The 230,686-nt window shown below is 74.0% G+C and carries 205 protein-coding genes (1 of these 205 cut by a window edge); 96 read left to right on the plus strand and 109 right to left on the minus strand.

The window, feature by feature from the left end; all coding sequences use genetic code 11:
- Nucleotides 1–204 precede the first annotated feature (204 nt).
- Nucleotides 205–954, minus strand: a complete 750-nt coding sequence (locus TEK04_RS06320) for a ZIP family metal transporter (RefSeq protein ID WP_336403474.1) — start codon at nucleotides 952–954, stop codon at nucleotides 205–207.
- A 76-nt stretch (nucleotides 955–1,030) separates the two neighbouring features.
- Complete coding sequence (locus TEK04_RS06325; RefSeq protein ID WP_336403475.1) at nucleotides 1,031–1,507, minus strand: DUF2000 domain-containing protein; 477 nt, start codon at nucleotides 1,505–1,507, stop codon at nucleotides 1,031–1,033.
- Nucleotides 1,508–1,585: 78 nt separating this feature from the next.
- Between TEK04_RS06325 and TEK04_RS06330 the strand changes: the two genes are divergently transcribed.
- Entirely contained in the window at nucleotides 1,586–2,047 is a 462-nt protein-coding gene (locus TEK04_RS06330; protein ID WP_336403476.1) for an Lrp/AsnC family transcriptional regulator, read from the plus strand.
- A gap of 110 nt (nucleotides 2,048–2,157) precedes the next feature.
- Here TEK04_RS06330 and TEK04_RS06335 read toward each other — a convergent pair whose 3' ends face one another.
- Nucleotides 2,158–3,423 (minus strand): HNH endonuclease, encoded by a 1,266-nt coding sequence (locus TEK04_RS06335; protein WP_336403477.1) that lies wholly within the window; start codon nucleotides 3,421–3,423, stop codon nucleotides 2,158–2,160.
- A gap of 147 nt (nucleotides 3,424–3,570) precedes the next feature.
- Nucleotides 3,571–4,761: a DUF8462 domain-containing protein gene (locus TEK04_RS06340; RefSeq protein WP_336403478.1), complete on the minus strand. Its 1,191-nt coding sequence runs from the start codon at nucleotides 4,759–4,761 to the stop codon at nucleotides 3,571–3,573.
- Nucleotides 4,762–4,829: 68 nt separating this feature from the next.
- Between TEK04_RS06340 and TEK04_RS06345 the strand changes: the two genes are divergently transcribed.
- Nucleotides 4,830–5,432, plus strand: a complete 603-nt coding sequence (locus TEK04_RS06345; RefSeq protein WP_336403479.1) for a hypothetical protein — start codon at nucleotides 4,830–4,832, stop codon at nucleotides 5,430–5,432.
- On the opposite strand, the gene TEK04_RS06350 is transcribed toward TEK04_RS06345, so the two are convergent.
- On the minus strand, nucleotides 5,429–6,100 hold the full coding sequence (locus tag TEK04_RS06350) for a TVP38/TMEM64 family protein (protein WP_336403480.1): 672 nt from the start codon (nucleotides 6,098–6,100) through the stop codon (nucleotides 5,429–5,431). The genes TEK04_RS06345 and TEK04_RS06350 overlap by 4 nt on opposite strands.
- 204 nt (nucleotides 6,101–6,304) lie before the next feature.
- On the opposite strand from TEK04_RS06350, the gene TEK04_RS06355 reads away from it, so the two are divergent.
- The 4 genes from TEK04_RS06355 (at nucleotide 6,305) to TEK04_RS06370 (ending at nucleotide 9,361) form a co-directional block, all read left to right on the plus strand.
- Nucleotides 6,305–6,823 (plus strand): SigE family RNA polymerase sigma factor, encoded by a 519-nt coding sequence (locus tag TEK04_RS06355; RefSeq protein WP_336403481.1) that lies wholly within the window; start codon nucleotides 6,305–6,307, stop codon nucleotides 6,821–6,823.
- The gene (locus tag TEK04_RS06360; RefSeq protein WP_336403482.1) at nucleotides 6,820–7,830 is read left to right on the plus strand and encodes a hypothetical protein; all 1,011 of its coding nucleotides are present in this window, start codon (nucleotides 6,820–6,822) and stop codon (nucleotides 7,828–7,830) included. Before TEK04_RS06355 ends, TEK04_RS06360 begins: the two co-directional genes overlap by 4 nt.
- 139 nt (nucleotides 7,831–7,969) lie before the next feature.
- A complete protein-coding gene (locus TEK04_RS06365; RefSeq protein ID WP_336403483.1) occupies nucleotides 7,970–8,344 on the plus strand; it encodes a hypothetical protein in 375 nt (124 codons plus the stop codon).
- A 96-nt stretch (nucleotides 8,345–8,440) separates the two neighbouring features.
- A complete protein-coding gene (locus TEK04_RS06370; RefSeq protein ID WP_336403484.1) occupies nucleotides 8,441–9,361 on the plus strand; it encodes an AEC family transporter in 921 nt (306 codons plus the stop codon).
- A gap of 12 nt (nucleotides 9,362–9,373) precedes the next feature.
- On the opposite strand, the gene TEK04_RS06375 is transcribed toward TEK04_RS06370, so the two are convergent.
- Complete coding sequence (locus tag TEK04_RS06375; RefSeq protein WP_336403485.1) at nucleotides 9,374–10,195, minus strand: alpha/beta hydrolase; 822 nt, start codon at nucleotides 10,193–10,195, stop codon at nucleotides 9,374–9,376.
- 185 nt (nucleotides 10,196–10,380) lie between these two features.
- On the opposite strand from TEK04_RS06375, the gene TEK04_RS06380 reads away from it, so the two are divergent.
- Nucleotides 10,381–10,767, plus strand: coding sequence for a phage holin family protein (locus TEK04_RS06380; protein WP_336403486.1), 387 nt, complete (start codon nucleotides 10,381–10,383; stop codon nucleotides 10,765–10,767).
- 47 nt (nucleotides 10,768–10,814) lie between these two features.
- Nucleotides 10,815–15,725 (plus strand): NAD-glutamate dehydrogenase, encoded by a 4,911-nt coding sequence (locus TEK04_RS06385; protein WP_336403487.1) that lies wholly within the window; start codon nucleotides 10,815–10,817, stop codon nucleotides 15,723–15,725.
- A 15-nt stretch (nucleotides 15,726–15,740) separates the two neighbouring features.
- Here the strand turns inward: TEK04_RS06385 and TEK04_RS06390 are convergent, their stop codons facing one another.
- The 3 genes from TEK04_RS06390 to TEK04_RS06400 all read right to left on the minus strand — a co-directional run bounded on the left by TEK04_RS06390 (nucleotide 15,741) and on the right by TEK04_RS06400 (nucleotide 20,105).
- Nucleotides 15,741–16,619 (minus strand): polysaccharide deacetylase family protein, encoded by an 879-nt coding sequence (locus tag TEK04_RS06390; RefSeq protein ID WP_336403488.1) that lies wholly within the window; start codon nucleotides 16,617–16,619, stop codon nucleotides 15,741–15,743.
- Between the two features lie 73 nt (nucleotides 16,620–16,692).
- The gene (locus TEK04_RS06395) at nucleotides 16,693–18,402 is read right to left on the minus strand and encodes a glycoside hydrolase family 13 protein (protein WP_336403489.1); all 1,710 of its coding nucleotides are present in this window, start codon (nucleotides 18,400–18,402) and stop codon (nucleotides 16,693–16,695) included.
- Nucleotides 18,403–18,689: 287 nt separating this feature from the next.
- The gene (locus TEK04_RS06400; RefSeq protein ID WP_336403490.1) at nucleotides 18,690–20,105 is read right to left on the minus strand and encodes an amidase; all 1,416 of its coding nucleotides are present in this window, start codon (nucleotides 20,103–20,105) and stop codon (nucleotides 18,690–18,692) included.
- 67 nt (nucleotides 20,106–20,172) lie between these two features.
- Here TEK04_RS06400 and TEK04_RS06405 point away from each other — a divergent pair, with 67 nt between their 5' ends.
- Together TEK04_RS06405 and TEK04_RS06410 are read left to right on the plus strand one after the other, a co-directional pair.
- The gene (locus TEK04_RS06405; RefSeq protein WP_336403491.1) at nucleotides 20,173–20,661 is read left to right on the plus strand and encodes a GNAT family N-acetyltransferase; all 489 of its coding nucleotides are present in this window, start codon (nucleotides 20,173–20,175) and stop codon (nucleotides 20,659–20,661) included.
- An 80-nt stretch (nucleotides 20,662–20,741) separates the two neighbouring features.
- A complete protein-coding gene (locus TEK04_RS06410; protein ID WP_336403492.1) occupies nucleotides 20,742–21,782 on the plus strand; it encodes an NAD(P)-dependent alcohol dehydrogenase in 1,041 nt (346 codons plus the stop codon).
- 49 nt (nucleotides 21,783–21,831) lie between these two features.
- Here the strand turns inward: TEK04_RS06410 and TEK04_RS06415 are convergent, their stop codons facing one another.
- Nucleotides 21,832–22,152, minus strand: coding sequence for a putative quinol monooxygenase (locus TEK04_RS06415; RefSeq protein WP_336403493.1), 321 nt, complete (start codon nucleotides 22,150–22,152; stop codon nucleotides 21,832–21,834).
- A 205-nt stretch (nucleotides 22,153–22,357) separates the two neighbouring features.
- Here TEK04_RS06415 and TEK04_RS06420 point away from each other — a divergent pair, with 205 nt between their 5' ends.
- The 6 genes from TEK04_RS06420 to TEK04_RS06445 all read left to right on the plus strand — a co-directional run bounded on the left by TEK04_RS06420 (nucleotide 22,358) and on the right by TEK04_RS06445 (nucleotide 27,815).
- Nucleotides 22,358–23,368 carry an isopenicillin N synthase family dioxygenase gene (locus TEK04_RS06420; protein WP_336403494.1) on the plus strand — a complete coding sequence of 337 codons (1,011 nt, stop codon included), beginning with the start codon at nucleotides 22,358–22,360 and terminating at the stop codon, nucleotides 23,366–23,368.
- Complete coding sequence (locus tag TEK04_RS06425) at nucleotides 23,365–23,679, plus strand: 2Fe-2S iron-sulfur cluster-binding protein (protein WP_336403495.1); 315 nt, start codon at nucleotides 23,365–23,367, stop codon at nucleotides 23,677–23,679. Before TEK04_RS06420 ends, TEK04_RS06425 begins: the two co-directional genes overlap by 4 nt.
- The gene (locus TEK04_RS06430; protein WP_336403496.1) at nucleotides 23,676–25,172 is read left to right on the plus strand and encodes a sugar ABC transporter ATP-binding protein; all 1,497 of its coding nucleotides are present in this window, start codon (nucleotides 23,676–23,678) and stop codon (nucleotides 25,170–25,172) included. Before TEK04_RS06425 ends, TEK04_RS06430 begins: the two co-directional genes overlap by 4 nt.
- Nucleotides 25,169–26,287, plus strand: a complete 1,119-nt coding sequence (locus TEK04_RS06435; protein WP_336403497.1) for an ABC transporter permease — start codon at nucleotides 25,169–25,171, stop codon at nucleotides 26,285–26,287. Before TEK04_RS06430 ends, TEK04_RS06435 begins: the two co-directional genes overlap by 4 nt.
- A gap of 65 nt (nucleotides 26,288–26,352) precedes the next feature.
- Nucleotides 26,353–27,414, plus strand: a complete 1,062-nt coding sequence (locus TEK04_RS06440; RefSeq protein WP_336403498.1) for a sugar ABC transporter substrate-binding protein — start codon at nucleotides 26,353–26,355, stop codon at nucleotides 27,412–27,414.
- Nucleotides 27,414–27,815, plus strand: a complete 402-nt coding sequence (locus TEK04_RS06445) for a VOC family protein (protein WP_336403499.1) — start codon at nucleotides 27,414–27,416, stop codon at nucleotides 27,813–27,815. Before TEK04_RS06440 ends, TEK04_RS06445 begins: the two co-directional genes overlap by 1 nt.
- Nucleotides 27,816–27,820: 5 nt before the next feature.
- On the opposite strand, the gene TEK04_RS06450 is transcribed toward TEK04_RS06445, so the two are convergent.
- Complete coding sequence (locus tag TEK04_RS06450; RefSeq protein ID WP_336403500.1) at nucleotides 27,821–28,786, minus strand: isopenicillin N synthase family dioxygenase; 966 nt, start codon at nucleotides 28,784–28,786, stop codon at nucleotides 27,821–27,823.
- A 60-nt stretch (nucleotides 28,787–28,846) separates the two neighbouring features.
- Here TEK04_RS06450 and TEK04_RS06455 point away from each other — a divergent pair, with 60 nt between their 5' ends.
- Complete coding sequence (locus TEK04_RS06455) at nucleotides 28,847–30,328, plus strand: PucR family transcriptional regulator (RefSeq protein WP_336403501.1); 1,482 nt, start codon at nucleotides 28,847–28,849, stop codon at nucleotides 30,326–30,328.
- Here TEK04_RS06455 and yaaA read toward each other — a convergent pair.
- From yaaA to TEK04_RS06475, 4 genes are all read right to left on the minus strand, one after another.
- A complete protein-coding gene (yaaA, locus tag TEK04_RS06460) occupies nucleotides 30,325–31,074 on the minus strand; it encodes a peroxide stress protein YaaA (RefSeq protein ID WP_336403502.1) in 750 nt (249 codons plus the stop codon). The two genes, TEK04_RS06455 and yaaA, sit on opposite strands and share 4 nt — an antisense overlap.
- 11 nt (nucleotides 31,075–31,085) lie before the next feature.
- On the minus strand, nucleotides 31,086–32,168 hold the full coding sequence (locus TEK04_RS06465) for an SPL family radical SAM protein (protein WP_336403503.1): 1,083 nt from the start codon (nucleotides 32,166–32,168) through the stop codon (nucleotides 31,086–31,088).
- A 73-nt stretch (nucleotides 32,169–32,241) separates the two neighbouring features.
- Nucleotides 32,242–32,589 (minus strand): hypothetical protein, encoded by a 348-nt coding sequence (locus tag TEK04_RS06470; RefSeq protein ID WP_336403504.1) that lies wholly within the window; start codon nucleotides 32,587–32,589, stop codon nucleotides 32,242–32,244.
- Nucleotides 32,590–32,664: 75 nt separating this feature from the next.
- Entirely contained in the window at nucleotides 32,665–32,796 is a 132-nt protein-coding gene (locus TEK04_RS06475; RefSeq protein ID WP_336403505.1) for a hypothetical protein, read from the minus strand.
- A 256-nt stretch (nucleotides 32,797–33,052) separates the two neighbouring features.
- Here TEK04_RS06475 and TEK04_RS06480 point away from each other — a divergent pair, with 256 nt between their 5' ends.
- The 4 genes from TEK04_RS06480 (at nucleotide 33,053) to TEK04_RS06495 (ending at nucleotide 39,321) form a co-directional block, all read left to right on the plus strand.
- A complete protein-coding gene (locus TEK04_RS06480; RefSeq protein WP_336403506.1) occupies nucleotides 33,053–34,030 on the plus strand; it encodes an AAA family ATPase in 978 nt (325 codons plus the stop codon).
- A gap of 185 nt (nucleotides 34,031–34,215) precedes the next feature.
- Nucleotides 34,216–35,967, plus strand: coding sequence for a S8 family peptidase (locus TEK04_RS06485; protein ID WP_336403507.1), 1,752 nt, complete (start codon nucleotides 34,216–34,218; stop codon nucleotides 35,965–35,967).
- 98 nt (nucleotides 35,968–36,065) lie between these two features.
- Nucleotides 36,066–37,352 carry an ISL3 family transposase gene (locus TEK04_RS06490; protein WP_336403508.1) on the plus strand — a complete coding sequence of 429 codons (1,287 nt, stop codon included), beginning with the start codon at nucleotides 36,066–36,068 and terminating at the stop codon, nucleotides 37,350–37,352.
- 139 nt (nucleotides 37,353–37,491) lie between these two features.
- The gene (locus tag TEK04_RS06495; protein WP_489753254.1) at nucleotides 37,492–39,321 is read left to right on the plus strand and encodes an RHS repeat-associated core domain-containing protein; all 1,830 of its coding nucleotides are present in this window, start codon (nucleotides 37,492–37,494) and stop codon (nucleotides 39,319–39,321) included.
- A 600-nt stretch (nucleotides 39,322–39,921) separates the two neighbouring features.
- Here TEK04_RS06495 and TEK04_RS06500 read toward each other — a convergent pair.
- The 4 genes from TEK04_RS06500 to TEK04_RS06515 form a co-directional block, all read right to left on the minus strand.
- A complete protein-coding gene (locus TEK04_RS06500) occupies nucleotides 39,922–40,218 on the minus strand; it encodes a transposase (RefSeq protein WP_432277320.1) in 297 nt (98 codons plus the stop codon).
- An 11-nt stretch (nucleotides 40,219–40,229) separates the two neighbouring features.
- On the minus strand, nucleotides 40,230–41,507 hold the full coding sequence (locus TEK04_RS06505) for an ISL3 family transposase (protein WP_336403510.1): 1,278 nt from the start codon (nucleotides 41,505–41,507) through the stop codon (nucleotides 40,230–40,232).
- 205 nt (nucleotides 41,508–41,712) lie between these two features.
- Nucleotides 41,713–42,105: a hypothetical protein gene (locus TEK04_RS06510; protein WP_336403511.1), complete on the minus strand. Its 393-nt coding sequence runs from the start codon at nucleotides 42,103–42,105 to the stop codon at nucleotides 41,713–41,715.
- A gap of 435 nt (nucleotides 42,106–42,540) precedes the next feature.
- Nucleotides 42,541–44,679 carry a P-loop NTPase fold protein gene (locus TEK04_RS06515; protein WP_336403512.1) on the minus strand — a complete coding sequence of 713 codons (2,139 nt, stop codon included), beginning with the start codon at nucleotides 44,677–44,679 and terminating at the stop codon, nucleotides 42,541–42,543.
- Between the two features lie 353 nt (nucleotides 44,680–45,032).
- On the opposite strand from TEK04_RS06515, the gene TEK04_RS06520 reads away from it, so the two are divergent.
- A complete protein-coding gene (locus tag TEK04_RS06520) occupies nucleotides 45,033–46,007 on the plus strand; it encodes a quinone oxidoreductase family protein (RefSeq protein WP_336403513.1) in 975 nt (324 codons plus the stop codon).
- A gap of 99 nt (nucleotides 46,008–46,106) precedes the next feature.
- On the opposite strand, the gene TEK04_RS06525 is transcribed toward TEK04_RS06520, so the two are convergent.
- The 7 genes from TEK04_RS06525 to TEK04_RS06555 all read right to left on the minus strand — a co-directional run bounded on the left by TEK04_RS06525 (nucleotide 46,107) and on the right by TEK04_RS06555 (nucleotide 55,477).
- Complete coding sequence (locus TEK04_RS06525; RefSeq protein WP_336403514.1) at nucleotides 46,107–47,063, minus strand: VWA domain-containing protein; 957 nt, start codon at nucleotides 47,061–47,063, stop codon at nucleotides 46,107–46,109.
- Nucleotides 47,060–47,995, minus strand: a complete 936-nt coding sequence (locus tag TEK04_RS06530; protein ID WP_336403515.1) for a DUF58 domain-containing protein — start codon at nucleotides 47,993–47,995, stop codon at nucleotides 47,060–47,062. Before TEK04_RS06530 ends, TEK04_RS06525 begins: the two co-directional genes overlap by 4 nt.
- Nucleotides 47,992–49,131: an AAA family ATPase gene (locus tag TEK04_RS06535; RefSeq protein ID WP_336403516.1), complete on the minus strand. Its 1,140-nt coding sequence runs from the start codon at nucleotides 49,129–49,131 to the stop codon at nucleotides 47,992–47,994. Before TEK04_RS06535 ends, TEK04_RS06530 begins: the two co-directional genes overlap by 4 nt.
- A gap of 290 nt (nucleotides 49,132–49,421) precedes the next feature.
- Entirely contained in the window at nucleotides 49,422–50,807 is a 1,386-nt protein-coding gene (locus tag TEK04_RS06540; protein WP_336403517.1) for a C40 family peptidase, read from the minus strand.
- Between the two features lie 154 nt (nucleotides 50,808–50,961).
- Nucleotides 50,962–52,713 carry an aa3-type cytochrome oxidase subunit I gene (gene ctaD / locus TEK04_RS06545; RefSeq protein WP_336403518.1) on the minus strand — a complete coding sequence of 584 codons (1,752 nt, stop codon included), beginning with the start codon at nucleotides 52,711–52,713 and terminating at the stop codon, nucleotides 50,962–50,964.
- Nucleotides 52,714–52,857: 144 nt separating this feature from the next.
- Nucleotides 52,858–54,393 (minus strand): AMP-binding protein, encoded by a 1,536-nt coding sequence (locus TEK04_RS06550; RefSeq protein WP_336403519.1) that lies wholly within the window; start codon nucleotides 54,391–54,393, stop codon nucleotides 52,858–52,860.
- Nucleotides 54,394–54,424: 31 nt separating this feature from the next.
- Nucleotides 54,425–55,477 (minus strand): phosphatase PAP2 family protein, encoded by a 1,053-nt coding sequence (locus tag TEK04_RS06555; RefSeq protein WP_336403520.1) that lies wholly within the window; start codon nucleotides 55,475–55,477, stop codon nucleotides 54,425–54,427.
- Nucleotides 55,478–55,658: 181 nt separating this feature from the next.
- Between TEK04_RS06555 and TEK04_RS06560 the strand changes: the two genes are divergently transcribed.
- From TEK04_RS06560 to TEK04_RS06570, 3 genes are read left to right on the plus strand one after another with little or no spacing between them, the layout of a single operon-like run.
- On the plus strand, nucleotides 55,659–58,493 hold the full coding sequence (locus tag TEK04_RS06560; protein WP_336403521.1) for an aconitate hydratase: 2,835 nt from the start codon (nucleotides 55,659–55,661) through the stop codon (nucleotides 58,491–58,493).
- A gap of 15 nt (nucleotides 58,494–58,508) precedes the next feature.
- Nucleotides 58,509–59,270: an SDR family oxidoreductase gene (locus TEK04_RS06565; protein ID WP_336403522.1), complete on the plus strand. Its 762-nt coding sequence runs from the start codon at nucleotides 58,509–58,511 to the stop codon at nucleotides 59,268–59,270.
- Nucleotides 59,267–59,977: a sirohydrochlorin chelatase gene (locus TEK04_RS06570; protein WP_336403523.1), complete on the plus strand. Its 711-nt coding sequence runs from the start codon at nucleotides 59,267–59,269 to the stop codon at nucleotides 59,975–59,977. Before TEK04_RS06565 ends, TEK04_RS06570 begins: the two co-directional genes overlap by 4 nt.
- Before the next feature lie 185 nt (nucleotides 59,978–60,162).
- Here the strand turns inward: TEK04_RS06570 and TEK04_RS06575 are convergent, their stop codons facing one another.
- The 6 genes from TEK04_RS06575 to TEK04_RS06600 form a co-directional block, all read right to left on the minus strand.
- The gene (locus TEK04_RS06575; RefSeq protein ID WP_336403524.1) at nucleotides 60,163–60,957 is read right to left on the minus strand and encodes a sulfurtransferase; all 795 of its coding nucleotides are present in this window, start codon (nucleotides 60,955–60,957) and stop codon (nucleotides 60,163–60,165) included.
- Nucleotides 60,954–61,388 (minus strand): SgcJ/EcaC family oxidoreductase, encoded by a 435-nt coding sequence (locus TEK04_RS06580; protein WP_336403684.1) that lies wholly within the window; start codon nucleotides 61,386–61,388, stop codon nucleotides 60,954–60,956. Before TEK04_RS06580 ends, TEK04_RS06575 begins: the two co-directional genes overlap by 4 nt.
- 56 nt (nucleotides 61,389–61,444) lie before the next feature.
- Nucleotides 61,445–63,316: an ABC transporter ATP-binding protein gene (locus TEK04_RS06585; protein WP_336403525.1), complete on the minus strand. Its 1,872-nt coding sequence runs from the start codon at nucleotides 63,314–63,316 to the stop codon at nucleotides 61,445–61,447.
- Between the two features lie 28 nt (nucleotides 63,317–63,344).
- A complete protein-coding gene (locus TEK04_RS06590) occupies nucleotides 63,345–64,151 on the minus strand; it encodes an enoyl-CoA hydratase/isomerase family protein (protein ID WP_336403526.1) in 807 nt (268 codons plus the stop codon).
- Nucleotides 64,148–64,411, minus strand: coding sequence for a helix-turn-helix domain-containing protein (locus TEK04_RS06595; RefSeq protein WP_336403527.1), 264 nt, complete (start codon nucleotides 64,409–64,411; stop codon nucleotides 64,148–64,150). Before TEK04_RS06595 ends, TEK04_RS06590 begins: the two co-directional genes overlap by 4 nt.
- A gap of 192 nt (nucleotides 64,412–64,603) precedes the next feature.
- Entirely contained in the window at nucleotides 64,604–66,205 is a 1,602-nt protein-coding gene (locus TEK04_RS06600; protein WP_336403528.1) for an ABC-F family ATP-binding cassette domain-containing protein, read from the minus strand.
- 128 nt (nucleotides 66,206–66,333) lie between these two features.
- On the opposite strand from TEK04_RS06600, the gene TEK04_RS06605 reads away from it, so the two are divergent.
- Nucleotides 66,334–68,520 (plus strand): SCO7613 C-terminal domain-containing membrane protein, encoded by a 2,187-nt coding sequence (locus TEK04_RS06605; protein ID WP_336403529.1) that lies wholly within the window; start codon nucleotides 66,334–66,336, stop codon nucleotides 68,518–68,520.
- Nucleotides 68,521–68,628: 108 nt separating this feature from the next.
- Here the strand turns inward: TEK04_RS06605 and TEK04_RS06610 are convergent, their stop codons facing one another.
- Nucleotides 68,629–69,024 carry a TA system VapC family ribonuclease toxin gene (locus TEK04_RS06610; protein ID WP_336403530.1) on the minus strand — a complete coding sequence of 132 codons (396 nt, stop codon included), beginning with the start codon at nucleotides 69,022–69,024 and terminating at the stop codon, nucleotides 68,629–68,631.
- Nucleotides 69,021–69,248 carry a hypothetical protein gene (locus TEK04_RS06615; RefSeq protein ID WP_336403531.1) on the minus strand — a complete coding sequence of 76 codons (228 nt, stop codon included), beginning with the start codon at nucleotides 69,246–69,248 and terminating at the stop codon, nucleotides 69,021–69,023. Before TEK04_RS06615 ends, TEK04_RS06610 begins: the two co-directional genes overlap by 4 nt.
- Before the next feature lie 158 nt (nucleotides 69,249–69,406).
- Between TEK04_RS06615 and TEK04_RS06620 the strand changes: the two genes are divergently transcribed.
- The gene (locus TEK04_RS06620) at nucleotides 69,407–71,497 is read left to right on the plus strand and encodes an SCO7613 C-terminal domain-containing membrane protein (protein WP_336403532.1); all 2,091 of its coding nucleotides are present in this window, start codon (nucleotides 69,407–69,409) and stop codon (nucleotides 71,495–71,497) included.
- A 123-nt stretch (nucleotides 71,498–71,620) separates the two neighbouring features.
- Here TEK04_RS06620 and TEK04_RS06625 read toward each other — a convergent pair whose 3' ends face one another.
- The 10 genes from TEK04_RS06625 to TEK04_RS06670 all read right to left on the minus strand — a co-directional run bounded on the left by TEK04_RS06625 (nucleotide 71,621) and on the right by TEK04_RS06670 (nucleotide 81,664).
- Nucleotides 71,621–72,094, minus strand: coding sequence for a GNAT family N-acetyltransferase (locus TEK04_RS06625; RefSeq protein ID WP_336403533.1), 474 nt, complete (start codon nucleotides 72,092–72,094; stop codon nucleotides 71,621–71,623).
- Nucleotides 72,095–72,240: 146 nt separating this feature from the next.
- The gene (locus TEK04_RS06630; protein WP_336403534.1) at nucleotides 72,241–72,630 is read right to left on the minus strand and encodes a metal-sulfur cluster assembly factor; all 390 of its coding nucleotides are present in this window, start codon (nucleotides 72,628–72,630) and stop codon (nucleotides 72,241–72,243) included.
- Nucleotides 72,627–73,082, minus strand: a complete 456-nt coding sequence (gene sufU, locus TEK04_RS06635; protein WP_336403535.1) for a Fe-S cluster assembly sulfur transfer protein SufU — start codon at nucleotides 73,080–73,082, stop codon at nucleotides 72,627–72,629. Before sufU ends, TEK04_RS06630 begins: the two co-directional genes overlap by 4 nt.
- The gene (locus TEK04_RS06640; protein ID WP_336403536.1) at nucleotides 73,079–74,404 is read right to left on the minus strand and encodes a cysteine desulfurase; all 1,326 of its coding nucleotides are present in this window, start codon (nucleotides 74,402–74,404) and stop codon (nucleotides 73,079–73,081) included. Before TEK04_RS06640 ends, sufU begins: the two co-directional genes overlap by 4 nt.
- Entirely contained in the window at nucleotides 74,401–75,180 is a 780-nt protein-coding gene (gene sufC, locus TEK04_RS06645; protein ID WP_336403537.1) for a Fe-S cluster assembly ATPase SufC, read from the minus strand. The genes TEK04_RS06640 and sufC overlap by 4 nt, the downstream gene beginning before the upstream one ends.
- A 15-nt stretch (nucleotides 75,181–75,195) precedes the next feature.
- Entirely contained in the window at nucleotides 75,196–75,531 is a 336-nt protein-coding gene (locus TEK04_RS06650; protein ID WP_336403538.1) for a non-heme iron oxygenase ferredoxin subunit, read from the minus strand.
- Nucleotides 75,528–76,862 carry a Fe-S cluster assembly protein SufD gene (gene sufD / locus TEK04_RS06655; RefSeq protein ID WP_336403539.1) on the minus strand — a complete coding sequence of 445 codons (1,335 nt, stop codon included), beginning with the start codon at nucleotides 76,860–76,862 and terminating at the stop codon, nucleotides 75,528–75,530. Before sufD ends, TEK04_RS06650 begins: the two co-directional genes overlap by 4 nt.
- Nucleotides 76,862–78,298, minus strand: coding sequence for a Fe-S cluster assembly protein SufB (gene sufB / locus TEK04_RS06660; protein WP_336403540.1), 1,437 nt, complete (start codon nucleotides 78,296–78,298; stop codon nucleotides 76,862–76,864). Before sufB ends, sufD begins: the two co-directional genes overlap by 1 nt.
- Nucleotides 78,295–79,089: a helix-turn-helix transcriptional regulator gene (locus TEK04_RS06665; protein WP_336403541.1), complete on the minus strand. Its 795-nt coding sequence runs from the start codon at nucleotides 79,087–79,089 to the stop codon at nucleotides 78,295–78,297. Before TEK04_RS06665 ends, sufB begins: the two co-directional genes overlap by 4 nt.
- 115 nt (nucleotides 79,090–79,204) lie before the next feature.
- Nucleotides 79,205–81,664 (minus strand): ATP-dependent Clp protease ATP-binding subunit, encoded by a 2,460-nt coding sequence (locus TEK04_RS06670; protein ID WP_336403542.1) that lies wholly within the window; start codon nucleotides 81,662–81,664, stop codon nucleotides 79,205–79,207.
- Nucleotides 81,665–81,855: 191 nt separating this feature from the next.
- On the opposite strand from TEK04_RS06670, the gene TEK04_RS06675 reads away from it, so the two are divergent.
- Entirely contained in the window at nucleotides 81,856–82,767 is a 912-nt protein-coding gene (locus tag TEK04_RS06675; protein ID WP_336403543.1) for a COX15/CtaA family protein, read from the plus strand.
- A gap of 314 nt (nucleotides 82,768–83,081) precedes the next feature.
- Here the strand turns inward: TEK04_RS06675 and TEK04_RS06680 are convergent, their stop codons facing one another.
- Nucleotides 83,082–83,999, minus strand: coding sequence for a heme o synthase (locus TEK04_RS06680; RefSeq protein WP_336403544.1), 918 nt, complete (start codon nucleotides 83,997–83,999; stop codon nucleotides 83,082–83,084).
- Nucleotides 84,000–84,210: 211 nt separating this feature from the next.
- Between TEK04_RS06680 and tkt the strand changes: the two genes are divergently transcribed.
- The 5 genes from tkt to pgl are packed head-to-tail and all read left to right on the plus strand — an operon-like array spanning nucleotide 84,211 to nucleotide 91,040.
- On the plus strand, nucleotides 84,211–86,424 hold the full coding sequence (gene tkt, locus TEK04_RS06685; RefSeq protein WP_336403545.1) for a transketolase: 2,214 nt from the start codon (nucleotides 84,211–84,213) through the stop codon (nucleotides 86,422–86,424).
- Nucleotides 86,425–86,435: 11 nt separating this feature from the next.
- Nucleotides 86,436–87,539, plus strand: coding sequence for a transaldolase (gene tal, locus TEK04_RS06690; RefSeq protein ID WP_336403546.1), 1,104 nt, complete (start codon nucleotides 86,436–86,438; stop codon nucleotides 87,537–87,539).
- Between the two features lie 60 nt (nucleotides 87,540–87,599).
- Nucleotides 87,600–89,117: a glucose-6-phosphate dehydrogenase gene (zwf, locus tag TEK04_RS06695; protein ID WP_336403547.1), complete on the plus strand. Its 1,518-nt coding sequence runs from the start codon at nucleotides 87,600–87,602 to the stop codon at nucleotides 89,115–89,117.
- Between the two features lie 37 nt (nucleotides 89,118–89,154).
- On the plus strand, nucleotides 89,155–90,303 hold the full coding sequence (locus TEK04_RS06700) for a glucose-6-phosphate dehydrogenase assembly protein OpcA (protein ID WP_336403548.1): 1,149 nt from the start codon (nucleotides 89,155–89,157) through the stop codon (nucleotides 90,301–90,303).
- The gene (gene pgl / locus TEK04_RS06705) at nucleotides 90,300–91,040 is read left to right on the plus strand and encodes a 6-phosphogluconolactonase (RefSeq protein WP_336403549.1); all 741 of its coding nucleotides are present in this window, start codon (nucleotides 90,300–90,302) and stop codon (nucleotides 91,038–91,040) included. The genes TEK04_RS06700 and pgl overlap by 4 nt, the downstream gene beginning before the upstream one ends.
- 46 nt (nucleotides 91,041–91,086) lie before the next feature.
- On the opposite strand, the gene TEK04_RS06710 is transcribed toward pgl, so the two are convergent.
- From TEK04_RS06710 to TEK04_RS06765, 12 genes are all read right to left on the minus strand, one after another.
- The gene (locus TEK04_RS06710) at nucleotides 91,087–91,428 is read right to left on the minus strand and encodes an RNA polymerase-binding protein RbpA (RefSeq protein ID WP_336403550.1); all 342 of its coding nucleotides are present in this window, start codon (nucleotides 91,426–91,428) and stop codon (nucleotides 91,087–91,089) included.
- Nucleotides 91,429–91,549: 121 nt separating this feature from the next.
- Complete coding sequence (secG, locus tag TEK04_RS06715) at nucleotides 91,550–91,783, minus strand: preprotein translocase subunit SecG (protein ID WP_349257742.1); 234 nt, start codon at nucleotides 91,781–91,783, stop codon at nucleotides 91,550–91,552.
- A gap of 51 nt (nucleotides 91,784–91,834) precedes the next feature.
- On the minus strand, nucleotides 91,835–93,565 hold the full coding sequence (locus TEK04_RS06720) for an ABC transporter substrate-binding protein (RefSeq protein ID WP_336403551.1): 1,731 nt from the start codon (nucleotides 93,563–93,565) through the stop codon (nucleotides 91,835–91,837).
- A 43-nt stretch (nucleotides 93,566–93,608) separates the two neighbouring features.
- A complete protein-coding gene (gene tpiA / locus TEK04_RS06725) occupies nucleotides 93,609–94,418 on the minus strand; it encodes a triose-phosphate isomerase (protein ID WP_336403552.1) in 810 nt (269 codons plus the stop codon).
- Complete coding sequence (locus tag TEK04_RS06730; protein WP_336403553.1) at nucleotides 94,418–95,626, minus strand: phosphoglycerate kinase; 1,209 nt, start codon at nucleotides 95,624–95,626, stop codon at nucleotides 94,418–94,420. Before TEK04_RS06730 ends, tpiA begins: the two co-directional genes overlap by 1 nt.
- A 3-nt stretch (nucleotides 95,627–95,629) precedes the next feature.
- Nucleotides 95,630–96,631 (minus strand): type I glyceraldehyde-3-phosphate dehydrogenase, encoded by a 1,002-nt coding sequence (gap, locus tag TEK04_RS06735; RefSeq protein WP_336403554.1) that lies wholly within the window; start codon nucleotides 96,629–96,631, stop codon nucleotides 95,630–95,632.
- A 200-nt stretch (nucleotides 96,632–96,831) separates the two neighbouring features.
- Entirely contained in the window at nucleotides 96,832–97,812 is a 981-nt protein-coding gene (gene whiA / locus TEK04_RS06740; RefSeq protein ID WP_336403555.1) for a DNA-binding protein WhiA, read from the minus strand.
- Between the two features lie 118 nt (nucleotides 97,813–97,930).
- Nucleotides 97,931–98,905: a gluconeogenesis factor YvcK family protein gene (locus TEK04_RS06745; RefSeq protein WP_336403556.1), complete on the minus strand. Its 975-nt coding sequence runs from the start codon at nucleotides 98,903–98,905 to the stop codon at nucleotides 97,931–97,933.
- A complete protein-coding gene (gene rapZ / locus TEK04_RS06750) occupies nucleotides 98,902–99,834 on the minus strand; it encodes an RNase adapter RapZ (RefSeq protein WP_336403557.1) in 933 nt (310 codons plus the stop codon). The genes TEK04_RS06745 and rapZ overlap by 4 nt, the downstream gene beginning before the upstream one ends.
- Nucleotides 99,831–101,828: an excinuclease ABC subunit UvrC gene (uvrC, locus tag TEK04_RS06755; RefSeq protein WP_336403558.1), complete on the minus strand. Its 1,998-nt coding sequence runs from the start codon at nucleotides 101,826–101,828 to the stop codon at nucleotides 99,831–99,833. The genes rapZ and uvrC overlap by 4 nt, the downstream gene beginning before the upstream one ends.
- A gap of 10 nt (nucleotides 101,829–101,838) precedes the next feature.
- Nucleotides 101,839–104,766, minus strand: a complete 2,928-nt coding sequence (gene uvrA / locus TEK04_RS06760) for an excinuclease ABC subunit UvrA (RefSeq protein WP_336403559.1) — start codon at nucleotides 104,764–104,766, stop codon at nucleotides 101,839–101,841.
- A gap of 71 nt (nucleotides 104,767–104,837) precedes the next feature.
- Nucleotides 104,838–106,292 (minus strand): amidase, encoded by a 1,455-nt coding sequence (locus TEK04_RS06765; RefSeq protein ID WP_336403560.1) that lies wholly within the window; start codon nucleotides 106,290–106,292, stop codon nucleotides 104,838–104,840.
- A gap of 50 nt (nucleotides 106,293–106,342) precedes the next feature.
- On the opposite strand from TEK04_RS06765, the gene TEK04_RS06770 reads away from it, so the two are divergent.
- Complete coding sequence (locus tag TEK04_RS06770) at nucleotides 106,343–107,002, plus strand: MBL fold metallo-hydrolase (RefSeq protein WP_336403561.1); 660 nt, start codon at nucleotides 106,343–106,345, stop codon at nucleotides 107,000–107,002.
- A gap of 96 nt (nucleotides 107,003–107,098) precedes the next feature.
- Here TEK04_RS06770 and pgi read toward each other — a convergent pair whose 3' ends face one another.
- The 3 genes from pgi to TEK04_RS06785 are packed head-to-tail and all read right to left on the minus strand — an operon-like array spanning nucleotide 107,099 to nucleotide 112,697.
- The gene (gene pgi, locus TEK04_RS06775) at nucleotides 107,099–108,766 is read right to left on the minus strand and encodes a glucose-6-phosphate isomerase (RefSeq protein WP_336403562.1); all 1,668 of its coding nucleotides are present in this window, start codon (nucleotides 108,764–108,766) and stop codon (nucleotides 107,099–107,101) included.
- 39 nt (nucleotides 108,767–108,805) lie between these two features.
- Entirely contained in the window at nucleotides 108,806–110,620 is a 1,815-nt protein-coding gene (locus tag TEK04_RS06780) for a glycoside hydrolase family 15 protein (protein WP_336403563.1), read from the minus strand.
- 55 nt (nucleotides 110,621–110,675) lie between these two features.
- Nucleotides 110,676–112,697 carry a S9 family peptidase gene (locus TEK04_RS06785; protein ID WP_336403564.1) on the minus strand — a complete coding sequence of 674 codons (2,022 nt, stop codon included), beginning with the start codon at nucleotides 112,695–112,697 and terminating at the stop codon, nucleotides 110,676–110,678.
- A gap of 58 nt (nucleotides 112,698–112,755) precedes the next feature.
- On the opposite strand from TEK04_RS06785, the gene TEK04_RS06790 reads away from it, so the two are divergent.
- A complete protein-coding gene (locus tag TEK04_RS06790; RefSeq protein WP_336403565.1) occupies nucleotides 112,756–113,988 on the plus strand; it encodes a metal-dependent hydrolase family protein in 1,233 nt (410 codons plus the stop codon).
- A gap of 79 nt (nucleotides 113,989–114,067) precedes the next feature.
- Here the strand turns inward: TEK04_RS06790 and TEK04_RS06795 are convergent, their stop codons facing one another.
- From TEK04_RS06795 to TEK04_RS06805, 3 genes are all read right to left on the minus strand, one after another.
- Nucleotides 114,068–115,207: a TerC family protein gene (locus TEK04_RS06795; RefSeq protein ID WP_336403566.1), complete on the minus strand. Its 1,140-nt coding sequence runs from the start codon at nucleotides 115,205–115,207 to the stop codon at nucleotides 114,068–114,070.
- Nucleotides 115,208–115,441: 234 nt separating this feature from the next.
- Nucleotides 115,442–116,809 (minus strand): sensor histidine kinase, encoded by a 1,368-nt coding sequence (locus TEK04_RS06800; RefSeq protein WP_336403567.1) that lies wholly within the window; start codon nucleotides 116,807–116,809, stop codon nucleotides 115,442–115,444.
- Nucleotides 116,806–117,486, minus strand: coding sequence for a response regulator transcription factor (locus tag TEK04_RS06805; protein ID WP_336403568.1), 681 nt, complete (start codon nucleotides 117,484–117,486; stop codon nucleotides 116,806–116,808). Before TEK04_RS06805 ends, TEK04_RS06800 begins: the two co-directional genes overlap by 4 nt.
- A 144-nt stretch (nucleotides 117,487–117,630) precedes the next feature.
- Here TEK04_RS06805 and TEK04_RS06810 point away from each other — a divergent pair, with 144 nt between their 5' ends.
- The 3 genes from TEK04_RS06810 to TEK04_RS06820 are packed head-to-tail and all read left to right on the plus strand — an operon-like array spanning nucleotide 117,631 to nucleotide 119,782.
- A complete protein-coding gene (locus tag TEK04_RS06810) occupies nucleotides 117,631–118,488 on the plus strand; it encodes a hypothetical protein (RefSeq protein WP_336403569.1) in 858 nt (285 codons plus the stop codon).
- Nucleotides 118,485–119,003 carry a CvpA family protein gene (locus TEK04_RS06815; protein WP_336403570.1) on the plus strand — a complete coding sequence of 173 codons (519 nt, stop codon included), beginning with the start codon at nucleotides 118,485–118,487 and terminating at the stop codon, nucleotides 119,001–119,003. Before TEK04_RS06810 ends, TEK04_RS06815 begins: the two co-directional genes overlap by 4 nt.
- Complete coding sequence (locus TEK04_RS06820; protein ID WP_336403571.1) at nucleotides 119,000–119,782, plus strand: hypothetical protein; 783 nt, start codon at nucleotides 119,000–119,002, stop codon at nucleotides 119,780–119,782. The genes TEK04_RS06815 and TEK04_RS06820 overlap by 4 nt, the downstream gene beginning before the upstream one ends.
- Before the next feature lie 142 nt (nucleotides 119,783–119,924).
- Here TEK04_RS06820 and uvrB read toward each other — a convergent pair whose 3' ends face one another.
- Nucleotides 119,925–122,051: an excinuclease ABC subunit UvrB gene (gene uvrB / locus TEK04_RS06825; RefSeq protein WP_336403572.1), complete on the minus strand. Its 2,127-nt coding sequence runs from the start codon at nucleotides 122,049–122,051 to the stop codon at nucleotides 119,925–119,927.
- 272 nt (nucleotides 122,052–122,323) lie between these two features.
- On the opposite strand from uvrB, the gene glgX reads away from it, so the two are divergent.
- The 8 genes from glgX to TEK04_RS06865 all read left to right on the plus strand — a co-directional run bounded on the left by glgX (nucleotide 122,324) and on the right by TEK04_RS06865 (nucleotide 133,434).
- Nucleotides 122,324–124,435: a glycogen debranching protein GlgX gene (gene glgX, locus TEK04_RS06830; protein ID WP_336403573.1), complete on the plus strand. Its 2,112-nt coding sequence runs from the start codon at nucleotides 122,324–122,326 to the stop codon at nucleotides 124,433–124,435.
- Nucleotides 124,432–126,747 carry a malto-oligosyltrehalose synthase gene (gene treY / locus TEK04_RS06835; protein ID WP_336403574.1) on the plus strand — a complete coding sequence of 772 codons (2,316 nt, stop codon included), beginning with the start codon at nucleotides 124,432–124,434 and terminating at the stop codon, nucleotides 126,745–126,747. The genes glgX and treY overlap by 4 nt, the downstream gene beginning before the upstream one ends.
- Before the next feature lie 12 nt (nucleotides 126,748–126,759).
- Entirely contained in the window at nucleotides 126,760–128,508 is a 1,749-nt protein-coding gene (gene treZ / locus TEK04_RS06840) for a malto-oligosyltrehalose trehalohydrolase (RefSeq protein WP_336403575.1), read from the plus strand.
- Nucleotides 128,508–129,230, plus strand: coding sequence for a dihydrofolate reductase family protein (locus tag TEK04_RS06845; RefSeq protein ID WP_336403576.1), 723 nt, complete (start codon nucleotides 128,508–128,510; stop codon nucleotides 129,228–129,230). The genes treZ and TEK04_RS06845 overlap by 1 nt, the downstream gene beginning before the upstream one ends.
- Nucleotides 129,231–129,270: 40 nt before the next feature.
- Nucleotides 129,271–130,362, plus strand: coding sequence for an ATP-dependent DNA ligase (locus tag TEK04_RS06850; protein WP_336403577.1), 1,092 nt, complete (start codon nucleotides 129,271–129,273; stop codon nucleotides 130,360–130,362).
- A gap of 65 nt (nucleotides 130,363–130,427) precedes the next feature.
- The gene (locus TEK04_RS06855) at nucleotides 130,428–131,996 is read left to right on the plus strand and encodes an alpha/beta hydrolase (protein WP_336403578.1); all 1,569 of its coding nucleotides are present in this window, start codon (nucleotides 130,428–130,430) and stop codon (nucleotides 131,994–131,996) included.
- Nucleotides 131,997–132,016: 20 nt separating this feature from the next.
- On the plus strand, nucleotides 132,017–133,123 hold the full coding sequence (locus tag TEK04_RS06860; protein ID WP_336403579.1) for a DNA polymerase domain-containing protein: 1,107 nt from the start codon (nucleotides 132,017–132,019) through the stop codon (nucleotides 133,121–133,123).
- A 107-nt stretch (nucleotides 133,124–133,230) separates the two neighbouring features.
- The gene (locus TEK04_RS06865; RefSeq protein WP_091062538.1) at nucleotides 133,231–133,434 is read left to right on the plus strand and encodes a cold-shock protein; all 204 of its coding nucleotides are present in this window, start codon (nucleotides 133,231–133,233) and stop codon (nucleotides 133,432–133,434) included.
- Nucleotides 133,435–133,522: 88 nt separating this feature from the next.
- On the opposite strand, the gene TEK04_RS06870 is transcribed toward TEK04_RS06865, so the two are convergent.
- On the minus strand, nucleotides 133,523–133,975 hold the full coding sequence (locus TEK04_RS06870) for a hypothetical protein (protein ID WP_336403580.1): 453 nt from the start codon (nucleotides 133,973–133,975) through the stop codon (nucleotides 133,523–133,525).
- Between the two features lie 152 nt (nucleotides 133,976–134,127).
- Here TEK04_RS06870 and TEK04_RS06875 point away from each other — a divergent pair, with 152 nt between their 5' ends.
- The 3 genes from TEK04_RS06875 (at nucleotide 134,128) to TEK04_RS06885 (ending at nucleotide 138,442) form a co-directional block, all read left to right on the plus strand.
- Entirely contained in the window at nucleotides 134,128–136,824 is a 2,697-nt protein-coding gene (locus TEK04_RS06875; protein WP_336403581.1) for an ExeM/NucH family extracellular endonuclease, read from the plus strand.
- An 81-nt stretch (nucleotides 136,825–136,905) separates the two neighbouring features.
- Entirely contained in the window at nucleotides 136,906–137,340 is a 435-nt protein-coding gene (gene msrB, locus TEK04_RS06880) for a peptide-methionine (R)-S-oxide reductase MsrB (RefSeq protein ID WP_336403582.1), read from the plus strand.
- A gap of 133 nt (nucleotides 137,341–137,473) precedes the next feature.
- A complete protein-coding gene (locus TEK04_RS06885) occupies nucleotides 137,474–138,442 on the plus strand; it encodes a hypothetical protein (RefSeq protein WP_336403583.1) in 969 nt (322 codons plus the stop codon).
- 10 nt (nucleotides 138,443–138,452) lie between these two features.
- Here the strand turns inward: TEK04_RS06885 and hemQ are convergent, their stop codons facing one another.
- From hemQ to hemE, 3 genes are read right to left on the minus strand one after another with little or no spacing between them, the layout of a single operon-like run.
- Entirely contained in the window at nucleotides 138,453–139,169 is a 717-nt protein-coding gene (gene hemQ, locus TEK04_RS06890; RefSeq protein ID WP_336403584.1) for a hydrogen peroxide-dependent heme synthase, read from the minus strand.
- A 33-nt stretch (nucleotides 139,170–139,202) separates the two neighbouring features.
- Nucleotides 139,203–140,573: a protoporphyrinogen oxidase gene (gene hemG, locus TEK04_RS06895; RefSeq protein WP_336403585.1), complete on the minus strand. Its 1,371-nt coding sequence runs from the start codon at nucleotides 140,571–140,573 to the stop codon at nucleotides 139,203–139,205.
- Nucleotides 140,570–141,655, minus strand: a complete 1,086-nt coding sequence (hemE, locus tag TEK04_RS06900; RefSeq protein WP_336403586.1) for a uroporphyrinogen decarboxylase — start codon at nucleotides 141,653–141,655, stop codon at nucleotides 140,570–140,572. The genes hemG and hemE overlap by 4 nt, the downstream gene beginning before the upstream one ends.
- Before the next feature lie 151 nt (nucleotides 141,656–141,806).
- Here hemE and TEK04_RS06905 point away from each other — a divergent pair, with 151 nt between their 5' ends.
- The 6 genes from TEK04_RS06905 to TEK04_RS06930 all read left to right on the plus strand — a co-directional run bounded on the left by TEK04_RS06905 (nucleotide 141,807) and on the right by TEK04_RS06930 (nucleotide 148,413).
- Nucleotides 141,807–142,454, plus strand: coding sequence for a DUF3000 domain-containing protein (locus tag TEK04_RS06905; protein ID WP_336403587.1), 648 nt, complete (start codon nucleotides 141,807–141,809; stop codon nucleotides 142,452–142,454).
- 120 nt (nucleotides 142,455–142,574) lie between these two features.
- On the plus strand, nucleotides 142,575–143,243 hold the full coding sequence (locus TEK04_RS06910; protein WP_336403588.1) for a LuxR C-terminal-related transcriptional regulator: 669 nt from the start codon (nucleotides 142,575–142,577) through the stop codon (nucleotides 143,241–143,243).
- On the plus strand, nucleotides 143,240–144,469 hold the full coding sequence (locus TEK04_RS06915; protein ID WP_336403589.1) for an HRDC domain-containing protein: 1,230 nt from the start codon (nucleotides 143,240–143,242) through the stop codon (nucleotides 144,467–144,469). Before TEK04_RS06910 ends, TEK04_RS06915 begins: the two co-directional genes overlap by 4 nt.
- Nucleotides 144,470–144,793: 324 nt before the next feature.
- A complete protein-coding gene (locus TEK04_RS06920; RefSeq protein WP_336403590.1) occupies nucleotides 144,794–146,005 on the plus strand; it encodes a thiolase family protein in 1,212 nt (403 codons plus the stop codon).
- Nucleotides 146,002–148,017 (plus strand): 3-hydroxyacyl-CoA dehydrogenase NAD-binding domain-containing protein, encoded by a 2,016-nt coding sequence (locus TEK04_RS06925; protein ID WP_336403591.1) that lies wholly within the window; start codon nucleotides 146,002–146,004, stop codon nucleotides 148,015–148,017. The genes TEK04_RS06920 and TEK04_RS06925 overlap by 4 nt, the downstream gene beginning before the upstream one ends.
- A gap of 117 nt (nucleotides 148,018–148,134) precedes the next feature.
- A complete protein-coding gene (locus tag TEK04_RS06930; protein ID WP_336403592.1) occupies nucleotides 148,135–148,413 on the plus strand; it encodes a hypothetical protein in 279 nt (92 codons plus the stop codon).
- A gap of 90 nt (nucleotides 148,414–148,503) precedes the next feature.
- Here the strand turns inward: TEK04_RS06930 and TEK04_RS06935 are convergent, their stop codons facing one another.
- Genes TEK04_RS06935 through TEK04_RS06960 form a run of 6 tightly spaced genes read right to left on the minus strand, consistent with a single transcriptional unit; the run spans nucleotide 148,504 to nucleotide 155,714 of the window.
- The gene (locus tag TEK04_RS06935; protein WP_336403593.1) at nucleotides 148,504–148,785 is read right to left on the minus strand and encodes a thiamine-binding protein; all 282 of its coding nucleotides are present in this window, start codon (nucleotides 148,783–148,785) and stop codon (nucleotides 148,504–148,506) included.
- A complete protein-coding gene (dxs, locus tag TEK04_RS06940; protein ID WP_336403594.1) occupies nucleotides 148,772–150,682 on the minus strand; it encodes a 1-deoxy-D-xylulose-5-phosphate synthase in 1,911 nt (636 codons plus the stop codon). The genes TEK04_RS06935 and dxs overlap by 14 nt, the downstream gene beginning before the upstream one ends.
- 56 nt (nucleotides 150,683–150,738) lie before the next feature.
- Nucleotides 150,739–151,137 carry a hypothetical protein gene (locus TEK04_RS06945; RefSeq protein WP_336403595.1) on the minus strand — a complete coding sequence of 133 codons (399 nt, stop codon included), beginning with the start codon at nucleotides 151,135–151,137 and terminating at the stop codon, nucleotides 150,739–150,741.
- Nucleotide 151,138: 1 nt separating this feature from the next.
- Nucleotides 151,139–151,861 carry an SGNH/GDSL hydrolase family protein gene (locus TEK04_RS06950; protein WP_336403596.1) on the minus strand — a complete coding sequence of 241 codons (723 nt, stop codon included), beginning with the start codon at nucleotides 151,859–151,861 and terminating at the stop codon, nucleotides 151,139–151,141.
- Nucleotides 151,858–154,413, minus strand: coding sequence for a bifunctional lysylphosphatidylglycerol flippase/synthetase MprF (locus TEK04_RS06955; RefSeq protein ID WP_336403597.1), 2,556 nt, complete (start codon nucleotides 154,411–154,413; stop codon nucleotides 151,858–151,860). The genes TEK04_RS06950 and TEK04_RS06955 overlap by 4 nt, the downstream gene beginning before the upstream one ends.
- A complete protein-coding gene (locus TEK04_RS06960; protein ID WP_336403598.1) occupies nucleotides 154,410–155,714 on the minus strand; it encodes an alpha/beta hydrolase in 1,305 nt (434 codons plus the stop codon). Before TEK04_RS06960 ends, TEK04_RS06955 begins: the two co-directional genes overlap by 4 nt.
- A 162-nt stretch (nucleotides 155,715–155,876) precedes the next feature.
- On the opposite strand from TEK04_RS06960, the gene TEK04_RS06965 reads away from it, so the two are divergent.
- A complete protein-coding gene (locus TEK04_RS06965; RefSeq protein WP_336403599.1) occupies nucleotides 155,877–157,697 on the plus strand; it encodes a glycosyltransferase family 39 protein in 1,821 nt (606 codons plus the stop codon).
- Here the strand turns inward: TEK04_RS06965 and TEK04_RS06970 are convergent.
- Nucleotides 157,694–159,016 (minus strand): class I SAM-dependent RNA methyltransferase, encoded by a 1,323-nt coding sequence (locus TEK04_RS06970; RefSeq protein ID WP_336403600.1) that lies wholly within the window; start codon nucleotides 159,014–159,016, stop codon nucleotides 157,694–157,696. The two genes, TEK04_RS06965 and TEK04_RS06970, sit on opposite strands and share 4 nt — an antisense overlap.
- Entirely contained in the window at nucleotides 159,006–161,033 is a 2,028-nt protein-coding gene (locus TEK04_RS06975) for an APC family permease (protein ID WP_336403601.1), read from the minus strand. The genes TEK04_RS06970 and TEK04_RS06975 overlap by 11 nt, the downstream gene beginning before the upstream one ends.
- Before the next feature lie 152 nt (nucleotides 161,034–161,185).
- Here TEK04_RS06975 and TEK04_RS06980 point away from each other — a divergent pair, with 152 nt between their 5' ends.
- Nucleotides 161,186–161,854: a potassium channel family protein gene (locus tag TEK04_RS06980; RefSeq protein WP_336403602.1), complete on the plus strand. Its 669-nt coding sequence runs from the start codon at nucleotides 161,186–161,188 to the stop codon at nucleotides 161,852–161,854.
- Nucleotides 161,854–162,522: a potassium channel family protein gene (locus TEK04_RS06985; RefSeq protein WP_336403603.1), complete on the plus strand. Its 669-nt coding sequence runs from the start codon at nucleotides 161,854–161,856 to the stop codon at nucleotides 162,520–162,522. The genes TEK04_RS06980 and TEK04_RS06985 overlap by 1 nt, the downstream gene beginning before the upstream one ends.
- Here TEK04_RS06985 and TEK04_RS06990 read toward each other — a convergent pair.
- From TEK04_RS06990 to TEK04_RS07015, 6 genes are read right to left on the minus strand one after another with little or no spacing between them, the layout of a single operon-like run.
- Nucleotides 162,519–163,319 carry a DUF3159 domain-containing protein gene (locus TEK04_RS06990; protein WP_336403604.1) on the minus strand — a complete coding sequence of 267 codons (801 nt, stop codon included), beginning with the start codon at nucleotides 163,317–163,319 and terminating at the stop codon, nucleotides 162,519–162,521. The two genes, TEK04_RS06985 and TEK04_RS06990, sit on opposite strands and share 4 nt — an antisense overlap.
- Nucleotides 163,316–163,693, minus strand: coding sequence for an OB-fold nucleic acid binding domain-containing protein (locus tag TEK04_RS06995; RefSeq protein ID WP_336403605.1), 378 nt, complete (start codon nucleotides 163,691–163,693; stop codon nucleotides 163,316–163,318). The genes TEK04_RS06990 and TEK04_RS06995 overlap by 4 nt, the downstream gene beginning before the upstream one ends.
- Nucleotides 163,690–164,400, minus strand: coding sequence for a DUF3710 domain-containing protein (locus TEK04_RS07000; RefSeq protein WP_336403606.1), 711 nt, complete (start codon nucleotides 164,398–164,400; stop codon nucleotides 163,690–163,692). The genes TEK04_RS06995 and TEK04_RS07000 overlap by 4 nt, the downstream gene beginning before the upstream one ends.
- A gap of 1 nt (nucleotide 164,401) precedes the next feature.
- Nucleotides 164,402–164,950 (minus strand): dUTP diphosphatase, encoded by a 549-nt coding sequence (gene dut, locus TEK04_RS07005; RefSeq protein ID WP_336403607.1) that lies wholly within the window; start codon nucleotides 164,948–164,950, stop codon nucleotides 164,402–164,404.
- A gap of 9 nt (nucleotides 164,951–164,959) precedes the next feature.
- The gene (locus tag TEK04_RS07010) at nucleotides 164,960–165,880 is read right to left on the minus strand and encodes a hypothetical protein (RefSeq protein ID WP_336403608.1); all 921 of its coding nucleotides are present in this window, start codon (nucleotides 165,878–165,880) and stop codon (nucleotides 164,960–164,962) included.
- Nucleotides 165,881–165,899: 19 nt separating this feature from the next.
- Nucleotides 165,900–166,199 carry a DUF4193 domain-containing protein gene (locus TEK04_RS07015; RefSeq protein WP_092806809.1) on the minus strand — a complete coding sequence of 100 codons (300 nt, stop codon included), beginning with the start codon at nucleotides 166,197–166,199 and terminating at the stop codon, nucleotides 165,900–165,902.
- A 273-nt stretch (nucleotides 166,200–166,472) separates the two neighbouring features.
- Between TEK04_RS07015 and TEK04_RS07020 the strand changes: the two genes are divergently transcribed.
- Together TEK04_RS07020 and TEK04_RS07025 are read left to right on the plus strand one after the other, a co-directional pair.
- A complete protein-coding gene (locus TEK04_RS07020; RefSeq protein WP_336403609.1) occupies nucleotides 166,473–167,519 on the plus strand; it encodes a phosphotransferase family protein in 1,047 nt (348 codons plus the stop codon).
- A gap of 73 nt (nucleotides 167,520–167,592) precedes the next feature.
- Nucleotides 167,593–168,129: a LytR C-terminal domain-containing protein gene (locus TEK04_RS07025; protein WP_336403610.1), complete on the plus strand. Its 537-nt coding sequence runs from the start codon at nucleotides 167,593–167,595 to the stop codon at nucleotides 168,127–168,129.
- 12 nt (nucleotides 168,130–168,141) lie between these two features.
- Here the strand turns inward: TEK04_RS07025 and TEK04_RS07030 are convergent, their stop codons facing one another.
- Nucleotides 168,142–168,963 (minus strand): inositol monophosphatase family protein, encoded by an 822-nt coding sequence (locus tag TEK04_RS07030; protein ID WP_336403611.1) that lies wholly within the window; start codon nucleotides 168,961–168,963, stop codon nucleotides 168,142–168,144.
- A gap of 63 nt (nucleotides 168,964–169,026) precedes the next feature.
- Between TEK04_RS07030 and ppgK the strand changes: the two genes are divergently transcribed.
- The 5 genes from ppgK to TEK04_RS07055 all read left to right on the plus strand — a co-directional run bounded on the left by ppgK (nucleotide 169,027) and on the right by TEK04_RS07055 (nucleotide 175,545).
- Nucleotides 169,027–169,770: a polyphosphate--glucose phosphotransferase gene (gene ppgK / locus TEK04_RS07035; RefSeq protein WP_336403612.1), complete on the plus strand. Its 744-nt coding sequence runs from the start codon at nucleotides 169,027–169,029 to the stop codon at nucleotides 169,768–169,770.
- 148 nt (nucleotides 169,771–169,918) lie between these two features.
- Nucleotides 169,919–171,148 (plus strand): RNA polymerase sigma factor, encoded by a 1,230-nt coding sequence (locus TEK04_RS07040; RefSeq protein WP_336403613.1) that lies wholly within the window; start codon nucleotides 169,919–169,921, stop codon nucleotides 171,146–171,148.
- A gap of 366 nt (nucleotides 171,149–171,514) precedes the next feature.
- A complete protein-coding gene (locus TEK04_RS07045; protein ID WP_336403614.1) occupies nucleotides 171,515–171,730 on the plus strand; it encodes a DUF7455 domain-containing protein in 216 nt (71 codons plus the stop codon).
- A 135-nt stretch (nucleotides 171,731–171,865) separates the two neighbouring features.
- Nucleotides 171,866–174,391, plus strand: a complete 2,526-nt coding sequence (locus tag TEK04_RS07050) for a VanW family protein (protein WP_336403615.1) — start codon at nucleotides 171,866–171,868, stop codon at nucleotides 174,389–174,391.
- 56 nt (nucleotides 174,392–174,447) lie between these two features.
- On the plus strand, nucleotides 174,448–175,545 hold the full coding sequence (locus tag TEK04_RS07055; protein ID WP_336403616.1) for a YihY/virulence factor BrkB family protein: 1,098 nt from the start codon (nucleotides 174,448–174,450) through the stop codon (nucleotides 175,543–175,545).
- Between the two features lie 31 nt (nucleotides 175,546–175,576).
- On the opposite strand, the gene TEK04_RS07060 is transcribed toward TEK04_RS07055, so the two are convergent.
- Genes TEK04_RS07060 through TEK04_RS07070 form a run of 3 tightly spaced genes read right to left on the minus strand, consistent with a single transcriptional unit; the run spans nucleotide 175,577 to nucleotide 176,458 of the window.
- Nucleotides 175,577–175,801, minus strand: a complete 225-nt coding sequence (locus TEK04_RS07060; RefSeq protein WP_336403617.1) for a DUF3039 domain-containing protein — start codon at nucleotides 175,799–175,801, stop codon at nucleotides 175,577–175,579.
- Nucleotides 175,798–176,133 (minus strand): DUF3099 domain-containing protein, encoded by a 336-nt coding sequence (locus tag TEK04_RS07065; protein ID WP_336403618.1) that lies wholly within the window; start codon nucleotides 176,131–176,133, stop codon nucleotides 175,798–175,800. Before TEK04_RS07065 ends, TEK04_RS07060 begins: the two co-directional genes overlap by 4 nt.
- 58 nt (nucleotides 176,134–176,191) lie before the next feature.
- Nucleotides 176,192–176,458 carry an HhH-GDP family DNA glycosylase gene (locus TEK04_RS07070; RefSeq protein WP_336403619.1) on the minus strand — a complete coding sequence of 89 codons (267 nt, stop codon included), beginning with the start codon at nucleotides 176,456–176,458 and terminating at the stop codon, nucleotides 176,192–176,194.
- A gap of 435 nt (nucleotides 176,459–176,893) precedes the next feature.
- Here TEK04_RS07070 and TEK04_RS07075 point away from each other — a divergent pair, with 435 nt between their 5' ends.
- The 7 genes from TEK04_RS07075 to TEK04_RS07105 all read left to right on the plus strand — a co-directional run bounded on the left by TEK04_RS07075 (nucleotide 176,894) and on the right by TEK04_RS07105 (nucleotide 183,343).
- Nucleotides 176,894–177,985: an ABC transporter ATP-binding protein gene (locus TEK04_RS07075; protein ID WP_336403620.1), complete on the plus strand. Its 1,092-nt coding sequence runs from the start codon at nucleotides 176,894–176,896 to the stop codon at nucleotides 177,983–177,985.
- Nucleotides 177,985–178,623 carry an ABC transporter permease gene (locus TEK04_RS07080; protein ID WP_336403621.1) on the plus strand — a complete coding sequence of 213 codons (639 nt, stop codon included), beginning with the start codon at nucleotides 177,985–177,987 and terminating at the stop codon, nucleotides 178,621–178,623. The genes TEK04_RS07075 and TEK04_RS07080 overlap by 1 nt, the downstream gene beginning before the upstream one ends.
- The gene (locus TEK04_RS07085; protein ID WP_336403622.1) at nucleotides 178,620–179,351 is read left to right on the plus strand and encodes an ABC transporter permease; all 732 of its coding nucleotides are present in this window, start codon (nucleotides 178,620–178,622) and stop codon (nucleotides 179,349–179,351) included. The genes TEK04_RS07080 and TEK04_RS07085 overlap by 4 nt, the downstream gene beginning before the upstream one ends.
- Nucleotides 179,348–180,289 (plus strand): ABC transporter substrate-binding protein, encoded by a 942-nt coding sequence (locus TEK04_RS07090; protein ID WP_336403623.1) that lies wholly within the window; start codon nucleotides 179,348–179,350, stop codon nucleotides 180,287–180,289. Before TEK04_RS07085 ends, TEK04_RS07090 begins: the two co-directional genes overlap by 4 nt.
- 46 nt (nucleotides 180,290–180,335) lie before the next feature.
- The gene (locus TEK04_RS07095) at nucleotides 180,336–181,778 is read left to right on the plus strand and encodes an aromatic amino acid lyase (RefSeq protein WP_336403624.1); all 1,443 of its coding nucleotides are present in this window, start codon (nucleotides 180,336–180,338) and stop codon (nucleotides 181,776–181,778) included.
- Nucleotides 181,775–182,311 carry a MarR family winged helix-turn-helix transcriptional regulator gene (locus TEK04_RS07100; RefSeq protein WP_336403625.1) on the plus strand — a complete coding sequence of 179 codons (537 nt, stop codon included), beginning with the start codon at nucleotides 181,775–181,777 and terminating at the stop codon, nucleotides 182,309–182,311. The genes TEK04_RS07095 and TEK04_RS07100 overlap by 4 nt, the downstream gene beginning before the upstream one ends.
- Nucleotides 182,312–182,809: 498 nt before the next feature.
- Nucleotides 182,810–183,343: a DUF421 domain-containing protein gene (locus TEK04_RS07105; protein WP_336403626.1), complete on the plus strand. Its 534-nt coding sequence runs from the start codon at nucleotides 182,810–182,812 to the stop codon at nucleotides 183,341–183,343.
- Between the two features lie 3 nt (nucleotides 183,344–183,346).
- Here the strand turns inward: TEK04_RS07105 and TEK04_RS07110 are convergent, their stop codons facing one another.
- On the minus strand, nucleotides 183,347–183,829 hold the full coding sequence (locus TEK04_RS07110) for a hemerythrin domain-containing protein (RefSeq protein WP_336403627.1): 483 nt from the start codon (nucleotides 183,827–183,829) through the stop codon (nucleotides 183,347–183,349).
- The gene (locus TEK04_RS07115; protein WP_336403628.1) at nucleotides 183,826–184,764 is read right to left on the minus strand and encodes a Rieske (2Fe-2S) protein; all 939 of its coding nucleotides are present in this window, start codon (nucleotides 184,762–184,764) and stop codon (nucleotides 183,826–183,828) included. The genes TEK04_RS07110 and TEK04_RS07115 overlap by 4 nt, the downstream gene beginning before the upstream one ends.
- A 106-nt stretch (nucleotides 184,765–184,870) precedes the next feature.
- Here TEK04_RS07115 and dtd point away from each other — a divergent pair, with 106 nt between their 5' ends.
- The gene (gene dtd, locus TEK04_RS07120) at nucleotides 184,871–185,302 is read left to right on the plus strand and encodes a D-aminoacyl-tRNA deacylase (protein WP_336403629.1); all 432 of its coding nucleotides are present in this window, start codon (nucleotides 184,871–184,873) and stop codon (nucleotides 185,300–185,302) included.
- A gap of 250 nt (nucleotides 185,303–185,552) precedes the next feature.
- Nucleotides 185,553–186,536, plus strand: a complete 984-nt coding sequence (gene sigB, locus TEK04_RS07125; protein WP_336403630.1) for an RNA polymerase sigma factor SigB — start codon at nucleotides 185,553–185,555, stop codon at nucleotides 186,534–186,536.
- Nucleotides 186,537–186,693: 157 nt separating this feature from the next.
- Here sigB and TEK04_RS07130 read toward each other — a convergent pair whose 3' ends face one another.
- Both TEK04_RS07130 and TEK04_RS07135 read right to left on the minus strand, forming a co-directional pair.
- Nucleotides 186,694–189,375 carry a bifunctional acetate--CoA ligase family protein/GNAT family N-acetyltransferase gene (locus TEK04_RS07130; protein ID WP_336403631.1) on the minus strand — a complete coding sequence of 894 codons (2,682 nt, stop codon included), beginning with the start codon at nucleotides 189,373–189,375 and terminating at the stop codon, nucleotides 186,694–186,696.
- Nucleotides 189,368–190,552 (minus strand): acetoin utilization protein AcuC, encoded by a 1,185-nt coding sequence (locus TEK04_RS07135; RefSeq protein ID WP_336403632.1) that lies wholly within the window; start codon nucleotides 190,550–190,552, stop codon nucleotides 189,368–189,370. Before TEK04_RS07135 ends, TEK04_RS07130 begins: the two co-directional genes overlap by 8 nt.
- Nucleotides 190,553–190,687: 135 nt before the next feature.
- Between TEK04_RS07135 and TEK04_RS07140 the strand changes: the two genes are divergently transcribed.
- Nucleotides 190,688–191,383 (plus strand): iron-dependent transcriptional repressor DtxR, encoded by a 696-nt coding sequence (locus TEK04_RS07140; RefSeq protein ID WP_336403633.1) that lies wholly within the window; start codon nucleotides 190,688–190,690, stop codon nucleotides 191,381–191,383.
- Between the two features lie 49 nt (nucleotides 191,384–191,432).
- Nucleotides 191,433–193,529: an alpha/beta fold hydrolase gene (locus TEK04_RS07145; RefSeq protein ID WP_336403634.1), complete on the plus strand. Its 2,097-nt coding sequence runs from the start codon at nucleotides 191,433–191,435 to the stop codon at nucleotides 193,527–193,529.
- Here the strand turns inward: TEK04_RS07145 and TEK04_RS07150 are convergent.
- Complete coding sequence (locus TEK04_RS07150; RefSeq protein WP_336403635.1) at nucleotides 193,509–194,657, minus strand: DUF4192 domain-containing protein; 1,149 nt, start codon at nucleotides 194,655–194,657, stop codon at nucleotides 193,509–193,511. The genes TEK04_RS07145 and TEK04_RS07150 overlap by 21 nt on opposite strands.
- Nucleotides 194,658–194,944: 287 nt before the next feature.
- Here TEK04_RS07150 and TEK04_RS07155 point away from each other — a divergent pair, with 287 nt between their 5' ends.
- Nucleotides 194,945–196,024 (plus strand): IS110 family RNA-guided transposase, encoded by a 1,080-nt coding sequence (locus TEK04_RS07155; protein WP_336403636.1) that lies wholly within the window; start codon nucleotides 194,945–194,947, stop codon nucleotides 196,022–196,024.
- Between the two features lie 324 nt (nucleotides 196,025–196,348).
- On the opposite strand, the gene TEK04_RS07160 is transcribed toward TEK04_RS07155, so the two are convergent.
- A complete protein-coding gene (locus tag TEK04_RS07160; protein ID WP_336403637.1) occupies nucleotides 196,349–197,098 on the minus strand; it encodes a hypothetical protein in 750 nt (249 codons plus the stop codon).
- Nucleotides 197,099–197,132: 34 nt separating this feature from the next.
- On the minus strand, nucleotides 197,133–197,867 hold the full coding sequence (locus TEK04_RS07165) for a hypothetical protein (protein ID WP_336403638.1): 735 nt from the start codon (nucleotides 197,865–197,867) through the stop codon (nucleotides 197,133–197,135).
- A gap of 57 nt (nucleotides 197,868–197,924) precedes the next feature.
- Here TEK04_RS07165 and TEK04_RS07170 point away from each other — a divergent pair, with 57 nt between their 5' ends.
- The 4 genes from TEK04_RS07170 to TEK04_RS07185 are packed head-to-tail and all read left to right on the plus strand — an operon-like array spanning nucleotide 197,925 to nucleotide 201,212.
- Nucleotides 197,925–199,184: a glycosyltransferase family 4 protein gene (locus TEK04_RS07170; protein WP_336403639.1), complete on the plus strand. Its 1,260-nt coding sequence runs from the start codon at nucleotides 197,925–197,927 to the stop codon at nucleotides 199,182–199,184.
- Nucleotides 199,178–199,888 carry a class I SAM-dependent methyltransferase gene (locus tag TEK04_RS07175; RefSeq protein WP_336403640.1) on the plus strand — a complete coding sequence of 237 codons (711 nt, stop codon included), beginning with the start codon at nucleotides 199,178–199,180 and terminating at the stop codon, nucleotides 199,886–199,888. The genes TEK04_RS07170 and TEK04_RS07175 overlap by 7 nt, the downstream gene beginning before the upstream one ends.
- Nucleotides 199,888–200,910, plus strand: coding sequence for a prenyltransferase (locus tag TEK04_RS07180; protein WP_336403686.1), 1,023 nt, complete (start codon nucleotides 199,888–199,890; stop codon nucleotides 200,908–200,910). The genes TEK04_RS07175 and TEK04_RS07180 overlap by 1 nt, the downstream gene beginning before the upstream one ends.
- Nucleotides 200,907–201,212 (plus strand): hypothetical protein, encoded by a 306-nt coding sequence (locus tag TEK04_RS07185; protein ID WP_336403641.1) that lies wholly within the window; start codon nucleotides 200,907–200,909, stop codon nucleotides 201,210–201,212. Before TEK04_RS07180 ends, TEK04_RS07185 begins: the two co-directional genes overlap by 4 nt.
- Here TEK04_RS07185 and TEK04_RS07190 read toward each other — a convergent pair.
- The 6 genes from TEK04_RS07190 to TEK04_RS07215 all read right to left on the minus strand — a co-directional run bounded on the left by TEK04_RS07190 (nucleotide 201,205) and on the right by TEK04_RS07215 (nucleotide 206,439).
- On the minus strand, nucleotides 201,205–201,396 hold the full coding sequence (locus TEK04_RS07190; protein WP_336403642.1) for a hypothetical protein: 192 nt from the start codon (nucleotides 201,394–201,396) through the stop codon (nucleotides 201,205–201,207). The genes TEK04_RS07185 and TEK04_RS07190 overlap by 8 nt on opposite strands.
- Nucleotides 201,397–201,807: 411 nt before the next feature.
- On the minus strand, nucleotides 201,808–202,140 hold the full coding sequence (locus TEK04_RS07195; protein ID WP_336403643.1) for a TraR/DksA family transcriptional regulator: 333 nt from the start codon (nucleotides 202,138–202,140) through the stop codon (nucleotides 201,808–201,810).
- Nucleotides 202,141–202,174: 34 nt separating this feature from the next.
- A complete protein-coding gene (locus tag TEK04_RS07200) occupies nucleotides 202,175–202,795 on the minus strand; it encodes a class I SAM-dependent methyltransferase (RefSeq protein WP_336403644.1) in 621 nt (206 codons plus the stop codon).
- A complete protein-coding gene (locus TEK04_RS07205; protein ID WP_336403645.1) occupies nucleotides 202,792–204,045 on the minus strand; it encodes a YibE/F family protein in 1,254 nt (417 codons plus the stop codon). Before TEK04_RS07205 ends, TEK04_RS07200 begins: the two co-directional genes overlap by 4 nt.
- A 5-nt stretch (nucleotides 204,046–204,050) precedes the next feature.
- Nucleotides 204,051–205,304, minus strand: a complete 1,254-nt coding sequence (locus TEK04_RS07210) for a M20 metallopeptidase family protein (protein ID WP_336403646.1) — start codon at nucleotides 205,302–205,304, stop codon at nucleotides 204,051–204,053.
- A gap of 34 nt (nucleotides 205,305–205,338) precedes the next feature.
- A complete protein-coding gene (locus TEK04_RS07215; protein ID WP_336403647.1) occupies nucleotides 205,339–206,439 on the minus strand; it encodes an amidohydrolase family protein in 1,101 nt (366 codons plus the stop codon).
- Nucleotides 206,440–206,464: 25 nt separating this feature from the next.
- Between TEK04_RS07215 and TEK04_RS07220 the strand changes: the two genes are divergently transcribed.
- Complete coding sequence (locus TEK04_RS07220; RefSeq protein WP_336403648.1) at nucleotides 206,465–207,343, plus strand: oxidoreductase; 879 nt, start codon at nucleotides 206,465–206,467, stop codon at nucleotides 207,341–207,343.
- A 166-nt stretch (nucleotides 207,344–207,509) separates the two neighbouring features.
- On the opposite strand, the gene TEK04_RS07225 is transcribed toward TEK04_RS07220, so the two are convergent.
- Complete coding sequence (locus tag TEK04_RS07225; protein WP_336403649.1) at nucleotides 207,510–208,778, minus strand: FAD-dependent oxidoreductase; 1,269 nt, start codon at nucleotides 208,776–208,778, stop codon at nucleotides 207,510–207,512.
- 76 nt (nucleotides 208,779–208,854) lie between these two features.
- On the opposite strand from TEK04_RS07225, the gene TEK04_RS07230 reads away from it, so the two are divergent.
- Nucleotides 208,855–209,421, plus strand: a complete 567-nt coding sequence (locus tag TEK04_RS07230; protein ID WP_336403650.1) for a TetR/AcrR family transcriptional regulator — start codon at nucleotides 208,855–208,857, stop codon at nucleotides 209,419–209,421.
- 116 nt (nucleotides 209,422–209,537) lie between these two features.
- On the opposite strand, the gene TEK04_RS07235 is transcribed toward TEK04_RS07230, so the two are convergent.
- The 3 genes from TEK04_RS07235 to TEK04_RS07245 all read right to left on the minus strand — a co-directional run bounded on the left by TEK04_RS07235 (nucleotide 209,538) and on the right by TEK04_RS07245 (nucleotide 213,996).
- Nucleotides 209,538–210,638 carry an epoxide hydrolase family protein gene (locus tag TEK04_RS07235; RefSeq protein WP_336403651.1) on the minus strand — a complete coding sequence of 367 codons (1,101 nt, stop codon included), beginning with the start codon at nucleotides 210,636–210,638 and terminating at the stop codon, nucleotides 209,538–209,540.
- Between the two features lie 48 nt (nucleotides 210,639–210,686).
- On the minus strand, nucleotides 210,687–212,192 hold the full coding sequence (locus tag TEK04_RS07240) for an APC family permease (RefSeq protein WP_336403652.1): 1,506 nt from the start codon (nucleotides 212,190–212,192) through the stop codon (nucleotides 210,687–210,689).
- Between the two features lie 109 nt (nucleotides 212,193–212,301).
- The gene (locus TEK04_RS07245; RefSeq protein WP_336403653.1) at nucleotides 212,302–213,996 is read right to left on the minus strand and encodes a thiamine pyrophosphate-binding protein; all 1,695 of its coding nucleotides are present in this window, start codon (nucleotides 213,994–213,996) and stop codon (nucleotides 212,302–212,304) included.
- A 103-nt stretch (nucleotides 213,997–214,099) separates the two neighbouring features.
- Between TEK04_RS07245 and TEK04_RS07250 the strand changes: the two genes are divergently transcribed.
- From TEK04_RS07250 to TEK04_RS07280, 7 genes are all read left to right on the plus strand, one after another.
- Nucleotides 214,100–214,570: an Lrp/AsnC family transcriptional regulator gene (locus TEK04_RS07250; protein ID WP_336403654.1), complete on the plus strand. Its 471-nt coding sequence runs from the start codon at nucleotides 214,100–214,102 to the stop codon at nucleotides 214,568–214,570.
- Nucleotides 214,571–214,716: 146 nt separating this feature from the next.
- Nucleotides 214,717–215,298, plus strand: coding sequence for an MBL fold metallo-hydrolase (locus TEK04_RS07255; protein WP_336403655.1), 582 nt, complete (start codon nucleotides 214,717–214,719; stop codon nucleotides 215,296–215,298).
- Nucleotides 215,295–215,954, plus strand: coding sequence for an IclR family transcriptional regulator (locus TEK04_RS07260; RefSeq protein WP_336403656.1), 660 nt, complete (start codon nucleotides 215,295–215,297; stop codon nucleotides 215,952–215,954). The genes TEK04_RS07255 and TEK04_RS07260 overlap by 4 nt, the downstream gene beginning before the upstream one ends.
- Nucleotides 215,955–215,992: 38 nt before the next feature.
- Complete coding sequence (locus tag TEK04_RS07265; protein WP_336403657.1) at nucleotides 215,993–217,393, plus strand: glutamine synthetase family protein; 1,401 nt, start codon at nucleotides 215,993–215,995, stop codon at nucleotides 217,391–217,393.
- 115 nt (nucleotides 217,394–217,508) lie between these two features.
- Nucleotides 217,509–217,988 (plus strand): Hsp20/alpha crystallin family protein, encoded by a 480-nt coding sequence (locus TEK04_RS07270; RefSeq protein WP_336403658.1) that lies wholly within the window; start codon nucleotides 217,509–217,511, stop codon nucleotides 217,986–217,988.
- 86 nt (nucleotides 217,989–218,074) lie between these two features.
- Nucleotides 218,075–218,320, plus strand: a complete 246-nt coding sequence (locus tag TEK04_RS07275; RefSeq protein ID WP_336403687.1) for a helix-turn-helix domain-containing protein — start codon at nucleotides 218,075–218,077, stop codon at nucleotides 218,318–218,320.
- 858 nt (nucleotides 218,321–219,178) lie between these two features.
- Nucleotides 219,179–219,448, plus strand: a complete 270-nt coding sequence (locus TEK04_RS07280) for a hypothetical protein (protein ID WP_336403659.1) — start codon at nucleotides 219,179–219,181, stop codon at nucleotides 219,446–219,448.
- A gap of 123 nt (nucleotides 219,449–219,571) precedes the next feature.
- Here TEK04_RS07280 and TEK04_RS07285 read toward each other — a convergent pair whose 3' ends face one another.
- The gene (locus TEK04_RS07285; RefSeq protein ID WP_336403660.1) at nucleotides 219,572–220,504 is read right to left on the minus strand and encodes a M56 family metallopeptidase; all 933 of its coding nucleotides are present in this window, start codon (nucleotides 220,502–220,504) and stop codon (nucleotides 219,572–219,574) included.
- 16 nt (nucleotides 220,505–220,520) lie between these two features.
- On the minus strand, nucleotides 220,521–220,868 hold the full coding sequence (locus TEK04_RS07290; RefSeq protein WP_336403661.1) for a BlaI/MecI/CopY family transcriptional regulator: 348 nt from the start codon (nucleotides 220,866–220,868) through the stop codon (nucleotides 220,521–220,523).
- Between the two features lie 123 nt (nucleotides 220,869–220,991).
- Here TEK04_RS07290 and TEK04_RS07295 point away from each other — a divergent pair, with 123 nt between their 5' ends.
- Genes TEK04_RS07295 through cydC form a run of 3 tightly spaced genes read left to right on the plus strand, consistent with a single transcriptional unit; the run spans nucleotide 220,992 to nucleotide 226,941 of the window.
- A complete protein-coding gene (locus tag TEK04_RS07295; RefSeq protein ID WP_336403662.1) occupies nucleotides 220,992–222,548 on the plus strand; it encodes a cytochrome ubiquinol oxidase subunit I in 1,557 nt (518 codons plus the stop codon).
- An 11-nt stretch (nucleotides 222,549–222,559) separates the two neighbouring features.
- Nucleotides 222,560–223,594 (plus strand): cytochrome d ubiquinol oxidase subunit II, encoded by a 1,035-nt coding sequence (gene cydB, locus TEK04_RS07300; protein ID WP_336403663.1) that lies wholly within the window; start codon nucleotides 222,560–222,562, stop codon nucleotides 223,592–223,594.
- On the plus strand, nucleotides 223,591–226,941 hold the full coding sequence (gene cydC, locus TEK04_RS07305; RefSeq protein WP_336403664.1) for a thiol reductant ABC exporter subunit CydC: 3,351 nt from the start codon (nucleotides 223,591–223,593) through the stop codon (nucleotides 226,939–226,941). Before cydB ends, cydC begins: the two co-directional genes overlap by 4 nt.
- Nucleotides 226,942–226,998: 57 nt before the next feature.
- Here cydC and TEK04_RS07310 read toward each other — a convergent pair whose 3' ends face one another.
- Nucleotides 226,999–227,538, minus strand: coding sequence for a hypothetical protein (locus TEK04_RS07310; protein WP_336403665.1), 540 nt, complete (start codon nucleotides 227,536–227,538; stop codon nucleotides 226,999–227,001).
- 128 nt (nucleotides 227,539–227,666) lie between these two features.
- Here TEK04_RS07310 and TEK04_RS07315 point away from each other — a divergent pair, with 128 nt between their 5' ends.
- Nucleotides 227,667–228,218: a dihydrofolate reductase family protein gene (locus TEK04_RS07315; RefSeq protein ID WP_336403666.1), complete on the plus strand. Its 552-nt coding sequence runs from the start codon at nucleotides 227,667–227,669 to the stop codon at nucleotides 228,216–228,218.
- Here the strand turns inward: TEK04_RS07315 and TEK04_RS07320 are convergent.
- Both TEK04_RS07320 and TEK04_RS07325 read right to left on the minus strand, forming a co-directional pair.
- Nucleotides 228,179–228,865, minus strand: coding sequence for a hypothetical protein (locus TEK04_RS07320; RefSeq protein ID WP_336403667.1), 687 nt, complete (start codon nucleotides 228,863–228,865; stop codon nucleotides 228,179–228,181). The genes TEK04_RS07315 and TEK04_RS07320 overlap by 40 nt on opposite strands.
- Nucleotides 228,866–228,900: 35 nt before the next feature.
- On the minus strand, nucleotides 228,901–229,167 hold the full coding sequence (locus TEK04_RS07325) for a helix-turn-helix domain-containing protein (RefSeq protein ID WP_336403668.1): 267 nt from the start codon (nucleotides 229,165–229,167) through the stop codon (nucleotides 228,901–228,903).
- Between the two features lie 65 nt (nucleotides 229,168–229,232).
- Between TEK04_RS07325 and map the strand changes: the two genes are divergently transcribed.
- Entirely contained in the window at nucleotides 229,233–230,009 is a 777-nt protein-coding gene (map, locus tag TEK04_RS07330; protein WP_336403669.1) for a type I methionyl aminopeptidase, read from the plus strand.
- A gap of 20 nt (nucleotides 230,010–230,029) precedes the next feature.
- Nucleotides 230,030–230,413 (plus strand): hypothetical protein, encoded by a 384-nt coding sequence (locus tag TEK04_RS07335; RefSeq protein WP_336403670.1) that lies wholly within the window; start codon nucleotides 230,030–230,032, stop codon nucleotides 230,411–230,413.
- 222 nt (nucleotides 230,414–230,635) lie between these two features.
- On the opposite strand, the gene eutC is transcribed toward TEK04_RS07335, so the two are convergent.
- A protein-coding gene (gene eutC / locus TEK04_RS07340; RefSeq protein WP_336403671.1) for an ethanolamine ammonia-lyase subunit EutC crosses the window boundary here: on the minus strand, nucleotides 230,636–230,686 show its 3' portion. 681 nt of this gene lie beyond the right edge of the window; only the last 51 of its 732 coding nucleotides appear in the window; the start codon falls outside the window, past its right edge — the gene reads right to left on this strand; it ends in the stop codon at nucleotides 230,636–230,638.

The raw sequence follows: 230,686 nt of genomic DNA on the forward strand, positions 1-230,686 counted from the left end.
GGGGTCATGGGCCGGCAGCAACGAAGCCACCAACGCCCACTCGGCGTCGGTCAGCGACGAGGAGTAAGCCGGCTTGCAGGTACACACGCACATGCCACCGGCACCATCACTACCGCAGGACCTGACCAGTGGCGCCAGGCCGAGCCCATCACAACACCAGTCGCGCCCTCACTGAACGCGCTGGATCAATTACCCGACACTCTCTCAGGCGAACTCGACGGCGAAGGCGACCAGGAAGCCGGCGGCGGTGATCAGGCCGGTCCAGGTGCTGGTGCGGGCGAACGCCTCGGGGATCATGGTGTCGGCGATCATGGTGAGGATGGCCCCCGCGGCCACCGCGGTGATGACCGCGATGGCCTCCGGTGGGGCGCCGCCCAGGGCGACGTAGCCGATCAGGGCCGACAGGCCCGAGAGGACCGCGATGCCGCCCCACACGCCGAACACGTAGCGCGCCGACCGCCCGCTGCGCTTCATGCCGGCTGCGCTGGACAGGCCCTCGGGCACGTTGGAGATGAACACCGCGGCCAGCACCGGCAGGCTCACTGCTCCCCCGCCGAGCAGCCCGACCCCCAGGACGACGGACTCGGGGACGCCGTCGAGCAGCGCGCCCACCGCGATGGCCGCGCCGCTGCCCTGCTGCTGCCCCTCGGAGGGCTGCTGGTCGCCCGACCGCTTGCGGTGCCGGGCCCCGCGCCGGGCCAGGAGCGCGTTCGCGCCCAGGTAGGTGACGGCGCCGCCGAAGAAGCCCAGGGCGGTGGGTGCGAGGCCGCCGGTCTGGACGGCCTCCTCCATGAGGTCGAAGGCGACCGCCGAGATGAGCACGCCCGAGCCGAAGGCCATGACGGAGGCGACGACGACCTGCGGCACCCGCAGGAACCAGGCCACCAGGGCGCCGAGCACCAGCGCTCCCCCGCCCAGCAGCCCCCACAGCCCGGCTTCCAGCCACGTCGGCACCGCGCCCACCTCCCGTCCTCGTCGGGGTACGCCGGACCTCGGCGCCGCCCGCCCTCCTGCCCGGTGGTTGCGGTGCTCAACCGCTGAGCAGGTGCAGGCGCTTGGTGATCGCGGCGACCCGGTTGCGCGGGCCGACGATGCTGACCGCCCGGCAGGCCAGCTCCGCGCCCGGGGTGCCGGCGAGCTCGGCGAGGTACTCGTCGTAGACGCGGTGCGCCTGGGCGGCGCGCGGCATGTCGACGACCAGGACGCCGATGGAGTCGACCGCCTTCACCCGGACGGCGGCCAGCTGCTCCGCGGTCGCGGTGAGCACCGAGCAGCCGGCCCACGGCAGGCCGGGGTGGTGGGCGCCGTCGGCGTCGGGTCCGCCGTGCGCCAGCAGGTGGTCGACGGCGGCGCCGGTGGCGGCCGCGGTGCAGGCGACGGCGTTGACCATCTCCCCGGCCGGCACGGCGTCGTCGACGACCACCACCCACTTCAGGCGTGCGTTGCGGGTGGGCTCGGCCGTCACGACCTCGTCGGGGGTGAAACCGGGTACGTCGTGCACTGTCATGGGGCGACGGTAGGCAGATCGCCGGCAGGTCAGGCTCGTTGCCGAACATCGTTCGGGCATCGGCGTGATGATGGGCTCGTGGACGAACTCGATGCGGCGATCCTGCGGTCTCTCCAGTCGGATGCCCGGCGCAGCAACCGCGACGTGGCGGCGGAGGTGGGTGTGGCCCCGTCGACCGCGCTCGAGCGCACCCGGCTGCTGCGGGACCGCGGCGTCATTCGGGGGTCGACGCTGGAGGTCGACCTGGCGGCGGTGGGGCGGCCAGTGCAGGCGTTGATCGCGATCCGGGTTCGTCCGCCGTCGCGGCGGGCGATCGAGGCCTTCCGGGACTGGGTGCAGGCGCTGCCGGAGACGATCGGCCTGTTCGTCGTGTCGGGGGCCGAGGACTTCCTGGTGCACGTGGCGGTCGCGGACAACGAGGCGCTGTACGCCTTCGTCATCGACCGCCTGACCCAGCGCCCCGAGGTCGCCGACGTGCGCACGAGCGTCGTCTACGAGCACCTGCGCCGCCCACCCCGCATCGAGGCCACCGACCGGTGACCCGGCCCTGTGCCCGCTCGCGCCTGGTGGCCGCTCACGCCTGGTGGCCGCTCACGCCTTGTGGCCGCTCACCCTTCGGGTACGGGTGGGCGGCTCGTGGCGTGCCGGCATCACTCGATGCGGGATCCGATGATGATCTCGGTGCCGTCGGGGCGGTAGGTGCGCCATCGCCCACCGGGGTCGCGTTCGACGCGGAACCCATGGTGGACCTTGGTGTGGTGGGGTTCGCACAGCAACGCCGAGTTGGTCAGCGAGGTCTCCCCGCCGTGCGCCCAGTGCACCAGGTGGTGCACGTCGGACCAGTGGTGCGGGGCGCCGCAGCCGGCGAACACACACGTCTTGTCCCGGGCCACCACCGCCCGCCGCAACCCCGGCGTGACCACCCGGTGGGTGCGGCCCACGTCCAGCGGGGTGCCCTCCGGGCCCATCACGACGCGGGTGACGCCTGCATCGCAGGCCAACCACCGGGCCCGCGCCGCGGAGATCACCGACCCGAACCCGGTGGTCGCGGTCGCCGGGCCGGTGCCGTCGGCGACCAGGTCCTCGATGCCGATGGTGACCACCACGTGCGGCTTGACCGACCGCAGCACCGGCAGACCACCGGCGGCCAGGGCGTTGTCGGCCAGCTGCACCAACGCCCCACCCTGCCGCTGGGCACGCGAGCGCAGGTCGCCCTCGGGACGATCGGCCTGGACCACCGACTCCAACGCGGTCTTCACCTTCTCCCCACCCACCGCGTCGAGCTCGAAGTGCCCGGACACGGTGCCATCGGCGTGGGTGGTCATCGTCAACGACCGCTGCTCGATCGGGTCCGGTTCCACCCCGTCGGGTTCCAGCGCCTCCACGAACGCCTGCACCGCGGTCACCAGCGCCCGGTGCGACGACGACGTCGCCACCTCGGCCCAGGCCCGGTCGAAGACCCCCAGGTCGATGCCCTGTTCGGCGGCCGCAGCCCGCTGCCGGTCACCGACCGCCGAGGCCACCACATCCATCTGCGCTGCGGTCGCCGACCCCTCGCAGAACCGTTCGGCCAGCTGCGGGACGTGCTCCATCACCCGGCCGACCCGCACCACCCGCGACGCATCGGCCCCCGACAGTCGCAGGTGACCGATCAACCACGACCGCACCGACACCAACCCGTCGACCTCCACCGCCTGCGTCAACTCCGCATGCCGAGCCAATCGGGCGATCACCGCATCCAGCCGGTTCCGCTCGGTCGTCAGGTCGCGCAACTGCTCCAGCACCTGCGCCGACGACAGGTGGTGCAGGTCCTCGACGTCGTCCAGGAGCAGATCCAGGTCGTGCTCGGCCTCGGTGTCGACATCGAGGACCAGCGACGTCGTGGCCACGTCGACCTCCTCGATCTGTTCGAACACCTGATCGAACAGTACCTGACCAGCCGCCCGGGAGCAAGGCGAAAGTGCAGCTCAAGGCGTTGCTCGCTGGTGCTCCGGAGTCACGGCCGGTGACGCCGACCGCGGGCACCCTGCGGTGCCCGCGAACCCGGGACCGGTGCCGGGGTCTCAGTCGGGCTGGCGGAGGAGGTAGCGGCCGAAGTGCGGCACGGTGAAGGCGATCTGGCCGCGCTCGGCGCTGTAGACCAGGCCCTTCTTGATCAGGGAGTCGCGCGCCGGGGACAGCGACGCGGGCTTGCGGCCCAGCGACACGGCGACGTCCGACGTCGCCACCGCGGCACCGGCAGGGCCGCCCAGCTCGGCCATGGCGTGCATGTACTCCCGCTCGGCCGGCGTCGCCCGGTCGTAGCGCGAGCCGAAGAAGCCCACCGCCAGCTCGGCCTCGGCGGCGGGGGCGGCCACGGCGACGTCGTCCTCGGTGATGGGGGTGGTGGCGGCGAGGTCCCAGGTGACCTTGCCGTAGGCCTGCACGAAGTAGGGGTAGCCGTCGGCGGCGGCGTACAGGGCGTCGAGCGCACCGGGGGTGAACGCGACGTCCTCGCGCTCGGCCGGGCCGACGAGTGCGCGGTCGGCCGCGGCCCGGTCGAGCCGGTCGATGCGCAGGTACCGGAACAGCCGCTCCGAGTAGGACTTGGACGCCGACAGGACGGCGGGCAGGTGCGGCAGCCCGGCGCCCACCACGATCAGCGGTGCGCCCTGCTGGGACAGCTCGTGGCACGCGGCGCAGATGGCGCTCACGTCGTCGGCCTGCACGTCCTGCATCTCGTCGATGAACAGCGCGATGCCCTTGCCGGTGTCGGCCGCGACCCCGGCGGCGTCGCTGAGCAGCTCGACCAGGTCGATCTCCATGTCGCCGGTGTCGGCCCGCCCGGTCGCAGCCGGGGCGTCGATGCCGGGCTGCCAGCGGTCGCGGAGCTTGGCGTCGGCCGGCTGGTACTGCGCGAACGCCTTCACCACGCCCAGCACGTCGGCCACCGCCTCGGCGTTGCCGTGGCGTGGACCCAGCTCGCGCAGCGCCATGTGCAGCGCGCTGGCGACCGGCCGGCGCAGCGACTGGTCGGGCCGGGCCTCGATCTTGCCGGTGCCCCACCCGCGCGCGATCGCCGCCGAGCGCAGGTGGTTGAGCAGCACCGTCTTGCCCACGCCACGCAGCCCGGTGAGCACCAGTGACCGCTCGGGCCGGCCGTGCGCGATGCGCTCCAGGACGACGTCGAACGCGCCCAGCTCGGCGTCCCGGCCGGCGAGCTCGGGCGGGCGCTGACCGGCGCCGGGTGCGTAGGGGTTCCGCACGGGGTCCATGTCGGGCACCGTATTCCGCTCTCTAGCCCGACAGGTAGAAGCTCGTAGAACGGGGTAGCGCGTGTCGCATGCGTGTGCGGTACGACGGGTGGATCCTCGGCGCCGGGACGACGTCGGGCACCCGGCTGGTGGTCGGCCACTGGCCGCGCTCCCCCCTCGGCCGGGTCTCCGACGTCATGGTCGAGCGGCCCGACGGCCACCGGGTGCTGCTGGCGCAGACGCCCGAGCTGGCCGAGTTCGTGGCCGGCACCTACGCGTTCGACGAGGTCCGGGTGGTGCCGGTGGAGGTTGGCCGGGCGGCGGACCGCTGGGTGGTGCACGCCGGCCCGCTCGCGCTGCGGGTCGCCGCTGGTCGGCGTCCGGCCCTGGGGTGGCTGCTGCGGACCGTTCCGTCCCCACTCGCCCGCACCCCGGCCTGGGTCGGCCTGCTCGACCCCGTCGCCCGGGTGGTCGGCCTGCGCACCCGCGGCACGGCCGGGAACGGGCGCACCGAGTGGTACGGCGTGCAGGACCTGCACCGGCTCCGTGCGACGTCCGCGACCTGGGACGGCGAGGACCTGGGCGGCCTCGCTCCGGTGCGGCCGCCCGTGCGGTTCGGGTTCGGCTCGGTGCCGCCGACGCCGTCCGTCGTCCGCGTGACGACGACGATCGGCCTCTCTACCTCTGTCTAGTCCGCCGTCGAGACCGCCGTAGACCGACCTCGACGGCACCACCACCGGAGGCCCACGACGGCGAACACCGCCGCCGCCGGGCCGACGGTGATGACCAACCCCCACTCCCCCAGCCCGCCCGCCACCGATCCGACCGCGACGTTGAACACCGCCCCGGGCAGCAGACCGAGGGACGTCGCCGCCAGGTACACCGGCAGCCGGACGCCGGAGAGCCCGGCGGCGTAGTTGACCAGGAAGTACGGCAGCACCGGGGTCAGCCGGGCCACCAGGACGGCGACGAACCCGCGGTCCATCGCCAACTGGTCGGCCCGCTGCAACCGGGGACCGGCCAGCCGCATCAGGGTGCCCCGGCCCAGTGCCCGGCCCAGGCCGAAGCCCAGCAGCGCGCCGAGCAGTGCGCCGGTGACCGCGGCCAGGAGACCGGCCCAGAAACCCAGCAGGATGCCGGTCAGCAAGGCCAGGGCGGTCCGCGGCACCGGCGCCAGGAGGGCGATCGCGGTACCGCCGGCGACCGCGGCCCAGCCGAGCACCCCGGTGTCGGCGACCCGGTCGCGCAGCTGGTCGACCGTCGGCAGGTCGGTGGTCGACGCGACCACCGCGCCGGTCGCGAGGATGGCCAGGAGCAGGCCGAGGCGCACCGCCTCGCCCCGGGTCATCCGCCACGCCACGGGCCCAGTGTCCCGGTCGGCACCGCTCCTCCCCTCCCCCGCCGGCGTCGTCCGACGCCCACGACCCGTTCCGGCCCTGGGCTGGCGCGCAGGCGTCGGACGACGGCCGGCGCACCCGTGACCGGATCGTGACCTCGCTGGTGTCGGGTGTCCGAACCGGTCGCGGCGTCTACCGGGTGTGACCACCACGGCGGGGAGCGGCGGATGAGGGACGACGGGTTCACCGACTTCGTCGTCGAGGTCGAACGGCCGCTGCTGCGCACCGCCTACCTCCTCACCGGCGACCACGGCCACGCCGAGGACCTCGTGCAGACCGCGCTGGTCAAGGCGCACCGGCACTGGGCGAAGGTGCGGCGGGCCGATTCCCCGCTCGCCTACGTGCGCCGGGTGCTGGTGACCTCGCACGTGAGCTGGCGGCGCCGGATGTCGACGTCCGAGCAGGTCATCGAGACCGTCCCCGACCGACCCGGCGACGACCTGCAGGAGCGGCAGGCGACCACCGACCTGGTCCGCGCCGCCCTGCGGGAGCTGTCGCCGAGGGTGCGGGCGGTCGTCGTCCTCAGGTACTTCGAGGACCTGACCGAGGCCGAGACCGCCCGGGTGCTCGGCTGCTCGACCAGCACGGTCAGCACGCACGCCGCGCGGGGGCTGGCCACCCTCCGGCGACACCTGGACGCCACCGCCGACACCGACACCTCGATCTACGCCCGGAGGACCTCGTGACCGACGTCCGCACCCTGCTGCACGACCTGGCCGCCGACGCACCCCGCGGGCACGGCGAGGTGACCGCCGACCGGGTGGTCGACCTGCACCGCGCCCAGGACCGCCGCCGCCTCCGGCTCGCCGGCGTCGCGGCCGCGATCGCCGTGGTGGTCGCCGCGGTCCCGGCACTGGTCGACCGGTCTGGTCCGCAGGACGCCGCAGCGGTCGCCTCCGCCGGCACAGCGGAGGCCGCCAGCCTCTTCGACGCCCCCACCCGCGGCTCCCTGGCCGACGACGCCGACGCCGTCACGTCGGCGCGGGAAGCCAGCTGGGGCGAGGGGATCCCCTTCCGGGACGCCGGCGACATCCTCGACCCGGGGCCGCAGGACCGGCACGTCGCCTTCGTCGGCGAGGTACCGGGTGGCCAGGTCTGGGCGTTGGTCGTCGGCCGGACCGGCCCACAGCTGGCCTACGCCTGGTTCGTCCGCGGCGAGACGGGCGACGGGTTCGGCTGGCGCCTGGTCACCCTGCCCGAGCGAACCTTCGCCGGGCTGCCGGTCGCCCTCGTCGACGGTGCTGGCGAGCACGGACCGTTGCTGGTCGTAGCCATGCCCGACGAGGACATCGACCTCGTGCCCTTCGGCGACGCATCCGCTGGTCTGCCCGAGATCCGCTCCTCGGAGGTCTCCGGGGGGATCGCCCTCGTCGACGTCGACACACCCGCGAGCGGCTTCTCCCTGGGCTACGAGGTGGCCGGCGCCGTGGACAGCCCCCGGTCCACCTTCCGGCCGGTCCAGTTCGACTCGACCGACCAGGGCTCCTACGGCGACGTCGTGGGCAGCATCATCACCGCGGTCACGGACGAGGACACCGGCGCGGCCGTCCAGGACTGCCTGGTCTCCGGCGGCCTCCTGGAAGCCGCCGACGACGGTGGGCTCACCTGGCCGTACCTGGCCACAGACGAGGACGCCGTCGCGTTCCTCGCCGCGGTGGAGGCCTGCCGGGCATCGGCGGGGCAGGGTGACTGAGCCGGCGTCGGTGGTGGCGGCGCGGCAGCTGGCCCAGGAGGCCCGGGCCCGGCGATCACGTCCCGAGCATGTCCTCGCTGCCGTCACCAGTGCTCGAGGACCGCGCTCACTGCGCACTCGACGAGCTCGCGCCGCACTGTTGGCGGCGGCCGCGGCCGCCACGGCCGGGTGCGCCGCGGGCCCGGACACCGCGTGCGCGCTCGTCTACTACTCCCCGGGTCTCCAGGTGGTGCTCGACGGGTGGCCACCCGCGGTCGACCGGGCGGTGGAGGTCGAGTGCGAGGGGTGCGATCCGGCCATGATCGAGGGCGTCGGCACCCTGCGCGCCCCACTGGGTGTCGATGGCGTGGCCGAGATCGGGCTCCCCCTCCATGCGCCCGAGATCACCGTGCGGGTGCTGGAGGGCGACGTCGTGCTCAGCGACATGACCGCCGAACCCGACTACCGCTCGATCGACGGGGACGTCGAGTGCCCGGGTCCCAGCGAAGCGCTGGTCGTCGTCCCGGCCCCCTGACGATCACGGACGCCAGGACATCCGCAGCCGGCGTGTTGCCGCCGCAGGTCCGTGATCATCGGGGCGCGGGGGCGGGGTGGGGGTTGACTCCAGGGCGTGGCGGGGGTGCTGACCGGGTTCGTGGTCATCGGCGTGGTGATCGGCGTCGGCTACCTGGCCGCCCGCCGCGGGGTGCTGCCCGAGGGCGCCCAGGTGGTGCTCGCCCAGACCTCGTTCCGGGTGGCCACCCCGGCCCTGCTGTTCACCGTGCTGGCCGACGCCGACCTCGGCCAGGTCTTCTCCGGCACGCTCTGGGTCACCTCCGTTGCCGCCCTGGCCTGCGCGGCCGTGGTGGTGGCGGCCGGGGTCGTCCGCCGCTGGGGCACCGGCCGGACGACGATCGCCGCGCTGGCCGCCGGCATGGTCAACTCGGCCAACCTGGGCATCCCGATCGCCGTCCACGTGCTCGGCGACGCCGCCCTCGTCGCTCCCCTGCTGCTGTTCCAGCTCGTCGTCCTGGTCCCGGCCGCCGTGGTCGCGCTCGACCTCTCCGGCCCGGCCGACGGCACGCCGCGCTGGGTGCGGCTCACCGCCCCCTTCCGCAACCCGGTGCTGATCGCGTCGGTGCTGGGCCTGCTGGTCGGCGGCGCGGGGTGGACCGTTCCGTCCCTGGTGCTCGACCCGCTCGAGCTGCTGGCCTCCCTCGCCGTCCCGGCGGTGCTGCTGGCGTACGGCATCTCGCTGCACGGCGCCCCGCTGCCCGGCCGCGGACCCGACCGGCGGGCGGTGCTGCTCGCGTCGGCCCTGAAGCTGCTGCTCATGCCGGCGTCGGCCTGGGCGCTGGCGACGGCGCTGGGCATCGGGGGCGAGCAGTTGTTCGTGGTCGTGGTGCTCTCGGCGCTGCCGACGGCGCAGAACGTCTACACCTACGCGGTCGCCTACCGCACGGCCGAGCGCCTGGCCCAGCAGACGGTCACCGTCACGACCGCCGGGTCGGTCCCGGTGCTCCTGCTCGTGGCGGCCCTGCTGGGTCCCTAGCTCCTCGGTGGCTCAGCGGTGGGCGTCGAGCCAGGCCACGACGTCGTCGAGGACCTGCTCCTGCTCGGGCTCGTTGTGCGGCTCGTGGAACAGGCCCGGGTAGACCGTGTGCGTCAGGTCGGTCGAGGCCACGGTCGAGGCCAGGAACTCGCTGGCCGCAGGTGGGACCAGCCGGTCGGCGCCGCCGTGCACCACCAGCAGCGGCATCGTCAGCGAGCGCAGCCGGGTCGGCATGGCGGCGACGGTGGTGATCATCTCCGCGCCGGTGCGGGCCCGCACCTTGCCCATGCGGTTCAGCGGGTCGGCCCGGTACGCGGCCACCACGGCAGGGTCGCGGCTCACGGCGTCGGCGTCGAGCTCCAGGACGCCGAGGTCGGGCAGCAGCCGGCCCAGCAGCGGGGCCACGAGCTGCTGCACCCTGGTCGCCGAGGAGAGGTCGAGCGCGGCGGCCGACAGCACGGCGCCCCGCACCGGCACCGACGGCGTCCCGGTCAGGTACTGGGCGGCGACCAGGCCGCCCATGCTGTGCCCGTAGACGAACAGCGGGACCCCGGGGTGCTCCCCCGCCGCCCGCACCGCCAGCTCGTCGACGCCGGCGACCGTGGCCGCCATCGACCCGATGTTGCCGCGGCTGCCCGGGGAGCGGCCGTGGCCCGGGTGGTCGACGGCGTACGTGGCGTACCCCGACCGGGCCAGCCGCTCGGCGACGTGGGCGTACCGGCCGCCGTGCTCGTGCAGGCCGTGCACCAGCACGACCACGCCGGTGACCTCGTCGGGTGCCCACGCCTGCCAGTACTGCCCGGTCGAGAGGTGCCCGTCGGTGTGGGTCGTCACCGCCGCAGGCTAGCCCGACACGGCATGGCCACTGCGCAGTCCGCGGGCCGGCTGCGCAGCAGCCACGCCAGGATCAGGCGGGGCACCTCCCCTGACCTCTGCATGTCGCCGTCTGGGCTCGTCTAGCGCACGGGGTAGATGGCCGTAGAGGAGCCGATCGACCGGGGCGCCGCTAGGTTGCCCCCGTGTCCACGATCGTGAGGTTCGCGCTCCGCGTCGTCGTCCTGGCCGTGATCATCTTCGTGGTGACCCGGCTGGTCAGCGGCATCGTCGTCACCCCCAACCCGGAGGGCACCTTCGGCGAGGCCGGTACCTACCTCTGGGTGGCGCTGCTGTTCGCGCTGGTGAACACGGTGGTCGGGCCGGTGGTGCGGCTGCTGTCGCTGCCCTTCGTCGTCCTGACGCTGGGCCTGTTCCTGCTGGTCATCAACGCGGCGCTGCTGGGCCTGACCGCGGCGCTGAGCGACCGGCTCGACGTCACCGGGTTCGGGGCGGCGGTCGTCGGCGGGTTCCTCATCGCGCTCTTCAGCTGGATCGCCGAGCTCGTGCTGCCGCTCAAGGTCCGGGACTGAGCGTGCCGTGATGACGTCCCAGACGTCTCCGGTCTAGCGTCGCGGGCATGGCTCGTCCGGAGACCGCCCCCCGTCCGGCACCGACCGCCTCGGAGGTGGCCCCGGACGCCGGCCGACTCGCCGACCTGGCCGCGCTCGAGGCCGCGCAGACGAAGAAGTCCCAGCTGCTGGACCTCGCCGGTGAGGCCCTCCCCGCCGTCCCCGACCTGCCGGCCGGGCTGTCCGACGACGACGTGCCGGCGGTCGTGCGCGCCTACTTCCGCGGCGAACCGGCCGCCGAGGTCGTGGGGCACGACCCGCAGTCGCTGGCCCGGCTGGCCCTGGACCACCTCGAGCTGGCCGCGACCCGTCCGCAGGGGTCGGCCGTGGTGGCCGTCGACCGCACGGAGGGCGGTTCCTCGGTGCTGCGCGTGGTCACCGACGACATGCCGTTCCTGGTCGACTCGGTCACCGCCGAGGTGGTGCGCCAGGGCGTCGTGCTCGACCACGTCGTGCACCCGGTGGTGCAGGTGCGCCGCGACGTGGCGGGCACGCTGCTCGAGTTCTGCGCCGACCACCCGGCCGAGGACGCCGTGGCCGAGTCCTGGATCGCGGTGGTGCTGGCCGGCACCATCGACGACGAGGCCGCCGACGACCTGGTGGCCGGCCTCCGCACGGTGCTGGCCGACGTCCGCGGGGTGCACGAGGACACCGGGAAGCTGCGCGCCCGCGCCCTGGACCTCGCGCACTTCCTGGAACAGGAGCCGCCCTCCCGCGCGGCCGACCCCGCCGACGACCCGCACGAGGCCGCCGCCCTGCTGCGCTGGATGGCGGAGGGCAACTTCGTCTTCCTGGGGGCCCGCGACGTCGACCTCGTCGCCGCCGACGGGCAGCCGGCCACCGTCGCCGTGCGGGGCAGCGGGTTGGGCGTGCTGCGTGCCGACGCCGAGACGACCACCCCGGTCGTCCCGGTGAGCGCGGCCGCGCGCGGCGCCCGGGGACGGCGGGTGGTGGTCACCAAGGCCGACGTCCGCTCGACCGTCCACCGCCCGGCCTGGCTCGACGTCGTCGCCGTCTCGCTGCCCGGCCCGCAGGGCACGCGGATCCGCCAGCACCGCATCGTGGGGCTGTTCCCCACCGGCGCCTACACCGCCAGCGTCACCGAGGTGCCGCTGGTGCGGCGCACCGCGGCCGAGGTGCTCGAGCGCTCGGGCTTCGAGCCCGACAGCCACACCGGCAAGGAGCTGCTCGACGTCCTGGAGACCTACCCCCGCGACGAGCTGCTGCAGGTCGACGTCGACGACCTGCTGCCCGTCGCGTTGGCCGTGCTCCACCTGCGCGAGCGGCGGCAGACCCGGCTGTTCCTGCGCCGCGACCCCTTCGGCCGGTTCTTCTCCGCGCTGGTCTACCTGCCCCGCGACCGGTACACCACCGAGGTGCGGCTGGCCATGCAGGAACGGCTGCTGGCCACCCTCGGCGGCTCGTCGATCGAGTACACCGCGCGCTCCACCGAGTCGGTGCTGACCCGGTTGCACTTCGTCGTCCGGGTGCAGCCACGGCGCGGGGTGCCCACGCTGCCCGAGGTCGACGTCCCCGAGCTGGAGCGGCAGCTCGCGGCCGCGGCCCGCAGCTGGACCGACGACCTCACCGACGTGCTCACGGCCGAGTACGGGCCCGACGCCGGACGGCGGCTGGCCCAGGTCGCCGACGCCTTCCCGCCCGCCTACCAGGCCGACTTCCCCGCCTCCACCGCCGTGGGCGACCTCGACCGGCTGGAGTCGCTGCAGCCCGGGGAGCTGTCGCTGCGGCTGTGGACCCCGCGCGACGCGGCCCCCGGCGAGCGCCGGCTCACCGTGTTCCGGGTGGGGGAGCGGCTGCTGCTCTCGCAGGTGCTGCCGGTGCTGCAGCACCTGGGCGTCGACGTCGTCGACGAGCGGCCCTACGAGATCGACCGCATCGGCGCTCCGCTGGCCTGGGTCTACGACTTCGGCCTCACGCTGGCCGGCTCCACCGGGGACCTCCCCGGCCTGGACTCGCTCCCCCGCCGCTTCACCGACGCCGTCGACGCCGTCTGGCGCGGCGACGCCGAGGACGACGGCCTGGGTGCCCTCGTGCTGGTCGCCGGCCTCACCTGGCAGCAGGTCGCCGTCGTGCGGGCGTACGTGCAGTGGCTGCGGCAGGGCGGGCTGCCCTTCTCCGCCGGCTACGTCGAGTCGGTGCTGGCCGACCACCCCCACGTCGTCTCGCTCGTCCTCGACCTGTTCGCCGCGCGCTTCGACCCCCACCAGCCCGGTGACCGCGCCGCCGCCGAGCGCGCCCTGGGGGAGCGGCTGACCGAGCAGATCGCCGCGGTCACGTCCCTGGACGCCGACCGGGTGCTCACGGCGTTGCTGGCCGCCGTCCGGGCCACCCAGCGGACGACGGCCTACACCGCCGGCGCGTTCACCGACGGCACGCCGCTGGCGATCAAGCTCGACCCGCACGCCGTCCCCGACCTGCCCGAGCCCCGGCCGGCCCGCGAGGTCTGGGTGTCCTCGCCGCGGGTCACCGGGGTGCACCTGCGGTTCGGCGCGGTCGCCCGCGGCGGGCTGCGCTGGAGCGACCGCCGGGAGGACCTGCGCACCGAGATACTCGGGCTGGTCAAGGCGCAGACGGTGAAGAACACCGTCATCGTGCCCACCGGCGCCAAGGGCGGGTTCGTGCTGCTGCGCCCGCCGGCCGACCGCGAGGCGTGGCTGGCCGAGGGCCAGGCCTGCTACCAGCTGTTCATCGGCGCGCTGCTGTCGCTGACGGACAACCTGGTCGAGGGGCAGGTCGTGCCGGCCGAGGGCGTGGTGCGGCACGACGGCGACGACACCTACCTCGTCGTCGCCGCCGACAAGGGGACGGCGACCTTCTCCGACCTGGCCAACGCCGTCGCCGTCGAGCGCGGCTTCTGGCTGGGCGACGCCTTCGCCTCGGGCGGCTCGGTCGGCTACGACCACAAGGCCATGGGCATCACGGCGCGCGGCGCGTGGGAGTCGGTCACCCGGCACTTCCGCGAGCTGGGCATCGACACCCAGAGCCAGGAGATCACCGTCGTCGGCGTCGGCGACATGAGCGGCGACGTGTTCGGCAACGGCATGCTGCTCTCCGAGCACCTGCGGCTGGTGGCCGCCTTCGACCACCGGCACGTGTTCGTCGACCCCACCCCCGACGCCGCCACCGGCTTCGCCGAGCGGCAGCGGCTGTTCACCCTGCCGCGGTCGAGCTGGGCCGACTACGACCCGATGCTGATCAGCGCCGGGGGAGGGGTGTGGCCCCGGACGGCGAAGTCGGTGCCGGTCAGCGAGCCGATGCGCACCGCCCTCGGCCTGGCCGACGACGTCGAGCAGCTCACCCCGGCCGAGCTCATCCGCGCGATCCTGCTGGCGCCGGTCGACCTGCTGTTCAACGGCGGCATCGGCACCTACGTGAAGGCCACCACCGAGAGCGCGCTCGACGTGGGGGACAAGGCCAACGACGCGGTGCGGGTGGACGGCGAGCAGCTGCGCGTCCGGGTGGTGGGGGAGGGCGGCAACCTGGGCCTCACCCAGCGCGGTCGCATCGAGTACGCGCTGGCCGGCGGCCGGGTGAACACCGACGCCATCGACAACTCGGCCGGCGTCGACACCTCCGACCACGAGGTGAACCTGAAGATCGCGCTGAACGACGTCGACCTCGACGCCGGCGCCCGCGCCGAGCTGCTGGCGTCGATGACCGACGAGGTCGCCGGCCAGGTGCTCACCGACAACTACGCGCAGAACGCCACCCTGGCCGCCGAGGTGACCTCTGCCCGCAGCCTGCTGGACGCGCACACCCGCTTCATGCGGGCGCTGGAGCGCTCGGGCCGGCTCGACCGCGCGGTGGAGGCGCTGCCCGACGGGCGGGCGCTGGCCCAGCGGCGCCGCGACGGCCAGGCACTCACCTCGCCCGAGCTGTCGGTGCTGCTGGCCTACGCCAAGCTCGAGGCCGACGCCGCCGTGCTGCACTCGACCCTGCCCGACGACCCGTCCCTGGGCCGGCTGCTCACCGAGTACGTGCCCACCGCCCTGCGCGACCGCTTCCCCGAGGCCGTGGCCCAGCACCCGCTGCGCCGGGAGATCATCGCCACCGCGCTGGTCAACCGCGCGGTCAACGTCGCCGGGGTGACCGGGTTGTTCCGGCTGACCGAGGAGACCGGGGCGCCGCTGGTCGCCGTGGTGCGGGCGCACGCGGTGGCCCGTGCCGTCTTCGACGTCGACCGCTTCTGGGACGCCGCCCGACCGCTGGACAACCGGGTGCCGGCCCCCGTCCAGGTGCAGCTGCGCACCGAGGCGACCCGGCTGGCCGAGCGGGCCGCCCGCTGGCTGCTGCGCCTGCCCGGGTTGGCCGCCGAGCCCGGTGACCCCATCGCCGCCGTCACCGCCCGGTTCGCCGGCCCGGTGGCCACCGTCGTGCGCAAGCTGCCCGAGTGGTTGCTGGGTGCCGACGCCGAGGCCTACGCCGAGCGGGCCGCCGGGCTGCGCTCGGCCGTGGTGCCCACCGAGCTGGCCGCGGCCGCCGCGGTGGCGCCGGTGCTGCCCGGGGCGCTCGACCTGGTGGTGGTGACCGAGGAGACCGGGGCGCCCATCGAGCTCGCCGGGCGGGTGTGGGAGCACGTGTCGGCCCGGCTGGGGCTGGTGCCGCTGCGCGACCTCATCATCGGCCTCCCCCGCGACCGCCGCTGGCCGGCGATGGCCCGGGCCACCCTCCGCGACGACCTCACCGCCGAGCAGGCCGCCCTCACCGCCGAGGTGCTGCGCGGCCGCACCGGTGAGGACGACGACCCGGCCACCCTGGTGGCGCGCTGGGCCGACCACTGGGACACCGGTCAGCGACGTGCGGCCGCCCAGCTGGCCGAGCTGGCCGCCGGCGAGGCGCACGAGCTGGCCGAGCTGGTGGTCGCCGTCCGCACCCTGCGCGGCCTGCGCCGGGCCTGACCCACCCCGGGGCGCTCAGGGGGTGGCGAACTCGCGGTCCAGCTTGGCCAGCAGGGTGGGGCCGTCCCAGGTGGGCGGCGGCATCAGGCGGCGGACGGTGAGCAGCGGGGTGGTCGGGTCGGTGTCGTCGGACAGCTGCCACGCGGCCCGGAAGCCGGCCGCGGCCACCTGCGCGGCCGCCTCGGGGTCCCAGGCGCCGTACGGGTAGGCCATGAAGGGCACCGGGCGGCCCAGGATCGACTCCAGCGTGGCCTTGGGCCCGGCGAGCTGGGTCGCCCACTGGTCGGCCGGGAGCCGGTCCAGCCGCTGGTGGTCCCAGGTGTGGGCGCCGATCTCCATGCCCGCGGCGTCCAGGGCGCGCAGCTGGTCGGCCGACAGCCAGCCGGCCTTGTCCAGGACCACGGTCATCGGGAAGAAGATCGCCGGGAAGCCGAACGCCTGCAGCGCCGGCAGGGCCACGTCGTGGTGGGTGGCCGAGCCGTCGTCGAAGGACAGCAGCACCGGCCGCTCGGGCAGCGGGGTGCCGAACTCCAGGTGGTCGACCACCGCCGACGCCGACACCGGGGTCCGGCCACCGTCGGCCAGTGCCTGCAGCTGGGCGGTGAGCACCGCCGGCGGGGTGGTGATGGAGCGGGCGTACTCGCCGTCGTCGGCGGTGTGCTCGCGGATCTGGTGGAAGCACAGGGCGGGGACGGTGGAGCGGGCGTACACCTCCGCGGCGGTGCCCGGGGTGGGCGGGGCGCTGCTGGTGGGGGCCGCGGTGGGTGCCGGTGTCCCCGGTGGCGCCGGTGGCCGGGAGGTCGTCGTCGCCGACGACGTGGGGGCCGTGGCCGCGCGCCCGCAGCCGGCGAGGAAGGCCGCGGCCCCGAGGGTCAGGAAGCTCCGTCGTCGCACTCGACGGCACGTTGCCGGTCCCGGGTCCGGAAGGCAAGCCGTCGCGCCGCTCCGCCCTGGTCGGCAGGTGTGCTCACCGCGTCGTCCGCAGGATCCGGGCGTCCCAGGGCCCGAGGACGGCGGGGTCGTGGTCGGGCAGGTGGTCGCGGTTGCCCAGCACGAGCTCGGCACCGACCGCCTGGGGCAGCAGGTCGGCCAGCTCGTACGGCGTCGCCGACACGTTGCAGACGACCAGCAGCTGCTCGTCGTCCGTCGTCCGGGTGAAGGCGTAGACGTGCTCGTGGTCGGGCAGCAGCATCGCGAACGCGCCCAGCTGGATGGTCCGGTTCGCGTGCCGCAGCGTGATGAGCGCACGGTGGTGGGCCAGCACCGAGTGCGGGTCCTCGCGCTGCGCGGCGACGTTCCACTCGACGTGGTCGGGGTTGACCGCGATCCAGGGCTCACCGGTGGTGAACCCGGCGTGCTCGGTGGCGTCCCACTGCACCGGGGTGCGGGCGTTGTCCCGGCTGGCCGGGCGCAGCGCGGCCAGCACCTCGTCGGGGTCCGCGCCGCGGTCGGCGGACTCGGCGGCGTGGTTGAGCGTCTCGATGTCCCGGAAGTCGCGCACCGACCCCCAGACCGAGTTGGCCATGCCGATCTCCTCGCCCTGGTAGACGTAGGGCGTCCCGCGGTGGCCGTGCAGCAGGGTGGCCAGGCAGGTGGCCGAGTCGCGCCGGTACCGGGGGGAGTCGTCGCCGAACCGGGAGACCGCGCGCGGCTGGTCGTGGTTGTCCCAGTAGAGGGAGTTCCAGCCGACGTCGGCCAGGCCGGCCTGCCAGCGGCCGAACGAGGCCTTCAGGTCGGTGAGCCGCAACGGCCGGGCGTCCCACTTGTCCACCCCGTGGTCGAGCCCGACGTGCTCGAACTGGAACACCATGTCCAGCTCGCGCCGGCTGGGGTCGGTGACCTCGCGGGCCTGCTCGACCGTGACGCCGGGCATCTCGCCCACGGTGATCAGCTGCGCGTCGCGGCCGGCGAACACCTCGCGGTGCATCTCGGCCAGGAACTCGTGCAGCCGCGGGCCGAACAGGTAGGCCGCCGACCCGTCGCCGTGGGGGCTGCCCTCGATCGGCGGGCCGTCGGGGAGGTCGGCCTGCTTGCTGATCATGTTGATGACGTCCATGCGGAAGCCGTCGACCCCGCGGTCCAGCCACCACCGCATCATCTCGTGCACCGCGGCCCGCACCTCGGGGTTCTCCCAGTTCAGGTCGGGCTGCTTGCGGCTGAACAGGTGCAGGTAGTACTGCCCGGTCGCCTCGTCGAGCTCCCAGGTCGGGCCGGAGAAGAAGGACCGCCAGTTCGTCGGCTCGGCACCGGGCGCCCCGGCGGACATGCCGTCGCGGGGGTCGCGCCACCAGTACCAGTCCCGCTTCGGGCTGGCCGTCGAGCTGCGGGACTCCACGAACCAGGGGTGCTCGTCGCTGGTGTGGTTGACCACCAGGTCCATGACGACCTTGATGCCGCGCTCGTGCGCGTCGGCGATCAGCGCGTCCAGGTCGGCCAGCGTGCCGAACACCGGGTCGACGTCGCGGTAGTCGCTGATGTCGTAGCCGTTGTCGTCCTGCGGCGAGCGGTACACCGGCGACAGCCAGACGACGTCCACCCCCAGGTCGGCGAGGTGGTCGAGCTTGCCGCGGATGCCGTTGAGGTCACCGATGCCGTCGCCGTCGGAGTCGGCGAACGAGCGCGGGTAGACCTGGTAGACGACGGCGGAGGTCCACCACGGCGGGTTCGCTGGGGTCACCCCGGCCATCCTGCCTGCCCGCGCCCGGACGAGCCGGTCGGCCGCGGGCCGGCGCGGGCGCTGGGCGGGTGCGCGGTGGTGCTGGCCTGGTCGCTGCACCACCAGCCCGCGCGCGCAGCCACCGTCGGGTGCGCGCCCCGGCGGGTCAGCCGACGGGCCCGGCCGCGTGGGCGCGCACCTGGTGGTGGGTGCGCACTCACGCGGGTCACCCGGGGCGGTGACCCGCGTGGGCGCGCACCTGGTGGTGGTTGCGCCCCGGTGCGGGCGGGGGCGGGGGAGAGGTGGGCTCAGCCCAGCTCGGGGCGGCGCAGCCCGTGGCCGGTGGCCTGCTCGAAGGCGTGCCCGACCTCCAGCACCTGGCGGTCGGCGCGCGGCGCGGCGATGACCTGCAGGCCCACCGGCAGGCCGTCGGGGGTGAAGCCGCCGGGCACGCTCAGCGCCGGGCAGCCGGTGGCGCTGATGAGGGTGCAGGAGCGCATCCAGGCCAGGTAGTCGTCGAACTCCACGCCGGCGACCGAGGTGGGGTACTCCTGCTCGACCGGGAACGGCAGCACCTGGGTGACGGGGGCCAGCAGCACGTCGTACCGGGTGAAGAACTCGACCACGTTCTCGTACAGCTTCGTGTGCGCCACCTCGGCCCGGCCGACGTCGGCGCCGGTCAGCTCGGCGCCCTTGGCCGCGTTCCAGCGGATCGTCTCCTTGACCAGGTCGGGCGAGCGGCGCACCGCGTCGCCGAACGAGGCCTCGAACAGCCACGCCCGGAGCACGCCGAACGCCTCGTCGGCGCCGGTGAGGTCGGGGCAGTCCTCCTCCACGACGGCACCCAGGTCGCGGAACACCGACAGCTGGGCCATGAGCACCTCGGTGATCGCCGGGTCGACCGGCACGCGGCCACCCAGGTCGGGGGTCCAGGCGATGCGCAGGCCGCTCAGCTCGGTGGGGAGCGGCGCGGCGAACGCGGGCCCGGGGTCGCCGAGCGAGATGGGCACGCGGGGGTCGGGGCCGGCCAGCACCGACAGCCCCAGCGCGACGTCGGTGACGGTGCGGGCCATCGGGCCCTGGACGGACAGCTGCGACCAGCCGATGGACGTCGGCCACGACGGCACCCGGCCCGGGGTGGGGCGCAGGCCGACGACGTTGCAGAACGCGGCCGGGTTGCGCAGCGAGCCGCCCATGTCGCTGCCCTCGGCCAGCGGGACGAACCCGGCGGCCAACGCGGCGGCGGCCCCGCCGGAGGACCCGCCGGCGCTCAGCCCGTGGCGGTAGGGGTTGTGGGTGGCGCCGAACAGGGTGTTGAACGTGTGCGACCCGGCGGCGAACTCGGGCACGTTGGTCTTGCCCACCCGGATGGCGCCGGCCGCCCGGAGCCGGGCCACGACGAGCTCGTCACGGGCGGGCACGGTGTCGCGGTGCAGCGGCGAGCCCCAGGTGGTGCGCATGCCGCCGGTCTGGTGGGTGTCCTTGTGCGCGACGGGTACGCCGTGCAGCGGCCCGACCGCCTCGCCGGCGGCCAGCCGGGCGTCGGCCTCGTCGGCGGCGGCGCGGGCGGCGTCGTCGTCCCGGGTCACGATCGCGTTGACCTGGCCGTCGTGGGCGTCGATGCGGGCCAGGTGGGCCTCGAGCACCTCGCGGGCGCTGACCTCGCGTCCCCGGATGAGGGCGGCCAGCTCGGTGGCGGAACGGGTGCACAGCTCGTCGGTCACGCGAGGACCGTAGCGCGGGAAGTACCTCAGCGGTAAGACATCTCCGGACGACGCCAGACTGGCCCGGGTGACCGTGCGCCCCGCCACCGCTGACGACGTCCCCGCGATCACCGCCGTCTACGCCCACCACGTCGAGCACACGCTGGCCACCTTCGACCTCGTGCCGCCCACCGAGGCCGACCGCGCGGCCTGGCTCGCCGCCCACCCCGGCGGCCGGCACCGGGTGCTGGTCGCCGAGCGGGACGGCGCGGTGGTCGGCTTCGCGGCCAGCGGACCGTTCCGCGCCCGGCCGGCCTACGACGCCACCGTCGAGACGAGCATCTACCTGGCGCCCGGCGCCACCGGTCAGGGCCTGGGCCGTGCGCTCTACGGGGCGCTGCTCCAGGCGCTGGCGGGGGAGGGGCTGCACCGGGCGGTGGCGGTCATCGCGCAGCCGAACCCGGCGTCGGAGGCCCTGCACCGCTCCTTCGGGTTCACCCACGTCGGCACGTTCGGCGAGGTCGGCCGGAAGTTCGACCGCTGGGTGGACACCGCCTGGTTCCAGAAGGAGCTGTGACGCCGGTCGCCACATGCATTGCGCGCAATGGGTTCGGGTAGGGACCACGACATCCCCGTAGTCGACCCGAGGAGACCCTTGTGCCCACGACCGTGACCGCCCGGGCCACCGCCTCCGCCGGTGGCAAGTTCGAGCGCACGACCATCGAGCGCCGCGACGTCCGCCCGCACGACGTCCGCATCGAGATCGCCTACGCCGGCATCTGCCACAGCGACATCCACACCGCCCGCGACGAGTGGGGTGCCGCGAACTACCCGCTGGTGCCCGGCCACGAGATCGCCGGCACCGTCGCCGAGGTCGGGTCGGAGGTCACCACGTACGAGGTCGGCGACCGCGTGGGCGTCGGCTGCTTCGTCGACTCCTGCCGCGAGTGCGAGAACTGCCGGGCCGGCGAGGAGCAGTACTGCCTGAAGGGCGAGACCGGCACCTACGGCGGCATGCAGGACGGCAAGCCCACCGACGGCGGCTACTCCGAGCAGATCGTCGTCGACGAGAACTACGTCCTCGGCATCCCCGAGGGCATCGAGCTGTCCGCCGCCGCCCCGCTGCTGTGCGCCGGCATCACCCTGTACTCCCCGCTCAAGCACTGGGGTGCGGGCCCGGGCACGAAGGTCGCCATCGTCGGCCTGGGCGGGCTGGGCCACATGGGCGTCAAGATCGCGGCTGCCCTCGGCGCCGAGGTCACCGTGCTGTCCCAGTCGCTGAAGAAGCAGGAGGACGGTCTCCGCTTCGGCGCCCAGCACTACTACGCCACCAGCGACCCGGAGACCTTCGAGACGCTGAAGGGCGAGTTCGACCTCATCGTCAACACGGTGTCGGCGAACCTCGACCTCGAAGCCTACCTGGGCATGCTGCGCGTCAACGGCACGCTGGTCGAGGTCGGCGCCCCCGAGCAGCCGATGACCGAGGCCGCCTTCTCGCTCATCCAGAACCGGCGCTCGCTGGCCGGCTCGAAGATCGGCGGCATCCGCGAGACCCAGGAGATGCTCGACTTCTGCGCCGAGCACCACCTGGGCGCCGACGTCGAGGTCATCGGCGGCGACCAGATCGACGAGGCCTACGAGCGCGTCGTCGCCTCCGACGTCCGGTACCGCTTCGTGATCGACACCGCCAAGCTCTGATCGACCCTCGCGTGCCCCCGACCCCACCGGGTCGGGGGCACGCACGCGTTCAGGAGACGGTGAACTCGCCGAGGTCGTCCCAGTGCTCGCCCTCGATGAGCATGTTGCGCACCTTCGGCGTGCGCACCAGGTACTGCGGCAGCTCGGCCTGGGCGCGCTTGAAGTGCTCGCTGGTCACGTGCGCCTCGGCGGCGTCGTCGGCGAACCCCTCGACCACGATGTACTCGTCCGGGTCCTCGACGTTGCGGGCCCAGTCGAAGAAGAGGTTGCCCGGCTCGGCCCGGGTGCCCTCGGTGAACGCACGGGTGAGCTCGGGCCACTGGTCGGCGTGCTCGGGCTTCACCGGGAATCGGACGCAGATGAAGATCATGCGGTCCAGTCTGTGGTGCCCCCCGCCGGCCCGCGACGGCGTCCGTGTGTCGGCCGCGTTCCGCGGCTCGTGGCGGTGGTGTTTCGGCAGTGCGGTGCGCACAGCGCACGGACGGCAGGAGTGTGCAGTTCTCCCGTTGTCCACCTGGTGGCCGACTTGAAGACTCCTGGTCACGACACCCGCCGCACCGCCCCAGGAGCCAGGCATGAGCGACCACACCGCCGTGATCCAGGACGTCGTCCCGGTCATCGACATCACCGACCTGCGCAGCGACGACGTCGCCCGCCGCCGGGCCGTCGGCAAGGAGATCGACGGCGCCTGCCGGGAGATCGGCTTCTTCCAGATCACCGGCCACGGCCTGCCCGACGAGCTGGTCGCCGGCGTGTACGACACGGCCAAGGAGTTCTTCGCCCAGCCGATGGCGACCAAGCGCGAGGTCGCCCAGCCCAACCCCAAGACCGTCCGCGGCTACACCGCCGTCGGCGAGCAGGCCTTCGCCTACAACGAGGACACCAGCGCCCCCGGTGACCTGCACGAGAAGTTCGACGTCGGCCCGCACGTGGTCAGCGACGACCCCTACTTCTCGATCGAGAACGCCGGCCCGCACTTCATCCCCAACCAGTGGCCCAGCAGCCCCGCCGGGATGCAGCAGGCCTGGGAGAGCTACTTCGAGGCCGCCGACGACCTCTGCCGGCTGATCATGCGCGGCTTCGCGCTGGGTCTGGACCTGCCCGAGGACTTCTTCGCGGACAAGATCGACAAGGACATCTCGATGCTGCGGGCGATCCACTACCCGCACCAGGAGGAGCCCCCGGCCCCGGGCCAGATGCGCGCCGGTGCGCACACCGACTACGGCAGCCTCACCATCGTGCGGCCCGAGGTCGCCCCCGGCGGTCTGCAGGTGTTCACCCAGGACGGCGACTGGGTCGACGTCCCGGTCATCCCCGGCGCCCTGGTGGTCAACATCGGCGACCTCATGGCGCAGTGGACCAACGACGAGTGGATCTCGACCCGGCACCGCGTGGCCAACCCGCCGCGCGACGTCGTGGCCGACACCGAGCGCATGTCGATCGTCTTCTTCCACCAGCCCAACTACGACGCGGTCATCGAGCCGCTGCCCACCTGCGTGGCCGCCGGCGAGGAGCCCCGGTACGCCCCGACCACCTCCGGCGACCACCTGACCATGAAGTTCGAGAAGACCCACCAGAAGGCGTGAGCGCCTCCTCCGAGCAGGTGGAGGGCGCCGCGGATCTCGATGTCCGCGGCCCCTTCACCGTCGTCCTCCGGCGCAGCGGGACCTCCCGCCCCGTGCCGGCCGACCGCAGCCTCCTCGAGGTCGTCGAGGAGGTGCTGCCGGTCCCCTTCACCTGCCGCGAGGGCACCTGCGGCTCCTGCGTCAGCACCGTCCTGGAGGGCGTCGTGGACTACCGCAACACGGTGCTCTCACCCCGGGCGAAGGCCAAGGGTGCCCGCATCGCGCTGTGCGTGGACCGGTCCGTCACGCCCGAGCTGGTGCTGGACCTGTGACCGCCGCGATCGAGTGCGCCGGGGTCTCCAAGGGCTTCCCCGGCGTGCGGGCGCTGGACGACGTCTCCCTCACCGTGCGCCCGGGCACCGTGCACGCGCTGCTGGGCGAGAACGGCGCCGGCAAGTCCACGCTCATCCGCATCCTGACCGGTGCCGAGCGGCCCGACACCGGCACCGTGCACATCGGCGGCGTCCCGCTGCGTCAGCACACCCCGGCCGCCGCCCGCCGGCTCGGCGTCCGGGTGCTGCCCCAGGAACGGCACGTCGCCCCCGACCTGTCGGTGGGCCACAACGTGCTGCTGGACTCCCTGCCGCGCACGGCACTGCGGACGGTCAGCGCCCGGCGGGTGCAGGAACGGGCCCAGCAACACCTCGACGCCCTCGGTGTCGACCTCGACGCCCGCGCCCGGGCCGGCGACCTCACCGCGGCGCAGCAGCAGCTGGTCGAGCTCGCCCGCACCACGGCCCGCCCGGCTGCCGTCGTCGTCCTCGACGAACCCACCGCCTCGCTGGCCGGCGACGAGGTCACCGTCCTGTTCCGGGTGGTGCGCCAGCTGCGCGACGCCGGCACGGCACTGCTCTACATCTCCCACCACCTGCACGAGGTCTTCGCCCTCGCCGACGAGGCCACGGTGCTGCGCAACGGCCGGCTGGTGCACCGCACCCCGGTGGCCGAGACCGACCACGACAGCCTGCTGCGGCACATCTTCGACCGCGACGTCGCGCACGTGCGGCTGCCCCGGCGCCCGCTCCCCGCCGACGCCCCGGTCGTGCTCGCGGCCCGGCAGGTCGCCCTGCCCGGCGGGCACCGGCCGCTGGACGTCGAGGTGCGGGCCGGTGAGGTGCTGGCGCTGTCCGGCCCGGCCGGCGCCGGTGCCTCGGAGCTGGCCGCCTGCCTGGCCGGCGTCCGTACCCCCGCCGGGGGCCGGGTCGAGCTCGGTGGCGCCCGGCTGGGCTCCCGGACGGCGGCCGCCCGCGCCGGTGTCGGGTTCGTGCCCGCCGACCGCAAGCGCGACGCCCTGCTGCTCGAGCGCGCGATCGCGGAGAACCTGCTGGTCGGCCCGGCCGGCCGGGGGGCGCTGCACCGGCCGGTCGCCGCCCGGCGCACCGCCTGGGCCGCGCTGCGCGCCGGCCGGGTGAAGGCCGACGACCCGGGCCGCCCCGTGCGCACCCTGTCCGGCGGCAACCAGCAGCGGGTCGTGTTCTCCCGCTGGCTGCTGGCCGAGTGCCGGGTGCTGGTGCTCGACCAACCCACGGCCGGGGTCGACGTCGGCGCCAAGTTCGACATCTACGCCCAGCTGCTCGACCTGGCCGCCGAGGGCGTCGCGGTCGTCGTGGTGTCCAGCGACTACGAGGAGATCTGCGCCCTCGCCGACCGGGTGCTGGTGCTGCGCGACGGCGACCTGGTCGCCGAGGTCGACGGCGCGGCGGCCACCCCCGACGGCCTGTTCGCCCTGGAGACGGCCCCCACCCCCGAGGAGACCGCGGCATGAGCACGCCCACCACGACCGACGCGACCAACCCGGCCGCCCCGGACGTCGAGGCGCCACCGGCGGCCCGCAGCGACCGGTTGCCCTACCGCCTGCAGTTCAGCACCACCGCCGCGCTGCGCACCGTGCTGCCGCTGGCCATCGCGGTGCTCGCCGTCTCGGTCTACACCGACAGCCAGAACCCGGCGTTCCTGACCTCGGGCAACGTGCAGAACATCCTGTCCCAGGTCGCGGTGCTCGGGATCCTGGTCGCCGGGCAGACCCTGCTGCTCATCGGCGGCCAGATCGACCTCTCGGTCGGCAGCCTGGTCAGCCTGGTCGCCGTCGTCTCGGCCAAGCTGTTCGCCGCCGGGTGGAGCGACACCGCGGTCATCGCCGCGGCGCTGGGCATCGGCGTCGCCGTCGGGCTGGTGTGGGGCCTGGTGGTCGCCTTCCTCGACGTCCCGCCGTTCATCCTCACCCTCGGCGGGCTGAGCGTGTTCGCCTCCCTGGCCCTCGTGCTGGCCGACAACAAGCCGGTCCCGGTGGCCGACGGGCTGGACAGCTGGGGCTTCGGCGAGTGGTTCGGCGTGCGGGCCCCGGTGGTGCTCCTGCTGGGCACGCTGCTGGTGGTCGGGGTGCTGCTGCACCTGACCCGGTTCGGCCGCACGACCTACGCCCTGGGGTCCAGCCGGGCCACCACCTACCTGGCCGGCGTCCCGGTGCGCCGGCACATCGTGGCGCTGTTCACCCTCAACAGCACCCTGGCCGCCTTCGGTGGCCTGGTGATGATGGCGCGGCTGGCCTCCGGCGACCCCCGCGCCGGTGCCGGCCTGGAGCTGGCCGTCATCGCCGCCGCGGTGCTCGGCGGGGCGGCGCTGTCGGGCGGGCGCGGCACCATGGTCGGCAGCGCGCTGGGCGTGCTGGTGCTGGGCACCGTGACCGCCGCGCTGACCTTCCTGCAGGTGCCCGGCGCCTACCAGAGCCTGGTCTCCGGCGGGATCCTCATCCTCGCCGTCGTCGTCACCGCCGTGGCCGACACCCGCGCCGCCCGCGGACGTGGCGTGCCCACCGGTCCGGCCGCCCGTGCCGCCGTCCGCCGTCTGCTGCCCTCGGCCACCCGCCGGTCCGCCGGCTGACCCCGACCCGTCGCACACCGCCGTCCGACGTCCTCCCCACCCCACCCCGCCCGCAGGAGACGCCCGTGCCCGACATCCCCCGTCCCTCCCTCCTCTCGGCCCCGATACGCCGACGCGACCTGTTCCGGCTGGGCGGCGCCGTCGGCGGCGGCCTGGCCCTGAGCAGCCTGCTGGCGGCCTGCGGCGGCGACTCCTCGGGCTCGGGCTCGGGGTCCGGCTCCGGCGACGGCGTCGGGGCCGGGCAGACCATCGGCCTGTCGCTGAACGGCAACAACGCCTACTCCAGCTACGTGGCCGAGGGTGTGCTCAAGGCGCTGGAGGGCACCTCCTACGGCTTCGTCGGCGTCCAGAACAACTTCGACTCCAGCACCGAGCTGGGCAACGTGCAGAACCTGCTGAGCCAGGGCATCGCCGGTTTCGTCACGCTGCCCGCCGACGCCGCCACCATCGCCCGGGCCGCCGAGCTGGCCCAGCAGCAGGGCGTACCGGTGGGCAACGCCCTCTGGCCGGGTCCCAGCGACGCCGACGAGTACTTCACCGGGGTCGCCGACCTGGACTCCGTCGAGGGCGGCCGCATGATCGGCGAGTGGCTCAAGGAGAACGCCACCCCCGGCCCGGTCATCGTGGTGCAGGGCATCGTCGGCCAGGGCTTCTCCGAGCGCATCGACGAGGGGCTCGACGAGGCGCTGGAGGGCAGCGGGTTCACCGTGGTCGTCCGGGAGCAGGGCTTCTTCGCCCGCGACACGGCGACCTCGATCGTGGAGTCGGGCCTGCAGGCCAACCCCGGCGTGACCGCGATCGTGGCCTACGCCGCCTCGATGTCCAACGGCATCGCCGCCTACCTCGAGGCCAACGGCATCGACGGCATCGCGCACGTCTCCAGCGACGCCGACGACGAGATGTTCGAGTGGCTGGCCACGCCCTACCTGTCGGCCAGCCGCTACTACTCGGCCGCGCAGACCGGGTTGCTGGTCACCCAGGCGGTGCGGGCGGCCATCGAGGGCGGCGACGTCACCTTCGACAACCAGGTCGACCAGGTCATGGTCACCGCCGAGAACGCCGAGCAGGTCGTCGCGGAGAACCCCTACCGCTACGAGCAGTTCGCCGAGCAGGCGGCGTCGGTCTGATGACGATCTCGCTCTCGTTCACCAGCCTGCTGGTCGCCGAGCCCGACCGCTCGGTCGCCTTCTACGCCGACGTGTTCGGGCTGCCGGAGGTCGCGTCGCTGGCCAGCCCGCACTTCCGGGGTCTGCGCATCGGCCCCACCGTGCTGGGGTTCAGCGGCCCGAAGGCCTACGAGCTGCTGCACCTGACCGAGCCCGCCCCCGGTTCGGTGGGCGTCGACACCTTCCTCACCTTCGAGGCCGCCAGCATCGAGGAGGTCGACGAGCTGACCGACCGGGCGACCGCGCACGGCGCGACGGTGCTCGCGCCGCCGGCGGAGACCTACTACGGCGCCTGGCAAGCGGTGCTCGCCGACCCCGACGGGCACGTCTTCCGCATCAACCACCTGCGGCTGGACGACTGACCCGGTCAGCGGTGCGGGCCGAAGGAGGTCTGCCGCACGTACTTGTCGCGCAGGTGCTCGCCGGCCGTCGGGGTGCCCGGTGGTGGCGGTTGGTCGCCACCGGGCAACCCTGGCAGCACGTGCAACGACGCCTCGGGGTCGGGGTGGCTGTAGAAGGCGAAGGCCAGCCGGTCGGCGTCCATGGCCTGGTCACGGCGTGGGTTGACCACCCGGTGCAGCGTCGCCGGCCAGCGGTCGTCGGTCCACTCGGTGAGCAGGTCGCCCAGCATGACCAGCACGGCCCCGGGGATCACCGGGACGTCGGTCCACTCGCCACCCCGGTCGAGCACCTGCAGCGCCCCCGGCCGGTCCTCGGCCACGGCCAGGGTGAAGGCCCCGTAGTCCGAGTGCACCCCGGCCCGCAGCTGACCGGGCAGGGGCGGCTCGGGCTGGTCGGGGTAGTACAGGGCCCGCAGCATGCTCACCGGCTGCGTGAAGTGCGCGGTGAGCGCGTCAGGGCCCAGACCCAGCGCGAGGCCGGCGCAGCGCTGGACGGCCGTGTCCACCCGGCTGAACTCCCGGTGCGCGGCCTCCCAGGTCTCGCGGAACCTCGGCAGCCCGGCCGGCCACAGGTTGGGCGCGTGGTGCGGGCCGGTCGGCGGGCCAGGGCGCGGGTCGACCGTCCCGATGTCGAACTTCTCCTTCAGGTCGGCGGGTGACTCCTCGTCGAGGGAGTAGGTGATCCCCTCGCTGCCGGCGCCCGACCAGCCCCGCACCTGGTCGGCGGCCGGCTGCGCGACCTGCTGCTTGACCTCGGGGGGCAGGGCGAAGAAGCGCCGGGTGACGGCGAAGAGCTCCGCCAGGAGAGGGCGGGGGATGCCGTGACCGGTGATCTGGAAGTAGCCGACGTCGGCGCACGCCTGGCCGACGAGGTCGGCGGTGGCCGCCGGGCCGGGGGTGAGGTCGATGACGGGCACGGTGTGCACGGTCATGATGCTCCCGCACACGACGTGCAGTCGGCGCGGGCGGACAGGGTGGGGGATGGCGACGCGGTGGAGCTGAGCGCGCGCGAGGTCGCGGCCGCCGTCGGGCTCGCGGTCGTGGTCTGGGGTCCGGGTGCGGCCCGGCCGGTGGCCGTCGTCCGGCTGCTGGGCGACCCCGCGGAGGTGCCCGGCGGTGAGCCCGTCGTCCCGGGCACCCTGCTCGTGCTGCCCTGGACGGCGCCTCGCCGTGGCGCAGCGCTGCCGTCGCTGCCCGGCCTGCTGGGCCCCCTGCTGGACGCCGCGGCGCCGTGGTCGGCGCCCGGCGCGCCGGTGGGCGTCGCGGTGGTGACGCCCGCCGACCGGGTCGTCGTCCCGCCGCCCGACGTGCTCGCGCTGGCCGGGCGGGCCGGCGCCACGGTGCTGTGGGGGACCGGGGACGCGGCCGAGGTCGCCGCGCGGCTGCAGGCCGCGCTCCCGCGGCGCGACCCGGTGGGCGAGCTGCTGGTCGGCGACCTGGACCTGGTCGTGGTGGTGAACCGGCTCGCCGCGGCGTTGGGCTGCGAGGTCACCGTCGCCGACTCCACGGGCCGGGAGCTGGCCACCGGTGACGGGGGAGCGGCCGACGGCCCGGTCGCCGCCACCGAACCCGAACCCGTGCCCCTGCTGCTGGGTGGCCGGCGGATGGGGGTGCTGTGGGTCGGCCGGCCCCTCGGGGAGGCCCAGCGCGAGCTGGTCGAGGCGGTCGTGCCGGTGCTGGTGCTCGCCCTGCGCCTCCAGCTGGGCGAGGAGCGGGCCGACGCGCCGGCCGGCCGGATGCTCAGCGCCCTGCTGGGGGAGGACCTGGCCGCCCGCGAGGCTGCGGTGCGGCGCAGTCGGCGGCTGGCGGCGTTCCCGGCGCGGTCGGCGGTCTTCCTGGTGCTGGTGCCCTTCGGTCGCGCGGTGGCCGTCGCCGGTCTGCAGCGGCTGGCCCAGGCGGTGGAGCCGGCGGTGCGGGCGGTCGACGAGCGCGGGGTGGTCGTCGTCCACGAGGGGTCGATCGTGGTGCTGGTGGGCGCCGGGGTCGACCTGGACCGCCTCCAGCGGGCCATGTACCGCCGCGTCAACGTGCCGCTGTCGATCGGGGCCGGTCGGCCGGTGGACGACGTCCGCAGCTTCGCCGGCGCGCACCGCCAGGCACTGCGCGCCGCCGTGGTGGGGCGGGCGCTGGGTTCGGCGAACCGGGTCACCCGCTTCGACGACCTGGGCGTCAACCGGCTGCTGTTCCAGCTGCCCGAGCACGAGCGCCGGTCCTACGCGCGGGACGTGCTCGGTTCGGTGGCCGACGACACCCCCGCCGCGGCGGAGGGTCGACGGGTGCTGCGGGCCTTCCGGGCCGCCAACGGCAACGTCACCGAGGCGGCCCGGCAGCTGTTCCTGCACCACAACACGTTCCGCCAGCGGCTGGCGCGGCTGCGCACCGAGGTGGGCGACGTGCTGGAGGACCCCGACCGGCGGCTGGCGGTGTTCGTCGCCCTCGACCTGCACCGCCTGGACACCGAGCGCGACAGCTAGGCGGGCACCACCAGGGTCAGTGCGTCCGAGCCGCGCGCACGTTCCACGTGGAACCCGCCCCGGCGCAGCAGGCCGACCAGCGCGGTGGTGTCGGCCGGCTCGGCCCGGCTGGTGACCAGGTGGCGGGCCAGCCGGCCCTTGTGCGCCTTGTTGAAGTGGCTGACCACGGCCCGGGTGCCGTCGGCCCGCTCGCTGAGCACGTCGACGGTCACTGCACCCGGGACCGGCGCCAGTGCCTGGTAACCACCCGAGCGCAGGTCGACCACCAGGCCGTCGTGGTCGGCCAGCACGGGGGAGAGGGCCGGCTTCCAGAGCGTGCGGAGGGTGGGCAGCCCGGGCAGCTGGGACCCCGACGACAGCCGGTAGGCCGGGATCGGGTCCCCGGCCCGGACGACGCCGAACAGCGCCGACCCCACCGCCAGCCGGGCATCGGCCTTCGCGCGCTGCGCCGTCGTCAGCGTGCCGACGTCGAGCGCGTCGTACAGCACGCCGGTGTACCGCTGGATGGCCGGCATGGAGGGGGCGGTGCGCAGCGCGGCGTTGCGGGCCACCTCCTCGTCCTGCTTCGGCGAGAGGCCCAGCGCGGCCCGCGACGCCGGGACGTCGGCGGCCAGCGCGACGACCGCGTCGACCAGCCGCGACCGCACCCCGGTCAGCGCGTCGGCGGCGGTCAGCGCGGAGAGGTCCAGCGGGGCACCGGAGCCCCCCGCGTGCTTGGTCTCCGAGGGCGGCAGCAGCACGAGCACGAGGAGCGAGCCTAGGTCCAGTACAGGAACCGTGCCCCGGGCAGGTGCTGGGCCACCGCGTCGGTGAACCAGCCGCGCAGCTCGCCCATCACGGGCTTGGGGTAGACGTGCTTGACCGCGCCGAACCTCCCGCGCTTCTGGGTGCGCAGGTCCTCGTCCATCTCCAGCTTCGTGCGCGGGTACCAGTCGAGCAGGGTGGTCTTGCTGCCCGGCGTGAACCGGTGGGTGATGCATTCGACCGTGAGGTCCGCGCCGGCGGGGAGGACGGCGGCCACGAAGTCGAACAGCTCGCCGTACTCGGTGCGCCAGTCCGCCACCGGCATGATCGGCGCCACCGTGAGCCCGACCGGGTAGCCCGCCTCGGCGACCCGGCCCAGCGCCGCGACCCGGGCCGGCACGGGGGAGGTGGCGCCCTCGAACCGTCGGCCAACCGTGGCGGCGTTGACCGAGAAGCGCAGCCGGGTGCGGCCGCGGTGGGGGAGGTCCAGCAGCGGCTCGACGTCGTCGAACTTCGTGGTCGCCCGCAGCTGCACCGGCCCGGACCAGGCGTGCGTGCCGAAGAAGGTGACGGCCTCGGCCAGCCCGCCCGTGAGGTGCTCGATGGCCACGGGGTCGGTGTAGCAGGACGCCTCGAACGTCGTCCCCTCGTGGCCGCGCTCCGCGGTGCCCGAGGTGACCGCCCCGCGGCCGACGTACCCGGACAGCGAGGCGAGGACGTCGGGCAGGTCGGCGAACACCCGGGTGATCGGCGGCCCGCTCAGCGACCCGGCCAGGTAGCAGTACTGGCAGTGCGCGGGGCAGCCCTCGGCCAGGTCGAAGCGCCAGTCCGCCGAGGGCGGGATGGGCTGCAGCTTCCGCTTCGAGGGCGCGCCCACCACCACGGCGAGGGTGTCCTTGGCGGCCATGAAAGCGGCCCGGTCGCCGTCCCCGCGCAGGTTGGGCAGCCGGTCACCGGCCAGCACCCGGACGTCGGCGACCCCCGCCGCCTGCACGCGCTCGAGCACCCGCCGGCCGTACGGCAGCGCCGCGGCGGAGCGGGTGACCAGGACGCGCGAGGGCGTCCAGACGCGGGTGGGGGCGGGTGCGGGAGGCATCACCGGTACCAACACGTCCGGGTGGGGCCTGCTTCCCCCCGCTGCCCCGCCCGCCGTGGTCAGTGCGCCGTGGTCAGTGCGCCGGGGACACCTGCAGCGTGCGGTCCGCCGGACCCGGGGCGACGCAGAACCCGAACCGGGTGAACGCCGCCTGCGCGGCCGCACCCGTGCGCGGGCCGTCGTGCACGAGGGTCAGCGGCCGGGTGAGGTCACCCGTCGCGGCGAAGGCGTCGTCGTCGTCCGCCGTCCAGAAGACGACCGAGCCCGTCGCCTCCGGGTAGCGGGCCAGGAGCGCCGTCCGCAGCCGCTCCCGGACGGCGGCGGGGTCGCCCGGCACCGACTCGACGGCCAGGATGCCGTGGCCGCGCAGGTGCGCGCAGGCCTGCTCCGCCCGGTCCCCCCCGACCAGCCGCTGCGCCACCCGATGGAGCGCGGCCGCTCGGTCGGCGAGATCATCGGCCTGCTCACCCCGCCCGCGGCGGGCTGAGCAGCGGGTTCAGTCGGCGAGGTCGACGACCACCGGGGCGTGGTCGCTGGCGCCCTTGCCCTTGCGCTCCTGGCGGTCGATCCCCGCGCCGGTGACCCGCTCGGCCAGGGCGGGGGAGCAGAGGGCGAAGTCGATGCGCATGCCCTCGCGGCGCGGGAAGCGCAGCTGCGTGTAGTCCTAGTAGGTGTACTCGCCGGGCCTGCGACCCGGCTTCATGGGGCCGGACTGACCTGCGATGGCACATCAGCATCCGCAGAGGTCAGCGACTGTCCATCATGCGGTCGAGTCCGCAGGATGTGCCGCACCGCAATGCCGCGTTGGTGGGCTCGAAGTCGTCGGTGCCCCAGCCGATAAGGTCATAGGCCACGGTGGGCGTGTTTGGCAGGAGGTCTGGAGCATGGCTCGTGCGGACCTGCTCCTTGCGCTGGTGCAGTCCGGGGCGGGGGGTGACGACCTCGCTTTCCGACGGGCGGCAGAAGCCCTGATCGCCGAAGAGGAGAACAAGAAGCACGGGGTGCTCGCTTCTCAGCTCACCGAGGCGCTGAGGCGACGCCGGCCTGGCCCGTCGGCCCCTGTGACTTCCTTGGCGAGGGATACAGCCGCTCAAGGGCTGTTCCACGAACAAGACCCGCACCGGCGTCTCGGGGGGCAGGTGCTGTCGTCGCACGCTCGTCACGTCGTGGGCCAGCTCATCGAAGAGCACCATCGCCGGGATCTGCTCCGCAGCCACGGGATCGAACCGCGCCATCGAGTCCTCCTTGTTGGTCCGCCGGGTGGCGGCAAGACTTCGTTGGCTGAGGTGATCGCGACCGAATTGGCCGTGCCGTTCTTAACCGTCCGGTACGAAGGTCTCATCGGCAGCTTCCTCGGTGAGACCGCTTCGCGGCTGGAGGCATTGTTCGACGCGGTCAGGGTGCGTCCATGCGTACTGTTTTTCGATGAGTTCGATGCAGTGGCGAAAGAGCGTGGGGACACACACGAGACGGGCGAGATCAAGCGGGTTGTCAGCTCACTACTGCTTCAGGTGGACCGGCTTCCTAGTCACGTCATCGTGATCGCGGCGACCAACCATGCTGAGTTGCTCGACCGGGCGGTCTGGCGCCGGATGCAGATCCGGCTAGAACTTCCACTTCCAACGAGAGCCGGCAAGATCGAATGGTTGCAAGCATGGTCCACCCGAACCGGGATGCACCTCGGGCTCTCGCCTCGCACCATCGCTGATCGACTGGGCCGCCTCAGCTTCGCTGAACTGGAGGAGTTCGCGCTGGACGTGCAGCGCCGGTCGATCCTGTCGGGCCCAGAGCCCAACGAGGCCGCAGTGGTAAACGACGTACTCGCTGAGTGGTCGCGCCGGACTCAGGTGAGTGGAGGGTGACGGAACCGCCGGGTGCCGTGTCGACAGCCCGGCCGGTCATCGTCGGGCGGACCGCACCGCCTCGGGCCATCGCTCCTCGCCGAGGAGGAGGTGGGCGGGTTCGATTTGCCGATCCCGATGGTCAGTCCCGTCGACTGGATGCCCGCTTCGACGAGGCGACGGCTGCGTTGGGTGAGCAAGTTCAGTTGGCCGAGTCGATCCACGTCGCCGATCCGCAGCTTGTCCTCGTGTTCGAGGGTTTGGACGAGCAGATAGATCTCAGCGCTGTTGCTAGCAGGATCGGCATCGAGATCCTTTTCGAAGCCGAAGATGCTATGGAGCCTACGGCAGAGTTCCAGCTGCTGAGCCAGCAACCGCGCAACCCGTTCATCACGTCGTGTCTCCACGCTGTCTGTGCCGATCAGCGGGCCTTCGACAACCTGCTCTCGCTATGGCGCGCCTGGCGGTCGTCGGGTGAGGTAGCGCATGGGCTGTCGCCGTTGCGTGACCTCTTCACCCACCTGCGGGACATCCGGCCCTGGGGGCCTCAGGACCGTCTGAGGTCCATCGACTGGGATGAGTACTTCGCCGGTCGGATTGATGATCGGCCGCACACGCTTGAGATCGAGCTCTGGTATCGCCACAGCCAGACCGCGCGGCAGCTCAGTCAGCAGGAGGTCACCACCCTTGTCAGAGAGGCAGGTGGGGATGTCCTTTCGAGCGCCATCATCGACCAGATTGGCTATCACGGTCTGAAGTGCATGGTCCCGACTCAACTGCTGAGATTGCTCGCGTCGGGCAATTACGACGCGGTTCGCGTCGTTCGGTCGGCGAACGTCATGTATCTGCGCATCGCGGGGCAGGCTCTACCGATCGCCGGTGAGATCACTGCCGCCCCGGACGTGTTAGCCCGCGCAGAGCCTTCAGGCGAACCGGTTCTGTGCCTACTGGACGGGGTGCCTGCGGCAAATCACCCGCTGCTTTCCGGTCGGGTGGTTGTCCACGATCCGGATGATCTCACTAGCCGAGCTACGGTCGATGAACTTCGGCACGGGACGTGGATGACCTCCGTCGCCGTGTGGGGGGACCGCAGCGCCGACGAGCCTCCGGCGAACCGCCCGGTGCTCGTCCGCCCGGTGCTCACGCCGGCGGACGACACTGCGGATCGCGTCGAAGAACTCCCATCTGACGCCCTGGTTCCTGATCTCATGTGGCGAACGTTCCGTGAGCTGTTCGATGGGTCAGATGGACAGGCGCCTGTCGGCGAGGGCATTGCGGTGGTCAACATCTCGGCCGGTGACCCGGCATCGCCCTTCGACACCATCCTGTCCTCCTGGGCGCGGATGATTGACTGGTTGAGCTACGAGTACGGCGTACTGGTAATCGTGTCAGCCGGGAACCATCCGCACCTCAACCTTGCCCCGGCGACGTCAGTGACCATCGCTGCCCTCGAGGGCGATGAGCGGCGCATCGCTACGCTTGAGGCGCTGCACCGTCAGCAGCATGACCGTCGACTGCTCGCTCCTGCGGAGTCGGTCAATTCGCTCACAGTGGGCGCCGTTCATCAGGACCGGTCAGACGAGCCGGCACGCGGATACGGCGTCGACCCAAGCGATGGGTTGCGGTGCATCAGTCCAATCTCGCCCATCGGACGGGGGTACCGGCGCAGCATTAAGCCTGATCTAGCTACCGATGGTGGCCGCGTCGTGTTCCGAGGCGGTGTCGTGCCGCAGGATGCAATCGTCTTCACGGGTCGGTCTGCCAACGGTCCCGGGATCCGGGTGGCGGCGCCCGCGCACGGGACAGAGACGTTTATCGCTGGGACTAGCCCGGCGGCTGCCTTGATTTCCCGGCGTGCCGCTCGGCTGCACGACGTCATCGAGTCCATCGCCGTTTCTGAGGGGATCTCCCGCAGGCAAAGGGGCTCTTCGCGGTTCCTGGTGAGGGGCAAGACGTGAGCCGGAAGTCGTGATCTTGACCCGGAGACGTTGAGGGCCCGTGGTCCTGCTGGGATGGGTGTTGCTGAGACACCAACGCCAGATGAGGTCCACGAGCCGTGTTCGAGCCTACGGGCTCGCAGCGGGATGCTGCGAGCGCGATCTTCAACTTGCCCGACTACCGCGTGCTGAGCGCCGTCGATGCCGACGGCGGCGTCCGCCGGATCGAGGTGGAGACGACCGCGCCGCCGGGCTGCCCGGTCTGTGGAGTGCTCGCGACACGGGTGCACTCGGTCCGCCGGCAGCGGCTGCGCGATCTGCCGGTGGCCGGGCCGGTGGAGGTGATGTGGGTGAAGCGCCGCTGGTTCTGCGATGAGTACCGCTGTTCGCGTGGCACGTTCAGCGAGGTCACCGACCAGGTGCCGGCCTACGCCCGGTCGACCGCGCGCCTGTGTCAGGCGTTGGTCGCCGCGGTGGTGGTCTCCGGCCGGGCGGCCAGCGAAGTCGCCCGTGCTCACCGGGTGTCGTGGTGGCTGGTCGCCTCGATGCTCGGCGCCGCCGCCGACCTGCTCGCCGATCCCGACGACGTGCTCGTGCGCCGGCTCGGGGTCGATGAGCACCGCTACCGGTCGGTGCGGTTCTTCCGCCAGACCGACGGGAGCTGGCGGCGCTACGAGCCGTGGATGACCACGCTGGTCGACGCCGACACCGGCCGGGTGCTCGGCGTGGTCGACGGCCGCGACTCCGCCGGCGTCGGGGCCTGGCTCGCCGCCCGCAGCCAGGCGTGGCGGGACGCGGTCGAGGTGGTGGCGATCGACCCGTCGGCGGCGTTCCGTAAGGCGCTGCGCGAGCACCTGCCGCAGGCCGCTGTGAGCGTCGATGCGTTTCATGTGGTGAAACTGGCCAACGACATGGTCACAGCCGTGCGGCAACGGATCGTCCGGGACCGCAAGGGCCGCCGTGGCCGGGGCGTCGACCCTGCCTGGGCCAACCGGCGGCTGCTGCTGCGCGCCGGGGACACGCTGAGCCCCCGTGCGCTGGCACGGCTGAAGGCCACCCTGCGCGAGGACGATCCCACCGACCAGATCGGCGCCGCCTGGGGCGTGAAAGAACAGCTGCGACGGCTGCTGACCAGCGGCTCACTGGCCGAGGCCGCCGAGCACAGGATGCGGCTCGGCGCGTTCGTGCTGGCCGCGAACATGCCCGAGACCGACCGGCTCTGGGCCACCATCGACACCTGGTGGGACGCGATCGAGGTGCTCATCGTCACCGGCGCCACCAACGCCCGCACCGAGGCCGCCAACACCGGCATCAAGCAGATCAAGCGCACCGGCCGCGGCTACCGCAACCCGGCCAACTACCGCGCCCGTATCCTCCTCGCCAGCGCCGCCCGGACGGCAGCGTGAACACCCTTCTCAGCGGGACCGTTCACCAGGAACCGGGAAGAGCCGGATTGGCTGGGAATGCACCACTTATGATGGCCGGGGGCGTGTCACAAGCCGCACCTACCCGACTGGAACCAGTGGCGGTGCGCGAACCGTGTCGATGCAGTATTCGGTGAACGGGGACCCGCTTACGTCTTCAGTCAGCGACTCAGCTGGCACTCTTCAGACCACGGTCGATCTGCTCGGACGAGTGGTACGTTCCGTCGACGCGATTGGTGTGATAACCCAGATTTCATACGACCGAGTCGGGCGGCAAACGTCTGAGATCGTCACGCCTCCGAACTCGGCGGATGCGCAGCAGCAATTGACGTACACCTATGACGATGCCGGCCGGACCCTCACGGTAAGCATGGGAGGGAGTGTTCTCGCCACCAGCAGCTACAACGGTGCTGGTGAGCTGGCATCGGTCACTTATAGCAACGGATCTGCGCTCACTGCCATGAACCGAAGCGATAGCGGAATATTGGTTTCAGAGACTTGGCGGACGGCTGACGGAGTGAGCGTCACGTCAGCTGTTACGAGAAGCCGGGCAGGGACGGTACTCGATGAGTCGTTGAACGGCATTGATGCACGAGCAACCGGGCCGAACTTCTCCTACGACGCTGCCGGTCGCTTGATCGATGCATGGGTTACTAATCACCACTACACCTACGACTATTCTTCAGCGGCGGATGCGTCATGTCCTGCAGGGACTAAGGCAACGGCCGGTGCGAACACCAACCGCGTGCGCATGACGGACACCAGCAGCAGTGGAACGACAGAGACAAAGTACTGCTACGACTCAGCCGACCGTCTTCTACGCACGCTCGGTGCTGCTGCTATTACCGGTATTTCCTACGACGCATCTGGCAACACCGTTGCGTACACCCAAAACAGCGCGACCACCCAACTGAAGTGGGATGGGTCGGGACGCAACATCGGACTGCAGGTAGACGGCTCCGACCCCGCAAACGTCACTTATCAGCGGGATGCCACGGACCGCATAGTTCGCCGCACTACCAGCGCGGGTGACTCTTTCACTGATCTCCGGTACGGGTACACGGGGTCCGGTGACACTGCAGATTTGGTGCTGGCTACCGATCTCAGGCTGATGACACGGACGATCGCCCTGCCCGGCGGCGTAATCTTCACCTGGGCGCCTGACACCGCTAATCGAACGTGGGATCATCCCACCGTCCGTGGCGATCTTAGTCTCACTACGGATAACGCTGGTAAGCAAAAGGGTGCAATCCGTACGTTCGGACCGTTTGGTGAGGCCCTCACAACTGGTAACGACGGCTTGCCGGACAATCAGCCTGGAGATTTTGACTTTGGCTGGCTGGGGCAGTATCAGCGCGGCACGGAGCATGCCGGGTCTGTTGCAGTGGTTCAAATGGGCGCTCGGCCGTACAACCCTGCTACCGGAACATTCTTGTCTGTCGATCCTGTCGAGGGCGGCAACGAGAACGCCTATTCGTATCCGGCCGACCCGATCAACAAGACGGATATAGATGGCAACGCCTGGACCTACTCCTGTCCCGCTAACAAGCCACGCAATACCGCAATCGACTCATTCAGCACCGCCAAGGCGCCTCGAAATGCCGGCGGGCCGGGTTACCGGGGCGGTAAGACGACTCTGGTGTGTGGTGGCGACGACACGCGGGGTTATCGGCATATCCTTTACGGTCACGCAAACGACTTCCAAAAGGTGGCCACCAAGGTTGGGTCGGACCGTGACCGCATCCTCCAGCAGGTGCTTGGGCAAGCGTTGCAGTATCCAGACAAGGTTCTATACCGGCCTGGAAACAACGCCTACAATTACCAGAAGCAGATGAACTATTACGATCGCCACATGCGCCTGGTGGGCACATCAACGTGGTGTGTTTCCGTAGGGGCGGTGAGCAGAAAGGTAATCACCGCTTACGAGGGGTATTGTCCGGGCGGTCGTTAGGGAGGTCTGAGGACACGTTAGTGGCAGGTCGGCCGTGGATCGCCCTCACGGCCGACCTGCCCAGCTCCTTATCTTGGGATTGGTAAATGACTAGCGCCGAATTGTTCCACCCGAAGAGCATCATCCTGATGCCTGAGTTCGGGGTCACCCTGCCGGTATGGGTTGGCGCCGACTCTGAGGAGTCGGGAAATATCGGCGGGGACGCACTCCGTCGGCTAGGGGTCTCCGAGAAGATGATCGAACGATTAAAAGAATGGCAGGTCGGATGGGACCACGATCCGGACGCTGGCAGGTCCCCGAGGGCGTTTCAACCAGGTGAGCCGCTCAGTGTACGTATCGCACGCGACCTGCAGCGTGAGTTGCCGAACGTTGCAATATGGCTGCGAACAGAAGGCGGTCTTATTTCACCTAGGGCTGCGGATGAGAAGGGCTAGCCTCGAACTTTCGTGATCTTGTCCCGTGTGTTTGTCGTCGGGGTTCTTGCCCCGCGTGGGCGTGAGGATCGCATCGGGGTGTGACGGTTCGCCCGATGTCGTTCGGGTGGGCGCCGGGTCCACGTGCCGGTCGGGTCCTTGGGGTCGTTGAGGTAGGGGCCGGCGGTCAGCCGGTCGCGGCCCTCGGCGGTGGGGCGGTGAGCCGCGCGAGGGCGTCGAGCGCGGCCAGGACCAGCGCGGTGAAGGGCGCGGTCGCGGCCAGGTGCAGCAGTCTGCGGCGGCCGGTGCGCGCGGCTCGCGCGGGGATGGAGAACAGCCGGTGCCGCAGCCGCTTGGGTTCCCAGCGTCGGGCCTGTTCGTGGCCGGGGTGTCCGGTGAGGGCGAGGGTCTGCATCCAGGCGGTGAGGTCGCAGGCCAGCGCCACGATCGCGCACCAGATCTGGTTCTGGGCGAAGTCGTGCAATGGGGCTCTTCTTACTTGAGGTGGGGGCTGGTGAGTCCGCCGCCGATGAGGAGCATGCGGAGTCGGTAGTTGGTGTGGTTGCGGAAGCCGCGGGCTACGCGTCGGTGGAGTTCGATGAGGCCGTTGATGGCCTCGGTGCCGCCGTTGCTGGCGCGGTCGGTGTCGAAGTAGGCCAGGAACGCGGTGCGCCAGCGGGTCAGCGTCCGTCCCAGTCGCGCGACCTCGGGCACCGGGCAGGTCGGAAAGGTGGCCAGGACGGTCTGGGCGAGGCTGCGGCCCAGGGTGGTCTTGGGGTGGGCGTAGGCCGCGCGTAGCAGCTGGGCGCAGGACCAGGCGACCTCGACGGCGACGTGCCGCTCGTCGGCGGCCAGCGCTGCGCGTAGCCGGGCCCACTGTCGGTCGGTGAGGTTCTCCTCGCCGGCGCGCAGGAGGTTGCGGATGCCGTAGAGCGGGTCACCGGCGCGGCCGCGGTGACCGTGGATGTCGTTCTGCACCCGGCGGCGGCACTCGTCGACGGCGTCGTTGCCCAGCTTGACGACGTGGAAGGCATCCAGCACGGCGACGGCGTCGGCGAGGTGGTCGTCGATGGCGTTCTTGTAGCCGTGGAAGGGGTCCAGGGTGGCTACGGTGATGCCGGCCCGGAAGACCTCCCCGCGGTCGGTCAGCCAGCCGCCATAGGCCGCACCGGTCCGTCCGGGGACGAGGTCGAGCAGCCGTGCGCGGACGCGTCCGCGCTGGTCGCGGGTCAGGTCGACCATGCCGGTCAGCTCCTTGGGACCCCGGCCGCCGGCCTCGATCGGCTTGGTCGACACGTGGTGCCACACGTGCTCATCGACCCCGAGGGCGGTGACCCCGGCGAAGCGGGTCTCATCGGCGGCCATCGCCTCCAGCAGCGGTGCGATGGCTCGCCACACGGTGCGCCAGGTGGTGCCCAGCTGGCGGGCGATCCCCGCGACGCTGGCCTGCTCGCGGCGTAGCTGTCCAATCGCCCACCAGCACGCCCGCGTCGTCAGCAACGCCCGCCGGGCGGCCAGGGCCGGGTGCTGCTCGGTGAACGCCCCGACCGGGCAGTCGGGGTCACCGCAGCGCCATGTGCGCTTGCGCCACCGGATGGTGACCGGCCGACCGAAGCAGGGGGTGTCGACCAGACGCACCATGGCGCGGCCGCGGCTGGTCGCCAGCACCCCGCACGCTGGGCAGCCCATCGGTTGCGGTGGTGACTCCACGGTGACCCGCAGCCCGGCGCCGTGCTCGGCCACGGCGATGACGTGCACCCCGTCCAGGCCCACGAGCAGGTCGCAGCGGGCGCAGTAGCCCGATCGATGACAGGGATCAGCAGACGGGCACGCGGGAGCGCCCGCCGTAGGCTCGGACACGTCGAGGCCTTCCGGACAGGGTTGCTTGGTCGCTCCCGATCCTGGAGGCCTCGACCCCGCTCACCAACCAAGATCACCCTGCCGGGGCGGCTCCCCCCACCTCAGGTACGAAGAGCCATCAAACCCGGAGCGAGACAGTGCGCCAGGTGGTGCCCAGCTGGCGGGCGATCCCCGCGACGCTGGCCTGCTCGCGGCGTAGCTGTCCAATCGCCCACCAGCACGCCCGCGTCGTCAGCAACGCCCGCCGGGCGGCCAGGGCCGGGTGCTGCTCGGTGAACGCCCCGACCGGGCAGTCGGGGTCACCGCAGCGCCATGTGCGCTTGCGCCACCGGATGGTGACCGGCCGACCGAAGCAGGGGGTGTCGACCAGACGCACCATGGCGCGGCCGCGGCTGGTCGCCAGCACCCCGCACGCTGGGCAGCCCATCGGTTGCGGTGGTGACTCCACGGTGACCCGCAGCCCGGCGCCGTGCTCGGCCACGGCGATGACGTGCACCCCGTCCAGGCCCACGAGCAGGTCGCAGCGGGCGCAGTAGCCCGATCGATGACAGGGATCAGCAGACGGGCACGCGGGAGCGCCCGCCGTAGGCTCGGACACGTCGAGGCCTTCCGGACAGGGTTGCTTGGTCGCTCCCGATCCTGGAGGCCTCGACCCCGCTCACCAACCAAGATCACCCTGCCGGGGCGGCTCCCCCCACCTCAGGTACGAAGAGCCACCAATCTACGCGGTCGATGGCGCGTACGACTCCTTGCTCACCCACGAGCAACCTGGCTCAGCGAAGCGATGGGTGGACCGGATGGCGAAGGATTGGTTCCCGGACGCAGCAAAGCGCCGTCGTTACCCGGTAATGCGGGGAGAGCCGGGGAAGAACGCTTGGCTCGACACCTACACAGGTCGCCGCGAAGCCGGACATTCATCGTCCGCGTGTGGTAAGCACACATTTGCTCACGAGGTCTCGACTGCGGCGCCCTTGATGTAACGAGATGCGAATGCCCGGCGTCGCGCCAAGCTGGTGTCGGCCCAAGTCCCGCGCTCACTATGGTCGACAGTCTCGGCTTCCAGGCCCGTGACCATGCTGAACAGCTCACCAGAGAATGACGCGGACGACGGTGGCGCTCCCGGCGGTCCCCCGACGATGTAGGCGAACCCGACAAGACGGGCCGCGACGTCCTCGGCGGTGAACTCCCCGGCCTCGAACCCTTCGCGAACGGCGGCCTGCAGCTCTAGGAGGAGGCCCGCTTTGTCGACGAACGCGTAGAGGAAGGGACTGCCGTCCTCACCCGGGGAGTCATCTCCCGCGCGAAGGTCGGCGAGCAGGATGGGGACGATTCGGGTGGCCTCACGTCGTAGCGCACCGCGAAGGGCCTCCTGGGTCTCTTCCCTGATGCGCTCCATCGTGGTGGTGGCTGTGGAGATGACGTGCGCGCGCCGGTAGGTCTGCTCGCAGGCGGCGAGCGACGGGTCAACGTCCGCAGTGGGGTCAGCGTCAAGCAGAAGTCGCAGCAGGTTCGCCATCCAGTATGTCGTCTGGGACTGAGAGGACGTCCATGCGGCGACGCGGTCCGGGAGCTGGTCGACCAGGCCCATGCCAGTACGCAGCAACTCCAGCGAGATCGGACCCTCTGGTGCTTCCCCCCGTGTCCAGGGTTCCTCGATGTCGGCGTAGCGAACCCGAATTTTGCTCAGCGCGAGGGTGACCTGCTCGTCGTCCTCGGCCAGGACGAGGCTGCGAAGTAGGTCGGGATGTCCGGCGGCTGCCTGAGCCAGTGCTCGGGCGATCACCGCGTCGGGGATGTCGCCCTCAGGGATGGATTGGGCGAGGTAGCGGTCGAAGTATTCGGGGTGCGCGAATCTGCCGGCCGCGGCTCGTACTGCTTGCTTTTCACCGAAGGCCGGAAACAAGGTTTGCAGGACGGCGCGAGCATCTACCCGGTCCTGACTATCCTCGACAGTGGCGAGCAGCTTCTCCCAGTCGGGTTTCGCGTCGTCGCGCGAACCAAGAACAATCCCGCCACTCGACCCGCGGGTGAGCTCGGCCTTCCATCGTTGGAGATGCCCGAACAGATCCGGGAACTGGACCCTGAGGAAGGTGGCCAAGATGAGGTCAACATCGTTGACCTCGTCCAGGTCGTGAATGCGGAACTGCTCACGAACCTGAGCCAGGAACCGCTCGATGGCTCGTGGCGTGGTCAGTTGAGAGGGCATCGTCGTCAGGACGACGCGCCCGAAGCGTTGCTTGTCGAAGACTGTCTCGAGCCGTTCGACAGTGACTATTTCTGTCAGTCCAGCATCGAGCATCTTGACAATCTTGCCTGTCAGCAACGGCGGCATGCTAAGCGGGTACTGGACGATCTTCTCCATGAACGCCCGTGCACGCGCCGTCGAGACCTGGCCGCGGGATGGGTCCTGGAGTGTCTCGACCAACGTCTGCTCGTCGTAGGCGAGCAGGAAATCAACCCCTGGGAAGCGGCCGAGCAACCTGACCACTTTGAGCAGGTCTAGCAGTTCGGACGACTGTAGACGATCTATGTCGTCCACGATGATCAGGATCGGTGTACCAAGTTCCCGCAGCTCATCCGCGACCTCCTCGAACGCGACGTTCCAGGGTTTGCGAACCCGCTCCTCAATGGTGCGGCTCGCCTCGGCGATACCGGACCCCACCACGGGAATCGCGGCGGCTAGAGGCCGGGCGATCCTGGCGTAAGCGGAGATTCTCTCTCGAAGCCGTTGGGTTCCCTCGGCTCGCGGGGCGGCCGCCCCGAGGGCGGCGAAGAACTCCTCGAGTAGCGCCTCGGTCCCCGAGGTCGCCCACGGCGTGAACGACACGACGCGCCAACGACTGTCCGCCGCCGCCCCCGGCGCGGTGAGGAATGACTTGATAAGCGCGATCACAGACGACTTGCCGCTGCCCCATGCCCCCTCTAGCCCGTAGACAACGCTGGACTCGGCCGTGTGGTTTTCGTCGATCAGTCTCGCGGCATGTTCTGCGAACCACGCCCGGCCGAGCCGGTCCTGCTCGACCGAGCCAATGGGGTCGTCATGCCATCCCGGGGCATTGGGACTTCCACTATTGGACTCAGTCACGAAATGGAGCCTAGGGGCAGCCACCAACACGCCTCATCATGCACGGACCGCCGCCCGGGGAGCGGGCCAGGGCAACGCCTAGGTCGCGAACGTGAAAGTCCACGCGCGTCCGACAGATGAGGCCGTCCGATCGACTAGCTGTACGGGGCCTCGCACGGCGGCGTCAATCATCGGCTGTGCAGGCGGGCAGGCGGCGTACCGCTGCGAGGACTGCGACACGTCACTCGCGTTCTGGTCGACATCCGAGCGCGTCCGTCGATCGACTACCGGGGTCTCCGAGGCAGTGCGTCGTTCGGTGCTTCGTGCCGCAACGCTTGTGTTGAAGCTACATGCCAGCCCCTAGGGTCAGTTGCATGCGTGCCGTGCAGATCACCCGCTTCGGCGGCCCAGAAGTTCTCGACGTCATCGACCTGCCGGACCCTATCTCCGGCCCGGCTCAGCAGCTCTTCAAGGTGAGTGCTGCAGGAGTTGACTTCGCAGACACCCACCAGGTCGAGGACTCCTACCTCGCCCGCCAGGAACTGCCGCTCATCCCGGGCGCCGAGTTCGTCGGCACCCCGGTCGACGGCGGCGAGCGCGTCGTCGGCCTGCTGCTCGGGGGCGGGGGCTACGCCGACACCGTGGCCACCGACCCCCGCATGACCTGGCCGGTGCCCGAGGGCGTCACCGACGAGCAGGCGCTGTCGCTCGTCCTGCAGGGCACCACCGCCTGGCACCTGCTGCGCACCTCCACCCACCTCGTCGCGGGCGAATCGGTCGTGGTGATGGCCGGCGCAGGTGGCGTGGGCACCCTGGCGGTGCAGCTGGCCAAGCGCTGGGGCGCCGGGCGGGTCATCGCCACGGCGTCCTCCCCCGAGAAGCGGGCGCTGGCCGAGGAGCTCGGCGCCGACGCCACCGTCGACCCAGCCCTCGCCGACGACGACCCCAAGGCCTTCACCGCCGCGCTGCGCGAGGCCAACGGCGGCCAGCGGGTGGACGTCGTCCTGGAGATGACCGGTGGCGGCGTGTTCGACGGCGCCCTGTCCGCACTCGCCCCGTTCGGCCGCATCGCCGCCTACGGCATGGCCTCGCGGCAGGCGGCCTCCGCGGTGGCCCCGGCGTCGCTCATGGGCACCAGCCGCGCCGTCGTCGGGTTCTGGCTGGCGCACTGCACCGCCCGGCCGCAGATGCTCGACGAGGCCATGACCGACCTGCTCGCGCTCACCGCCGCCGGTGACCTGCGCCCGGTGATCGGTGGCCGCTACCCGATGACCGCCGTCCGCGAGGCGCACCAGGACCTCCGCGCGCGCCGCAGCACCGGGAAGCTGGTCCTCGACCCCGCCCGCTGACGTCCTACCCCACCGGGGTCCGTCCCCCGCCACCAGATCTCGTGGCGGGGGACGGACCTTCGTGCACCCCCCTGATCGACGCTGCGGGACGGGCGGTGGCTACAGCAACCGGTTGGTCCAGAGCAGGGACAGCACGACCCCCAGGAAGGCGACGAGCACCCCGCCGCGGACGAACCACGGGCTGATGTCCTGCGGCTCGGTGGTGTAGCCGATCTGGCTGCCCAGGTCGGCGTAGACCTGCTCCAGCTCCGAGGCACTGGCCGCCTCGGAGTAGCTGCCGCCGGTCTCGTCGGCGATCTGCTCCAGGGTGGCCCGGTCCACCGGCACCGGCTGCTGCTGACCCTGGATCTCGACGCTGCCGAAGTCGGTGCCGAAGGCGATGGTGGAGACCGGCACCTCGGCGGCGATCGCCGACTGCACCGCCTCCTCCGGCTCGCTGCCCTGCGTGCTGAACCCGTCGGACAGCAGGACCACCCGCGCCGGCGGCGGGGTCTCCCCAGCGTCGGAGAGGGTCGAGGTGAAGTTCTGGATCGCCGTCAACGAGGTGAGGATGGCGTCGCCGATGGCGGTGGCCTCGTCGAGCTGCAGGTTGTCGATGGCGGTGCTGACCTGCTGGCGGTCGACGGTGGGCGGCACGAGGGTGGTCGCCCGGCCGGAGAACGACACCAGCCCCAGGTTGATCCGTGGCGGCAGGATCTCCACGAACTCCTTGGCCGCGGTCTTCATCGCCTCGAACCGGCTGGGCTCGACGTCGGTGGCCTGCATCGACAGCGAGACGTCGAGCGCCAGCACGATCGTGGCCCGCTCGCGCGGCACCCGGACCTCGGTGGAGGGCTGGGCCAGCGACAGCACGAACGCCCCCAGCGCGAGCGCCACCAGGCCGAAGGCGAGGTGCCGGCGCCACCCCGGCCGCCTGGGCACCAGCGAACCCAGCAGTGCCACGTTGGTGAACCGGGCGGCGTACTTCTGCCGACGGCGCTGCAGCAGGACGTAGAGGCCGACCAGCGCCACGACGGCGAGCAGGCCGAGCAGCCACCACGGGGCCTGGAAGCTCATCCGACCGCACCCCCGGCCCGGCGGCGGTCGGCGACGAACCGCACGACGTCGGCCACCCAGTCGCGGTCGGTGCGCAGCCGCAGGTGGCCGGCCCCGACCCGGCGCAGCGCGCGGGCGATCTGCTCCCGCTGGGCGGCGGCACCCGCGGCGAACCGCCGGCGCACCTCGTCGTCCCCCGTGGGCACCTCCAGGGTCTGCCCGCTCTCGGGGTCGACCACGGTGAGCAGCCCGACGTCGGCCAGCTCGAGCTCGCGCGGGTCGACCACCTCGACGGCCAGCAGCTCGTGGCGCACCGACAGCGCGCGCAACGGCGCCTCCCAGTCGGCGTCGCCCAGGAAGTCCGAGACGACGCACACCAGACCGCGCCGGCGGGGTGGACGGCGCAGCGAGTCCAGCGCCGCCGCCAGGTCACCCCGCCGTCCGCCCTCGGCCCGTGGCGTGGCCACCACCTGGCGCAGCATGCGGTCGGCGGCCAGCCGCCCGGGCAGCGCCGGGTAGCGGTCGACCCGCTCGCCGGTGGTCACGACCGCGCCCAGGCGGTTGCCGTCGCGCACCGTGAGGTGCCCGACGGCGGCCAGGCCGGCGATGGCCAGGTCACGCTTCTCGCAGTCGGCCGTGCCGAAGTCCAGCGACGCCGAGAGGTCGAGCACCACCCACGTCTCGAGCTCGCGGTCGGCGATGGTCTCGCGGACGTAGGGGGTCTGCGTGCGCGCGGTGACGAACCAGTCCATGCGCCGGACGTCGTCGCCGGGGTGGTAGGGCCGGGAGTCCCCGGCCTCGGTGCCCGACCCGGGCACCAGCCCCAGGTGGTCGCCCTGCAGCAACCCGTCCAGCCGCCGCCGCACCGTCAGCTCCAGACGGCGCAGCAGGACGTCGGCGTCCCCGCCGGCCCCGAACCGGGTGGGCGGCGGTACGGCGCGGGGCCCCGTCACGCCGACTGCGGGCCCTGCGGCTGCTGCCCCTGCGGCCCCTGCGGCGCCTGCATCCCCCACGGGCCCTGCGGGACCTGCGGGCCCCCCGGCGAGGCCGGCCCGAAGCCGCCGGCCCGCTGCCGCGGGGACACCTGCGGCAGCGGCACGCTCTGCACGATCCGCTTGACCACGTGGTCGGCCGGCACCCCGTCGGCCAGCGCGTCGTAGGACAGCACCAACCGGTGCCGCAGCACGTCGGCGGTGATGTCCAGGACGTCCTGCGGCAGCACGTAGTCGCGCCCGCGCACCAGCGCCAGGGCCCGGCTGGCCGACACCAGGCCCAGCGTGGCGCGGGGGCTGGCGCCGTAGGTCACCCAGTTCGCCACGTCGGCCATGCCGTGCTCGCGCGGGGCCCGGGTGGCCACCACCAGCCGGACGACGTAGTCGACCAGTGCGTGGTGCACGAAGACGCCGGACGCCGTCCGCTGCAGCCGGCGCAGGTCGTCGCCGCCGAGCACGGTCTCGGCCTGCGGGGGGTACGCACCCATGCGGTAGACGATCTCCCGCTCCTCCTCGGGGCTGGGGTAGTCCACCAGCACCTTCATGAGGAAGCGGTCGCGCTGGGCCTCGGGCAGCTGGTAGACGCCCTCGCTCTCGATCGGGTTCTGTGTGGCCAGCACCAGGAAGGGGTCGGGCAGCGGGTGGGTGACGCCACCGATGGACACCTGGCGCTCGGCCATGACCTCCAGCAGCGCCGACTGCACCTTGGCCGGGGCCCGGTTGATCTCGTCGGTGAGCACGAAGTTGGCGAACACCGGACCCAGCTCGGTGTCGAACGAGTCGCGGCCGGCCTTGTAGATCCGGGTGCCGATGATGTCGGCCGGCACCAGGTCGGGGGTGAACTGCAGGCGGGCGAACGACCCCCCGACTGCGGTCGCCAGGGTCTCCACCGCGAGGGTCTTCGCCACCCCGGGCACGCCTTCGAGCAGCACGTGGCCCCGGGCGAGCAGGCCGACCAGCATCCGCTCGACGAGCCGCTCCTGGCCGACGATCACCCGCTTGACCTCGAAGAGCACCCGCTCGAGCAGGGCGGCGTCGGTGGCCGGGGGGACGTGCTGCTGGGTCGGTGCGGGCGAGCTGCTGGCAGCGCTGGTCACGTGGCTCCCTGGTCGAGGCGGCGGGGCTGGTGTCGGACTGGACGACCCGTCGTCCAGTGTCCTACACCGGCCCGGTCGGCGACTGCTGGCGCTGTCCCGGTGACCCCCGCTGCTGCTACCGTGGACCACGCGTCGGGCAGCTCCCCCCGTGGCTGCCCGACGCCCGACGTGCGAGAGGGCCCGGACCGCCGCAGCGGGACCGGCCCCCCGGTGTGGGCCCCCCCCCCGCGGTGCTTGTGGGGCGGTACCGCTGCGGCGGTCCCGGCCCTCTCGTCGTCAGGCGCTCGTCGTCAGGCGCTGGGACGCACGGCCCCGAAGTAGGTGGAACCGAAGCGCATGGTGCTGACCGTGACCTGCTGCCCACTGGTGGGTGCCTCGATCATCTGGTTGCCGCCGATGTAGATCGCGACGTGGAAGATCGAGGTGTAGTCGGAGCGGTTGTTGCCCCAGAACACCAGGTCGCCCGGCTCGAGGGAGGTCGAGCTGACCTGGCGGTCGCGGAAGTTCCACCACTGGGCCCGGCTGGTGCCGCCGATGCGGATGCCGGCCTGGGCGTAGGCGTACTCGGTCAGGCCGGAGCAGTCGAAGCCCCACACGCCGGCGTCCTCGCCGATGCCGTTGCTGGGCCCGTTGGCGCCCCCGCCGCCCCAGGAGTACCAGATGCCCAGCTGCGTGCGGGCCGCGCTGATGGCCCGCTGGGCGGTCGAGGCCGAGGGCGCCCCGGCAACGCCGGTCGAGCCGGTCGAGCCGGTCGAGCCGGTGGACCCCGTCGAGCCGCCCGAACCCGTCGACCCGGTCGACCCCGTCGATCCCGTGGAACCCGTCGAGGGGCGACTCGTCGACGGCGTCGACGTCACGACCTGGGTGGTCGGACGGGTCGCGACGGCGGTCGCTGCGGCCCGTGCCGCGGCGGCCTGCTGCTCGGCGACCTGCCGGGCACCCTGCATCCCGTAGAGGGTCTGCTGCGCCGCGGTCAGCTGGGCCTGCAGGTCGGCGGTCTGCGCCGACAACGCCTCGGCCTGCGCCCGGGCAGCGGACTCCTGGCTCTGCGCGGCGGCCAGCGACTGCTCGGCCTCGGCCTGCAGCGTGGTGGCCTCGGTGAGGGCGGTGGCCGCCTCGGTGCGGGCCTGCTCGGCCTGCCCCTGCAGCACGGTCAGCTGGTCGAGCACGTCGGAGCGGTCCGAGCCGGCCGCCTCGAGCAGCGCCGCCCGCTCGAGGAACTCGGTCGGGCTGCCGGAGGTGAGCAACGAGGTGAAACCGGGGCTGGTGGACCCGTCCATGTAGCTGCTGCGGGCGAAGTCGTCGACGGCGTCCTGCCCCTGGGCGCGCGCCACCACGGCCGCGTCGGAGGCCGCGACGGCGGCATCGGAGTCGGCCTGGGCCTGCGCGGCGACGGCCTTCTTGTCCTCGTAGTCCTGCAGCGCGATCTGGGCCTGCTGGTGCGCGGCGTCGGCCGAGGACTGCGCCGCCGCCAGCTGGGCGGTGATCGCGCCGACCGCCGCGGCGGCCTGGTCACGGGCCGAGGCGGCGCCGGCGAGCTGGCTGTCGGTGGGGTTCTGCGGCGCGGCCTGCGCCGTCCCCGGCGCGATCCCGGCGGCGAGCGCCGCAGCCAGCAGCAGACCCCCCGTGCGGACGGCGACCCGGCTCCGGACCTTGCTGGCGTTCGTGCTGCGCACCGGTTGACAACTCCCCTGCGCCCGCGGCGGCCCGTGGCACGTCCCCGGGACCGCGGTGCGCGTTCGACCACGGAGCACCACCGCGCGGTGGCGCCGCAGAGGGAGTCGTCGCAGGTGGGTGGCGACTTGACCGGTCCCACCCGATGGAGGGAGGTCAGGTGGGGTCGGGGTCGCTGCGGCCCTGGCGGGTCCCGGTGCCGGTCATGGCCTCGCTGGCGTAGGGCTGGTCGCGACCGGCGTGCGCCTCGGCGTCCAGCCGTTCCCGCAGGTGCGGGTAGTGCAGGTCGAAGGCCGGACGGTTGGACCGGATCCGCGGGACCTGGGTGAAGTTGTGCCGCGGCGGGGGGCTGGTGGTGGCCCACTCCAGGGAGTTGCCGTGCCCCCACGGGTCGTCGACGACGGCGAGCTGGCCGTGCCGCCAGGACATAGCGAGGTTGTACAGCAGCGGGATCATCGACGCGCCGAGGACGAAGGACCCGACCGTGCTGACGGTGTGCAGCACGGTGAACCCGTCGGAGGGCAGGTAGTCGGCGTAGCGGCGCGGCATGCCCTCGGCCCCCAGCCAGTGCATGACCAGGAACGTCGTGTGGAACCCGACGAAGGTCAGCCAGAAGTGCACCTTCCCGAGCCGCTCGTCCATCATCCGGCCGCACATCTTCGGGAACCAGAAGTACAGCCCCGCGAAGGCCGCGAACACGATGGTGCCGAACAGCACGTAGTGGAAGTGGGCCACGACGAAGTAGCTGTCGTGCACGTGCCAGTCCAGCGGCGGCGAGGCCAGCAGGACGCCGGTGAGCCCGCCCAGCAGGAAGGTCACCAGGAACCCGACGGAGAACAGCATCGGCGTCTCGAAGGTCAGCTGACCGCGCCACATGGTGCCGATCCAGTTGAAGAACTTGATCCCGGTGGGCACCGCGATCAGGTAGGAGAGGAACGCGAAGAACGGCAGCAGGACGGCGCCGGTGGCGAACATGTGGTGCGCCCAGACGGTCAACGACAGGGCGGTGATCGCGATCAGCGCGAACACCATGCCCTTGTAGCCGAACAACGGTTTGCGGGCGAAGACCGGGATCACCTCGCTGACGATGCTGAAGAACGGCAGCGCCACGATGTAGACCTCGGGGTGGCCGAAGAACCAGAACAGGTGCTGCCAGAGCATCGGGCCACCGTTGGCGGCGGTGAACACCTGCGCGCCCAGGTGCCGGTCGGCCAGCAGCGCCAGCAGTGCGGCGGTGAGGACGGGGAAGGCCAGCAGGACGAGGATGGCGGTCACCAGGGTCGACCAGGTGAAGATCGACATCCGGAACATGGTCATCCCCGGTGCCCGCAGGCAGATGATCGTGGCGATGAAGTTGACCGAGCCGAGGATGGTGCCCAGTCCGCTGACGACCAGCCCGGCGACCCACATGTCGGCCCCGGCACCCGGGGAGTTGGCCACGTCCGACAGCGGGGTGTAGGCCGTCCAGCCGAAGTCCGCCGCGCCGCCCGGGGTCACGAACCCCGAGACCACGATGAGCCCGCCGAAGAGGAACAGCCAGTAGGAGAAGGCGTTCAGCCGGGGGAAGGCCACGTCGGGTGCCCCGAGGTGCAGCGGCACGACCAGGTTCGCGAACCCGATGAAGGTGGGGGTGGCGAACAGCAGCAGCATGATCGTCCCGTGCAGGGTGAACAGCTGGTTGTACTGCTCGTTGGACAGGAACTGCAGCCCGGGCCGGGCCAGCTCCCCCCGCATGAGCATCGCCATCAGCCCGGCCAGCAGGAAGAAGCCCAGCGCGGTGGCCAGGTACATCAGGCCGATCGTCTTGTGGTCGGTGGTGCGCAGCAGCGCCAGGAGCCGGTCACCCCGCCGCGGGGCCGGCACGTTCGACGGCCGGGTGATGATCGTGGACGGCGTCAGCAGGCTCACGGAGCGCTCCCAGCGGGCAGCCCGGCGACCGACCGCCGGGTGGGGACTCGTTGGCTCCGAGGTGCCCCCGACGCTAGGGGAACCGGCCCGGGCCGGCACCCGCGGGGCTCAACGGCCCCGGGGGGGGGCCGGCCCCGACCCCGGTCAGTTGACCTGGCGCTCCTGGCCCTCCCAGAAGTCCTGCCGGAGCTTGAACTTCTGGATCTTGCCCGTGGCGGTGCGCGGGATGGCCTCGCGGAACTCGACCTTCTTCGGCAGCTTGTAGCCGGCCAGCCGGGTGCGGCAGTGGGCGACGAGCTCGGCCTCGGTCACCGTCTGCCCCTCGGCGAGGACGACGAGCGCGGTCACCCGCTCGCCCCACTTCTCGTCGGGCACGCCGATGACGGCGACCTCGGCGACCGCGGGGTGGCTGAACACGGCATCCTCCACCTCGATGGAGGAGACGTTCTCGCCGCCGGTGATGATGACGTCCTTCTTGCGGTCGGAGATGGTGACGTAGCCACCCTCGTCGACCGTCCCCCCGTCGCCGGTGTGGAACCACCCGCCCGCCAGCGCCTCGTCGGTGGCCTCCGGGTTGTCCCAGTAGCCGGCCAGCACGGTGTTGCCCCGCGCCAGCACCTCGCCGGACTCGCTGACCCGGATGCGCGTGCCCAGCGCCGGGACCCCGGCGCGCGAGAGGTTCTTGGCCCGGTCGAGCGGGTCGAGGCCGTCGTCCTCGGACCGTGACCGGTTCACCGTGAGCAGCGGGGAGGTCTCGGTGAGGCCGTAGATCTGGTTGAACTCCCAGCCCAGCTCGGCCTCGACCCGGGCGATGGTGCGCGAGGGCGGCGGGGCGCCGGCCACGACGATGCGCATGCGGTCCCGCCCGGGCACCGGCCCGTCGAGGTCGGCGGCGGCCTCGAGCGTCGCGTTCCAGACCGCCGGCGCCCCGGCGGCGAAGGTCAGCCCGTGCTGGTCGACCCGGCGCAGGATCTCGGGCCCGTCGACCTTGCGCAGCGCGACCTGCTTCACCCCCAGGCCCGCCGCGGCGTACAGCAGCCCCCAGCCGTTGCAGTGGAACATGGGCAGCGTGTGCAGGTAGGCGTCGCGGTCGGACAGCTGCATGTGCAGCCCGAAGGTAACGGCGTTGATCCAGATGTTGCGGTGGGTGATCTGCACACCCTTGGGCCGGGCCGTCGTCCCCGACGTGTAGTTGATCGTGGCGGTGGCGTCCTCGTCGGGGTCGGCCCACTCGCGGGGAGCGGTGTCGACGTCCAGCAGCTGCTCGTACTCCTCCCCCAGCACGAACCGGTGCGGCGCGGTCACCCCGGCCAGGGCCCCGTCCAGCTCGGGGTCGACCATGAGCACCGAGGCACCGGAGTGCTCGACGATGTAGCGGACCTCCTCGGCCGCGAGCCGGAAGTTCACCGGCACGCAGACCCGCCCGAACGACGGCACCGACAGCAGCATCTCCAGCAACCGGGCCGAGTTGTGGCTGACCACGGCCACCCGCTCGCCCACGCCCACCCCCAGCCGGTCGAGCCCGGCGGCCAGCGCCCGGCCGCGCCGGGCCACCTCGCGGTAGGTCACCTCGCCCAGCGAGGGAGCCGGCTGGACGGGTTCGTCGACGACGCCGACCCGGTCGCCGTAGACCAGCTCGGCGCGGTCGATGAAGTCGCGGGTGGTCAGGGGCACGCGCATGCCGGCTCCGGGGGGTCGGGGCCGACCGGGGTCAGCCGCGGAGGGTGGTCGACGTCACGCTAGCGCCGTGCCCCGACAGCCGCCGTCGCAGCCGCCGCCGCAGCCGCCGCGCGACCCGCTCCGCCCGCGGCGCCACCCGGCAGAACACCGCCGCGTAGACCGCGCCGAGCACGGTGTCGACGACGTAGTGCTCCCCGGACCAGACCAGGGCCAGCGGCATGGCCACCGCGTAGGCCACCAGCAGGGCGCGCTGCCAGCGCCGCCGGACCACCCGCAGGGCGAACAGGCACACCAGGACGGCGAAGGCGGTGTGCAGCGACGGGACGGCGGCGACCGGGTTCACCTGGCCCTGGCCGGCGTGCAGCAGGGCCCCGGCCCGGGGCAGCCCCAGCACGGCCCAGCCGTCGCCGCTGAGCCGGTGCACCTCGCCGACGACGCCCTCCCGCGCGGCCAGCCAGGGCGGGGCCGCCGGGTACAGGACGTAGGTGGCCAACCCGGCCAGCGAGAGGGCCACCACCAAGCGGGCGATGCGACCCCAGCGGGCCCGGTCCCGCACCCACAGGACGGCGAGCACCACCGGGGTGACCACGAAGTGCGAGCTGTAGACGAGGGTGACCAGCACGGTCAGCCAACCCGGTGCGACGAGGTGGTGCTGCAACCACACGGTCGGCACCGCGCCGAACAGCCAGGCGTCGGCCGCGGCCGGCTCGGTGACGTGGACGGGCGCGCCCAGCGTGTTGGCGATGCCCCGGCTGGCGTCGTAGAGCAGCAGCACCGCGCCCAGCGGCACCCAGTCGGCCAGCAGGCGCACCCCCGAGCGCCAGCCGCGCCCCGCGCAGCGGCAGGCCAGGCCGGCCAGCACCCAGAGCAGGACGCTGAGCCGGTCGGTGGGCACCCCGTTCACCACGCAGAGCGCCGCGAGGGCCGCCGCGTGCAGCGTCGACAGCCCGGCCCGCAGCCCCCGCCCCCGGTCGTGCGCCCCGACGGGACCGGGGACGCCGACGGGAACGCCGGCGGGGACGCCGCCCGACGGGACGGTGACGGGGGCGGCAACCGCGGGGACCGGGAGCGCCGTCGTCGTCACGGGCGAGACCGTAGGGCGTCGCCGTCCGTTCGTGGGGCGTTCTGCGCACCGTTCCCGGCACGTGTCGTGACCTGGGCCACCCGACCCCAGGAAGGGTTGCCTAAGGCCGCACGTGGCGGCGGGGGCTGGGATGATGGCCGGTGGCAACGAGAGCGGAACCAGCGAGGGTGAGGCGGCAACAGTGGTAGCCAGCAAGGACAGCTTCGGGGCACGGGCGACGCTCGACGTCGACGGCACCGAGTACGACATCTTCCGGCTCGACGCGGTGGAGGGCTCGGCGAAGCTTCCCTTCAGCCTCAAGGTCCTCCTGGAGAACCTGCTGCGCACCGAGGACGGCGCGGACATCACCGCCGACCACATCCGGGCGGTCGCGAACTGGGACCCCTCCGCCGAGCCCGACCAGGAGATCCAGTTCACCCCGGCCCGCGTGGTCATGCAGGACTTCACCGGCGTGCCCTGCATCGTCGACCTGGCCACCATGCGCGAGGCCATGGCCGACCTCGGCGGCGACCCGGCGAAGATCAACCCGCTCGCCCCGGCCGAGCTGGTCATCGACCACTCCGTCATCTCCGACGTCTTCGGCACCCCCGAGTCCTTCGAGCGCAACGTCGAGATCGAGTACCAGCGCAACGGCGAGCGCTACCAGTTCCTCCGCTGGGGCCAGGGCGCGTTCGACGACTTCAAGGTCGTCCCCCCGGGCACCGGCATCGTGCACCAGGTCAACATCGAGCACCTGGCCCGCGTGGTCTTCCCCCGGCCCGAGGGCGACCGCGTGCTCGCCTACCCCGACACCTGCGTCGGCACCGACTCGCACACCACCATGGTCAACGGCCTGGGCGTGCTGGGCTGGGGCGTGGGCGGCATCGAGGCCGAGGCCGCCATGCTCGGCCAGCCGGTGTCCATGCTCATCCCCCGGGTGGTCGGCTTCAAGCTCACCGGGCAGCTGCCCGACGGCGCGACCGCGACCGACCTGGTGCTCACGATCACCGAGATGCTGCGCAAGCACGGCGTGGTCGGCAAGTTCGTCGAGTTCTACGGCGCCGGGGTCGCCGAGGTCCCGCTGGCCAACCGCGCCACCATCGGCAACATGAGCCCCGAGTTCGGCTCCACCGCCGCGATCTTCCCGATCGACGGCGAGACCATCCGCTACCTGCAGCTGACCGGCCGCTCGGCCGAGCAGGTCGCCCTGGTCGAGGCCTACGCCAAGGAGCAGGGCCTCTGGCACGACACCGCCGCCGAGCCCGCGTTCTCCGAGTACCTCGAGCTCGACCTCGGCACGATCGTGCCCTCGATCGCCGGCCCCAAGCGCCCGCAGGACCGCGTGCAGCTCACCGACGCCAAGGCCGCGTTCCGGGCCGCGCTGCCCGACTACGCCGGCGACGACGACGCCGACCCCGACTCGGCCGCCGCCGAGGGCTCGAAGGTCGACGAGGCCGTCGAGGAGACCTTCCCGGCCTCCGACCCGGTCTCCCCCTCCACCGGGTCCAACGGCGACGCCGGCAAGCCGCACACCGTCGTCCCCGACAAGGTGCCCGGGCGGGCCTCCAAGCCGACCAAGGTCGTGCTCGAGGACGGCACCGAGACCTACGTCGACCACGGGCACGTCACGATCGCCTCGATCACCTCGTGCACCAACACCTCGAACCCCTCGGTGATGATCGGGGCGGCGCTGCTGGCCAAGAACGCCGTCGAGCGCGGGCTCACCAGCAAGCCGTGGGTGAAGACCACGCTGGCGCCGGGGTCCAAGGTCGTCATGGACTACTACGAGAAGGCCCAACTCACGCCCTACCTGGAGAAGCTCGGCTTCTACCTGGTCGGCTACGGCTGCGTGACCTGCATCGGCAACTCGGGCCCGCTGCCGGGCCCGGTCAGCGACGCGGTGAACGAGGCCGACCTGGCCGTGGTGTCGGTGCTCTCGGGCAACCGCAACTTCGAGGGCCGCATCAACCCCGACATCAAGATGAACTATCTGGCGTCCCCGCCGCTGGTCATCGCCTACGCCCTGGCCGGGTCCATGGACGTCGACCTCGCCACCGAGCCGCTGGGCCAGGACGCGGAGGGCAACGACGTCTTCCTGCACGACATCTGGCCCTCGCCGCACGAGGTGCAGTCGGTCATCGACTCCTCGATCACCTCGGAGATGTTCACCGAGGACTACGCCGACGTCTTCGCCGGTGACGAGCAGTGGCGCTCGCTGCCCACGCCCGAGGGCGACACGTTCGACTGGGACGCCGAGAGCACCTACGTGCGCAAGCCCCCGTACTTCGAGGGCATGGCCGACGAGCCGGCCCCGGTCGAGGACATCACCGGCGCCCGCACCCTGGCGGTGCTGGGCGACTCGGTGACCACCGACCACATCTCGCCCGCCGGCTCGATCAAGGCCGACTCCCCCGCCGGGAAGTACCTCTCCGAGCACGGCATCGAGCGGCGCGACTTCAACTCCTACGGCTCCCGCCGCGGGAACCACGAGGTCATGATCCGCGGCACCTTCGCCAACATCCGGCTGCGCAACCAGCTGGTGCCCGGCACCGAGGGCGGGGTCACCAAGAACCACCTGACCGGTGAGACCACGACCATCTACGACGCCTCGCGCGCGTACATCGACGCGGGCATCCCGCTGGTGGTGCTGGCCGGCAAGGAGTACGGCTCGGGCTCCTCGCGCGACTGGGCCGCGAAGGGCACGGCGCTGCTGGGCGTCAAGGCCGTCATGGCCGAGAGCTACGAGCGCATCCACCGCTCGAACCTCATCGGCATGGGCGTGCTGCCGCTGCAGTACCCCGAGGGCCAGAACCGCGAGTCGCTCGGCCTGACCGGCGACGAGGAGTTCACGATCACCGGGGTCACCGCGCTCAACGACGGCACGACGCCGCGCACGGTGAAGGTGACGGCCAGTTCCCCGGGGTCGGAGGCGATCGAGTTCGACGCCCGCGTCCGCATCGACACCCCCGGTGAGGCGAATTACTACCGCAACGGCGGGATCATGCAGTACGTGCTGCGCTCGCTGCGCAACGCCTGACCCGACGAGCACGACGTGGACCTGGGTCTGGGTGGTCGCGGGTACCTGCTCACCGGCGCGAGCCGGGGGCTGGGGTTCGCGACCGCCCGGGCCCTGGTCGACGACGGAGCCCGGGTGCTGATCAGCTCCCGGACCTCGTCGTCGGTCGACGCCGCGGTCACCTCGCTCGGCGGGGCGCCCGCGGCGTACGGCCTGCCCGCCGACCTCGCGGCACCGGGTGCGGCAGCCGAGCTCGTGGCCGCGGCCGTGCGCGACCTGGGGCGGGTCGACGGCGCCCTGGTCTCGGTCGGCGGACCGGCGCCGGGGCGGGTGCTCGAGACCGACGAGGCCGACTGGCGCGACGCCGTCGACTCGGTGCTGCTGGGCACGATCCGGCTGGTCAAGGCGCTGGTCCCGGTGCTCGGCGAGGGCGCCGCCATCGGGCTGGTCCTCTCGACGTCGGTGCGCCAGCCCATCCCGCACCTGGCCATCTCCAACGGGCTGCGCCCGGGCCTGGCGATGACCGCCAAGGCGTTGGCCGACGAGCTCGGTCCCCGCGGCATCCGGGTGCTCGGGCTCCTGCCCGGCACGATCGCCACCGACCGCATCACCGACATCGAGGCCGCCAGCGGTGAGCCCGAGGCCATGCGGGCCCGCACCGAGGCCGACATCCCGCTGCGCCGCGTGGGCCGGCCCGAGGAGTTCGGGAAGGTCGCCGCCTTCGCCCTCTCCCCCGCCGCGAGCTACCTCACCGGCACCATGATCCCGGTCGACGGCGGCATCACGAGGGCGCTGTGACGGCTACGCCGCCGGTACTGGTTGCGTGCGCGCACGGCACCCGCAACCCCACCGGCCGTCGGCTGGTCGCCGAGCTCGCCCTCGCCGCCCGCCGGCTGCGCCCGGGTCTGACCACCAGCGCGGCGTTCGTCGACGTCCAGCCGCCCACCGTGGTCGACGTCGTCGCCGGGCTGGACGGCCCGGCCGTCGTGGTGCCGGTGCTGCTGTCGGGCGGCTACCACGTGCACGTCGACATCGCCGGCGCCGTGGAGCAGCGGGTCGACACCGTGGCCGCCCGGCCGCTGGGCCCCGACCCCCGGCTGGCCGAGGTGCTGCACGCCCGGCTGGTCGAGGCCGGCGCCGACCCCGCCGACCCCGGCACTGCCGTCGTCGTGGCCGCGGCCGGCTCCAGCGACCCGCGAGCCACCGCCGACGTCGAGCGCACCGCCGCTCTGCTGCAGGAGACGTGGGCCGGGCCGGTCAGCACCGGTTTCGGGTCCGCCGCGCAGCCGCCGGTGCCCGAGGCCGTCGCGGCGGCCCGCGCCGCCGGGGCCACCCGCGTGGCGGTCGCGGCCTACCTGCTGGCGCCGGGGCACTTCCGCGACAAGCTCGACGACGCCGGTGCCGACCTGGTCACCGCCCCGCTGCTACCCGACGACCGCATCGCCGCCGTCCTGCTCGACCGCTACGACGCCGCCATCGCCGGTGCCCGCCCCCGCCCCGTGTGACCCCTCGCGGTGCCCCGCGCCCGCGTCCCCGCTGGATGCGACTCATCGCGGTGTCCCGCGCCCCCGACCCCGCTGCATGTGACATCTCGTGGGGTCCCCCGCCCGCGACCCCGCTGCATGTGACATCTCGTGGGGTTCCGCGCCGGCGACCCCGCTGGATGTGACTCCTCGCGGTGTGGCTGCGCTCAGTCGCCGGTCGCGATCGGGCGCGAGGGGTCGGCGGACCACTCCGACCACGAGCCGGGCCACAGGGCGGCGTCCACCCCCGCGACGGCCAACGCGGCGACCTCGTGGGCCGCGGTGACCCCGGAGCCGCAGTAGACGCCCACCGCCGTCCCGGGGGTCACCCCGAGCCCGGCGACGTGGTCGGCCAGGTCGGGGCGGAACCGGCCGGCGGCGAGCAGGTCGGTGGCCGCCAGGTTGACCGCACCCGGCACGTGCCCGGCCACCGGGTCGACCGGTTCGACCTCGCCGCGGAACCGCTCGGCCGCCCGGGCGTCGAGCAGCAGCCCGCCGGACCCCGGCAGCGCCGCGGCCTCGTCGGCGGTGAGCACCGGCATGCCACCGGGCTCCAGGACGACGTCACCGGGCTCCGGCACCACCTCGCCGGTCTCCAGCGGGCCCGTCCAGGCGGCCAGGCCGCCGTCGAGGATCGACACGTCGACATGTCGACCCCAGCGCAGCAGCCACCATGCCCGGGCCGCCGCCGTCCCGGGGCCGGCGTCGTGCACGACGACGCGCGACCCGGCGGAGATCCCCCACCGGCGGGCGGCTGCCTGCAGGTCCTCGATCGCCGGCAGCGGGTGCCGGCCGGCTGCGGACGGCGGGGCGGCCAGCTCGGTGTCCAGGTCGACGTACACCGCGCCGGGCAGGTGGCCGGCCAGGTACTGCTCGTGGCCGTCGGTGCGCCCCAGCGCCCAGCGCACGTCGAGGACGACGGCACCGGCGACCGCGTCCGGCCCCACCAGGACCGGGCTCACCCGGCCAGCTCCGCGGCGAGGGTGGCGACGGCGTCGGCGGGCGCGGTGCGCGAGGCCGGGGTGGCGGCGAAGACGGCGATCTTCCACCGGCGGCCGTCCCGGACCAGCACCAGGGTGTGCACGGCGACGAGGTCGGGGTGCAGCGAGCCGTCGGGGGCGGGCATGCCGGCGATCGCGACCAGCACGGCGGCGTCGGGGCCCATCCCCCGCACCGACCGGACGGTGCCGACGTAGGGCGGGGGCGCGTGGTCGGCGAAGATCCGTCGCAGGTCGGCGGCGAACTGCAGCCGCCCGTGGTGCTGGGTGCCGTCGAAGCCGACCACGTCGGCGTCGTCGGTGAGGGTGGCCGCCTGGCGGGCGGCGCTGTGGGCGTTCCAGCCAGCCAGGTACTCGGCGTAGACGGCGCGGATCTCCGCGTCCTCGGGGTGCACGACGGACAACGGGGCTCCTGGGGGTGGTACGGGTGGGACCCCTGTGACGCTAGTGGTCAGGCCTGCACCGGGGTCGGTGACACGGGGGCGGGGGCGAACTGGGTGCGGTACAGGTCGGCGTAGCGGTGCCCCAGCTCCAGCAGCTCCTCGTGCGTGCCCTGCTCGACGATCCGCCCCTCGTCGACCACGAGGATCTGGTCGGCGGCGCGGATGGTCGAGAGCCGGTGCGCGATGACCAGCGAGGTGCGGCCGGCGAGCGCGGTGTCCAACGCCTTCTGGACGGCGGCCTCGCTCTCGCTGTCCAGGTGGGCGGTGGCCTCGTCGAGGATGACGATGCCCGGCGCCTTGAGCAGCACCCGGGCGATCGCCAACCGCTGCTTCTCCCCGCCGGACATGCGGTAGCCCCGGTCGCCGACGACGGTGTCGAGGCCGTCGGGCAGGGAGGCCACCAGCGCGGCGATGCGGGCGCCGGTCATCGCCGCCCACAGCTCGTCGTCGGTGGCCTCGGGGCGGGCGTAGCGCAGGTTGGCCCGGATGGTGTCGTGGAACAGGTGCGCGTCCTGGCTGACCACGCCGATGGCGGCCCGCAACGAGTCGGCGGTGGCCTCGCGGACGTCGACCCCACCCACGCGCACGGCGCCGGAGGTCACGTCGTAGAGGCGGGGCACCAGGTTCGCGATGGTCGACTTGCCGGCGCCGGAGTGGCCGACGAGGGCGACCAGCTGGCCGGGCTCGGCGCGGAAGCTGACGTCGTGCAGCACCGGGCCGGAGTCACCCTGCTCGGGCAGCGACAGCTCCTCCAGGGAGGCCAGCGACACCTCGGCCGCCGACGGGTACCGGAAGCCCACCCGGTCGAACTCCACCGAGCGGTCGTCGGCCGGGACGGGGCGCGCCGTCGCGGACTCGGCGATCATCGGCTGGAGGTCGAGCACCTCGAAGACCCGGTCGAAGCTGACCATGGCGCTCATGACGTCGACCCGGACGTTGGACAGCGCGGTCAGCGGGCCGTACAGCCGCGACAGCAGCAGGGCGAGGGCGACCACCGCGCCCGGGGTCAGCGACCCGGCGAAGGCCAGCGAGCCGCCCAGGCCGTAGACCAGCGCGGTGGCCAGGGCGGCGACGAGGGTCAGCGCGGTGAAGAAGGTGCGGCCGTACATGGCCGACAGGACGCCGATGTCGCGCACCCGGGCCGCGCGTCCGCGGAAGGACTCGGCCTCGACCTCGGGTCGCCCGAACAGCTTGACCAGCAGGGCCCCGGCGACGTTGAACCGCTCGGTCATCGTGGCGTTCATCGACGCGTTGAGGCCGTAGGACTCGCGGGTGATCTCCTGCAGGCGCGCGCCGATGCGCTTGGCCGGCAGCACGAACAGCGGCACCAGCACCACCGACAGCAGGGTGATCTGCCAGGACAGCGTGAGCATGACCCCGGCGGTGAGCACCAGGCCGATGGCGTTGGAGACCACCCCCGACAGGGTCGAGGTGAAGGCCTGCTGGGCGCCGATGACGTCGTTGTTGAGCCGGCTGACCAGCGCGCCGGTCTGGGTGCGGGTGAAGAAGGCGACCGGCATGCGCTGCACGTGCTCGAAGACCCGGGCGCGCAGGTCGTAGATGACGCCCTCGCCGATGCGCGCGGAGTACCACCGCTGGGCCAGCGAGCTGCCGGCGTCGAGCAGGGCCAGGCCGGCGATGAGCAGGGCGATGCGCACGATGTCGGCCGCGGTGCCCTGGAGCCCGGCGATGCGGTTGACGATGTCGCCGGCCAGCAGCGGCGTGGCCACCCCGATCACCGCCGACACGACCACCAGGGCGAGGAAGAAGGTCAGCTCGCGCCGGTAGGGGCCGGCGACGCCGAGGATGCGGCGCACCGTGCCCTTCGGGATCTCGCGAGCCGGCCGGACGTCGCGGCGGAAGGACCGCATCGCCGCCATCGACGTCATGTTCGGGGTCACGAGCGGGTCAACCGGTGGTCGTCGGCGCCTGTTCCGCCACCGCTCCCCCGGCCACCGCGTGCAGCCTGCGGTACTGGGCGGCCCGCTCGGCGGCGTCCTGGCCCTCGGTGTCGGTGGCCGCGGCGCGGCGCACGAGGGCCGCGGTCTCGCGGCTCGCGGCGACGTCCGGGGCGAGGATCGCCGACACCAGCTCGGCGACGGTGCGGTCGAGCTCGGCGGCCGGGACGACGGCGTTGGCCAACCCGGCGGCGAGCGCCTCGGCCGCGCCCACCCGCCGTCCGGTCAGGCACATCTCCAGGGCCCGGCTGTAGCCGACGGCCTCCACGAGGGTGGAGGTGCCGGTCAGGTCGGGGACCAGGCCCAGCACGGCCTCGGGCAGCGCGAAGGTGGCCTCCTCGGCGCACACCCGCAGGTCGCAGGCCAACGCGAGCTGGGCGCCGGCACCGATGGCGTGCCCCTGCACGACGGCCACCGACACGATGCCGGGCCGGCGCAACCACCGGAAGCCGGCCTGGTAGCCGCGGATGCGCTCCTGCGCCCCCGCGGAGCCCAGGCCGACCAGCTCCCCCAACCCACCGGGCAGCGACGGGTCGGCGGAGAACAGCGACCGGTCCAGCCCGGCGGAGAAGGCCCGACCCGCGCCGCGGACGACCACGACCCGGACGTCGTCGGGCAGCGCGGCGCCGACCTCGGCGAGGGTGGTCCAGGTCGCCGGCACCTGCGCGTTGAGCTGGTCGGCCCGGTCGAGGGTGACGGTGAGGACCGGGCCCTCCTGCGAGGTGGTGACCCAGCCGCGCGCCGGGTCGCCGCTCACTTCTTCGGGTCGGGCGTGCTCGGCCGGTTGGCCCCGCCGCGACTGCGCAGCGTGGCGCCCGACTCGCTGAGCAGCCGGTGCACGAAGCCGTACGAACGGCCGGTGGAGGCGGCCAGCAGCCGGATGCTCTCACCGGCGTCGTAGCGCTTGCGGAGGTCCTCGGCCAGGGAGTTGCGGCTGTCGCCGGTGATCCGCTTGCCCTTGCTCAGGTCGGTGCCGTTCCCCGTCTCCGAGGCGTTCGCTGCGTTCGAGTCGGCCATGACTCCCCTGTCGTGCCAGCGTCCACCCCGGCGCGCGACCGAGGTCCCCCACTGGTAACCCGGACCGTCGTCCCGCTGACGTCGGCCTCGCACCGAATGATCACCCAGCCGCGCGACCGCCGCCCGCTGGAACGGCCCGGTCGCAGGGACCCGCGGGGCGCGGAGCGTCTCGTGGGGGGCGATCGGGTCCTGTCAGGCCAGCTCGACGAGCTCGGCGAAGTCGGCCGACCAGGTGTCCTCGGTGCCGTCGGGCAGCAGGATGACCTTGTCGGGGTCGAGCGCGGTGACCGCGCCCTCGTCGTGGGTGACCAGCACGATGGCCCCCTGGTAGGTGCGCAGCGCGTCGAGCACCTGCTCGCGGCTCGCCGGGTCGAGGTTGTTGGTCGGCTCGTCGAGCAGCAGCACGTTCGCCGCCGAGCACACCAGGGCGGCCATGGCCAGCCGGGTCTTCTCCCCGCCCGAGAGGGTGCCGGCCCGCTGGTCGACCGCCTCGCCGGAGAACAGGAACGCGCCGAGGATGCGGCGCAGCTCGGTGTCGGTCTGGTCGGGCGCGGCGGCCCGCATGACCTCCAGCAGCGAGCGGTCCATGTCCAGGGTCTCGTGCTCCTGGGCGTAGTAGCCCAGCCGGAGACCGTGGCCGGCCTTCACCTCGCCGGTGTCGGGGGTCTCGGTGCCGGCCAGCATGCGCAGCAGGGTGGTCTTGCCCGCACCGTTGAGCCCGAGGACGACGACCCGGGTGCCGCGGTCGATGGCCAGGTCGACGCCGGTGAAGATCTCCAGCGAGCCGTAGCTCTTGCTCAACCGCTCGGCCGTCAGCGGGGTCTTGCCGCAGGGCGCGGGGGTCGGGAAGCGCAGCTTGGCCACGCGGTCGGCCACCCGGACCTGCTCCAGGCCCGCCGCCAGGCGGGCGGCCCGCTTGTCCATCGACTGCGCAGCCTTGGCCTTGGTGGCCTTGGCGCGCATCTTGTCGGCCTGCGCGGTGAGGGCGCCGATCTTCTTCTCGGCGTTGGCCCGCTCGCTGCGCCGGCGACGCTCGTCGGTCTCGCGCGCCTCCAGGTACCGCTTCCAGCCCAGGTTGTAGACGTCGACGGTGGCCCGGTTGGCGTCGAGGTGCCACACCTTGTTGACGACGGCGGCCAGCAGCTCGACGTCGTGGCTGATGACCACCAGACCGCTCTTGTGGGTGGCCAGGAACCCCTTCAGCCAGGCGATGGAATCGGCGTCGAGGTGGTTGGTGGGCTCGTCGAGCAGCAGCGTCTCGGCGTCGGAGAACAGGATGCGGGCCAGCTCGACGCGGCGGCGCTGGCCACCGGACAGCGTGCTCAACGGCTGGGCGAGCACCCGGTCGGGCAGGCCCAGGTTGGTGCAGATGCGGGCGGCGTCGGACTCGGCCGCGTACCCGCCCATGGCGGCGAACTGGTCCTCCAGGCGACCGTAGCGGCGCACGGCCCGGTCCCGCTCGGCGTCGTCGGCGGGCTCGGCCATGGCGATCTGGGCCTTGGTCAGCTTGGCCTTGAGCTCGTCGAGGCCGCGGCCGGAGAGCACCCGGTCGCTGGCGGTGATCGAGAGGTCGCCGCTGCGCGGGTCCTGGGGCAGGTAGCCCAGCTCACCGACCTGCTCGACCTTGCCGGCGTGCGGCACGCGCTCGCCGGCCAGCGTGGTCAGCGTGGTGGTCTTGCCGGCCCCGTTGCGGCCCACCAGGCCGATGCGGTCACCGGGCTGGACGCGCAGGTCGGCGTCGCTGATGAGGATGCGGGCGCCCGCGCGCAGCTCCAGGCCGGTGGTGGTGATCACTGTGTCCAGGGTACCGGCGGAACAGCCCGGTTCCGAGCGCATGGCCGGTGACGTGGGTAGCACTACGCAGGCCGGCCCGGGTAGTGCACTGGAGGGCAGGGCGGTGCGGAGCGCCCACCCTCGGAGGCATGACTGCTCCGACCGCCCCCTGGGTGCTCCGCTGCCCGGTCTGCTCGACCCCGGTGGCCGACGCCGTCCCGGGCGGCCCCACCCACCCGGCCCACCCCGGTGCCCCGTGCCGCACCTGCGGCCTACCGGCCGCGGCGCACGCCGGGATGGTCGTCGGACGGATCGGGGTCACCCTGACCGAGCTGAGCCGCGACCGCGACGCCCTGCTGGCCACGCTGCGCACCCACGCCACGGCCCCGGTCCCCGCGCCTGCCCCGGCCGTCGCGCCGTCCCCGGTCCCTGCGCCGGTCGTGCACAGCTGGGCGCCTCCCCCGCCGCCCGGGCCGGGCCCGCGGCCCCCTGTGCCGCCCGTGCAGGGCCCGCCCGTGCCGGGTCTGGCGGCGCAGGACCCGCGGTCGGTGCGTCGACGGATCAGCCCGCAGCAGGTCCTGGTCGGCCTGGGCTCGTTGCTGGTGGTGGCCGCCGCGCTGGTCCTGGTCGCGGTCGCCTGGACCCGGTTCGGCATCGGCTTCCAGGCCGCCGTGATGGGCACCGCCACCGCCGCGGCCGCCGCCGGCTCCGGGTGGGCGGCCCGCCGGGGCCTGCGCGCGACCGAGGAGGGCCTGGCGGCCACCGCCACGGCGCTGCTGCTCATCGACGTCTGCGCCGCCCGCGCGCTCGGGCTGCTCGGCCTGGACGCCGTGGACGGCCTGCTCTACGGGGCGCTCGCCACGGCCCTGGTCGCCGTCCTCACCGCCGGGCTGGCCCGCACCACGCCCACCACCCTCGTCTGGCCGGCCGCCGCACTGCTGGCCGCGCAGCCGGTGCTGCCCCTGCTGTCCGGGTACCTGGGCGGCGGTGCGTCGACCGTGGCCGCGCTGCTGGTGATCGGCGCTGCGGACGTCGCGGTCGCCGGCCGGCTCCCCCGCTGGACCGGGGAGGTCGCCCGCGTGCTCGCCGGCACCGCCGCCGCCCTCGCCGTCCTGCGGGGCACCGAGCTCGCCTGGGTGGGCGGGGTCCCGGACGGCGTGGCCGCCACCGCCCTGCTCGTCGTCGGCGCCGCGGGCGCCGTCGTCGTCGTGGTGCGGTGGGCCGGCCGCGGCCTCGAGGTGCCGTTCCGGTTCGTCGCCGGGGTGCTGGCCGCCGCCCCGTCGCTGGCGGTGGCGGGGCTGGTGCTGCGCAGCGGCCCGGTCGGCGGTCCGGTGCTGGGTCTGACCGGTGTCGTGCTGGCAACCACACTGGTGCTCGTCCGCCGCAGCCCGCTGCAGCGGGAGCTCGCCGGCGGGGCCGGTGCGGTGCTGCTGCTGGCCGGCCTCGGCGAGCTGGTGGTGACCGACCGTCCGGCCGCCGTGGCCCTGGTCCTCCTCGCCGGGGTCGCGCCGGCCGCGCTCACCGCCGTCCTGGTCGCCCCCGCCCGGTCGACCGCGACCGCGGCCGTGCTCGCGCTGCCGGGGCTGGCCACGCTGTGCGCACGGGCCGGGGACGTCCTGCCGGCCACGACCGCCGGCCTGCTGCTGGCCGCCCTCGCCGCGCTGGCGCTCGGCCTGGCGACCCTGCGCCACGGCCAGCCGGAGGAGTGGGCCGCGGCGCTCACCGCGCCGGGGCTCGCCCTGGCCGCGGCCGGCACCGGGGCCTCGATCGGCGCGTGGGGTCAGGTGGGCGCTCAGCTGGGGGTGGTCGGCGCGGCCGGGCTCGCGTACGGGCTGGTCAGCGGGCGCACCGTCGTGCGCTGGACGGCGCTGGCCGACCTCGTGCTGGCCGGCTGGACCGCCCTGGCCGGGGCGGCGATCACCACACCGGAGGCCTACAGCCTGCCGTTGGCCGCCGCGTTGCTCGCCGCGGCTGGCCCCCGGCTGCTGCGCGGACCCTCGTGGGCCGGCTGGGGCCCCGGGCTGCTGGTCGGCTTCGCCCCCTCGGGGCTCGCCGCGGTGGCCGACGACGGCCCGCTCCGGGTCGTGCTGGTGCTCGCCGCCGGCGTCGTCGCGGTGGTGGCCGGGGCGCTGACCCACCGGCAGGCGCCGTTCCTGGTCGGCGCCGGGGCCCTCGCCGTCCTCGGCACCGTCGAGCTCGCCCCCGTGGTGTCGCGGCTGGACAGCTGGGTCCCGCTGGGCGCCGCCGGCCTGCTCCTCCTGGTGGTCGGCGCCACCTACGAACGTCGCCGCCAGCAGGCCCGAGAGGCCGTCGCCTGGGTCGGGCAGATGAGCTGACCGGCCCGCAGCCACGGGCCCGACTGTGCAGTTGCGGTCACCCACACCAGCGGGTTGCCGCGCGCCGTCGACCGCAACTGCACAGTCGACGGGGAGCAGGCCTGTCGGTCAGCGCGGGATCAGCACAGCCACGTCGGCGGCCGCCGCGGCCAGACCGGCGTCCAACGTGGCCAGCCGAGCCCCCCGGGCCCGGGCGAGGCCGGCCAGGTAGGCGTCGGTCACCTGGCCGTGGCCGAGCACGTGGTCGAGCGACACGTCGGCGTAGGACACCGCGTCGGGCCAGAACTCGGTCCCCGGTCGAGCAGCCACCTGCGCGACCGCGGACCGCGCGTCCGCCCCCGGGACACCGACCCGGACCAGGAAGCGCACCAGGGCGCCTTCCGTGATCGGGCAGACGGCCACGTCGCGATGAGCCTCCACCCACGACGACGCCGCGTCGTGGTGCTCGTGGTCGGCGACCACCAGTGCGATCAGGACGCTCGCATCGAGCAGGACGACGGTCACTCCTCGAGCGCGGCGGCGACGTCCTCGGCCGAGACCGGATGGCCCAGCGAGATGACCGGGAATCCGGACCGCACGTCCGTCGAGACACGGAGCGGCTCATCGCGCAGGGCCAGGCCCCGCACGGTCAGCTCGGCGACGACGGAGGACAGCGAACGACCCTCGCGCGCGGCGATCTCGCTCGCCCGGCGATGGGCTGCCGGAGGCAGGTCGACGGTGGTGCGCACGGACAGCATCATACGTGCATCAGAACCGATGCAGCCAGATCGCACCCTCGCCTGCACAGCTGAGGCGGTTCACTCGGCGGGTCGGCGCGTGCCACCGACCGCGACTGCGGACCAGCGACGGGTGCGCCGGCCCGGCTCACCTCCCCTACCGTGGCGGGATGCAGGTGCGCCCCCGGCCGGCCGACCCCGAGGCCTACCCCCCGGCGCTCGGCTCCTACCCGCCGCGGGTGCGCCCGGTCGCGCTCCCCGACCGGGTCACCCCGCAGCAGCTGCTCGTGGGTGCCGGGATGGTCGCCGTGCTGGGGGCCACGCTGTCCACCTTCACCGTGGGCACCCCGGCCGGCGTGGTGGCGGTCAGCGTCCTGCTCGTCGTCGCCGCGGCCCTCGCCGTGCTCGCGGGCCACACCGGCGGCCGGACGGCGGGCGAGGCGCTCGCGCTGGGCGCTGTCGCTGCAGCGGGCACCCTCGTGGTGGTCGGCGCGCTCACCGCCCCGGTCCCCGCCCTGGCCGCCGGCACCCTCAGCGCGTTCGTCACGTTCGCCACGGCGGCGCTGTACCTGGTGGCGCCGCAGCTGCGCGCCTGGCCGGTGGCCTCCTGGCTGGCGGGACAGGCGACGGTGGTCGCGGTGCTGGTGGGCACCGACCTGCCGGCGGTGCTGACCGCAGGAGCGCTCCTGGGCACGTCGCTGGTGGGGTTGGCCCTCGCCTGGTTCGGCGACGGCGCCCGTCACGGGGTGCTCAGCCACGCCGGCCTGCTGGGCAGCGTGCCGTGGTGGGCCGCCGGCGTGTGGGGCGTCGAACGGGCCGCGTGGGCCGGCGACGGCGCCCCCCTCACGGCGGTGCTCGGTGTCGGCGCGGCCCTCGGCCTGCTACTCACGACCGCGCGCCGTGTGCCCGAGCTGCCGGTGGCCGGTGCCGCCGTGCCGGTGCTGGCCGGGTTCACCGCCGGGTCGGTGCTCGCCGGTGCGGCCTCGGCCGCCGGGCCCGACTGGGTGCTCGGCTCGGGCTTCCTCGGGCTGCTGCTGGCCGCCGTGGTCGCGGTCGCCGCCTCCCGCGGCCCGGCCTGGGTGCCGCGCGACGCCGGGCTCGCCGCCGCAGGCACGCTGACCCTGCTGGCCGCCCTGGGCACCGGGTGGGCCGGGCGCTGGGGGGACCTCGGTTTCCTGCTCGTCACCACCGCCGCGGCCGCCGTCCTGCTGTCGGTGCGCGACCGCGAGACCCGTCCCTCGACCGTCCCGGTAGCCGTCGGGGCGCTGGCGCTGGCGGTGGTCACGCTCACCGGGGAGGGGCCGCTGACCGGCGCCGGCATCGGCGCGGCCCTGGTCGTGGTGGCGGTGACGGCGCTGGCCGAGGCCGTCGTCCTCGCCGTCGTGCTGCCCCGGCGGGCCGGGGCGCGGGTGCGCGCCTGGGTGCGGGCGCGCACCGGACGGGCCACGTCGGCCCCCCGCGGACCCGTGGACGACGTCCGCTACGCGTTCTCGGCCGCCGACACCGGACGCCGGCCGGCACCGACCCGGGTCGACGAGCCGGTGCAGTCACTGGAAGACCCGGCCGACTCCCCCGACGAGCGGGCGGCCACCTCGGCCGCCGGCACCGGCACCGTGGTCGGGTTGCTGGGCGTCGCGACGGCGGCGTCGTCCGGCTCCTACGGGGTCACCGCAGCGCTGCTGGCGGTGCTGGGACTGGCGCTCATGGGGCACGGCGACGTCACCCGCGGCACCCGCCTGCCCGGGGTGCCCGACGACGAGGTCGAGGTGCGCGGGCGCGGCACCCGCACCCTCGGCGGCCTGGCGGTCGTCGCCGCCTGCGCGATCGGTGCCGCGCTGGCGGGCTGGTCGGCCTGGGAGGCGGTGACCGTGCCCGCGGGGGTCGTGCTGCTGGCCGGTCGGTGGCGGTCGCTGCCGCACGGCCCGTCGCCGCGCACCTGGGGTCCCGGGCTGGCCGTGGCCCTGCTGCCGTCGGTGCTGCTGACCGTCGTCGACCCCACCCCGGCCCGGCAGGTGACCGTGCTTGTGGTCTCGCTGGTGATGGTGCTGGCCGGCCTCGGCTGGGCCGTGCGCGCCCCGTTCGTGCTGGGCCTGGTCGGGGTGGTCGGCGTGACGGCGGGTTGGCTGCTCGACGACGCCCCGACGCCGTGGGTGGTGGCCCTGCTCCTGGTCGGTGCGGCCCTGGTCGGCGCCGGTGCCGTGCGCGAGCGCCAACGCCGCCGCGGCGAGCCCGTGCCCGCCCTGGTGCGCACCCTGCGCTGACCGGTTCGGCACCACCCCTGCGGGAAGGCGCCACCCGGGTCGCGCAGGGCACCCTCGGCCACCAACCGCACGGACGGCCAGGGCGTGGTCACGCAGGGTCGGACGGCTCGTCAGGGGCCGGTGTCAGGAGCCGAAGAGGCTCTCGGCGCACACCACGCGGTAGCCGGCAGCGAGGAAGCTGCGCATCGAGGCCGTGTTGGCCGGGGCCACCTGGGCCCACAGCGGCCCGTCGACCAGAGCCGGGGCGGCTGCGGCGAGCGCGGTGCCGAGACCGCGGCCCCGGGCGGCCGGGTCGACCTCGATGCTGACCTCCCACCGGCCGCACAGCCCGCGGCCGAGCGAGAGCACCGCGGCGCCGCCAGGGGTGCCGAGCACCTGCACGTCGGTGCGGTGCCGGTGCGCCCGCTGCACCCGCAGGTGGCCGGGTCGGTGCAGTGGCTGCAACGGGATGGCCGGGGCCACCGGGGCGGCGGGTGCGACCAGCACGGCGTCCACCACGCCCGGTTCGACCCCGGTCTCGTCGGCCAGGGCGGTCAGGAACCGCGCCGACAGCGGCGCCGCGATCGGGTCCGGGGCGGCGGCGATCCACGCCTGCACCCACCCCGGGTCGACGTCGGCGCCGACCCAGGTTCAAGCGGTGCCGCCCACGACGACGGCCCGCGCCCCGAGGGGCGCGGGCCGTACCGTCACGCTTCCGTCAGCCGGCGGGTCGTCGCTCCGCACCAGCCGGTCGAGGAGCTCGTTCAGACCCGGAAGCCGAGCGCGCGGAGCTGCTCGCGGCCGTCGTCGGTGATCTTGTCCGGGCCCCACGGCGGCATCCAGACCCAGTTGATCCGGATGTCGTCGACCAGGCCGGGGCCGGGGCCGCCGGTGAGCGCCTGGCGGGCCTGGTCCTCGATGACGTCGGTCAACGGGCAGGCCGCCGAGGTCAGGGTCATGTCGATGACGGCGATGTTGTTCTCGTCGACGTCCAGCCCGTAGACCAGGCCCAGGTCGACGACGTTGACACCCAGCTCGGGGTCGACGACGTCGCGCATGGCCTCCTCGAGCTCCTCGAGGTCGGCCTTGATGACGGGCGCGGCAGAAGCCGCCGGGGCCGCCGGGGCCTCGGTGGTCGGGGTGCTCTCGGTCATGCTGCGGGTCCTCCCCAGGCTCGGGCGCTGGCGTCCTTGAGGGCCATCCAGCTCATCAGCGCGCACTTGATGCGCGCGGGGTACTTGGACACACCGGCGAACGCGACGGCGTCCTCCAGGGTGTCCTCGAGCTCGTCGGCGACCGCCTGGTCGCCCTTGGCCTGCATGAGCTTCATGAAGTCGTCGCCGGTGGCCAGGGCGTCCTGCACGCTCTTCTCGACCACCAGGTCGTACATCGCCGACACCGACGCCTGGCTGATCGAGCAGCCCATGCCCTCGTACGAGACGTCGGTGAGCGTGTCGCCGTCGACCTTCACCCGCAGGGTCACCTCGTCCCCGCACGTGGGGTTGACGTGGTGCACCTCGGCGTCGAACGGCTCGCGCAGACCGCGGCCGTGCGGGTTGCGGTAGTGGTCCAGGATGATCTCCTGGTACATGTCCTGCAGCTTCATCGGGCCTCCTCAGGCACGTCAACACCGAAGAAGCGCTGGGCATGCCGCACGCCCTCGACCAGCGCGTCGACGTCGTCGTAGCCGGTGTGCACGTAGAACGTGGCCCGGGTGGTGGCCGGCACGCCGTACCGGCGCACGACCGGCCACGCGCAGTGGTGCCCGACCCGGACGGCGATGCCCTGGTCGTCGAGCACCTGGCCGACGTCGTGCGGGTGGATGCCCTCGACCGTGAAGCTGATCGCGCCACCGCGGGCCACCGTGTCGACCGGGCCGATGACCGTGACGCCGGGGATGGCCTGCAGCTGCGCCAGGGCGTAGGCGGTCAGCGCCTCCTCGTGGGCCAGCACGTTCTCCATGCCCAGCCCGGTGAGGTAGTCGCAGGCCGCGGCCAGGCCGACCACCTGCGCGGTCATCGGCACCCCGGCCTCGAACCGCTGCGGCGGCGGGGCGAAGGTGCTGCCCTCCATGCGCACGACCTCGATCATCGAGCCGCCGGTGAGGAAGGGCGGCAGCGCCGCCAGCACCTCCGAACGACCCCACAGCACGCCGACGCCGGTGGGCCCGAGCATCTTGTGCCCGGAGAACACCAGGAAGTCCGCGCCCAGGGTGGACACGTCGACCGGCTGGTGCGGCACCGACTGCGCGCCGTCGACCATCACCAGCGCCCCGACCTCGCGGGCACGGGCGATGATCGGCTCCAGCGGGGGCATGGTGCCGAGGATGTTCGACTGCTGGGTGACGGTGACCAGCTTGGTGCGCTCGTTGACCACCGTGTCCAGGTCGGAGAGGTCCAACCGGCCGTCGTCGGTCAGCCCGATCCACCGGAGCGTGGCCCCGGTGCGCTCGCACAGCTGCTGCCAGGGCACGAGGTTGGCGTGGTGCTCCATCTCGGTCACCACGACCTCGTCGCCCTGCCCGACCGCGTACCGGCGGAACTCGGGCTCCTTGGCCGTGGCGGCGTTGCTCATCGCGTAGGCGACGAGGTTGATCGACTCGGTGGAGTTCCGGGTGAGCACGACCTCATCGGGCTGCCCGCCGATGAACGAGGCAATCGTCGCCCGGGCCGCCTCGTAGGCCTCGGTGGCCTCCTCGGCGAGGGCGTGCGCGCCGCGGTGGGGGGCGGCGTTGACGTTCTCGTAGAACCAGCGCTCGGCGTCGAGCACCTGGCGGGGCTTCTGCGAGGTGGCGCCGGAGTCGAGGTAGACCAGCCGCTTCCCGTCCCGGACCGTGCGGCCCAGGATTGGGAAGTCGGCCCGCACCGCCTCGACGTCCAGCGGGAGCGGTGCGCGCTCCGTCCCGGAGCGCGAGGCGGTCGCGGTCATGCGGCCTCGGTGCCCTTCAGGTACGCGGCGTAGCCCTCGTTCTCCAGCTTGTCGGCCAGCTCCTTGCCGCCCTCCTCGACGACCCGGCCGGCCACGAAGACGTGGACGAAGTCGGGCTCGATGTAGCGCAGGATGCGGGTGTAGTGCGTGATGAGCAGGACGCCGACGTCGTTGCCGGCCTTGGCCCGGTTGACGCCCTCGGAGACCACGCGCAGGGCGTCGACGTCCAGGCCCGAGTCGGTCTCGTCCAGGATCGCGATCTTCGGCTTGAGCAGGCCCATCTGCAGGATCTCGTGGCGCTTCTTCTCACCGCCGGAGAAGCCCTCGTTGACGTTGCGCTCGGCGAAGGCCGAGTCCATCTCCAGGGCCTCCATCTCGGTGCGCACGTCCTTGACCCAGGTGCGCAGCTTCGGGGCCTCGCCCGAGACGGCGGTCTTGGCGGTGCGCAGGAAGTTCGACACCGAGACGCCGGGGACCTCGACCGGGTACTGCATGGCCAGGAACAGGCCGGCGCGGGCGCGCTCGTCGACGCTCATCTCCAGCACGTCCTCGCCGTCGAGGGTGACCGTGCCGCCGGTGATCGTGTACTTGGGGTGCCCGGCGATGGAGTAGGCCAGCGTCGACTTGCCCGAGCCGTTGGGCCCCATGATCGCGTGGGTCTCGCCGCTGCGGATGGTGAGGTCGACGCCGCGGAGGATCTCCTTGGCCTCGGCGCCCTCGCCCACGGTGACGTGCAGGTCGCGGATCTCCAGCACGCTGCCGGTGCTCTCGGTCATCTGGTGGTGCCTCTCTCAGTTCTCGGCCGCGGCGGTGTCGACGAGGACGTCGTCACCCTCCACGCGGACCGGGTGGGTGGTGACCGGCTTGTTGGCCGGCAGGTTGGTGGGCTCACCCGTGCGCAGGTCGAAGCACGACCCGTGCCAGGTGCACTCGATGGTGGGGACGCCGTCGACCATCTCGACCTCGCCCCCGTCGCTCAGCGGGTAGTCCTGGTGCGAGCACAGGTCGGTGAGGGCGTAGACCTCGCCGTCGTGCCGGGCGAGCACGAGCTCGACCCCGCCGACGACGACCGGGACGGCCTCGCCCTCGCCCACCTCGCTCAGCGCGCAGGCCCGCTGGAAGCTCATGCCGGCTGCAGCTCCGACTCGGGGTGCTCCTGCTCCTCGAGGCCGGGCAGCGCACCGAGGCGCTGCTCGATCGAGCCCATGAGCCGGTCGGCCAGCGCCGGGACACCGATCTTCTCCACCACGTCGGCGAAGAACCCGCGCACCACGAGGCGTCGAGCGGTCTCGGCGTCGATCCCGCGCGAGCAGAGGTAGAACAGCTGCTCGTCGTCGAACCGCCCGGTGGCGCTGGCGTGGCCGGCGCTGACGATCTCGCCGGTCTCGATCTCGAGGTTGGGCACCGAGTCGGCGCGGGCGCCGTCGGTGAGCACCAGGTTGCGGTTGAGCTCGTAGGTCTCGGTCCCGGTGGCGGCCGGGCGGATGCGGACGTCGCCGACCCACACCGTGTGCGCCTCCTCGCCCTGCAGCGCGCCCTTGTAGACGACGTTGCTGACGCAGTTGGGCGTCGAGTGGTCGACCCAGAGCCGGTGCTCCTGGTGCTGGGTCTCGTCGGCGAAGTACACGCCGGAGAGGTCGGCGGTGCCGCCGGTGCTCGTGTAGTCGACGTTGCTGACCAGGCGCACGAGGTCACCGCCCAGGGTCACCACGACCTGGGTGTAGGTGGCGTCGCGGCCGACGACGGCGTCGTACTGCCCGCCGTGCACCGCGCCGGGTGCCCAGTCCTGCACGCTGACCAGCTCGACCTGGGCGCCGTCGCCGACGACCACGGCCACCCCGCCGGAGTAGGTGGCCTCGCCGGAGTGGTCGAGGACGACGGTGGCCGCGGCGTTCGCCCCGACCTCGACGACGGTCATGCCCCACACGACGTCGTCGGCCCCCGTGCCGCGCAGCGACAGGGTGACCGGGCGGTCGAGCTGGGCCTCGGCCGGGACGCGCACGACGGTGGCGCCGCCGGCGTTGACCCGGGTGAGCGCCGCCAGGCGGTCGACCGGCTGGGGCAGGCCCGCGAGCAGGGGGTCGTCGGCGCCGACGGTGGTGAGCTCGACGCCGTCGGGCAGGTCGGTCTCGACCGAGAGCCGGGCGTCGGAGGCCGCCCCCTCCAGCAGCGGGCGGACCCGCTTCATGGGGGTGAAGCGCCATTCCTCCTCGCGGCCGGTGACGACCGGGAAGTCGTCGGGGTCGGTGGAGGTGAACCGCTCGGCCGGCGACCCGGTGGGCGCGGGCCCGCCGTGGCTGTGCGCACCGGCCGGGCCGCCGGTGCCCGCGGCGGGCGTGGTCGGCGGGCCGGCCTGCGCGCCGACGCCGTCGGCGAAAAGCTCGCTGGCCAGCGCGGCGGACTCGGCCGGCCCGGCGACGGTGGCCGGCTCGGTCGGGGTCGTGTTGGAGTCGGTCATCAGCCGACGGCACCTTCCATCTGCAGCTCGATCAGGCGGTTCAGCTCGAGGGCGTACTCCATGGGCAGCTCGCGGGCGATCGGCTCGACGAAGCCGCGCACGACCATCGCCATCGCCTCGTCCTCGGACAGACCGCGGCTCATCAGGTAGAAGAGCTGGTCCTCGCTGACCCGGGAGACCGTGGCCTCGTGGCCCATGGCGACGTCGTCCTCGCGGACGTCGACGTAGGGGTAGGTGTCCGAGCGGCTGATGGTGTCGACCAGCAGCGCGTCGCACTTCACCGTCGACCTCGACCCGTGGGCGCCCTCGTCGATCTGCACGAGACCGCGGTAGGAGGTGCGGCCACCGCCCCGGGCGACGGACTTGCTCACGATGGTCGAGGAGGTGTGCGGGGCGGCGTGCACCATCTTGGCGCCGGCGTCCTGGTGCTGGCCCTCGCCGGCGAAGGCGATGCTCATGACCTCGCCCTTGGCGTGCTCGCCGGTCATCCAGACGGCCGGGTACTTCATCGTCACCTTGGAGCCGATGTTGCCGTCGACCCACTCCATGGTCGCGCCCTCGTGGGCCACGGCCCGCTTGGTGACCAGGTTGTAGACGTTGTTCGACCAGTTCTGGATGGTCGTGTACCGGCAGCGCGCGTTCTTCTTCACGACGATCTCGACGACCGCCGAGTGCAGCGAGTCGCTCTTGTAGATCGGGGCGGTGCAGCCCTCGACGTAGTGCACGTAGGCGCCCTCGTCGATGACCATCAGGGTGCGCTCGAACTGACCCATGTTCTCGGTGTTGATCCGGAAGTAGGCCTGCAGCGGGATCTCGACGTGCACGCCCGGCGGCACGTAGATGAAGGAGCCACCCGACCACACGGCCGTGTTCAGCGCGGCGAACTTGTTGTCGCCGGACGGGATGACCGAGCCGAAGTACTCGCGGAAGAGGTCCTCGTGCTCGCGCAGCGCGGTGTCGGTGTCCAGGAACAGGACGCCCTGCTCCTCGAGGTCCTCGCGGATCTTGTGGTAGACGACCTCGGACTCGTACTGCGCGGCCACCCCGGCGATCAGCCGCTGCTTCTCGGCCTCGGGGATGCCCAGCTTGTCGTAGGTGTTCTTGATGTCCTCGGGCAGCTCGTCCCAGCTGGCCGCCTGGGCCTCGGTGGAGCGCACGAAGTACTTGATGTTCTGGAAGTCGATGCCGGAGAGGTCCGAGCCCCAGTCGGGCATGGGCTTCTTGCCGAAGAGCTTGAGCGCCTTCAGCCGACGCTCGAGCATCCACTCGGGCTCGTTCTTGCGCGCGGAGATGTCGCGGACGACGTCCTCGTTCAGCCCGCGCTTGGCCGAGGCGCCGGCGGTGTCGGCGTCGGCCCAGCCGTACTGGTAGCGGCCGAGCTGGTCGATCTGCTCGTCCTGGGTCAGCGGCGTGGTGGGCTGCTGGGTGGTGGTCATGCGGGCGTCCTCTCCCGGGCTGACTGGGGGGTGGGGCTCGGTGCGGGGCGTGCGCCGTGCCGTGCTGGCGCCGCCCGCTCGATGGGTGAAGGGCGTGGGCCCCGGCTGGTGTTCCCGGGGATGTGGGTGGTGCAGATGCCGTCGCCGTGGGCGATGGTGGCCAGCCGCTGCACGTGCGTGCCGACCAGCCGGCCGATCACCGCGGTCTCGGCCTCGCACAGCTGCGGGAACTCGGCCGCGACGTGCGCCACCGGGCAGTGGTGCTGGCACAGCTGCCCGCCGCTGGAGATCGCCGAGGCCGAGGCAGCGTAGCCCTCGGCCGTCAGCGCCTCGGCGAGCACCTGCGCCCGGTCGACGGGGGCGCTCGAGGTGGTGGCGGCCCGCGCGACGGCGGTGGAGCAGCGCTCCTCCAGCCCGGCCAGCTGCTGCTCGGCGACGTCGCGGACGGCGTCGGCGCCGCCGTGCGCGGCGACGAACCGCAGCGCGGTGAGGGCCAGGTCGTCGTAGGCGTGCGGGAAGCCCGCGCGGCCGGCGTCGGTGAGCACGAAGTGCCGGGCCGGGCGGCCCCGGCCGCGAACCGAGCCGGGCAGGGCCCGCTCGGCGGCGCGGCCCTCGGCGACGAGGGAGTCCAGGTGCCGGCGGACGGCGGCCGGGGAGACGCCCAGGCGGCCGGCGAGCTCGGTGGCGGTCTGGGCGCCGTGCTCGAGCAGCAGGCCGGTGACACGGTCCCGCGTGCGCCCGTCGTCGGGGGTCGCCGACGGCCGGGCGGACGACACCGCGTTGGATTCCACAACACGAGTGTGCGCTATTTCCCGGACGTCGCAAGCAAGGACGACCTAACCCGAACGCCCAGCCCACGGGGGGTGCCGGCCGCCGCCGGCACCCCCCGTGGCACCCCGTGCCAGGTCAGACGGCCGCCGGGTGGTCGACCGCGAAGTCCAGCGCCCCGTCGACGACCCCCACCCGCAACCGCTGACCGCGGTGCAGCTCACCGGCCAGCACCATGCGGGAGACCGGGTTGTCCACCTGGCGCTGGATGGCGCGACGCAACGGACGCGCCCCGTAGGCCGGCTCGTGGCCCCGCTCGGCGAGCCAGGCCACCGCCTCCTCGTCGAACGCGACCTCGATGTCCTGGGCGGCCAGCCGACGACGGGTCTCGTCCAGCAGCAGGTCGGTGATGCGGGCCAGCTGGGCGGCCTCCAGCTGCCGGAAGACCACGATCTCGTCGACCCGGTTCAGGAACTCCGGCCGGAAGGCCTCCCGCAGCCGGCGCAGGACGGCGTCCCGGACGTCGCGACCGCCGTCGTCGGCGCCCGAGGTGAAGCCCAGCGGGCCGTGCGCGGCGTTGACGATGGCCTCCGAACCCAGGTTGGAGGTCATCACCACGACGGTGTTGGTGAAGGAGACCGTGCGGCCCTGCGAGTCGGTCAGGCGACCGTCGTCCAGCAGCTGCAGCAGCGTGTTGAACACGTCCGGGTGCGCCTTCTCGACCTCGTCGAGCAGCACCACCGAGTAGGGGTTGCGACGCACCGCCTCGGTGAGCTGGCCGGCGTCCTCGTAGCCCACGTACCCGGGGGGCGAGCCGACCAGCCGGCTGACGGTGTGCCGCTCGGAGAACTCGCCCATGTCCAGCCGGACCATCTTCTCCTGGTCGCCGAACAGGGCCTCGGCGAGCGCCCGGGCCAGCTCGGTCTTGCCGACGCCGGTCGGGCCGAGGAACAGGAAGCTGCCGATCGGCCGGTCCGGGTCGCCCAGCCCGGCGCGCGACCGGCGCACCGCCTCCGCGACGACGTCGACGGCCTCGTCCTGGCCGACGACGCGGGCGTGCAGCACCTCCTCCAGCCGCAGCAGCCGGTCCCGCTCCTCCTCGGTCAGCTGGGCCACCGGGATGCCCGTGGACCGGGAGACCACCTCGGCGACCTCGGCGACGCCGACCTCGGGGACGCCGGACTCGCCGCCGGAGCGGGCCGTGGTCAACCGCTGCTGCGCGGCGGCCAGCTCGTCGCGCAGGCCGGAGGCGCGCTCGTACTGCTCGGCGGCCACGGCCTGGTCCTTCTCCCGGCCCAGCCGCTCGACCTCCTGCTCCAGCGACCGCAGGTCGGTGGTCGGACGGCGCACCCGCAGCCGCACCCGGGCGCCGGCCTGGTCGACCAGGTCGATGGCCTTGTCGGGCAGGTGCCGGTCGGCGACGTAGCGGTCGGACAGCTCCGCCGCGGCGACCAGCGCCTCGTCGGTGAACCGCACCTGGTGGTGGGCCTCGTACCGGTCGCGCAGGCCGCGCAGGATCTCCACGGTGTCGGACACGCTGGGCTCGCCCACCAGGATGGGCTGGAACCGGCGCTCCAGGGCGGGGTCCTTCTCGATGCTGGTGCGGTACTCGTCCAGCGTGGTGGCGCCGATGACGTGCAGCTCCCCGCGGGCCAGCGCCGGCTTGAGGATGTTGCCCGCACCGGCCGAGCCCTCCGACCCGCCGGCGTTCACCACGGTGTGCAGCTCGTCGACGAAGACCAGGACCGAGTCGGAGTGCGCCCGGATCTCGTCCAGGACCTTGCCGAGCCGCTCCTCGAAGTCGCCGCGGTAGCGGGTGCCGGCGACCAGGCCGGTGAGGTCGAGCTCGACGAGCCGGCGGCCGCGGAGCACGTCGGGGACGTCGCCGGCCACGATCTGGGCGGCGATGCCCTCCACGACGGCGGTCTTGCCGACGCCGGCCTCGCCGATGAGCACGGGGTTGTTCTTGGTGCGGCGGGACAGCACCTCGATGGTCTGCTCGATCTCGTCGGCCCGGCCGATGACCGGGTCGATCCTGCCGTCGCGGGCCAGCGCGGTGAGGTCGCGGCCGTACTGGTCCAGCGTCGGGGTGTCCGAGGCCGCCTGCTCGGCCGGGGCGCCGCTGGCCGCGCGCTGCAGGGACTCCGGTGTCACCTGCGCGCCGGTCAGCTGCCGACCCGCGACGGAGTCGGCGTTGAGCGCCAACGCGAAGAGCAGGTGCTCGGGGCCGATGTAGGTGGACCCGCTGGCCCGGGACACCTGGTGGGCGTCGAGCAGCGCGCGCTTGGCCGCGGGGGTGAGGACGACGGGCCCGTCGGAGGGCTCCCCGACCCGCAGCGAGCCCTCCAGGCCGGTGCGCAGCTGGTCGGGGTCGGCACCGGCGCGGGCCAGCAGGGTGCGGGTGGGCTCCTGGCCGGCCAGCGCCCACAGCAGGTGCGGGGCGTCGAGGTCCCGGCTGCCCCAGCCCGCCGCCTGCTGGGCGGCGGCGACCAGGGTCTCGCGGGCGTGGTCGGACAGCAGCTGGGTCAGGTCGACCCGCTGCATGCCTCGGCGGTTGCCGAAGAAGGAGGAGGAGAAGTCGTCGAAGGGAGAGGTCACGGAGTGCGCTCCAGGGTTGTCGGCCTGCGCCGACCCGGTGGCCGGGTCTCGACCGGGGTCGTGCGCCGCGGGGGTGGGAGCCGTCAGCCGTCGCTGTCCGGGGCCCTGCGCTGTGGTGTGCAGCGCGCCCGCCACCCCTGTCCTTCCCGTGTGCGCCCAGGGCGAACACGCAGCCACCTACCCTGGGTGGCGTGCCGGTCTCCCCCGTCGTCGTCCGCCGCGTCGCCCTCGCCAACGCCGTCGCCAACGGCCTCATCGTCGTGACCGGCGGTGCGGTCCGGCTGACCGGCAGCGGGCTGGGCTGCCCCACCTGGCCCGAGTGCACCGACGGGTCGATCACCCCGACCGCCGAGCTGGCCGGCCACGGGTTGATCGAGTTCGGCAACCGGCTGCTGACCTTCGTGCTGGCCGTCGTCGCCATCGCCACGGTGGTGGTCGTGTGGCGGTCGACCCGCCGCGAGCTGCGGAAGTGGGCCGTCGGCAGCTTCCTCGGCATCCCGGCGCAGGCGCTGCTGGGCGGGGTGACCGTGCTCACCGGGCTCAACCCGTGGACGGTCGCCGCGCACTTCCTGGTGTCGATGGTGCTGGTGGCGATCGCCACCACGCTGTGGCTCCGCTCGCGCGAGCCCGGGGTGGGCGGCCTGCTCGTGCGCCGGCCCATCGCGCTGCTGGTCACCGGGATCGCCGTGACCGTCGCCGCCGTCCAGGTGTTCGGCACCGTCGTGACCGGCTCGGGCCCGCACAGCGGTGACCCCGAGGCGGGGCGCACCGGGCTGGACCCCGAGCTGGTCAGCCAGCTGCACGCCGACGTCGTCTTCCTGCTGATCGGGCTGACCGTCGCGCTGCTGGTGGCCCTGCACGCCACCGACTCCCCCGGCCGGGTCCGCCGGGCCGCCCGCGACCTGCTGGTCGTCGAGCTGGCGCAGGGCGTGGTCGGCTACGTGCAGTACTTCACCGGCCTGCCCGTGGTGCTGGTGCTGCTGCACATGGCCGGCGCCGTGCTCATCACCGCGTTCACGGCGCGGCTGTGCTGGTCGGTCCGCGGGCCGCGCACCGAGGCCGCGGCGCAGCCCCCCGCCGAGGCCCTCGCCAGCACCCGCTGACCCCGCGCAGCGGCGCACGTCCGGCGCCGCTGCGTTCCCGGGCGCGCCTCCCCCCGCACGCGAACCGCGTGCTCGCGCACTGGCCACTGGCCGCGCGTGCACGCGGTCACCGACGGGTCGGTCGCCCGCTTCCACACGCACCCGCCCCACGCCCGCGCGGGAGGGCGGGGTACCGGCCGGGGCGCGACCACCCGCCGTGCCCCCGGCGGGGTTCCCGTCCCCTGCGGGCCGTCCCGGAGGGCCAGAACCCCGCAACCGGAGGCCGGGACGCGCCGGCGCCCAGCCCGGAGCGCCGGTCACGAGGCGCGGTGACCTCAGAACAGGACGTCGAGGACCAGCGCGATGCTCAGCAGGGTCATGTAGGTGATGGACACCGAGAACAGCTTCATCGGCCGGTCGGCGCCGCCGCCGCGGATGCGCCCCAGCCAGGCGTGCGACTCGGCGACGTACCAGATGCCCAGCGCCAGGAGGGGGACGCCGGCGATCCAGCCGAGCTGGGGGGTCACCGGGACCATGAGCGCGGAGACGGCCAGGGTGGCCCAGGCCCAGGCGGCGGACTGCTTGCCGACGCTGACCGGCCCCGCGACGACCGACAGCATCGGGACGCCGGCCCGGAAGTAGTCGTAGCGGTAGCGGCTGGCCAGGGCCCAGAAGTGCGGCATCTGCCAGCAGAAGACGATGCCGAAGAACACGACGGCCGGCCACGCCAGGGAGCCGGTGACCGCGGCCCACCCGATGAGCACCGGGGCGGCGCCCGGAAGGCCGCCGAACACCGTGTTGTGGTGGGTGCGGCGCTTGAGCACCATCGTGTAGAAGACCGAGTACGCCAGCATGGCGACGGCCGCCAACGCGGTGGCCAGCGGCGTGGTGAACACGCCGAGCACGACCAGCGAGATCCACGCGAGCATGACGCCGAAGGTGAGGGCGGCCCGCGGGGCGATCACCCCGGTCACCGTCGGCCGGTCGCGGGTGCGCGACATGATGCGGTCGATGTCGCGGTCGTACCAGCAGTTGATCGTGTTGGCCGCACCCGCCGCGAGCATGCCGCCCACCATGGTGGCGACGACGAGGCCGGTGCCGGGCCAGCCACCGGCGGCCAGCATCATCGCCGGCAGGGTGGTGACCAGCAGCAGCTCGACCAGCTTGGGCTTGGTCAGCGAGACGTAGGCGCCGACCAGGGCCAGAGGCCGGGTGCGGTGGCCGACGGCAGGCCGTTCGGCGATCGCGGTCACGAGTCGATCCACACCATTCAGACCGGGGCGGGCACGGGTCCGCACCACTGTAGACCCGCCGCGCCGTGAGGAACGCGCTGTACCACTAGGGTTCGACCACGTTGAGGGTGCGCACCCGGCGGGTAGGGCCCAGGTCGGCAACGGCGACGACCGGCAGCAACCCCGGCACCGCCCCGACCCCATGACTGATCCGCAAGGGAGCACCCGCCTGATGGCAGACAAGAGCACCCCGTCCGAAGCGCCGGCCGAGGCCGCCACGGACAGCCCCACCGGCTCGCCCGCGCAGCCGCACCCGACGCTGCCCGAGGGCTTCACCGAGCTCGACCGCACGGCCATCGACACCGCCCGCGTGCTGGCGATGGACGCCGTCCAGAAGGTCGGCAACGGCCACCCCGGCACCGCGATGAGCCTGGCCCCGCTGGCCTACCTGCTCTTCCAGAAGTGGATCAAGCACGACCCGTCCGACCCGAACTGGGTGGCCCGCGACCGCTTCGTGCTCTCCCCCGGCCACACCGCCCTCACGCTGTACACCCAGCTCTACTTCTCCGGCTACGGCCTCGAGCTCGACGACCTGAAGGCGTTGCGCACCTGGGGCTCGAAGACCCCGGGCCACCCCGAGGTCGGCCACACCACCGGCGTCGAGACCACCACCGGCCCGCTGGGCCAGGGCGTCGGCAACGCGGTCGGCATGGCCATGGCCGCCCGCCGGGAGCGCGGCATCTGGGACCCCGGGACCGCGCCCGGTGACGACAGCGTCTTCGACCACACCATCTGGGCCATCGCCTCCGACGGCGACCTGCAGGAGGGCATCTCCGGCGAGGCCTCCTCGCTGGCCGGCACCCAGCAGCTGGGCAACCTCGTGGTGGTCTACGACGACAACAAGATCTCCATCGAGGACGACACGACGATCGCCTTCACCGAGGACGTCGCCGCCCGCTACGAGGCCTACGGCTGGCACGTGCAGCACGTGGCCGACAGCGAGGACCTCGCCGCGCTCGACGCCGCCCTGGCCGCCGCCAAGGCCGAGACCAGCCGGCCCTCGCTCATCGTGAGCCGCTCGATCATCGGCTGGCCGTCGCCGAACAAGCAGAACACCGGCGCCGTCCACGGCTCCGCGCTGGGCGACGACGAGGTCGCGGCCACGAAGGAGGTCCTCGGCTTCGACCCCGACCAGACCTTCCAGGTCGCCGACGAGGTCATCGCGCACACCCGCGAGGTCATCGGGCGCGGCCAGGCGGCCCGCACCGAGTGGCAGTCCGGCTTCGACGCCTGGCGGTCGGCCAACCCCGACCAGGCCGCGCTGTTCGACCGCATGCGCACCCGCACCCTGCCCGAGGGCTGGGCCGACGCACTGCCCACCTTCGACGCCGACCCCAAGGGCATGGCCACCCGCAAGGCCTCGGGCGCCGTGCTGGCCGCCATCTACCCCGAGCTGCCCGAGCTGTGGGGCGGCTCGGCCGACCTGGCCGAGTCCAACAACACCTCGGTCGAGGGCGAACCCTCCTTCCTGCCCCCGAGCCGGCAGACCAAGATGTGGAGCGGCGGCCCCTACGGCCGCACCCTGCACTTCGGCATCCGCGAGCACGCCATGGGCTCGATCATGAACGGCATCGCCCTGCACGGCGGCACCCGCGTGTACGGCGGCACGTTCCTGACGTTCTCCGACTACATGCGCCCCGCCGTCCGGCTGGCCGCGCTCATGCAGCTGCCGGTCACCTACGTGTGGACCCACGACTCCATCGGTCTGGGCGAGGACGGCCCGACCCACCAGCCGATCGAGCACCTCGCGGCGCTCCGCGCGATCATCGGCCTGGACGTCGTCCGGCCGGCCGACGCCAACGAGACCGCCGTCGCGTGGCGCACCATCCTCGAGCACAGCGACCGCCCGGCCGGCATCGTGCTGTCCCGGCAGAACCTCCCGGTCTTCGACCGCGGGGAGCTCGGCTCGGCCGAGGGCACCGCGAAGGGCGCCTACGTGCTGGCCGAGGCCAGCGGCGGCACCCCCGAGGTCATCCTCATGGGCACCGGCTCCGAGGTGCAGATCGCCGTGGCCGCGCGCGAGCAGCTCGAGGCCGCCGGCACGCCCACCCGGGTCGTCTCGATCCCGTGCCAGGAGTGGTTCGCCGAGCAGGGCCCGGCCTACCGCGACGAGGTGCTGCCCCCGAGCGTGAAGGCCCGGGTCAGCATCGAGGCGGCCATCGCCATGGGGTGGCGTGAGTTCGTCGGCGACGCCGGCCGCATCGTGGCCCTCGACCACTACGGCGCCAGCGCGTCGTTCCAGAAGCTGTACGACGAGTTCGGCCTCACCGCCGAGGCCGTCGTCGCAGCTGCCCGCGAGAGCATTCAGGCCGCCGCCGACGGCGCCGGCCCCGCGTCCGGGGGCGACGTCGTGGGCAAGCTCCACGACCGCACCGGCGAGAAGTAGGAGGAACGGGCATGACCCAGAACGAGAACCTCGCGAAGCTGTCGGAGGCCGGCGTCAGCGTCTGGCTCGACGACCTGTCCCGGGACCTCATCCACAGCGGTGACCTGCAGCGCCTCGTCGACGAGAAGTCCGTCGTCGGCGTGACCACCAACCCCTCGATCTTCGCCGCCGCGATCAGCGGCTCGGACTCCTACGACGACCAGCTGCACGCCATGGCCGTCCGCGGTGTCACCGTCGAGGAGGCGCTGCGCACCATCACCGCCGCCGATGTCCGCGACGCCTGCGACCTGCTCGCCCCGGTCGCGCAGCGCACCGGCCGCGACGGCCGGGTCTCCCTGGAGGTCGCCCCCGGGCTGGCCCACCACACCGACGCCACCGCCGCCGAGGCCGCGCACCTCTGGTGGCTGGTCGACCGGCCCAACCTGTTCATCAAGATCCCCGCGACCGTCGAGGGCCTGCCGGCCATCACCGAGTCGATCGCCAACGGGATCAGCGTCAACGTCACCCTCATCTTCAGCCTCGAGCGCTACAAGGCCGTGATGGAGGCCTACATCGCCGGGTTGGAGAAGCGCGCCGAGGACCCCGAGGCCGGCTTCGAGGGCATCGAGAGCGTCGCGTCGTTCTTCGTGTCCCGCGTGGACACCGAGATCGACAAGCGCCTGGACGCCGCCGGCGCGGACGCCTCCCTCAAGGGCAAGGCCGGCGTCGCCAACGCCCAGCTGGCCTACCAGGCCTACGAGGAGGTCTTCTCCTCCGACCGCTGGAAGGCCCTCGAGGCCCGTGGGGCGAGCAAGCAGCGGGCGCTGTGGGCATCGACCGGGGTCAAGAACCCCGACTACAGCGACACGCTCTACCTGTCCGAGCTGGCCGCACCCGACACCGTGAACACCATGCCCGGCAAGACCATGGACGCCTTCGCCGACCACGGGCAGGTGGGCCGCCCGGTCACCGAGACCTACGCCGACGCCGAGGAGGTCATGCAGTCGGTCCGCGACGCCGGCATCGACCTCGACGACGTCTTCGCCGTGCTCGAGACCGAGGGCGTGCAGAAGTTCAGCGACGCCTGGGATGAACTCTCCACCTCGGTCGCCGAACAGCTCCAGGACAAGCAGTAAGGGACGGGGCCGGTGCACCGCCGCACCGGCCCCACCTCCATCCATCCGCTGGAAGGACCCATGAGCACCAACCCGTTGCGCGACCCGAGGGACCGGCGGTTGCCCCGGGTCCCCGAGCCCTGCGCCCTCGTCGTCTTCGGCATCACCGGCGACCTGGCCCGCAAGAAGCTGCTGCCGGCGGTCTACGACCTCGCCAACCGCGGCCTGCTGCCCACCAACTTCGCGCTGCTGGGTTTCGCCCGCCGCGACTGGGACGACGTCGACTTCGCCGAGCTCTCCCGCGAGGCAGCGCGCCAGCACGCCCGCACCCCGTGGCGCGAGGAGGTCTGGGAGCGGCTGTCGAACTCGGTCCGCTTCATCCAGGGCTCCTTCGACGACGACGACGCCTTCGACGAGCTCGCCCGCACCCTCGGCGAGCTCGAGGGCAGCCACGGCATCGGCGGCAACGCCGCCTTCTACCTGTCGATCCCGCCGAGCATGTTCCCGGTCGTGCTCAAGCAGATGCAGCGCACCGGCATGGCCGAGAGCACCACCGACCGGTGGCGCCGCGTCGTGGTCGAGAAGCCCTTCGGCACCGACCTGCCCTCCAGCCGCGAGCTCAACGGCCTGGTCGACTCCGTGTTCGACGCCGACGACGTCTTCCGCATCGACCACTACCTGGGCAAGGAGACGGTGCAGAACCTGTTGGCGCTCCGGTTCGCCAACACCCTCTTCGAGCCGGTCTGGAACGGCGCGCACGTCGACTCCGTGCAGATCACCATGGCCGAGGACGTCGGCATCGGCGGCCGCGCGGAGTTCTACGAGCGCACCGGGGCCGCCCGCGACGTGCTGCAGAACCACCTGCTCCAGCTGCTGGCGCTCACCGCGATGGAGGAGCCGGTCGAGTTCTCCGCCGAGGAGATCCGCACCGAGAAGCTCAAGGTGCTGCGCGCGGTGTCCGTCCCCACCGACATGGCGCGCTTCGCCGTGCGCGGCCAGTACGAGCAGGGCTGGCTGGCCGGCCAGCGGGCCAAGGGCTACCGGCAGGAGGACGGCGTCAGCGAGGAGTCGCGCACCGAGACCTACGCCGCCGTCCGGCTGGGGGTCGAGACCCGTCGCTGGGCCGGCGTGCCGTTCTACCTGCGCACCGGCAAGCGGCTGCCCCGCCGGGTCACCGAGATCGCGCTCTCCTTCCGCAAGGCACCGCACCTGCCCTTCGCGCCGACCGACACCGAGGAGCTCGGCCACAACCAGCTCGTCGTCCGCGTGCAGCCCGACGAGGGGGTCACCCTCAAGTTCGGGTCGAAGGTGCCGGGCAGCGTCATGGAGGTCCGCGACGTGTCGATGGACTTCCTGTACGGCGAGCAGTTCACCGAGGCCTCCCCCGAGGCCTACGAACGGCTGCTGCTCGACGTCCTGCTCGGCGACGCGACGCTCTTCCCCCGCAACGCCGAGGTGGAGGCGTCCTGGGCGGTCATCGACCCGCTCGAGGAGTACTGGGCGAGCACCACCCCCTTCCCCTACCGCGCCGGCGAGTGGGGTCCCCGGGCCGCCGACGAGATGCTGGCCTCCGAGGGGCGGGCATGGCGCCGACCGTGACCCCCGCCCCCACCTGCATGTCCGAGGAGACCCCCCGATGAGCACGCTCTGGGACACCAACGGGTCGGCGATCGTCAAGGAGCTCGCCGCCCAGCGCCGCACCGGCGGCGCCGTGATGAGCGGTGTGGCGCTCACCCTCGTGGTGGTGGCCGACGAGGACCGCGTCGCCGAGGCCGAGGCCGCCGCGGCCGCCGCGGCCGAGGTGCACCCCTGCCGGCTGCTGATGGTCATCCGGCGCCAGGTCGAGGCCCCCACCCCCCGACTGGACGCCGAGGTGCTGATCGGCGGGCGCCTGGGCCCCGGCGAGGCGGTCGTCATGCGCATGTACGGCCGCCTCGGGCTGCACGCCGAGTCCGTGGTGCTGCCGCTGCTGGCCGCCGACGCACCGGTGGTCACCTGGTGGTTCTCCGCCCCGCCGGACCGCATCGCGACCGACGCGCTCGGCGTGGTCGCCAACCGCCGGATCACCGACAGCCTGATGGCCGAGGACGCCGTCGCGGCGCTGCGCCGCCGCGCCGAGGACTTCGCCCCCGGGGACACGGACCTGGCCTGGACCCGCAGCACCCCGTGGCGCTCCACGCTGGCCTCCACCCTCGACGCCGTCGCCGGGCGGCGCGGTGCCGTCCAGGTGCTGGGCGGCCAGGTGGTCGGGGACCCCGAGAACCCGACGGCCCAGTTGGTCGCCGGCTGGCTCAGTGCCCGCTGCGGGTGCTCCATCACGGTCGAGGCCGGCCAGCGCAGCACCGGCTCGAAGGGCATCGACACCGTCGTGCTCCGGCTGGACCAGGACGAGGAGGTCCGGCTGACCGACGACCGCAAGGGCGGCGCCGTCATCAGCCAGCCCTACCGGCCCGACGCCGTCGTGGCCCTGCCCAAGCGGTCGCTGGGCGAGCTCATCGGCGAGGAGATGAAGCGCCTGGACAACGACGAGCCCTACCGCGAGGCCCTCGAGGCGGCCACCGGCACCACCGGCCTCGCCGACCGGCCCGCGATGCGCGAGCACGTCTGGTTCGACCCGATGCGCCCGGCCCCCGCCGAGCAGCAGGCCCCCGACGTCCCGGACGACTCCGAGGACGACGACGAGGTCGCGGCCACCGGCACCGGCGGCACCGGCGGCACCGGCGGAACCGCGGGGCCGACCGGGGACGACGACGGCGGCGACGACCAGCCCGAGGGTGCGGCGTGAGCGCGCCGGAGGTCCACGTCGAGGCCGACGCCGGGTCGCTGGCCCGGGCCGTCGCGCAGCGGTTGGTCGACCAGCTGGTGACGGCCCAGGCCGAGCACGGCGCGGCCGGGGTGGTGCTCACCGGCGGTGGCATCGGCACCGCGGTGCTGCGCGAGGTCGCCGCGGTGTCGGCCGGCCGGCCCGAGCTGGACTGGGGCCGGGTCGACGTGTGGTGGGGCGATGAGCGCTGGGTGCCCGCCGTCGACGACGACCGCAACGAGAAGGGCGCCCGCGAGGCGTTGCTCGACGTGGTCGGCGTCCCGGCCGACCGGGTGCACGCCATCCCGGCGTCGGATGCCGGGTACGACGAGCCGGAGGACGCCGCGGACGCCTACGCGGCGCAGCTGCGGGCCGCCGGGGGCGGCGCGCTGCCCCGCATCGACGTGCTCCTGCTGGGCGTGGGCGGGGAGGGCCACGTGGCCTCCATCTTCCCGCACTCCCCCGCGGTCACCGACGAGCGCCCGGTGGTGGCCGTGCGCGACTGCCCCAAGCCCCCACCGACCCGGGTCAGCCTCGGTTTCGGGGCCATCACCTCCGCCGAGGAGGTCTGGTTGCTCGTGTCCGGGGAGGCCAAGGCCGAGGCCGTCGCCCGGGCGCTGTCCGGTGGGGAGACCGCGGCGACCCTGCCGGCCGCCGGCGCCGTGGGCCGCCGGGCGACCCGGTGGCTGCTGGACGCGGACGCCGCCGGTCAGCTCTGAGCGCCCGGCGCCCCCGTCACCCCACCGGTGACGGGGGCTCCCGCGGTCAGGCCCTGCGGCGGGCGCGCAGCTTGCGCAGGGCCTCCTCGAGGAGGGCCGCGCCGTCGGCGTCCGAGCGGCGTTCGCGCACGTAGGCCAGGTGCGTCTTGTACGGCTCGGTGCGCGGCGGCGGGGGCGGGTTCTGCTCGTCCTGCCCGGCCGGGAGACCGCACCGCGGGCAGTCCCAGGTCTCGGGCACCTCCACGTCGTGCGCGAACGCGATCTGCGTGTCGTGCCGGTTGGCGCACCAGTAGGCGACGCGCACCCGCGGCGCCGCCTGCCCGCGCTCGGACTCACCCGTCGGACCTGCCCCGACCCGGCTGCCCCGGATCGCGCTCCCACCAGCCACGTGCGCTCCCACCCTCAGGTACCTGAACGGACCCCGTGGCGAGATCCTAGGCCCTCGCAGATGTCGTGCTGGTGACGAATGCGCTGCTCAGACCGGTGGTGCACCGCCTTGTCGTGCGCGTTCAGACCTTGAGCAGGATGCCCAGGGCGACGATGCACACCGTCCAGATGGCCGCGGTGAAGACGGTCAGCCGGTTCAGGTTCTTCTCCACCACCGACGACCCGGACAGCGACGACGACGCGGCGCCGCCGAACATGGACGAGAGGCCGCCGCCCTTGCCGCGGTGCAGGAGGATCAGCACGATCAGCAGCAGGCTGGTGAGCACCAGCAGGACGTTCAGGACGATCTCGATCACGGGTTCTCCACTTCGAGCGGGCAGCCGACCGACCAGCGTACGGGACGCCGCTCAGCCACCACCGACACCGGCGGTGGCCACGTCGTAGCCGTTGTAGGGCAGCATCACGACGCCGTTGCGCAGCCGCTGGCCGGCCAGCAGCTGCGCGCGGTTCTCCACCAGGGGCACGTAGGCGTGGGTGGCCAGCGCCGCGTCGGCCACCGCGACCCAGGCCGCCGGGTCGGTGGCGACCTGTGCCGCGTCGACGGCGGCGTCCACCGCCGGGTCGGCGAGCAGCGCGTAGTTCGCGTTGCCGGCCTCGGCGGAGATCGACCGGCTGTCGACCAGCGGGACCAGGAAGGAGGCGGGCGTGGGCAGCGCCGCCGTGTAGGTGGCCAGCACCATGCCGTACTGCCCGGCCCCGATGGCGGCCGGGGTGCCGATGCCGGTGGTGTAGAAGGTCGCCGGGTCCGAGGCCTGCACGGTCACCGCGATGCCCACCTGGGCGAACTGGGCGACCAGCTCGTCGGCCACGTCGAGGCTGGCGGGTGCGTCGGGCACGGCCATCGTCACCGCGAAGCCGTCGGGCGACCCGCAAGCGGCCAGCGAGCGACGTGCGCCCTCGAGGTCGGCCGCCGGGTCGGGGTCCTCCGGGCCACCGCCCAGCGAGCTGGGCCACAGCACCGAGCGCCGCGAGGCGTCGGCCGGCCCGGCCAACGCCTCCTGCACCCCGGTGCGGTCCACGACGGCGGCCACCGCAGCTCGGCAGTCCGGGTTCGACATCGGCCCCACGGTGGTCGGCAGCGCCAGCACCCGCAGCGAGCCCACGGTTGTGTCGTCGACCCGGTCGGTCAGGCCCGGGTCGTCCTCGAACCGGCTGAGGGTGGCCTGCTGGACCCCGGTGCCCGACAGGTCGGCGTCGGCCGAGCCGGCCAGCAGCGCCTGGTCCCGGTCCAGCCCGCTGAGCCCGGTGCGCACCACGACCTGGTCGGGCAGGGCCGTGCGCACCGGGTCGCTGTCCGGGCTCCAGGCAGGGTTGCGGTCGAGCACGATGCCGGTCAGCGGGTCGACCGACGTGATCGCGTACGGCCCGGAGGACACGGGGTCGTCCTGGTAGGCCGCCCCGGTGTCGCTCTCGGCGGGGACGGGACTCGACGACGGCAGCGCCAGCACGTGGGGGAAGTCGGGGTCGGGGCGGGACAGGGTGAAGGTGATGGTCGCGTCGTCGGGGGTGGCGATGGTGGTCAGGCCCAGCCGGTCGGGCGACTCGTCCTGGTAGGGCCCCGCGTAGAGGCTGTCGGGGTCGAGCAGGTCCAGCACGAAGTTCGGACCGCCGCTGACGACGTCGACGGCGAAGGACCGCTCGATGCCGTACTTCACGTCGCGGCTGGTGATGGCGCGGCCGGTCTCGAAGGTGGCACCCGGGCGGAGCGTGAAGGTCCAGGTGCGGCCGCCGTCGGGCGTCGTCCCGAGGTCGACGGCGAGGTCGGGCACCAGCTCGTCGGTGCGGCCGGGCTCGGTGCTGTAGGTGACCAGGGTGCGGGTGTAGAGCCGCATCAGGTTCCACACGGCGGGGACGTAGGAGCGCTGCGGGTCGAGGCTGTCGATCTGGGAGGTCACCAGCCGCAGGGTCCCGCCGGCGGCGTCGGAGGGCGCCCGGACCCCGTCGAGACCGCCGTCGGGCGCGCCGGACTGGGTCGGCACCGCGGTGTCGGCCGAGCCGTCGGCGCTGCAGCCGGCCAGCAGCGCGACCAGCACGAGCAGGGTGGTGACGGCGCGCGGACGGCGCAGGTGGGGCCTCACGGGGGCGGCGGTCCTCCAGTGGGTGGGCCGCCGCCCCTGCGGGTCAGCGGCTCTCGGCTGCGGTGCGGCAGATGGAGACGAACTCGTCGGCGTCCAGGCTCGCGCCGCCCACCAGTGCCCCGTCCACGTCGGGTCCGGCGAGGATGCCGGCGGTGTTGCCGGCCTTCACCGAACCCCCGTAGAGGATACGGACGACGTCGGCGGTCTCCGGCCCGAAACGCTCGGCGAGCCGGGCCCGGATCGCCCCGCAGACCTCCTGCGCGTCCTCGGGCGTGGCCACCTCGCCGGTGCCGATCGCCCACACCGGCTCGTAGGCGATCACGATGCCGGCCACGGTGGCCGCGTCGAGGCCCTCGAGGGCGGCGTCGACCTGCGCGGTGGTGTACGGGACGTGCTCGCCGGCCTTGCGGACGTCGAGCCCCTCCCCCACGCACAGGATCGGCACCAGGTCGTGCTCCAGGGCCTTGCGCACCTTCGTGGCCACGACCTCGTCGGTCTCGGCGTGCAGCGCACGCCGCTCCGAGTGCCCGACGACGACGTAGGTGCAGGCCAGCGCCTTGAGCTGGGCGCCGCTGACCTCGCCGGTGTAGGCGCCGGAGTCGGCGACCGACAGGTCCTGACCGCCGAACCCGATCTCGATCTTGTCACCCTGCACCAGGGTCTGCACGCTGCGGATCGCGGTGAACGGCGGGACGACGACGACCTCGGCCGCCTCGAGCTCGGGCTCCTTGAGGCCGAAGGCGACCTTCTGCACCAGGCCGATGGCCTCCAGGTGCGTCAGGTTCATCTTCCAGTTGCCCGCGATGAGCGGACGCCGCCCCGCGTAGACCTTCCCGGACTTCGTGCGGGCCATCAGCCGGCCCCGCCCGACAGCACGGCCAGGCCCGGCAGCTCGCGGCCCTCCAGGAACTCCAGCGACGCCCCACCCCCGGTGGAGATGTGCCCGTAGCCGTCCTCGTCGAGGCCCAGCTGGCGGACGGCGGCCGCCGAGTCGCCCCCGCCGACGACGGAGAGCCCGTCGACGGCGGCGACGGCGGTGGCCACGCCACGGGTGCCGTGGGTGAACGGGGCGAGCTCGAACACGCCCATCGGGCCGTTCCAGAACACCGTGTGCGCGTCGGCGAGGTGCTGGCCGAACAGGTCGACGGTGTTCGGGCCCACGTCGAGGCCCTTGAGCCCGTCGGGGATCGCGTCGACCGGCACGACCTTGACCTGGGCGTCGGCGACCAGCGCCTCCGCGCAGACCACGTCGACGGGGAGGACGACCTTGTCACCGGCCTCGGCGAGCAGCCGCCGGCAGGTCTCGACCTGGTCGGTCTCCAGCAGCGAGTCGCCCACGCCGTGGCCCTGGGCGGCCAGGAACGTGAAGCACATGCCGCCGCCGACCAGCAGCCGGTCGACCTTGGGCAGCATGGCCTCGATGACGGCGAGCTTGTCGCTGACCTTGGAGCCGCCCAGCACCACGACGTAGGGCCGCTGCGGGTCCTCGGTCAACCGGGTGAGCACGTCGAGCTCGGTGGCGACCAGCCGGCCGGCCGCGTGCGGCAGCCGGGTGGCGACGTCGTACACCGAGGCGTGCTTGCGGTGCACGGCCCCGAAGGCGTCGTCGACGTAGAGGTCGGCCAGCGCGGCGAAGCGGTCGGCCAGCGCCCCGCGGGCGTCGTCGTCCTTCGACGTCTCGGCAGCCTCGAAGCGGACGTTCTCCAGCAGGCAGACGTCGCCGTCGGAGAGCGCCGCGACCGCGGCCTGCGCGCCGCTGCCGGCGGTGTCGGTGGCCAGCGGCACCTCGACCCCCAGCAGCTCCCCGAGGCGGGCGGCGACCGGGGCCAGGCTGTACCGGTCGTCGCGCTCGCCCTTGGGGCGCCCGAGGTGGGCGGCCACGACGACACGGGCACCGGCCTCGCGCAGCGCCTGCAGCGTGGGCAGGCTGGCGCGGATCCGGCCGTCGTCGGTGATGACGCGCTCGCCGGTGGAGTCGTCGAGGGGGACGTTCAGGTCGGCGCGCATGAGCACGCGCCGACCCCGCACACCCTCGGCGATGAGCTCGTCGACTGTGCGCATGCTCTACAGCTTCGAGCCGACGAGCGAGGTGAGGTCCACGAGGCGGTTCGAGTAGCCCCACTCGTTGTCGTACCAGCCGACGACCTTCACCTGGTCGCCGAACACCTTGGTCAGGCCCGAGTCGTAGATGCACGAGGCCGGGTCGGTGACGATGTCTGAGGACACGATCGGCTCGTCGGTGTAGACCAGGTAGGGCGCCAGCGGGCCCTCGGCGGCGGCCTTGTACGCGGCGTTGACCTCGTCGACGGTGACCTCGCGGGACAGCGTGACGGTGAGGTCGGTGGCCGAGCCGGTCGGGACCGGGACGCGCAGGGCGTAGCCGTCGAGCTTGCCCTTCAGCTCGGGCAGCACCAGGCCGATGGCCTTGGCCGCGCCGGTGGAGGTGGGGACGATGTTCAGCGCGGCGGCGCGGGCGCGGCGGAGGTCCTTGTGCGGGCCGTCCTGCAGGTTCTGGTCGGCGGTGTAGGCGTGGATGGTGGTCATCAGGCCGCGCTCGATGCCGAACGAGTCGTTGAGGACCTTCGCCAGCGGGGCCAGGCAGTTGGTGGTGCACGAGGCGTTGCTGATGATCGTCTGCGAGCCGTCGTAGAGCTCGTGGTTGGCGCCCATGACGATGGTGATGTCGTCGTCGGTGGCGGGCGCGGAGATGATGACCTTCTTCGCGCCGGCCTCGACGTGCTTGCGGGCGTCGGCGGCCTTGGTGAAGAAGCCGGTCGACTCGATGACCACGTCGACGCCGAGGTCGCCCCAGGGCAGGTTGGCCGGGTCGCGCTCGGCGAGGGCGGTGATGGTCTTGCCGCCGACGGTGATGCCGTCGGAGCTGGAGGAGACCTCCTCGGGGAACTTGCCGAGGACCGAGTCGTGCTTGAGCAGGTGGGCGAGCACGTCGTTGCTCGTGAGGTCGTTGACCGCCACGACCTCGATGTCCTGACCGCTGGCGGCGACCGCCCGGTAGAAGTTGCGGCCGATCCGACCGAAACCGTTGATGCCGACCCGTACCGTCACTGCGACCTCCATGAGTGTCTGCGTGGATGCTCGTCGGGGGTCGCGCTGGGTGCCGTCGTGGGACCCGCGGACCGCCTCGGGTGTTGACCCTATCCGCCCGCCGGGTGTTCGGCGTGCGCGCCCGTCGCCGCAGGTCAGCCCGGCCGCACGACGTCGGGGACGTCTGCCGGGGCGTCAGCGGCGACGTCGGCGGTGTCGGCTCAGGGGCCGATCATGTCGTCGGTGACCACCGACTCGGTGTCGGGGATGCCGAGGTCCTTGGCCCGTTTGTCGGCGGTGGCCAGCAGGCGTCGGATGCGGCCGGCCACGGCGTCCTTGGTCATCGGGGGGTCGGCGCGCTGGCCCAGCTCCTCCAGCGACGCCTGGCCGTGCTCCAGGCGCAGACGCCCGGCCACCAGCAGGTGCTCCGGGGCGTCGTCGCCGAGGATCTCCAGGGCCCGCTCGACCCGCGCGCTGGCGGCCACGGCAGCCCGGGCCGACCGGCGCAGGTTGGCGTCGTCGAAGTTGGCCAGGCGGTTGGCCGTCGCCCGGACCTCGCGGCGCATCCGCCGCTCCTCCCACGTCAGCACCGCCTCGTGCGCACCCATGCGGGTCAGCAGCGCGCTGATCGCGTCGCCGTCGCGGACCACGACCCGGTCGGCCCCGCGGACCTCGCGGGCCTTGGCCGCGATGCCCAGGCGACGGGCGGCGCCGACCAGGGCCATCGCGGCCTCGGGCCCGGGGCAGGTGACCTCGAGCGAGGAGGAGCGGCCCGGTTCGGTCAGCGACCCGTGCGCGAGGAAGGCCCCGCGCCAGGCCGCCTCGGCGTCGTTCAGGCCACCGGACACCACGGCCGGGGGCAGCCCGCGCACCGGGCGGCCGCGTTGGTCGACCAGCCCGGTCTGCCGGGCCAGGCCCTCGCCGTGCTTGGCGATGCGCACCAGGTAGCGCACCCCCCGGCGGATGTTCCCGCCGGCCAGGACGCTGACCCCGCTGGTGTAGCCGTAGACCTCGCTGATGTCGCGTCGCAGGCGGCGGGCCACCGAGCCGGTGTCCAGCTCGGCCTCGATGACCACCCGTCCGCCCACGATGTGCAGGCCCCCGGAGAAGCGCAGCAGGGCCGTCACCTCGGCCTTGCGCTCGGAGGTCCTGGTGCACTCCACCCGGGAGAGCTCGTCCTTGACCATCGCGGTCATCGCCATGCGCTGCCCCTTCCCCCTCGGTCGGCCCGCCTGCGGAACCTGCTGCGCGTGGCGGCGGCGAACTCGACCGTCGACGCCCGATACTGCCGCACGCCGGCCCGGGTCGGCCCGCCCGGGTTCACCGGCGCCCCTTCCCGGACGCCCCCGCCACGACGGCGGCCAGAGCCGCGCCCAGCAGCTGCGGGTCGTGCTGCGGCGCACCGCCGTGCGCCGCCACCGGCGCCAGCACCAGGTCCGCCCCGAACTCCCGCACAGCAGACAGCAGACCACGCCGGTCAACCACCGAGGACTCGTCCGCGACCACGGTGTGCAACGGCACGCCCTGCAGGTGGTCGTGCAGGACGCGGAGGTGCTGCTCCGGCGAGAAGTCGTCGGTCTCGCCCGCCTGCGGCTCGAGGTTGAGCACGACCACCACCCGGGCCGGCGTGGCGGCCAGGGCGGCGCGGAGCCGGGGCACGAGGAGGTGCGGCAGCACCGACGTGTACCAGGAGCCCGGGCCCAGGCAGACCACGTCGGCCCGGGCGATGGCGGCCAGCACGTCGGGGTGCACCGGCGGGTCGGCCGGGGTCACCCGGATCGAGCGGACCCGGTCGGGGCTCGCCGCGATGGCGACCTGCCCGCGGATGTGCCGCGACCGCTGCGGGTCGTCGGGGTCGACGGTGTCCACGATGGCCACCAGGTCGAGCGGCACGTCGGCCATGGGCAGCACCCGGCCGCGGGCACCGAGCACCCGGCAGAGGGTGTCCAGCGCCGTCACCGTGTCCCCGCCGTGCATCTCGGTCAGGCCGGTGAGCACCAGGTTGCCGACCGGGTGCCCGGCGAGCACCCCGCTGCCGCCCAGGCGGTGCTGCAGCAGGGCGGCCAGCTCCTGCCGCTCGGCGTCGTCGCCGGCCAGGGCGGCCAGGGCCATGCGCAGGTCGCCGGGGGGCAGCACCGGCATCTCCCGCCGGATGCGGCCCGAGGAGCCGCCGTCGTCGGCGACCGTGACCACGGCGGTCAGCTCACCGGCCAGCGGGCGCCACGCGGCCAGCGAGGCGGCGAGGCCGTGACCGCCGCCCAGGGCGACGACCGACGGACCGGCCCCCGCCGTCACTCGCGACCCAGGTCGCGGTGCCGGGCGCTGGCGGTGACCCCCTCGGCGGACAGCCGCCGGGCGAACTCCTCGGCGATCGCCACCGACCGGTGCTTGCCGCCGGTGCACCCCACGGCGAGCGTGAGGTACTTCTTGCCCTCCCGGCGGTAGCCTGGGACCAGCAGGCGCAGCACCTCGAGGTAGCGGTCCAGGAACTGCTGGGCGTCGTCGGCGGCCAGCACGTGGTCGCGCACCGGGGCGTCGCGGCCGGTCAGTGGGCGCAGCTCGGGCACCCAGTGCGGGTTGGGCAGGAACCGGGCGTCGACGACCAGGTCGGCGTCCAGCGGCAGGCCGTACTTGAAGCCGAAGCTGAGCACGGTGGCGGTCAGCTCGGGCAGGGCGCCCTCGTCGAGGAACGCCGCCTCCAGGGTGGTGCGCAGCTGGTGGACGTTGAGGTCGGAGGTGTCGACCCACAGGTCGGCCTCGCCGGCGATGCCGGTGAGCAGCGCCCGCTCGGCCGCGATGCCGTCGGAGAGCCGGCCCGACCCCTGCAGCGGGTGCTCGCGGCGGTTGGACTCGTACCGGCGCACCAGCACCTCGTCGCGGGCGTGCACGTAGACCACCCGGGGGCGGTGGCCGGCGTCGGTGAGCCCGCGGATCGCCTCGGCGAGGTCGCTGGAGAAGGCCCGGCTGCGGACGTCGACCACGGCGGCGAAGCGCCGCACGTCCCCGCGCGACCCCAGCTCGACCATCGGCGCCAGCAGCGCCGGCGGCAGGTTGTCCACCACGAAGAACCCCAGGTCCTCCAGCACGCGACCGGCGGTGTTCTTGCCGGCGCCGGAGAGGCCCGTGACGACGACGACCTCCAGCGGCGCGCCGGGCCCGTCGTCGGGGAGGCGGGGGTCGGGGTGGGGTGCGTCGGGGTGGGGCGTGTCGGGCAGGTCGGTCACGGGGCGGCTCCGGTGGTCTGCGGGACGGTCGGGGCGCCATCATCCCCGGCCGGCTCGGCGGTGGGGTCGGCCACCGCACCCGTGGGTGGCTCGGCCACCGCGGCCAGCACCGCCTCGGCGGTCCGCCGGCCGATGCCCGGGACCCGGACCAGGTCGTCGACGGTGGCCGCGCGCAGGCGCTTGAGGGAGCCGAACTCCTTCATCAGGGCCTTGCGCCGGGTGTCGCCCAGCCCGGGGACGTCGTCGAGGAGGGACACCAGCATGCCGGCCGACCGCTTCTGCCGGTGGTAGGTGATGGCGAACCGGTGGGCCTCGTCGCGGACCCGCTGCAGCAGGTACAGGGCCTCGGAGGTGCGCGGCAGGATGACCGGGTCGGGGTCGCCGGGGAGCCACACCTCCTCCATCCGCTTGGCCAGCCCGCAGACGGCGACGTCGTGCACACCCAGCTCGGCCATCGACCGCGCGGCCGCCGCCACCTGGGGCGCGCCGCCGTCGACGACCAGCAGGTTGGGCGGGTAGGCGAACCTGCGGGGTCGCCCCTCCTCGGCGGCCACGCCCTGCTCGTCGACGCGGTCGGCCTCCTCCTTGAGGTGCCGGGCGAACCGGCGGCGGACGACCTCGGCCATCGCCGCGGTGTCGTCGGTGCCCTGGGCCACCTGGAACCGCCGGTAGTCGCTCTTCTTGGCCAGGCCGTCCTCGAAGACGACCATGCTGGCCACCACGTTGGTGCCCTGCACGTGGCTGACGTCCATGCACTCGATGCGCAGCGGGGCGTCGGGCAGGTCGAGGGCCTCCTGCAGCTCCGACAGCGCCAGCGACCGCGCGGTGAGGTCGCCGGCCCGCTTGACCCGGTGCCGGGCGAACGCCTCCTTCGCGTTGCGCTCGACCGTCTCCATCAGCGAGCGCTTGTCCCCGCGCTGGGGCACCCGCAGGGACACCCGCGAGCCGCGCAGCTCGCTGAGCAGCTCGGCGTAGACGTCGGCCTCGGCCGGCAGCTCGGGGACCAGCACCTCGCGGGGCACCGCCTCGCCGGCCTCGCCGACGCCGGTCTGCTCGTCGACCCCGCCGTAGACCTGCAGGAGGAACTGCTCGACCAGTTCGCCGGTGCCGACGTCCTCGACCTTGTCGATGATCCAGCCGCGCTGGCCACGGACCCGACCACCGCGCACGTGGAACACCTGGACGGCCGCCTCCAGCTCGTCCTGGGCGAAGGCGACGACGTCGGCGTCGGTGCCGTCGCCCAGCACGACGGCCTGCTTCTCCAGCGCCCGCCGGAGGGCTCCGAGGTCGTCGCGCAGCCGGGCGGCGCGCTCGTACTCCATCGCCTCGGCCGCGGCGGCCATGTCCTTCTCCAGCCGCCGGATGATCTGCTCAGTGCGCCCGCCCATGAAGTCGCAGAAGTCGTCGACGATGTCGCGGTGCTCCTCGGCGGAGACCTTGCCGACGCAGGGGGCCGAGCACTTGCCGATGTAGCCCAGCAGGCAGGGCCGCCCGATCTGGCCGTGCCGCTTGAACACCCCCGTCGAGCAGGTGCGGGCGGGGAACACCCGCGTGAGCGTGTCGAGGGTCTCGCGGATGGCCCAGGCGTGGGCGTAGGGCCCGAAGTAGCGCACGCCCTTGCGCTTGGGCCCGCGCATGACCTGCAGCCGCGGGTACTCCTCATTGAGCGTGACGGCCAGCGACGGGTAGCTCTTGTCGTCGCGGTACCGGACGTTGAACCGGGGGTCGAACTCCTTGATCCAGTTGTACTCGAGCTGGAGGGCCTCGACCTCGGTGCCGACGACCGTCCACTCCACCGACCCGGCGGTGGTGACCATCTGCCGGGTGCGCGGGTGCAGGCCGGCGATGTCGGCGAAGTAGCTGTTCAGCCGCTGGCGCAGGCTCTTGGCCTTGCCCACGTAGATGACCCGGCCGTTCGGGTCGCGGAACTTGTAGACCCCGGGGGACTCCGGGATGCTGCCGACGGCCGGGCGGTAGGTGGACGGATCGGGCACGGCCGCCCGCTCAGCCGGTGACGACGCCGGTGACGCCGGCGTCGGCGCGGGCCGCCGCGACCTTCTTGCGCGGCTTCTTCTTCCCCGCCGCCGCGATGCGCTCGGGGTCGAGGATGTCGGCCAGGAAGCGACCGGTGTGGCTCTCGGGGATGCCGGCGATGAGCTCGGGGGTGCCCTCCCCCACCACCGTGCCCCCGCGGAAACCGCCCTCGGGACCCATGTCGATGAGCCAGTCGGCGCTCTTGATCACGTCGAGGTTGTGCTCGATGACGATCACCGAGTTGCCCTTGTCGACCAGGCCCTGGATGACCAGCAGCAGCTTGCGGATGTCCTCGAAGTGCAACCCCGTGGTGGGCTCGTCGAGCACGTAGACGGTGCGCCCGTTGGACCGCTTCTGCAGCTCGCTGGCCAGCTTGACCCGCTGCGCCTCGCCGCCGGACAGGGTGGTGGCCGGCTGGCCCAGCCGGACGTAGCCCAGGCCCACCTCGGTGAGGGTCGTGAGGTAGCGGGCGATGCCGTTGATCGGGGCGAAGAACTCGGCGGCCTCCTCGATGGGCATGTCGAGCACCTCGGCGACCGTCTTGCCCTTGTAGCGCACCTCCAGGGTCTCCCGGTTGAACCGCGCGCCCTTGCAGACCTCGCAGGGCACGTAGACGTCGGGCAGGAAGTTCATCTCGATCTTGAGCGTGCCGTCGCCGGAGCAGGCCTCGCAGCGACCGCCCTTGACGTTGAAGCTGAACCGGCCCGGCTGGTACCCCCGGACCTTGGCCTCCTCGGTGGAGGCGAACAGCTTGCGGATGGCGTCCCAGACGCCGGTGTAGGTGGCCGGGTTGGACCGCGGGGTGCGGCCGATGGGCGACTGGTCGACGCCCACGACCTTGTCGAGGTGGTCCAGGCCGGTGACCGTGCGGTGCCGGCCGGGCACCATGCGGGCGCGGTTGAGCTGGTTGGCCAGCACCGTGTAGAGGATGTCGTTGACCAGGCTGGACTTGCCCGAGCCCGACACCCCGGTGACCGCGACCAGCAGGCCGAGCGGGAAGGTGACGTCGACCCCGCGCAGGTTGTGCTCGCGGGCGCCCTTGACCACCAGCTCGCGGCCCGGGGTGGGCACCCGGCGCTGCGCCGGGACGGCGATCTCCTTGCGGCCGGACAGGTACTGGCCGGTCAGCGAGCGCTCGCTGGCCAGCAGGTCGTCGTAGGTGCCCGAGACCACGACCTCACCGCCGTGCTCGCCGGCGCCCGGACCGATGTCGACGATCCAGTCGGCGGTCTTGATCGTGTCCTCGTCGTGCTCGACGACGATGAGGGTGTTGCCCATGTCGCGCAGCCGCACGAGGGTCTCGATGAGCCGGATGTTGTCGCGCTGGTGCAGCCCGATGGAGGGCTCGTCCAGCACGTAGAGCACGCCCACCAGCCCGGAGCCGATCTGCGTGGCCAGCCGGATGCGCTGGGCCTCCCCGCCGGCCAGGGTGGCGGCCGGCCGGTCGAGGGAGAGGTAGTCCAGGCCGACCGAGACCAGGAACGACAGGCGGGCCTGGATCTCCTTGAGCACGCGGTCGGCGATAGCCCGCTCGCGCTCGCCGAGGACCAGGGCCGACAGCCACTCGGAGGCGTCGCCGATGGACAAGCCGGTGACCTCGGCGATGGAGCGGTCGTCGAGCTTGACGGCCAGGATCTCGGGCTTGAGGCGGGTGCCGTGGCAGACCGGGCAGGGCACGTCGCGCATGTAGCCCTCGTACTTGTCGCGCATGAAGTCCGAGTCGGTGTCCTCGTGCCGCCGCTCGAGGAAGGGCAGCACGCCCTCGAACGCGGCGTAGTAGCTGCGCTCGCGGCCGTACCGGTTCTTGTAGCGGACGTGCACCTGCTCGGGCGAGCCGTGCAGCACGGCCTTCTGCACCTTGGCCGGCAGCCGCTCCCACGGGTCCTTCATGGAGAAGCCGAGCTGGTCGGCCAGCCCGCCGAGCAGCCGGGTGAAGTACTCGTTGCTCATCGAGCCGGCCCAGGGGGCGATGGCGCCGTCGGCGAGGCTCTTCTCAGGGTCGGGCACCACCAGGTCGGGGTCGACCTCCTTGCGGGTGCCGATGCCGGTGCACTCGGGGCAGGCGCCGAAGGGCGAGTTGAAGGAGAAGGAGCGGGGCTCCAACGCCTCGAAGCTCAGGCCGTCGTCGATGCAGGCCAGGTGCTCGGAGAAGGTGCGCTCGCGCTCGGGGTCGTCCTCGGGCAGGTCGACGAAGTCGAGCAGGACCAGGCCGCCGGCCAGGCCCAGCGCGGTCTCGACCGAGTCGGTGAGCCGCCGCTTGGCGCTCTCCTTGACGGTGAGCCGGTCGACGATCACCTCGATCGTGTGCTTCTCCTGCTTCTTGAGCTTGGGCGGCTCGGTGAGGGAGTGCACGGTGCCGTCGACGCGGACGCGGGAGAAGCCCTGGGTCTGCAGCGAGGAGAACAGGTCGACGTACTCGCCCTTGCGGGCGCGGATGACCGGGGCGAGCACCTGGAAGCGGGTGCCCTCCTCCATCTCGAGCACCTGGTCGACGATCTGCTGCGGGGTCTGCCGGGCGATCGGCTTGCCGCAGTTGGGGCAGTGCGGCTGGCCGGCGCGGGCGTACAGCAGGCGCAGGTAGTCGTAGACCTCGGTGATGGTGCCGACGGTCGACCGCGGGTTGCGGTTGGTCGACTTCTGGTCGATGGACACCGCCGGCGACAGGCCCTCGATGAAGTCGACGTCGGGCTTGTCCATCTGCCCCAGGAACTGGCGGGCGTAGGCCGACAGCGACTCGACGTAACGGCGCTGGCCCTCGGCGAAGATGGTGTCGAAGGCGAGGCTGGACTTGCCCGACCCGGACAGCCCGGTGAACACGATCATCGCGTCGCGGGGCAGGTCGAGCTGGACGTCCTTCAGGTTGTGCTCACGGGCGCCGCGGACGACGAGCCGGTCCATGTGGATCCCTGTCTGTGTGGTCGTGCGGACGGTGCGGGGGGTCGACGCGACGGCCGGCCGGGGTGGCGGGCTCAGCGGGCGGCGACGGGGTCGAAGACGGGGGCGTGCCGGCGCCAGGGTTCCTGGCGCTCCAGCTCCGCGGCCAGCCAGAGTAGTCGCGTCTCGGCACCCGGGGGGCCGACCAGCTGGACGGCCAGCGGGGTGCCCGACGCTCGTCGACCGGCCGGCAGCACGAGCGCGGGGAGGGCGGCCAGGTTCCACGCCGAGGTCCAGGGCGCCCACCGCGCGTTGGCGGAGACGTTGGCCAACCAGCCCCGCTCGTGCCAGGGCCGGGCCGCCAGCGGGGGCCCCGTGGTGACCGGGGTGAGGAGGACGTCGACACCGGGGTCGGCACCGGCCGCCGACCCCGCGAACCAGGTGGTCATGGTGGCCCGGAAGCGCTCGGCGGCGGCCGGGCGCACCAGCCCGGCACGGCGGGCCCACCGCCCCCACCGGGCGTGCACCCGGGTGCGCGGCTGCAGGTCGTGCGGGGCCAGGCCGCGGTCGGCCGCGTCGTCGGCGGCGCCGGCGAACCACCGGGCGACCACGGCGAGCGCGGCACCAGGCGGCACCGGCGGGTCCCGCCGGACGACGGTGTGGCCCAGCTCGCGCAACCGGGCGGCGACCGCCTCGACCGCCGCGCGACCCTCCGCGTCGAGCCGGGCGCCCGGTAGCGGGGACCGGGTGGAGACCGCGACGGTCAGCGCGGTCGTGTCGTCGTCGGGTGGCTCGACGGCGGCACCCCCGGGCAGGTCGGCGAGCACCGCGTGGCCGAGTGCGACGTCGGTGGCCGTGGTCGCCAGCACCCCGTTCTCGGCCATGCCCGACCACGAGTCCGCGCCCAGCCCGGCCGGGACCACGCCGCGGCCGGGCTTGAGCGTCACCAGGCCACAGGCGGCTGCGGGCAGGCGCAGCGAGCCCATGCCGTCGTTGCCGTGCGCCAGCGGCACCCCGCCGGAGGCGACCGCGGCGGCGCTGCCCCCCGACGACCCGGCCGGGGAGAGAGCCGTGTCCCACGGGTTGCGGCTCACGGTGCCCGGTCCGTCGGTGGCCGCGAACACGCACAGCTCGGGGACCCGCGTGATGCCCACGACGACCGCACCGGCGGCCCGCAACCGGGCGACGACCGGGTGGTCGGCGGTCGCGGGCGGGCCGGGCACCGCCGTGCCGTCGGTGACCGTCTCGCCCGTGACGGCCACGTTGTCCTTCACCGCCACCGGGACGCCGGCCAGCGGCAACCGGGCGCGGTCGGGCCGGGCGTCGACCTCGGCCGCCTCGGCCAGCGCGACCTCGGCCCGGACCACCCGGAAGGCACCCACGCGCGCCTCGACGGCGGCGATGTGCGCCAGGTGCGCGCGGACCACCTCGACCGCCGTGGTCTGGCCCCGCCGGACCCGTGCTGCGAGCTCGGCAGCGGGCAGGCCGACCAGCGGTCGGGCCTGCTCCCCCGAGCCGTGCGCGCCGGCCGTCACTAGGTTGGCGTCCATGCCGTCGAACCTAGACGGACCCACCGACAGTCTCAGATCGGAGCGGACCAGTGCCGACCTACACCGGTGACGTCGAGGTCGGCGGTCCGGCCGACACCCGCGAGCTGCCCGGCCTCACCATCACCAAGGTCGCGGTGAGCGAGATGGCGAACAACGCCTACCTGCTCACCTGCACCGCCACCGGCGACGGCGTGCTGGTCGACGCAGCCGCCGACCCGGAGGCCCTGCGGGCGCTGGTCGGCGACACCAGGCTGACCTCGGTGGTGACCACGCACGGGCACTGGGACCACCACCGCGCACTGCCCGAGGTGGTCGCCTCCAGCGGCGCGGCCACGATGGCGCACCCGGCGGACGCCGCCGACCTGCCGGTCCCGGTCAGCCACCCCGTCGAGCACGGCGACACCGTCGCGGTGGGCGACCAGGTGCTCGACGTCGTCCACCTGCGCGGCCACACCCCGGGCTCGATCGCGCTGGTGTGGCGCGGCGGCGAGGCCGGCACCCACGTCTTCACCGGCGACTCCTTGTTCCCCGGCGGCGTGGGCAACACCCAGCAGGACCCCGAGCGGTTCGCGCAGCTGGTGGACGACGTCGAGGAACGGCTGTTCGGCACGCTGCCCGACGACACCTGGGTCTACCCCGGCCACGGCAAGGACACCACCATCGGCGCCGAGCGCCCCCACCTGCCCGAGTGGCGCGCCCGCGGCTGGTGACCCCGTCGCGGGGGTGGCCCGACGTCCCTGACGGTGGCCGCACGTCGGTACGTGCGCACACCGCAGGAGATGTCCGGCCACCCCGTGACCGGGCCGTCAGGCGCGGTGGGCGAGGTACCAGTCGATGAGCGCCTTCGTCGAGGAGTCCTGCGACTGCAGGGCCTCCTCGTCGCCGGTGAGCGCCGGGGCGATCTGCAGGGCCAGCTGCTTGCCCAGCTCGACACCCCACTGGTCGAAGCTGTCGATGCCCCACACCGCGCCCTGGGTGAAGGTGATGTGCTCGTAGAGCGCGATCAGCTGGCCCAGCACCGACGGCGTGAGCGCCGCGGCCATGATCGAGGTGGTCGGCCGGTTGCCGGTGAACACCCGCGCCGGGACGACGTCCTCCGCCGTCCCCTCCGCCCGGACCTCGTCGGCGGTCTTGCCGAACGCCAGCGCCTTGGTCTGGGCGAAGAAGTTGGACAGCAGCAGGGCGTGGACGTCGGTGTCGCCGTCGACCAGCGCGTGCTGCGGGGTCGCGAACGCGACGAAGTCGGCCGGGACGAGCCGGGTGCCCTGGTGGATGAGCTGGTAGAAGGCGTGCTGGCCGTTGGTGCCCGGCTCGCCCCAGAAGACCTCACCGGTGTCGCAGGTGACGGCCTCGCCGTCCCAGCGCACGCCCTTGCCGTTGCTCTCCATGGTGAGCTGCTGCAGGTAGGCCGGGAAGCGGTGCAGGTACTGGCTGTAGGGCAGCACCGCGTGCGTGTGCGCGCCCAGGAAGTTGACGTACCAGACGTTCAGCAACCCCATGAGCAGCGGTACGTTGCGCTCCAGCGGGGTGGTGCGCACGTGCTCGTCGACGGCGTGGAAACCCGCCAGGAACTCCTCGAACCGCTCGGGCCCGATCGCGACGGCGAGCGAGGTGCCGATGGCGGAGTCGACCGAGTAGCGGCCACCCACCCAGTCCCAGAAGCCGAAGGCGTTGTCGGTGTCGATGCCGAAGTCGGCGACCTTCTCGAGTGCGGTCGAGACGGCCACGAAGTGCTTCGCGACCGCGGCGCGGCGCTCGTCGTCGGCCTCCGGCGTGCCCAGGCCGTCCCACAGCCACTGCCGGGCCAGCCGGGCGTTGGTCAGGGTCTCCAGGGTGCCGAACGTCTTGGACGCCACGATGAACAAGGTGGTCGCCGGGTCGAGGTCGGCCACGGTCTCGGCCAGGTCGGTGGGGTCGATGTTGGAGACGAACCGGCAGGTCAGCCCCTCCTGGCGGGAGGCGGCCAGCGCCTCGTAGGCCATCACGGGGCCGAGGTCGGAGCCGCCGATGCCGATGTTGACCACCGTGGCGATGCGCTGACCGGTCACCCCGGTCCACTCCCCGGACCGCACCTTCCCGGCGAAGGCGTAGACCTTGGCCAGCTCGGCCCGGACGTCGGCGTCCACGTCCTGCCCGTCGACGACCAGCGGGTCCAGGCCGGCCGGACGACGCAGGGCGGTGTGCAGGACGGCGCGGTCCTCGGTGACGTTGATCCGCTCGCCGGCGAACATGGCCTGCAGCCGGTCGACCACCCCGGTCTGCTCGGCGAGGTCGCGCAGCAGCTCCAGCGTCTCGTCGGTGACGAGGTTCTTGGACAGGTCCACGTGCAGGTCGGCGACGTCCACCGTGAACCGGTCGGCGCGCCCGGGGTCGGCGTCGAACCAGCCGCGCAGGTCCGGGGTGAGTGCGTCGCGGTGGGCCAGCAGCGCCGTCCAGGCGGCGGTGGACGTGGGGTCGTGCGAGGGGGTGGCCACGGGGCGGACTCCTGGGGGTCGGGGTGGACGTCGACGACGCTAGGGCAGCCGTGCGCCGCCCGCGCGGGCGGCGCCCACCGGTGCGTCGCTGCGGTCGTGCCGGCCCTCGGCGAGCTGGACGGCGCTGACCACGAGGCCGAAGTGGCTGAACGCCTGCGGGGTGTTGCCCAGCTGACGGTGGCCGTCGGTGTCCCACTCCTCGCTGAGCAGCCCGAGGTCGCTGGCGCAGCCCAGCAGCCGCTCGAAGAGGGCGACGGCGTCGTCGCGCCGGCCGACCCCGTGCAGCGCGTCCACCAGCCAGAACGAGCAGGCCAGGAACACCCCCTCGGCACCGGGCAAGCCATCGCCGGAGCTCTCGGGCCGGTAGCGCAGCACCAGCCCGTCCCGGGTGAGCTCGCGCTCGACCGCCTCCACGGTGGCCACCACCACCGGGTGGTCGGGCGGCAGGAAGCCCACCCGGGGCACCAGCAGCAGCGCCGCGTCCAGCTCCGCGGAGCCGTAGGACTGGGCCAGCCGGCCCTCGTGCAGCCCCTTCTCCATCACCTCGGCGTGGATGGTGTCGCGCACCCGCTCCCAGTGCTCGACCGGACCGGGCAGGCCGTGCTCCCGGGCCCCGCGGACCATGCGGTCGAAGGCGACCCAGGCCATCACCTTGGAGTGCACGAAGTGCCGCGGTTCGCCGCGCTGCTCCCACAGCCCGGCGTCGGGCCGCCGCCACTGCCCCTCGAGGTGGTCGAGCATGGCGCACTGCAGGTCCCAGGCGTCGTCGTGGGCGCCCAACCCGGCGGCGCGGGCCAGGTGGAGGGCGTCGAGGACCTCGCCGACGACGTCGAGCTGCAGCTGCCCGGCGGCCCCGTTGCCCGTGCGCACCGGTGTCGAGCCCTCCCACCCCGCCAACCAGTCCAGCTCGAGCTCGGGGAGCCGGCGGGTGCCGTCGACGGCGTACATGATCTGCAGGTCGGCCGGGTCGCCGGCCACCGCGCGCAGCAGCCACCGCCGCCAAGCCGCGGCCTCGTCGGTGTGGCCGGCGGCCAGCAGGGCCTGCAGCGTGTAGGTCGAGTCACGCAGCCAGCTGTAGCGGTAGTCCCAGTTGCGCGGCCCGCCCGGCTGCTCCGGCAGCGACGTCGTGGCCGCCGCGACGATCCCGCCCGTCGGGGCGTGGGTGAGCGCGCGCAGCGTGATGAGGGACCGCGTGACCGCGTCGGCCCAGCGACCGCCCACCCGCTCGCCGCCGTCGACCCACTCCTGCCACCCGGCGAGGGTCTCGGCCAGCGCCCGCTCGGCGTCCACCTCCGGCGGGGCGTCGTCGTGGCCCGGCGTCCAGGTCAGCACGAACGGCACCCGGTCCCCCGCCCGCACCGTGAACTCCGAGACCGTGCTGCGGTCGCGTCCCTCGAGCGGGGCGGCGGTGCTCAGCCACAGCGCGTCGGGGCCGGCCAGCGCCTGCAGCCGCCCGCCGCGCCGGCGCACCCACGGCACCACCCGGCCGTAGTCGAAGCGGACGGTCAGCTCGCCCCGCATCGCCACCTCGCCCGACACGCCCTCGACGATGCGGACGACGTCGGGGTACCGGCCGCGCAGCGGCATCAGGTCGACGACCCGCACGGTGCCCCCGGCCAGCGCCCACTCGGTCTCCAGCACCAGGGTGTCCCCGAGGTAGCGGCGGGATGTGCAGCGCCCGCCGTCGACCGGTGCGAGCGACCAGCGGCCGGCGTCCGGGGTGTCCAGCAGCGCGGCGAAGCAGGCGGGTGAGTCGAAGCGGGGCAGGCAGAGCCAGTCGACCGCACCCTCCGCGTCGACGAGGGCGGCGGTCTGCAGGTCGCCGACGACGGCGAGGTCCTCGATGCTGGGCACGGCCGCGATCATGCGGCCGGGGTCGGTTCCCTGCACCCCGGACCACCGGGGCCGGTCAGGCCGGCGCCGGCTCCCCCTCGGACCGGTCCGCGGGCCCCGCGGGCAGGGCGGCCGCCGTCGAGTTGCCCGGGGTGGGCAGCCACCTGCCCCACCAGCGCAGCACGTGCTCGAGCCGGGCCAACCGGTGCCGCGGCCGGCCCGAGCGGGAGAGCTCGTGGCCCTCGCCGGGGAATAGCAGCAGCTCGGTGTGCACGCCGCGGCGCTTGAGCTCGACGTAGAGCCGGGTGCCCTGCTCGAGCGGGCAGCGCCAGTCCTCCTCGGAGTGCACGACCAGCGTCGGGGTCGTGATGCGGTGCGCGCCGGCGAGGGCCGACTGGGCCGCGATGCGCTCGGGGTCGGTGCCCACGTACTGGTCGGCGAAGAAGAACCCGATGTCGCTGGAGCCCACGAAGCTGACCGGGTCGTTGAAGGCCCGCTCGCTGATGCCCGCGGCGAACCGCTGCGTGCGGCCCAGCAGCAGGGTGGTCATGTACCCGCCGTACGAGCCGCCCATGACGCCGACGCGGCTGTCGTCGAGGTCGGGTTCCTGCAGCGCCTCGTCGAGGAAGGCCACGACGTCGTCGGCGTCCAGCCCGCCCAGCTGGTGGCGGATGGCCCGGCCGTGCTCCTGGCCGTAGCCCGAGGAGCCCCGCGGGTTGCACTGCAGCACGGCGTAGCCGGCGTCGACGTAGACCTGCGTCTCGTCGAGCAGGTGCCAGCCGTACTGGGTGAACGGGCCGCCGTGCACCATCAGCAGCACCGGGTGCGGGCCCTCGCCGGCCGGCGTGGTGACCCAGCCGTGCACCGGGTAGCCGTCCGGGGCGGTGGCGGTGCGCTCGCGCATCGGGCGCAGCCGACCGGTGGCCTGCAGCGGGCTGCCGAAACCGGTGAGCAGGCGCCGCCGGCCGGGCGTGATGGCCAGCAGCTCGCCCGCCGACCGGTCGTGCGCCACGGTGGCCACGACCACGCCCCCACCCGCGGCGATGCCGCGCGTGGTGAACGGGCCGTCGACCAGGGCCTCGGGCTCGCCGCCGGCCAACGGCACCCGCAGCAGCTCCACCGCGCCCTGCTTCTGGACGGCGACGAACGCGTCGCCGTCGGCCACCACCACCCGGCCGAAGTCGTGGCCCAGGTCGTGCCGTTCGGGGTCCAGCAGCGGCTGCGGGTGCCCACCGGCGGCGTCGACCCGGCACAGGGTGGTGCCGCGCCCGACGAAGTCCAGGCCGTCGGGGCCCAGGTCGGGCTGGGCGGCGAGGTAGACGGTGCGGCCCTCGGGGTCACCGGGGTCGTAGGTGGGCGCCGAGCACGACGACCGGGACTCGGTGACCCGGCGCAGGTGCGAGCCGTCGGGGCGGCAGGCGTACACGTCGGTGACCAGGTCGCGGTCGGCGCGGGCGTGCCGGGCGGACACGAAGACCAGCTCGGTGCCGGCGGGGTGCCAGGCGACGTCGGTGTCGTCGTGGTCGCCGGAGGTGACCTGCACCGGCTCGGGCACCGGGACCACGTCGTCGACCTCGTCGGGGAGGTCCAGCACGAAGACGTGCCGGCGCCGGTCCACCGTGAAGCCGACGTCGTCGGCGCGGTACTGCAGGGTGGTGATCAGCCGCGGCGCCTCACCGGCGGCGTCCACGCCGTCCTCAGTGCCGTAGCGGCCGGCCTCGGGCACCCGCGCGGTGTAGGCCAACCGGCGGGAGTCCGGCGCCCACACCGGCGCCCCGGCACCCAGCGGGTGGTCGGTCAGCCGGCGGGCCTCCCCGCCCCCGGTGGGCAGCACGTGCAGCTGGGGCTTGCCGCCGCTCTCGGCGCCCAGGAAGGCCAGCCAGCGGCCGTCGGGCGAGAAAACCGGGCCCGAGTCGCGGTGGCCGTGGGTCAGCGGACGGGCCGGCGCCGAGGCGTCGGTGGGCACCGCCCAGAGCTGGCTGCGGTACTCGTCGGCCTCGAGGTCGAGCCGGGTGACGGCGACGACCGCGGTGGAGCCGTCGGGGGACACCGTGGCCACCCCGGGCGTGCGCAGGAGGGCGAGGTCGGCGGGCCGCATGGCCAGACGCTAACCCAGGCCTGTCCGTGAGCCCGGCTAACGGCCTAGGGTGCAGGCCATGACGCGCACGGTGTTCCGGGGCGGGCAGGTCCTCGACGGCACCGGGGCGCCACCCGCCACGGCCGACGTCGCGGTGCAGGACGGCCGCGTGGTCGAGGTGGGCCCCGGCCTGGACGGCGACGAGGCGGTCGACTGCACCGGCGCCACCGTGCTGCCGGGCCTGTTCGACTGCCACGTGCACGTGCTGATGAGCGGCGTGGACACCCTCCGCCAGCTGCAGACCCCGTACAGCCAGGTCTACTTCGAGGCGGTGCGCAACCTCCGCCGCACCCTGGCCCTGGGCATCACGTCGGTGCGCGACGCCGCCGGCGCCGACCTGGGCGTGGCCGAGTCGGTGCGGTCGGGCCTGGTCCGCGGACCGCGCATGCAGATCTCGCTGGCCATGGTCAGCCAGACCGGCGGGCACGCCGACGACTGGCACGTGTGCGGCGCCGAGACCCCGCTCCTGCCCCCCACGCCGGGCCGCCCCGGCGGCATCTGCGACGGGCCCGACGAGGTCCGCCGGACGGTGCGCAGCCTGGTGCGGGCCGGGGCCGACGTCCTCAAGGTGGCCACCAGCGGCGGCGTCCTCTCCCCGCGCGACGACCCGCGGCACCCCCACTTCCGCCCGGCCGAGCTCGACGTCCTCGTCGAGGAGGCCACCGCGGCAGGGCTGGCGGTCATGGCGCACGCGCAGGGCGCGGACGGCATCAAGAACGCGGTGCGGGCCGGCATCCGGTCGATCGAGCACGGCATCTTCCTCGACGACGAGGCCATCGAGCTCATGCTGGCCCACGGCACCTGGCTGGTGCCCACGCTGTCGGCGCCGCGGGCGGTGCTCGCCGCCGTCGCCGCCGGGGCCGCGCTCCCCCGCGCCGTCGTCGACAAGGCCGTGGCCGTGCAGGCCCAGCACGACGAGTCGGTGTCGCGCGCGCACGCGGCCGGGGTGCGCATCGCGATGGGCACCGACTCCGGGGTGGGGCCGCACGGGCAGAACCTCGGCGAGCTCCAGCTCATGGCCGACCGCGGCATGTCCAGCACCGAGGTCTGGCACGCCACCACGCTGTCGGCGGCCCGGCTGCTGCGGGTCGACGACGAGCTGGGCTCGCTGGAGCCGGGCAAGCGGGCCGACGTGGTCGTCTTCGAGGGCGACGCCGGCCGCCTCACCGACCTCGCCGGCCGGGTGCGCGAGGTGTGGCTGGACGGCGAGCGGGTCGTCCACGGCGGCCGGGTGGCCGACCCGGCCGCCTGACCGTCCGGCCCTCCCGGGCCCGGACGACGGAGGGCCCACCGGACGTCGTCCGGTGGGCCCCCCGGCCGTGCGCGGGTGGTCAGTCGCCGCTGCTGCGGTCGGTGACCCCGGCGGTGCGGCCGGACGGCGGGGCGTCGGCCCGCGCGCCGGCGGGGCTGCCGTCCCGGTCGCCGGGGCCCTGCGCCTGCAGGCCGTCGCGCCCGGCGCCCTTGTCCTCCAGGCCGGTGGGGCTGACGTGCCCGGCCTCGGCGTCCTTGCGGTTCTTCCGCAGGCTGAGCACCGTCGTGATGACCAGCGTCACCAGGATGACCAGCAGAGACAGCCACGTGGGGATCTCGGGGATGACCGTGACGTGCTCGCCGCCGTTGACGAAGGGCAGCTCGTTGGTGTGCAGGGCGTGGATGACCAGCTTGATGCCGATGAACCCGAGGATGACCGCGAGGCCGTAGGCCAGGTAGACCAGGCGGTCGAGCAGGCCGTCGATCAGGAAGAACAGCTGGCGCAGCCCCAGCAGCGAGAAGGCGTTCGCCGCGAAGACCAGGTAGGTCTCCTGGGTCAGCCCGAAGATGGCCGGGATCGAGTCGACGGCGAAGATGATGTCGGCCGTGCCGATCGCGATGAGCGCGATCATGAGCGGGGTGATGAACCGCTTGCCGTCGATCTTCGTGGTGAGCCTGTCGGAGTGGTACTCCTCCGTGGTCGGCACGACCTTGCGGATGAGCCGGACGACGCCGTTCTCCTCGAACTCCTCGTCCTCGTCGTGGCCGCCGCTGCGGGCCTGCACGACGGCGGTGTAGATGAGGATGGCGCCGAACAGGTAGAACACCCAGCTGAAGTTCTCGATCGCGGCCGCGCCGACGAGGATGAAGACGGTGCGCAGGACGAGCGCGAACGCGATGCCGAACAGCAGCACCTTCTGCTGCAGCTCGCGCGGCACGCCGAAGCTGGCCATGATCAGCACGAACACGAAGAGGTTGTCCACCGACAACGCCTTCTCGGTCACGTACCCGGCGAAGTACTCACCGCCGAAGGTGCCACCGGCGAACACCAGCACGCCGAGGCCGAACAGGACCGCGATCCCGACGTAGACGGCCGACCAGGTGGCCGACTCCTTCAGGGTGGGGGCGTGCGGCGTGCGCACGTGGCCGACGAAGTCGAAGACGATCATGGCCACGATGGCGCCGACGGTCAGTGCCCAGACCCAGACAGGGACGTCCAAGGGGTGATTCCTTCCGGTGATCTGCCAGACGTGCACCGGAGGTCTCTCCCGCCGGCCCGGGGGCCGGCCGGCAGCGCCGGGGACCGATGGCGGTCCCGTGTTGACGACAGCTGCCGCGGGGGATACTCCCCTCCCTTGCGAGCCGGTGGTGCGCGATGGATCGCGGATGCAAACGGCAACCAGTCGGCGGCCGGCTCGGGGGTGGAACGAGCTCAGGTGGCGCAGGGTTCCCGCTCAGCCGGTCATCGGCAGCCGCACCCGGAAGCAGGCGCCTGCGGCCACGGGTTCGCAGGTCACGTCCCCGCCGTGGGCCCGGGCCAGTGCCCGGGCGATCGGCAGGCCGAGGCCCGCACCGCCGTCCCGGACACGGGCGGCGTCCAGGCGGACGAGCCGGTCGAAGATGCGCTCGCGCTGCTCCGCGGGCACCCCGGGCCCGTCGTCGACCACGTCGAGGGTGGCGGTGCCCCCGGCGCCGCCGAGCTCGACCCGCACCCGGCCCCGGGGCCCGGCGGCCCGGACGGCGTTGCGCAGCAGGTTGTCCAGCACCTGCCCGACCCGGTCGGGGTCGACGTCGGCCCGCACCGTCGGGCCGTGCACCTCGACCGGTCCGCCGACCCGCTGGGCACTCCCCCGGGCCAGCTCGGCCAGGTCGGTCGGACGGCGGTGCAGCGCCGGTGGGTCGCCGCTGTCGAACCGGGCGACGTCGAGCAGGTCGGCCACCAGGCGCCCCGAGCGCTGCAGTTCGCGGACGGCGCCGGCCAGCAGCTCCTCCCGCCGCGCCCGGTCGGGGTCGGTGCGCAGCACGGTCTCCACCGACGCCTGGACGGCGGCCAGCGGGGTGCGGAGCTCGTGGGCGGCGTCGCCGAGCAGGTCGCGCATGCCCGCCTCGGCCCGCCGGGCGGCCCGCTCGGCGCCCTCGAGCTCGTCGAGCATGTCGTCGAACGCGGCAGCGGTGCTCCCCAGCTCAGTGCTCGGCCGGTCGGGCCGCAACCGCCGGCCCCGGTCGCCGGAGGTGATCGACCGGGCGAGGACGGTCATCCGGTCCAGGGGCCGCAGTCCCAGCCCCACCGTGGCGCTGACCAGTGCGGCGGCCAGAACCAAGGTCACCAGGGAGCCGGTCACCAGCACCCAGCGCAGCTGGGCCACGGCGTCGGTGATGGGCGACTGGTCGGCGACCAGGGTGAGCCGCGAGCCGTCGGGCAGCTCGGTCTGCAGCACGTACGCGTCACCGGTGTCCACCACCGCGCCGGGGGCCGGTGGCCGGCCCGGACGCGCCGGTCCCCCCGCCAGTCCCCCCGCCGGGCCGGCCGGCGGGTCGGGGATCTCGCCCACCTGGTCGCCGTCCGAGGTCTCCAGCTGGGCCTGGACCGTGTCGCCGGTGACCGCCGCGAGCACGTCCTCGTCGGACCGGCCCTGCGCGACCAGGCTGGCGGCGATCTCCGCGCGGTCGACCAACCGGTCGCGCAGGTCGCTGCGCAGGGTGGCGCCGAGCACCAGGTCGACGGTCACGCCCAGGACGACCAGCAGGAGGGCGAGCAGGCCCAGCACCCACAGGCTCAGCCGGCGGCGCAGGGACGCCGTGCGCAGCACCGGTGCGGTCACGCCCGCACCGTGTAGCCCAGGCCGCGCACGGTGTGCACCAGCCGGTCCCCGTGCGCCTCGAGCTTGCGGCGCAGCGCACTGACGTGCACCTCGACCAGGTTGGGGTCGTAGTCGCCGTAGCCCCAGACCTGCGTCAGGATCTGCGTCTTGCTCACCGTGCGGCCGCGGTTGCCGACCAGGTAGGCAAGCAGCCGCAGCTCGGTGGCGGTGAGGTCGAGCCGGGCGCCGGCCCGGGTGGCGGTGCCCGCCGGCTCGTCGACGACCAGGTCGCCGACCTCGACCGCGGCGGGCCAGCGCCCGCGCCGGTTGAGCACGGCCCGCACGCGGGCGACCAGCTCGGCCATCGCGAACGGCTTGACCAGGTAGTCGTCGGCGCCGGCGGCGAACCCGGCCAGCCGGTCGGGCACGGCGTCCCGGGCGGTGAGGACGACGATGCCGGCGTCCCCTGCGCGGCGGACGTCGCCGGCCAGGTCGAGGCCGTCGCGCCCGGGCAGCATCACGTCCAGCACGACCAGGTCGGGCCGGAACCCCTCGAGGTCGGCAGCCAGGCCGGAGCCGTCGGCCCGCCCCTCCACCAGGCAGCCCTCGTCGGCCAGCGCGGTGACCACGCCGTCGCGGATGGCCGCTTCGTCCTCGACGACCAGGACGCGGGGTCGGGGGGTCCTGTCGGTGCGCACGGCAGCGATGGTGCCTCCCGCAGCCTGAAGCCGGGCTGAAGAACGGCGCACCACCCGGCGACTTCAGCGTGGGTTCAGGGTCGGCGCACACGGTGGGGTCATCGCCACCCCGACCGACGGGTGGGCCATGCTCCAGGAGGACCCGTGACCAGCTCCGCCCGCACCACCCGCCCCCGCCGGTGGACCGCCGTCGTCGTCGGCGGCGCAGCCACCGGCGCCGTGCTCCTCGGCGGCGGCATCGCCCTCGCCGACGGCCCCGGCAACGACGCGCCGGCCGACGCGACCGGCAGCACCCCGGCCGGCGCCCCCGCCGAGGGTGCCCGGACCGGCGACCGCCTCGTGGGCACCGTGACCGCGGTCTCCGACGACTCCCTCACCGTCGTCGACGACACCGGCGAGTCGCACGAGGTCGCCCTCACCGACCAGACCCGCGTCGGCGGGCCGGGTGCAGGCGGGCCGGGTGCAGGCGGGCCCGGTGCAGGCGGGCCCGGTGCAGGCGGGCCCGGTGCAGGCGGGCCGGGCGCGGGTGGACCCGGCGCCGGTCGACCCGGCGAGGGTGGGCCGGGCGCGGGTGGGCCGGGCGTCGGCGCGCCTGGTGCGGGTGGGCCGCAGGTCGACGTCCCCGCAGAGGCCCCCGTGACCCCCGACACCGCGGAGGCACCCGACGCCCCGGACGCCTCCGACGCGGGTGCGGTTCCCCCGCCGGACGGGACGGTCGGTGACCTCGAGGTCGGCGACCGCGTCGAGGTGCGGGTGAGCGACGGCGCCGCGGTGCACGTCCGCGAGGTGCAGGCGACCGTGGACGGCACCGTGGTCTCGGTCGACGGCACCGACCTGACCGTCGTGACCACCCCGGGCCTGCGGGTGGACGTCGACGCCGCCGCCCTGCCCGAGCTCCCGGCCGTGGGTGACGACGTGCACCTGCACGGCACGGCCAGCGAGGACGGGCACACCGTGGTCGCCGACGACACCGCCGACCACATCGCCGACGGACCGCGATGACCACCGCCCTCTGGGTCGACCTGGCCCTGGTCCTGGTGCTGGCCGGGGGCGCGCTCGCCGGCTGGCGCCGGGGCGGGCTCCGGCTGGCCGGGTCCGTGGTCGGGTTGCTGGTCGGGCTCCTGGTGGGGTCCACCGTCGTCCCGCTGCTGACCGGGCGGCTGGACGGCGGCACCCGGCTGGTGGTCGCCCTCCTCGGGGTGCTGGTGGTCGCGGCGGTCGGCTCGGCCGTCGGCCGGGCGGTGGGCGGTCTGCTCGCCGCGCTCGTGGCCCGGCTGCACCTGTCGGTGCTGGACCGGGTCGCCGGTGCGGTGGGCGGCCTGGTGCTGGCCTTCGTGCTGGTCGGCGTCGTCCTGTCGGTGCTGACCCTGGACCCGGGCGCGGGTGGGCCGTGGCTGGCCACCGCCCGCGCGTCCCAGCTCGGCGGGTGGGCGAGCGCCGCGGCCGACCAGGCCCTGCAGGTCGTACGGGTCCAGGCGCCGGGCCTCGGACTGGAGGCAGGTGGCGGTCCGCGATGAGCTGGCGCAGCGGGGACACCAGCGAGTTCCCGACGGTCGGCCGTGGGCTCCCGGGCGGTCGGCAGCCCACCCACGTCGTCGGGCCGTGGGCCCTGGGGACGCGGGACGCCCCCACCGAGCAGTTCACCGCCCCGCCGTCCGCCGGCGCCACCGGTGGTGACGACGGGGTCGGCAGCACCGAACGCAGCGGGGGCGGGGGCGGGGGCCTCGGGCCCCCGGACGCCGCGAGCCGCGATGCCGGTGCCGTGTCCGGTGCCGTGACCGGCGGAACCGCCCAGCCCCGGGCCGGTCGTCGCCGGCGCACGCTGGTCACCGCGGTGGCCGTGGCAGCCGTCGCGGTGGTGGGCGCCGGGGGCGTCGCCCTGGGCGCCGGGCTCGCCGGCGGGGGTTCCGGGGCCGTGCCGGCCGGCGACGTCGGCACGGTCCAGGCGCCGTCCGACAACGGGTCGACCGCCGTCGGCAGCGGCGCGGCGGGCGGGGGTGGCACCAGCGGTGACCTGGGAGGCGGGCCGGACGGGGCCGGTGCTGGTCCGGACGGGGACGACGGTGCGCCGGACGGGAGCGGGGCCGGGCCTGGTGACCGCGGGGCCCCAGCTGATGCCGACCCCGGCAGGGGCTCGGCCGGCGCCGACGACGGGCCGGGTGCCCACGCACCCCGCCCCGGCGGCGACGGCCCCACCACGGGCGACGTCGGCGGTCGACCGGCCGCCGGACCCGGTGCCCGCCCCCCGGGCGCACCCGGCCCGGGGGCAGCAAGCCCCGGTGGCCCTCGCGGGTGACGCCACCCACCCCGCCGGGCCACGCGACCCCCGACGCCGAGCCGCGTGGACACCCACGGCCCGTCCCGGCCCCCGGAACGGGCCGTGGGTGTTCAGCGTCGGGCCGGCACCGCGGGGCGACCCCGAGCCGCGGCCCGGGCGGTCAGGCGTGGGCCGCGTCGAACTGGCGCAGCTCGCGCTTGAGCTCGTTCAGTTCGTCGCGCAGCCGGGCGGCGACCTCGAACTGGAGCTCGCGCGCCGCGGCCAGCATCTGGTCGTTCATCTCGGTGATCATGTCCGCCAGCGCAGCCCGGGGCAGGCCCTCGACGTCGATCGCCCCCGCCTTGGCCTTCGCCCCCTTGGCCTTGGACGACAGCCCCGGCACCGGCGCCTTGCCGCGGGACTGCTGCCGGCCCGACCCGCCGAACTCCTCGGTGGCCTTCTCCGCGTCCTCGCTGGCCTTGTAGATGCCGTCGAGGATGTCGACGATCTTCTTCCGCAACGGCTGCGGGTCGACGCCCTTCTCCAGGTTGTAGGCGATCTGCTTCTCGCGGCGCCGGGCCGTCTCGTCGATGGCCTGCGCCATCGACGGGGTGATCTTGTCGGCGTACATGTGCACCTGACCCGACACGTTGCGGGCGGCGCGACCGATGGTCTGGATCAGCGAGGTGCCCGATCGGAGGAAACCCTCCTTGTCGGCGTCGAGGATCGCCACCAGGGACACCTCGGGCAGGTCGAGCCCCTCGCGCAGCAGGTTGATGCCGACCAGCACGTCGTACTCACCCTGGCGCAGCTCCCGCAGCAGCTCGACCCGGCGGAGGGTGTCGACCTCGGAGTGCAGGTACCGGACCTTGATGCCCAGCTCGAGCAGGTAGTCGGTGAGGTCCTCGCTCATCTTCTTGGTGAGCGTGGTGACCAGGATCCGCTCGTCCTTCTCGGTGCGGGTGCGGATCTCGTGCACCAGGTCGTCGATCTGGCCCTTGGTCGGCTTCACCACGATCTCGGGGTCGACGAGACCGGTGGGGCGGATGACCTGCTCGACGAACTCACCGCCCGTGCGGCCCAGCTCGTAGTTGCCGGGGGTGGCCGACAGGTACACCGACTGACCGATGCGGTCGGTGAACTCCTCCCACTTCAGGGGTCGGTTGTCCATGGCCGAGGGCAGCCGGAAGCCGTGGTCGACCAGGGTGCGCTTGCGGCTCATGTCGCCCTCGTACATCCCGCCGATCTGCGGCACGGTGACGTGCGACTCGTCGACCACCAGCAAGAAGTCGTCGGGGAAGTAGTCGATGAGGCAGGCGCCGGCGGTGCCGGGGCCACGGCCGTCGATGTGCCGGGAGTAGTTCTCGATGCCCGAGCAGAAGCCGACCTGCCGCATCATCTCGATGTCGTAGGTGGTGCGCATGCGCAGCCGCTGGGCCTCCAGCAGCTTGCCCTGCTTCTCCAGCTCGGCCAGCCGGGCCTCCAGCTCGGCCTCGATGCCGTGGATCGCGCGCTCCATGCGCTCGGGCCCGGCGACGTAGTGCGTGGCCGGGAAGACGAACAGCTCCTGCACCTCCCGGACGACCTCGCCGGTGAGCGGGTGCAGGTAGTAGAGCCGCTCGACCTCGTCGCCGAACATCTCGATGCGGACGGCGAGCTCCTCGTACACCGGGAAGACCTCGATCGTGTCCCCCCGCACGCGGAACGTGCCACGGGTGAAGGCCAGGTCGTTGCGGGTGTACTGCTCGGTGACCAGGGTGCGCAGCAGCTCGTCGCGGTCGCGCTCCTCGCCCACGGCGATCTTGAGCGCCCGGTCGACGTACTCCTGCGGGGTGCCCAGGCCGTAGATGCAGGACACCGTGGAGACCACCACGACGTCGCGGCGGGTGAGCAGGCTCTGCGTGGCCGAGTGCCGCAGCCGCTCGACCTCCTCGTTGATCGAGGAGTCCTTCTCGATGTAGGTGTCGGTCTGCGGGACGTAGGCCTCGGGTTGGTAGTAGTCGTAGTAGCTGACGAAGTACTCGACCGCGTTGCCCGGCAGCAGCTCGCGGAACTCGTTGGCCAACTGCGCGGCCAGCGTCTTGTTCGGCGCCATCACGAGCGTGGGCCGCTGCACCTGCTCGATGAGCCACGCCGTGGTCGCCGACTTGCCGGTACCGGTGGCCCCCAGCAGGACCGTGTCCTTCTGGCCGGACTTCACCGCGGCCGCGAGCTCGGCGATGGCGGTGGGCTGGTCGCCGGAGGGCTCGAACTCGCTGACCACCCGGAAGGTGCCGCGGGTGGGCCGGAGGCTGGTCTGCGTGCTCACGGTCCGAATGTAGGACGGGGGTACGACAAGAACAGGTCGAGCGGCGGGCGGTGTGGTCCCCGGCACGGCCGCACACCCGGCGGACCGGGGCCGGGCACGGCAGACTCCGACCAGACCACCGTGACCGGATCGTCACCGTGGCCGCGAGTAGCACCGCCGCACCCGGGGCACCGGCGCCCCCGCAGGTCGCGGCACCGCCCGGTCGACCGCACCGCAGCACCACCCGGCCCCGGATGCACCGGGGCGGCCCAGCGCAGGAGGAACACCACCACATGACCACCCAGGTCTGGCCCGGTACCGCCTACCCCCTCGGGGCGACCTACGACGGCACCGGCACGAACTTCGCGATCTTCAGCGAGGTGGCCGAGAAGGTCGAGCTGTGCCTCTTCGACGACGACGGCAACGAGGAGCGCATCCGGCTGCCCGAGATGGACGCCTTCGTCTGGCACGCCTTCCTCCCCGGCGTCCAGCCCGGCCAGCGCTACGGGTTCCGCGTGCACGGCCCCTACGACCCCGAGCAGGGTCACCGGTGCAACCCGAACAAGCTGCTGCTGGACCCCTACGCCAAGGCCGTCGACGGCGGCATCGACTGGGACCCCTCGGTCTTCGGGTACGACTTCGAGACCAAGGAGCGCAACGACGACGACTCCGCGGCGCACATGCCGAAGTCCGTCGTCATCAACCCCTACTTCGACTGGGGCAGCGACCGGCTCCCCCGCACGCCGTACCACAAGTCGGTCATCTACGAGGCCCACGTCAAGGGCCTGACGATGACCCACCCCCGGGTGCCCGAGGAGCTGCGCGGCACCTACGCCGGCCTCGCCCACCCGGCGGTGATCGAGCACCTGCAGGACCTCGGCATCACCGCCGTCGAGCTCATGCCGGTGCACGAGTTCGTGCAGGACGACACCCTGCAGCAGAAGGGCCTGCGCAACTACTGGGGCTACAACTCCATCGGGTTCTTCGCCCCGCACCACGAGTACGCCAGCAACCAGACCCCCGGCATGGCCGTGCAGGAGTTCAAGGGCATGGTGCGCACCCTGCACGACGCGGGCATCGAGGTGATCCTCGACGTGGTCTACAACCACACGGCCGAGGGCAACCACCTGGGCCCCACGCTGTCGTTCAAGGGCATCGACAACCAGGCCTACTACCGCCTGGTCGCCGACGACAAGCAGTTCTACATGGACACCACCGGCACCGGGAACTCGCTCAACGTCGCGACCCCGCAGTCCCTGCAGCTGATCATGGACTCGCTGCGCTACTGGGTCACCGAGATGCACGTCGACGGCTTCCGCTTCGACCTGGCCTCGACGCTGGCCCGGCAGTTCCACGAGGTCGACCGGCTGTCGGCGTTCTTCGACCTCGTCCACCAGGACCCGGTCGTCAGCCAGGTCAAGCTCATCGCCGAGCCGTGGGACATCGGCGACGGCGGCTACCAGGTCGGCAACTTCCCGTCGCTGTGGACCGAGTGGAACGGCAAGTACCGCGACACCGTGCGGGACTTCTGGCGCGGCGAGGACGCGACCATCGGCGAGTTCGCCAGCCGGATCACCGGCTCGGCCGACCTCTACCAGCACTCCGGTCGGCGCCCGGTCGCCAGCATCAACTTCGTGACCGCCCACGACGGCTTCACCATCAACGACCTCGTGTCCTACAACGAGAAGCACAACGAGGCCAACGGCGAGGACAACAACGACGGCGAGAGCCACAACCGCAGCTGGAACTGCGGCGTGGAGGGCGAGACCGACGACGCCGAGGTGCTGGCCCTGCGGGCCCAGCAGCGCCGCAACTTCATCGCCACCCTGATGCTGAGCCAGGGCGTGCCCATGCTGCTGCACGGCGACGAGCTCGGCCGCAGCCAGGGCGGCAACAACAACGGCTACTGCCAGGACTCCGAGCTGACCTGGATCGACTGGTCGGCCGTCGACGAGGGCCTGGTCGAGTTCACCAAGCTGGTCACCCACCTGCGCCACGAGCACCCGACGTTCCGGCGGCGCCGGTTCTTCCACGGTCGCCCGGTCGGCCGCGGCGAGGGCGACCCGGTGCCCGACATCGCCTGGCTGACCCCGGCCGGGGACCTGATGACCGAGGAGGACTGGGACGCCCACTACGCCAAGAGCCTGGCGGTCTACCTCAACGGGCACGGCATCCGCTCGACCGACGAGCGCGGCGAGGACGTCATCGACGACTGCTTCATCCTGGCCTTCAACGCCTGGCACGAGGACATCGAGTTCACGTTGCCGCCCAGCGACTACTCCCAGTCGTGGGAGGTCCTCGTCGACACCGCCGAGTTCGGCCCGGTGGAGCCCAACGAGCACAAGTCCGGCGACGTGCTGACCGTCAAGGGCCGGGCCATGGTCGTGCTGCGCAGCCTCTCGTGACCGGGACCGGCACGCCCAGCACGCCCACCGGCACCTACCGGCTGCAGTTCCACGCCGACTTCACCCTCGACCAGGGCGCGGAGCTGGCCGGCTACCTGGCCGACCTGGGGGTGAGCCACGCCTACGCGTCGCCGCTGCTGCGGTCGGCCGAGGGGTCCAACCACGGCTACGACACCACCGACCACGCGCACGTCGACGAGGCGCGTGGTGGTCGGGCCGGCCTGGACCGGTTCGTGGCCGCGCTGCACGAGCACGGCCTGGGGCTGGTGCTGGACCTGGTCCCCAACCACATGGGCGTGGAGGACGCCCACGCGTCGGGCTGGTGGTGGTCGCTGCTCGAGCTGGGCCCCGACAGCCCGCACGCGCACGCCTTCGACGTCGACTGGGACGCCGGCGGCGGCCGGGTGCGGCTGCCGGTGCTGGGCTCGGCCGACGACCTCGCCGAGCTGCGCGTCCAGGACGGCGAACTGCGCTACTACGAGCACCGCTTCCCCATCGCACCGGGCACCGGTGAGGGCACGCCGCAGGAGGTGCACGACCGGCAGCACTACGAGCTGGTCGACTGGCGGCGGGCCGACGGCGACCTGAACTACCGCCGCTTCTTCGCCATCAACACCCTCGCCGGACTGCGGGTGGAGGACGAGCGGGTCTTCGCGGCCACCCACGCGCTGGTGGCCGAGCTGGTCGAGGCGGGGTACGTCGACGGCCTGCGCATCGACCACCCCGACGGGTTGGCCGACCCGCGCGGCTACCTGGACCGGCTCGCCGAGCTGACCGGTCACCGGTGGACCGTGGTGGAGAAGATCCTCGAGCCCGGGGAGGACCTGCCCGAGGCCTGGGCCACCGCCGGCACGACGGGCTACGACGCCCTGGCCGAGGTCGACGGCGTGCTCGTGGACCCCGCCGGCGAGGCCGCGTTCACCGCGCTGGACACGGAGGTGGCCGGCCACGAGGTCGACTACGCCGAGCTGGTGCACTCCGCCAAGCGCGAGGTCACCGACGGCATCCTGGGGTCGGAGGTCTCGCGGCTGGCCCGCCTGGTCGGCGAGCTCCCCGGGGTGACCGGGGACGACGTCCGGGAGGCGCTGGCCGAGCTGCTGGCCTCCTTCGACGTCTACCGCACCTACCTGCCCGACGGTCGCGCGCACCTGGACGCGACCGTGTCCGCCGTCCGCGCCCGCCGTCCCGACCTCACCGCCGCCGTCGACGGGCTGCACCCGCTGCTCGCGACGCCGGGCACCGAGCTGGCCACGAGGTTCGAGCAGACGTCCGGGCCGGTCATGGCCAAGGGCGTGGAGGACAGCGCCTACTACCGGTGGTCGCGCTTCGTGGCGCTCAACGAGGTCGGCGGTGACCCGACCCGGTTCGGGACGTCGGTGGCCGACTTCCACGCCGCGCAGCAGTCCCGGGCCGAGCACCGGGCGGCGTCGATGACGACGCTGTCCACCCACGACACCAAGCGCAGCGAGGACGTGCGGGCCCGGTTGGCCGTGCTGGCCGAGCTGCCCGACGAGTGGACGACGCTGGTCCGCGGCTGGCTGGACCGGCACCCGCTGACCGACCGGCCGCTGGCCCACCAGGTGTGGCAGAACCTGGTCGGGGCCTGGCCGCTGAGCCGGGAACGGGCGCGGGCCTACGCCGAGAAGGCCGCCCGCGAGGCCGGCACGTCGACCACCTACACGGCGGTCGACGAGGAGTTCGAGGCGTCGTTGCAGGCCATGGTCGACGCGGCCTTCGACGACCCGACGACCCGCGGCGAGATCGACGCGTTCGTCGACCGGATCACGCCGCACGGGCGGTCGAACTCCCTGGCCCAGAAGCTGCTCCAGCTGACCGTCGCCGGGGTGCCCGACGTCTACCAGGGCACCGAGCTGTGGGACCTCTCCCTCGTCGACCCGGACAACCGGCGGCCGGTCGACCACGCGGAGCGGCGCCGGCTGCTGGCCGAGCTCGACGGCGGCACCGTGCCGGCCGTCGACGACGGCGGCGCGGCCAAGCTGCTGGTCGTCTCGCGGGCGCTGCGGCACCGGCGCGACGTCCCGGAGGCCTTCGCCGGCTACACCCCGGTCGAGGTCACCGGGGCGGCCGCCGACCACGCCGTCGCCTTCGACCGCGGTGGCGTCGTCACCGTGGCCACCCGGCTCCCCGTCGGCCTGGCCGACGGGGGCGGGTGGCGGGACACCGCGCTCCAGCTGCCGCACGGCGGCTGGCGCGACCTGCTCACCGGCACCCGGGTGGTCAGCGCCTCGGGCGGCGCCCCCGTGGCCGAGCTGTTGGCGCAGCTCCCCGTCGCCCTCCTCGTCCGCGACTAGCGAAGGACCCCCATGAGCACCGAGTTCTCCGTCTGGGCACCCCTGCCCGAGCGGGTGCGCCTGCAGGTCGACGGCGACGTGCACCCCATGACCCGCGACGACGACGGCTGGTGGCGGGCCACCGTCCCGGCCACCGCGGAGGCCGACTACGGCTTCCTGCTCGACGACACCGAGCCGGCCCGGCCCGACCCGCGGTCGCGCCGGCAACCCGAGGGCGTCCACGGGCTCTCGCGCAGGTTCGACCCGGGCGCCCACGCCTGGGGCGACGGCGCATGGACCGGCCGCCAGCTGGCCGGCAGCTCGGTGTACGAGCTGCACGTGGGCACCTTCACCGCCGACGGCACGCTGGACGCCGCAGCCGCCAAGCTCGACCACCTGGTCGACCTCGGCGTCGGGTTCGTCGAGCTGCTGCCGGTCAACGGGTTCAACGGCACGCACAACTGGGGCTACGACGGCGTCGCCTGGTACGCCGTCCAGGAGACCTACGGCGGCCCGGCGGCCTACCAGCGCTTCGTCGACGCCTGCCACCAGCGCGGCCTGGGCGTCATCCAGGACGTCGTCTACAACCACCTGGGCCCCTCGGGGAACTACCTGCCCGAGTTCTTCCCCGTGTTCAGCGAGGGCGGGGCGAACACCTGGGGCGACTCGGTCAACCTGTCGGGGCCGCACTCCGACGAGGTGCGGCGCTACGTCATCGACAACGCGCTGATGTGGCTGCGCGACATGCACGTCGACGGCCTGCGCCTGGACGCCGTCCACGCCCTCGTCGACGAGCGGGCCACGCACGTGCTGGAGGAGCTGGCCGCCGAGGTCGACGCGCTCAGCGTCGCCCTCGGCCGCCCGCTGACGCTCATCGCCGAGAGCGACCTCAACGACCCCCGGATGGTCACCCCGCGCGCCTCGGGCGGGCTGGGCATGACCGCGCAGTGGAGCGACGACTTCCACCACAGCCTGCACGCGGTGCTCACCGGCGAGGGCCAGGGCTACTACCGCGACTTCGCCGACGCCGGGCTGGCCGGCCTGGCGAAGATCCTCACCGGCGCCTTCCTATACGACGGGGCCTGGTCCTCGTTCCGCAAGCGGCACCACGGCCGCCCGGTGGACACCGCGGCGCTGCCGGGCTGGAAGTTCCTGGCCTACCTGCAGGACCACGACCAGATCGGCAACCGGGCGACCGGCGACCGCATCTCGGCCACCCTCTCCCCCGAGCTGCTCGCCGTGGGCGCCACCATCACCCTGACCAGCCCGTTCACGCCGATGCTGTTCATGGGCGAGGAATGGGGGGCGGGCACCCCGTGGCAGTTCTTCACCAGCCACCCCGAGCCCGAGCTGGGCAAGGCGACGGCCGAGGGGCGGATCGGCGAGTTCGCCGAGCACGGCTGGGACTCCGACGACGTGCCCGACCCGCAGGACCCGGAGACCTTCACCCGGTCGGTGCTCGACTGGTCCGAGCTCGACCGGCCCGAGCACGCGGGGCTGCTGCGGCTGCACGCCGAGCTGCTGGCCCTGCGCCGCAGCCACCCCGAGCTGGCCGACGCCGACCTCCGCCGGGTGCGGGTCGAGCACGACGACGCCGAGCGCTGGCTGGTGGTGCACCGCGGCTCGCTGCGCGTGGTGGTCAACCTCGCCGACCAGCCGAGGGTTGTCCAGCTCGACGCCCCCGCCGGCGAGACCCTCTTCGCCACCGGCGAGCTGCCCACCCGCGACGGCAGCTCGGTCACCCTCCCGGCGCACTCGGCCGCGGTGCTCGGCACCCGCTGATGCGCGGGCTCCTGCCGCCCAGCGAGTCCTGGCTCGACGCCACCGCCGTCGTCGAGTCCTACCGGCCGCCCCCCGGTCGGTTCGTGCGCGCGAACTTCGTGCACGCCCTGGACGGCGCCACCAGCGTCGACGGGGCCTCGGCCGGGCTGGGGTCCGACGCCGACCACCAGGTGTTCACCGTGCTGCGGGCCTGGTGCGACGCGGTGCTGGTCGGTCACGGCACCGCCTCGGGCGAGGGCTACGGCCCCGTCGGCGCCGATGCCGAGGTGGCCGAGCTGCGGGCCGAGCTGGGGCGGCCCGCAGACGCCCCGGTCGTCGTGGTCTCCCGCCGGGCGTCGCTGGCCCCCGGCGACCGGCTGTCCGCCCCGCCGACGGTGCTGGTCACCTGCGCCTCGGCCGACCCCGACCGGCGGTCTGCGCTGACCGAGGCCGGGGTGCAGGTGCTGGTGTGCGGCGAGGACGACGTCGACCTGCCCGCCGCCCTCGACGCCCTGGCTGCCCGGGGCCTGGAGCAGGTGCTGTGCGAGGGCGGGCCCTCGCTGGTGCGGGCCGCGGTCGCCGCCGACGTGGTCGACGAGCTGTGCCTGACGACGGCGCCCCTGCTGGTGGGCGGGGCCGCCGGGCTGCTCGGCGACCACGGCCTGCCCACGCCGCGGGCGGTCCGGCTGGTGCAGCTGCTCGAGGAGGACGGCGTCCTGCTGGCCCGCTACTCGTTGCGCTGACCACCCCGCGGGGTCGGCGCCGGGCTGCTTGACTGCAGCGGTGGACCTGCCCGTCATGCCCCCGGTGAAGCCCATGCTGGCCAAGGCGGCCACGAAGGTGCCCGAGGGCGACTTCTGCTACGAGCCCAAGTGGGACGGGTTCCGCTGCATCGTCTTCCGCGACGGGGACGAGGTCGAGCTGGGCAGCCGCAACGAACGCCCGCTGACCCGTTACTTCCCCGAGGTCGTCGAGGCGGTCAAGGCGCAGCTGCCCGACCGGTGCGTGCTCGACGGCGAGATCGTGGTCCCGCGCGGGGACCGGCTGCACTTCGAGTCGCTGCTGCAGCGCATCCACCCGGCCCGGTCGCGGGTGGACAAGCTGGCCGTGGAGACCCCCGCCTCCTTCGTCGCCTTCGACGTCCTGGCCCTCGGCGACGAGTCGCTGCTGGAGCTGCCCTTCCGCGAGCGGCAGGCGCGCCTGCGCGAGGCGCTGGCCGGCGCCCGGGCCCCGGTGCACGTCACCACGCTGACCACCGACGCCGCGGTCGCCCGCCGGTGGTTCGAGGAGTTCGAGGGTGCCGGGCTCGACGGCGTCGTCGCCAAGCCCGCCGACGCGCCCTACTCCCCCGACCAGCGCACGATGACCAAGGTCAAGCACGTCCGGACGGCGGACGTCGTGGTCGCCGGCTTCCGGTGGCACAAGACCTCCACGCCGGAGCACCCCCTGGTCGGGTCGCTGCTGCTGGGCCTGTGGCGGGGTGACCACCTCCAGCACATCGGGGTGGCCGCCTCCTTCACCACCAAGCGGCGCGCCGAGCTGGTCGCCGAGCTCGAGCCCTACCGGGCCGGTGCCGTGGCCGGGCATCCGTGGCAGGACTGGGCGAACGCGCAGGTCGAGACCACGGGGGAGCAGCGGATGCCGGGTGCGCAGAGCCGCTGGAACGCCGGCAAGGACCTCTCCTGGGTGCCGCTGCGGCCCGAGCTGGTCATCGAGATCCGGTACGACCAGCTCGAGGGCGAGCGGCTGCGGCACACCGGCCAGTTCCAGCGCTGGCGACCGGACAAGGACGCCGCCGACTGCACCTACGACCAGCTCGACGTCCCGGTCCGCTACGACCTCGCGGAGGTCCTCGGCGGGCAGCGGGACGGTTGAGAGCCTGACCACCTGTGGCCCACGGGACGGGCGTGACGGGCGTGGCCCTCCTAGGCTGGTCGACCGTGACTGCCGCGCCCCGCCGTCCCGCCGTCCTGGTGGCCCTGCTCTCCGCCGTCCTCTGCGTCCTGCCGGCGTGCTCCTCGAGCGAGGGCACCGAGCGCTCGAGCGCCAGCACGACCACGACCGAGGCCACGCCGACCGAGGCGCCGGTGCAGCCCGTCGAGTGGACCGACTGCACCGCCGACATCGCCCCGATCATCGCCGGCCGCCCGGGTGCCGACCGGCCGCTCACGTTCGGCTGCGGGCAGGTCGAGGTGCCGCTGAGCTACGACGACCCGGCCGGCCCGACGCTGTCGCTGTTCGCCGTCCGGGCGGTGTCGGGCGCGCAGACCGACCGCATCGGCTCGCTCGTGGTCAACCCCGGCGGGCCCGGGCTGTCGGCCACCGACGCGGCCGTGCAGGCCGCCCTCACTCTCCCCGACGCCGTCGTGGGGCGCTTCGACGTCGTGGGCGTCGACCCCCGCGGGGTCGGGCTGTCGCAGCCGGTCGAGTGCATCCCCGACGCGACCAAGGACGAGCTGACCGCCGCCGAGCCCCGTCCCGGCACCGCCGAGGAGGTCGACGCGGCGTTCGCGCTGGCCGACGACGTCGCCGAGGGCTGCGTGGACACCTACGGCGCCGGCCTGGGCGCCTTCTCCACCGTCGACTCCGCCCGCGACCTCGACCGGGTCCGGCAGGCCGTCGGCGACACCCAGCTGACCTACCTCGGCTACAGCTACGGCACCACCCTGGGCTCCACCTACGCCGAGCTGTACCCGGAGAACGTGCGGGCCCTCGTGCTCGACGGCGCGGTCGACCCCGACGCCGACCGCGAGTCCGCCGCGGAGGCCCAGGCCGCGGGGTTCGAGGCCGCCTTCGACGCGTTCGCCGCGAACTGCACCGCGCTGGTCGGCGGGTGCCCGGTGGGCGCCGATCCGCGAGCCTTCCTCGGCGACCTGCTCACCCAGGCCGAGACCGCCCCCGTCCCCAGCAGCCGGGAGGGCGAGACCCGCCAGGCCACCCCGGGTCTGGTGCTGGCCGCCGTCCGGTCGGCGCTGTACAACCCGGCCGCGTGGCCGCAGCTGGCCCAGTCGCTGGCCGCTGCCCAGGCCGGCGACGCCGCCGGGGTGCTCACCCTCGCCGACACGTTCACCGGACGCGGCGAGGACGGCACCTACACCAACACCATCGACGCCAACATCACGATCAGCTGCTCGGACACCGACGAGGAGTACGCGCAGTCCGACGTGCGGCCGCTGGTGGCCGACTGGGGCGCGCGCTACCCGCTCTTCGGCGCCGAGGCCGCGCTGTCGCTCTACACCTGCACCCCGTGGGACGCGCCCCGCACCCCGCTGCCCGACCGCGACGCCGAGGGCGCCGCGCCGATCCTCGTGGTGGGCACCCAGGGCGACCCGGTCACCCCGCTGCCCGGCGCGGTGGACATGGCCGCCGACCTCGCCTCGGGCGTGCTGCTCACCTGGCAGGGCAGCGGGCACACCGCGTACCCCAAGACGCAGTGCGTCACCGACGCGGTCAACGCCTACCTGGTCGACCTGGCCGCCCCCGCCGCCGACCTCACCTGCCCCGCCTGACCCGGCCCTAGGCTGCAGTGGTGGCCAGCAGCAGCACCACCCTGGAGGTCGGCGAGCACGAGGTCCGGGTCTCCAGCCCCGAGCGCGTCGTGTACGCCGCGACCGACCGCACCCCGGAGATCACCAAGCTCCAGGTCTGCGAGTACGTCGCCACCGTGGCCCCGACCTGGTTGCGCAGCATCGGGGACCGGCCGACGGCGATGGAGCGGTGGCCCGACGGGTGGCGGGAGGGCATGCGGTTGGCCACCGGCCCGCGCGACAAGGACGGCGACGGCTTCTACCAGAAGCGGCTGCCCCGGGGGGCGCCGGAGTTCGTGCAGACCGCGCAGGTCACCTTCCCCAGCGGCCGGACGGCGGACCTGCTGCGCCCGACGGTGCCCGCCTCGCTGGTGTGGGCGGCGCAGATGGGCACCCTGACCTTCCACCCCTGGCCGGTGCGGGTGCCCGACGTGGACTCCCCCGACGAGCTGCGGCTGGACCTGGACCCGCAACCGGGGACCGGCTTCGCCGACGCCCGCCGGGTGGCCGCGGTGGCCCGGGAGCTGCTCGAGGAGCTCGGCCTGCGCGGCTACCCCAAGACCAGCGGCAACCGCGGGGTGCACGTGTACGTGCGCCTCGCCCGCGGCCGCACGTTCGAGGACGTGCGGCACGCCGCCATCGGGTTCGGCCGCGAGCTGGCGCGCCGCGACGCCGGGGTCACCACGGCCTGGTGGAAGGAGGAGCGTGGCGAGCGGGTGTTCGTCGACTACAACCAGAACAACCGCGACCGCACCATCGCCGGTGCGTGGAGCCCGCGGGCCCGACCCGGCGCGCCGGTGAGCACCCCGCTCACCTGGGAGCAGCTGGCCGACGTCGACGACCCGGCCGAGCTGAACCTGCTGACCGTGCCCGAGCGGCTGGCCGACGGCGACCCCTGGGCCGGCATGGACGACGTCGAGCACGACCTGGACCCGCTGCTGCACCTGTGGGAGACCCTGCCGGGCGGGGAGCTGAACTTCCCGCCCGACTACCCCAAGATGCCCGGGGAGCCGCCGCGGGTGCAGCCCAGCAAGAAGGTGGCCGCGCACTGGGACGCCGCCGGCAACCGGCGGGACGCGCTCCCCCGAGGCGGCCCGGACACCCCGTGAGGGGGTGCGGTGCAGACGGGGCTGGACAGGTGTGGTTAGGGTTCAGTCGTCGGGAAGGCTCTGTAAGTGGCAGGACCCCGACGTACGACCTCAGCTAGGAGCGAGCAATGCCCGAAGGAACTGTGAAGTGGTTCAACGCGGAGAAGGGGTTCGGCTTCGCCACCCCTGACGGCGGCGGCCCGGACGTCTTCGTCCACTACTCGGCGATCCAGACCAGCGGGTACCGCTCGCTCGACGAGGGTCAGCGCATCTCGTTCGACGTCGAGCAGGGCCAGAAGGGCCCGCAGGCTGCGAACGTCAACCCGCTCTGAACCACTGAGCGGGGGCTGACCTCAGCCACCTGAACCACCGGCAGCGCCCCTCGACCTCCGGGTCGGGGGGCGCTGCTGCGTCCCCGGCTCAGTGCGCGCGCGGGACGTACCCGCCGATCAGGGCGCTCATCAGCAGGGCGCCGTCGTGCTCGCCCACGGCTGCGGCCGCCGCGGCCAGGGCGGCCCACCGCTCGCGCTCGACGTCGGTGGGGGCGTTCGCCGCCCGGGTGGCCAGCTGCTCGCCCAGGCGCGCCCACTCCGACTGCGGGGTCGGCCAGAGCCCGGTGAGGCGGCGGGCCTCGCCCGAGATCCCGGTGATGCGGACGACGTCGCCGGCCACGTTGGTCAGCGCGGCCACGTACCCGGTGTCGACCAGCCCGCGGACGGCGGCCACCACCTCGGCCCGGGGCAGCCCGCTGGCCGGGACCACCTGCCCGAGGTAGGGCGCCCCTCCGTGCTCGGGGCTGTCCACCAGCCGGGCGACCGCGCGCAGCACGGGCAGGTCTCGGGCGAACCAGGAGTCGGGCAGCAGCTCGGGCACCGGGCCACGCTACGCGGTACCCGTCCGTGAGCTGGACTCATGAGCGGTGCGAAAGATGTCACCCGTTGTTCATGGACCGACGCACAGCGCACTGACAGGATCGACGGGTCCCCCGACCTGCCCCGGCCCACCGGCCCGCCGCGAGGAGAACCGTGTCCACGAGCAGAAGGGCGCCGGTCCTCGGCGCCGCCGTCACCGCCCTGGTGGCCGGGGGGTTGGCGACCGCCTCCCCCGCCGCCGCCGTGTCCCCCGACGTCGTCGTCGGCGAGGCCTACGGCGGCGGCGGCAACACCGGCGCGACCCTCACCCACGACTTCGTCGAGCTGCGCAACGACGGCCCGGCCACGGTCGACCTGTCGACCTGGTCGGTGCAGTACCTGCCGGGGACCCCGAAGGCGTCGTCGAGGTGGCAGGTCACCCCGCTGACCGGCAGCATCGCCCCCGGCGGCAGCTACCTCGTGCAGCAGGCGCAGGGCAACGGGGGCTCCACGTCGCTGCCCACCCCGGACGACGTCGGCACCATCCCGATGGCCGCGGGCTCGGGCTCGGTGGCCCTCGTCCAGGGCACCGCTGCCCTCACCTGCCTCACCGCCGCCGACTGCACGGCCGACAGCCGGGTGCGCGACCTCCTCGGCTACGGCGACGCCACGGTGCGCGAGGGCTCCCCGACCGCTCCCTTGGGTGCGAGCACGTCGGCCTCCCGCACCGCCGGCCCCGACACCGACGACAACGCCACCGACTTCGCCGTCGGCACCCCCAGCCCGACCAGCACCGGTGGCAGCGCCCCCGAGCCCGAGCCCGAGCCCACCCCCGAGCCCGAGCCCACCCCCGAGCCCGAGCCGTCGGGTCCGGCGTGCGACGCGACCACGCAGACGATCGGGTCGGTGCAGGGGTCCGGCGCGACCAGCCCGCTCACCGGCAGCACCGTCACCGTGCGCGGCACCGTCGTCGGTGACCTGCAGGACGGCGGGCTGAACGGCTTCCACGTCCAGGACGCCGGCGACGGCGACCCCGCGACCTCCGACGGCGTCTTCGTCTACGCCCCCGGCGGGCCCGAGGTGGACCTGGGCGACGTCGTGACCGTGACCGGCACCGTCGCCGAGTTCAAGCGCAACGCCGACCAGCTGCCCGGCACCGCCACCCAGCTCACCGCCCCCACCTGGACGGTCTGCGGCACCGCCGAGCTGCCCGCACCGGTGGAGCTCCCGCTGCCCTCGACCACCGAGCAGCGCGAGGCGCTCGAGGGCATGCTCGTCACCCTGCCCGCCGACCTGACGGTCACCGAGGTCTACGCGCTCAACACCTTCGGCGAGGTCCTGCTGTCCTCCGGCGGCCGGCTGCTGTCCCCGACCGAGGTCGCCGAACCCGGTGACCCAGCCCGTGCCGTCGCGGCGGAGAACGCGGCGCGCTCGATCATCCTCGACGACGCCGTGAGCGCCAACCTCGCGACCGCCGGTGCCACCCCGCCGTACCTGACGGCGTCCGACCCGGTGCGGGTCGGGGACACGGTGGCCACCCTGCAGCCCTCGGTGCTGGGCTACGGCTTCGACGCCTACCGGCTGCAGCCCGCCGACGGCACCGCCGCCGGTACCACCTTCACCGCCACGAACCCGCGCACCGACGCCCCCGCGCCGGTGGGCGGTGACCTCCGGATCGCCGACTACAACGTGCTCAACTACTTCGTGACGTTCGGCGGGCAGTCCCGCGGGGCCGAGAACGCCGAGGAGCTGGCCCGCCAGCAGGCCAAGATCGTCGCCGGGATCACCGCCCTGGACGCCGACGTCATCACCCTGCACGAGATCGAGAACTCCGCGGTCACGACGCCCGGTGACGACTACCGGGCGGTGCAGACGCTCGTCGCGGCGATCGAGGCGGCCGACGGGCACGACTGGGAGTTCGTGCGGGCCCACGAGGACACCGACGTCATCACCAACGCGATCGTCTACCGCACCGACGCGGTGACGGCGGTCGGTGACCCGCAGGTGCCGGCCGACCTCACCGCCTTCGACAACGCCCGCACCCCGATCGCGCAGACCTTCGCAGCGCAGGGCGAGGTGTTCACCGTCGTCGCCAACCACTTCAAGTCCAAGGGCTCGGGCAGCGGCGCCGGCAACACCGACGCCGGGGACGGCCAGGGCGCCTCGAACGCCGACCGCGTGGAGCAGGCCACCGCGCTCGTGGCCTTCGCCGACGAGCTGGTGCGCACCACCGGCGACCCCGACGTCCTGCTCACCGGGGACTTCAACAGCTACCGCTACGAGGACCCACTGGACGTCGTCCGCGCCGCCGGCTACCAGGACATGGGCCCGGTGCTGGCCCCCGACCAGTACAGCTACGTCTTCGACGGCGGGTCCGGGTCGCTGGACCACGTGTTCGCCTCGCCCTCGATGGCGCAGCGGTTGACCGGGCTGACCGTGTGGCAGACCAACGCGGTCGAGTCCTACGCGTACCAGTACAACGGCTACGGTCCGTTCTTCGCCCCCGACCCCTACCGGGCCAGCGACCACAACCCGACCGTGCTCGGCGTCTCGCTGGCCCCGCTGGACCAGCCCGCCACCGCCGCCGTGGACCAGTCCCGGCCGTTCCGCGGCGAGCGGATCACCGTGACCGGTTCGGGGTTCGAGCCCGGGGAGCGCGTGACGGTCACCGTCGCCGGCCGCCCGGCCGGGTCGGGGACGGCGGACGACGCCGGCGGGGTCGTGCTCCGTCCGCGGGTGCCGGTGGTGCTGGGCACGGGTGACCAGCCCGTCGTCCTGACCGGGGCCTCCGGCGAGACGGCGACCACGACGATCACGCTGCGGTCGCTGTTCCAGGAGCTGCTCGACCGGTTGCTGCGCCTGTTCGGCTGATCGACCGCGCACCACCGCACCGGCCCGTCACCCCATCGCCATGCGCGGCACGGGTGGCGGGCCGGTCGTATCGTCGGGTGCATGACCCAGCACACCGGACCCGCCGTCGACCGGCAGCCGAGCGTCGTGAAGACCGAGGAGGAGTGGCGGTCCCAGCTGTCGCCGGAGGAGTACGCGGTGCTCCGCCAGGCCGGCACCGAGCGCCCCTGGACCGGCGAGTACACCGACACGAAGACCGTCGGGGTCTACCACTGCCGGGCGTGCGGGGCCGAGCTGTTCCGGTCGGAGACCAAGTTCGACTCGCACTGCGGCTGGCCGTCGTTCTACGAGCCGACCAGCGCCGACAACGTCGTGCTCACGAGCGACCGCTCGCTCGGCATGGTCCGCACCGAGGTGCTGTGCGGCACCTGCCACAGCCACCTCGGGCACGTCTTCGACGACGCCCCGCAGACCCCGACCGGCGACCGCTACTGCATCAACTCGGTCTCCATCACCCTCGCCCCCGCCGAGGGCTGAGCCCGATCCGGGAGACCACCTGAGCAGTCCTGCTCAGGTGGCCGACCGGCCGTCCGGGCACGGTGGACCGCATGACCACCGCACCCGGACGCCGCCGGCCCACGCCCGCCCCCAGCGTGCAGGTGGGCCGGCGATGAGTCGCCACGCCGCCGTCCTGCTGGCGCTGGCCGCGCTCACCCTGCCCGGCTGCAGCCTGCTCACCCCGGACGAGGCCGTCGACGCCGCTGAGCAGCAGTGGGCGGCCCTCACCCCCGATGTCCGGGACGCCCTCGGGGTGCACGACCAGGAGGAGTCGGCCACCGGCAACGTGGCCGAGATCTGGGTCATCAGCGCCGACCTCGACCTCGATGTCGGCGGTCCGCACGGCGAGCCGGTCGGCGACTCCGCCCGGGCCGGGGCCGAGCGCACTGCCCGGTGCCTGGCCGTCGCCCGCGCCCTGGCCGGTGGGGACCTGCGTGCCTACGGGTGGCTCCCGGTCGGTCGCGAGCTGGTGGCGGCCGGGCCCGACACCTGCGTCCGTGGTCTGGGGGGCGGCTGGTGGGCCGACGGGCCCGCCCCGTCGGGGCCGGAAGGGTCGCAGAACCGGTCCGGATCGCTGGAGCTCGCCCGTCCCGCGGACGGCGGGCAGGCCGAGCTCGTCGGTGTCACGGTGGACCTGGACGCCCTGGCTGTGCAGGCGAGCAGCGACGCACCCGCCTGGACCAGCCCCGTGGGCACGTTCGACCCCCACGTGTTCGACGAGCGCCTCCGGGCCCTGTCCACGCCGCTCCCGAGCGACCTCGTGGTCAGCGACAACCAGCACCGTCAGCTCGTGGTGACCGTCCCGACCGGCACCGCCGTCTCGGTGACGGCGACGTGCACCAGCACCGGCCCCACCTCCGGACACGTGGCGGTGGAGACCGCCACGTCGTCCACCGACCTGAGCCCGGGCACCCTGGACCCCGACCAGGTCGGGCCCATGGCCGCCAACTGCCCGGGGACCGCGACGGCCCCGCTCGTGCCCGACGACCAGGTGCTCACGCTCGACGGGCCCGTGGACGTCTTCCTGGTGCAGGTCGGCGGAGTGGCCGGCACGACCAGCTACGAGATCGGCGTGCGGTGATCCCCGCCCGTCAGGCGAGGCCGGCGACCAGCTCGGCCGCCGAGCGACGGGTGCCGGTGTAGAAGGGGACCTCCTCGCGCACGTGCCGGCGGGCCCGCGAGGCGCGCAGGTCGCGCATGAGGTCGACGATGCGGTGCAGCTCGTCGGCCTCGAAGGCGAGCATCCACTCGTAGTCGCCCAGCCCGAACGAGGCGACGGTGTTGGCCCGGACGTCGGGGTAGGGCCGGGCCTGCATGCCGTGCTCCTTGAGCATGTCGCGCCGCTCCTCGTCGGGCAGCAGGTACCACTCGTAGGAGCGCACGAACGGGTAGACGCACACGTAGCGGCGCGGCTCCTCGTCGGCCAGGAACGCCGGGATGTGGGAGCGGTTGAACTCCGCCGGGCGGTGCAGCGCCAGCTGCGACCACACGGGCTCGAGCCGCTGACCCAGCGCGGTGCGGCGCAACCGGGTGTAGGCCTCCTGCAGCGCCTCCGGGGTCTCGGCGTGCCACCACACCATGAGGTCGGCGTCGGCCCGCAGGCCCGCGACGTCGTACAGCCCGCGGACGACGACGTCCTTGCCGGCCAGCTCGCCCAGCAGGCCCTCGAACTCCTCGACGGCGGCCTGGCGTGCGTCGTCGCCGAAGGGCCGGGCGAGCCGGAACACCGACCACATCGTGTAGCGGATGAGGGCGTTGAGCTCGTTGGCCCGCTTGCCGGTGCTCTTCTGCTCGGGCTGGTCGGTCATGCCGCCCATTCTCCCCCCGCCGCAGCGCCGGGCTCAGGTGAGGGTCGCCACCGCTCGGCGAGCGCCGCGGATGCAGGCCGGCACGCCCACGCCGTCGTAGGCGGCGCCGGCGACGGCCAGCCCCGGGACGGCGGCGACCGCCGACCGGATCGCCGCGACCCGCTCGACGTGGCCCACCAGGTACTGCGGCAGCCCGCCACCCCACCGCACCAGGTGGGTGTCGACGGGCTCGGGGTCGGCCAGCCCCAGCAGCTCGGCGACCTCGGCGACCACCGCGGCGGTGAGGTCGTCGTCGGGTCGCTGCAGCTGCTCCTCCTCAAGGTAGCGGCCCACCGACGAGCGCACCCGCAGCAGGCCGTCGACGTCCAGGTGCGGCCACTTCTGCGAGGAGATGGTGATGCCCTTGACCAGCCGACCGGTGACCGGGGGCACGAGCAGGCCCGACCCGGGGGGCAGCGGCTGCCCGCGGAAGGCCATCGCGACCACCGCCATCGAGGCGTAGGGGATGCCACCGAGCGGTTCCACGGCGTCCCCGGCCACGTCGGCCAGCAGCCGGGCGGCCTTGCCCGCCGGCACCGTCACCACGACGGCGTCGGCGGTCAGCTCGTCGTGACCGGCGCCGACGGTGAGCGCGAACCCGCCCCCGGTCCTGGTCAGGGTGTGCGCCGGGGTGCGCAGGCGCACCGCGCCCGGCGGCAGCGCGTCGGCGAGGGCGAGCGGCAGCGAGCCCACACCCCCGGGCAGCGTGGCGAACACCGGGCCCTCCGCGTTGCCCGCGGCGGCCTCCCGGCTGCGCGCCCCGGCGTCCCGGGCAGCGGCCGCGGCGGCGAGCACCGTGCGGTGCCGGGGCAGGTGCGCGGCGAGCGCCGGCATGGTGGCGGCGACCGACAGCCGGTCGGCCTGCCCGGCGTAGACCCCGCCGAGCAGGGGCTCGACCAGCCGGTCCACCACCTCGTCGCCGAGTCGCTCGCGCAGCAGGTCGCCCACCGACCGGTCGGCACCGAACTGCAGTGGCTGCAACGACTGCTCCGCGCGCACCCGCTCGACCCCGGCCGGGGACAGCAGGCCCTCCAGCCCCTCGGCCGACGTCGGCACCCCCAGCAGGGTGCCTGCCGGCAACGGGTGCCGGCCCGAGGGCAGCAGCACCGACGCCGACGTGGTGCGCGGTGCCAGTTGGTCCAGCCCCAGCTCGGTCATCAGCTCGACCGCGTCGGGCACGCGCGCCAGCACCGCCTCGGCCCCGGTGTCGTACCAGGTGCCGGCCAGCTCGACGCGGCCCAGCTTGCCCCCGACCCGGTCCCCGGCCTCGAGGACGACGACCTCGTCCTCCGGTCGCGCCCGGTGCCAGGCGTACGCCGCCGTGAGACCGGTGATGCCGGCCCCGACGACGACCACCCGGCTCACGAGCGGGCGCTCAGCTGGTGGACCAGGTCGACGACGTGCGTGATCGCGCCCGGGTCGGTGTCGGGCAGGACGCCGTGGCCGAGGTTGAACACGTGACCGCGGGCCGCGCGACCCTGCTCGACGACGCGGCGCACCTCGGCGTCCAGCGTGGCCCGGTCGGCCAACAGCACGGCCGGGTCCAGGTTGCCCTGCAGGGAGTAGCCCGGACCCACCCGCCGGGCCGCCTCGTCGAGGGGCACCCGCCAGTCGACGCCGACCACGTCGGCCCCCGCGTCGCCGATCAGCGGCAGCAGCTCGCCGGTGCCCACCCCGAAGTGGATGCGCGGGACGTCCCGCTCCCCCGCGGCGCGGTCCCCCAGGCCGTCGAACACCGCACGCGAGTGCGGCAGCACCCGGGCGGCGTAGTCGGCGGCCGACAGCACGCCGGCCCAGGAGTCGAACAGCTGCACCGCCGAGGCACCGGCGTCGACCTGCGTGCGGAGGAACACCGCGGCCGACACGGACAGCTTGGTCAGCAGGCGCTGCCAGGCCTCGGGCTCGGCGTACATGAACGCCTTGGTGCGGGCGTGCTCCTTGGAGGGCCCACCCTCGATGAGGTAGGTGGCCAGCGTGAAGGGCGCTCCGGCGAAGCCGATCAGCGGCACCGGGCCGAGCTCGGAGACGAGCCGGTGCACCGCCGTCGTCAGGAAGTCCAGCTGCTCGGGCTGCAGGTCGGGCAGGGCGTCGACGTCGGCGACGGTGCGCACCGGCTCGGCGACGACCGGGCCGACGCCGGGCTTGATCTCGATGTCCACACCGGCCACCACCAGGGGCAGCACGATGTCGGAGAACAGGATGGCCGCGTCGACCCCGTGCCGGCGCACCGGCTGCAGGGTGATCTCGGTGACCAGGTCGGGGTCCTGGCAGGCCTGCAGCATCGCGGTGCCGGCCCGCACCGCGCGGTACTCCGGCAGCGACCGCCCCGCCTGGCGCATGAACCAGACCGGCGTGTGCTCGACGGGGCGTCCGAGGGCGGCGCGGACCAGGTCGGAGTCGGCCTGCGGAGCCGGGCCGGCGGTGTCGGACTGTGCTGAGGTACCCACGACGGACCATCCTCCCAGACCACGCCGCGGCGCACCGGCGGGCTCCGCGCGACCCGCGCAGCGCGGCACGCCGACGCTCGTCACTCTCCGTGCGTGACCAGTTGGCGCGTCGCACAGGCGGGGTGTCGGTACAGCGACCTACCCTTCGGACGTGGATCCGCAGCGCAGGCCTGGTCGCGCCCCGGGAGGCGAGGCCGAACGGCCCCCACCGCCGGCCGAGTTCCAGGCCGCCCTCGACTCCCTCGCCACGGTCCGTGCCCGGTCGGAGATCGACCTCGAGCACATCCCGGCCCCCCAGCGGCTGGCCCCGTGGTCGCACGCGATCGGTGCCCGGGTCGCCGACCCCGCGGAGGTGGCGGGCGAGGACGACGTCGAGGTGGCCAGCGGCCGGTTCATCGTGCTGCACGACCCCGCCGGCCACGAGGCGTGGGACGGCACCACCCGCTGCGTCGGCTACGTCTCGGCGGTTACCGACGAGTCGATGGTCGACGACCAGATGTTCTCCGAGGTCGCCTGGAGCTGGCTGGTCGAGGCCCTGGCCGACTCGGGTGCCGGCCACCACTCACTCGGCGGCACGGTCACCCGCACCGCCTCCACCCGCTACGGCGACATCGCCGGCCCCGAGCACACCGTCGACGTGGAGATCCGGGCCTCCTGGACCGCCGTCGGCACCGACCTGGACAAGCACCTCACCGCCTGGCTCGAGGTGCTCGGCAACGCCGCCGGTCTGCCCCCACCGGGGGTGCACCTGCTGGGGTCGGCGGGCCACGGCCGGGCGTCCGGCGGCGCCGGCTCCTAGAGTGGGCGGGTTGCTCCATCCGGAGCACATTCGGATGGGCCGACCGCGGCGACGCGCCGGGCGGTCGTGACGCTGGGGTGGTCACCGGTGACGTCGATGCATGCGTGGGCTGGTGGCGCCGTGCTGCCTCCCGATGCCACCGCGCTCGTCGTCGACCCCGCTCCCCTGCTGCGGGAGGCGCTGGCCGCCCGGTTGCGCGCCCTCGGCGCACGCGACGTCGAGGAGGCGGCCGGTCTCGAGGAGGCCCGGGTGCGGGCGCACGTGTCCGGCCCCCGGGCCCTGTGCGTGCTCGACGTCGACCTCCCCGACCCCGCCCACCCGGCCCGTGACCCCGCGCGGGGTCTCGAGCTGCTCCCCGTGCTGCGGGCCGACGGGTGGCCGGTGACGGTCGTGCTCACCTCGGTGACCGACCCGGCCGTCGTCCGGGCAGCGTTCCTGGCCGGCGTCCGCGGCTACGTGCTCAAGTCCTCCCCGCTGGCCGTCCTCACCGAGGGGCTGCAGTGCGCCCTCGCCGGCGGTGACGTCTACGCCGACCCCGCGATCGCCGGCAGCCTCGCGGTCGGCCTGCTCCAGGGGGCCGGCGACGCCGGTCCCGGCACCCTCTCGGCCCGCGAGGTCGACATCCTGCGGCTGGTGGCCGAGGGACACACGAACAAGGAGATCGGTGACGTGGTGGACCTGTCCGCCCTGACGGTGAAGAGCCACCTGGCGCGCATCGCCCGCAAGCTGGGCACCGGGGACCGGTCGCACATGGTGGCCCTGGGCATCCGCAGCGGGGTCATCTCGTGACCGCCGCCGACCCCACGCCGCCGGAGGAGTCCACCGCCGTCCCGTTGCTGGCCCCCCGGGACGGGCTGCCACCGGTCATCGAGACCTCCACGGCCCTGGTCGAGTACGCCGCTGCCCTGCACGAGGGCACCGGCCCGGTGGCCGTCGACGCCGAGCGGGCCTCGGGTTACCGCTACGGGCAGAAGGCCTACCTGGTGCAGCTGCGCCGGGCCGGCAGCGGCACCGGCCTGGTCGACCCCGTCCCGCTGCCGGACCTGTCGCCCGTGCAGGCCGCGATCAGTAACGTCGAATGGGTGCTGCACGCGGCCAACCAGGACCTCCCCTGCCTCGCCGAGATCGGTCTGGTGCCCAGCACGGTGTTCGACACCGAGCTGGCCGCCCGCTTGGCCGGCCTGCCGCGGGTCGGGCTCGGGGCCGTCGTGGAGTCACTGCTCGGGTACAGCCTGCAGAAGGGGCACTCGGCCGCCGACTGGTCGACCCGCCCGCTGCCGACCGACTGGCTGGTCTACGCCGCCCTCGACGTCGAGGTGCTGGTCGAGCTGCGCGACGCCCTGGCGGCGATCCTCGCGGAGCAGGGCAAGACCGAGTGGGCCCGGCAGGAGTTCGCCGCGGTGGTCGCCGCCGGCCCGCCGGCCCCACGGGTCGACCCTTGGCGCCGCACGTCCGGCATGCACGGGCTGCGCAGCCGGCGCCAGCTCGCCGTCCTGCGCGCGCTGTGGGAGGCCCGCGACCTCCTGGCCCGCCGCCGCGACGTCGCCCCCGGGCGGGTGCTGCCGGACTCGGCCATGGTCGCCGCCGTGGCCGCCGACCCGCCGACGGCCGAGGCGCTGGCCGACCTCCCGGTGTTCCGGGGACGCGCCAACCGCAAGATCGCCAGCACCTGGTTCGCCGCGCTGCAGAAGGGCCGCGCCGTGCCCGACGAGCAGCTGCCCCTGCACAGCCTGCCCGGTGACGGTCCCCCGCCGGTGAACCGGTGGGCCGACCGCGACCCGGAGGCCGACACGCGGCTCAAGGCCGCGCGCGCAGGGTTGGCGACGCTGGCCGAGCAGTGGTCGGTGCCGGTGGAGAACCTGCTCTCCCCCGACCTCGTGCGCCGGCTCATGTGGTCACCGCCGGCGGAGGTCACCCCGGCGAGCGTGGCCGGGGTCCTGCGCGCCGGCGGGGCCAGGGAGTGGCAGGTCGACCTCACCCGCGACCTGCTCACCGAGGCGGCGTCCCTGGCCTGAGCGGGGCCGGAGCGGGGCCACCCCCCGGCTCCCGCCGCCCGCCCCGCCTGCCGCGTCCGCCGTCCCGCCGTCCCGCCGTCCCGCCGTCCCGCCGTCCCGCCGACCCGCCGACCCGCCGGGCATGGGAGCCCATGCACCCGGTTCTCGCGGTCATCCGCGGGTGCATGGGCTCCCATGCCTGCCGTGGGGGCAGGGGGGCAGGGCGGGCAGGACGGGCAGGGCGGGCAGGACGGGGTGGTGGCGCAGACGGGGTTACCGACGGGTAACTTGTGCTGCGACGCGGCTCCCCGGCCGCCACCGTCCCTCCCGGAGGTCACCGTGCCCGTGACAGGCGCAGCCCGCTCCCTGCGCGAGGTCGTCTTCGTCGACGGCGTGCGCACCCCGTTCGGCAAGGCCGGCCCGAAGGGCATGTACGCGCAGACCCGCGCCGACGACCTCGTCGTCCGCTGCATCCGCGAGCTCCTGCGGCGCAACCCGCAGCTGCCCGCCGACCGGGTCGACGAGGTCGCCATCGCGGCCACGACCCAGATCGGCGACCAGGGCCTGACCCTGGGTCGCACCGCCGCCCTGCTGGCCGGGCTGCCGAAGAGCGTCCCGGGCTTCGCGATCGACCGCATGTGCGCCGGCGCGATGACCGCCGTCACCACCACCGCCTCGGGGATCGCCTTCGGCGCCTACGACGTCGTCATCGCCGGCGGCGTCGAGCACATGGGTCACCACCCGATGGGCGAGGGTGTCGACCCCAACCCGCGGTTCGTGAGCGAGAAGATCGTCGACTCCTCGGCCCTGGTGATGGGCTCGACCGCGGAGAACCTGCACGACCGCTACCCGCACCTGACCAAGGAGCGAGCGGACGCGTTCGCCGTCGGCAGCCAGGACAAGTACGCCGCCGCGGTCGCCGCCGGCAAGATCGGCCCCGAGCTGGTCACGGTCGCCACCCGCTCGGCAGAGCAGGGCTGGGGCCTGGCCACCGCCGACGAGCCGCCCCGCCCGGGCACCACCGTCGAGGCGCTCGCCGACCTCAAGACCCCGTTCCGGCCGCACGGGCACGTCACCGCCGGCAACGCCGCGGGTCTCAACGACGGCGCGACCGCCTCCCTGCTGGCCGCCGAGGACGTCGCGGTCGAGCTCGACCTGCCCATCGGCATGCGGCTGGTGGGCTTCGGCTTCGCCGGCGTCGAGCCCGAGGTCATGGGTGTCGGCCCGGTGCCGGCCACCGAGAAGGCGCTGGCCAGCACCGGCCTCACCATTGACGACATCGGCTTGTTCGAGCTGAACGAGGCCTTCGCCGTCCAGGTGCTGGCCTTCCTCGACCACTTCGGCATCGCCGACGACGACCCCCGCGTCAACCCGTGGGGCGGGGCCATCGCGGTGGGCCACCCGCTCGCCTCCTCCGGCGTCCGGCTCATGACCCAGCTGTCGCGGCAGTTCGCCGAGCGTCCCGACGTCCGGTACGGGCTCACCGCCATGTGCGTCGGCATCGGCATGGGCGGATCGGTCATCTGGGAGAACCCGGCCTGGGAGGGCGACAAGTGAGCGAGCAGTTCCCCGACGAGGTCGTCACCCAGGCGCTGCTGCGGCAGGTCCGCCTGCCCGGCGTCGAGAAGCCCCTGGCGCTCATCACCCTGGACAACGGGCACGACCACACCCGGCCCTCGACCTTCGGCCCCGGTGGCCTGGACTCCCTCGACTCCGCCCTCGACGAGGCGCTCGCCGCCGACGTCGCGGGCATCGCGGTCACCGGCAAGCCGTTCGTGTTCGCCGTCGGCGCGGACCTCTCCGGCGTCCCGCGGATCGCCAGCCGCGACGACGCGCTGGAGATCGCCCGCCAGGGCCACCGCGTGTTCGCCAAGCTCCGGGACGCCGCCGTCCCGACCTTCGCCTTCGTCAACGGCGCCGCGCTCGGTGGTGGCCTGGAGTTCGCGTTGCACGCCCAGCACCGGACCATCTCGGCGGGGGCGTTCGTGGCCTTCCCCGAGGTGTTCCTCGGCCTGGTGCCCGGGTGGGGCGGCACGCAGCTGCTGCCCCAGCTGATCGGCATCGACGCCGCGGTGTCGGTGATCGTGGAGAACGCGCTGTCGCAGAACCGCATGACCTCGGGCCCGCGCGCGGCGAAGCTCGGCGTCGCCGATGCGCTGTTCGAGCCCGCCGACTTCCTCGAGCGGTCGCTGGAGTGGGCCGCCGGGGTGCTCACCGGTGCGGTCACGGTCGACCGCCCGGACGCCGACCCGGCCGCCTGGGACGACGCGATCGCCCGCGCCCGGCAGGTGGTGGCCGCACGGACCCGCAACGCCTCCCCGGCCGCCGTCCGGGCCGTCGACCTGCTCGAGCTGGCCCGCACCGCGTCGTTCGCCGACGGCACCGCGGCCGAGGACGAGGCGCTGGCCGACCTGATCATGACGCCGGAGCTGCGCAGCTCGCTCTACGCCTTCGACCTGACCCAGAAGCGGGCCAAGCGGCCGGCCGGGGCGCCGGACAGGGCGCTGGCGCGGAAGGTCACCAAGGTCGGCGTCGTCGGCGCCGGGCTCATGGCCTCGCAGCTGGCACTGCTGTTCCTGCGCCGGATAGAGGTGCCCGTCGTGCTCACCGACGTCGACCAGGCGCGGGTGGACAAGGGCGTGGGCTGGGTGCACGGCGAGCTGGACAAGCTCGCCGGCAAGGGGCGGCTGTCCCCCGACGCGCTCAACCGGCTGAAGGGCCTGGTGTCCGGCTCGCTGGAGAAGAGCGCGTTCGCCGACGCCGACCTGGTCATCGAAGCGGTGTTCGAGGAGCTGTCGGTCAAGCAGCAGGTGTTCGCCGAGGTCGAGGCGGTGGTGTCGGCGGAGTGCGTGCTGGCCACCAACACCTCCGCGCTGTCGATCACCGACATGGCCGCCGACCTCCAGCACCCGGAGCGGGTCGTCGGCATGCACTTCTTCAACCCGGTCGCGGTGCTGCCGCTGCTGGAGGTCGTGCGAGCCGCGGAGACCGACGACGCCACGCTGGCGACGGCCTTCGCGGTCGGCAAGGCGCTCAAGAAGTCGTGCGTGCTGGTCGCCGACGCACCGGCGTTCGTGGTCAACCGGCTGCTCACCCGGTTCCTCGGCGAGGTCACCGCAGCCGTCGACGCCGGCACGCCGGTGGAGGTCGCCGAGCGGGCGCTGGACCCGCTGGGCCTGCCGATGACGCCGTTCGAGCTGCTGTCGCTGGTCGGTCCGCCGGTCGCGCTGCACGTCGCGGAGCGCATGCACGAGGCCTTCCCCGACCGGTTCGCCGTGGGCGAGGGCCTGCGCCGCATGGTCGAGCTGCGCAAGGCGAGCGTGTTCAGCGAGCCCGGCGTCGTCGACCCCGACCTGGCGGCGGTCTTCCAGGGCGGCTCCGGGGGCCCGGACGCCGAGCAGCTGCGCGCGAACGCCGAGCGGGCACTGGCCGAGGAGATCGGGCTCATGCTCGACGAGGGCGTGGTGCAGGCGGTCGAGGACATCGACCTCGCCATGCTGCTCGGCGCCGGCTGGCCGTTCTGGCTGGGCGGCATCAGCCCCTACCTGGAGCGGGCCGGCGCGCTGTAGGGCTCGGCCCGTCCCGTCCGCACTCCCTGGCTCGCGCGCGGACGGGACGCCCCCTCTCGGCGTGCTGAATGCGCAGTCCTCGCTCCGACCGCGCAGCGACCACGCCACGATGGGGGCGTGGACGTCGAGGTGAACGCACTGGCGCTGAACGTGACCATCCCCGCGCACCTGCGGTGGACCGACGTCCGGCGGGGCGAGGAGTTCACACTGCAGACGCTCACCGTGCGGCTGCTGCCCGGCGGCACCCCGGCCGCCAAGGCGTACGGCCGACCCACGGCCGGCGGGCGGGGCGCCTACGTGTCCTTCCCCGTGCCCGACCGGCCCGAGCTCACCGAGCTGATCGAGGCGGCCGCCGCCCGCGCCGCCGGCCTGTGGGCCGCCGCCGGCCGGAGTTGATCACGGACCCCAGGACACCCGCCCGCGGCGCGTCGCGCGCACAGGTCCGTGATCAACTCCGGGAGGGGCCGGGGGGAGGGGCCGGGGGGGCTAGCGGAAGCTGTCGGTGAGGCTGTGCATTGTCCGGTTGACCTCGGCGACCTTGATGTGGCTGATGCCCGCGGTCGCGCCGGCGGCCAGCATCGCCTCGTGCACCGCGCGCAGGGTGGCCCACACCTGGTCGGCCTCGCCCTCCAGCGTGGTGCCCAGCGCGCCCACCTCGTAGGGCAGGCCCGACGCCTGGATGACCGCGATCGCGGCCTTGACGTGCGCGTAGGGCTCCTCGGCGGTGCCGGCCGGCGACGGCGCGACCTGGATCTCAGCGATCAGCACGGTTCTCCTCGGTGTCGGGGCTGCGGTCGGCGATGCGGGCGGCCCACTCGACCACGCGGCGGGCGACGTCCTGCTCGGTGAGGCCGTGCTCGGCCAGCACCTCGCCCCGGGAACCGTGCTCGAGGAACACCTGCGGCAGGCCCAGGCAGCGCACCGGGACGTCGACCTCGGCGTCGCGCAGCGCGGCGGCGAGGGTCTCCCCCACCCCGCCCGAGCGGCCACCGTCCTCGAGGGTGACGACCAGCCTGTACCCGGCGCACATCGCCACCAGCTCGGGCGAGGCCGGCAGCACCCACCGGGGGTCGACCACGGTGACCTCGATGCCGTGCTGCGCGGCCCGCTCGGCGGCACCCAGCCCGGCGGGCACCAGCGACCCGCAGGCGACGAGCAGGACCTCCGGCTGGGCCGCGCGGCGCAGCACGTCGACCGGGCCCACCCGCTCCAGGGCCGGCACCGAGGCGAGCACGGCCCCCTTGGGGAAGCGCAGCACGGTGGGCCCGTCGGTGACGGCCAGCGCCTCGCGCAGCTCCTCCCGCAGCGTCTCCTCGTCGCGCGGCATGGCCATGCGCAAGCCGGGGACGACGGCGCAGATGGAGGTGTCCCACATGCCGTTGTGCGAGGCGCCGTCGGTGCCGGTGACCCCGGCCCGGTCCAGGACGACGGTGACCGGTTGGCGGTGCAGCGCGACGTCCATGAGCAGCTGGTCGAAGGCCCGGTTGAGGAACGTGGAGTACACCGCGACCACCGGGTGCAGGCCGGCCATGGCCAGACCCGCCGCCGAGGTCAGGGCGTGCTGCTCGGCGATGCCGACGTCGAAGGTGCGCTCGGGCCAGCGCTCGGCGAAGGCGGCCAACCCGGTGGGGTGCAGCATCGCGGCGGTGATGGCGACGACGTCGCTGCGCTCGCCGCCGACGGCCACCAGCTCGTCGGAGAACGCCGTCGTCCAGTCGCGGCCGGCGGCGGCCGGGCTCACCCCGCTGTCGGGGTCGAAGACGCCGGTGGCGTGCCAGGCGTCGACGGTGTCGCTCTCGGCCGGGGCGTACCCGAACCCCTTGGTGGTCACCGCGTGCACGATGACCGGCCCGCCGAAGGCACGGGCGCGGCGCAGTGCCGACTCCAGTCCGGCGATGTCGTGGCCGTCGACCGGACCCACGTACTTCATGCCCAGGTCCTCGAACATTCCCTGCGGCGACAGGACGTCCTTGAGGCCCTTCTTGATGGCGTGCAGGGCGTCGTAGAGCGCGGTGCCCACCACCGGGGTGCGGGTGACCGACTGCCGGACGGCGAGCAGCGCCTGCTCGTAGCCCGGGCGCAGGCGGAGGGTGGCCAACGCGTCGGCGACCCCACCGATGGTCGGCGAGTAGGACCGGCCGTTGTCGTTGACCACGATGACCACGGGGCGGTCCTGGGCGGCGGCGATGTTGTTCAGCGCTTCCCATGCCATGCCGCCGGTGAGCGCGCCGTCGCCGATGACCGCGACCACCGGCCGCACGTCATCGCGCACGGCGAAGGCCTTGGCCAACCCGTCGGCGTAGGACAGCGAGGTGGAGGCGTGGCTGTTCTCCACCCAGTCGTGCTCGCTCTCGGCCCGCGACGGGTAGCCCGACAGGCCGCCGCGCTGGCGCAGCCCGGTGAAGCCCTCGAGCCGGCCGGTGAGCAGCTTGTGCACGTAGGACTGGTGGCCGGTGTCGAAGACCACCGGCTCGCGCGGGGAGTCGAAGACCCGGTGCACCGCGATGGTCAGCTCGACCACACCCAGGTTGGGGCCCAGGTGCCCCCCCGTGCGGGCCACGCTGGTGACCAGGGCGTCGCGGATCTCCGCGGCCAGCACGGGCAGCTGGTCGGGGGCCAGCGCGCGCAGGTCGGCGGGCCCGGAGAGCGAACGGAGCAACGACACGGCGGGACGGGGTCCTCTCAGGGGCATCAGGGGCCTCGACTGTAGTCGCGGGACGATCACAGCCGAGGCGCCCAACGATCCCCCCGCAGGGCCCCGCCCACCACCTCGACGCCGCGGGCGGCGGCCGCCAACCGGGCGCCCTCGCGCTCGTAGGCGGCCATGGCGGCCTCCATCGCCTCGGGCGGGAGCTCGTCGGCCAGCTCGACCCGCACGGTGCGCCACCCCGCCCGCGCGGCCTCCAGCCCGGCGGCCACGTGGTCGGCGGCGAAGCGGGCCAGCAGCACCGGGTAGCGGCGCAGCACCTCGTGCGCGCGGTACTCCGGCGGCACCAGGTCGTAGAGCCAGGCGATCGCCGTGCGCTCCCAGTCGGGGGCCCCGGGTGGGCGCACCTGCTCGGGCCACCCGGGCGGCGCCGTGCCGTCCCGGCCGGTGGTCGGGCGGTCGGGTGCGGGCACGTCAGCCAGTGTGCCCCGGGGGTACGACAGCGGCCGGGGTCGTGCCGGCAGGGTCGTCGGGGTGCAGCACCGCCTCGTGCAGCGCCGCGCCGATGCGCGCCGCGGCCGCCTCGGTGGGGTGCACCCCGTCCGGGGTCGTGCCGTCGCGCCAGCCGCCGTCCCCGTCGCGCACCGCGGTCATCGGGTCGACGAACTGCCAGCCCTCCTCGCGCGCCAACCCGGCCAGGGCGTCGTCGAGGGCGGCCAGGTGCGGGCCGAGCCCGTCCTCGGGCGCCACGGCCGAGAGCAGCACGCGCGGGACGCCGACGACGTCGGCGATGCGCACCAGGTTGGCCAGCACCGTCGAGGTGGGCACGCCGAGGTCGACGTCGTTGTTGCCGGCCATGAGCACGAGCACGTCGGCCTGCACCGGACCGACGGCGGCGAGGGCGTCACCCGTGGTCGCCCCCGAGTGCGCCCACCCGCCCAGGACGTCGACCCCGCCGCCGGTGGCCCACCACGCCCACGAGCTGGCGTCGTAGTCGCCGTCGTCGAAGTCGGGGCTGCCCATCTCGGTGATCGAGTCGCCCACGACCACCACCCGCACGGGCGGGCCGGCACCGGCAGCGGCACCGTCGGTCCCGGCCGCCGCCGGGACGACGGCCGCTCCGCACCCGGTGGCCAGCAGCCCCACCGCCGACCCCACCGCGAGCAGCGGCGCCGCCCGCCGCCGGGGCCGGGTCACCGGGTGCCCGCGTCGACCAGCGGGGCGGACGGGGCCGGCGTCGGGCCGGGCTGCGGCGCCGACGGACCCGGACCACCCGGGCGGGTGGTCGGCCGGCGCCGGCCGGCCAGCAGGGCGCGGCCCAGCCGCACCGCCTGCCCGGCCGACAGGTGCGGCAGGTAGGCCAGGGAGACCGCGCGGGCGATGCGCGGCAGGTCGGCCGGGTCCAGGTGCACCAACCACAGGGGTCGGTGCCGCGGCTGGAACTTGGCCTTGAAGGCCAGCAGCGAGCGGAAGCCGTAGACCGGCTCCACCAGCCGGCCGGTGGCCTCCAGCAGCCGGGCGAGCGCGTCGCTCTCCCCGTCGTCGGGGAAGGCGAGCGGGGCGCCGGACAGGCTCACGAAGGAGCACCCCTCTGCCTGGAAGGTCAGCGCGGCGGTGCCGACCAGGAACTCCATCGTGCCCGGCGGGCAACCGGGGCTGCGCCGCATCAGGTCGAGGGTCCAGCCGACCCGCACGCCGTCCCGGGTGGCGGGCAGCCAGCTGGTGATGCCGTGCACCCGGCCGCCGGGGCCCACCGACAGCAGGCAGCGCACGGCCGGGTCGGCGAGCTCGTCGAGGCCGCCCAGGGTGAACCCCATCTCGGGCAGCCCCTTGCCGGCCAGCCACTCCTCCGAGGACCGGGCGACCTGCTCGCGCAGGGCGAGCGGGGCATCGGCCCAGCGCAGCCACACCGCCTGGACGCCGTCCCGCGCGGCCCGGTTGATCGCCGTGCGCACGTCCTGCCACTTCTTGCCGGTGTAGGCCAGCTCCCCCAGCGGCAGCCAGGTCTCGCTGGCCACCTGCACCCGGCGCCCGCCGGGCAGGGCGTCGACCACCACGTCGGTGACGGAGTACCAGCAGGGCGTCCAGCCCTGGGCGAGGCTCCAGGCGGTGAACCCGGTGACCGCCGCGGCCCGGGCCGCGGGCGGGCCCACCGGGTCCCCGGTGGTGAGCGCGACCCCGCCGACCACGCGGAAGGCCACCACGGCCTCGCCGTCGGGGGTGAACCACCAGCGGTTGCCCACCCAGGTGGTCATGAACGACAGCGCACCCTCGCCGTGCCGGTCGACCAGGGCCCGCGCACGGGCGGCGTCCCCCTGCGGCACGGCCGGCCGGACGACGGCCCACGCCGTGCCCACCAGCACCGCCCAGCAGACCACCCCGGTCCAGTTGGCCAGCACCCGGGCCGCCCCGCGGAGGGGGGCGACCCGCGGCAGCACCTCCCCCAGCCAACCCGGCGGGAGAATGCGGGCCGGCAGGTCGGCGAGCAGCCGGGCCACGGTCGGCGGCTGCGCCCAGTCACCGCGCAGGAGCACACCGGCCCCCACGTAGACCAGCACGACCAGGCCCAGCCCGGCAGCGGCCAGCGCGGCCCACCGGCGGGCCGCGCCCGGGGCGGCCGCCACCGGGAACCGGTTCCGGGTGAGCAGCAGCAGGACCAGCACAGCACCGGGAGCCACGACCGGTGACCACAGCGCCACCGCGGGCAACCCCGCCCGGGCCGTGTGCAGCACCGACACCGCCGCCTGCGGGTGGCGCAGGACGACGGCGACCACGACCGCACCGACGACGGTCAGCGCGCCGCTGAAGACGACGGCGCCGAACCAGGCCGCGCGGCGCCCCCGGCGCAGGCCCTCGGCCAGCACCAGCTGGAGCAGCACGGGCAGCGCGGACAGCAGCTCGGGACCGAGGCCGCCGAGGCGGGCGCGCTCCAGCAGCACCCGGCAGGTCGTCGCGGCCCCGCCGGCGCAGACCTGCTGGACCTGGGCGGCCGTCGGCGTGCCCGAGACGAAGAGGTGGCTGACCACCGACCAGGGCCCCTCGGCCGTGCGGGACAGCGCGGCCAGCAGCGGGCCCACCGCGGCCGCCGCCACCACGAGCGCCACCAGCGCCCGCGACTCCCGGCGGCTGACGACGCCGCGCTCGGGTCGCACGCCGGTGCGCCGGGCACGCCACCGCGCAAACGCCACGCCGCCGCCCAGGCCCAGCAGCCAGCCGGCGAGGCGGTGCAGGTCCCCGGCGGTGCCCGAGTAGAGGACCTGCATGACCAGGACGACGCCCAGCACGAGCCGGGTCCGCCGGCGCAGCAGCGGGGTGGCCACGGCGGTGGCGGCCCCGACGACGGCGACGACCCCGGGCAGCGGGCCGGTGACCACCGCCTGCACCAGGAACCGGCCCCACCAGGCGCTGGTGTCCTGCAGCAGGACGGCCACCGCGGTGGCCAGCACCCCGGCCGCCACCTGCCCCAGCAGCCAGGTGGTCGCCGTCCAGCGGCTGCCGAGCCGGTGTTCGACCGGCCCGAGCAGCGCGCCCACGAGCAGCACGGCCACGACCGCCTCCCGCGGCCCCGACGTGACCAGCCCGGCGGTCAGCAGCGTCCACCACCGGCCCTGCTCCAGCGGCGGCACACCGGTGCCCCAGTGGGCGGGCACGGCGAGCACGGCGCTGGCCACCAGCACCGCGGCCAGGCCGACGGTGACCGGCACCCGGCGCAGCACCCGCACGACGGCAGCTGTGACGGTGCCGGTCACGAAGGCAGGCCCGTCCGCTGGGCCAGCCACGGGATCGAGCCCTCGAACCCGGGCCCCGAGACGTCCCACGAGTGCGCCCCGGGCAGCTGGGTGGTGGTGACGGTCGCGCCGGCCCCCTGCAGGGCCGCGGTGATCTCCTGGGCCTGCGGCAGGTAGTCGTGGTCGTCGGACCCGACGACCACGTAGGCGTGCAGGTCGGGGTAGCGGTGGGCGGCGAGCAGGTGCAGCGGGTCGACGGCGTCGAAGGCGGCCTCGCTGCCCCCGAAGGCCGCCTGCAGCGTCTGGGCCTGGCTGCCCAGCGTGGGTGCCCGCTGCCCGGAGGCGATGAACGCCGTGGGGAACAGGTCGGGGTGGTTGGTCGCCAGCTGCAGGGCGCAGGTCCCGCCGTAGGAGAACCCGCCCACCGCCCAGTCGGCGTGGTCGGTGTCCACCTGCAGGTGCGCGGCGACCCAGGCCGGCACGTCGACCGACAGGTACGTGTCGGCGTTGCCCAGCGGCGAGTCGGTGCACAACGGGTTGCTGGCCTCCCCGCCCAGGTCGTCGGGCATGACCACGACCGGCGCCAGGCCGTGGTGGGCGTCGGCCCAGGCGTCCAGGCGCTGGGCGATCTGGCCGCCGTCGACCCAGTCGCGCGGGCTGCCCGGCTGCCCGCCGAGCATGATCCACACCGGCAGGGCCGGGCGGTCCGCCGTCAGGTAGGCCGGGGGCAGGTACACCCAGGCCGGTCGGGCCGGGAAACCCGAGGTGGTGGCCGGGATGGTCACCTGGGAGAGGGCGCCGGTGGTCGGCATGCCCGCCGGCGGCGTCCAGTCGGCCAGCGACGCCGAGCTGACCGAGGCGTCGGTGAGCACGTCCCGCGCGTCGACCTGGTCGTAGGGCGGCAGCTGCAGCGCCGCGGCCACCGTGGGGAACGGCTGGTACACCTGGTTCACGCCGTTGGCCGCCCCGAGGACGACGGCGACCAGCGCGGTCACGGCGAGCACGCGGCGCCACCACCGCTGCCCCCGCCAGCCGACCACCGCCAGGGTGATGCCGAGGAAGCCCAGGCCGGTCCACAGGGGCACGGTCCACGGCAGGCCGTCGGGGAACGGCTTGGTGATGACCAGCAGCAGCTGCGCCACCCCCACCAGCGCCGCGGCGGCGACCAGCGCCACGGGGACTCGCCGGGTGAACCAGCGCCGGTCGTGCCGGGCCGCCAGCAGGACAGCCAGCCCGACGACCAGGGCGGCCAGCAGCCCCACGTACAGGGGCCCGGACACCAGCCTCAGCGCGACGAACGACCGCCACAGCTCCGCGAGCACTTCACCCTCCCAGGTCGACGCGGGACACGGTCGAGGAGCGGGCTGGGAGCTCCCGGGGGACCCCCTGGGAGCCTGCTGCACACCCGGTGGACAGCGGGAGGTCGGGCAACCCACAGCCGGCCGGGAGGCCCCGTCCAGGCGGCCCGGACACCCTCCGCAGCCGTGACCGTGCTCGACGCCCCCCGTGACGCACCCCTCGGTGCCCCACCGCCCCCGCTGCGCCGGAGGTCCGGACCCCGGCTGCGGCCACGGCCGGACCAGGTGGCGCTCGCCGCCCTGCTCGCCGGCACCGGCGTGCTGTACTCCGTCGGGCTGAGCCGGTCGGGATGGGGCAACGCGTTCTACGCCGGGGCCGCCCAGGCCGGGGCGTCGGACTGGTCGGCCTGGTTCTTCGGGGCCTCCGACGCGCCCGGCTCGGTGACGGTCGACAAGCCGCCGGCCGCGCTGTGGGTCATGGGCCTGTCGGCCCGGCTGTTCGGGCTGTCCCCGTGGTCGGTGCTGCTGCCGCAGGCGGTGATGGGGGTGCTCGCCGTGGCCCTGCTCGCGGCCACCGTGCGCCGGGTGGTCGGGCCCTGGCCGGGCCTGCTGGCCGGGCTGCTGCTGGCCCTCACCCCGGTGGCCACCCTCATGTTCCGGTACGACAACCCCGACGCCCTGCTCGTGCTGCTGTGCGTGGCCGCCGCCTGGGCCGTCGGCCGGGCGCTCGAGGACGGTCGCACCCGCTGGCTGGTGCTGGCCGGCGCACTGATCGGGCTGGCCTTCCTCACCAAGTCGCTGCAGGCGTTCCTCGTGCTGCCCGGGCTCGCCGGGGCCTACCTGCTGGCCGGGCCACCCCGGTGGCGCACCCGGCTGGCGCAGCTGGCCGCAGCCGGTGCCGCGCTGCTGGTCTCGGCCGGCTGGTGGGTGGCCGTCGTCCGGCTCGTGCCCCGGGCCGACCGGCCGTGGGTGGGCGGCACCACCGACGACGACCCGCTGAGCCTGGCCTTCGGCTACAACGGGCTCGGCCGGCTCAGCGGCGACGAGAGCGCCGGCGGGGGCGGCATGCACCAGTCCTCGTCCAGCGTGTGGCGGCTGGTCGGGTCCGGGGGTGACGAGGCGGGCTGGCTGCTGCCGGCCGCCGTTCTCGCGCTGGTCGCCGTCCTGCTGCTGACCGCGCGGGCCACCCGCACCGACCGGGTGCGGGCGGCGGCGGTGCTGTGGGGCGGCTGGTTCGTCGTCACCGCCGTCGTGCTCAGCACGATGAAGGGCATCGAGCACAGCTACTACGCGGTGCAGCTGGCCCCCGCGGCCGCGGCCCTCGTGGCCCTCGGTGGCACCGTGCTGCGGCGGTCGCACCGGCCCGGCCTGCTGGCCGCCGGGCTACTGGTCGCCGTGGCGACGGCGGTGACCAACGCATGGGCGCACTGGCACCACCCCCTCCCCTCCGCGGTGCTGACCGGCGTGCTGGTCGCGCTCGCGGCGGCCGCGCTGGTGGCGCTGCGCCGGGGTCGCGGCCGGGCCTTCGCCGTCCCGGCGGTGCTGGCGCTGTGCCTGGGGCCGCTGCTGTGGTCGGTGGGCACCGCCGACGGGGTGCACCAGAGCAGCAACGTCTACGCCGACCCACCCCCCGTGACGGCGGCCGGGTGGCACGGCGGGCGGCCCGACGGCGCCGGCATCGACGGCACGGCCGAGGCGCTGGTGCGCGCCGGCGGCGCGGGCTACACCTGGGCCGCCGCCACCACCGGCCACCACGGCGCCGCCGTCCAGCTGGCCACCGGGCAACCGGTGATGGACATCGGCGGGTTCTCCGGCCAGGACCCCACCCTCACCCTGCGCCAGTTCCAGGACGACGTCGCCGCGCACCGCATCCACTACTACCTCGTGGGCAGCGGCGGTGGGCCCGACGCCGTCCGGATCAAGGACTGGGTCGAGCACCACGCCACCCAGGTCGAGGACGGGGACACCGAGCTGTACGACCTGTCGGGGCTGGCCGACCAGGGCTAGCGGGCGGGCGGCTCCAGCAGCGCCACGCACTCGACGTGGGCGGTCATCGGGAAGGCGTCGTAGGCCCGCAGCCCGGTCAGCCGCCAGCCGGCCTCGGCGAACACGGCGACGTCGCGGGCCAGCGACGCCGGGTCGCAGGCCACGTAGACGACCGCGCGGGCCCCGGCGTCGGCCAGCACGGCGCTCACCTCGCGCCCGGCGCCGGACCGCGGGGGGTCCAGGACGACGACGTCGGGCGGGCCGTCGAGCTCGGCGAGCAGCTCGGCCAGGCCCTCGGCGTCGACGTCGCCCTGCCAGACCTCGGCCTGCGGCAGGTCGGCCAGGTTGTCCGACGCCGCGGCGCAGGCGCCGGGGTCGCCCTCCACGCACACCACCTGGCCCTCGGGGCCGACACCGGCGGCCAGCGACCCGCCGAACAGGCCGGCCCCGGCGTAGAGGTCGAGCACCCGCTCCCCCGGCGCGACGGCGGCGAACCCGGCGACCGCGCCCACGAGCGCGTCGGCCGCGGCGGGGTGCACCTGCCAGAACCCGGTGCCCTCGACCTGCCAGTCCCGGTGCCAGGCCTTGCGCTCGGCGCGGGTGCCGCTGGCCGCGGCCCCGGTCGCCCGCACGACCTTGGTGGCCTGCGGGTGACCGCGGCGGTCCAGCGTCGTGGTGGTCACCCCGCCCACGGAGTCCACCGCGACGTCGACCGCGCCCACGCCGTCCCAGCGGCGTCCGAGCACGGCCTCGACCGCCGGCTCGACGGTGATGGGGCAGTCCTGCAGCACGACGACGTCGCGGGAGCGGTGCGGGCGCAGCCCGGGGCGGCCGGACCGGTCGACGGCGAAGCGGGCCCGCGAGCGCCAGCGCAGCGGACCGCCGGGCAGCTCCTCGACGTCCAGGGAGACGTCCAGGCCCGCCAGGCGGGCGAACTGCTCGGTGACGACGTCGCCCTTGAGCCGGCGCTGGGCCTCCGGTGCGACGTGCTGCCAGTCGCACCCGCCGCACGCCCCGGGGCCCGCCGCCGGGCAGGGCCGGTCGACGCGGTCCGGGGAGGGGTCGAGCACCTCGACGGCGTCGGCCCGGCAGTAGCCGCGGTGCCGGTCCTCGGTGACCAGCGCGACCACCCGCTCCCCCGGCAGCGCGTGCCGCACGAAGACGACGCGGCCCTCGTGGCGGGCGACGCAGTGCCCGCCGTGGGCGACCGGCCCGACCGTCAGCTCGACCCGCCGACCGGTCCACCCAGGACGAGCTTCTCCCGGCGTGCCGGTACGGCCCTCGTCCTGGGGCCCGCGGCGAGCCTGCGAGCCGTGTTGGGGACGGGGGTCATCGCTCACGGGCGCCAGGGTCCTCGGCCAGACCGCGGCGGAGGTCACCGGGGGCCACCCCGGGCCGCAGGGCGTCCTCCCGGTCGCGGGAGCCCTCCAGCTGCCAGGGCACCGTGGTGATCATGACGCCGGGCTGGAACTGCAGGCGGGCCCGCAGCCGCAGCGCGCTCTGGTTGTGCAGCACGTTCTCGAACCAGTGGCCCACCACGTACTGCGGCACGAAGACGACGACCAGCTCCCGCGGGCTGTCGCGGCGGATCTCCTTCACGAAGTCCAGCACCGGCCGGGTGATCTCGCGGTAGGGCGAGTCGAGCACGGTCAGCGGCACCGGGATGTCGTAGCGGTCCCAGTCGGCCTGCAGCGCCCGGGTGTCGGCGTCGTCGACGTTGACCGTGAGCGCGGTCAGCTGGTCGGGCCGGGTGGCCCGGGCGAAGGCCAGCGCCCGCAGGGTCGGCTTGTGCACCTTGCTGACCAGGACGACGGCGTGCACCTTCGAGGGCAGCGTGCGGGAGTCACCGCTGGGCACCAGCTGCTCGGCCACCTGCGTGTAGTGCCGGTTGATCTGCCGCATCAGCAGGTAGATGAACGGCATCACGACGATGACGATCCAGGCACCACGGGTGAACTTCGTCAGCACGATGATCACGAGCACCACCGTGGTGATGGAGCCGCCGAGGGCGTTGATGACCTGTGAACGCCGCATGCGGGCCCGCTCGGCCCCCTCGACCAGCTTCATCTCGCGCTTCCAGTGCCGCACCATGCCCCACTGGCCGATCGTGAAGCTGGTGAAGACCCCGACGATGTAGAGCTGGATGAGCCGGGTGGAGTCGGCCTGGAAGGCCACGATCATCACGACCGCGAACCCGGCCAGCAGCAGGATGCCGTTGCTGTAGACCAGCTTGTCCCCGCGGGTGTGCAGCTGCTTGGGCATGTAGCGGTCCTGGGCGAGCACCGACCCCAGCAGCGGGAAGCCGTTGAAGGCGGTGTTGGCCGCCAGGATCAGCACCAGCGCGGTGGCCGCCTGGATGTAGAAGAAGCCCACCGAGGTGTCGCCGCCGAACACGGCACTGGCCACCTGCGCGATGACCGTGCGCTGCGGCTCGGTCTCGCAGTTCGCGAAGCCCTGGAGGTCGCAGGGGAACTCCGCGTACTTGACGCCGGAGAACAGCGCCAGCGCGGTGACCCCGGCGAACATGGCCGCCGCGATGCCGCCCATCAGCGCCAGCGTCGTGGCGGCGTTGCGCGACTTCGGCGGCCGGAAGGCGGGCACCCCGTTGGCGATCGCCTCGACCCCGGTCAGCGCGGTGCAGCCGGAGGCGAACGCGCGGAGCACGAAGAAGATGAGCGCCACCCCGGCGAGGTCGGAGTACTCGGGCTCGGGCGTGATGGTGTAGCCGGCGCTCTCGGCCACCAGCGAGCCGTCGGTGAAGAAGTACTCGATGAACCCGGTGACGACCATGACCAGGATGCCGGCGACGAACAGGTAGGTCGGGACGGCGAAGCCCTTGCCCGACTCCCGCACCCCGCGCAGGTTGGCCGCGGCCAGGAACGCCACCAGCCCCACCGCGATGGCCACCCGGTGCTCGGCCAGCGACGGGAACGCCGAGATGATGTTGTCCGTGCCAGACGCGACCGACACAGCCACGGTCATCACGTAGTCGGTCAGCAGCGCGCTGGCCACCACCAGCGAGGCGAACCGCCCGTGGTTGCGCGCCGCCACCTCGTAGTCACCGCCCCCCGAGGGGTAGGCGTGCACGACCTGCCGGTAGGACAGCACCACCACGACCAGCAGCAGGACGACGGCCACCGCCAGCCAGGGCGCCAAGTACAGGAACGCCGCCCCGGCCAGGGTCAGGACGATCAGGATCTCCTGGGTGGCGTAGGCCACCGAGGACAGCGGGTCGCTGGCGAAGATCGGCAGCGCCAGGCGCTTGGGCAGCAGGGACTCCCCCGCCTTGTCGCTGCGCACGGGGCGGCCCAGGACGAGGCGTTTGGGGAGTTGCCCGAGGTCGGACAGCGAAGGCACGCGGCGATGGTACGGACGCCACCGGCCACCCGGGTGCGACCGGCCGCACCCGACCCGGCGTCGTCGCCGCCCCGTCACCGGTCCGGTGTAACTTCCCCGCGGTACGCCCGGGCGGTCCACGCCGGGGCGCGGAGATCCCCTCGGGAGCGCACGTGCACGTGGTCGTCATGGGCTGCGGCCGGGTCGGGTCCGCCATCGCCCGGCGGCTGGAGGAGATCGGGCACAGCGTCGCGGTCATCGACCAGAACGCCGAGGCGTTCCGCCGGCTGGGCCCGGACTTCAACGGCCGCCAGGTGACCGGGCTCGGTTTCGACCGGCAGACCCTGCTCGACGCCGGCATCGACGCCGCCGGCGCCTTCGCCGCGGTGAGCAGCGGCGACAACTCCAACATCATCAGCGCCCGGGTGGCCCGCGAGACCTTCGGCGTCGAGCACGTCGTGGCCCGCATCTACGACTCCAAGCGCGCCGAGGTCTACGAGCGCATGGGCATCCCCAGCGTCGCGACGGTGCCCTGGACGGTCAGCCGTCTCATGCGCGAGCTCCTCAGCGTCAAGGTCACCGAGATCTGGCGGGAGCCCACCGGCAAGGTGCTGCTCATGCGGGTCACCGTCACCGACGGCTGGGTGGGCCGCCCGCTCGCCGACCTGGAGAAGGCCTCCGGCGCCCGGGCCGCCTGGCTGGTCCGGTTCGGCGAGGCCCAGCTGCCCCGCCCCACCACCGTGCTGCAGTCCGGTGACCACCTGGTCGTGGCCGCCACCGACGACATCGCCGCCGCGGTGCACGACGTCGTGGAGAACGCACCCGAGGGAGGGCAGCACTGATGCGCGTCGCCATCGTGGGCGCCGGGGCGGTGGGCCGCTCCATCGCCGGGGAGCTCCTGGGCAACGGCCACGCGGTCATGCTCCTGGAGAAGAACGGGGCCAAGGTGCGCGCGCGGGCCGTCCCGGGCGCGGAATGGGTGCAGGCCGACGCCTGCGAGGTCAGCGCCCTGGAGGAGGCGCAGCTGTCCACCTGCGACGTGGTCATCGCCGCCACCGGTGACGACAAGGCCAACCTCGTCGTCTCCCTGCTGGCCAAGACCGAGTTCGCGGTCAACCGGGTGGTCGCCCGGGTGAAGGACCCCCGCAACGAGTGGCTCTACACCGAGGCTTGGGGCGTCGACGTGGCCGTCTCCACCCCGCGGGTGCTGGCGGCGCTGGTCGAGGAGGCGGTGACCGTCGGCGACGTCGTCCGGCTGATGAGCTTCCGCAAGGGCGCGGCGAACCTCACCGAGATCACCCTGGCCGAGGACACCCCCTGGGTGGGCCGCCCGCTGCGCGACGTCCCGCTGCCCCGCGAGACCGTGCTGACGGCCATCCTGCGCGGCGAGCGGGTCATCACCCCCTCGCCCGACGAGCCGCTTGAGGCCGGCGACGAACTGCTCTTCGTCATGCACGGCGACGTCGAGGAGGATTTGCAGGAGGTGCTGTCGGGGCGGCCCGTCGGCTAGCTGTCGGCGGTGCGGTGGCGGTGCAGGCGGGCGACCACCCAGAGGGTGACGACGAGCGCCAGCCCCGTCACCGGCAGGCCGAGCACGAGCGACGCGGTGCCCAGCAGGGCGACCTCGTCCCGCCAGTACAGGAACCCCTGCACCGCGGCGCGCACCAGGAACGTGCCCGCCCACAGCAGGGTCAGCCAGCTGTAGGCGCGCACCATGCGCCGGTCGGTGCGCCAGTGCCGCTCGGCCGGCGCCTCGGCGGCCGCCGGGGTGTCCTCCTCGCCGTCCGGCGCCGGCTCGGCGGCACCCTCCCCGGCGCGCAGCACCGCGGAGCCGCGCTGGCGCACCCGACCGGCCAGCCTGCCCTTGATGCTGTGGTCGGCCATCGAGCCGAGGTGGCTCGGCGCCAGGAACTCCGCGGCCACCCCGACCAGCGGCCAGCGCACCAGCACCGAGCCCAGCAGCACGACCCCGAGCCCGGCGTTGCGGACCAGCCCCAGCACGAAGAAGTCGCGCGCCTCACCGGAAACCCGCGCGATGGCCACCGCGATGGCCACGCCGATGAGGCCGCTCACCGCCTGCTGGACGGTCTCGCGGCGCAGCAGCCGCAGCCCGAACACCAGGACGGCGGCCCCCAGCGCGGCCCAGATGCCGACGGTCAGCCCGCCCAGGCCGTTGGCGACCACGAACGCGACCGTCGGCAGGGAGACGTCGACCATGCCCCGCCAGCCGCCGAGCGAGTCCAGCACCAGGTGGCGGTCGACCACCAGCGACGAGCGCCCCGCCGGGCGCCCGGACGGCCGGCTCACCCGAGGCCCAGCTCGTACCAGGGGTTGTAGATGACCTTGCGCCCCTCGAAGGAGGCGAAGCGGCCGCGCGCGGTGAGCGTGCGGCCGGGCTCGATCCCGGGGATCCGCCGGCGGCCCAGCCACACCAGCGTGACCGACCCCGACCCGTCGAACAGCTCGGCCTCCAGCGTCGGCACGGTCTCCCGGGGGGTGTAGACGACCGACCGGAGCCGGCCGGTGACCGCGACGACCTTGCCCTTCTGGCAGCTGCCGACCGGCTCGCAGCCGGCCGTGGCGACGTCGTCCTGCAGCTCCTGGGCGTCGATCGTCGCGTCGTCGGCGGTCAGCTTGGCCAGCGTCTTGGACAGCCAGCCCTTCGGACGGGTCTCGGTCACGCGTCCAGGGTAGGTCCGCCGCGCCGGCGGGCGGCGGCCTGCTGGGCGGCGACCTGCTCGGCCGCCTGGGGCGGGAGCGTCATGGGCAGCTGCTCGCGCACCGGCATGGGGTCGGTGCCGCGGACGACGACGATCTGGCGGAACGCCTTCTCCAGCAGCTCACCGGCCTCGGGCGTCTCGGCCGCGGGGCCGCTGATCATGCCGCGCAGGAACCAGCGGGGGCCGTCGACGCCGACGAAGCGGGCAGCCCGGCGGACGGGCGCCGCCGGCGCGGTCTGGCCCGGCTGCGGCGGCGGGCTGGCCTGGACCGAACCGGCCAGCTCGGGGCCGAAGGGGCCCTCCCGCTCGGTCAGCTGACCACCCTGCCCGCGGGCGCTGGTGGCCAGGTCGGCGCGCACGCCGTCCCAGATCCCGCCCGCCCGCGGCGCGGCGAAGGCCGACACCTGCAGCAGCGAGTCCCCCGACCGCAGGCTGGCCCCGACCACCTTCTGCGCCGCGTTCACGTCGACCCGCAGCTCGGTGCCCGGCACCGCGGGGATGCGCAGCGAGCCCAGGTCGACGCGGGTGACGCCGTCCTCGGGCGCGTCGGCGACGTCGAAGGGGCCGGTCGTCTCGTCCTGCTCGCGCTCGCGCACCTGCGGTTCCGGGGGGACACCCCGCTCCCGCACGCTGCGCTCGATCCGGTTGCGCCGCCGTCCGAACGGCATGTCAGGCCTGCCCCTCTGTCGTGGATGTGGTGCCGGCGCCGAAGCCACCGGTGGACCCGTGGCCGCCGGCGCCGCGGGCGGTGGCGGGCAACCCCGCCACCGGGGTGAACACGGCGCGGACCACCGGCTGGACCACCAGCTGGGCGACCCGGTCGCCCCGGCGCAGCCGGATCGTGGTGGTCGGGTCGGTGTTGATCAGGTTCACCCGGATCTCGCCGCGGTAGCCGGCGTCGACGGTGCCGGGGGCGTTGACCAGGCTCAACCCGTGCCGGTGCGCCAGGCCCGACCGGGGGTGCACGAAACCGGCGTAGCCCTCGGGGATGGCCACCGAGACACCGGTGCCCACCAGCGCCCGCTGGTGCGGGGCCAGCTCGACGTCCTCGGTCACCGCGAGGTCGGCCCCGGCGTCGCCGGGCAGCGCGTAGGCCGGCAGCACGGCGCCGTCGGCCAGCACGACCGGGACCTGCACGACCGGGGCCTGCACGACCGGGACCTGCACGACCGGGGCCTGCACGACCGGGACCTGCGGCGGGTCGGGTGGGGACGGCACGGCCCGAGGCTAGTGGTGCCCGGGGGCGCGCAGGTCGGCCAGGACCGCCTCGGCCAGCTGCACCGTCGCGCGACGGTTGCTGCGGGCGGCCAACCCCGCACCGAGCAGCAGCGGGGCGGCCGAGGAGACGTTGCGGGCCAGCCGGCGGGTGACCCGGCGGCGCAGGGCGTTGACCCCCGCGCTGCCCAGGGTGGCCAGCAGACCACCACCCTCCGGGCCCGACGCCACGGCCCGCTGGTGGGTCCAGCTGGTGAGGTAGGCGCCGGCCCGGGCCCGGGCGTCCCCGGGGGCCGGCCGGCCGTGCAGCTCGTGGAGCTCGCCGACGAGCACGACCTCCACGGCCGCGACGAGCACCGTCTCGGCACCGAGCTCGAGGGGCAGCGCGACCAACGACGGCGGGGCGAACCACTGCGCGGCGGTGAGCCCGCCGGTCGCCGCGCCGATGCCGGCGGTGACCCGGGCGGTATGGGCCACCAGCGCGTCGGCGATCGCGGCGTCGTCCATGCCCGGGTGGGCGGCGCGCAGCCGGTCGCCGTCGCGGATGGGCAGCCGCGGCGCGGCGGCGTGCAGCAGGTCGGTCAGGACGGCGGTGGGTCGCCAGCCGCCGTCCGTGCCGCTCCCCTTCCCGCTGTCCGTGCCGGCGTCCGTCGCCGTCCCGCCGTCGGGCGTGCGGGCGGCGCGGGCGGCACTGCCGACCGCGGCCACCACGTCGCGCAGCACGGCTGCGGCCCGGCCACCCCCGCCCGGCTGCTCGTCGGGTCGGCCGGCGGGCTGCTCGTCGGCCGGACGGTCGCCGAGCAGGCCGCCGACCGCGTCGGCGACGGCGCGGGCCGCGCGGGCCAGCGGGCCGACGGGCTCCTCGGGCGCACCGGGGACCGGCCGGGGACGGGGGACGTCCCGGGCCGGCCCGGTGCGGGGCTCGTCGGCCATCACCGTGGGGGTACCGCGGTCAGGCGCAGTCGCGGCAGACCAGCCGGTCGCCCTTGGTGCTGGCCAGCCGGCTGCGGTGGTGCACCAGGAAGCAGCTCGAGCAGGTGAACTCGTCCTCCTGCTTGGGCAGCACGCGGACGGTGAGCTCCTCGTTGGACAGGTCTGCGCCCGGGAGCTCGAGCGCCTCGTTGAAGTCGGTCTCGTCGACGTCGACCGAGGACGACTGGGCCTCGGCCCGGCGGGCCTTGAGCTCCTCGAGCGAGTCCTCGCCCAGCTCGTCGGCCTCGTTGCGTCGTGGGGCGTCGTAGTCGGTGGCCATGGTGTGCCCCTCATTCCTTCGTCGTGCGGGCCCTCGGGGACCCGTGTGCTCTGTGCCGCTGCCCCCGGGCCGCCGCGGTCTCGGGCCGGCCGGGGAGCCCCCGCGGTGGTCTGCCGTCGGGAGTCCGGCAGGGCCCCCAACGTGGCGGGCCCCGCGTTTGTGCCCGTCGGGCGGACGGTCACACGCCGCATCGGGACCGAATCGGTGCGTACCGTCCCACAGCCGCGGAGCAGGGGCATCCGGGGCAGGGGCGGCAGAGGTTACCCTGCGCCGATGACCGCCATCGTGGGTGCTGATCCGGGGGTCGTGGGCCCCTACCTGGCCACCGTCCTGGGTGACGAGAAGTGGCAGCAGGTCGACGTCGACCTCATCGCCGCCGGCATGTCCAACCTCACCTACACGGTGACCCCCGCCGGTGGCGGACCCGACGACGCGGTCATCCTCCGGCGCCCCCCGACCGGGGCGGTCCTGGCCACCGCGCACGACATGGTCCGTGAGCACAAGGTCATCACCGGCCTGGCCGGCACGCCCGTGCCCGTGCCCCGCACGCTGCACCTGTGCACCGACCCCGAGGTGCTGGGCGCGCCGTTCTACGTGATGGAGCGGGTGGAGGGCGTGCACGTCGTCGACGCGCTGCCGGCCGGCTACGCCGACACCGCACCCGAGCGCCGGGCCCTGGGCGACGGGTTGGTCGACGTCCTGGCCGACCTGCACTCCGTCGACCCCGCCGCGGTCAGGTTGGCCGACTTCGGCCGGCCCGAGGGGTTCACGGCTCGCCAGGTGCGCCGCTGGACCACCCAGTGGGAGGCCACCCGCGACACCGACCGGCCCGGGCTGGACGCCCTGGCCGCCCGGTTGGCCGCGACCGTGCCGGCCACGCAGCGGTCGGGCATCGTCCACGGCGACTACCGCATGGACAACTGCCTGCTCGACCCGCAGGTGCCGGGCCGGGTGCGGGCGGTCCTCGACTGGGAGATGTCCACCCTCGGCGACCCGCTCACCGACCTGGGGATGCTCTTCGTCTACTGGCCGCAGGCCGGTGAGGACCGCGGGGTCGCGCTGTCGGCGGTGACCACCCTGCCCGGGTTCCCCACCCGCGCCGAGGTGGCCGAGCGCTACGCCGCCCGCACCGGTACCGACCTGGCGCAGCTGCACTGGTACGTCGGGTTCGCCTACTTCAAGTTCGCCGCGATCATCGCCGGCATCGTGGCCCGGTCGGCCGCGGGCGCGATGGCCGGCAAGGACGCCAGCGGCTACGCGGACAAGATCGACCCCTGCGTGGAGCTCGGACGCGCCGCGCTCGAGGACGGTGCGGTCTGACCAGCGTGGCCGGCACTAGGCTCGCCGCGGTCACCGTCGGCCACGACGCGGAGTGCAGCCCAGGGGAGCGCAGTTGAGCGAGACCACCGATCGTCGGCCGGCCCGCCCCCGGCGCGACCGTCGACCGATCATCCCGCTGGTCTTCCTGCTGGTGCTGGCCGTCCTGGCCCTCGGGGTGTGGTGGAACGTGTTCCGCGACGCCGCCGCCACCGACCGCGAGGCCGCCGCGGCCTGCTCCAGCGCCGCCCAGGCCCCGCCCTCCCTCGACCCCTCCACCGTCGAGCTGCGGGTGCTCAACGCGACGAGCACCGCGGGCCTGGCCCAGACGGTCGCCACGACCATGCAGTCGCGCGGGTTCGTGGTCACCGAGTTCGCCAACGACCCCACGGGGCGTGAGGTGACCGGCGTCGGCGAGCTGCGGTTCGGTCCGCGCGGCGCCGAGGCCGCCCGCTACACCGAGCTCTTCCTCCCGGGCGCGACCGAGTACCAGGACACCCGGGCCACCGCGGTGGTCGACCTGGTGGTCGGCCCCGACTTCACCGAGCTGGCCACGCCCGAGGACGTGGCCGCCGCCCTCACCCCGGCGGCGAGCGCCTCCGCCGCCTGCTGACCCGCCCCGGGCTCAGCCCTGGGCGTGCAGCTGGGCGAGGAGGGCGTCGAGCTCGTCGGCCACCCCCGGCGGGAACGCCTGCACCAGCGGGTCCCCGACGCCGTGGCCCTCGCTGACCCGCACCACGAGACCGGCCTCGGCGGCCACCAGGGCAGCCGCCGTCCAGTCCCAGGGCTTGAGGTCGAGCTGGTAGTAGGCGTCGACCCGGCCCGCCGCGGCCAGGCACAGCTCCACGGCGGCGGAGCCGAACCGGCGCACGTCGCGCACCAGGGGCAGCAGCCCGGCCAGCACCCGGCCCTGCCGACCGCGGATGCCGGCGTCGTAGGCGAAGCCGGTGGCCACCAGCGTCTGGGCGACCGAGACCGGGGCCGAGGCCTGCAGCGGCGTGGTCACCCCGTCCCGGGTCGACCACGCACCACGCCCCCGGACGGCGGCGAAGGTCTCCCCCGCCGCGACGTCGACCACCACCCCGACCTCGGTGGTGCCCTCGACCTCGGCGGCGATGCAGACGGCAAAGGAGTCCAGCCCGTAGAGGAAGTTGACCGTGCCGTCGATGGGGTCCACCACCCACCGGACGCCGCTGGTGCCGGTGCGGGAGGTTCCCTCCTCCCCCAGCACGCCGTCGTCGGGGCGGGCACCCAGCAACCGCGCCACGACCAGCTGCTCGCTGGCCCGGTCCACGGCGGTCACGACGTCCACCGGGTTGCTCTTGGTGTCCACGTGGTCGGCGGCGCCCGAGCGGCCGGCGCGCACCAGGTCGGCGGCGGGCTCCGCGGTGGTGAGGGCGAGGGTGAGCAGCTCGTCGGCGAGGGGGTGGACGTCGCGGGTGGTCACGTCGGGGGATCCTGCCGCACCGCCGCCGTCCCGCGGGGCTACCCGGGTCACTAGCCTGTCGGCGTGCAGGGCTTCGGAGTGGACGTCGGCGGCAGCGGCATCAAGGGATGCCTGGTGGACCTCGACCGGGGGGAGCTCGTCGGCGAACGTGTACGCATCCCCACCCCGCAGCCGGCCCTGCCCGACGCGGTGTGCGACGTGGTCGCCGACGTCGTCGGCCAGTTCGGCTACGACGGCCGGGTCGGCGTCACCTACCCCGGCGTCATGAAGAGCGGCGTGGCCTACACCGCCGCGAACATGGATCCCTCCTGGATCGGCACCGACATGGCCGCCGCCGTCGAGTCGCGGGTGCCGGGCACCGTGCAGACGCTCAACGACGCCGACGCCGCGGGGCTGGCCGAGATGGCCTACGGCGCCGGCAAGGGCCAGCGCGGCCTGGTGCTCATGCTGACCTTCGGCACCGGCATCGGCAGCGCGCTGTTCATCGACGGGCAGCTGGTGCCCAACACCGAGTTCGGGCACATCGAGGTCGACGGCAAGGACGGCGAGAAGGCCGCCTCGGCGGCTGCCCGCGAGCGCGAGGACCTCTCCTACCCCGACTGGGCGAAGCGCGTCGACCGCTACCTGGACACCCTCGAGCGGGGGTTGTGGCCCGACTTGATCGTGGTCGGCGGCGGGGTCAGCAAGAAGGCCCACAAGTGGGTGCCGCTGCTGTCCACCCGCACCCCCGTCGTGCCGGCGCAGCTGCTCAACGACGCCGGCATCGTCGGCGCCGCCCTCGCCGCCGAGCGGCGCATCGGGCAGTAGCCGGGCACCGCGCCGCTTGCGGGGCGGCTGCGTACCGGATCCCCCGCGACCGGGGCGTGATGCTCGCTACAATGGCGCCGTCCTCCTGCGGTCCCCGGGCCCGCCCGGCCGCACCCGGGGACGCGTCGCTGCACGGGAAGGAACGCGAGTGCCCGCCGCCAAGCCCCGCACACGGTCCACCACGGCCAAGCCGACGATCACCCCGTCACCCGGGCAGGAGCCGGCCGACGGCACCGTGCTGACCGCGCTCGGCAGCGAGGGCGGCACGGTCGCCGTCGTCGGCGGCAAGGGCGGGCTGTCGTTGGACGAGTCCGCCGTCGTCGGCGCCGACGGGCCCGAGGACACCGCCGAGGACGAGAAGGACGCCGGCTCCACCGCCGCGTCCGCCGAGTTCGAGTGGGAGGACGAGGAGGAGTCCGAGGCGCTGCAGAAGGCGCGCAAGGACGCCGAGCTGACCGCCTCGGCCGACTCGGTCCGCGCCTACCTCAAGCAGATCGGCAAGGTGGCGCTGCTCACCGCCGAGGAGGAGGTCGACCTCGCCAAGCGCATCGAGGCCGGGCTCTACGGGTCCGAACGGCTGCGGCAGGTCGAGGAGACCGGGGCCAAGCTCACCCCGCAGATGCGCCGCGACCTCACCTGGATCGTGCGCGACGGCGAGCGGGCCAAGAACCACCTGCTGGAGGCCAACCTCCGCCTGGTCGTGTCGCTGGCCAAGCGCTACACCGGCCGCGGCATGGCTTTCCTGGACCTGATCCAGGAGGGCAACCTGGGTCTCATCCGCGCGGTGGAGAAGTTCGACTACACCAAGGGCTACAAGTTCTCGACCTACGCCACGTGGTGGATCCGCCAAGCCATCACCCGGGCGATGGCCGACCAGGCCCGCACCATCCGCATCCCGGTGCACATGGTCGAGGTCATCAACAAGCTGGGCCGCATCCAGCGCGAGCTGCTGCAGGAGCTGGGCCGGGAGGCCACCCCGGAGGAGCTGGCCAAGGAGATGGACATCACCCCGGACAAGGTGCTGGAGATCCAGCAGTACGCCCGGGAGCCGATCAGCCTCGACCAGACCATCGGCGACGAGGGCGACAGCCAGCTCGGTGACTTCATCGAGGACTCCGAGGCCGTCGTCGCCGTCGACGCGGTCAGCTTCACCCTGATGCAGGACCAGCTCAGCTGCGTGCTGCAGACCCTCAGCGAGCGCGAGGCCGGCGTGGTGCGGCTGCGGTTCGGCCTGACCGACGGCCAGCCCCGCACGCTCGACGAGATCGGCCAGGTCTACGGCGTGACCCGCGAGCGGATCCGCCAGATCGAGTCCAAGACGATGAGCAAGCTCCGGCACCCGTCGCGCTCCCAGGTCCTCCGCGACTACCTGGACTGACAGAAGGACCCCCTCGCCCCCACCACTCGCACGCTCGCGGCGGGCCCCTGCGAGGGGGCGGGGGTCACGAAGTCATCACATGTGGCTGTGGGATCTGGTCGTGCGGGGTTGACGGCGGCACCGCGGGGGCATCGGTTGTAGCGTGGAGCCGTCCAGAGAGTAGCGGAACCACGTACCACCGTTCGACCCAGTGCGATCCCCTGCTCACCCGCTCCACCCTCAGGTCCAGGTACCACCCGGCGCACCTCACCCGGCGCGTCGAGCGGCAGCTGGGCCGGATCGGGAACACCGGGGGTCATCCTGGCGCTGTGCAGGAGGCCGATCCGCGAACGCGGGTCCGTGCGACGGAGAGCGAGTGATGACCAGATGAGCCAGACCCTGACGACGAGCCCTGCCACCGATGACCTGGTCGTTCCCTTCCACTGCGACCGCTGCGGCGCGCTGGCCAAGGTCCGGGTCGTGCTCGCGAGCGGCAGCGACCTCGTCTTCTGCGGGCACCACGCCCGCGCCTACGACGCCAAGCTCCGCGACATCGCCGTCGACATCATCGACACCGAGCGCGAGCAGCCCGTCCCCGCCTGACCGAGGCGCTATCGTCGCGGACAGCGATGAAGCGAGCACATGACGACGCCGCCGGCGCGCCCATCCGGGAGCCGGCGGCGTCGTCGTGCGCGGGGTGACCACCCCGCCCGACCGACAGCGAGCGTGACCCCCCCGATGAGCGACGAGACGCCCCGGCCCGAGCGGGACGGCACGCCCGACGAGGCGGCCGGCACCGACCGGACCGCCCGATTGCAGCCCGACGGCACCATCGGGTCCGGACGCCCCACCGCCCCGGGCGGCGTAGCCCGTCCTCAGCCCCCCGCCGCGGGCTGGGGTGGCCAGACCCCCGAGCCGGTGCACCCGCTCGGCCAGCCGTTGCCGGTCAACCCGCGCCGCCGCGACGCCGACGCCGACGCCCCGCAGCCCGCGTCCGACGACGACGCCCCCACCGGGCGCATCTCCCCCGCGGCCGTGCCGCCCACCGCGACGACGCCCGAGCCGCCCGAGCCCGACGCCGACGACGCCACAGCGCCCGAGGCGGCGGGCCCCGAGGACACGACCGACGACCACGCCGAGGTCCCGGTCGCCCGGCAGGACGGCGACACCCCCTCCGGCGCCGTCCCCCCGGCTGCGGGTGGCGACCGGCAGGACCAGCCGCGCGACGGCAGCGACGAGGACGACGAGCACGCCACCTCGCTCCTCCCCGCCGTCCAGGACCCGCCGACCCCGGCCGGCCGCGAGGACGAGCCGCGCGCCGAGGACCCGGCCGACCACCCCGGCGAGCAGCCGGACGACGAACCACCCACGGCCGCCGTCCCGACCGTCACCGACCACGACCCCGCTCCCGGACCCGAGCACGACACCCCGGTGGGCAGCTTCTCCCTCGTGGGGCCGGCGGAGCCCGGGCGCAGCCGGTGGCGGCGACCGGCCGTGCTGGTGCCGCTGGGCGTGCTCGCGGTGCTCGGCATCGCCTACGGCGTGGACCTGGCGGTGGCCGGCGACGACGTGCCGCGCAGCACGATGGTCGCCGGCGTCGAGATCGGGGGCCTGTCCCCGGCCGCCGCGGCCGCGACGCTGGAGGAGCAGCTGGCTCCGCGGGTGACCGCCGACCACGTGATCATCGCCGACGACGTGCAGGGGGTCCTGTCCCCCGCCACGGCCGGCATCACCCTCGACGTCGACGCCACCGTCGACGCGGCGTCCGGTCAACCGCTGAACCCCTGGACGCGGCTGGTGTCTCTGTTCACGGAGCGCGCCGTCGAACCGGTGATCACCGGCGAGGAGACGGCGCTGGCCGCGCAGATCGACGCGTTCGCCGAGACGGTCGACCGCGCCCCGGCCGACGCCACGATCTCCGTGCAGGGCACCGACGCCACCGTCGTCCCGCCGGTGACCGGCCGCCAGCTGGACCGCGAGGGCGCCGGTGAGGCCGTCACCGAGGCCCTGTCCTCGGGGGGTGACCCCGAGACGCCGATCGAGCTGCCGGTGGACACGACCGAGGTGCAGGTCGACGAGGCAGCCGCCCAGCGCGCGCTGGAGGAGGTCGTCACGCCGGCGCTGGCCGCCCCGGTCACCGTGCGCGGCGACGACGGCACCTCTGCCGAGATCGAGCCCGAGGGCATCGCGTCGGCCCTGCGGTTCGCCGCGGGCGAGGACGGCGAGCTCGCCGTGACGCTGGACCCCGCCAGCCTGCAGACCGCCCTCGGCGACCAGCTGGGTGAGTTCGGCACGCCGGCCCAGGACGCCTCGTTCCGGATCAGCGGCGACACGATCGCGGTGGTCCCCTCGGTGGAGGGCACCGGCGTCGACCCCGCCGCGCTGGCCGAGGCGATGCGCCCGGTGCTGGTCGAGCCTGCGCCGCGCGAGGTGACCGCCAGCCTCGGCGCGGTCCCGGCCGACTTCACCACCGACGAGGCCAACGCCCTGGGCATCGTCGAGCCGATCAGCTCGTTCACCACGAACTTCACGAACTCGGCCAGCGGCACCAACATCCGCGTGGTGGCCGAGTTCGTCGACGGCGCGGTCGTGCTGCCGGGCGAGACGTTCAGCCTGAACGGCTACACCGGCCCCCGCGGCGAGGCCCAGGGGTACGTGCCGGCCGGCGTCATCAACAACGGCGAGTTCACCCAGGCGGTCGGCGGCGGGATCAGCCAGTTCGCCACCACGATGTTCAACGCGGTGTTCTTCGGCGGGCTCGAGGACGTCTACCACAAGCCGCACAGCTACTACATCAGCCGCTACCCGGCCGGCCGCGAGGCGACGGTCTACTACGACTCGATCGACCTGAAGTGGCGCAACGACAGCGAGACCGGCATCTACGTGCAGACCGAGTGGGTGCCCGGCTCGATCACGGTGACCTTCTGGGGCACCAAGCGCTACGACGTCGAGTCGGTGAGCAGCAACCGCTACAACGTGCGGACCCCGGTCGTGCAGGAGAAGCCCGACGACGGCAACTGCAACCCGCAGGGCGGCGCCAACGGCTTCGACGTCACCGTGACCCGCATCTTCTCCGACCCGACCACCGGCGCCCAGCTGCGCACCGAGGACTTCAACACCCGGTACGCGGCCGAGCCGGTGATCCGGTGCGTCCCGGTGCCCGAGCCGGCACCGGCGTCCACGGCCCCGGGTGCGCCCGCGCAGCCCACCGGTCGCCGGCCCCGCTCGGTCCCCCGCCCGTCGCCGCGGTCGTCCCGGTCCTGACCCGTCCGGGTGGGCGCGCCGACACGCCAGGACGCCGACTCGGGCACACTGGACCGGTGGCGACCGTCCTCCCCCCGGGGTCACCGGCCCCCGCCGGTGGCGTGGACGGGCGCGCGCCCGGCGTGGTCCCCGGCGCCGGTGACGACGACCCCGCCCGGGACGTCGACCCCGAGCCCACGGGGGGCAGGTGGCGACCGCGCGCGGTGGTCGCCCGGATGCCCGCCTTCCTGCGGGTGCCGTTGCAGGTGCTCGGCCGCACCGTGGCCAAGGCCTGGCAGGACCGCATCCTGGGGTTGTCGGCGGAGGCGTCGTTCTGGCAGATCCTGTCGGTCCCGCCGCTGCTGATCGGGCTGCTGGGGTCGCTGGGCTACCTGAGCGCGTTCATCGGCGAGGCCGCGGTCAAGGAGATCGAGGCGAGACTGGTGGAGCTGGCCTCGGAGGCGCTGACCCCGGGGGTCGTCGAGAGCCTCGTCCAGCCCACGCTGACCGACATCCTCAACTCGGGCCGCCTCGATGTCGTCAGCCTGGGCTTCCTGCTGTCCCTCTGGGCCGGGTCGTCGGGCGTGGCCACCTTCATGAACACCAGCGTCATCGCCTACGACCAGCGCGACGTGCGCGGCCCGATCCGCACCCGGCTGATGGCCCTGGGGTTGTTCATCATCGCGCTGGCGGTGGCCGTGCTGTCGCTGCCGCTGCTGGTGCTGGGCCGCACCGCACTGGTCGCACTGCTGCCGACGGACTACCAGGGCACCGCGACCCTGCTGGTCAACGCGGTCTACTGGCCGCTGGTGCTCATCGTCCTGGTGCTGGCACTGACGAGCTTCTACCACGTGACGCTGCCGCGCCGGCTCCCGTGGGTGCGGCACCTGCTGGGGGCGGCGTTGGCGGCGGGGTTCTTCATCTCGGCGGCGCTGGTGCTGCGCACCTACGTCGCCGACGTGCTCACCACGGCACTGCCCTACGGGGCGCTGGCCGCGCCGATCGCCGCGTTGCTGTTCTGCTTCTTCCTCGGCATGGCGATCCTGCTGGGTGCCGAGCTCAACGCGACGGTGGAGGCGCGGTGGCCCTCGGGGCAGCGCCGGCACGACCGCCGGCGCCGTCGTCGCCGGGCCGCCAAGATCGAGCTGGAGGCCCGCAAGCTCGGCCTCAGGTGACGTGCTGGAACGGCGCCGCCGCAGGGACCTGCTACTTCTTGAGCTGGGCGTAGACCTCCTTGCACGGCTCGCACACGGGGCTGCCGGGCTTGGGGCTCTTGGTCACCGGGAACACCTCGCCGCAGAGCGCCTCGACCAGGGTGCCCATGACCGCGCTCTCGGCGATCTGGTTCTTCTTCACGTAGTGGAAGACCTCGGGCGGCTCCGAGGTGGTGTCGTGGCGGACGTCCGGGCGTTCCAGGGTCTCGGTGCTCACGGTTCCGAGTCTATGACCCGTCCGCTGCTGGGCCGGCTCTCGAGGATGCGGTCGGGCGCCGGCACCCGGTAGCGGTTGACGTCGAGCTTCTTCTTCGGCGGCCGGTCGTTGGCCATGACCACCGCGATCCAGGGGAGCACCGTGCCGAGGACGGCGAAGATCGCCATGAGCCAGAGCGTCTGGTAGAAGATCGCCGCCAGCACCACGCTCACGATGCGGATCAGCATGGTGATCACGTACCGCTTCTTGCGCGCCGCGTGCTGGTCACCCAGGCTCGGCTGGGCCTCCGTGATGAGCACCGGCTCGTTGCGGGTCTCGCGGCTCGACGTCACACGACCCATCGTGCCACCGGTGGGGGCGCCCGCGCCGGGCGTGGCGGGAAATCCCGTTTCAGCTGGTCTTCTTCGCCTTGGCCGCTTTGGACTCCTGCTTGTACGCGCGCACTTCGGCGAGGCTGGTCGGGTCGACGACGTCGGCCACGGACCGCCGGGCGCCCTCGTCGCCGTAGTCCCCGGCGGCCTCGCGCCAGCCGGGTGGGGTGACGCCGTACTGCTTGCCGAGCAGGGCGACCAGGATCGTGGCCTTCTGCGCGCCGAAGCCGGGCAGCTCACCGACGCGCTTCAGCAGGGTCGCGCCGTCGGGCGCGTCGGCCCACACCTGCTCGGCCCGGCCGTCCGAGACCCCCCATCGATGCGCACCGGAACTACGCCGTCACGAGTCGCTTGAATGGCTCCCCATGGATGAGCAACGTGCGAGGGGGCGGCCCCCAACGGCCGACCGGTCGTCGAGCGCGCCCTTGCTCTGCTGAGCGCCTTCGACACGGAACACCCAGTGTTGGTCTAGCCGAGCGCCGACGGCTTCGTAGGCGAGCTCCGGCCAACAGGTTCATGCACCTCCGGCCGCGGCCGTCCTCCCTGTAGAGCTTGAGACCAGATAGCGATCTACCACACAAAAGGCGTTGACAAGCGCAATCGTTGCGGTCCACCATGATTCCACGGTGGGATCGGCGTCAGCCCTCACCAGCCAGATAGCGGCCAGGGAGGCAGCGTGGGCACAAGGCCCCAATCGAGTACACGGAGCACCCAGACACGGGTGAGCACGACGCCGACAGCGACCGTCACCTTTGAAGGTGTCAGCAAGACCTATGCCGATGGCACCATCGCCGTCGACAACCTGGACCTCGTGTGTCCGGCCGGAAAGATCACGGTGTTCGTCGGACCGTCCGGCTGCGGCAAGACCACGTCTCTCCGCATGATCAACCGGATGATCACCCCGTCCGCAGGACGGGTACTCCTGGCCGACCAGGACGTCTCATTCCTCGACGCTGCCGCCTTGCGGCGTCAGATGGGGTACGTCATCCAAAGTGCCGGCTTGTTCCCGCACCGCACCATCGAGGACAACATCGGGACGGTTCCCGTCCTGCTGGGAAGCTCACGTCGCCAGGCACGTCAGCAAGCAGCCGACCTCATGGCCCGCGTCGGGTTGGATCCCTCGATGGCCCGCCGCTACCCCTACCAGCTCTCCGGGGGTCAGCAGCAACGAGTCGGCGTCGCCCGGGCGCTGGCCGCCGATCCACCCGTGCTGTTGATGGACGAGCCCTTCTCCGCAGTCGACCCCATGGTCCGCCACGACCTGCAGCTGGAGCTCCTGCGTCTGCAGACCGAGATCGGCAAGACCATCGTGTTCGTCACCCACGACATCGACGAGGCCGTCACCCTCGGCGATCAGATCGCGGTGTTCCAGCGTGGCGGCCACCTGACCCAGGTAGCCGGACCCGAGACACTGCTGGCCGAGCCGGCAGATGCGTTCGTCGATGACTTCATGGGCACCGACAAGGGAGTCAAATGGTTGTCCTTCATCGCCGCCGACGACGTTCCCCTCCACCAGGAAGGGGTGACCCCGGCCGGCCATCCGGTCGCCGTCGACCACGAGCGGTGGCAGCTGGTCGTCGACGACGAGCAGCGCCCGACCGGCTGGGTCGCCCCCGGGGAGACGAGTGAGCAGCTTCGCGCCTGTCGCCGCACCTTTCGTCCTGACCGTGACCAAATCAGAGCCGCACTGGATTCGGCGCTGCTGTCGCCGGCTGGGCTCGCCGTCGCCGTCGACTCAGAAGACCGAGTGCTTGGCCTCGCCAGCCACGCTGACCTCGCGACCAGCATTCGCGCAGCACGGACTCAGCGCTGATGGACTGGAACTGGGCTATTCGGAACTCCGGCCGCATCGCCGAGCTCCTTGGGACCCACGTGCTCATCAGCATGGTTCCCGTTGTCCTCGGGCTACTGCTGGCCGTGCCGCTGGGCGTCGCGTGCGTCCGGTGGCCCCGCGTCTACGCGCCGGTGCTGGCGGTGAGCACCGCGTTCTTCGCCGTACCGTCACTGGCGCTGTTCGTGCTGATCATCCCGTGGACCGGGCTGACCGTAAGCACCGCGATCATCCCACTCACGGTTTACGCCGTCTCCCTCCTGGTGCGCAACGTCGTCGACGGCATCCGAGCCGTGGACGAGTCAACCCGGCAGGCTGCCACGGCAATGGGTCTGTCGACCGTGCGCAGGCTGGTGACCGTCGAGCTGCCGATTGCCACACCCGTCATCCTCGGCGGACTGAGGGTCACCTCGGTGGCCAGCATCGGGATGGTCGCTGTGGTGTCGGTGATCGGCATCCCTTCGCTGGGGGACCTGTTCATCGACGGCACACAGCGGTTCTTCGCCACGCCCATCATCGTCGGCATCGTCCTGACCGCAGGCTTGGCACTGGTCATTGACCTGCTCCTGGTGGTCGTGCAGCGATCCCTGACGCCGTGGGCTCGGCGGAGGCCGGCATGAGCATCCTCGGCAGCATCCTCGCGTGGTTCGGGGACGCCTCGAACTGGTCAGGGCCCAACGGCATCCCGACCCGCATAGCCGAGCATGTGGGCTACTCGGCATTGGCCATGCTCATCGCGGCCGCCATCGCCGTCCCCCTCGGGCTGGTGCTGGGCCACCTGCACCGCGGGGAGGTCGTGGTGCTCTCCCTCGCCAACGCCATCCGGGCACTGCCAACCCTCGGCCTGTTGACCCTGGTGGTCATCCTGAGCGGGATTGGCCTGCTCCCCCCGCTCATCGCCCTCGTCGTGATGGCCGTCCCCCCGATGCTGGTCAACAGCTTCGAGAGCGTCCGCAACGTCGACCCGCTGCTCGTCGACGGCGCCCGCGGCATGGGCCTCACCTCCCGCCAGGTCCTCTGGCGAGTCGAGGTGCCGGCGAGTCTGCCGCTCATCCTGCTCGGAGTACGGCTGGCGGCCATCCAGGTGGTGTCCGCAGCGACCATCGCCGCCTACGTCGGTCTGGGCGGCCTCGGCCGGTACATCTTCGACGGGTTGAGCCTCCGTCAGTACGACACGGTCGCCGGGGGCGCTGTCCTGGCCGCCCTGCTGGCCATCTTCACCGAGGCGCTGCTGCTGGGGATCAGCTCCAGCGTCGTGTCCCCCGGGGTCGCGCGACGGCCCCGACCCTTCCAAGCCCTGGGCAACCGAGCCCGGAGAACCACCGAACCGCGAGAGGTCCGTCGATGAAGATCAAGACCCCGGTTGTCCTGGCCGCGGCCAGCAGCCTCCTGCTCCTGACCGCGTGCGGCTCGGGTGGGGACAACCCCCTGGACTCCGGGAGCAGCGTCGGAGAGGGCACCATCGTGGTGGGATCCCAGAGCTTCCCCGAGAGTTCACTGCTGGGTGAGGTGTACGCGCAGGCGCTGGAAGGCGCCGGCTACAGCGTCGAACGGTCGGACAACATCGGCGCCCGCGAGGTCCTCTACGACCAGGTCGCCAGCTGCGACATCGACGTCACCCCGGAGTACAACGGTGCGCTCCTGGCCTACCTGCGGGCCGGGACCGGTGAGACCGACCAGGCGCCGGCCGTCACGACCGAGGAGGTCGACGCTGCCCTCGCCGAGGAGCTACCCGACCAGCTCACGGTCCTCGACTCCTCCTCCGCCCAGGACAACAACGCGATCGTCGTCACCGACGACACCGCTACCACGTACGACCTGTCCACCATCGCCGACCTCGCCCCCGTGGCCGGGGACTTCGTCTTCGGGGGACCCCCTGAGTTCGAGACCCGGCAGGACGGCATCGTCGGCATGAGCCAGAACTACGGCGTCAACTTCGCGGAGTACCGCGTACTGGACTACTCCGGCCCGATCACCATCACCGCACTGCAGGACGGTGACATCCAGGCAGCCTTGCTCTTCTCCAGCAGCCCGGAGATCGACGAGAGCGGATTCAAGGTCCTGGAGGACCCCGACTCGGTGCTGGGCGTCAACAACATCATCCCCTTGGGATGCTCGGACTCCCTCGACGAAGGGGCGCGCGATGTCCTCAACGAGGTAAGCGGAGCACTGACCACCGAGCAGCTCGTGGCGATGAACCGCTCCTACATTCTTGACCGGGACGACGTCGGTCAGGTCGCTACCTCCTTCCTGGAGGACAACGACATCGCAGCCGGGTCCAACTGAGCCTGGGCTCCCTGCCCCGAATTTCATAGCCACGCCTGGAGTTCTCGTGACCGTTCACGTGCGCACATCAGCCGACATCGATCTGGAAACCTTCAGGCGCGTCGCTTGGGGCAGGGAGCACATCGCTCTCGACCCGGAGCTACTGGCGCAGGTAGAGGCCTGGCGACAGGAGTTCCTGGCCTTGGTGCAGACCCTCGAGGGGATGCCCATCTACGGCGTGAGCGTCCATGCCGGCGACGGCTCCAACCGGGTGCTGACCGAAGCGGACCGTGCCAGCTACGCCACGGGCCTCAACAGCGCCACGTCCTTCGGCGCAGCACTGCCCGAGGAGGTGGTCCGCGGGATGGTGTTGGCCCGTCTGGGTAGCTTCGTCGACGGCAGCGGTGGCGTCAGCGCAGAGCTCGCACAGCACGTCGCCGATCTGCTCGCTCGACCCCTGCCTCGTGTTCCCGTGGACGGCACCGCCGGCTCGGGAGAGATCCAGCCTCTGGGTCACCTGTTCGCGTCGGTGCCGGGCAACATGGCGCTCGGAGCCGGAGAGGCCATGGCGCTCGTCAACGGATCCCCGTGCGCCGGTGCGCTCACCGCACACCGCGCCATCCGCATGGAGGCAGTTCTGCAGGCTGCCCTACCGGTAATCACCCTGGCGGTCGATGCACTGGACGCCCCGGAGGGCCACACCGATCCGGCCCTCGGGCAAGTGTGGGCCAACCCGAGCGAGGCGGACGCCGTACTCGAGATGGGGCGCGCACTGGGCAGTGACCACCCGCGTCGGACCCACCAAGCCAAGGTGAGCGTCCGCATCCTGCCGCGCTGCATTGCCGCAGCCAACGACGCGCTGGACTACCTCACCACGGTTGCCGACAGCGCCCTGAGGCACCCCGGTGACAACCCCGCCTTCATCCCGGCGAAGCCTGGCGAGGCGGCCCGTGTGGTGTCCAACGGCAGCTTCCACAACCAACGATCCGTGGTCGCCATCGACACCGCAGCCCGCACCGTGGCTGACCTCGTGCAGCTGGGACAGCATCTACTGCACGCGATCTACCTCGACAACGAGGTCCTGCCGCGGCAGGACAACCTTGCGCTGGGGACCTCCTACATGCCTGCTGCGGCGTGGAGCGAAGAGGCGCGAGCGTTGGCCACCCCGTCGCTGCTGTCCTTCGCCGCGGTGGGCCAGAACGACGTACCCAACCCGTTGTTCGCCGCGTGGCGCAAGGCCACTGAGATCGACCGGTGCCTGCTGGCCCAGGTCAGCCTGCTGGGCGCCATGGCTTCCCAGGCCTTCGCGACCAACGAGCGCCAGCCCGCACCAGCCCTCCAGCCGACCCTCCAGTTCATCCAAGACCACTTCGCACCCGTCACCACACGCCGTGATGTCGGTACGGACTTCGACCGGCTACTCGCCGCCCTCGTCGCGCGGGTCGACACCGACTGCGGCACCCAGCGGGCCAGTCGGGAGCAGGGGCGACTCGTGCCCACGCCGGCATGAACAAGCCCGCGGTGGCGGCACACGACATCATGATGTCCGTGCGCACCCCTTCCCACCTGCGCTTGCTGGATGAGGTCGGCTTTCTACTGTCAAGGGTCGCCGCCACGACGGTCGCCTCGGTCAACGACGAACTGGCCGACCTGGACATCCGCGTTCGCGAGTACTCCGTACTCTCACTGGCCTCCGACCTGGGCGGTGTCAGCCAACGGCAGCTGGCGGCACTGCTGGGAATGGATCCCAGCCGAGTCGTCCCGCTCGTCCTGCGGCTGGAGCAGAGGGGACTGATCAACCGGTCCCCGCATCCTCAGGATCGACGTCTGAACGTCGTGTCCCTCACGGTGGAGGGAACCGCTCTGCTCCGGGCGGGACAGGAAGCCGCCGCACGGGGTGAGCGGGCGGCCATGTCCGAGCTCTCCGAATCCGACCTCCAACTCATCCGTTCGATGCTGCAGAAGCTGGCCCTCAACCACAATCCTGAACTCACCGTTCCCGAGGGAACGCCGCTCGAAGCTCGGGACGTCACGCCGTCGTGAGGTAGCGCGAGCCGGGGCTGCGGGAGCCGTCATCAGAGACCGAGTTCCCGCCCCGGGTCTTGTGGAGCGGGCCAGTTCGCCGTGCTGTTCGACTGGCACGCCCCCACGGTGCACAGGTGCCTCGCCCGCAGGGTCGGCGACCTGACCGATGACCCGCTGAGCGAGGCCCTTCTGGTGGCCTCCCGCCGGCGCATGGACCACCGGCACGTCCACGCCGAGATCCAACCGTGGCTGCTGGGCATCGCGACCCGCCTCATCCAGGGCCACCGCCGCACCGAGGAAGGGACTCGCGGCCCAGCAGGTCGTCGGCGGCGGGGTCCTGGGCGATGCGGACGGTCGGCACCGCCGAAGTGTGCACCACCCTCGTGGGGTGGGGCCGACCGGATCCCGTCCCCTACCCGGCCGTCCCGCCGGGGATCGCCGGGAGGACGCTGGGTCGGTCGTCGCGGCGCGCCCCCTCCGGTCCGCCGCCCGCACCACCACCCCGGAGGTCACCCCGTGGACCAGACCCAGTTCCTCGTCGACGGCTGGGAGCCCGTCCTGCGGATCCTGCTCGTCGGCACCCTCGGCTACGTGTGGCTGGCCTTGCTGCTGCGCGGCACCGGTCCCCGCAACATGGCCAAGATGACGCCCTTCGACTTCATCATCACGGTGACCCTTGGGTCGGCGTTCGGCCGGGTCATCACGGCCTCGGAGGTGTCGCTGGTCGAGGCGGTGGTCACCTTCTCCCTGCTGGTGGCCCTGCAGTGGCTGTTCGCGGCCGGTCGCGCGCGGTGGCCGCGTTTCCAGGCCCTGGTCGATCCCGGCCCGACCCTGCTCTTCCACGACGGGCGACCGGTGGGCCGCGCGCTGCGCCGGCACCGGATGATCGAGTCCGACCTGCACTCGGCGGCCCGGGAGAACGGCTACGGCTCGCTGGAGGACGTCGCGGCGGTGGTCCTGCAGGCCGACGGGACCCTCGCGGTGATCGGCGCCAGCACGATGGGTGACGGCTCCTCGGTGCACCCCTTCACCGGCACGCGCGAGGACTAGGGGTCACACCAGGCGCAGCACCGTGTGCTTGAGCCGGACCATCCACCGCATCGCACCGGACCGGGCCAGCTCGGCCTGCCGGTCCTGCAGCTGCTGGCCGAGCTCCTCGAGGCGGTCCTCGCCGAGGGTGTGGGCCTGCGGGAACATCTCGGCCTCCTCCTCGGCCGCGTGGTGCCGCAGCGTGGCCTCCAGCATGCGCACCTCGACCAGGAACTCCGGGTCGTCCACCGGGGTGCGCATCACGGTGGCCAGCTGGTCGTCGATCTGGCGGTGCTCGGCGTGCGCGACCGAGAGCAGCGGAGACACCTCCGAGACCGCGGGGTAGAAGATCTCGTCCTCGATCTGGGTGTGCACCTCGACCTCCCGCAGGAATTCCGCCCGCAGGTGGCGGCGCCGGTCGAGCTGGCCGTCGGTGGTCTCCCGCAGCTGCCCGAGCAGGCCGCGCAGGACGTCGTGGTGCGCGATGAGCACCTCGTCGGCCTTCATCGTGATGCCTCCTCGGCGGTCGTGAGGGCGGTCGCGGTGCGGCGGGGCACGCGACGGCGCACCTCCACCCGGCCGTCGCGGGTCCGGACGTCGAAGCAGGGCAGGGACGCCGTCGACGGGCCCTGCGCCGGTTCGCCGGTGGCCAGGTCGAACCGGGAGCCGTGCCATGGGCACACCAGCTCGCCGCGGTGCAACCAGCCCTCGCCGAGCGGACCCCCCAGGTGCGGACAGCTGCCGGCGACGGCGTGCACCGCGCCGTCCTCGGCCACGAGCACGACGGGGACGCCGTCGACGTCGACCGGGTGCGGCACGCCCTCGGTGAGGTCGGCCTGCTCGGCGACGGCGGTGAAGGTGCGCGGCTCGGCCGTGCGGACGGCGTGGTCGCCCCCGATGCCGAGGCGGTGGGCCAGCGTCCCGCCGAGGTGGCCGCTGGCGACCGTCAGCAGGTAGCCCGTCGCCGCGCTGACACGGGCGCGGGTCGCCCGGCCGCGTGACCGGTCGGCCAGCGACCAGCCGTAGAGCCCCAGGGCGGCGCCGTTCAGCGCGGCGTGCACCATCCCCACCCGCCGGGCGGCGTCGTGGGTGTGCTGCCAGTCGGTGAGCCCGGTGGCCGCCGCGGCCGCGGCGCCGACCACCCCGACCCGCACCCCCATCCGGGCCGCCTGGCCCACACCCGGGCCGCCGCGACCCGCGGCGTCGAGCCCGTCGAGGACCAGGGCGGTGCTCCACGCACCGATGGGCACGGCCACCAGCGCCGGGTGCAGCGGGTGCCCCAGCCACACCCCGTGCAACGCGTCCTGCAGCGGCCGGGCCCAGCGCCCGGTGAGCAGGAAGGTCAGGGAGATGCCGTGCTCCACCTGGTAGCCGGGGGCGTCCAGCAGCTCCCACCGCTCGACGGCGGCGGTGGCGCGCTCGAGCAGGCTGCGGACGCTCACCGGGTCAGCTCTCGTCGTCCCATCGCTGGCCGGTGCCCGGTCGCGGGGAGGCCGAACCGTCCGCTGGTCAGCGTCCCGGATCAGCGCGGTGGGGCACCATCACGGGGTGCGCGCAGTGGTGAGCCGGGTCGGCAGGGCGTCGGTGGTCGTCGACGGTGCCGTGGTCGGTGCGGTGGGCCGAGGCCTGCTGGCCCTGGTCGGGGTGACCCACGGCGACGGCCCGCCCGAGGCGCGCGACCTGGCCCGCAAGATCCACGAGCTGCGGGTCTTCCCGGGTGAGGACGGCGAGCGGTCGGCGGCCGACCTCGGCCTGCCCGTGCTGGTGGTCAGCCAGTTCACGCTGTACGGCGACACGCGGAAGGGCCGCCGTCCCTCGTGGGGGTCCGCCGCCCCGGGTCCTGCGGCCGAGCCCCTGGTCGAGGAGGTCGTGGCCGCGCTGCGGGCCCGCGGAGCCACCGTCGCCACCGGGGTGTTCGGTGCGTCCATGCAGGTGGAAAGCGTGAACGACGGCCCGTTCACACTGCTGCTGGAGGTCTGAACCACACCGCTGTGGTTCGCCGGGCCGGCCCGGGGTACCCGCGAACCTGTCGAATCGCTGTGTGACGGATCGAGCAGGAACACGGGAGGTGGTCCCGACCGTTGTGCACGACGTACCACACGGGATGGCACATCCCGCGGAAGGGGCCCCGACCGGTGATCCCGGCGAGTCCCCGCCCCGACGACGCCCGGGTGCGCGGCCGGCACGACAGGCAGCCATCCGACCCCAGAGGCAAGGACGAAGACTCACCGTGACGCTGACGCAGTCCTCCCCCACCGACACCCTGAGCGTGCGCGCGCCCCGTCGCACCCCCGACACCAGCGGGCTGGTGTCCACCGACCTGGTGCGCGTCTACCTCAACACGATCGGCAAGACCGCCCTGCTGACCGCCGAGCAGGAGGTCGAGCTCGCCAAGCGCATCGAGGCCGGGCTGTACGCCGGCCGGCTGCTGGCCGAGAAGAAGCTCACCCCCGCGGTCAAGCGCGACTACGGGCTGCTCGTCGCCGACGGCAAGGCCGCCAAGGCCCACCTGCTGGAGGCCAACCTGCGCCTCGTGGTGTCGGTCGCCAAGCGCTACACCGGCCACGGCATGACGTTCCTGGACCTCATCCAGGAGGGCAACGTCGGCCTCATCCGCGCGGTCGAGAAGTTCGACTACACCAAGGGCTTCAAGTTCTCGACCTACGCCACCTGGTGGATCCGGCAGGCGATCACCCGCGCCATGGCCGACAGCGGGCGCACCATCCGGCTGCCCGTCCACCTGGCCGAGCAGGTCAACAAGGTGGTGCGCACCCGCCGGCGGCTGCACCAGGAGCTGGAGCGCGAGCCCACCGCCGAGGAGCTCGGCCTCGAGCTGGACATGACCGAGGAGCGGGTCACCGAGCTGCTCGAGCACAGCCGCGACCTGGTCTCCCTGGACCAGACCGTCGGTGCCGACGAGGAGTCCCGGCTGGGCGACTTCATCGAGGACACCGACGCCGCGGTCGCCGAGGACGCCGTCGCCTTCCAGATGATGAAGGGTGACGTGCGCACCGTGCTGGGCACGCTGGAGGACCGCGAGCGCGACGTCGTCGTGCTGCGCTTCGGCCTCGACGGCAACCAGCCCCGCACGCTCGAGCAGATCGGCAAGCAGTTCGGTCTCTCCCGCGAGCGGGTGCGTCAGATCGAGCGCGAGACGATGAGCAAGCTGCGCTCGCCCGAGCGGGCCGACGCCCTGCGCGACTACCTGGCCTGACAGAAGGACCCCGCCGCCCCCCCCACCACCACGAGCTCCGCTCGCGTCGGGTCCCTGCGACGGGGCCAACTGCTGGCCCGCACCGGCGAACCCTGGCGGGGGAACTCCGTCCCCCGCACCAGGGCCGCCGACGGGCTTCGCCCGGTACGTAGGTGATTCAGGCGGTGAACATCCGCCGGGGGCCGGGGTCGACCCGGGCCGTCGGCGGACCCACCCGCACGGCGGCGCCGGCCACCACCAGCGACCGGCCGCCGTGCCACGGGTTCGGCGGGCCCACGATCACCGGCTCCAGCGAGAGCGCGAGCACCTCGGGCAGGTCGTCGGCCAGCCGGGCGATGCGCAGCAGCAGCTGCTCGACGGCCTCGACGTCGACCCGCTCGGCACCGCGGTAGCCGTCCAGCAGCGGCCACGCCCGGATCTCCCGCACCATCTCGCGGGCGTCGGTGTCGGTGACCGGGAGGGTGCGCAGCGCCCGGTCACCGAGCAGGTCGGAGGCGAAACCGCCCACCCCGAAGCTGACCAGCGCGCCGAACGAGGGGTCGTCGAGCACCTCGACGACGACGGTGACGCCGGGCGCGGCCATCTCCTGCACGATCACCGGGTCGTCGGCGGGGATGGCGGCGAACCCGGCGCGGACGTCGTCGGCGTCGCGCAGGTCCAGCCGCGTCCCCCCGAGGTCGGCGCGGTGCCGCAGCCACGGCGCGGTGGACTTCAGCACGACCGGGTAGCCGACCTCCTCGGCCGCGAGCACGGCGGCCTCGGCGTCGTCGGCCCGCCGGGTGCGCAGCAGCGGGACCCCGTAGGCGCCCAGCAGCGCGATGACCTCGTCGTCGGTCAGCTCACGACCGCCGTCGGCCAGCGCGGCCTCGATGACCGCCCGGGCGGCGGGCTCGTCGACGTCGTCGAGCTCGGGCACGGTGCCGGCGGGGCGCCGCCGCCAGGCCGCGTACTCGGCCACCCTGGCCAGCGCGATGACCGCCCGCTCGGGCGTGGAGAACGACGGCACGGATCCGCGCGCCGGCATGCCGTCCTCACCGCGCACCACCAGGACGTCGGGGATGCCGTCGGCGGACAGGAAGTTGGCGACCAGCGGCTTCTCCGCGCCGGCCGAGACCTCGCGCAGCACGCGCCCGAACGGTTCGGCGTCGTGGGCCAGCGCCGGGAGGTACACCGCCACGACGGCGTCGACCCGCTCGTCGGCCAGGGTGGCCTCGAGCGCGGCGCGGAACTCCTCGGGCGGGGCGGCGGTGCCGATGTCGACCGGGCGCTCGTGGGCCAGCTGCAGGCCCTGCTCCAGCACCGCGTCGGCCACCAGCACCCCGACCGCGGTGGAGTTGCCGACGACGGCCACGCGGTGCCCGCCGGGCAGCGGCTGGTGGGCCAGCAGGGTGCCGACGTCGAACAGCTCGGCCAGCGTCTGCACGCGGATGACCCCGGCGGAGGCGAACAGCGCGGCCACCGAGTCCTCGGGCACGGTCACGCTGGTGCCGGCCAGGCCCGCGGTCATGCCGACGTGCCGGCCGCTCTTCACCGCGACGACCGGCTTGTCGCGACCCACCCGGCGGGCCAGCCGGGCGAACTTGCGCGGGTTGCCGAAGCTCTCCAGGTGCAGCAGCACCACCTCGGTGCCCGGGTCCGTGGCCCAGTACTGCAGCATGTCGTTGCCGCTGACGTCGGCCCGGTTGCCGGCCGACACGAAGCTGGACAGCCCGATGCCGCGGTCGCTGGCGCGCTCCAGCAGCATCACGCCCAGGGCCCCCGACTGCGCGAAGAACCCCATGCGGCCCCGGCCCGGCACCCGCGGGGCGAGGCTGGCGTTGAGGTTGACCGCGGGGTCGGTGTTGACCAGGCCGAGGCAGTTGGGGCCCACCACCCGCATGCCCGAGGCGCGGGCCGCGGCGACGAACGCGCGCTCGGCCTCCCGGCCCTCGGGCCCGGTCTCGCCGAACCCGCCGGAGATGACCACCAGCCCCTTGACCCGCTTGCGGCGGCAGGCCTCGACCACCCCGGGCACCTCGGCGGCCGGGACGGCGAGGACGGCGAGGTCGACGTCGTCGGGGATGTCCTCGATGGTGGCGTGCGCGGGGACCCCGGCCACGTGCCGCACGGTGGGGTTGACCGGGTAGAGGGGGCCGGCGAAGCCCTGGTCGAGCAGGTGCCGCAGCACCGCGTGCCCGATCTTCGTGCGGTCGTTGCTGGCCCCGACGACCGCGACCGAGGTGGGGTTGAGCAGCCGGCCGATCGAGCGGGACTCGCTGCGCTGCTCACGCTCGTAGGTGACCGCCAACGCCTGCTCGGTGGGCGCGATCGGGAAGGTGAGGTGGACGACGCCGTCCTCGTAGGACCGCCGGGCCTCGTACCCGGCGTCGAGGAAGACGCGCACCATCCCGGAGTTCTGGCTGAGCACCTCGGCGACGAACCGGGTGATGCCGCGCTCGCGTGCCGCGGCGGCCAGGTGCTCCAGGAGCACCGACCCCAGACCGCGGCGCTGGTGGGCGTCCTCGACGAGGAAGGCGACCTCGGCGTCGTCGGTGCCCGGGTAGCGGTCGTAGCGGCCCACGCCGATGAGCACGTCGCCGAGCAGGACGACGAAGGCCACCCGCGAGTCGTGGTCGACGTGGGTGAAGCGGTGCAGGTCCTTGTCGCTCAACCGCTTCATGGGGCCGAAGAAGCGGTAGTAGCGGGTCTGGTCGGAGCTGCGCTCCATCAGCCCCTGCAGGCCGTCGGCGTCCTCGGGGGTGATGGGGCGCAGGTGCACGGTGCCGCCGTCGGCGGCGACGACGTCGGCCTCCCACCCGGGCGGCGGCGTCGGGGCGACCGTCTCCTCGGGGCTAGTCACGGGGGTCGTCGGGGTCGAGGCCGAAGAGGGGGTAGGCCGCGGTGCGGGTGCGCGAGATGGCGCGGTCGACGCGGTTCTCGGTGAAGGGGTCCCAGCGGGCGAAGCCGGTCCAACCACCCTCGGTCATCGACCCCGGCGGCTCGGTGCGCAGGCCCTGGGAGAGCACGTCGCGGGCCCAGGAGTCTGGGACGGCGGTGCCCGGGGCCACCGGCGTGCCGGCGGCCTCGGCGATGAGGTGGGTCCAGGCGCGCGGGACGCAGCGCACCAGCCCGTAGCCGCCCCCGCCCAGGGTGAGCCAGCGTCCCTCGCTGACCTCGTGGGCCAGCTCGTGCATGGCCTTGTAGGCCGCGCGCTGGCCGTCGACGGTCAGCCCGAGGTCGGCCATCGGGTCCTCGTGGTGGGTGTCGCAGCCGCACTGGGTGACCAGGATCTGCGGTGCGAACGCCCGCACCACCCCGGGCACGACGGCGTGGAAGGCGCGCAGCCACCCCGAGTCGTCGGTGCCGTTGGGCAGGGCCAGGTTGACCGCCGAACCGGGCGCCCGGTCCGGGTCGCCGGTCTCCTCGGCGTAGCCGGTGCCCGGGAAGAGGGTGAGCGGGGTCTGGTGGATGCTCACCGTCAGCACCCGCGGGTCGCTCCAGAACGCGGCCTGCACGCCGTCGCCGTGGTGCACGTCGAGGTCGACGTAGGCGATGCGCTCGTAGCCCTGGGCCAGCAACCAGGCGATGGCGATGGCGGCGTCGTTGAACACGCAGAAGCCGCTGGCGGCGTCGCGCATCGCGTGGTGCATGCCGCCGGCGATGTTCACCGCGTGCTGCGCCCTGCCCTCGTGGATCAGCCGGGCGGCGGTGACCGACCCCCCGGCGATCAGCGCGGAGGACTCGTAGATGCCGTCGAAGACCGGGTTGTCGGTGGTGCCCAACCCGTGCCCGACGCCGGTGGGGTCGCCGGGGGCGCGGCGGACGGCGTCGAGGTAGGCGGGGTCGTGCACCAGGGTGAGCAGGTCCTCGCCGGCGGTCTGCGGGCGCACCACCTCGACGCGGGGGCCCGACAGGACGCCGAGGGTGTCGGCCAGGCGCATCGTGAGGTCCAGCCGCACCGGGTGCATGGGATGGTCCCCGCCCCAGGTGTAGCCGAGGTAGGCGTCGTCCCAGACGACGCTGACGGCATCGCTCACGACGTGCTCTGCGGGGTCGGCCTCATCGCCTGATCACAGGGGCGACGGTACCGCTCGGCGCGCTCCGTCGCGCCCGTGAGCAGTGGCGCCGCCCCCGTATCGTGGAGCGCAGACCCCTGCACCGAGGAGCCTGTTGTGAACGACCTCATCGACACCACCGAGATGTACCTCCGCACGATCTTCGAGCTGGAGGAGGAGGGCATCACGCCGCTGCGCGCCCGCATCGCCGAGCGCCTGCACCAGAGCGGGCCCACGGTGAGCCAGACCGTCGCCCGCATGGAGCGCGACGGTCTGCTGTCGGTGGAGGGTGACCGCCACCTCGCGCTCTCCGAGGAGGGCCGCGCCCTGGCCACGGCGGTGATGCGCAAGCACCGCCTGGCCGAGTGCCTGCTGGTCGACGTCATCGGCCTGGACTACGCCGACGTGCACGAGGAGGCCTGCCGCTGGGAGCACGTGATGAGCGAGGCCGTCGAGCGCAAGCTGCTCACGCTGCTCGGCAACCCGCAGGTCTCCCCCTTCGGCAACCCGATCCCCGGGTTGGCCGCGCTGGGGGCGACCACCAGCGCCCAGCCCGACGCGCTCACCCTGTTGTCCACCGCGGCCACCCCCGAGGGCGCCCCGGTCGTGGTGCGCCGTATCAGCGAGCAGCTGCAGGAGCACCAGGACCTCCTGCGGTCGCTGGCCGAGCAGGGCGTGCGCCCGGGGTCGACGGTGCAGGCCACGCTGGTCAACGGCTCGGTGACCATCGACGGCACGGCCCTGCCCCCCGGCGTGGCCCAGCACGTGTTCGTCTCCGCGGCCGAGGAGCCGGTGCCGGCTGCCGCCGGCTGACCCGCGAAGTCCTTCGCCCGGCTCACGATGTGCGCACTAGGCTGGGACGGTGACCCAGCCTCCGCACGACGCACCGGTCGACGCACCCACCGGGATGGCCGACGAGATCGCCGCCCAGCCGCTCGGGGGCGGGTCCCCCTTCGGCCGGCAGGCCGACGTGATGGCACTGCCCCGGCTCTCGGGGTTGGCGCTGTCGGCCGACGGCCGTCGTCTGGTCACCTCGGTGGCCACCCTCTCCCCCGACCGCACCAGCTGGCGCACCGCGCTCTGGGAGCTGGACCCCGCCGGTGAGCGCGAGGCCCGTCGGCTGACCCGCAGCAGCCCGGGCGAGTCCGCGCCGGTCTTCGCCCCCGACGGCACCCTGCTGTTCACCTCGGCCCGCCCCGACCCCGACGCGACCAAGGACGCCGGGGAACCGGAGGCGGCGCTGTGGGCGCTGGACGCCGGGGGTGGCGAGGCGCGCCTGGTGGCGGCCCGCCGTCACGGCATCAGCGGGGTGACCGTCGCCGCCGACACCGGTGACCTCGTGGTGGTGGCCTCGACCGTCCCGGGCGCCGTCGACGACGAGGCCGACGCCGTGCGGCGCACGGCCCGCAAGGACGCCGGGGTGACGGCGATCCTGCACGAGAGCTACCCGGTGCGGTTCTGGGACCACGACCTCGGCCCGGCCGTGCCGCACGCCTTCTCCGTGGGCCCGGTGCCCGCCGACGGCGCCCAGGTCACCTGGCGCGACCTGACCCCCGACGCCGGTCCGCCGAACGGGTCGGGCTCCGACGTGGCCCTCTCCCCCGACGGTCGGTGGCTGGCCCGCAGCGAGGAGGTGCCCGACGGCCCCGCCTCCTGGCGCCACCGGCTCGTGGTCACCGCGGTGGCCACCGGGGAGACCCTGGTGCTGGTCGACGACGAGGCCGCCGACGTCGGCTCCCCGGCGTGGTCGCCGGACTCGGCCCGGTTGGTCTGCGTCCGCGAGTCGGTGACCACCCAGGAGGAGCCGCCGGACTACACGCTGCTGCTGGTGGACGTCGCCGCCGGCACCAGCAGCGACCTGACCGCGGGGTTCGACCGCTGGCCCTCGGCGCCGCAGTTCGCCGCCGACGGCGGGGGCGTCTACTTCCTCGCCGACGACGACGGCCGGCACGCGGTGTTCCGGGTGGTGCCGGGTGAGGCCCCGGTGCGGCTGACCCGCGACGGCGCCTACTCCGACCTGCAGGTCGCCCGCGACGGGACGGCGCTGTACGCGCTGCGCTCGGCCTTCGACCACCCCGCGGCGCCGGTGCGGCTGGACCCGCGGGCGGTCGACCAGCAGCCCGACCCGCTGCCCAACCCGGGCACCGTGCCCGCCCTGCCCGGCACGCTGCGCGAGCTGCGGGCCACCGCGGCCGACGGCGTCGAGGTGCAGTCGTGGCTCGTGCTGCCCGAGGGCGCATCGGCCGAGTCGCCCGCCCCGTTGCTGCTGTGGATCCACGGCGGGCCGCTGATGAGCTGGAACTCCTGGTCGTGGCGGTGGCTGCCGTGGGTGATGGCCGCGCACGGCTACGCGGTGCTGCTGCCCAACCCGGCGCTGTCGCAGGGCTTCGGGCAGGACTTCGTCCGCCGCGGCTGGGGCAGCTGGGGCGGCGCGCCCTACACCGACCTCATGACCGCCACCGACGCCGCGGTCGAGCTGCCCGAGGTCGACGGCTCGCGCACGGCCGTGATGGGCGGGTCGTTCGGCGGCTACATGGCCAACTGGGTAGCCACCCACACCGACCGGTTCGACGCGGTCGTCACCCACGCGAGCCTGTGGCACCTCGACGGCTTCATCGGAGCCACGGATGCCGCGTACTACTGGGAGAAGGAGTTCGGCGACCCGCTGACCTCCCCCGGCCGCTACGAGCAGAACTCGCCGCACCGCTACGCCGACGCGATCACCACGCCGGTGCTGGTCATCCACGGCGACAAGGACTACCGGGTACCGATCGGTGAGGGCCTGCGGCTCTGGTACGACCTGCAGAAGCGCGGGGTGCCCGCCAAGTTCCTCTACTTCCCCGACGAGAACCACTGGGTGCTCACCCCCGGCAACGCGACGGTCTGGTACGAGACGGTGCTGGCCTTCCTCGCCGAGCACGTGCTCGGTGAGGCCTGGTCACGCCCCGAGCTGCTCTGAGCCGGCTGCAGCGGCGCGGGTCAGCAGGTCGGCGACCACCGCAGGGGGCAGGCCGCTGCTCAGCGACTGCCGCAGCAGCTGGGCCAGGGTGCAGCTGGGCCGTGACGCCTGCGCGCGGTCCAGCGCGAGCGCGGCGGTGACGCCGTCGCCGCGGGCGTAGGCCGTGGCGGCCAGCAGGACGGCGGGCGTGGCGTCCAGCGGCGGGGGCAGCCGGCGCAGCAGGCCGGTCCACAGCGCCTCGGCGGCCGGTGCGTCGGCGCCGGCCCCCAGTCCGAGGGCGCGGTCGCGGACCTCGGTGGCGGTCACCGCCCAGGCCACCCGGGCGGCCTCGACATCGGTCAGGGCCGCCCGGGACCCTGGCCGGTGCCGGGCGACGGCGTCCTGCACGCAGTGCCACGACCGGGCGAGCAGCTCGTCCCACCCCTCCCGCCGCAGGGTCTCGGCCTGGTGGGCACCCACCTCGGCGCAGGCGCCGACCATCCCCGGGGGGAGGTCGGCCGGCGCCGCGAGCCGGCCGACCAGCTCGGAGCGGTCGGTGACCAGCACCCGACCGGTCAGCACCGCGGCGGCGGCGAGCTCGCTGGTGCCACCGGGCAACGGACAGCCCGCGGCGGGGTCGCAGCAGGGGTCCGGGCAGTCGTAGTCCCAGCACCGCTGCGCGCGCACCAGCCAGGCCCCCAGGAGCGGCACCCCGGCCCCCGCCAGTACGCGGGTCACCGCGTGCAGCACGTCGCGCCCGGGGAGGTCGGCCCCGGCGCGCAGCAGGCGGAGCTCGACCGGGCCCAGGTCGTCGAGGCGGTGCTCGACCAGCGCGGCGAGGTCCGCGACCGGCACGTCGGGCGCCTCGGTCACCACGAACGCCGCCACCGCCGCCGGCCGGGACGGCGCCAGCCGGGACACCACCTCGGTGGCCAGCAGCGGCGCGTCGTCCGGGCCGGGCAGGTCGACGCGCAGGGTCATCCCCACCCGTCGCTCGTCGCTGCCGGTGAGCGCCAGCAGGACGAGCGACTCGACCGGCGGGAACCCGAGCAGGTGCGGCAGGGCCGCAGCCAGCTCGGGCCCGCCGGCGAGGTGCACGGCGGGGTGGACGGCGGGGTGGACGGCGGGGGGATCTGCGTGGTGGCCCATGACCGGCACCCTGCCGCCCCGGCCGGCCTCCCGGGGCCCGCCGGCCGGGGTTGTGGACCGCGGTCGGCGATGTGGACGACGGCCGGCGCGGTGTCACCCCCGGGTGCTAGGGGCGGGTGGCTCAGACGGTATGAGGCGACCAGGCGGAGCTGATCGCTGATCGGGGTTGTGGGACGGGGCCTCGCTCCCGCAGGTTCGTGGGTTGCCGGGCAGAAGCAGCTGTCTGGCCTATCCGACATGCGTGGGAGGCCCCGATGGGTGCAGAGCGTACGAGTGTGGGACTGGACGTGCACGCACGTTCGGTCTCGGCGGCAGCGATCGATGCGGTGACCGGTGAGCTGGTCAAGGCGCGCCTGTCGCCGGGCAGCGAGCCGGTGCTTGCGTGGCTGGCCGAGCTGCCTGGGCCGGTGGCGGTGGCCTACGAGGCCGGGCCGACCGGGTTCGGGTTGGCCCGGGCGCTGATCGCGGCCGGGATCGGGTGCACGGTCGCGGCTCCGTCGAAGATCATCCGCCCGGCTGGGGATCGGGTGAAGACCGACGAGCGGGACGCGGTGCTGCTGGCCCGGTTGCTGCGCCTGGATGAGCTGACGCCGGTGCGGGTGCCCACCCCGGCGCAGGAGTCCGCGCGGGACCTGGTGCGGGCCCGCGAGGACGCCCGCGGGGACCTGATGCGGGTGCGGCACCGGGTCTCCAAGCTGCTGCTGCGCCACGGGCAGGTCTACACCGACGGCGGGGCCTGGACGATCAAGCACGAACAGTGGCTCAAGGCCCGCCACCTGGACGGGGCCGGCACCCGGGCTGCCTTCGACGCCGACTTCGAGGCCATGATCATGACCCGCGATCGACGCGACCGGCTGGACGAGGCGATCGCCGTCCTGGCCGTCGACAGCGAGTTCACCGGCATCACCCGCGCCCTGTGCTGCCTGCGTGGGGTCTCCACCCTCACCGGGTTCGCGTTGGCCGTGGAGATCGGTGACTGGACCCGGTTCACCGGGGCCAGCATCGGCGCCTACCTGGGGCTGGTCCCCGGCGAGCACTCCTCCGGCGCCAGCCGACGGTTGGGGCCGATCACCAAGACCGGCAACAGCCACGCCCGCCGACTGCTGGTCGAAGCCGCCTGGCACCACAAGCCCACCTACCGACCCGGACCCACCCTGCGCGCCCGCTGGGACCAGGCCACCCCCGCCGCCCGGGCCCGTGGACACGCCGGCAACCAGCGACTGCACGACCGATGGGTCGGCCTAGCGCTGCGCCACAAGACCCACACCGTGGCCTGCGTGGCCATCGCCCGCGAACTGGCCGGCTGGTGCTGGTCACTGGCCACACTCGACCCCGCCAGCAACCCGGAGCCGACCGTGGCGACCTGACCTCCACCGGGGACACAGACCTGGCCCAGACCACCGACAGCGGGCAGCAGCGCGAGGGGCCCCACCGGCGTTTCGACTGTGAGCCACCACCACCCACCGCACGACGGTGACGTGGCGGTGACGCTCGACCTCAGACACGCCGCCGCGCCCCAGCCGGATCACCGTCATGCGGTAGCCAACCCGCGGATATCAGTCTCGACCGCGCGTCGACAGACACGCCCACCCCCGCCGCCGGACCCCGGGCCAGCACAGAAGCAGAACACCGCCGCAGCAACCAGCCGCGGCGGTGTTCTGCCCTGCCCACTTGACAAACGAGCTCACATATCAGTCGAGCTGGTCGGCCTGGTAGTCGTAGGCCTGGCTCAGCAGGTCGGCGAAGGCGACGGGGTCGAGGGTGCCGCCGAGGCTGGTGCTGAGCAGCGTGACCGCACGGTCGCCGTCCACCACGACCCCGACCTGCGCGGGGATGGCCAGCTGCGAGCCGTCGGGCCCGGTGACCGTCGTCGTGTAGGTGAGCGCCGCCGACCCGTCACCGAGGTCGGGCACGTCGAGCAGGGCGAAGGTGATGGTGGCCGACCCGATCTCGGGCGAGGTGACGGTGGCCTGCGGGCACTCCTGCACCGCGGCGGCCAGGTCGGCGGCCGGGTCACCGCCGGCGCCCTCGGTGATGACCTGGACGGTGATCGTGGTGCCGGTCGTGGCGGTCTGGGCGGCGAAGCCGTCGAGGTCCTCCAGCGAGGGCTGGCTACGCTGCACCGCCTGGGCGCACGCCTCGGGGGTGACGGTGGCGCCCTCCAGGGTGCCCGAGGCGTTGCCGGCGGCCACGTCGGCCTCGCTGACCGGGCTGACCACCGCGCCGGCGCCGAAGGCGTCCTCGGGCAGCAGCCCGGCGGTGAGGTCGTCGCCGGCCGAACCCGAACCCGACGACGGACCCGAACCCGACGACGGGCCGGCCGACGACGACCCGCCCGGCGACGTGGGCGACGGCGACGCCGTCCCCTCGATGGTCGAGCTGCACCCGGTCAGCAGGACGGCGGCGGCCAGGGCCCCGAGGGTTCGTCGCGTGGTGATCACCAGGACATCCGACCACGGGCCACCGCCGCCCGCCTCACCCGAGCACGTCGACGGCGTGGTCCTGGGCGGCGGTCAGCAGGGCCGTGAAGGCCACCGGGTCGGGGGTGGTGCCCAGGCCTGCGGTGGCCAGCGCCAGCACCCGGTCGCCGTCGGCGACGACGCCGACCAGGCCGGACCCGCTCATGGCCGCGCCCTGGGCGGGGGTGAGCGTGACCGACACCGGGACGACGGCCGCGGCGTCGCCCAGCGCCGGCTGGGTCACCGCACCGAACTCGACCACCGCCTGGCCGAGGGCGGTGTCCACCGTCGCGGTGGGGCTGGCCGCGACCGCGGTGGTCAGCGTGCCCACGAGGTCGGCCGACGGCCCGCCGACGGCGAGCACCTCGGCGGTGCCGCCGAACCCGCTGCGGGTGTACTGCCCCACCGCGTCGTCGACGTCGGACGGGTCACCCAGGGCCGTGCGCGCCACCTCGAGGGCGTCGGTGCAGGCCGCGGGGGTGATCGACACCTGGCCGGGGTCCACCCCGTGCTGGCCGTGGGCACCACCCAGCGCGGCCGCGACGTCGTCCGGGGTCACCCGGGTGACCGTGCCGCCCGGCGCGAACCGGTCGGCGGGCAGCAGGCCGTCGGCCAGCGGCACCGCCTCCGCCGCGGCGTCCTGGGTGGCCGCCGCGGGGGCCACCGGGGTGCTCGTGGCGCCGCAGCCGGCCAGCAGCAACGAGGCGGAGGCGACGGTGGAGGCGACGAGCAGCAGGGGGGTGCGGCGCATCACCCCACGGTAGGCGCTCGCACGGGACCGTCGCACCCGCTGGTTACAGTCCGCGGCATGGGACGGTCGCTGCGCATCGCACTGCTGTCCTACCGTTCCAAGCCGCACAGCGGCGGCCAGGGCGTGTACGTGCGGGCCCTGTCCCGCGAGCTGCGCGAGCTGGGCCACCGCGTCGAGGTGGTCAGCGGCCAGCCCTACCCCGAGCTCGACGCCGAGGTGCCGCTGACCCGGCTGCCTAGCCTCGACCTCTACCGGGAGCCCGACCCGTTCCGCACACCGCACTGGCGGGAGTTCCGGGACTGGGTCGACGTCCTCGAGTACGGCGCCATGTGCACCGCCGCGTTCCCCGAGCCGCTCACGTTCTCGCTGCGGGCGGCCCGCCTGCTGCGCGCCCGACGGGGCGATCCCGACAACGGGTTCGACGACGGCTCGGACAGCGGGTTCGACATCGTGCACGACAACCAGAGCCTGGGCTGGGGCCTGCTGCGCACCGGGCTGCCCACGGTCGCCACGATCCACCACCCCGTGGCCGTCGACCGCGACCTCGAGCTGGCGCACGCGTCGTTCCGCCGCTCGCTGACGCTGCGCCGCTGGTACGCCTTCACCGGCATGCAGGCCCGCGTCGCCCGCCGGCTGCCGGCGATCACCACCGTGTCCGCGAGCTCGCAGCGCGACATCGAGCGGCTCATGGGGGTGCCCGCAACCCGCACCGAGGTCATCCCGGTGGGCATCGACCCGGCGGTGTTCTGCCCGGCCACCGGGCCGCGCGACGCCGACCACGTCGTGGTCACCACCTCGGCCGACGTCCCGCTCAAGGGCCTGGTCCCGCTGCTGGAAGCCGTCGCCAAACTGCGCACCGAGCGCGAGGTGCGGCTCACCGTGGTCGGCTCGGCCAAGGCCGGCGGGCTCGCGGCCACCGCCGTCGAGCGGCTGTCGCTGGCCGACGCCGTCACCTTCACCGGGCCGCTCCCCCAGGCCGACCTGGTGGCGCTGCTGCAGCGGGTGACGGTCGCCGTCGTCCCGTCGTTGTACGAGGGGTTCTCCCTCCCCGCGATCGAGGCGATGGCGTGCGCCACCCCGCTGGTGACCACCGACGCCGGCGCGCTGCCCGAGGTGGTCGGGTCGCACGCCGCGGTGCAGGTCCCGGCCGGGGACGTCGACCGGCTGGCCGGCGCCCTGGCCCTGGTGCTCGACCAGCGTGGACTGCAGCAGCAGCTGGGCCGCGCCGGGCGGGCCCGGGTGCTGGAGCGCTTCACCTGGCGGTACACGGCCGAGCGCACCGCGGCCTGGTACGAGGAGGTGCTGGCGCGGTGCTGACGATCGACTACGACCGCCTCGACGTCCGGCCCGGGCACACCGTCCTCGACCTCGGGTGCGGTGAGGGCCGGCACGCCTTCGAGGCCTACCGGCGCGGGGCGTCGGTCGTCGCGGTGGACTGGGGGCGGTCGGAGGTCGAGACCACGCAGCGGTGGCTGGGGGCGATCGCGGCGGCCGGCGAGGCCCCGGTCGGCGCGTCGGCCACCGCAGTGCGCGGGGACCTGCTGCACCTGCCCGTGCCCAGCGGGTCGGTCGACCGGGTGATCGCCTCGGAGGTGCTCGAGCACGTCCCCGACGACGCGGCCGCCTTCGCCGAGGTCGCCCGGGTGCTCAAGCCCGGCGGCCGGGTGGCGGTCACGGTGCCGCGGTACGGGCCCGAGCGCGTCTGCTGGGCGCTGTCGGACGCCTACCACGCCAACGAGGGCGGGCACATCCGCATCTACCGGCAGGCCGAGGTGCGCGAGCGGCTGGCCGCAGCCGGTCTGGTCCCGGGGTCCAGCCACCACGCCCATGCGCTGCACGCGCCGTACTGGTGGCTCAAGTGCGCCGTCGGTGTCGACCGCACCCCGGCGCCCGTGCGGGCCTACCACCGGCTGCTGGTGTGGGACCTGGTGGCGCGTCCATGGGTCACCCGCACGGCCGAGAAGGTGCTCGACCCGGTGATCGGCAAGAGCCTCGTCGTCTACGCGACCAAGCCCTGGTGATGCTGCCCGAGGTCCCGGGGGTGCTGGGGGCCGACGACGTCGCCGCGACGGTCGCGGCCGTGGCCGCCGAGCAGGGCACCGACGGCATGCTGCCGTGGTGGCGGGGCGGGCAGCTCGACGCCTGGGACTCCGTCGAGGCGGCCATGGCCCTCACCGCCGGCGGGCGGCCCGACGCCGGCGCTGCGGCCCTCGACTGGTTGTGCGCCCGGCAGCTGCCCTCCGGTGGCTTCCCGTCGGAGTGGCGCGACGGCACGGTGACCGCCCCGGGCGTCGAGGCCAACCACGCCGGCTACCTGGCGGTGGGCGCCCTGCACCACGCACTCGTCACCGGGTCCTCCGGCGGGCGCTGGCTGGCCCCCGTGACGCACGCCCTGGACCTCGTGTGCCGCATGCAGCTGTCCACCGGCGCGGTGGGCTGGGCGCTGCGCCCCGACGACACCCCCGACGACGTCGCCCTGCTGACCGGGTCGTCGTCGCTGCTGCAGGCCCTGCGGTGCGGGCTGGCGCTGGCCGAGCGCGCGGGCGCCGACCGGTCGCGCTGGCGTGCGGCCGCCGGGCGCCTGCAGGAGGCGGTGGCGACCCGTCCCGAGGCGTTCGCCGACCGGGGCCGGTTCTCGATGGACTGGTACTACCCGGTGCTCGGTGGCGCGCTCACCGGCCAGGACGCCCTCGACCGGCTCGCGCTGTCGTGGGACGTGTTCGTCGTCCCCGGGCTGGGCGTGCGGTGCGTCGCCGACCGGCCGTGGGTGACCGGCGCCGAGACCTGCGAGCTGGCGATGGCGCTGGCCGCGGCCGGCCAGGTCGATGCCGCGACCGAGCAGCTGGCCGCGATGCAGCACCTGCGGGCCGAGGACGGCGGTTACTGGACCGGCTACGTCTACGCCGACGACGCCGTCTGGCCGGTCGAGCGCACCACCTGGACGGCGGCCGCCGTCGTCCTGGCCGCCGACGCCCTCTCCGGCGCGACCCCCGGCGCGGCGCTCTTCACCGACCCGGCGTTCCTGGCGGCCGAGCCGCGGTGAGCGACGCAGGCCCAGGTGCGGTGCGGCGGGGGCTGGACTGGCTGCTCGCCGACCGCACCCGGGCCGACCGGCGCTGGACGGTGGCGCAGTGGCCGAACGTCGCCGCCTGGCTGTTCCTCGCCCTGACGCTGGTGCGGCAGGTGGTCGAGGACGGCCCCTGGGGCACGGCGGTCGTCGTCGGCACCCGGGTCACGCTGGTGTGGTGGGCCGGTGACGAGCTGCTGCGCGGGGTGAACCCGTTCCGGCGGTTGCTCGGGGCCGGCGTCCTGGTCTGGACGACGGTGGGGCTGCTGGTCAGCTGACCTCGACGAGGTCGAGCGGGTCGGCCCCGACGCGGGGCAGTCGCTGCAGCAGCGGGTGCAGGTGCGGGTCGGTGACGTGGCCGTCGAACTCGACCAGCTCGACGCCGGCGTCGGCGCAGGAGGTGAGGGCCCGGTGCACGGCCGCCTCGAGGTGTCGGTCGCCGTCCGGCTGGTGCTCGTCCACCGTCTCGGCCAGCAGGGTCAGGTGCGGCGCACCCGGGAAGGCGACGGCCGCGCAGCCAGTGTCTGCGCGGTCGACGGGTGGACCTCGCGCCGCACCCGGGCGCACTCGCACTGCTGATGGGGCCGGCCCCGGGCCCCAGGCCTGGTCGTACACCTGATTCCCGGGTGCGCGGCATTCCCGGGTGCGCGGCATTCCCGGGTGCGCGGCATTCCCGGGTGCGCGGCATTCCCGGGTGCGCGGCATTCCCGGGTGCGCGGCCAGACGGGCCTCGGCCGGTCGACGGGCGCCCGCCCGCGCATCGTCCCCGCCGGTGCGCGGGCGGGCGGGTCACCCGGCCGGGAAAGGCGCGTGGGCGCGCGCTCGCGCTCCCGCTGCGCGTGGTGCGGCGCGGGCACGGCCGCCGCGGCCCGCTCAGGCGTGCTGGATGCAGGTGCGCGCGGCGGGGCGGGCCTGCAGGCGAGCCTCGCCGATCGGGGCACCGCAGACCTCGCACCGGCCGTAGCTGCCGTCGGCCACCCGGGACACCGCGGCGTCGAGCTCGGCCAGCCGGGTGCGGGCCTGGTCGAGCACCGAGGCCAGCTGCGCCCGCTCGAAGCCGATGGTCTGGCCCTCGGGGTCGTGCTCGTCGTCGGCGTTGGAGCCCCGCGACGCCTCGACCACCGCCGCGTACTCGGCGGTCAGCCCTGCGATCTGCGCCCGGGTCTCGGTGCGGGCCCGGCACAGCAGCTCCTCGGGTGCGGTCACCGCCCCATCGTGCCCCGGACCACCGGCACGCGGTTCACCGCAGCCGGCGCAGCAACCGCAGCGAACCCGTGCCGGGCAGCTCGGTGAACTCCCCCGAGGCCAGCACCCGCTGGTGGACCCCGAACGGCGCCTGCCCGCCGTCGGCGGGGTCGGGGAACACGTCGTGGATGGCCAGCGTGCCGCCGACCGACAGCTTCCCCACCCAGGCCTCCTGGTCGCGGCGGGCGCTCTCCTCGGTGTGCGAGCCGTCGAGGAACAGCAGCGCCAGCGGCGTCGTCCAGACCTGCGCCAGCACCTCGGACCGGGCGACCACCGCGACCACGACGTCCTCGGCCGGGTGCACGGTGCGCCGGAACGAGGGCAGCGTGTCCAGCAGGCCGGTGGCCGGGTCGACCAGCTCGGGCTGGTGGTACTCCCACCCGGGCTGGTGCTCCTCGGAGCCGCGGTGGTGGTCGACGGTGACCACGGTGCGCCCGGTCCGCACCGCCGCGGCCGCCAGGTACAGCGCCGACTTGCCCATCCAGCTGCCGATCTCCAGCAGCGGCCCGGGCACCTCGACGGCCAGCGCGGCGTCGTGCAGGGCGCGGCCCTCGTCGGCCGGCATGAACCCGGGGGCGGCGGCCGCCGCGGCGAGCAGCTCGTCGGCTCGGCTCACCGGCCCACCCTGGCCAGCAGCCGCGGCGCCGGCTTGTCGCCGGCCGCCTTGGCGAAGAACGCCCCGGCCGCCGTGGTCACCGGGACGGCCAGCACCAGCGCGATGGCCCCCACCAGCGTGCGGATGACCTCCTCGCCGACCAGCGTGCCGGTGATCGTCGTCCACAGCGGCCGCTCGTAGACCTCGATGAGCAGCAGCACCGGCAGGGAGGCGCCGGCGTAGGCGAACACGATCGTGTAGATCGTCGAGGCGATGTGGTCGCGGCCCACCTGCATGCCGCGGGCGAACAGCTGCCGGCCGGTCATCGTGGGGTCGACCTCGTGCAGCTGCCAGATGGCCGATGCCTGGGTGATCGTGACGTCGTTGAGCACGCCGAGCCCGGCGACGGTGATCCCGGCCAGCACCAGCCCGGAGAAGTCCAGCGTCGGGTCGAAGTTCTGCAGCGTGATCGTCTCCTCGCTGGAGAAGCCGGTCAGCCGCGCCGCCGAGACCGCCAGCGCGCCCAGCACCGCGACCAGGATCAGCCCGAACAGCGTGCCGATCAGGGCCGTCGTCGTCCGGGCGCTGAACCCGTGGGCCAGGTACAGGACGACGAACATGATCGCCGCGCTGCCGACCAGCGTGACCAGCACCGGGGAGGACTCGGTGAGGATCCCCGGCAGGATGAACTGCAGCAGGACGACGAACGCCACCCCCAGCCCGACCAGGGCCGCGATGCCCCGCAACCGGGCGACCGCGGCGACCACCAGCACGAAGGCCAGCGCCAGGGTGAGGATCGGGGTGCTGCGCTGGAAGTCGGAGAAGGCGTAGCTGGGGTCCCCGGTGGTCGGGTCGGTCGAGCGGGTGAGCACCAGGCCGTCGCCGGTCTCCACCCCCACCCCGATGACCTCGGGCGGCAGCTCGACCGACACGAAGTCGCCTGCGCCGTCGCCGTCGGTCACCTCCACCACGGCGGTGCCGCAGGTCAGCTGCTGCCCCGAGACCGACCCGTCGGAGCAGTCGTAGGTCTCGAGCGAGGCGATGGTGGCGTCGGGGTAGGTCGTCCCCGGCGGCTGGAAGGACTCGGCGGCCTGCTGCGCCCGCGACGCCTCCCCGGAGGGCCACAGCGCGACCAGCCCCACGACCGTCGCCAGCGCGATGGGGACCAGCACCAGCAGCATCAGCCAGGTGGCTCGCCGGCGGCGGGTGAGGATCTCGGGGGTCGGCGGGGTCTCGTCGTCGTGGGCGTGCGAGTGGGAGTGGGCCGGCACGACGGTCAGGCTAGGTGGTTGGGCGCCGCGCCCAGCAGCTGCGCCCCGGCCAGGTACCCGGCCAGCAGCGCCGTGGCCACCTGCCCCACGGTGTCGTCGCCGGGCAGGAAGCGGGGTGCGTGCAGGCCCGGACGGCGACCCAGCGCGTCGGCCGGCCCGCCGTCCACCCCGAGGAAGAGCATCAGCCCGCGCGCGTCGGCGCAGTAGTGGCTGAAGTCGTCGGCGCCGAAGGACCGCCAGGTGTCGTCGACCGCCACCCCAGCGCGCTCCAGCCACGGCAGCGCCGCGCGGGCCAGCTCGGCGTCGTTGGCCAGCACCGGCTCGTTGCTCTCGCTGTGCACCTCGGCCGAGCAGCCGTAGGCCGCCGCGGTGTGCTCGGCGACCTCGGTCAGGGCGGTGAGCAGCGCCGTGCGGTCGCTCTCGCGCATCACCCGCAGGCCGCCGCGGGCGCGGGCGGTGTCGGGGACGACGTTGAAGCTCGAGCCCGCGTCGAGCTGCGTGACGGCCAGGACGGCGCCCACCGTGGGGTCCACCCGCCGGCTGACCAGCTGCTGCAGGTTGACCACCACCGCGGCCAGCGCCAGCACCGGGTCGTGCGTGGTGTGCGGGTAGCCGCCGTGACCACCGTGCCCGGTGACGGTGATCGTGAACTCGTCGGTGGCGGCGTTGACCGGGCCGGGGGTCGCGTTGACGACGCCTGCGGCCAGCTGCGGCTGCACGTGCGCGGCCACCACCGACACCACCTGCTCCTCGGCCAGCACGCCCGAGCCGGCGACGTCGCGGGCGCCCGAGGGGGCCGACTCCTCGCGCGGCTGCAGCAGGGCCAGCAGCGGGGCCGGCCCGCCCACCCTGGCCACCGCGCGGCAGACGGCGACCAGCCCGGCCAGGTGCGCGTCGTGCCCGCAGGCGTGCATCACGGCGCTGGCCGACGCCCAGTCGACGCCGGTCTGCTCCCGCACGACCAGCCCGTCGAGCTCGGCGCGCAGCGCGACGGTCGGCCCGGTGGCGTTGCCCCCAGCTGGCCGGATGCGCACCAGCCGCCCGGTGCCGGCCACCTCGCGCCCCTCGCCCTGCCCCAGGGCGGCGACCACCGCGGCGGCGGTGTCGGCCTCGTCGCCGGAGCGGCGGGGGTCGGCGTGCAGGTCGTGCCGCAGCTGCACCGCGGCCGGCAGCTCCGCCAGGACGGCGGCGTGCAGGCGGTCGAACCAGCGGTCGAGGTCGGTCCCGTGGGGGGCGGGGGCGTGCGGGTGGGTGCTCACCCGGCCATCGTGCCGGTGCCCCGTTGCCGGGACGTCACAGGCGGTAGGCCCGCCGCGCGTTGTCGGCGCCGACCATCCGGGCGACCCGGTGGGCGTCGTCCGCCGTCCAGGCGCCGTCCTCGACCCCGGAGCCGAGGTACCCGCCCAGCGCCCGCCGGAAGAGCACCGTGCCCAGCAGGTACAGCTCGGCCAGGCCGAACGCGTCGGAGGAGAACAGCACCTTGCCGAAGGGGGCGAGCTCCAGCAGCTCGGGGACCAGCGCAGCCGACCGCGCGCCCAGGTTGTGGGTGGCCAGGCCGACGTCGGCGAACACGTGACCGAACACCTGGGCCAGGAAACCGGCGTTGCGGTGGAACGGGTAGGTGTGCAGCAGCATGATCGGCACGCCGAACGGCTCGGTGGCCCGCAGCAGGTCGGTCATGAGCAACGGGTCCCCCCGGTGCAGGTCGGTGTCGGCGTCGCCGTAGCCGACGTGGAACTGCACGGGCATCTGCAGGTCGATGCCCGACCAGACCAGGAACTCGTGCAGCACCGGGTCGGCGACGCGGGTGCTGCCCGACTGCAGCAACCGGTCGGCGGCGGCGGTCACCGCCAGGTCCGTGGGGCGCTCCCCGCCGAGGGCCAGCCCGGCGCGGTACGCGGCGATCGACTTGACCCCGACGGCGGTCGCGCAGCGCCGTCCGAGCTCGGCGCGGAAGGCGTCGGGGAACGCGCCGGCGCCCACCTGCTCGAGCACCTGCGACGCAACCAGCTCGAGCCGCACGATCTCCCGCCCCTGCCCGCCGGTGAGGGCGGCCAGCTCGTCGGGGGTGGTGATCGGTTCGGGCAGGTACCCGGTGTCGACCAGGAAGGTCTGCGTGCCGGTGGCCGCCAGCAGCCGACGGTTGACCTCGGCGGCACCCAGCTCGGCGCGGCGCGCGAGGTAGGCGTCGGGGTCGGCGTGCGGCTCCAGGTCCAGCAGCGGCGGGCAGTGCCGGCGCAGTGCGAAGCCGATCTGGGAGTCGAACAGCGTGCCGCCCAGCGCGCTCGGCGCGGCGGCCTCGGTGAGCAGCGACTCGAACTCGGGCCGGTCGAGGTCGCGGGTGATCAGCCCGTGGCAGTGGTGGTCGACGAGGTCGAGGTCTGCGAGGTCCACGGGCGCATCCTCCTACCGTGGGCGCATGAGCACCCCGTGGAGCACCGCCGACATCCCGTCCCAGGCCGGCCGCACCGCTGTCGTCACCGGCGCCAACTCGGGCCTGGGGCTGGCGACCGCACGCGCACTGGCCGCGGCGGGGGCGCACGTCGTGCTCGCGGTGCGGGACACCTCGCGCGGCGAGACCGCCGCGCGGTCCATCACCGGGGACGTCGAGGTGCGGCGGCTGGACCTGGCCGACCTCGCCTCGGTGCGGGAGTTCGCCTCGTCCTGGACCGGCGACCTGGACCTGCTGGTCAACAACGCCGGGATCATGATGGTGCCGGCCGGCCGCACCGCCGACGGCTTCGAGCTGCAGTTCGGCACGAACCACCTGGGCCACTTCGCGCTGACGGTGCTGCTGCTCCCCCACGTCACCGACCGGGTGGTCACCGTCTCCTCGGGTCTGCACCGCAACGGGACGATCGTGCTCGACGACCTGGACTGGGAGCGGCGGCCCTACTCGGACACCGGCGCCTACGGGGCGTCGAAGCTGGCCAACCTGCTGTTCTCCCTGGAGCTGCAGCGGCGGCTCACCGCGGCCGGGTCGACCGTGCGCTCGATGGCCGCGCACCCCGGCTACGCCGCGACCAACCTGCAGTCGCACACCGAGAACCGGCTCAAGGACCTGGTCATGAAGCTCGGCAACCGGTTCATCGCCCAGTCCGACGCCGACGGCGCACTGCCCACGCTGTTCGCCGCGACCGCCGACCTGCCCGGCGGCAGCTACGCCGGCCCGTCGGGTTTCCAGGAGGGCCGGGGCGCCCCGACGCTGGTCGGCCGGTCCCGCGAGGCCTCCGACGTCCAGCTCGCGAAGGACCTCTGGACGGCGTCCGAGCAGCTGACCGGCGTGACCGCGGACTGACCCGGGCCGCTCCCACGCCGCAGACCCACGCCGTCCAGGCAGACTGCGGCCCGCCGTCCGCCGCAGACTCACGCCGTCCAGGCAGACTGCGGCGCTGCAGGGCCGGAGTCTGCTTGGACGGCGGGATCCTGGACGCATCGCCGGGCTCACACCATCCCGGCCGGGGTCAGGCGAGCACCTCGGCGACGTAGCCGTCGGGGCGAACCAGGAGGCCGGGGCCGCCGTCGGTGCGGTCGGTGGCGGGGATCGTGACGAAGCTGGCCGACCGCTGGCGCTCGGCGAGGCGCGGGCCGCGCAGCGGGACACCGGCGGCGCGGGTGCCGACCGGTCCCGGGCCGGGGTAGCGGATCGCGATGCCGGAGAACATGCCGGCGCCGCGGTGGGCCACGGGCGGGAGCCTCAGCAGTCCGCGCAGCGCGACCGTGCGCGCGACCCGGCCCGGGAGCCCACCGAGGGTCATCAGTCGGATGGTGGCGCCGCTGGAGCGCAGCACCGTCCGGCCGACCGGGTGGCGTTCGCGCTCGTAGCCGTCGAGGTCGTCGGTGGCCAGCCGCCAGCCGAGGTCGAACGCGTCCTGGATCCCGGTGTTCATGCCCTGCCCGCCGGCGGGTGAGTGCACGTGCGCGGCGTCGCCGGCGAGGAACACCCGGCCGGCGCGGTAGGTGGGTGCCTGTCGCTCGTCGCTGGCGAACCGCGAGCTCCACCGCACCTCGCCCGTCGGCAGCCCGAACACGCGGTCGAGCAACCCGTCGACCTCGCCCCGGCCCACCGGGACGTCGGTGCCGGGCTGGTGGCGGCGGTCCCAGCCGATGAGCCGGAACCAGCCGTCGCCGAACGGGGCGAGGAAGCCGAAGCCGTGCCCGTCGACGTCGACCCGCAGGTCGCCCGGCGGCAGGTCGAGCCGGACGTCGGCCAGCAGCACCGAGCGGAGCACCGACCGGCCGGGGAAACCGATCCCGGCCAGCTGCCGCACCGTGCTGTGCACGCCGTCGGCACCCACCACGTACCGGGCCCGCCAGGTGCGGTCGCCAGCTGTCACGGTGACGCCGTCGGCGTCCTGCTGCAGCCCGGTCACCCGCACCCCGCGCTCGACCCGGGCGCCGCTGTCGCGGGCGTACCGCTCCAGCAACCGGTCCACGTTCACCTGCGGCGTCATCAGCACGAAGGGGAACCGGGTCGGCAGGTGCGAGAGGTCGATGCCGGCGCGCCCCACGAGCTGCAACCGGTCGACCGGGGTGCCGGTGGCGACCAGCTCGTCGGCGAGGCCCCGGCTGTCGAGCTGCTCGAGGGTGCGGGCGTGCACGCCGAAGGCGCGCGACAGCGGACTGGGTGCCTCGTGCCGGTCGAGCAGCGTCACCCGCGCGCCGGTGCGGGCCACCTCGGCGGCCACCGTGCAGCCGGTCGGACCGGCCCCCACCACCAGGACGTCGTCCAAGCCCACCTCCATGTCATCGCTCGATGACTTCGAGGCTAGCTTTCGTGTCAACACCTGGTGACTTATCCTGGGTGTCATGTCCACGAGCGATGACATGCCTGCTCGGCCGCGCGATGCCGCGTCGACCCGGGACGACCTGCTGGACGCAGCACGCCGCCGGTTCGCCGCCGACGGCTACGACCGGACGACGATCCGCGCGGTGGCCGGCGACGTCGGCGTCGACCCCGCGCTGGTCATCCGGTACTTCGGCAGCAAGGAGGGCTTGTTCACCCGAGCCGCCGACCTGGACCTGGGGCTGCCCGACCTCACCGGGGTGCGGGCCGGTGACCTGTCCAAGGTGCTGGTCGACCGCTTCTTCGCGGTGTGGGAGGGCGACCCGACCTTCCTCGCCCTGCTGCGGGCCGCGGCGACCAGCGAGGTGGCCGCCGACGCGATGCGCGGGGTGTTCGCCCGGCAGGTGGGTCCGGCGCTGGCCGCGGTCACCGACGACCGCGCCCCCGAGCGCGCCGCCCTGGTCGGCGCCACCGTGCTCGGTTTCGCGCTCGGCCGCTACGTGCTGCGCCTGCCGCCCCTGGTCGCCATGACCCGCGACCAGGCCCAGGCCTGGCTCGGCCCCACGCTGCGCCACTACCTGCTGGACTGAGCCCGTGCGCGACCCCACCCGGGCCGACCTCATCGAGTGGCGTCTGAGGGTTCGAGAACCCCCGATCACGAACCCTCAGACGCCACTCGGTGGGGCCGGCGACGGCCGCACACGTGTCATTGGCCGGGCCAGACCTTCGACACGAAGCCCCGCAGCTCCTCCACCAGGAGGTCGGGGACCTCGATGGCCGGGAAGTGCCCGCCGCGGGGCAGCTCGGTCCAGGACACCAGGTCGACGGCCGGTTCCACCGACGAGCGCACCGGCAGCCGCAGGTCGTGCGGCAGCACGCACACCGCGGTGGGCACGGTGCGCGACCACTCGTCGTCCGGGTGCGCGCGCCGCTCCCAGTACAGCTGGGACGACGACCCCGCGGTGCCGGTGAACCAGTAGACCGCCACGTTCGCCAGCACGAGGTCCAGGGTCGCCGGGCCGAGGACGTCCGACGCGGGGTCGGTCCAGTCGCGGAACCGCTCGGCGATCCACGCCAGCTGCCCCACGGGTGAGTCGGTGAGCCCGTACGCGAGCGACAGCGGCTTGGTGGCCTGGGTCTTGAAGTAGCCGCCCAGCTCCTCGGCGTACCGCGTCGCCCGCGCGGCCGCCCGCTCGTCCCCGCCGTCGGCCGGCTCCAGGCCGTTCACCATCGTCACGTGGATGCCGGCCACGTGGTCGGGGTCGACGACGGCGAGGTCGCGCGCCACCCGCGAGCCCCAGTCGCCGCCGTGCACGAGGTAGCGGTCGTACCCCAGCCGGGCCATCAGCTCGGCCACCGCCGCGGCCATGCGCTGCGACGTCCACCCGCCGGTCGGCGTCGGACCGGAGAACCCGTACCCGGGCAGCGACGGGACGACGACGTGCGCGGTCTCCGCCAACGGACCGACCACCCGCAGGAACTCGACCACCGACCCGGGCCACCCGTGCAGCAGCACCAGCACGGGTGCGTCCTCCCGGGCCGACCGCACGTGGACGGCGTGGATGCGCGTGCCGTCGATCGTCGTCGTCACCTGAGGATGGGCGTTCAGCGCCGCCTCGTGCTCGCGCCAGTCCCAGGCGCCGGCCATGTGCTCGACCAGCCGTCGGGTGAGCGACAACGGGATGCCGCGCTCGCCGTCGAGGTCCTGGTCCACCGGCCACCGGGTGCGGGTCAGCCGCTCGCGCAGGTCGTCCACCTCCGCCTGCGGGACCTCGACGCGGAACGGGGAGACGTCGGTGTCGGCCATGCGCACAGAGTGCCCCCGGACAGCTCCTCCGGGCGCCGCGGACCCGCGTCAGGTCCCGACGGGCTCCCGGTCACCCAGCTCGGCGGCCATCAGCGCCCGGCCGGCGCGGCGGGCGACCGCCGGCACCGCCAGGACGGCGACCAGCCCGGCCAGCAACCACACCCCGGCCACGACCGGGAACCAGAACGGCGCCCCGTCCGCGTACGCCGGGTACGGGAAGACGTTGCGGACGATCGTGTAGCCGAGCACCACCAGCGCGGCCACCGGGACGACGACCTGCCACATCGGCACGTGCGGCATGCGGCGCTGCACGAACACCAACCGGATCGCCCCGACCGTGGTCAGCACGTAGGCCACGAGCAGGATGAGCGTCCCGATGGTGCCCGACCAGAAGAACGTGTCCCCCGCCTCGGCGCCGAAGAACAGTGCGCTCACCAGGACGATCAGCGCCATGACGACGGTGGCGGCCAGCGCCGCCCGGGCCGGTGCACCCTCGCGGTTGACCGCGGCCAGGCCCGACGTGGACCGGCCCTCACCGGCGGTGTCGCGGGCGAAGGCGAACACCAGCCGCGAGGCCCCCACCACGCAGGCCAGGCAGCACCCGAAGGCGCTGATCGCCGCGCCCAGGGTGATGAGGTCCCCGATCCACGACCCGATGTAGGCGGTGCCGATGTCGCCCAGCAGCGAGGGCGAGGCGGCGAACGCGGCCACCCCGGCGTCGTCGGTGCCGAAGGCCATCATCTCCACCGCGGTGACCACGACGAAGTACACCCCGCCGAACAGCGCCGTCCCCAGGATGGCGCGCGGGATGTCCCGGCGCGGGTTGCGGGCCTCCTCCCCCAGCGTCGCCGCGGCCTCGAAGCCGGCGAAGGAGAGGAACCCGAAGACCACGCCCAGGAACACCGCGGAGACGTCGGTGCCGGGTGCGACGCTGAAGACGTCGAGGGTGAACGAGCCACCGGCGAACGTGCCCTCGTCGGGTGTCGAGCCGCCCAGCAGCCGCACCAGCACGACGGCCACGATCACCAGGATCAGCGCCACCGTGACGCCCTCGACGGTGAGCAGCACGCTGGTGCCGCGCTTGGCCGGGACCACCGTGAGCAGGAACGCCCCGACCAGGGCCAGCGCCACCAGCACGAAGGGGCCCCACGCCGGCGGGTTCGGCCAGATGCCGACCTCCTGCAGGAACGCCGTGCCGAAGATGCCGGTCGCCGAGGCGGTCACCACGCCGTAGAAGCAGTAGGTGCCCAGCAAGCCGAAGCCCGAGAACAACCCGGCGCGCGGGCCGAGGGTGGCGCCGACGAAGGCGTAGACCGACCCCGCGTGCTGGAAGTGCTGGCACAGCCGCACGAACCCGTAGGCCACGAGCAGCACGCCGACCGCGGCGAGCAGGAACGCCAGCGGCACCGCCCGCCCGACCGTGCCCGCGGTGGCCTGCGGGTTGATGTTGGCCGCCATCGACGGCGCCATCAACGCGACGGACAGCCCGATCGCCTGCCACACCGACAGCGAGCGGCGCAGGCCACCCGTCCTCGGGGTCTCCACATCGGCCACGCGGCACCTCATCTCGTCGTTGCAGGGAGCAACCGGAGTGTGCGGTCCACGAGCCCCCGGCGGAAGGGGTGCGCTCCTCCGCCGCGCAGTCGTCACACGGTCGTGACGCTCAGCCCTTCGCAGCGGTGGCCAACCGGGCGAGGGCGTCGACGAGCGGCGGGGTGTCGTCGGCGTCGAGCACCGCCCGGACGACGTGCATGCGCCCGGTGTCGGCGAACGCGGCACCCAGGGCTGCGTCGAGGTCGGCACCGGTGCTCGCCTCGGCGTAGCCGGCCCGGCCGCCGGTGAAGCCGGCGACGAGCATCCCCCAGTCCCACGCGGCGACGTCGTTGTAGGCCGCGCGGGGCGACTGCAGCGCGCGCTCGATCGTGTAGCCGGCGTTGTCCAGCAGCAGGACGACGGGGGTCAGCCCGCGCGCGGCGATGGTCGACAGCTCCTGCACGGTCATCTGCGCCGCGCCGTCCCCGATCACCAGCACCGGACGGCGGCCCGGGTCGGCCAGCCCCTGCCCGAGGACGGCGGGCAGCGCGTAGCCGATCGAGCTCCAGATCGGCTGCCCCGACAGCGTCGTCCCGGCCGGCAGCGGCAGGTCCAGCGCACCGAACCAGGCGGTGCCGGTGTCGGCCAGCAGCGCGGCGCCGGCCGGCAGCCGGTCGGCGAGGGTGCGCCACAGCTGCGCCTGGGTGAGCTGGTCAGCCGGGGCCGGGAGCGCGGGCGCCGGGACGGCGGGCCGCTCGAACCGGGGGCCCACCCGGCCGGCGAGCGCGCGGTCGAGCGCGCCCAGCGCGTCGGGCAGCAGCACCCGGCCGCGGTCCTCGTCGCCGAACCCGGCGGTGGCCGCGGCCAGGACGGGGGTGCGCGCGTCGGGACGGCGGTGCGACCCGAACCCGGTCAGCTCGGCGGTGAGCACGGTGCCCACGTGGACGACGACGTCGGCGTCGGCGACCAGGTCGACCGCCGGGCCGGGGAGCATCGTGCCGGCGTAGTCCCCGGCGAACGAGGGGTGGTCGGCGTCCAGCACGCCGCGGGCGGAGACCTGGGTGACCACCGCGACCCCGTGCCGGGCAGCCAGGTCGGCGAGCTCGGCGGCCAGGCCGAGGCGGGTCACCAGGTGGCCCACGAGGAGCACCGGGCACTGCGCCTCGGCCAGCGAGGAGGTCAGCCGGGCCTCGAACGCGGCCAGCGTCGCGGGGTCGGAGGTCGGCGCCAGCCGCTCGGCCAGGGGTGCTGCGTCGACCTCGGCGAGCGCGAGGTCCTGCGGGACGGCGAGGTAGCCGGGCTTGCGGTGGGTGATGGCGGCCAGGAGGACGGCGTCGATCTGCTCGGCGGCGCGGCCGGCGGTGAGCGTCTCGGCGGCCACCGTGACCTCGGCGGCGGCGCGGGAGAAATGCGCGAAGTCGCCGTCGGCCAACGTGTGGTGCACGAGCGCGCCGGTCTGCGCGGCGGCCCGGCGGGGCGCTCCGACGACCTGGACGAGCGGGACGTCCTCGGCGTACGCGCCGGCGAGCGCGTTGAGCGCCGACAGCTCCCCCACCCCGTAGGTGGTGACGACGACGCCCAGGCCGCGCACGCGGGCGTAGGCGTCGGCGGCGTACCCGGCCCCCAGCTCGTTGGGCGAGCCCACCCAGGCCGGCCCGCCCGCACCGCCGTCGGCGAGCCCGTCGAGCAGGTCGAGGTTGAAGTCACCCGGGACGCCGAACAGGTGGTCGACACCCAGCTGCCGCAGCCGCGTGCCCAGGTAGCCCGCCACGGTCACGGTGGTCGCGGCGGGCGTGGTCACGGGTCGCTCGTCCAGGGCGGTCATGCGGAGAACGGTCGACCGAGCTGCGAATGTGCGCAACCATCGTGCGACACGGTGAGCGATCTGCCCACCGACGAACCCGACGAGCGAGAGCGAGCTGCGCACCGTGCACACCCTCGACGCCACCGACGCCCGCATCCTGCTGGCCCTCGACGACGACCCGCAGGCCTCGACCATGGCGCTGGCCACCCGGCTCGGGCTGGCCCGCAACACGGTGCACGCCCGGCTGCGGCGACTGGAGGACGACGGCCCCCTCCGCGAGCCCAGCCGCCGCGTGGACATCACCGCCCTGGGGCGCACCCTGCTGGCGTTCATGACGCTGTCGGTCAGCCAGCGCGACGCCCAGGCCGAGACCGCCGCCGCCCTGGCCGCGATCCCCGAGGTGGTCGAGGTGCTGGCCACGACCGGTGACGCCGACCTGCTGGCGCGGGTGGTCGCCGTCGACACCGCCGACCTGTACCGGATCACCGAGCTGGTGCTGGCCGCTCCGGGCGTCGAGCGGGCCAGCACCTCCATCGCACTGGTCGAGGTCGTCCCGCTGCGCATCGCCCCGCTGCTGGAGCAACGCGCGGGCTGAGGTTGTGGCCCGGCTCAGCCAGCAGCTACTGTCCTGCTCACCAGGCGAGCACGCTGCTCCCATGAAGAACAGGGAGACGCGGTCCCGCATCGGTGGGGTGAGGTGACCGGCACCGTCCGACCCGCCCGCACCGACTGGAGCACACCGTGACCGAGGACCTCGCCCGCACCGCCCGCCTCGACGTCCTCGTCGAGGGCTACGCCCGACTGCCGCACGTGGCCGGCACCGTCTCCCTCGTCCGCGACGCCGGCCGGGTGGTCGTGGTCGACCCCGGCATGGTGGCCGACCGGGAACTGATCCTGCAGCCGCTGGAGGACCTCGGTGTTGCACCTGCCGACGTCACCGACGTCGTGGTCAGCCACCACCACCTCGACCACACGGTGAACATCGCGCTCTTCCCCCCGGTGCCGGTGCACGACGTCGCGTCGGTCATCACCGGTGACCACCTGGAGCGCCGCGCGGCCGAGGGCGTGCAGCTCACGCCGGCGGTCCGGCTGCTGGCCACCCCGGGTCACACGCCGCAGGACATCACCACCCTGGTGGGCACCGCCGACGACGTCGTCGCCCTGACCCACCTGTGGTGGACCGCCGAGGGACCCGCGGATGACCCCTACACCCCCGACCGGGACCAGCTGCGCGCCCAGCGCGAGCGGGTCCTGACGCTGGCCACCCTCGTGGTGCCCGGCCACGGCCCGGCCTTCCGGCCCGGGGCGGGCACCCCGCGGTGACCGCACCCCAGTCGCAGACCCTCGACCGGGGCCTGCGCATCCTCGAGCACCTGGCCGCCACCGGCGCGCCGCGGCCGGTCATGGAGATCGCCACCGAGGTCGGCCTGCACCGCTCGATCACCTACCGGCTGCTGCGCACCCTGGAGGACCGCGGCTTCGTCGAGCGCGACGACGCCGGCCGCTTCGGGCTGGGGCTGACCGTGTCGATGCTGGCCCGCGGGGTGCGCACCAGCCTGCAGGCCGCCGCCACCGCCCGGCTCACCCCGGTCGTGGAGCGGTTCGGCTGCACCGGGTTCCTGGTGGTCCGCGCCGGGGCCGACGCCGTCACGCTGGTCAGCGTCGAGCCGCGCGACGTGCCCAGCCACGTCACCCGCCGGCCCGGGACCCGGCACCCGGTCGGCCGCGGTGCGCCCGGGCTGGCGCTGCTGATGGCCGACCCGCCACGCGAGGACGACCGGCCCGAGCTGGTCACCGCGCGGGCCGCCGGGTGGGCGGTCAGCGAGGGCGAGGTCATCCCCGGCGTCCGGTCCGTGTCCGCGCCGGTGCACGGGGCCGCCGCGGCCGCCGCGGTGGTCTGGACCGGACCGCGGGACGACGAGGCCGAGCTGGGCGCCGCAGTGGTCGCGGTCGCCCGGGCCATCGCCGCCGACCTCTGACGGGCAGACTGCTCGCACCCACCCCAGGAGGAGCAGCCGTGGACCAGCTGGACAGCACCACCCGCGAGGAACGCCGGGCCGCCGCCGAGGCGCTGATCGGTGAGCTGGAGGACGCCGGGGTCACCGCCGTCGCCCTGCCCTGGGTGGACACCTCGGGCATCACGCGGGTCAAGACCGTGCCGCTGGCCAAGCTGCCCTCGGCCGCGGCGTGGGGCGTGGGCATGAGCCCGGTGTTCGACGGCTTCCTGCTCGACGACTCCATCGTGGCCGGCCGGTTCGCCGGCTCCGCGATCGGTGACCTGCGGCTGCACCCGGACCTCGCGCGGCTGGTCGTGCTCGCTGGCCAGCCCGGCTGGGCGTGGGCGCCGGTGGACCGGTACACCCAGGCCGGGGTGCCGCACGTGCAGTGCTCGCGCTCGCTGCTGCGCCGGCTCGTCTCCTCGTACGCCGACGCCGGGTACGCCGTCCGGGCCGCGTTCGAGGTCGAGTGGGTGGTGGCCCGCCCCGACGGGACGCCGGACGACGCCGACGCGTTCGTGCCCGCGCTGTCGGGGCCGGCCTACGGCATGACCCGGCTGGCCGAGGTCAGCGACTACGCCCGCGACCTGCTGCTGGCGCTGGACGAGCAGGGCGTCGCGGTCGACCAGTTCCACCCCGAGTACGCCGGTGGGCAGCTCGAGCTGTCGGTCGGCGCGCAGGACCCGGTGGCCGCCGCCGACACCTCGCTGCTGGTGCGGAACACCATCACCGCCGTCTCGGCCCAGCACGGGCTGCGGGTCTCCTTCTCCCCCAAGGTCACCGCCGACGGCGTGGGCAACGGCGGGCACGTGCACCTGTCCCTGAACCGGGACGGGGAGAACCTCATGAGCGGTGGCGAGGGCACGTTCGGGCTCACCGCCGAGGGGGAGGGCTTCACCGCCGGCCTGCTGGCCCACCTGCCCGGCCTGCTCGCCGTCGGGGCGCCGTCGGTGGCCTCCTACCTGCGGCTGGTGCCCTCGCACTGGGCCGGGGCGTACGCCGCCTGGGGGCTGGAGAACCGCGAGGCCGCGCTGCGCTTCGTCACCGGGCCCGAGGGCAACCGGCAGGCCTCGGCCAACGTCGAGGTGAAGTGCTTCGACCTGGCGGCCAACCCCTACCTGGTGCTGGCCGGCTGCCTGGCCGCCGGGCTGGCCGGGGTGCGCGCCGGCGCCCGCCTGCCCGCCCCGGTGGGCGTCGACCCCGCCTCGCTCAGCGACGAGGGACGCCGCGAGGCCGGCATCCGGGCGTTGCCGTCGTCGCTGGAGGAGGCGGTGGCGGCCTTCGAGGCAGACGAGGTGCTGGCCGGGGCCTTCGGCGAGGAGCTGGCCGCCACGGTGGTCGACGTCCGGCGTGGGGAGATCGCCCTCTTCGCGGGCCAGACCCCCGAAGCCGTCTGCCGCGCCGTCCGCTGGAAGCACTGAAGAAATCTCCTGCGGACCATGTTTGACCCGCCGGTGACCGGAGGTATTCTGTAGTCGTCGCTGGAGGTTCAGCGACTGGAGACAACAGCACAGCACTCCCGGAGGTGTCATCACGATGCTCACCGCGTACGACCCGTTCGGCTCCGCCAGCCCGCTCACCTCGGCCTTCCGCGCTCTCGACCAGCTCGCCGGCCGCAGCGGCACCACCACCGCCCGCGCCCTGGCCGGCATGCCCATGGACGCCTACCGCGTGGGCGACCAGTTCGTCGCCCACTTCGACCTGCCCGGGGTCGACCCCGGCTCGATCGACCTGTCCATCGAGGGCACCACGCTGACCATCTCGGCCGAGCGCTCGGTGCCGCAGCTCGAGGGTGCGGAGTGGTCGGTGGCCGAGCGCCCGTTCGGCAGCTACACCCGCCAGCTGGTGCTGGGCCGCAGCCTGGACACCGACCGCCTGGAGGCCAGCTACCACGACGGCGTGCTCACCGTCAGCATCCCGGTCGCGGAGAAGGCCAAGGCCCGCAAGATCACGGTCAGCCGGTCCGACACCCCCGCCACCATCGAGGGCGCGCAGACCCAGGCCGTGGAGAGCTGACCAGGGCCCGGCCGGAGGGGCCCTCCGCCCCTCCGGCCGCCGACCCGCTCGCGGGGCTCGACGACCCCGACCGGCCCACGTACACCATCGGCCAGGCCGCCGAGCTGCTCGGCGTGCAGGTCGCTTTCCTGCGCAGCCTGGACACCGCCGGCGTGGTCGAGCCGGCCCGCTCGTCCGGGGGCCACCGCCGCTGGTCCCGGGCGCAGCTCACGGTCGCCGCCCGCATCCGGCTGCTCCTGGACGACGGGCACCCCCTGGTCTCGGCCGAGCTCATCGTCTCCCTGCAGGACGACGTCACCGCCCTCCGGTCCCGCGTCGACGACCAACCCTGACCCGCTCCCCCACTCGCCAGGCGTTGATCGTGCAGGACCGCAACGCGGACACGCCGGCGTACGGCGTGGCGACGTGGACGTCCTGCATGGTCGACGTGCTGGCGCGGTGCAGCGGGGGCGCCAGCAGATCCGCCGGCGCCTCGCCGGCCACTGTCCACATCGGGTGCCCCCGTCCACAGATCGTGCAGACGCCGTCCGGGCCGGCGGTCCCGGCGGCAGGGTCGCCGGCATGGTCGAGCACCCCACCGCGTACAGCCGCCGATCGGCCCTCACCGCCGGGTCGACCTGGCGGACGATGCGCACGGACGGCGTCCGGATCGGCCAGGGCGCCTACCTCTCCCGCGCGGTGGACCCCACCCTGACCAACACCTGCCGGGCCTGGACCACCGTGCTGCCGGCGACCGCCGCCTTCGGCCTCGAGACCGCCGCCGCCCTGCACGGGGCACCGCTGGTCCGTCCGCCGGTCCGGCCCCAGGTCGTCGTCCCCCCGGGCACCACCCCACCGCGCCACCGCGGGCTCGTCGCCGTCAGCCGCGCCCTCGAACCGGCCGACGTCGTGGTGCTGATGGACCAGGAGTCCGGGGCTCCCGTCCTGCGGGTGACGTCGGGGGCGCGCACCTGGCTGGACCTGGCCGCCACGATGACCCCGGACGACGAACTGGTGGCCGCCGGTGACGCCCTGCTGCGCGCCGAGCGGATGACCGCCGACCAGCTCTGGGAGCTGCTGGCCCGCTCCGGGCGCGTGCGTGGAGTGCGCCGGGCCCGCCGTCGTGCGCCGCAGCTGGACGGCCGTGCCGTGTCCCGACCAGAGAGCCTCATCCGGGTCTGGCTGCTCGACAGCGACCTGCCGACCCCGAGGTGCAACCGGCGGTCGTCGACCAGCGGGGGGTGGAGGTGGCGCACAACGACCTCGGGTGGCCCCGGTACCGCGTGCGGGTGGAGTACGAGGGCGACGGGCACCGCACGGTCGAGCGGTTCGGTCGCGACGTCGACCGCTACACCTCCATGGCCGCCGACGGCGAGCTCGTGCTGCGCTTCGCCAGGCAGCACCTGCACCGCCGCGCCGACGTCGTCGACCGCTGCCGCCGGGCACTGCTGTCCCGCGGCTGGCAACCCGGCACCCCGTGACCCCGCCCCCCCACCCGCGACCTTGCACGTCCGCAACGCCGACACGCCGTTCGCCGGCGCGCCCCCGTTTCGCATCCGCAAGATCAACGGCCTCAGGGGGGCCGGGGCCCGGGGGCCCGGGGGTCAGGTCAGGGCGGGGACGAGGAGGAGGGTCGTGGGCAGCAGGAGGAGGGCGGCTGCGGCGCCGACGGCCAGGGGCCGGCCCCAGCGCGGGAGGGGCGCGGGCGGGTCCAGGAGCCTGGTCACCCGGGCGGTCAGCACGCCGCCGTGCGCGGCCAGCGCACCCCGCGGCGCACCCCCCTCCGCGGCGGCGACGATCGCCCGCGCGAGGGTCCGACGGGGCCGGGCGCCGGGCACCGCGCGCAGCGCGACGTCGTCGGCGCGCATCTCGACCAGGTCCCGGACGGCGTCGTGCGCCCGGCCGGCGGCCGGCAGCACGGGCAGCGCCTCGCGCCAGGCCACGAACGGCAGCAGGAACAGGTGGTGGCGCTCGGTCAGGTGGGCCCGCTCGTGGGCCACGACGGCGGCCAGCTCGCCCGGTGCCAGCTCGGCGACCATGCCCGAGGACAGGACCAGCAGCGGGCGGGCGCCGGGGATGCAGAAGGCGGCCGGCACCGGCGACTCGAGCACCCGGGCGTCGACCCCCGGGACAGGGTCGACGATCAGCTCGAGCAGGGCACGGTGCCGGGCGCGGGTGCGTGCGGTGCGCACCAGCGACAGCACCAGCACCCCCAGCAGCTCCAGCGCCAGCACGGCGGCCAGCGTCTGGGCCACCCAGTGGTCACCCCGCACCGGGGCGGCCGGCTGGGCGCCGGTGACCCAGTGCCCGGCCCACGTCCACCAGGCCTCGGGCAGCGAGCCACCCCACGGGGAGAGCCCGTGCACCAGCAGCGCCCCGATGATGGAGAGCCCACCAGCGAGCCCGATCGCCTGCCAGCAGACCAGCGCCGCCACCGGGTCGCGGCGCGGCCACCGGGCGCGGGCGAGCACCGCGGGCACCGGCCAGGCCAGCGCGAGCGCCAGCAGGCCCAGCAGCACGGCACTCAGCGGCAGCACGGGGACGACGCCGGGGTCAGGGGGTGTCGGCGAGCAGCGCGCGCAGCATCTCGGTCTCGCCGGGGGTGGCCGAACCGATGAACCGGGCCAGCACGGCCTGCCGGTCGGCGGCCTGGCCGAGCACCTCGTGCATGAGGCCCGCGGCGTGCTCCTCGCGGCTGGCGACGGCGGCGAAGCGGCGCGGGCGGGCGTCGTCGTGCCGCACGAAGCCCTTGCCCTCGAGGCGGGTCAGCACGGTGTGCACCGTGGTGAGCGCCAGCCCGCGACCGGCCAGCGCGTCGCGCAGGTCCGCAGCCGACAGGGCGGTCCCCTCCGACCACAGCCGGTCCATCACCGCCCGCTCGAGCTCCCCCAGAGACTCCACGTCCGTCCCCCTGTCTCGTACATCACCGGCGCGTCTTCTACGCAAGGTAGAAAAGTTCGTTCTACATGGCGTAGAAAGAAGTGGACCGATCGTACGACAGGCAGAGAGGCCGCCGCGGTGGACGTGCTCGAGATCGCTCGCTGGCAGTTCGGCATCACGACCGTCTACCACTTCCTGATGGTCCCGCTGACCATCGGACTGGGGCTGCTTGTCGCCGTGATGCACACGATGTGGGTGCGCACCGGCCGCGCCGAGTGGCTGCGCATGACCCGGTTCTGGGGCCGCATCTTCCTCATCAACTTCGTGCTCGGGGTGGCCACCGGTCTGGTGCAGGAGTTCCAGTTCGGGCTGGCCTGGAGCGAGTACTCGCGGTTCGTCGGCGACGTCTTCGGCTCACTGCTGGCCCTCGAAGCCCTGCTCGCGTTCTTCCTGGAGTCGACCTTCCTGGGCCTGTGGATCTTCGGCTGGGGCCGCATCCCCAAGAAGCTGCACCTGGCCACCATCTGGGCCGCGGCGGTCGGCTCGGCGATCAGCGCCTACTTCATCATCGCGGCGAACTCGTGGATGCAGCACCCGGTGGGCGTCGTGGTCGACCAGGAGACCGGCCGCCCGCGCCAGGTCGACTTCTGGGCGGTCCTCACCAACAACACCGCGCTGGCCGCCTTCACCCACGCCATGGTCGCCTCGCTCCTCGTGGCCGGCACCCTGCTGGTCGGCATCGGCCTGTGGCACCTGCGGAAGCGGAAGCTGGCGAACAGGAGCACCGAGGACGTCGACCACGCCGTCTGGCGCCGATCGGTGCGCATCGGCGGCTGGGTGGCCCTGGCCGCGTTCGCGCTCACCGCCGTGACCGGCGACTGGCAGGGCAAGCTGATGTACCAGCAGCAGCCGCTGAAGATGAGCTCGGCCGAGGCGCTGTGCGAGACCGAGGCCCCGGCGTCCTTCTCGATCTTCGCCTTCAACAAGCTGGGCTCGAACGAGTGCGACGACGTGCACTCGTTCACGATCCCCTACATCCTCAGCTTCCTGGCCCACGGCGACTTCGAGAGCCCGGTACCCGGGGTCAACCAGCTGCAGGAGCAGTACGCCGCCGAGTACGGCGCCACCTACCCCGACGACCCGAGCTTCGGCGACAAGGCCGGCGAGCCCATCGACTACACCCCGGTGCTCGCGGTCACCTACTGGGGCTTCCGGCTCATGATCGGCATGGGCATGGTGGCCGCCGCCGTCGCCGCCTACGCCCTGTGGTCGACCAGGAAGGGTCGGGTGCCCACGTCGCGGGTCGGCGTCTACGGCTCACTGCTGGCCGTCGGCGCCCCGTTCGTCGGCAACGCGGCGGGCTGGATCTTCACCGAGATGGGCCGCCAACCCTTCGTGGTCTACCCCAACCCCGACGTGCCGCGGGCCGAGCAGGTGTACTTCTTCACCGCGCAGGCCGTCTCGCCGGGCATCACCGCCGCCGAGGTGTGGACCTCGCTCATCAGCCTCGGGGTGCTCTACGGCGTCCTCGCCGTCATCGAGGTGGGGCTGATCGTCCGCTTCGCCCGCCGGGGCGTCACCGAGGGCGACACCACCCCCACCCCGGGCATCGGTGGCGGCCCCCGCAACGACGACGACACCCCACCCCCCACCAGGCCGGACGACGACGCCAGCGACGACGTCCTGCAGTTCGCGTACTGAGGAGCGAGGACATGGACCTGCCCACCCTGTGGTTCGTCGCCGTCGCGGTGCTCTGGACCGGCTTCCTCCTGCTCGAGGGGTTCGACTTCGGCGTCGCCGCGCTGCTGCCCGTGCTCGCCCGGGGGTCCGGCGAGAACGCCGCAGCCCAGAAGCGCGCCGACAAGAACCTCATGCTGCGCACCATCGGCCCGGTGTGGGACGGCAACGAGGTCTGGTTGATCACCGCCGCCGGCGCGGTGTTCGCCGCCTTCCCCGGGTGGTACGCCACCTGGCTGCCCTCGATGTACCTGGCGTTCGTGCTCGTGCTGCTGGGCCTGATCGTCCGGGCGGTGGCGTTCGAGTGGCGGCACCAGGAGCACGACCCGCGCTGGGACGCCGCCTGGACCCGGGTGATCACCACCGGCTCGCTCGTCGCGGCCGTGGGGGTCGGCGGGGCGCTCGGCGCCACCACGCTGGGCCTGCCGATCGGCGCGGACGGCTACCGCGTGGGCGGGGCGTTCTCCTGGTTCGGCTGGCCGGTCGTGCTCGGCGGCGTGGCGGTGCTCGCCTACTCGGTGGTCCACGGCGCGGTGTTCCTGGCGCTGCGGACCGAGGGGCCGCTGCGGCTGCGTGCCCGGGCGTTCGCCCTGCGCTGGTCGCCGCTGGCCGCGCTGCCGCTGCTGGCCTGGGCCGGGCTCGTCGTGCTGCGGTCGGGCGGGCTGGTCTCGACCGTGCTGTGGCTGCTGGCTGCCCTGGCCGTCGTCGGCACCTGGAGCCGCCTCAAGGTCGACCGTGAGGGCCAGGCCTTCGTCGGCTGGGCGCTGGTGCTGCTGGCCTCCACCGCGGCGATCTTCGGCGCCGGGTACCCGACCGTGGTCGCCTCGACCATCGACCCCGCGTTCGACGTGCTCGTGGGCACCGCGTCGGTCAGCGACTACACCCTGACCGTCATGACCTGGGTCGCTGCCTTCGGTCTCCCGGTCGTGCTCGGCTACCAGGCCTGGACGTACTGGGTGTTCCGCAAGCGGCTCACCGCCGAGCCCGAGCACGACCACGCCGCGGCATGAGCGCGCGCGGTCCGCTCGCCCCGCTGGACGGCGTCCCCGGTGTCACCGGGGCCGTCGTCCGGGCGGGGGTGGTCGCCCTGGTGCAGACCGCCGGGATGGTCACCCTGGCCGCGGGGCTGGCGCAGGGCATCGCCGCGGTGGTCGCCGGGCGCTCGCCGCTGGGCTGGCTCGCCCTCGCCGCCGCCGGCGCCCTGGTGCGGGCGGCGGCCGGGTCGGTGGGTGCGGTGCTCGCCGCCCGCGACGCCCGGCGCAGCGAGGACCAGCTGCGCGACCGCCTGCTCGACCGGCTCACCGCCTCGCCGGCCGCGGTCGAGGCCGCCGGCGGCACCGGACCGGCCGCGGTGCTGACCACCACCCGCTTGCACGACCTGGCGCCGGCGCTGGCCACGTACCTGCCGGCCTTCGCGCAGACCGTCGTCGTCCCGCCGGTGCTGCTGCTGGTGCTGCTGGGCACCGACTGGCTCTCGGCCGTCCTGGTCGCGGTCACCCTCCCGCTGGTGCCGCTGTTCATGGTGCTGGTCGGGACCTACACCGCCGACCAGACCGCCGGCGCCGCCCGCGCCCTGGACCGGATCGCCGAGCACGTCGCCGAGCTGGTGCGCGGCCTGCCGGTGCTCACCGGGCTGGGCCGGGCCGCCGAGCAGACCGCGGCGCTGTCCCGCCTGGGCGAGGACCACCGCCGGACGACGAACGCCACGCTGCGGCTGGCCTTCCTCTCCTCCCTGGTGCTCGAGCTGATCGCCACCCTCTCGGTCGCGCTGGTCGCCGTCACCGTGGGTCTGCGCCTGGTCCACGGCCAGCTCGGGCTGGGCATCGGGCTCACCGCCCTGCTGCTGGCCCCCGAGGCGTTCGCGCCGCTGCGGGCCCTGGGCGCGGCCTACCACGCCAACGCCGACGCCGGGCAGGCCGCCGCCGACGCCCGCGCCGTGCTCGCGGCCCCCGCCGCCGCACCGTCGCCGGGGGCGCCCGCCGACGACCCGCGCGGTGCGCTGGTGACCGCCGACGAGCTCACCGTGCGCTACCCCGGGCGCGCCGTGCCCGCCCTGCCGCCCACCTCGCTGCGGGTGCACCCGGGTGAGCTGGTGGCGCTGACCGGGGCCTCGGGGTCGGGCAAGTCGACCCTGCTGGCCGCACTGGCCGGCACGCTCCCCACCGCCGCCGAGGTCGCGGGCACGGTCGGCGGGCTGCCCGCGCGGGTCGCCGTCGTCCCGCAGCACCCCCGCACCGTCGGCGAGACGGTCGCCGACGAGCTGCGGCTGCACGCCGGCATCGACCCGGCCGACCCCCTGGACGCCCTCGCCGCCGAGGGCCTGGTCGTCGACGCGCTGACCCGCACCGGCGCCGACCACCTCGCCGGCCGCCGCTGCACCGCCCTCTCCCCCGGTGAGCTGCAGCGGGTGGCACTGGCCCGCGCGCTGGTGCGGGTGCAGCGCGGCGCAGAGCTCCTGCTGCTCGACGAGCCCACCGCCCACCTCGACGACGACGCCACCGAGCGGGTGGGCGCCGTCCTGACCGGGTTGCGCGGGACCATCAGCACCGTCCTGGTGACCCACGACCCCGCCCTGGCCCGCGCGGCCGACCGGGAGGTCGTCCTGCCGGCGCCGGCCGCGCCCCCGGTCCCGCGCGCACCCGCGGCTGCCACCGTGCCCGCGACCGCGCAGGTGCCGCCGACGACGCGCGCGGACACGCCTGCGCCCCAGCCTGCGCACGCAGCGGCCGCTGACCCGGACGGGCTGCGCTGGCCACGGACCGCCCTGGCCCGGGCGGTGGGCGCGGGCGCGGCGACGGCCCTCGCCGGGGTCGCGCTCACCGGGTTGTCAGGCTGGCTGGTGGTGCGGGCGTCGGAGATGCCGCCGGTGCTCACGCTGCTGGTGGCCATCGTCGGCGTCCGCGGGTTCGGGCTGCTGCGCGCGGTCGCCCGCTGGGACGAGCGGCTGGCCACCCACGACGCGGCGCTGCGGCTGGCCGCGGCGAGCCGGGTGGCCGTGTGGCAGGCGCTCGCCCGGCAGGGCATCGCCGCCGACCGCACCCCCGGCGCCGCCCTGGGCCGGGTCGTCGGCGACGTGGCGCTGCTGCAGGACCTGTCGGTGCGAGTGCTCACCCCGCCGGCCGTGGCCGCGGTCACGGTGCTGGTCGGCTGCGGGGTCCTCGCCCTGGTCTCGCCGGCGGCCGCGGCGGGGGTGCTCGCCGTCCTGCTGGCCGTGGTCGCGGTGGTGGCCGCGCTGCACCGCGGCCTGGACGCCGACGCCGCCCGCACCGAGGCGGCCCTGCGGGTGCAGGCACTGGAAGGCACGAGCACCTTGCTCGAGGGCGCGGCCGACCTGCGGGCCCACGGCCTCGCCGTGGACGCCGGTGACCGGGTGCGGTCGGTGACCCGCGCCCAGCGCCGCGCCGCCGCGGCCGCGGTCCGGGGCGGCGCGCTGGCCGACGGCGCGGTCTCCGCGGGCACCGGCCTGGCCGCGGTGGTCGCCGCCGTGCTGGGCTGGTCGGCCGGGTTGCCCGGCCCCGCGCTCGCCGTGGTGGTGCTGGCTCCGCTCGCCTTCGCCGAGCCGCTGACCGCCTGGGTCGGGTCACTGCAACGACGCGGCGCGTGGGACGACGTCCGGCGGCGGGTGGACGACGTGGTGACCGCACCCGTGGCACCCGACCCGGCCACCCCGGTCGCCGTCCCGCAGCCGGTCGACCGGTTGACCACCGACGACCTGGTCGCCGGATGGCCTGGCGGCCCGGACGTGCTCCGCGGGGTGTCGCTGACCGCCGACCGGGATGGCTGGCTCGTGGTGCGCGGGTCCTCGGGGGCAGGCAAGTCCACGCTGCTGGCCGTGCTGCTGGCGGCGCTGCGGCCACGGTCGGGCCGCTACGACGTCGCCGGGGTGCCGACGGGCGACCTGGCCGGCGACGACCTGCGGACGGCGATGGCCTGGGTGCCGCAGGAGGCCCACGTCTTCGCCTCCTCCCTGCGCGCCAACCTGGCCCTGGCCGGGCCGCGCGGCACGGTCGACGAGGAGTCGATGCTGCGGGCGGTCCAGGTGTGCGGGCTCGGACCGCTGGTCGCCGGGCTGCCGCACGGGCTGGACACGACGGTGGGCGCGGGCGGGGCCGCCCTGTCCGGTGGCGAGCGGCGCCGCCTGGCAGCGGCCCGCGCGTTGCTGGCCGACCGCGACGTGGTGCTGCTGGACGAGCCGACCGCACACCTGGACCACCCGACGGCGGCGGCGCTGGTGGCCGACCTGCGCCGCGCGCTGGCCGGCCGGGTGGTGGTCTGCGTGACCCACGACGCCGACGTCGCCGGGACCGACGACACGACCCTCACCCTCGACAGGAGGATGAGGGTCGCGGCCGGGTGAGACCGCCGGCACCGGGGGTGGGGGAACACCCCGGTGCCGACGGAGCTCGGTGGGCGCTCAGCGCGTCCCGGCGTAGTGCACGACGGCCTGGGGGCCGCGGTGCCGAGCGGCGTCCAGGCACAGCAGCGCCCGGCGCTCGACCTCGTGGACGGTCAGCCCGGCCTCGAGGGTGACCACGCCGGCACTCGCGTGCACCCCCGGGACGGCGCCGCTGACCACGCCGGTGAGCCGGGCGGCGACCACGTCGCCATCGGTCGGCGCACCCTCGACCAGGACGCCGAACTCGGTGTGGTCCTCCCGGGCGAGCCAGTCGTCGCCGCGCAGGGCGCCGGCGAGCAGGCTGGTGATCGTGGTGATCGCCGCCGTGGTCAGCGGCCAGCCGGTGTCCTTGCGCAGCAGCCCGACCACGACCAGGCACGCCGGTCGCGCCGTCGGGTCGGCCAGCCGCGCGGCCAACCGGCGGTGCAGTGCGGTGGGCCCGGGCAGCAGCGCGGCGTCGAGGTCCACGGGGGCGGCGACGGGGGCGGCGACGGTGGTGGCGACGGGGGCACCGGGGGTGCCGGTCCCGTGGCCGGTCGCGGTGAGCAGCGAGGTCATGGTGGGGATGTCGACGCCCCCCGGGCAAGGTTGCGCCCTCCCCGGGACGGCTCCCCCCATCGAGGGGGGCCCACGTGTGCGGGCCCCGTGGACCGGGAACTGTCGGAGGTCCGTGCGAGCGTGCCGCCATGACGTTCACCGGTCACGTGTTCCTGGGGCTCAGCGTCGACGGGTTCATCGCCCGCCTCGACGACGGCCTGGACTTCCTCGAGGTCACCGACGGCTCGGGCAGTCCGGGCGACGCCGGTTTCACCGACTTCGTCTCCTCGGTCGACGCCCTGCTCATGGGCAGCGGCACCTACCGGGTCATCGCCCCGCACGCCGAGTGGCCCTACCAGGGCAGACCCGTGCACGTGGTCAGCTCCACCCTCGACCCCGACGACCACCCCCGCATCACGGTGCACCGCACCCTCGACGAGGCGGTCGCCGCGCTCGACGCCGCCGGTCACGACCGGGTCTACGTCGACGGCGGGCAGACCGTGCGGTCGGTGCTGGCCCGCGGGCGGGTGCAGACGCTGACCCTGTCCCGGGTGCCGGTGCTCGTGGGCGAGGGCCACACCCTGTTCGGTCCGCTGCCGGCCGACGTCCACCTCGAGCACGTGTCCACCGAGGTGCTCGGGGGCGGCATGGTGCAGACGACCTACCGGGTGCTCGGCGCCGCCGGCGGGGTGGCCCGCTGACGGCCCCGGGCCGGGCGGGTGAACGGGCCCACGGCGGGGACGTCGACGGCGACCTCGGGGCCCAGCCGGGCGTCGACCAGCTCGAGGCGGTCGCCGGACCAGAAGCTGCCCGGGTCGTAGGAGTTCAGCGGCCGGTCGTCGGGCAGCAGGCCCATCGCGGTGTACGTGGCGGCGACCAGCTCGGCGCAGAAGATGGTCTCGGCGTCGGTGCGGCGGTTGACCAGCCCGCTGGCCCAGCCGCGCGCCAGCCGGAAGGTGGTCGGGAAGGGGCGGCCGTCGTGCCGGGCGACCGCGCGCAGCACGGCGTCCTCCATCTGCGGGGTGACCCCGCCGTCGTCGGCCGGGCCGACCAGCTGGCGCAACCAGGCACGTTTGCCGTACTTCTGCCGCCACACGCTCACCGCGTCGCACAGGTCGTGCAGCTGGACGCCGCGCTGGTGGTTGCCGGTCCAGGCGTCGGGCAGCGAGGACCCGAGCTCGGCGTGCCACAGCAGCGGCGGCAGGTCGTCGAGGACCACGGCCATGCCCACGTGGTTCACCGGGGAGTTGGTCAGGGTCTGGATGGCCCGGTCGGCCACCGAGGCGCCCCGGAACAGCCAGACGTCGCCGGTGCGGGTGAGGTCGACCGCGGCATCGAGCGTCAGCACCCGGTCAACCTAGCGCCGAGCGCGCGGGCCCCGGGTCAGCTGGCGAGGGAGGCGTCGGCGGGGTGGCCGACCTGGCGCCAGACCGTGTCCAGGGAGAGGCCGAGCACGTCGGCCACCGCGGCGACGGTGGTGAAGGCCGGGGTGGCCACCCGACCCGACTCGATCTTGCGCAGGGTCTCGGGCGAGATGCCGGCGGCCAGCGCGGTGTCCAGCATCGAGCGCTCGCCGCGGGCCCGGCGCAGCACCGAGCCCAGCCGCCGGCCGCGTTCGACGTCGTCGGGGGTGAGGGGCAACCGGACCATGAGCGGGATACTAGTACCGGGATAGGATGACCGGGATAGTTTGTGCAGCCCGAGGAGTGCGTGCCGTGATCGAGATCCTGTCCCCCGCCCAGGTGGCCCGCGCCCGGGAGACCGGCGCCCTGGTGGCCGACATCCTGCAGTCGCTGAAGCAGCGGGCGGCCGTGGGCACCAACCTGCTCGAGATCGACCAGTGGGCCAAGGAGATCATCCTCGGCGCCGGGGCGACCTCCTGCTACGTCGACTACGCCCCCTCGTTCGGCCGCGGGCCCTTCGGCCACTACATCTGCACCTCCGTCAACGACGGCGTGCTGCACGGTCTCCCCCACGACTACGCCCTGGCCGACGGCGACCTGCTCAGCCTCGACCTGGCCGTGGTGCTGGGCGGGGTGGCCGCCGACTCCGCGATCAGCTTCGTGGTGGGCGAGAGCCGCCCGGCCGAGAGCGTGCGGCTGATCGAGACCACCGAGAGGGCGCTGGCCACCGCGATCGCCACCGCCGGCCCCGGGGTCAAGCTGGGCGACGTCTCCGCCGCGATCGGCGGGGTGCTGGAGGGCGCGGGCTACCCGGTCAACATGGAGTTCGGCGGTCACGGCATCGGCTCGACGATGCACCAGGACCCGCACGTGGCCAACCACGGCCGGGCGGGGCGGGGCTACAAGCTGCGCCCGGGCCTGATGCTCGCCCTGGAGCCGTGGGTGATGACCGACACCGACGAGCTGGTCACCGACGACGACGGCTGGACCCTGCGCAGCGCCACCGGCTGCCGCACCGCGCACAGCGAGCACACGGTGGCGATCACCGACGACGGCGTGGAGATCATCACCCTCCCCTCCGGCCGCTGACCCCCGCTACGGTGCCCGACATGCGTCGCGCCACGGTCGGGAAGCTGCTCGGGCTCGCCGGCCTGGCCGGGGTCGCCGCCACCGGGGTGGTGCTGGCCCGCGACGAGCGCGAGCGCCGCTCCTACACCGCCGACGACGTCCGGGCGCGCCTGCACGCCCGCGCCGAGGCCGCCGCCACGGCCGAGCGGTTCGCCGCCGAGCACGACGAACCCACCCCGCAGCTGGTCATGGTGCCCAGCACCGGCCGCGAGGGCCTGTGGTTCGTGCCCCGGGCGACCACCCGCCGCGGCCGGTGGGTGCAGCGGGCGCAGTGGCAACGTCGGCGCTTCGTCGACCCGGTGACCACGGCCGTCGGCAACCAGGTCAGCCGCGTCCGCCAGCGCTTCGGGTCGAGTGGCGGCTGAGGGTTCGTCCCGGGCCGTTCGCGAACCCTGAGACGCCACTCGCCGACGCCTGGTCCTGTTCCTGGGGGTGGCCACCTCTCGCGCCGTCCCCCGCCACGGAACTCTGGCCCCCTTCATCAGATCTCGTGGAGGGGGCCGGACTTCCGTGCACCCCCTGATCAACGCTGCGCGGAAGGGGCCTCGTGGTGGGCCCGCCGGCGCGCGACGACGTCCGACCCTCGGTCAGCCGGCGCCGGGGGGCAGCGCCGCGCCCTCGTCCTTGAGGACGACGCC

The sequence above is a fragment of the Klenkia sesuvii genome, assembly GCF_037083825.1.
GTDB classification, from domain to species: Bacteria; Actinomycetota; Actinomycetes; order Mycobacteriales; family Geodermatophilaceae; genus Klenkia; species Klenkia sesuvii.

Coding starts and splice junctions, on each gene's coding strand:
- TEK04_RS07180 (WP_336403686.1), top strand. CDS start 199,888: ATGCTGCCCGAGGTCCCGGGGGTGCTGGGGGCCGACGACGTCGCCGCG.
- tkt (WP_336403545.1), top strand. CDS start 84,211: ATGGCAGACAAGAGCACCCCGTCCGAAGCGCCGGCCGAGGCCGCCACG.
- TEK04_RS06525 (WP_336403514.1), bottom strand. CDS start 47,063: ATGAGCTTCCAGGCCCCGTGGTGGCTGCTCGGCCTGCTCGCCGTCGTG.
- TEK04_RS07270 (WP_336403658.1), top strand. CDS start 217,509: ATGCTCACCGCGTACGACCCGTTCGGCTCCGCCAGCCCGCTCACCTCG.
- TEK04_RS07085 (WP_336403622.1), top strand. CDS start 178,620: ATGAGCATCCTCGGCAGCATCCTCGCGTGGTTCGGGGACGCCTCGAAC.
- TEK04_RS07000 (WP_336403606.1), bottom strand. CDS start 164,400: ATGCCGTTCGGACGGCGGCGCAACCGGATCGAGCGCAGCGTGCGGGAG.
- uvrA (WP_336403559.1), bottom strand. CDS start 104,766: ATGGACCGGCTCGTCGTCCGCGGCGCCCGTGAGCACAACCTGAAGGAC.
- TEK04_RS07090 (WP_336403623.1), top strand. CDS start 179,348: ATGAAGATCAAGACCCCGGTTGTCCTGGCCGCGGCCAGCAGCCTCCTG.
- TEK04_RS06550 (WP_336403519.1), bottom strand. CDS start 54,393: ATGCGCGTGCCCCTGACCACCCGCGACTTCATCGACCGCGCCGAGCTG.
- cydB (WP_336403663.1), top strand. CDS start 222,560: ATGGACCTGCCCACCCTGTGGTTCGTCGCCGTCGCGGTGCTCTGGACC.
- TEK04_RS06325 (WP_336403475.1), bottom strand. CDS start 1,507: ATGACAGTGCACGACGTACCCGGTTTCACCCCCGACGAGGTCGTGACG.
- TEK04_RS07235 (WP_336403651.1), bottom strand. CDS start 210,638: ATGGCCGACACCGACGTCTCCCCGTTCCGCGTCGAGGTCCCGCAGGCG.
- TEK04_RS07230 (WP_336403650.1), top strand. CDS start 208,855: ATGTCCACGAGCGATGACATGCCTGCTCGGCCGCGCGATGCCGCGTCG.
- tpiA (WP_336403552.1), bottom strand. CDS start 94,418: ATGGCCCGCACGAAGTCCGGGAAGGTCTACGCGGGGCGGCGTCCGCTC.
- msrB (WP_336403582.1), top strand. CDS start 136,906: ATGACCCAGCACACCGGACCCGCCGTCGACCGGCAGCCGAGCGTCGTG.
- TEK04_RS06820 (WP_336403571.1), top strand. CDS start 119,000: ATGAGCTGGCGCAGCGGGGACACCAGCGAGTTCCCGACGGTCGGCCGT.
- TEK04_RS06650 (WP_336403538.1), bottom strand. CDS start 75,531: ATGAGCTTCCAGCGGGCCTGCGCGCTGAGCGAGGTGGGCGAGGGCGAG.
- zwf (WP_336403547.1), top strand. CDS start 87,600: ATGAGCACCAACCCGTTGCGCGACCCGAGGGACCGGCGGTTGCCCCGG.
- TEK04_RS06595 (WP_336403527.1), bottom strand. CDS start 64,411: ATGGCCGACTCGAACGCAGCGAACGCCTCGGAGACGGGGAACGGCACC.
- sufB (WP_336403540.1), bottom strand. CDS start 78,298: ATGACCACCACCCAGCAGCCCACCACGCCGCTGACCCAGGACGAGCAG.
- treZ (WP_336403575.1), top strand. CDS start 126,760: ATGAGCACCGAGTTCTCCGTCTGGGCACCCCTGCCCGAGCGGGTGCGC.
- hemQ (WP_336403584.1), bottom strand. CDS start 139,169: ATGACCGACCAGCCCGAGCAGAAGAGCACCGGCAAGCGGGCCAACGAG.
- TEK04_RS06730 (WP_336403553.1), bottom strand. CDS start 95,626: ATGCGCACAGTCGACGAGCTCATCGCCGAGGGTGTGCGGGGTCGGCGC.
- TEK04_RS07020 (WP_336403609.1), top strand. CDS start 166,473: ATGACCGCCATCGTGGGTGCTGATCCGGGGGTCGTGGGCCCCTACCTG.
- TEK04_RS06465 (WP_336403503.1), bottom strand. CDS start 32,168: ATGCCTCCCGCACCCGCCCCCACCCGCGTCTGGACGCCCTCGCGCGTC.
- TEK04_RS06385 (WP_336403487.1), top strand. CDS start 10,815: ATGGCTCGTCCGGAGACCGCCCCCCGTCCGGCACCGACCGCCTCGGAG.
- glgX (WP_336403573.1), top strand. CDS start 122,324: ATGACCACCCAGGTCTGGCCCGGTACCGCCTACCCCCTCGGGGCGACC.
- TEK04_RS06985 (WP_336403603.1), top strand. CDS start 161,854: ATGCGCGTCGCCATCGTGGGCGCCGGGGCGGTGGGCCGCTCCATCGCC.
- TEK04_RS07335 (WP_336403670.1), top strand. CDS start 230,030: ATGCGTCGCGCCACGGTCGGGAAGCTGCTCGGGCTCGCCGGCCTGGCC.
- sufU (WP_336403535.1), bottom strand. CDS start 73,082: ATGAAGCTGCAGGACATGTACCAGGAGATCATCCTGGACCACTACCGC.
- TEK04_RS07015 (WP_092806809.1), bottom strand. CDS start 166,199: ATGGCCACCGACTACGACGCCCCACGACGCAACGAGGCCGACGAGCTG.
- TEK04_RS07080 (WP_336403621.1), top strand. CDS start 177,985: ATGGACTGGAACTGGGCTATTCGGAACTCCGGCCGCATCGCCGAGCTC.
- TEK04_RS06845 (WP_336403576.1), top strand. CDS start 128,508: ATGCGCGGGCTCCTGCCGCCCAGCGAGTCCTGGCTCGACGCCACCGCC.
- cydC (WP_336403664.1), top strand. CDS start 223,591: ATGAGCGCGCGCGGTCCGCTCGCCCCGCTGGACGGCGTCCCCGGTGTC.
- TEK04_RS06815 (WP_336403570.1), top strand. CDS start 118,485: ATGACCACCGCCCTCTGGGTCGACCTGGCCCTGGTCCTGGTGCTGGCC.
- whiA (WP_336403555.1), bottom strand. CDS start 97,812: ATGGCGATGACCGCGATGGTCAAGGACGAGCTCTCCCGGGTGGAGTGC.
- TEK04_RS07050 (WP_336403615.1), top strand. CDS start 171,866: ATGAGCGACGAGACGCCCCGGCCCGAGCGGGACGGCACGCCCGACGAG.
- TEK04_RS06480 (WP_336403506.1), top strand. CDS start 33,053: ATGGCTCGTGCGGACCTGCTCCTTGCGCTGGTGCAGTCCGGGGCGGGG.
- TEK04_RS06450 (WP_336403500.1), bottom strand. CDS start 28,786: ATGACCGTGCACACCGTGCCCGTCATCGACCTCACCCCCGGCCCGGCG.
- TEK04_RS06495 (WP_489753254.1), top strand. CDS start 37,492: ATGCAGTATTCGGTGAACGGGGACCCGCTTACGTCTTCAGTCAGCGAC.
- TEK04_RS06630 (WP_336403534.1), bottom strand. CDS start 72,630: ATGACCGAGAGCACCCCGACCACCGAGGCCCCGGCGGCCCCGGCGGCT.
- TEK04_RS07150 (WP_336403635.1), bottom strand. CDS start 194,657: ATGGGCCACCACGCAGATCCCCCCGCCGTCCACCCCGCCGTCCACCCC.
- TEK04_RS06765 (WP_336403560.1), bottom strand. CDS start 106,292: ATGGACGCCAACCTAGTGACGGCCGGCGCGCACGGCTCGGGGGAGCAG.
- TEK04_RS06700 (WP_336403548.1), top strand. CDS start 89,155: ATGAGCACGCTCTGGGACACCAACGGGTCGGCGATCGTCAAGGAGCTC.
- TEK04_RS07010 (WP_336403608.1), bottom strand. CDS start 165,880: ATGGCCGACGAGCCCCGCACCGGGCCGGCCCGGGACGTCCCCCGTCCC.
- TEK04_RS06520 (WP_336403513.1), top strand. CDS start 45,033: ATGCGTGCCGTGCAGATCACCCGCTTCGGCGGCCCAGAAGTTCTCGAC.
- TEK04_RS07170 (WP_336403639.1), top strand. CDS start 197,925: ATGGGACGGTCGCTGCGCATCGCACTGCTGTCCTACCGTTCCAAGCCG.
- sufD (WP_336403539.1), bottom strand. CDS start 76,862: ATGACCGACTCCAACACGACCCCGACCGAGCCGGCCACCGTCGCCGGG.
- TEK04_RS07245 (WP_336403653.1), bottom strand. CDS start 213,996: ATGACCGCCCTGGACGAGCGACCCGTGACCACGCCCGCCGCGACCACC.
- TEK04_RS06435 (WP_336403497.1), top strand. CDS start 25,169: ATGAGCACGCCCACCACGACCGACGCGACCAACCCGGCCGCCCCGGAC.
- TEK04_RS06885 (WP_336403583.1), top strand. CDS start 137,474: ATGAGTCGCCACGCCGCCGTCCTGCTGGCGCTGGCCGCGCTCACCCTG.
- TEK04_RS06640 (WP_336403536.1), bottom strand. CDS start 74,404: ATGACCGCGACCGCCTCGCGCTCCGGGACGGAGCGCGCACCGCTCCCG.
- TEK04_RS06420 (WP_336403494.1), top strand. CDS start 22,358: ATGAGCGACCACACCGCCGTGATCCAGGACGTCGTCCCGGTCATCGAC.
- TEK04_RS06785 (WP_336403564.1), bottom strand. CDS start 112,697: ATGCGGCCCGCCGACCTCGCCCTCCTGCGCACGCCCGGGGTGGCCACG.
- TEK04_RS06445 (WP_336403499.1), top strand. CDS start 27,414: ATGACGATCTCGCTCTCGTTCACCAGCCTGCTGGTCGCCGAGCCCGAC.
- TEK04_RS07315 (WP_336403666.1), top strand. CDS start 227,667: ATGACGTTCACCGGTCACGTGTTCCTGGGGCTCAGCGTCGACGGGTTC.
- TEK04_RS06415 (WP_336403493.1), bottom strand. CDS start 22,152: ATGATCTTCATCTGCGTCCGATTCCCGGTGAAGCCCGAGCACGCCGAC.
- tal (WP_336403546.1), top strand. CDS start 86,436: ATGACCCAGAACGAGAACCTCGCGAAGCTGTCGGAGGCCGGCGTCAGC.
- sufC (WP_336403537.1), bottom strand. CDS start 75,180: ATGACCGAGAGCACCGGCAGCGTGCTGGAGATCCGCGACCTGCACGTC.
- TEK04_RS06620 (WP_336403532.1), top strand. CDS start 69,407: ATGCAGGTGCGCCCCCGGCCGGCCGACCCCGAGGCCTACCCCCCGGCG.
- TEK04_RS07220 (WP_336403648.1), top strand. CDS start 206,465: ATGAGCACCCCGTGGAGCACCGCCGACATCCCGTCCCAGGCCGGCCGC.
- TEK04_RS06345 (WP_336403479.1), top strand. CDS start 4,830: ATGCGTGTGCGGTACGACGGGTGGATCCTCGGCGCCGGGACGACGTCG.
- TEK04_RS06340 (WP_336403478.1), bottom strand. CDS start 4,761: ATGGACCCCGTGCGGAACCCCTACGCACCCGGCGCCGGTCAGCGCCCG.
- TEK04_RS06355 (WP_336403481.1), top strand. CDS start 6,305: ATGAGGGACGACGGGTTCACCGACTTCGTCGTCGAGGTCGAACGGCCG.
- TEK04_RS06790 (WP_336403565.1), top strand. CDS start 112,756: ATGACGCGCACGGTGTTCCGGGGCGGGCAGGTCCTCGACGGCACCGGG.
- TEK04_RS07100 (WP_336403625.1), top strand. CDS start 181,775: ATGAACAAGCCCGCGGTGGCGGCACACGACATCATGATGTCCGTGCGC.
- TEK04_RS06865 (WP_091062538.1), top strand. CDS start 133,231: ATGCCCGAAGGAACTGTGAAGTGGTTCAACGCGGAGAAGGGGTTCGGC.
- TEK04_RS06605 (WP_336403529.1), top strand. CDS start 66,334: ATGACTGCTCCGACCGCCCCCTGGGTGCTCCGCTGCCCGGTCTGCTCG.
- TEK04_RS06585 (WP_336403525.1), bottom strand. CDS start 63,316: ATGGCGGCGATGCGGTCCTTCCGCCGCGACGTCCGGCCGGCTCGCGAG.
- TEK04_RS06475 (WP_336403505.1), bottom strand. CDS start 32,796: ATGCGCATCGACTTCGCCCTCTGCTCCCCCGCCCTGGCCGAGCGGGTC.
- TEK04_RS07310 (WP_336403665.1), bottom strand. CDS start 227,538: ATGACCTCGCTGCTCACCGCGACCGGCCACGGGACCGGCACCCCCGGT.
- TEK04_RS07045 (WP_336403614.1), top strand. CDS start 171,515: ATGAGCCAGACCCTGACGACGAGCCCTGCCACCGATGACCTGGTCGTT.
- TEK04_RS07325 (WP_336403668.1), bottom strand. CDS start 229,167: ATGGTCCGGTTGCCCCTCACCCCCGACGACGTCGAACGCGGCCGGCGG.
- TEK04_RS07110 (WP_336403627.1), bottom strand. CDS start 183,829: ATGAAGGCCGACGAGGTGCTCATCGCGCACCACGACGTCCTGCGCGGC.
- TEK04_RS07165 (WP_336403638.1), bottom strand. CDS start 197,867: ATGCGCCGCACCCCCCTGCTGCTCGTCGCCTCCACCGTCGCCTCCGCC.